The organism is Variovorax nivicola, from assembly GCF_051216475.1.
Classification (GTDB): Bacteria; Pseudomonadota; Gammaproteobacteria; order Burkholderiales; family Burkholderiaceae_C; genus Variovorax.
Genome location: NZ_JBPJZK010000001.1, coordinates 894038 through 1118205, shown reverse-complemented (window position 1 = coordinate 1118205; position 224168 = coordinate 894038). Strand labels below are relative to the sequence as shown.

General features: G+C 65.4%; 210 protein-coding genes, 2 tRNA genes, 2 pseudogenes and 1 riboswitch (2 of these 215 running past the window's edge). Of the genes and pseudogenes, 132 read left to right on the top strand and 82 right to left on the bottom strand.

Annotated features, from left to right (window positions below):
• The 4 genes from ACSFBF_RS05240 to ACSFBF_RS05225 all read right to left on the bottom strand — a co-directional run.
• Positions 1-1230, bottom strand: partial view of a dipeptide ABC transporter ATP-binding protein gene (locus tag ACSFBF_RS05240; protein ID WP_435465290.1) — the 5' portion only. It extends 648 nt beyond the left edge of the window; 1230 of the gene's 1878 nt are visible here — the first part of the coding sequence; the start codon lies at positions 1228-1230; its stop codon lies off the left edge, out of view.
• Positions 1231-1270: 40 nt separating this feature from the next.
• On the bottom strand, positions 1271-2245 hold the full coding sequence (locus ACSFBF_RS05235) for an isoaspartyl peptidase/L-asparaginase family protein (RefSeq protein ID WP_435465289.1): 975 nt from the start codon (positions 2243-2245) through the stop codon (positions 1271-1273).
• Positions 2242-3225 (bottom strand): MurR/RpiR family transcriptional regulator, encoded by a 984-nt coding sequence (locus ACSFBF_RS05230; RefSeq protein ID WP_435465287.1) that lies wholly within the window; start codon positions 3223-3225, stop codon positions 2242-2244. Before ACSFBF_RS05230 ends, ACSFBF_RS05235 begins: the two co-directional genes overlap by 4 nt.
• Positions 3226-3473: 248 nt before the next feature.
• Positions 3474-4598, bottom strand: coding sequence for a sensor histidine kinase (locus ACSFBF_RS05225; protein ID WP_435465286.1), 1125 nt, complete (start codon positions 4596-4598; stop codon positions 3474-3476).
• 216 nt (positions 4599-4814) lie between these two features.
• Here ACSFBF_RS05225 and ACSFBF_RS05220 point away from each other — a divergent pair, with 216 nt between their 5' ends.
• Complete coding sequence (locus ACSFBF_RS05220; protein WP_435465285.1) at positions 4815-5555, top strand: Crp/Fnr family transcriptional regulator; 741 nt, start codon at positions 4815-4817, stop codon at positions 5553-5555.
• 119 nt (positions 5556-5674) lie between these two features.
• The gene (locus ACSFBF_RS05215) at positions 5675-6382 is read left to right on the top strand and encodes a Crp/Fnr family transcriptional regulator (RefSeq protein ID WP_435465282.1); all 708 of its coding nucleotides are present in this window, start codon (positions 5675-5677) and stop codon (positions 6380-6382) included.
• Between the two features lie 27 nt (positions 6383-6409).
• Here the strand turns inward: ACSFBF_RS05215 and ACSFBF_RS05210 are convergent, their stop codons facing one another.
• Complete coding sequence (locus ACSFBF_RS05210; protein WP_435465281.1) at positions 6410-6742, bottom strand: collagen-like protein; 333 nt, start codon at positions 6740-6742, stop codon at positions 6410-6412.
• A 406-nt stretch (positions 6743-7148) separates the two neighbouring features.
• On the opposite strand from ACSFBF_RS05210, the gene ACSFBF_RS05205 reads away from it, so the two are divergent.
• Positions 7149-7481 (top strand): hypothetical protein, encoded by a 333-nt coding sequence (locus tag ACSFBF_RS05205; RefSeq protein WP_435465279.1) that lies wholly within the window; start codon positions 7149-7151, stop codon positions 7479-7481.
• A 167-nt stretch (positions 7482-7648) separates the two neighbouring features.
• Here the strand turns inward: ACSFBF_RS05205 and ACSFBF_RS05200 are convergent, their stop codons facing one another.
• A complete protein-coding gene (locus ACSFBF_RS05200; protein WP_435465277.1) occupies positions 7649-8476 on the bottom strand; it encodes a hypothetical protein in 828 nt (275 codons plus the stop codon).
• 228 nt (positions 8477-8704) lie between these two features.
• Positions 8705-9157, bottom strand: coding sequence for a GNAT family N-acetyltransferase (locus ACSFBF_RS05195; protein ID WP_435465275.1), 453 nt, complete (start codon positions 9155-9157; stop codon positions 8705-8707).
• Between the two features lie 79 nt (positions 9158-9236).
• On the opposite strand from ACSFBF_RS05195, the gene ACSFBF_RS05190 reads away from it, so the two are divergent.
• Entirely contained in the window at positions 9237-10142 is a 906-nt protein-coding gene (locus ACSFBF_RS05190) for an alpha/beta hydrolase (protein WP_435465274.1), read from the top strand.
• An 87-nt stretch (positions 10143-10229) separates the two neighbouring features.
• Here ACSFBF_RS05190 and ACSFBF_RS05185 read toward each other — a convergent pair whose 3' ends face one another.
• The 3 genes from ACSFBF_RS05185 to ACSFBF_RS05175 are packed head-to-tail and all read right to left on the bottom strand — an operon-like array spanning position 10230 to position 12017.
• Positions 10230-10778, bottom strand: a complete 549-nt coding sequence (locus tag ACSFBF_RS05185) for a hypothetical protein (RefSeq protein ID WP_435465273.1) — start codon at positions 10776-10778, stop codon at positions 10230-10232.
• 25 nt (positions 10779-10803) lie between these two features.
• On the bottom strand, positions 10804-11355 hold the full coding sequence (locus tag ACSFBF_RS05180; protein ID WP_435465272.1) for a hypothetical protein: 552 nt from the start codon (positions 11353-11355) through the stop codon (positions 10804-10806).
• Entirely contained in the window at positions 11352-12017 is a 666-nt protein-coding gene (locus tag ACSFBF_RS05175) for a peptidoglycan recognition protein family protein (RefSeq protein WP_435465270.1), read from the bottom strand. The genes ACSFBF_RS05180 and ACSFBF_RS05175 overlap by 4 nt, the downstream gene beginning before the upstream one ends.
• Before the next feature lie 268 nt (positions 12018-12285).
• On the opposite strand from ACSFBF_RS05175, the gene ACSFBF_RS05170 reads away from it, so the two are divergent.
• Entirely contained in the window at positions 12286-13314 is a 1029-nt protein-coding gene (locus ACSFBF_RS05170) for an aldo/keto reductase (protein WP_435465269.1), read from the top strand.
• On the opposite strand, the gene ACSFBF_RS05165 is transcribed toward ACSFBF_RS05170, so the two are convergent.
• Positions 13311-14204, bottom strand: coding sequence for a LysR substrate-binding domain-containing protein (locus tag ACSFBF_RS05165; protein WP_435465268.1), 894 nt, complete (start codon positions 14202-14204; stop codon positions 13311-13313). The two genes, ACSFBF_RS05170 and ACSFBF_RS05165, sit on opposite strands and share 4 nt — an antisense overlap.
• A 168-nt stretch (positions 14205-14372) precedes the next feature.
• Between ACSFBF_RS05165 and ACSFBF_RS05160 the strand changes: the two genes are divergently transcribed.
• From ACSFBF_RS05160 to ACSFBF_RS05150, 3 genes are read left to right on the top strand one after another with little or no spacing between them, the layout of a single operon-like run.
• A complete protein-coding gene (locus ACSFBF_RS05160) occupies positions 14373-15530 on the top strand; it encodes a branched-chain amino acid ABC transporter substrate-binding protein (protein WP_435465267.1) in 1158 nt (385 codons plus the stop codon).
• 13 nt (positions 15531-15543) lie between these two features.
• Entirely contained in the window at positions 15544-16455 is a 912-nt protein-coding gene (locus tag ACSFBF_RS05155; RefSeq protein ID WP_435465265.1) for a delta(1)-pyrroline-2-carboxylate reductase family protein, read from the top strand.
• Between the two features lie 25 nt (positions 16456-16480).
• Positions 16481-17653, top strand: a complete 1173-nt coding sequence (locus tag ACSFBF_RS05150; RefSeq protein ID WP_435465264.1) for an NAD(P)/FAD-dependent oxidoreductase — start codon at positions 16481-16483, stop codon at positions 17651-17653.
• Positions 17654-17665: 12 nt separating this feature from the next.
• Here ACSFBF_RS05150 and ACSFBF_RS05145 read toward each other — a convergent pair whose 3' ends face one another.
• Together ACSFBF_RS05145 and ACSFBF_RS05140 are read right to left on the bottom strand one after the other, a co-directional pair.
• Positions 17666-19015 carry a DUF3443 family protein gene (locus tag ACSFBF_RS05145; RefSeq protein WP_435465263.1) on the bottom strand — a complete coding sequence of 450 codons (1350 nt, stop codon included), beginning with the start codon at positions 19013-19015 and terminating at the stop codon, positions 17666-17668.
• 35 nt (positions 19016-19050) lie between these two features.
• On the bottom strand, positions 19051-19602 hold the full coding sequence (locus ACSFBF_RS05140) for a DUF2844 domain-containing protein (protein WP_435465261.1): 552 nt from the start codon (positions 19600-19602) through the stop codon (positions 19051-19053).
• Positions 19603-19774: 172 nt separating this feature from the next.
• On the opposite strand from ACSFBF_RS05140, the gene ACSFBF_RS05135 reads away from it, so the two are divergent.
• Together ACSFBF_RS05135 and ACSFBF_RS05130 are read left to right on the top strand one after the other, a co-directional pair.
• Complete coding sequence (locus ACSFBF_RS05135) at positions 19775-20788, top strand: class I fructose-bisphosphate aldolase (protein WP_435465259.1); 1014 nt, start codon at positions 19775-19777, stop codon at positions 20786-20788.
• Between the two features lie 7 nt (positions 20789-20795).
• A complete protein-coding gene (locus tag ACSFBF_RS05130; protein WP_435465257.1) occupies positions 20796-22094 on the top strand; it encodes an acetyl-CoA hydrolase/transferase family protein in 1299 nt (432 codons plus the stop codon).
• 22 nt (positions 22095-22116) lie between these two features.
• Here ACSFBF_RS05130 and msrA read toward each other — a convergent pair whose 3' ends face one another.
• The 4 genes from msrA to ACSFBF_RS05110 form a co-directional block, all read right to left on the bottom strand.
• Positions 22117-22818 (bottom strand): peptide-methionine (S)-S-oxide reductase MsrA, encoded by a 702-nt coding sequence (gene msrA / locus ACSFBF_RS05125; RefSeq protein ID WP_435465255.1) that lies wholly within the window; start codon positions 22816-22818, stop codon positions 22117-22119.
• A gap of 94 nt (positions 22819-22912) precedes the next feature.
• A complete protein-coding gene (locus ACSFBF_RS05120) occupies positions 22913-23164 on the bottom strand; it encodes a pentapeptide MXKDX repeat protein (RefSeq protein ID WP_435465254.1) in 252 nt (83 codons plus the stop codon).
• Positions 23165-23269: 105 nt separating this feature from the next.
• Positions 23270-24061: a molybdopterin-binding protein gene (locus tag ACSFBF_RS05115; RefSeq protein WP_435465253.1), complete on the bottom strand. Its 792-nt coding sequence runs from the start codon at positions 24059-24061 to the stop codon at positions 23270-23272.
• A complete protein-coding gene (locus ACSFBF_RS05110) occupies positions 24061-24708 on the bottom strand; it encodes a cytochrome b/b6 domain-containing protein (RefSeq protein ID WP_435465251.1) in 648 nt (215 codons plus the stop codon). The genes ACSFBF_RS05115 and ACSFBF_RS05110 overlap by 1 nt, the downstream gene beginning before the upstream one ends.
• A gap of 99 nt (positions 24709-24807) precedes the next feature.
• On the opposite strand from ACSFBF_RS05110, the gene ACSFBF_RS05105 reads away from it, so the two are divergent.
• The 4 genes from ACSFBF_RS05105 (at position 24808) to ACSFBF_RS05090 (ending at position 29417) form a co-directional block, all read left to right on the top strand.
• Positions 24808-25533: a response regulator transcription factor gene (locus ACSFBF_RS05105; RefSeq protein WP_435465249.1), complete on the top strand. Its 726-nt coding sequence runs from the start codon at positions 24808-24810 to the stop codon at positions 25531-25533.
• Complete coding sequence (locus ACSFBF_RS05100) at positions 25533-27020, top strand: sensor histidine kinase (RefSeq protein WP_435465929.1); 1488 nt, start codon at positions 25533-25535, stop codon at positions 27018-27020. Before ACSFBF_RS05105 ends, ACSFBF_RS05100 begins: the two co-directional genes overlap by 1 nt.
• A 77-nt stretch (positions 27021-27097) precedes the next feature.
• On the top strand, positions 27098-28030 hold the full coding sequence (locus tag ACSFBF_RS05095; protein WP_435465247.1) for a crotonase/enoyl-CoA hydratase family protein: 933 nt from the start codon (positions 27098-27100) through the stop codon (positions 28028-28030).
• A gap of 166 nt (positions 28031-28196) precedes the next feature.
• Positions 28197-29417, top strand: coding sequence for a glycerophosphodiester phosphodiesterase (locus ACSFBF_RS05090; protein ID WP_435465927.1), 1221 nt, complete (start codon positions 28197-28199; stop codon positions 29415-29417).
• A 27-nt stretch (positions 29418-29444) separates the two neighbouring features.
• Here ACSFBF_RS05090 and ACSFBF_RS05085 read toward each other — a convergent pair whose 3' ends face one another.
• Positions 29445-30344 (bottom strand): transglutaminase family protein, encoded by a 900-nt coding sequence (locus ACSFBF_RS05085; RefSeq protein ID WP_435465246.1) that lies wholly within the window; start codon positions 30342-30344, stop codon positions 29445-29447.
• Between the two features lie 128 nt (positions 30345-30472).
• Between ACSFBF_RS05085 and ACSFBF_RS05080 the strand changes: the two genes are divergently transcribed.
• Together ACSFBF_RS05080 and ACSFBF_RS05075 are read left to right on the top strand one after the other, a co-directional pair.
• Positions 30473-30808, top strand: a complete 336-nt coding sequence (locus ACSFBF_RS05080; protein WP_435465244.1) for an antibiotic biosynthesis monooxygenase family protein — start codon at positions 30473-30475, stop codon at positions 30806-30808.
• 3 nt (positions 30809-30811) lie between these two features.
• Positions 30812-31615, top strand: coding sequence for a sulfite exporter TauE/SafE family protein (locus tag ACSFBF_RS05075; protein WP_435465242.1), 804 nt, complete (start codon positions 30812-30814; stop codon positions 31613-31615).
• A 3-nt stretch (positions 31616-31618) separates the two neighbouring features.
• Here ACSFBF_RS05075 and mnmC read toward each other — a convergent pair whose 3' ends face one another.
• Both mnmC and ACSFBF_RS05065 read right to left on the bottom strand, forming a co-directional pair.
• Positions 31619-33460, bottom strand: a complete 1842-nt coding sequence (gene mnmC / locus ACSFBF_RS05070; protein WP_435465240.1) for a bifunctional tRNA (5-methylaminomethyl-2-thiouridine)(34)-methyltransferase MnmC2/FAD-dependent 5-carboxymethylaminomethyl-2-thiouridine(34) oxidoreductase MnmC1 — start codon at positions 33458-33460, stop codon at positions 31619-31621.
• 7 nt (positions 33461-33467) lie between these two features.
• A complete protein-coding gene (locus ACSFBF_RS05065; RefSeq protein ID WP_012748083.1) occupies positions 33468-33740 on the bottom strand; it encodes an oxidative damage protection protein in 273 nt (90 codons plus the stop codon).
• Positions 33741-33887: 147 nt separating this feature from the next.
• Here ACSFBF_RS05065 and ACSFBF_RS05060 point away from each other — a divergent pair, with 147 nt between their 5' ends.
• The 25 genes from ACSFBF_RS05060 to ACSFBF_RS04940 all read left to right on the top strand — a co-directional run bounded on the left by ACSFBF_RS05060 (position 33888) and on the right by ACSFBF_RS04940 (position 55896).
• Positions 33888-34928, top strand: coding sequence for a sulfate ABC transporter substrate-binding protein (locus ACSFBF_RS05060; RefSeq protein ID WP_435465238.1), 1041 nt, complete (start codon positions 33888-33890; stop codon positions 34926-34928).
• A gap of 103 nt (positions 34929-35031) precedes the next feature.
• The gene (gene ssuE / locus ACSFBF_RS05055; protein ID WP_093054572.1) at positions 35032-35616 is read left to right on the top strand and encodes an NADPH-dependent FMN reductase; all 585 of its coding nucleotides are present in this window, start codon (positions 35032-35034) and stop codon (positions 35614-35616) included.
• 126 nt (positions 35617-35742) lie between these two features.
• On the top strand, positions 35743-35880 hold the full coding sequence (locus tag ACSFBF_RS05050) for a hypothetical protein (protein ID WP_177142297.1): 138 nt from the start codon (positions 35743-35745) through the stop codon (positions 35878-35880).
• 31 nt (positions 35881-35911) lie between these two features.
• Positions 35912-36868: a sulfonate ABC transporter substrate-binding protein gene (locus ACSFBF_RS05045; RefSeq protein WP_435465237.1), complete on the top strand. Its 957-nt coding sequence runs from the start codon at positions 35912-35914 to the stop codon at positions 36866-36868.
• Positions 36868-38037, top strand: a complete 1170-nt coding sequence (gene ssuD / locus ACSFBF_RS05040) for an FMNH2-dependent alkanesulfonate monooxygenase (protein WP_258355143.1) — start codon at positions 36868-36870, stop codon at positions 38035-38037. The genes ACSFBF_RS05045 and ssuD overlap by 1 nt, the downstream gene beginning before the upstream one ends.
• A gap of 9 nt (positions 38038-38046) precedes the next feature.
• Positions 38047-38895 carry an aliphatic sulfonate ABC transporter permease SsuC gene (gene ssuC, locus ACSFBF_RS05035; protein ID WP_435465236.1) on the top strand — a complete coding sequence of 283 codons (849 nt, stop codon included), beginning with the start codon at positions 38047-38049 and terminating at the stop codon, positions 38893-38895.
• Between the two features lie 10 nt (positions 38896-38905).
• Positions 38906-39874, top strand: a complete 969-nt coding sequence (locus ACSFBF_RS05030; protein WP_435465235.1) for an aliphatic sulfonate ABC transporter substrate-binding protein — start codon at positions 38906-38908, stop codon at positions 39872-39874.
• 5 nt (positions 39875-39879) lie between these two features.
• Complete coding sequence (locus ACSFBF_RS05025) at positions 39880-40713, top strand: ATP-binding cassette domain-containing protein (protein WP_435465234.1); 834 nt, start codon at positions 39880-39882, stop codon at positions 40711-40713.
• Between the two features lie 38 nt (positions 40714-40751).
• Positions 40752-42041: an O-acetylhomoserine aminocarboxypropyltransferase/cysteine synthase family protein gene (locus ACSFBF_RS05020; RefSeq protein ID WP_435465233.1), complete on the top strand. Its 1290-nt coding sequence runs from the start codon at positions 40752-40754 to the stop codon at positions 42039-42041.
• Between the two features lie 16 nt (positions 42042-42057).
• Complete coding sequence (locus tag ACSFBF_RS05015) at positions 42058-42654, top strand: malonic semialdehyde reductase (protein WP_435465231.1); 597 nt, start codon at positions 42058-42060, stop codon at positions 42652-42654.
• A 55-nt stretch (positions 42655-42709) separates the two neighbouring features.
• Entirely contained in the window at positions 42710-42925 is a 216-nt protein-coding gene (locus ACSFBF_RS05010; protein WP_007829250.1) for a TOBE domain-containing protein, read from the top strand.
• 268 nt (positions 42926-43193) lie between these two features.
• Positions 43194-43859 carry a peptidoglycan recognition protein family protein gene (locus tag ACSFBF_RS05005; protein ID WP_435465229.1) on the top strand — a complete coding sequence of 222 codons (666 nt, stop codon included), beginning with the start codon at positions 43194-43196 and terminating at the stop codon, positions 43857-43859.
• Complete coding sequence (locus ACSFBF_RS05000; protein WP_435465228.1) at positions 43856-44413, top strand: hypothetical protein; 558 nt, start codon at positions 43856-43858, stop codon at positions 44411-44413. Before ACSFBF_RS05005 ends, ACSFBF_RS05000 begins: the two co-directional genes overlap by 4 nt.
• Positions 44413-44973 (top strand): hypothetical protein, encoded by a 561-nt coding sequence (locus ACSFBF_RS04995; protein ID WP_435465227.1) that lies wholly within the window; start codon positions 44413-44415, stop codon positions 44971-44973. Before ACSFBF_RS05000 ends, ACSFBF_RS04995 begins: the two co-directional genes overlap by 1 nt.
• Before the next feature lie 199 nt (positions 44974-45172).
• Positions 45173-46267 (top strand): ABC transporter substrate-binding protein, encoded by a 1095-nt coding sequence (locus tag ACSFBF_RS04990; protein WP_435465226.1) that lies wholly within the window; start codon positions 45173-45175, stop codon positions 46265-46267.
• A complete protein-coding gene (locus ACSFBF_RS04985; RefSeq protein ID WP_435465224.1) occupies positions 46264-47628 on the top strand; it encodes an LLM class flavin-dependent oxidoreductase in 1365 nt (454 codons plus the stop codon). Before ACSFBF_RS04990 ends, ACSFBF_RS04985 begins: the two co-directional genes overlap by 4 nt.
• Entirely contained in the window at positions 47625-48464 is an 840-nt protein-coding gene (locus tag ACSFBF_RS04980; RefSeq protein WP_435465223.1) for an ABC transporter permease, read from the top strand. The genes ACSFBF_RS04985 and ACSFBF_RS04980 overlap by 4 nt, the downstream gene beginning before the upstream one ends.
• Before the next feature lie 2 nt (positions 48465-48466).
• Positions 48467-49276, top strand: a complete 810-nt coding sequence (locus ACSFBF_RS04975; protein WP_435465221.1) for an ABC transporter permease — start codon at positions 48467-48469, stop codon at positions 49274-49276.
• Between the two features lie 20 nt (positions 49277-49296).
• Positions 49297-50118, top strand: a complete 822-nt coding sequence (locus tag ACSFBF_RS04970) for an ABC transporter ATP-binding protein (RefSeq protein WP_435465220.1) — start codon at positions 49297-49299, stop codon at positions 50116-50118.
• 45 nt (positions 50119-50163) lie between these two features.
• Complete coding sequence (locus tag ACSFBF_RS04965) at positions 50164-51111, top strand: TauD/TfdA dioxygenase family protein (RefSeq protein ID WP_435465219.1); 948 nt, start codon at positions 50164-50166, stop codon at positions 51109-51111.
• Between the two features lie 128 nt (positions 51112-51239).
• Positions 51240-51722 (top strand): rhodanese-like domain-containing protein, encoded by a 483-nt coding sequence (locus tag ACSFBF_RS04960; RefSeq protein ID WP_093054605.1) that lies wholly within the window; start codon positions 51240-51242, stop codon positions 51720-51722.
• A 46-nt stretch (positions 51723-51768) separates the two neighbouring features.
• The gene (gene epsC, locus ACSFBF_RS04955) at positions 51769-52686 is read left to right on the top strand and encodes a serine O-acetyltransferase EpsC (RefSeq protein WP_435465218.1); all 918 of its coding nucleotides are present in this window, start codon (positions 51769-51771) and stop codon (positions 52684-52686) included.
• On the top strand, positions 52683-52952 hold the full coding sequence (locus ACSFBF_RS04950; protein WP_081269389.1) for a helix-turn-helix domain-containing protein: 270 nt from the start codon (positions 52683-52685) through the stop codon (positions 52950-52952). Before epsC ends, ACSFBF_RS04950 begins: the two co-directional genes overlap by 4 nt.
• Positions 52953-53016: 64 nt before the next feature.
• Positions 53017-53949 carry a family 2A encapsulin nanocompartment shell protein gene (locus ACSFBF_RS04945; protein ID WP_435465216.1) on the top strand — a complete coding sequence of 311 codons (933 nt, stop codon included), beginning with the start codon at positions 53017-53019 and terminating at the stop codon, positions 53947-53949.
• 66 nt (positions 53950-54015) lie between these two features.
• On the top strand, positions 54016-55896 hold the full coding sequence (locus ACSFBF_RS04940; protein ID WP_435465925.1) for a family 2A encapsulin nanocompartment cargo protein cysteine desulfurase: 1881 nt from the start codon (positions 54016-54018) through the stop codon (positions 55894-55896).
• Here the strand turns inward: ACSFBF_RS04940 and ACSFBF_RS04935 are convergent.
• Entirely contained in the window at positions 55893-56888 is a 996-nt protein-coding gene (locus ACSFBF_RS04935) for an alpha/beta hydrolase family protein (protein ID WP_435465214.1), read from the bottom strand. The two genes, ACSFBF_RS04940 and ACSFBF_RS04935, sit on opposite strands and share 4 nt — an antisense overlap.
• 143 nt (positions 56889-57031) lie before the next feature.
• Here ACSFBF_RS04935 and ACSFBF_RS04930 point away from each other — a divergent pair, with 143 nt between their 5' ends.
• Complete coding sequence (locus ACSFBF_RS04930; protein ID WP_435465212.1) at positions 57032-58390, top strand: NAD(P)/FAD-dependent oxidoreductase; 1359 nt, start codon at positions 57032-57034, stop codon at positions 58388-58390.
• Here ACSFBF_RS04930 and yjjJ read toward each other — a convergent pair.
• The 4 genes from yjjJ to solA all read right to left on the bottom strand — a co-directional run bounded on the left by yjjJ (position 58377) and on the right by solA (position 62686).
• A complete protein-coding gene (gene yjjJ, locus ACSFBF_RS04925) occupies positions 58377-59690 on the bottom strand; it encodes a type II toxin-antitoxin system HipA family toxin YjjJ (RefSeq protein ID WP_435465211.1) in 1314 nt (437 codons plus the stop codon). The two genes, ACSFBF_RS04930 and yjjJ, sit on opposite strands and share 14 nt — an antisense overlap.
• An 86-nt stretch (positions 59691-59776) precedes the next feature.
• Positions 59777-60433, bottom strand: coding sequence for an aspartate/glutamate racemase family protein (locus tag ACSFBF_RS04920; protein ID WP_435465209.1), 657 nt, complete (start codon positions 60431-60433; stop codon positions 59777-59779).
• Positions 60434-60438: 5 nt separating this feature from the next.
• The gene (gene panE / locus ACSFBF_RS04915; RefSeq protein ID WP_435465208.1) at positions 60439-61371 is read right to left on the bottom strand and encodes a 2-dehydropantoate 2-reductase; all 933 of its coding nucleotides are present in this window, start codon (positions 61369-61371) and stop codon (positions 60439-60441) included.
• 76 nt (positions 61372-61447) lie between these two features.
• Positions 61448-62686: an N-methyl-L-tryptophan oxidase gene (gene solA, locus ACSFBF_RS04910; protein WP_435465207.1), complete on the bottom strand. Its 1239-nt coding sequence runs from the start codon at positions 62684-62686 to the stop codon at positions 61448-61450.
• A 150-nt stretch (positions 62687-62836) separates the two neighbouring features.
• Between solA and ACSFBF_RS04905 the strand changes: the two genes are divergently transcribed.
• Complete coding sequence (locus ACSFBF_RS04905) at positions 62837-63391, top strand: NADPH-dependent FMN reductase (protein ID WP_435465206.1); 555 nt, start codon at positions 62837-62839, stop codon at positions 63389-63391.
• Positions 63392-63462: 71 nt separating this feature from the next.
• Here ACSFBF_RS04905 and ACSFBF_RS04900 read toward each other — a convergent pair whose 3' ends face one another.
• A complete protein-coding gene (locus tag ACSFBF_RS04900; protein WP_435465205.1) occupies positions 63463-64110 on the bottom strand; it encodes an FMN-dependent NADH-azoreductase in 648 nt (215 codons plus the stop codon).
• A gap of 135 nt (positions 64111-64245) precedes the next feature.
• On the opposite strand from ACSFBF_RS04900, the gene ACSFBF_RS04895 reads away from it, so the two are divergent.
• The 8 genes from ACSFBF_RS04895 to ACSFBF_RS04860 all read left to right on the top strand — a co-directional run bounded on the left by ACSFBF_RS04895 (position 64246) and on the right by ACSFBF_RS04860 (position 70922).
• Positions 64246-65160, top strand: a complete 915-nt coding sequence (locus ACSFBF_RS04895; RefSeq protein ID WP_435465204.1) for a LysR family transcriptional regulator — start codon at positions 64246-64248, stop codon at positions 65158-65160.
• Between the two features lie 103 nt (positions 65161-65263).
• Positions 65264-65905, top strand: a complete 642-nt coding sequence (locus tag ACSFBF_RS04890; RefSeq protein ID WP_435465202.1) for a peroxiredoxin — start codon at positions 65264-65266, stop codon at positions 65903-65905.
• 20 nt (positions 65906-65925) lie between these two features.
• Positions 65926-66501 (top strand): RBBP9/YdeN family alpha/beta hydrolase, encoded by a 576-nt coding sequence (locus tag ACSFBF_RS04885; protein ID WP_435465201.1) that lies wholly within the window; start codon positions 65926-65928, stop codon positions 66499-66501.
• Entirely contained in the window at positions 66498-67514 is a 1017-nt protein-coding gene (locus tag ACSFBF_RS04880) for a sulfate ABC transporter substrate-binding protein (RefSeq protein WP_435465199.1), read from the top strand. Before ACSFBF_RS04885 ends, ACSFBF_RS04880 begins: the two co-directional genes overlap by 4 nt.
• Positions 67515-68402, top strand: a complete 888-nt coding sequence (gene cysT / locus ACSFBF_RS04875; RefSeq protein WP_258355121.1) for a sulfate ABC transporter permease subunit CysT — start codon at positions 67515-67517, stop codon at positions 68400-68402. It abuts the gene before it with no gap.
• Between the two features lies 1 nt (position 68403).
• On the top strand, positions 68404-69306 hold the full coding sequence (gene cysW, locus ACSFBF_RS04870; RefSeq protein WP_435465197.1) for a sulfate ABC transporter permease subunit CysW: 903 nt from the start codon (positions 68404-68406) through the stop codon (positions 69304-69306).
• A gap of 18 nt (positions 69307-69324) precedes the next feature.
• Positions 69325-70422 (top strand): sulfate/molybdate ABC transporter ATP-binding protein, encoded by a 1098-nt coding sequence (locus ACSFBF_RS04865; protein WP_435465195.1) that lies wholly within the window; start codon positions 69325-69327, stop codon positions 70420-70422.
• A complete protein-coding gene (locus ACSFBF_RS04860; protein ID WP_435465193.1) occupies positions 70419-70922 on the top strand; it encodes a disulfide bond formation protein B in 504 nt (167 codons plus the stop codon). Before ACSFBF_RS04865 ends, ACSFBF_RS04860 begins: the two co-directional genes overlap by 4 nt.
• Before the next feature lie 60 nt (positions 70923-70982).
• On the opposite strand, the gene ACSFBF_RS04855 is transcribed toward ACSFBF_RS04860, so the two are convergent.
• Positions 70983-71309, bottom strand: coding sequence for a hypothetical protein (locus tag ACSFBF_RS04855; RefSeq protein WP_435465192.1), 327 nt, complete (start codon positions 71307-71309; stop codon positions 70983-70985).
• A gap of 254 nt (positions 71310-71563) precedes the next feature.
• Here ACSFBF_RS04855 and macA point away from each other — a divergent pair, with 254 nt between their 5' ends.
• From macA to ACSFBF_RS04840, 3 genes are read left to right on the top strand one after another with little or no spacing between them, the layout of a single operon-like run.
• A complete protein-coding gene (macA, locus tag ACSFBF_RS04850; RefSeq protein ID WP_435465190.1) occupies positions 71564-72727 on the top strand; it encodes a macrolide transporter subunit MacA in 1164 nt (387 codons plus the stop codon).
• Positions 72724-74715, top strand: coding sequence for a macrolide ABC transporter ATP-binding protein/permease MacB (macB, locus tag ACSFBF_RS04845; RefSeq protein ID WP_435465188.1), 1992 nt, complete (start codon positions 72724-72726; stop codon positions 74713-74715). The genes macA and macB overlap by 4 nt, the downstream gene beginning before the upstream one ends.
• On the top strand, positions 74708-76093 hold the full coding sequence (locus ACSFBF_RS04840) for an efflux transporter outer membrane subunit (protein WP_435465186.1): 1386 nt from the start codon (positions 74708-74710) through the stop codon (positions 76091-76093). The genes macB and ACSFBF_RS04840 overlap by 8 nt, the downstream gene beginning before the upstream one ends.
• A 196-nt stretch (positions 76094-76289) precedes the next feature.
• On the opposite strand, the gene ACSFBF_RS04835 is transcribed toward ACSFBF_RS04840, so the two are convergent.
• Genes ACSFBF_RS04835 through ACSFBF_RS04820 form a run of 4 tightly spaced genes read right to left on the bottom strand, consistent with a single transcriptional unit; the run spans position 76290 to position 79701 of the window.
• Positions 76290-77066 (bottom strand): glycosyltransferase family 2 protein, encoded by a 777-nt coding sequence (locus ACSFBF_RS04835; protein WP_435465184.1) that lies wholly within the window; start codon positions 77064-77066, stop codon positions 76290-76292.
• The gene (locus ACSFBF_RS04830) at positions 77033-77830 is read right to left on the bottom strand and encodes a lysophospholipid acyltransferase family protein (protein WP_435465183.1); all 798 of its coding nucleotides are present in this window, start codon (positions 77828-77830) and stop codon (positions 77033-77035) included. Before ACSFBF_RS04830 ends, ACSFBF_RS04835 begins: the two co-directional genes overlap by 34 nt.
• 42 nt (positions 77831-77872) lie before the next feature.
• The gene (locus ACSFBF_RS04825; protein ID WP_435465182.1) at positions 77873-78910 is read right to left on the bottom strand and encodes a chorismate transformation FkbO/Hyg5 family protein; all 1038 of its coding nucleotides are present in this window, start codon (positions 78908-78910) and stop codon (positions 77873-77875) included.
• 2 nt (positions 78911-78912) lie between these two features.
• Positions 78913-79701 carry a class I SAM-dependent methyltransferase gene (locus ACSFBF_RS04820; RefSeq protein WP_435465180.1) on the bottom strand — a complete coding sequence of 263 codons (789 nt, stop codon included), beginning with the start codon at positions 79699-79701 and terminating at the stop codon, positions 78913-78915.
• Between the two features lie 118 nt (positions 79702-79819).
• Between ACSFBF_RS04820 and ACSFBF_RS04815 the strand changes: the two genes are divergently transcribed.
• The 9 genes from ACSFBF_RS04815 to rng are packed head-to-tail and all read left to right on the top strand — an operon-like array spanning position 79820 to position 87414.
• Positions 79820-80545 (top strand): YebC/PmpR family DNA-binding transcriptional regulator, encoded by a 726-nt coding sequence (locus tag ACSFBF_RS04815; RefSeq protein ID WP_258355111.1) that lies wholly within the window; start codon positions 79820-79822, stop codon positions 80543-80545.
• Between the two features lie 48 nt (positions 80546-80593).
• Positions 80594-81892, top strand: coding sequence for a phosphoribosylamine--glycine ligase (purD, locus tag ACSFBF_RS04810; protein ID WP_435465178.1), 1299 nt, complete (start codon positions 80594-80596; stop codon positions 81890-81892).
• Positions 81892-82818, top strand: a complete 927-nt coding sequence (gene hemF / locus ACSFBF_RS04805; RefSeq protein ID WP_435465177.1) for an oxygen-dependent coproporphyrinogen oxidase — start codon at positions 81892-81894, stop codon at positions 82816-82818. The genes purD and hemF overlap by 1 nt, the downstream gene beginning before the upstream one ends.
• Positions 82815-83447 (top strand): nicotinate (nicotinamide) nucleotide adenylyltransferase, encoded by a 633-nt coding sequence (gene nadD, locus ACSFBF_RS04800; RefSeq protein WP_435465176.1) that lies wholly within the window; start codon positions 82815-82817, stop codon positions 83445-83447. The genes hemF and nadD overlap by 4 nt, the downstream gene beginning before the upstream one ends.
• Entirely contained in the window at positions 83447-84109 is a 663-nt protein-coding gene (gene rsfS / locus ACSFBF_RS04795; RefSeq protein WP_258355108.1) for a ribosome silencing factor, read from the top strand. The genes nadD and rsfS overlap by 1 nt, the downstream gene beginning before the upstream one ends.
• Positions 84106-84573 (top strand): 23S rRNA (pseudouridine(1915)-N(3))-methyltransferase RlmH, encoded by a 468-nt coding sequence (gene rlmH, locus ACSFBF_RS04790; protein WP_042579728.1) that lies wholly within the window; start codon positions 84106-84108, stop codon positions 84571-84573. Before rsfS ends, rlmH begins: the two co-directional genes overlap by 4 nt.
• The gene (locus ACSFBF_RS04785; RefSeq protein ID WP_435465173.1) at positions 84570-85274 is read left to right on the top strand and encodes a phytanoyl-CoA dioxygenase family protein; all 705 of its coding nucleotides are present in this window, start codon (positions 84570-84572) and stop codon (positions 85272-85274) included. Before rlmH ends, ACSFBF_RS04785 begins: the two co-directional genes overlap by 4 nt.
• Before the next feature lie 3 nt (positions 85275-85277).
• Entirely contained in the window at positions 85278-85880 is a 603-nt protein-coding gene (locus ACSFBF_RS04780; protein ID WP_435465171.1) for a Maf family protein, read from the top strand.
• A gap of 7 nt (positions 85881-85887) precedes the next feature.
• Complete coding sequence (gene rng / locus ACSFBF_RS04775; RefSeq protein ID WP_093054667.1) at positions 85888-87414, top strand: ribonuclease G; 1527 nt, start codon at positions 85888-85890, stop codon at positions 87412-87414.
• Here the strand turns inward: rng and msbA are convergent, their stop codons facing one another.
• Positions 87415-89199 carry a lipid A export permease/ATP-binding protein MsbA gene (gene msbA / locus ACSFBF_RS04770; RefSeq protein WP_435465170.1) on the bottom strand — a complete coding sequence of 595 codons (1785 nt, stop codon included), beginning with the start codon at positions 89197-89199 and terminating at the stop codon, positions 87415-87417.
• 254 nt (positions 89200-89453) lie between these two features.
• On the opposite strand from msbA, the gene tolB reads away from it, so the two are divergent.
• The 5 genes from tolB to ACSFBF_RS04745 all read left to right on the top strand — a co-directional run bounded on the left by tolB (position 89454) and on the right by ACSFBF_RS04745 (position 92966).
• Positions 89454-90680, top strand: coding sequence for a Tol-Pal system beta propeller repeat protein TolB (gene tolB / locus ACSFBF_RS04765; RefSeq protein ID WP_435465168.1), 1227 nt, complete (start codon positions 89454-89456; stop codon positions 90678-90680).
• Between the two features lie 28 nt (positions 90681-90708).
• The gene (gene pal, locus ACSFBF_RS04760) at positions 90709-91224 is read left to right on the top strand and encodes a peptidoglycan-associated lipoprotein Pal (RefSeq protein WP_435465167.1); all 516 of its coding nucleotides are present in this window, start codon (positions 90709-90711) and stop codon (positions 91222-91224) included.
• Complete coding sequence (gene ybgF, locus ACSFBF_RS04755) at positions 91224-91973, top strand: tol-pal system protein YbgF (RefSeq protein WP_093054675.1); 750 nt, start codon at positions 91224-91226, stop codon at positions 91971-91973. The genes pal and ybgF overlap by 1 nt, the downstream gene beginning before the upstream one ends.
• A 19-nt stretch (positions 91974-91992) precedes the next feature.
• Positions 91993-92838 carry a tRNA threonylcarbamoyladenosine dehydratase gene (locus ACSFBF_RS04750; RefSeq protein WP_435465165.1) on the top strand — a complete coding sequence of 282 codons (846 nt, stop codon included), beginning with the start codon at positions 91993-91995 and terminating at the stop codon, positions 92836-92838.
• A 52-nt stretch (positions 92839-92890) separates the two neighbouring features.
• Positions 92891-92966: transfer RNA gene (locus ACSFBF_RS04745), tRNA-Lys, on the top strand.
• A gap of 56 nt (positions 92967-93022) precedes the next feature.
• Here ACSFBF_RS04745 and ACSFBF_RS04740 read toward each other — a convergent pair.
• Both ACSFBF_RS04740 and ACSFBF_RS04735 read right to left on the bottom strand, forming a co-directional pair.
• A pseudogene (locus ACSFBF_RS04740) lies at positions 93023-93182 on the bottom strand (manganese efflux pump); the annotation flags it as partial.
• 80 nt (positions 93183-93262) lie between these two features.
• Positions 93263-93429 (bottom strand): annotated as a pseudogene (locus tag ACSFBF_RS04735) (IS3 family transposase); the annotation flags it as partial.
• Positions 93430-93711: 282 nt separating this feature from the next.
• Between ACSFBF_RS04735 and ACSFBF_RS04730 the strand changes: the two are divergent.
• The 7 genes from ACSFBF_RS04730 to ACSFBF_RS04700 all read left to right on the top strand — a co-directional run bounded on the left by ACSFBF_RS04730 (position 93712) and on the right by ACSFBF_RS04700 (position 117244).
• Positions 93712-113262 (top strand): Ig-like domain repeat protein, encoded by a 19551-nt coding sequence (locus tag ACSFBF_RS04730; RefSeq protein ID WP_435465163.1) that lies wholly within the window; start codon positions 93712-93714, stop codon positions 113260-113262.
• A 5-nt stretch (positions 113263-113267) separates the two neighbouring features.
• Positions 113268-113540, top strand: a complete 273-nt coding sequence (locus ACSFBF_RS04725; RefSeq protein ID WP_435465161.1) for a hypothetical protein — start codon at positions 113268-113270, stop codon at positions 113538-113540.
• 502 nt (positions 113541-114042) lie between these two features.
• On the top strand, positions 114043-115044 hold the full coding sequence (locus ACSFBF_RS04720; protein ID WP_435465160.1) for a D-alanine--D-alanine ligase: 1002 nt from the start codon (positions 114043-114045) through the stop codon (positions 115042-115044).
• Between the two features lie 73 nt (positions 115045-115117).
• Entirely contained in the window at positions 115118-115420 is a 303-nt protein-coding gene (locus ACSFBF_RS04715; RefSeq protein ID WP_435465158.1) for a hypothetical protein, read from the top strand.
• A 57-nt stretch (positions 115421-115477) separates the two neighbouring features.
• Complete coding sequence (locus tag ACSFBF_RS04710) at positions 115478-116032, top strand: 2OG-Fe(II) oxygenase (protein WP_435465157.1); 555 nt, start codon at positions 115478-115480, stop codon at positions 116030-116032.
• 13 nt (positions 116033-116045) lie between these two features.
• On the top strand, positions 116046-116624 hold the full coding sequence (locus tag ACSFBF_RS04705) for a 2OG-Fe(II) oxygenase family protein (RefSeq protein ID WP_435465155.1): 579 nt from the start codon (positions 116046-116048) through the stop codon (positions 116622-116624).
• On the top strand, positions 116621-117244 hold the full coding sequence (locus ACSFBF_RS04700; protein WP_435465153.1) for a 2OG-Fe(II) oxygenase family protein: 624 nt from the start codon (positions 116621-116623) through the stop codon (positions 117242-117244). Before ACSFBF_RS04705 ends, ACSFBF_RS04700 begins: the two co-directional genes overlap by 4 nt.
• 412 nt (positions 117245-117656) lie before the next feature.
• Here the strand turns inward: ACSFBF_RS04700 and mntP are convergent, their stop codons facing one another.
• The gene (mntP, locus tag ACSFBF_RS04695) at positions 117657-118235 is read right to left on the bottom strand and encodes a manganese efflux pump MntP (RefSeq protein WP_435458122.1); all 579 of its coding nucleotides are present in this window, start codon (positions 118233-118235) and stop codon (positions 117657-117659) included.
• Between the two features lie 14 nt (positions 118236-118249).
• Positions 118250-118420: riboswitch (yybP-ykoY riboswitch) on the bottom strand.
• A gap of 150 nt (positions 118421-118570) precedes the next feature.
• Here mntP and chrA point away from each other — a divergent pair.
• Genes chrA through ACSFBF_RS04680 form a run of 3 tightly spaced genes read left to right on the top strand, consistent with a single transcriptional unit; the run spans position 118571 to position 121329 of the window.
• On the top strand, positions 118571-119941 hold the full coding sequence (gene chrA / locus ACSFBF_RS04690) for a chromate efflux transporter (RefSeq protein WP_435465151.1): 1371 nt from the start codon (positions 118571-118573) through the stop codon (positions 119939-119941).
• Positions 119942-119950: 9 nt separating this feature from the next.
• A complete protein-coding gene (locus ACSFBF_RS04685; protein WP_435465149.1) occupies positions 119951-120877 on the top strand; it encodes a Fe-Mn family superoxide dismutase in 927 nt (308 codons plus the stop codon).
• A complete protein-coding gene (locus ACSFBF_RS04680) occupies positions 120874-121329 on the top strand; it encodes a chromate resistance protein ChrB domain-containing protein (protein ID WP_435465147.1) in 456 nt (151 codons plus the stop codon). The genes ACSFBF_RS04685 and ACSFBF_RS04680 overlap by 4 nt, the downstream gene beginning before the upstream one ends.
• A 232-nt stretch (positions 121330-121561) precedes the next feature.
• Here the strand turns inward: ACSFBF_RS04680 and ACSFBF_RS04675 are convergent, their stop codons facing one another.
• Genes ACSFBF_RS04675 through ACSFBF_RS04665 form a run of 3 tightly spaced genes read right to left on the bottom strand, consistent with a single transcriptional unit; the run spans position 121562 to position 127368 of the window.
• Positions 121562-124642 carry an efflux RND transporter permease subunit gene (locus ACSFBF_RS04675; RefSeq protein WP_435465146.1) on the bottom strand — a complete coding sequence of 1027 codons (3081 nt, stop codon included), beginning with the start codon at positions 124640-124642 and terminating at the stop codon, positions 121562-121564.
• Between the two features lie 10 nt (positions 124643-124652).
• Positions 124653-125813 (bottom strand): efflux RND transporter periplasmic adaptor subunit, encoded by a 1161-nt coding sequence (locus ACSFBF_RS04670; RefSeq protein ID WP_435465145.1) that lies wholly within the window; start codon positions 125811-125813, stop codon positions 124653-124655.
• A 52-nt stretch (positions 125814-125865) separates the two neighbouring features.
• Entirely contained in the window at positions 125866-127368 is a 1503-nt protein-coding gene (locus tag ACSFBF_RS04665; RefSeq protein WP_435465144.1) for an efflux transporter outer membrane subunit, read from the bottom strand.
• A 359-nt stretch (positions 127369-127727) separates the two neighbouring features.
• Between ACSFBF_RS04665 and ACSFBF_RS04660 the strand changes: the two genes are divergently transcribed.
• Positions 127728-128288 carry a fasciclin domain-containing protein gene (locus tag ACSFBF_RS04660; RefSeq protein WP_435465143.1) on the top strand — a complete coding sequence of 187 codons (561 nt, stop codon included), beginning with the start codon at positions 127728-127730 and terminating at the stop codon, positions 128286-128288.
• 302 nt (positions 128289-128590) lie between these two features.
• Here ACSFBF_RS04660 and ACSFBF_RS04655 read toward each other — a convergent pair whose 3' ends face one another.
• On the bottom strand, positions 128591-129307 hold the full coding sequence (locus ACSFBF_RS04655) for a helix-turn-helix domain-containing protein (RefSeq protein ID WP_258355096.1): 717 nt from the start codon (positions 129305-129307) through the stop codon (positions 128591-128593).
• 70 nt (positions 129308-129377) lie between these two features.
• Between ACSFBF_RS04655 and ACSFBF_RS04650 the strand changes: the two genes are divergently transcribed.
• Both ACSFBF_RS04650 and ACSFBF_RS04645 read left to right on the top strand, forming a co-directional pair.
• The gene (locus ACSFBF_RS04650; RefSeq protein ID WP_435465142.1) at positions 129378-129611 is read left to right on the top strand and encodes a helix-turn-helix domain-containing protein; all 234 of its coding nucleotides are present in this window, start codon (positions 129378-129380) and stop codon (positions 129609-129611) included.
• Positions 129612-129614: 3 nt separating this feature from the next.
• The gene (locus tag ACSFBF_RS04645) at positions 129615-129851 is read left to right on the top strand and encodes a hypothetical protein (protein ID WP_435465141.1); all 237 of its coding nucleotides are present in this window, start codon (positions 129615-129617) and stop codon (positions 129849-129851) included.
• Here ACSFBF_RS04645 and ACSFBF_RS04640 read toward each other — a convergent pair.
• The 10 genes from ACSFBF_RS04640 to ACSFBF_RS04595 all read right to left on the bottom strand — a co-directional run bounded on the left by ACSFBF_RS04640 (position 129802) and on the right by ACSFBF_RS04595 (position 142011).
• Positions 129802-130305: a hypothetical protein gene (locus ACSFBF_RS04640; RefSeq protein WP_435465140.1), complete on the bottom strand. Its 504-nt coding sequence runs from the start codon at positions 130303-130305 to the stop codon at positions 129802-129804. The genes ACSFBF_RS04645 and ACSFBF_RS04640 overlap by 50 nt on opposite strands.
• A 35-nt stretch (positions 130306-130340) precedes the next feature.
• A complete protein-coding gene (locus ACSFBF_RS04635) occupies positions 130341-132335 on the bottom strand; it encodes an ABC-F family ATP-binding cassette domain-containing protein (RefSeq protein ID WP_435465139.1) in 1995 nt (664 codons plus the stop codon).
• A gap of 168 nt (positions 132336-132503) precedes the next feature.
• Positions 132504-133385, bottom strand: coding sequence for a 50S ribosomal protein L3 N(5)-glutamine methyltransferase (prmB, locus tag ACSFBF_RS04630; RefSeq protein WP_435465138.1), 882 nt, complete (start codon positions 133383-133385; stop codon positions 132504-132506).
• Entirely contained in the window at positions 133382-134560 is a 1179-nt protein-coding gene (dapE, locus tag ACSFBF_RS04625) for a succinyl-diaminopimelate desuccinylase (RefSeq protein ID WP_435465137.1), read from the bottom strand. Before dapE ends, prmB begins: the two co-directional genes overlap by 4 nt.
• A 16-nt stretch (positions 134561-134576) precedes the next feature.
• Positions 134577-135725, bottom strand: coding sequence for a PilT/PilU family type 4a pilus ATPase (locus tag ACSFBF_RS04620; RefSeq protein WP_435465136.1), 1149 nt, complete (start codon positions 135723-135725; stop codon positions 134577-134579).
• A 66-nt stretch (positions 135726-135791) separates the two neighbouring features.
• A complete protein-coding gene (gene dapD / locus ACSFBF_RS04615) occupies positions 135792-136616 on the bottom strand; it encodes a 2,3,4,5-tetrahydropyridine-2,6-dicarboxylate N-succinyltransferase (RefSeq protein ID WP_435465135.1) in 825 nt (274 codons plus the stop codon).
• 44 nt (positions 136617-136660) lie between these two features.
• Complete coding sequence (gene dapC, locus ACSFBF_RS04610; protein ID WP_435465134.1) at positions 136661-137872, bottom strand: succinyldiaminopimelate transaminase; 1212 nt, start codon at positions 137870-137872, stop codon at positions 136661-136663.
• Positions 137873-137958: 86 nt separating this feature from the next.
• Positions 137959-138597: a LysE family translocator gene (locus ACSFBF_RS04605; protein WP_093173888.1), complete on the bottom strand. Its 639-nt coding sequence runs from the start codon at positions 138595-138597 to the stop codon at positions 137959-137961.
• Between the two features lie 35 nt (positions 138598-138632).
• Positions 138633-139979 carry an amino-acid N-acetyltransferase gene (gene argA, locus ACSFBF_RS04600; protein WP_093054709.1) on the bottom strand — a complete coding sequence of 449 codons (1347 nt, stop codon included), beginning with the start codon at positions 139977-139979 and terminating at the stop codon, positions 138633-138635.
• A 49-nt stretch (positions 139980-140028) separates the two neighbouring features.
• Positions 140029-142011, bottom strand: a complete 1983-nt coding sequence (locus ACSFBF_RS04595; RefSeq protein WP_435465133.1) for an AAA family ATPase — start codon at positions 142009-142011, stop codon at positions 140029-140031.
• 469 nt (positions 142012-142480) lie between these two features.
• On the opposite strand from ACSFBF_RS04595, the gene hrpA reads away from it, so the two are divergent.
• Positions 142481-146269 (top strand): ATP-dependent RNA helicase HrpA, encoded by a 3789-nt coding sequence (gene hrpA, locus ACSFBF_RS04590; protein WP_435465923.1) that lies wholly within the window; start codon positions 142481-142483, stop codon positions 146267-146269.
• Positions 146270-146339: 70 nt separating this feature from the next.
• Here the strand turns inward: hrpA and ACSFBF_RS04585 are convergent, their stop codons facing one another.
• The 7 genes from ACSFBF_RS04585 to lptF form a co-directional block, all read right to left on the bottom strand.
• Positions 146340-146498, bottom strand: coding sequence for a DUF3309 family protein (locus tag ACSFBF_RS04585; protein ID WP_093054714.1), 159 nt, complete (start codon positions 146496-146498; stop codon positions 146340-146342).
• A 97-nt stretch (positions 146499-146595) separates the two neighbouring features.
• Complete coding sequence (locus ACSFBF_RS04580; protein WP_435465132.1) at positions 146596-147051, bottom strand: DUF3592 domain-containing protein; 456 nt, start codon at positions 147049-147051, stop codon at positions 146596-146598.
• 36 nt (positions 147052-147087) lie between these two features.
• Positions 147088-148260, bottom strand: a complete 1173-nt coding sequence (locus tag ACSFBF_RS04575; protein WP_435465131.1) for a pyridoxal phosphate-dependent aminotransferase — start codon at positions 148258-148260, stop codon at positions 147088-147090.
• A complete protein-coding gene (locus ACSFBF_RS04570) occupies positions 148257-149198 on the bottom strand; it encodes a CysB family HTH-type transcriptional regulator (protein ID WP_007832298.1) in 942 nt (313 codons plus the stop codon). The genes ACSFBF_RS04575 and ACSFBF_RS04570 overlap by 4 nt, the downstream gene beginning before the upstream one ends.
• Positions 149199-149264: 66 nt before the next feature.
• Positions 149265-149624, bottom strand: a complete 360-nt coding sequence (locus ACSFBF_RS04565) for a sirohydrochlorin chelatase (protein ID WP_435465130.1) — start codon at positions 149622-149624, stop codon at positions 149265-149267.
• A complete protein-coding gene (lptG, locus tag ACSFBF_RS04560; RefSeq protein ID WP_435465129.1) occupies positions 149621-150730 on the bottom strand; it encodes an LPS export ABC transporter permease LptG in 1110 nt (369 codons plus the stop codon). The genes ACSFBF_RS04565 and lptG overlap by 4 nt, the downstream gene beginning before the upstream one ends.
• Positions 150727-151848 (bottom strand): LPS export ABC transporter permease LptF, encoded by a 1122-nt coding sequence (lptF, locus tag ACSFBF_RS04555; protein ID WP_435465128.1) that lies wholly within the window; start codon positions 151846-151848, stop codon positions 150727-150729. The genes lptG and lptF overlap by 4 nt, the downstream gene beginning before the upstream one ends.
• Positions 151849-151869: 21 nt before the next feature.
• Here lptF and ACSFBF_RS04550 point away from each other — a divergent pair, with 21 nt between their 5' ends.
• The 4 genes from ACSFBF_RS04550 to ACSFBF_RS04535 all read left to right on the top strand — a co-directional run bounded on the left by ACSFBF_RS04550 (position 151870) and on the right by ACSFBF_RS04535 (position 155572).
• Positions 151870-153387 carry a leucyl aminopeptidase gene (locus tag ACSFBF_RS04550; RefSeq protein ID WP_435465127.1) on the top strand — a complete coding sequence of 506 codons (1518 nt, stop codon included), beginning with the start codon at positions 151870-151872 and terminating at the stop codon, positions 153385-153387.
• Positions 153384-153824 (top strand): DNA polymerase III subunit chi, encoded by a 441-nt coding sequence (locus ACSFBF_RS04545; protein ID WP_435465126.1) that lies wholly within the window; start codon positions 153384-153386, stop codon positions 153822-153824. Before ACSFBF_RS04550 ends, ACSFBF_RS04545 begins: the two co-directional genes overlap by 4 nt.
• A gap of 1 nt (position 153825) precedes the next feature.
• Positions 153826-154221 carry a hypothetical protein gene (locus ACSFBF_RS04540; protein WP_435461730.1) on the top strand — a complete coding sequence of 132 codons (396 nt, stop codon included), beginning with the start codon at positions 153826-153828 and terminating at the stop codon, positions 154219-154221.
• A gap of 136 nt (positions 154222-154357) precedes the next feature.
• Positions 154358-155572, top strand: a complete 1215-nt coding sequence (locus tag ACSFBF_RS04535; protein ID WP_435465125.1) for a branched-chain amino acid ABC transporter substrate-binding protein — start codon at positions 154358-154360, stop codon at positions 155570-155572.
• Between the two features lie 92 nt (positions 155573-155664).
• Here the strand turns inward: ACSFBF_RS04535 and ACSFBF_RS04530 are convergent, their stop codons facing one another.
• From ACSFBF_RS04530 to ACSFBF_RS04510, 5 genes are all read right to left on the bottom strand, one after another.
• Positions 155665-156054, bottom strand: a complete 390-nt coding sequence (locus ACSFBF_RS04530; protein ID WP_258355076.1) for a response regulator — start codon at positions 156052-156054, stop codon at positions 155665-155667.
• 91 nt (positions 156055-156145) lie between these two features.
• Positions 156146-156502 carry a hypothetical protein gene (locus ACSFBF_RS04525; RefSeq protein WP_435465124.1) on the bottom strand — a complete coding sequence of 119 codons (357 nt, stop codon included), beginning with the start codon at positions 156500-156502 and terminating at the stop codon, positions 156146-156148.
• Positions 156503-156708: 206 nt separating this feature from the next.
• Positions 156709-156799 (bottom strand) — tRNA-Ser (locus tag ACSFBF_RS04520).
• A gap of 25 nt (positions 156800-156824) precedes the next feature.
• Entirely contained in the window at positions 156825-157754 is a 930-nt protein-coding gene (locus tag ACSFBF_RS04515) for an SPFH domain-containing protein (protein ID WP_093054740.1), read from the bottom strand.
• Between the two features lie 33 nt (positions 157755-157787).
• Positions 157788-158213, bottom strand: a complete 426-nt coding sequence (locus ACSFBF_RS04510) for an NfeD family protein (protein ID WP_093054742.1) — start codon at positions 158211-158213, stop codon at positions 157788-157790.
• Positions 158214-158429: 216 nt separating this feature from the next.
• Between ACSFBF_RS04510 and ACSFBF_RS04505 the strand changes: the two genes are divergently transcribed.
• A complete protein-coding gene (locus ACSFBF_RS04505) occupies positions 158430-160727 on the top strand; it encodes an Orn/Lys/Arg family decarboxylase (protein WP_435465123.1) in 2298 nt (765 codons plus the stop codon).
• A gap of 27 nt (positions 160728-160754) precedes the next feature.
• Here the strand turns inward: ACSFBF_RS04505 and ACSFBF_RS04500 are convergent, their stop codons facing one another.
• Together ACSFBF_RS04500 and fabI are read right to left on the bottom strand one after the other, a co-directional pair.
• Positions 160755-161597 carry a DNA ligase gene (locus tag ACSFBF_RS04500; RefSeq protein WP_435465122.1) on the bottom strand — a complete coding sequence of 281 codons (843 nt, stop codon included), beginning with the start codon at positions 161595-161597 and terminating at the stop codon, positions 160755-160757.
• Positions 161598-161661: 64 nt separating this feature from the next.
• On the bottom strand, positions 161662-162444 hold the full coding sequence (gene fabI, locus ACSFBF_RS04495; RefSeq protein WP_007832278.1) for an enoyl-ACP reductase FabI: 783 nt from the start codon (positions 162442-162444) through the stop codon (positions 161662-161664).
• A 58-nt stretch (positions 162445-162502) separates the two neighbouring features.
• Here fabI and ACSFBF_RS04490 point away from each other — a divergent pair, with 58 nt between their 5' ends.
• From ACSFBF_RS04490 to ACSFBF_RS04435, 12 genes are all read left to right on the top strand, one after another.
• Positions 162503-164314 (top strand): extracellular solute-binding protein, encoded by a 1812-nt coding sequence (locus ACSFBF_RS04490; protein ID WP_435465121.1) that lies wholly within the window; start codon positions 162503-162505, stop codon positions 164312-164314.
• 22 nt (positions 164315-164336) lie between these two features.
• Complete coding sequence (locus ACSFBF_RS04485) at positions 164337-165350, top strand: microcin C ABC transporter permease YejB (RefSeq protein WP_435465120.1); 1014 nt, start codon at positions 164337-164339, stop codon at positions 165348-165350.
• Positions 165343-166386, top strand: a complete 1044-nt coding sequence (locus tag ACSFBF_RS04480) for an ABC transporter permease (RefSeq protein ID WP_435465119.1) — start codon at positions 165343-165345, stop codon at positions 166384-166386. Before ACSFBF_RS04485 ends, ACSFBF_RS04480 begins: the two co-directional genes overlap by 8 nt.
• Positions 166383-168020 (top strand): ABC transporter ATP-binding protein, encoded by a 1638-nt coding sequence (locus tag ACSFBF_RS04475; protein WP_435465118.1) that lies wholly within the window; start codon positions 166383-166385, stop codon positions 168018-168020. The genes ACSFBF_RS04480 and ACSFBF_RS04475 overlap by 4 nt, the downstream gene beginning before the upstream one ends.
• A 16-nt stretch (positions 168021-168036) precedes the next feature.
• On the top strand, positions 168037-169236 hold the full coding sequence (locus ACSFBF_RS04470) for a YbfB/YjiJ family MFS transporter (protein WP_435465117.1): 1200 nt from the start codon (positions 168037-168039) through the stop codon (positions 169234-169236).
• 177 nt (positions 169237-169413) lie between these two features.
• Positions 169414-170061 (top strand): ribosome maturation factor RimP, encoded by a 648-nt coding sequence (gene rimP, locus ACSFBF_RS04465; protein ID WP_435465116.1) that lies wholly within the window; start codon positions 169414-169416, stop codon positions 170059-170061.
• A gap of 16 nt (positions 170062-170077) precedes the next feature.
• The gene (nusA, locus tag ACSFBF_RS04460; RefSeq protein WP_435465115.1) at positions 170078-171571 is read left to right on the top strand and encodes a transcription termination factor NusA; all 1494 of its coding nucleotides are present in this window, start codon (positions 170078-170080) and stop codon (positions 171569-171571) included.
• A gap of 24 nt (positions 171572-171595) precedes the next feature.
• A complete protein-coding gene (infB, locus tag ACSFBF_RS04455; RefSeq protein ID WP_435465114.1) occupies positions 171596-174583 on the top strand; it encodes a translation initiation factor IF-2 in 2988 nt (995 codons plus the stop codon).
• Between the two features lie 21 nt (positions 174584-174604).
• On the top strand, positions 174605-174976 hold the full coding sequence (gene rbfA, locus ACSFBF_RS04450; protein WP_070060772.1) for a 30S ribosome-binding factor RbfA: 372 nt from the start codon (positions 174605-174607) through the stop codon (positions 174974-174976).
• Between the two features lie 2 nt (positions 174977-174978).
• Positions 174979-175935 (top strand): tRNA pseudouridine(55) synthase TruB, encoded by a 957-nt coding sequence (gene truB, locus ACSFBF_RS04445; RefSeq protein WP_435465113.1) that lies wholly within the window; start codon positions 174979-174981, stop codon positions 175933-175935.
• The gene (typA, locus tag ACSFBF_RS04440) at positions 175932-177770 is read left to right on the top strand and encodes a translational GTPase TypA (protein ID WP_435465112.1); all 1839 of its coding nucleotides are present in this window, start codon (positions 175932-175934) and stop codon (positions 177768-177770) included. The genes truB and typA overlap by 4 nt, the downstream gene beginning before the upstream one ends.
• A 19-nt stretch (positions 177771-177789) precedes the next feature.
• Entirely contained in the window at positions 177790-178707 is a 918-nt protein-coding gene (locus tag ACSFBF_RS04435; RefSeq protein ID WP_435465111.1) for a DMT family transporter, read from the top strand.
• A gap of 17 nt (positions 178708-178724) precedes the next feature.
• Here ACSFBF_RS04435 and ACSFBF_RS04430 read toward each other — a convergent pair whose 3' ends face one another.
• The 6 genes from ACSFBF_RS04430 to smpB all read right to left on the bottom strand — a co-directional run bounded on the left by ACSFBF_RS04430 (position 178725) and on the right by smpB (position 183057).
• Positions 178725-180146, bottom strand: a complete 1422-nt coding sequence (locus tag ACSFBF_RS04430) for a hypothetical protein (RefSeq protein WP_435465110.1) — start codon at positions 180144-180146, stop codon at positions 178725-178727.
• Positions 180147-180257: 111 nt separating this feature from the next.
• Positions 180258-180653 carry a COG4315 family predicted lipoprotein gene (locus ACSFBF_RS04425; RefSeq protein ID WP_435465109.1) on the bottom strand — a complete coding sequence of 132 codons (396 nt, stop codon included), beginning with the start codon at positions 180651-180653 and terminating at the stop codon, positions 180258-180260.
• Between the two features lie 92 nt (positions 180654-180745).
• The gene (locus ACSFBF_RS04420; protein ID WP_435465108.1) at positions 180746-181564 is read right to left on the bottom strand and encodes an anti-sigma factor family protein; all 819 of its coding nucleotides are present in this window, start codon (positions 181562-181564) and stop codon (positions 180746-180748) included.
• Positions 181565-181577: 13 nt separating this feature from the next.
• The gene (locus ACSFBF_RS04415; RefSeq protein WP_435465107.1) at positions 181578-182093 is read right to left on the bottom strand and encodes an RNA polymerase sigma factor; all 516 of its coding nucleotides are present in this window, start codon (positions 182091-182093) and stop codon (positions 181578-181580) included.
• An 18-nt stretch (positions 182094-182111) separates the two neighbouring features.
• Positions 182112-182480, bottom strand: a complete 369-nt coding sequence (locus ACSFBF_RS04410) for a COG4315 family predicted lipoprotein (protein ID WP_435465106.1) — start codon at positions 182478-182480, stop codon at positions 182112-182114.
• A gap of 100 nt (positions 182481-182580) precedes the next feature.
• The gene (gene smpB / locus ACSFBF_RS04405) at positions 182581-183057 is read right to left on the bottom strand and encodes an SsrA-binding protein SmpB (RefSeq protein ID WP_435465105.1); all 477 of its coding nucleotides are present in this window, start codon (positions 183055-183057) and stop codon (positions 182581-182583) included.
• Positions 183058-183127: 70 nt separating this feature from the next.
• On the opposite strand from smpB, the gene ACSFBF_RS04400 reads away from it, so the two are divergent.
• Both ACSFBF_RS04400 and ACSFBF_RS04395 read left to right on the top strand, forming a co-directional pair.
• The gene (locus tag ACSFBF_RS04400; protein WP_258355058.1) at positions 183128-183574 is read left to right on the top strand and encodes a type II toxin-antitoxin system RatA family toxin; all 447 of its coding nucleotides are present in this window, start codon (positions 183128-183130) and stop codon (positions 183572-183574) included.
• The gene (locus ACSFBF_RS04395; RefSeq protein WP_435465104.1) at positions 183574-183912 is read left to right on the top strand and encodes an RnfH family protein; all 339 of its coding nucleotides are present in this window, start codon (positions 183574-183576) and stop codon (positions 183910-183912) included. The genes ACSFBF_RS04400 and ACSFBF_RS04395 overlap by 1 nt, the downstream gene beginning before the upstream one ends.
• 9 nt (positions 183913-183921) lie before the next feature.
• On the opposite strand, the gene ACSFBF_RS04390 is transcribed toward ACSFBF_RS04395, so the two are convergent.
• Entirely contained in the window at positions 183922-184452 is a 531-nt protein-coding gene (locus tag ACSFBF_RS04390; protein WP_435465103.1) for a DUF4124 domain-containing protein, read from the bottom strand.
• A gap of 128 nt (positions 184453-184580) precedes the next feature.
• Between ACSFBF_RS04390 and guaB the strand changes: the two genes are divergently transcribed.
• The 4 genes from guaB to guaA all read left to right on the top strand — a co-directional run bounded on the left by guaB (position 184581) and on the right by guaA (position 188528).
• A complete protein-coding gene (guaB, locus tag ACSFBF_RS04385; protein ID WP_435465102.1) occupies positions 184581-186050 on the top strand; it encodes an IMP dehydrogenase in 1470 nt (489 codons plus the stop codon).
• Between the two features lie 167 nt (positions 186051-186217).
• The gene (locus tag ACSFBF_RS04380) at positions 186218-186466 is read left to right on the top strand and encodes a type II toxin-antitoxin system Phd/YefM family antitoxin (RefSeq protein ID WP_093074566.1); all 249 of its coding nucleotides are present in this window, start codon (positions 186218-186220) and stop codon (positions 186464-186466) included.
• Positions 186467-186477: 11 nt separating this feature from the next.
• On the top strand, positions 186478-186897 hold the full coding sequence (locus tag ACSFBF_RS04375) for a type II toxin-antitoxin system VapC family toxin (RefSeq protein ID WP_435465921.1): 420 nt from the start codon (positions 186478-186480) through the stop codon (positions 186895-186897).
• An 11-nt stretch (positions 186898-186908) separates the two neighbouring features.
• Positions 186909-188528, top strand: a complete 1620-nt coding sequence (gene guaA / locus ACSFBF_RS04370) for a glutamine-hydrolyzing GMP synthase (RefSeq protein WP_435465101.1) — start codon at positions 186909-186911, stop codon at positions 188526-188528.
• A gap of 114 nt (positions 188529-188642) precedes the next feature.
• Here the strand turns inward: guaA and ACSFBF_RS04365 are convergent, their stop codons facing one another.
• Positions 188643-189611, bottom strand: coding sequence for an AraC family transcriptional regulator (locus tag ACSFBF_RS04365; RefSeq protein ID WP_435465100.1), 969 nt, complete (start codon positions 189609-189611; stop codon positions 188643-188645).
• Positions 189612-189763: 152 nt separating this feature from the next.
• Between ACSFBF_RS04365 and ACSFBF_RS04360 the strand changes: the two genes are divergently transcribed.
• A complete protein-coding gene (locus ACSFBF_RS04360; RefSeq protein ID WP_435465099.1) occupies positions 189764-190627 on the top strand; it encodes an SDR family NAD(P)-dependent oxidoreductase in 864 nt (287 codons plus the stop codon).
• A 73-nt stretch (positions 190628-190700) separates the two neighbouring features.
• Here the strand turns inward: ACSFBF_RS04360 and ACSFBF_RS04355 are convergent, their stop codons facing one another.
• The gene (locus tag ACSFBF_RS04355; RefSeq protein ID WP_435465098.1) at positions 190701-191309 is read right to left on the bottom strand and encodes a porin family protein; all 609 of its coding nucleotides are present in this window, start codon (positions 191307-191309) and stop codon (positions 190701-190703) included.
• 1 nt (position 191310) lies between these two features.
• On the opposite strand from ACSFBF_RS04355, the gene ACSFBF_RS04350 reads away from it, so the two are divergent.
• Together ACSFBF_RS04350 and ACSFBF_RS04345 are read left to right on the top strand one after the other, a co-directional pair.
• A complete protein-coding gene (locus ACSFBF_RS04350) occupies positions 191311-191463 on the top strand; it encodes a hypothetical protein (protein WP_435465097.1) in 153 nt (50 codons plus the stop codon).
• 77 nt (positions 191464-191540) lie between these two features.
• Positions 191541-192107: a 2'-5' RNA ligase family protein gene (locus ACSFBF_RS04345; RefSeq protein ID WP_435465096.1), complete on the top strand. Its 567-nt coding sequence runs from the start codon at positions 191541-191543 to the stop codon at positions 192105-192107.
• A 19-nt stretch (positions 192108-192126) separates the two neighbouring features.
• Here ACSFBF_RS04345 and ACSFBF_RS04340 read toward each other — a convergent pair whose 3' ends face one another.
• A complete protein-coding gene (locus ACSFBF_RS04340) occupies positions 192127-192990 on the bottom strand; it encodes a helix-turn-helix transcriptional regulator (protein ID WP_435465095.1) in 864 nt (287 codons plus the stop codon).
• Positions 192991-193090: 100 nt separating this feature from the next.
• On the opposite strand from ACSFBF_RS04340, the gene ACSFBF_RS04335 reads away from it, so the two are divergent.
• Entirely contained in the window at positions 193091-193570 is a 480-nt protein-coding gene (locus ACSFBF_RS04335; protein ID WP_435465094.1) for an ester cyclase, read from the top strand.
• Here the strand turns inward: ACSFBF_RS04335 and ACSFBF_RS04330 are convergent.
• Positions 193567-194481: a LysR family transcriptional regulator gene (locus ACSFBF_RS04330; RefSeq protein ID WP_435465093.1), complete on the bottom strand. Its 915-nt coding sequence runs from the start codon at positions 194479-194481 to the stop codon at positions 193567-193569. The two genes, ACSFBF_RS04335 and ACSFBF_RS04330, sit on opposite strands and share 4 nt — an antisense overlap.
• Before the next feature lie 127 nt (positions 194482-194608).
• On the opposite strand from ACSFBF_RS04330, the gene ACSFBF_RS04325 reads away from it, so the two are divergent.
• From ACSFBF_RS04325 to ACSFBF_RS04305, 5 genes are all read left to right on the top strand, one after another.
• Positions 194609-195598, top strand: a complete 990-nt coding sequence (locus ACSFBF_RS04325; protein ID WP_435465092.1) for a 2Fe-2S iron-sulfur cluster-binding protein — start codon at positions 194609-194611, stop codon at positions 195596-195598.
• A gap of 36 nt (positions 195599-195634) precedes the next feature.
• Positions 195635-196891, top strand: coding sequence for an aromatic ring-hydroxylating dioxygenase subunit alpha (locus ACSFBF_RS04320; protein ID WP_435465091.1), 1257 nt, complete (start codon positions 195635-195637; stop codon positions 196889-196891).
• Positions 196888-197370, top strand: coding sequence for an aromatic-ring-hydroxylating dioxygenase subunit beta (locus tag ACSFBF_RS04315; RefSeq protein ID WP_435465090.1), 483 nt, complete (start codon positions 196888-196890; stop codon positions 197368-197370). The genes ACSFBF_RS04320 and ACSFBF_RS04315 overlap by 4 nt, the downstream gene beginning before the upstream one ends.
• A gap of 8 nt (positions 197371-197378) precedes the next feature.
• Complete coding sequence (locus tag ACSFBF_RS04310; protein ID WP_435465089.1) at positions 197379-197699, top strand: non-heme iron oxygenase ferredoxin subunit; 321 nt, start codon at positions 197379-197381, stop codon at positions 197697-197699.
• Between the two features lie 86 nt (positions 197700-197785).
• Positions 197786-198280 (top strand): RidA family protein, encoded by a 495-nt coding sequence (locus ACSFBF_RS04305; RefSeq protein WP_093074548.1) that lies wholly within the window; start codon positions 197786-197788, stop codon positions 198278-198280.
• On the opposite strand, the gene ACSFBF_RS04300 is transcribed toward ACSFBF_RS04305, so the two are convergent.
• The gene (locus ACSFBF_RS04300) at positions 198277-199341 is read right to left on the bottom strand and encodes a DUF72 domain-containing protein (RefSeq protein ID WP_435465088.1); all 1065 of its coding nucleotides are present in this window, start codon (positions 199339-199341) and stop codon (positions 198277-198279) included. The genes ACSFBF_RS04305 and ACSFBF_RS04300 overlap by 4 nt on opposite strands.
• Positions 199342-199403: 62 nt before the next feature.
• On the opposite strand from ACSFBF_RS04300, the gene ACSFBF_RS04295 reads away from it, so the two are divergent.
• From ACSFBF_RS04295 to ACSFBF_RS04260, 8 genes are all read left to right on the top strand, one after another.
• A complete protein-coding gene (locus tag ACSFBF_RS04295; RefSeq protein WP_435465087.1) occupies positions 199404-200885 on the top strand; it encodes a sensor histidine kinase in 1482 nt (493 codons plus the stop codon).
• Complete coding sequence (locus ACSFBF_RS04290; RefSeq protein ID WP_435465086.1) at positions 200882-201520, top strand: response regulator transcription factor; 639 nt, start codon at positions 200882-200884, stop codon at positions 201518-201520. The genes ACSFBF_RS04295 and ACSFBF_RS04290 overlap by 4 nt, the downstream gene beginning before the upstream one ends.
• 117 nt (positions 201521-201637) lie before the next feature.
• Positions 201638-202138, top strand: a complete 501-nt coding sequence (locus tag ACSFBF_RS04285) for a GlcG/HbpS family heme-binding protein (RefSeq protein ID WP_435465085.1) — start codon at positions 201638-201640, stop codon at positions 202136-202138.
• A complete protein-coding gene (locus ACSFBF_RS04280) occupies positions 202138-202836 on the top strand; it encodes an ankyrin repeat domain-containing protein (RefSeq protein ID WP_435465084.1) in 699 nt (232 codons plus the stop codon). Before ACSFBF_RS04285 ends, ACSFBF_RS04280 begins: the two co-directional genes overlap by 1 nt.
• 43 nt (positions 202837-202879) lie before the next feature.
• Entirely contained in the window at positions 202880-203527 is a 648-nt protein-coding gene (locus ACSFBF_RS04275; protein WP_435465083.1) for an FMN-binding negative transcriptional regulator, read from the top strand.
• A 1-nt stretch (position 203528) separates the two neighbouring features.
• Positions 203529-203765: a hypothetical protein gene (locus tag ACSFBF_RS04270; RefSeq protein WP_435465082.1), complete on the top strand. Its 237-nt coding sequence runs from the start codon at positions 203529-203531 to the stop codon at positions 203763-203765.
• Positions 203755-204870: a tRNA adenosine(34) deaminase TadA gene (gene tadA, locus ACSFBF_RS04265; protein WP_435465081.1), complete on the top strand. Its 1116-nt coding sequence runs from the start codon at positions 203755-203757 to the stop codon at positions 204868-204870. The genes ACSFBF_RS04270 and tadA overlap by 11 nt, the downstream gene beginning before the upstream one ends.
• Positions 204867-205838, top strand: a complete 972-nt coding sequence (locus ACSFBF_RS04260) for an LD-carboxypeptidase (protein ID WP_435465080.1) — start codon at positions 204867-204869, stop codon at positions 205836-205838. The genes tadA and ACSFBF_RS04260 overlap by 4 nt, the downstream gene beginning before the upstream one ends.
• A 60-nt stretch (positions 205839-205898) precedes the next feature.
• Here the strand turns inward: ACSFBF_RS04260 and ACSFBF_RS04255 are convergent, their stop codons facing one another.
• Positions 205899-206141: a hypothetical protein gene (locus tag ACSFBF_RS04255; protein ID WP_435465079.1), complete on the bottom strand. Its 243-nt coding sequence runs from the start codon at positions 206139-206141 to the stop codon at positions 205899-205901.
• Here ACSFBF_RS04255 and ACSFBF_RS04250 point away from each other — a divergent pair.
• From ACSFBF_RS04250 to ACSFBF_RS04225, 6 genes are all read left to right on the top strand, one after another.
• Complete coding sequence (locus ACSFBF_RS04250) at positions 206118-206492, top strand: hypothetical protein (RefSeq protein ID WP_435465078.1); 375 nt, start codon at positions 206118-206120, stop codon at positions 206490-206492. The genes ACSFBF_RS04255 and ACSFBF_RS04250 overlap by 24 nt on opposite strands.
• A gap of 53 nt (positions 206493-206545) precedes the next feature.
• Positions 206546-207493 carry an adenylate/guanylate cyclase domain-containing protein gene (locus tag ACSFBF_RS04245; RefSeq protein WP_435465077.1) on the top strand — a complete coding sequence of 316 codons (948 nt, stop codon included), beginning with the start codon at positions 206546-206548 and terminating at the stop codon, positions 207491-207493.
• A 131-nt stretch (positions 207494-207624) separates the two neighbouring features.
• Positions 207625-207975, top strand: coding sequence for a hypothetical protein (locus tag ACSFBF_RS04240; RefSeq protein WP_435465076.1), 351 nt, complete (start codon positions 207625-207627; stop codon positions 207973-207975).
• Positions 207976-208185: 210 nt separating this feature from the next.
• On the top strand, positions 208186-210015 hold the full coding sequence (locus ACSFBF_RS04235) for a DUF1800 domain-containing protein (protein WP_435465075.1): 1830 nt from the start codon (positions 208186-208188) through the stop codon (positions 210013-210015).
• Between the two features lie 24 nt (positions 210016-210039).
• On the top strand, positions 210040-211524 hold the full coding sequence (locus ACSFBF_RS04230; protein WP_435465074.1) for a DUF1501 domain-containing protein: 1485 nt from the start codon (positions 210040-210042) through the stop codon (positions 211522-211524).
• A gap of 5 nt (positions 211525-211529) precedes the next feature.
• On the top strand, positions 211530-211892 hold the full coding sequence (locus tag ACSFBF_RS04225) for a hypothetical protein (protein WP_435465073.1): 363 nt from the start codon (positions 211530-211532) through the stop codon (positions 211890-211892).
• Here the strand turns inward: ACSFBF_RS04225 and ACSFBF_RS04220 are convergent.
• Entirely contained in the window at positions 211865-212776 is a 912-nt protein-coding gene (locus ACSFBF_RS04220; protein WP_435465072.1) for a LysR family transcriptional regulator, read from the bottom strand. The two genes, ACSFBF_RS04225 and ACSFBF_RS04220, sit on opposite strands and share 28 nt — an antisense overlap.
• A gap of 102 nt (positions 212777-212878) precedes the next feature.
• Between ACSFBF_RS04220 and ACSFBF_RS04215 the strand changes: the two genes are divergently transcribed.
• From ACSFBF_RS04215 to ACSFBF_RS04205, 3 genes are read left to right on the top strand one after another with little or no spacing between them, the layout of a single operon-like run.
• Positions 212879-213871 carry an aldo/keto reductase gene (locus tag ACSFBF_RS04215; RefSeq protein WP_435465071.1) on the top strand — a complete coding sequence of 331 codons (993 nt, stop codon included), beginning with the start codon at positions 212879-212881 and terminating at the stop codon, positions 213869-213871.
• 10 nt (positions 213872-213881) lie between these two features.
• A complete protein-coding gene (locus ACSFBF_RS04210) occupies positions 213882-214865 on the top strand; it encodes an aldo/keto reductase (RefSeq protein ID WP_435465070.1) in 984 nt (327 codons plus the stop codon).
• A gap of 36 nt (positions 214866-214901) precedes the next feature.
• Positions 214902-215735: an SDR family oxidoreductase gene (locus ACSFBF_RS04205; RefSeq protein ID WP_435465069.1), complete on the top strand. Its 834-nt coding sequence runs from the start codon at positions 214902-214904 to the stop codon at positions 215733-215735.
• 5 nt (positions 215736-215740) lie between these two features.
• Here ACSFBF_RS04205 and ACSFBF_RS04200 read toward each other — a convergent pair whose 3' ends face one another.
• From ACSFBF_RS04200 to ACSFBF_RS04180, 5 genes are read right to left on the bottom strand one after another with little or no spacing between them, the layout of a single operon-like run.
• Complete coding sequence (locus ACSFBF_RS04200) at positions 215741-216097, bottom strand: response regulator (RefSeq protein WP_435465068.1); 357 nt, start codon at positions 216095-216097, stop codon at positions 215741-215743.
• Complete coding sequence (locus ACSFBF_RS04195) at positions 216094-217323, bottom strand: hybrid sensor histidine kinase/response regulator (protein WP_435465067.1); 1230 nt, start codon at positions 217321-217323, stop codon at positions 216094-216096. Before ACSFBF_RS04195 ends, ACSFBF_RS04200 begins: the two co-directional genes overlap by 4 nt.
• Complete coding sequence (locus ACSFBF_RS04190) at positions 217313-217918, bottom strand: chemotaxis protein CheB (protein ID WP_435465066.1); 606 nt, start codon at positions 217916-217918, stop codon at positions 217313-217315. Before ACSFBF_RS04190 ends, ACSFBF_RS04195 begins: the two co-directional genes overlap by 11 nt.
• A gap of 8 nt (positions 217919-217926) precedes the next feature.
• Positions 217927-218754 (bottom strand): CheR family methyltransferase, encoded by an 828-nt coding sequence (locus tag ACSFBF_RS04185; protein WP_435465919.1) that lies wholly within the window; start codon positions 218752-218754, stop codon positions 217927-217929.
• 50 nt (positions 218755-218804) lie between these two features.
• Positions 218805-222281: a response regulator gene (locus ACSFBF_RS04180; RefSeq protein WP_435465065.1), complete on the bottom strand. Its 3477-nt coding sequence runs from the start codon at positions 222279-222281 to the stop codon at positions 218805-218807.
• A gap of 152 nt (positions 222282-222433) precedes the next feature.
• On the opposite strand from ACSFBF_RS04180, the gene ACSFBF_RS04175 reads away from it, so the two are divergent.
• A protein-coding gene (locus ACSFBF_RS04175; RefSeq protein WP_435465064.1) for an ATP-dependent DNA helicase crosses the window boundary here: on the top strand, positions 222434-224168 show its 5' portion. The gene runs 587 nt beyond the window's last position; 1735 of the gene's 2322 nt are visible here — the first part of the coding sequence; its start codon is at positions 222434-222436; the stop codon falls past the right edge of the window.

Genomic DNA, 224168 nt, shown 5'->3' with positions numbered 1-224168 from the left:
GAACTGGATATTGCGGCGCAGCGCCTGCAGCTCGCGCGTGGGCAGTTCGCGGATGTTCTTGCCGCCGAACTCGATGGCGCCGCTCTGGCTCTCGACCAGGCGCAGCAGCGAGCGGCCGGTGGTCGACTTGCCGCAGCCCGATTCGCCGACCAGCGCCAGCGTTTCGCCGGGGTACAGATCGAAGCTGATCTTTTCCACCGCATGCACGCGGCGCTTCACGCGGCCGAAGAGGCCGCTGCGCACGTCGAAGCGCGTGACGAGGTCGCGCACGCGAAGAATGGGGCCGGTGTCCTGGCGCACCGTGTCTTGCGGCGTGGGCGCTTCGACGGGCTGGGTGTCGGCGCTGGCCTCGGTGCGCAGCAATTCGAACTTGGCCGGCAGGTCGGTGCCATGCATCGCGCCGAGCTTGGGCACGGCCGACAGCAGCGCCTTGGTGTAGGGATGCTGCGGCGCCGCGAACACGGTGTCGGAGCTGCCGGCTTCCACCTTGTCGCCGCGGTACATCACGAGCACGCGGTCGGCGATTTCGGCAACCACGCCCATGTCGTGCGTGATGAAGAGCACGCCCATGTGCATCTCTTTCTGCAGCTCGCGGATGAGCTGGAGGATCTGCGCCTGGATGGTCACGTCGAGCGCGGTGGTCGGCTCGTCGGCAATCAGCAGCTGCGGCTTGCACGACAGCGCCATAGCGATCATCACCCGCTGGCGCATGCCGCCCGACAGCTGGTGCGGAAAGCGGTCGAGCACGTTGCGCGCTTCGGGAATGCGCACCAACTCAAGCATGCGCAGAGCTTCGGCGCGCGCGGCCGCATCGCTCTTGCCCTGGTGGATGCGGATGGCCTCTGCGATCTGCTCGCCGGCCGTGAACACCGGGTTCAGCGACGTCATCGGCTCCTGAAAGATCATCGCGATGTCCGCGCCGCGGATGTTGCGCATTGCGCTGTCGCGTGCCTGTGCGAGGTCGAGCACCTCGCCGTTGCGGCGGCGGAAGGCCATGCTCCCGCCGAGGATGCGGCCGCCACCGTGCTCCACGAGCCGCATCAGCGCAAGCGAGGTCACCGACTTGCCCGAACCCGATTCGCCCACCACTGCAAGCGTTTCGCCATGGTCGACGTGGAAGGACAGCTTCTTCACGGCATCGACCGTGCGCTCGGAAGTCGAGAAGCGAACGGTGAGGTCGTCGACGGCGAGAACGCGGCCGTCCGGCAGGGAGAGGGCAGGGGTGGACATGGGAGTGCGAAGAAAAATGGGGGCGTACGTCGGTGCGTCGTCAGGCGAAGATGGCCGTGTGCGGCGCTTCGTCGCCGCGCGCGTGGCCGCGGTACATGCCTTCGGTGTTGAAGGCGAGGCTCAGGTTGCCGTGGCGGTCGATGGCGATCAACCCGCCGGTGCCGCCGATGGCAGGCAGCGACTGCTGAACGACGGCATGCGTGGCGGCTTCGAGTGTGGCGCCGCCGTAGGCCATGCGGGCGCACACGTCGTACGCAGCTGCAACGCGGATGAACATCTCGCCGCTGCCGGTGCACGACACGGCGGCCGTGCGGTCGTCGGCATAGGTGCCGGCGCCGATGAGCGGCGAATCGCCGATGCGGCCGACGCGCTTGTTGGTCATGCCGCCGGTGGAGGTGGCGGCGGCCAGGTGGCCGTGCATGTCGAGCGCTACCGCGCCGACGGTGCCGAACTTCTTGTCTTCGTCGAGCGGCGACGTTGCCGCCATCGAAGCGCCTTCGTGGTCGACCACCACGCGGCCGGTGTCGCGCACGCGGTAGAGCTGCTGGCGGCGCGCCTCGGTGGAGAAGAAGGAGGGCTCGACCATCTCCAACCCGTGTTCGCGCGCGAAGGCCTCGGCGCCCGCGCCGGCCAGCAGCACGTGCGCGCCGTCTTCGAGCACGGCGCGCGCCGCGCGCACCGGGCGGCGGACGTGACACACGCCGGCAATGGCGCCGGCGGCGAGCGTGGCGCCGTCCATCACGGCGGCGTCGAGCTCATGGGTTTCGTCGTGCGTGAACACCGCGCCGTGGCCCGCGTTGAAGAGCGGGCAGTCTTCGAGCATCTCGACTGCGAGGCAGGCGGCGTCGAGCGCGGATGCGCCCTTGAGCAGCGCCGCCTGCGCGGCGGCCACGATGCTTTTCAGCGCGTCGTGGTAGGCCTGAGCCTGTTCGGCGCTGGTCGTGGCGGCGCTGATGGTGCCGGCGCCGCCGTGGATGGCGATCACGGGCACATGAGGCGCTTGGGATGGGGTCATCGGGAAGCTTTCTTCTTTTTCTTGCCGGCGCCGTTGAGGGCAGCGGCATCTGGTGTGTTTTGCAGGCGAGCGCTTGTGTCGAGGCCGTTGATCCGCGGCAACCCATTGGCGCCGTGCAGCCACGGCCGCACCGCCTGCAGGATGCGGCCGGCCGACTGCACCGGGTCGGGCGCGCGCAGACTCACCGCGCTGGTCAACGCCTCGATCAGCGCGAGCACGCTGGTTTCGCAGTTCGGGCGGTAGCTGGTTTCGGTCTGGCAATAGAGCGCCACGTCGGCCAGCGGCGCCAGCGGCGAGCTGGGGCGGTCGGTGAGCGCAAGCACGGCGCAACCCTGGCCGCGCGCGATTTGCGCGAGCGCCACGGTGTCGGTCAGGTAGCGCGGAAAGGTCAGGCCGATGAACAGGTCCTTCGGCCCCGCGTGCATCAGCGTGCGCGCGGCGTGCGTGACGCCGCTGACGCCCGAGAGCAGGCGCACGTCGTTGCAGCTGCCGTCCAGCCCGTGCTGCAGCAGGCCCGCGAGCCATGCGCTTGCGCCGAAGCCGCCGATGTAGATCGAGCGCGCCTTGCCGATGCGCTCCACCGCGGCTTCGCAGGCGGCGTAGTCCAGCGTCTGGCGCGTGGCTTCGATGTTGCGGCGGCTCTCGTCGAGCGCAGTGGCGAACACCTCGGCCACCGTGGTCGGGTGCTCCAGGTTGCCGCGCAGGCGCTCCACCGGCGCCACCAGCGGCTCGAAGCCGCGCACAAGCTCGGCGCGGAAGGTGGCGTAGCCGTCGAAGTCCAGCGCGCGCGCAAAACGGTTGGCCGTGGCGACCGATACACCCACCGCGGCGGCGAGCTCGTCGATGGGCAGCGTGGCGACCTGCAGCGGGTGCTCCAGCACGTAGTCGGCCACCTGCCGGTGCGAGCGCGACAGACGCGGCAGCGCCTGCGCAATGCGCTGGGCCACGGTGGTGCCTGGGGTGTCGACGGTGATGCTCATGAAGGGTGCAACGTGCCCGAAAGTGTGCGTTTTTTGAAAACCAGTTTACAAATATAAGTCAGATAAGAAAATTTTCTGTCATTTTTGATCATGATTGCAAGTAGCGGGCCAGGGGTGAAGGGGCATTGAACGGGCTGTGAGAGCACCGTTTCCCTCGTGGAAGGCACGCCTGAGCCCATGGCGGAATGGCGTCTAGGGATTTCCCCTGATGTCGCGGATGCGCGCCGTACCTCCGGCGGCACCGACGGTCACTGGAGCGAGTGGCGCGGCAGCGAAATCGTGAAGACGCAACCGGTGCCGGGCACGTCCCGCACGGTCAATGTGCCGAAGTCCGCCTCGACGCTCCGGCGGGCGATGGAAAGACCCAGGCCCAGGCCCGACCGGTCATGACTGTGCTGGTTGAAGGGGGCGAACATCTTCGCGGCGATTCCCGGCGGCAGCCCTCCGCAGTGATCTTCGACTTCGATCAGGACATGTTCGCCAAGCTCATAGGCCTTCAAGGCGATGTCGGTGTGCGGGTGCGTGAACTTGAATGCGTTCTGCAGCAGGTTCGCCAATGCAGCAAGCAGCAGCTCCCGGTTTCCCCGAATGGCCAGCAGTGAGTCGACGGGTGGCACCTCGAAAGCGCAACCCGCGGCGCTTGCAACGAGCTGGGCCGCGGTTTCGGCGTCCTTGATGAGCAGGGCCACGGAAAATGTCTGCCGCTGCTCCGGCGCGCCGCTGCGAACTTCGGCGAGTGCCCGGCTGATCAATGTGGCCATCGAAGACAGGCTGCGCTTCAGCACGGCCCCGGTGGCCCCGCCCACCGTCATGTTGCCGAGTTCGAGGGCGTGAATCGCAAGGGTTGCCGTCCCGAGAGCATTGCGCAACTCATGAACCAGGAAGCCGAAACGCTCCGTCGCGTCCAGGCTCTGCTGATGGGCGATTTGCGTATCCCGCTGAAAGCTGAACTCGGTGACCGCGTCGGCAATGGCGTTGTCCAGGCACCGGTTCAGCGTCCGGAATTCTCCGATGGCGAACGGTGCATCGCGCTCGAAAGCTAGGTCCGTGATCGCCTGGCATAGGTCGCCATAGTCGTGAACGACCTGGTCGACCGTGTACCCCAGCTTCAGCAGCTCCTTGCCATGGGCAGTGGCGGTCACCCCCATTTCCGACAGCGCCAGCGAGTCTCCGCCCGATGGTCCCGAGATCCTGACGCTCTCGGCAGGTTTGTCGTCTTCTTCGGCCGCAAGGGTTCTTATCAGTTGCTCGAGGAACAACGGGATGCCGTTCGCCAACTGATGTTCAGTGGCGGCCCGCCGGGGCCTCAGTGCAACCTTCGACTTGCACCGTGAAACCAGCTCTTCCCGGTTGTTGGTGAGAAAGTTGCGCATGTTCCGGGACCTCGATGGCTTTCGCCTGGTTCATTCAATGAATGCCGCCCGCTTCTACGTGCACGGCGTATCGCCATCGTTAGCTGCCCAGGGAAGAATTGTCTGTACGGCGCCGCACATACGTGGAGTGCCGACTTGCGCGCCCTGTGTGCGAAAGCGCACAGACGCCGAGGCATTGGTCGCAAAATGATGGGCACTTTGGAATCTCCTTCCCCCATGGCATCGTCCCCGCCCCCGTCTTCTTCGCTCGCAGCCGTGGCGCGCAACAGCCTCCTGGAGGTAATGCCGCCGGAAGTGCTGACGGGCCTGATGCCGCTCCTTGAGCTGGTGCCGCTCAAGCTGGGCCAGGTGCTCTACGAATCGGGCGTGGTCCAGCAGTACGTGTATTTCCCGGTCGATTGCATCGTCTCGCTGCTGTACGTGCTGGAAAACGGGCAGTCGGCCGAGATCGCCGTCGTGGGGTTCGAGGGAATGGTCGGCGTGTCGCTGCTGATGGGCGGGGGCAGCACGCCCAACCGCGCCGTGGTGCAGAGCGCGGGGAATGCATTCCGCCTGAGTGCCGGGCACATCAAGCAGTTGACCGACAACGGCGGGCCGCTGCTGCACCTGCTGCTGCGCTACACCCAGTCGCTCATCACGCAGATGTCGCAGACCGCCGTCTGCAACCGGCACCACTCCCTGGAGCAGCAGCTGTGCCGCTGGCTGCTGCTGAGTCTCGATCGGTTGCCCGGCAATGAACTTGTGATGACGCAGGAGCTGATCGCCAACATGCTCGGCGTGCGGCGCGAAGGCGTGACCGAGGCTGCCGGCAAGCTGCAGCGCCTGAATCTCATCAAGTATTCGCGCGGACACATCACGGTGCTGGACCGCCCGGGTCTAGAGAAGCAGGTGTGCGAGTGCTATGAGGTCGTGAAGCGTGAAACGGATCGCCTGTTGCCTCGCCAGCCCGCGACCTGAGCCGGCGGCGGCCGGGCCGCATTTGGTGCGCCTCCGCACAGACGCGAGAGGGGCCCTCGGCAACAATGCGCCCGGTTGCGCATTTCCGCGCTGATTGATTCTTTCCAACAGGCGGTTCCGTGACATCAGCCCCGACCCGCCCCGTTCTCAATCGCCTGCTCGAGGCGCTGCCATCTGCAGACCGTGCGCACCTGCTCGAACGCTGCGACAGCGTGCAGCTGGCCACAGCGCAGATCCTCTACGAACCCGGCGACGTCATCCATCACATTCACTTCCCCACGAGCGCGTTCGTCTCGCTGGTGTCGACCGCGGATGGCCATGACGGCCTGCAGACGGGCATGGTGGGCAACGAGGGCGCCCTGGGCTACGAGCTGTCGCTGGACGTGCAGAGCGCACCGCTGCGGGCACTCGTGCAAGGGGCCGGCATGGCATGGCGCTTGACGGCGCAATCATTCGCGCAGGAACTGGAGCAGAACTCGACGCTCAAGCGCATCCTCAATCGCTACGTTTGCGTGCTCTTGATGGAGTTCGGCCGTTCGGGCCTGTGCAACCGCTTCCACCTGATCGAGGAGCGGCTGGCGCGCTGGCTCTTGACCACGCAGGACTGCGCGCATTCCACGCACCTTGCGCTCACGCACGAAGTGCTGGGCCGCATGCTGGGTGTGCGCCGGGTCGGCATCACCAACGCCGCGACGGCGCTGCACACGCGGCGGCTGATCGACTATCGGCGGGGTGTCATCACGATCACCGATCGCGAAGGGCTGGAGAACGCGGCGTGCGACTGCTACCGGGCCAACCGGCGCAGCTATGCGCATCTGATCGCATAGCTGCCGGCTGGTGCGTTGGTCAGTGCATCAGCGTGCGCCCGGAACCACGACAACGGTTCCGCTGCCGGTGCCAGTGCTGCCGGTGTTGCCTCTGGCGCCCGTTGCGCCGGTATTGCCTGTGTTGCCGGTATTTCCCTGATTGCCGGTTTCCCCTGTGGCGCCGGTGTTGCCGGTATTACCGGTGTCGCCTGTGGCGCCCGTGTTCCCGGTGTTGCCGGTATTTCCCCTCGCGCCCGTGGCGCCTGTGTAGCCGGTGCTTCCGGTGTTGCCCGTGTTGCCTTGAGGACCCATGGGCCCGGTGCAGGCAGATGCAGCAAGCAGGGCGAGCAACAGGATGGGCGGGAGTAGATATTTCTTCATGGCAGTTCCTTGTGGTGTCGGGGTGTGCAGCTCAATAGAGGCTACGCCGGCCACAATGACCGCCAGCGCGTATTGCGTCTGTTCGGCACCGCGCATAGATGCGAATCGCGAAACACGGCGGCTATCTCGATGGCTCCCTCCAAGCGATACACTGCCCGCCGCACGTCAAAAAAAGACGTGTTTGGGATTGGCGTCCTAAAGCACCTCTGCGATGTAAGCCGCAGATTTCTCCGCAGAGACTGTGCGGCTTTGTCGTTCGTGCCTCCTTTTTGGCGGCTCGGATGGGGAGCCGCGAGGCTCGCCGGTTCTCGCAAGAGGTGCCCGGTACGCCAACCCGTTCGAGTCGCCGCCTCCAATTGGCGTTGGGTGCGGCGGTTTTACAAGCCGCACCTCTTGGAGACCATTCATGGCTACGTCTGCTCGCGCGTCCGCGCAATATCCCGTTCGTCCCAATGCCGATGGGACGCCGCTTATCTCGGAATTCGGCATCGCCGAGTCTCTAATGCTGCAAGCCTGCGACGACGCCGACAGTCTGCGCGAGGTGCTCTGCGCCTACGCATGCCTCGAAAAACTCATCGTGCCGCTTGAAGTAGGCGACACGGAGCAATTCGGGCCAACTCGCAGTGAACTCAGCGCATTGGTACGTCTAGTCAACGAGGAGATGAGTCGTCGCATCGAGGTCGTTGACAAGACGGTTCACGCGATGCGTGCCGCGTTGATGGTGACTAAGTCATGCTGACAAGTTGTGAAGATTCAAGCTCCTTGAAGAACTCGCTGGCTGGCCAGCCAAGCATCCTCACGCTACCTTGGTTCGCACGGCAGACTTCGGCCTTTGGCCAATTTCCTCAACGGAAAAAACCCAGGCCTTAGGCTCAACGCGGCCGCGCCGCGCGACAGTCCTTCGCTTTAAGCCGGATTGTCAATCTCGTGAGCGCGCTTGAAACGAGCCCAGAACTCGAGATCCTTGAAGTCCAAATGCTCGGCAAGATATCGAAGTTGCTCTTGGACAGCCGCGGCTTTGCTACGTAGTTCGGCTCTCCGCGCGTCCGAGAGTTCTGGCGCTATTTCCGGAAGACGCCCGACTTCTTCGGCAATTTCACCTAGCGACCACTTGTCGGCACCTTGCGGACGACGAGTCAAGTAGGTCTCGATGGTTGCAATGCGTGTTCGCACTTCTGTATTGTCTGCACTGGGTCGAACGAGCTGATGCTGCAGAGCGGTCATGCTCTTTCGAACGTCAATTCCGATTTCGTGGTTCATGGCCGATACAGCGTCGAAAGCGACGGTTTTCGCCCACGGCATCAACGCCTCACGAATTGTTTTCTCGTCGGAATTGGCCTTCTCCAGCATGCTCTTGACGCGACGCGATAGTTGGTAGGCGTCCATGATCGGGGGTGCGTCGGTCCAGCGCCCCATCGAGCTAGTCAGCACCACGAGATTGGTTCCCACAAAATTCACCAACTCCTTGAGCTGATCAGTGAGAACTTCTGCTTGGTCGATGGACGCTTTTAGCTCTCGTGTCTTTGCCTCCATTCCGAGGCCCTTCAACGACTCGAACCGGTGGATAGTCGCCGCAAAGAGCAGCACAAGGCCGCCGCCAAGCGCTGTGCCCGCTAAGCCTAGGTTCTCCCTCCATACCGCCCAGGCGCCAAGGCTCAAGATGGCGAGCCCTAGGAAAGTCAGAGCACAGTCGACGATGGTTACCTGCCACGTACGAACCCTGTCTTCATTCATCTCTCACTCCTTTTTGTTGAGCGTACTCCATAGTCTCGACGGATCAACGAGGCCTGCTGACTCTGACTGGAGGTGCTTCATACGCCAAGCTGCCCAGTTGTCGCCTTCAATTAGCGTGAGGCGCGACCGGCGTATGCGAGCCATATTTCCCTGTGGCATTTATGGCGACGTTTGAGCGCTCTTTTGGCGCAAACCCATACCCGGCTGCGCTGACCAAGCCTTTTTCGATCAGCCCGCATCTTTCTGCATGAACACGCTCAGCGGATCGTTGGGATAGCTCCCAAACGGGCCACGCCGCGCGTAGCCCGCGCTCGCATAGAACGACAACGCCGCGGGCTGGCTCACGCCGGTCTCCAGCCTGAACATCGCGCAGCCACGCGCCGTTGCTTCGCTTTCGAGGAAGCTCAGAACTTTCGCCGCGATGCCTTGCCCCCGGCTCTCCGGCCGCACGTACATGCGCTTGAGTTCGCCGAACTCGGGTTCGATCAAGATTGCGCCGCAGCCAATGGCCTTGCCCTCGTCATCACGTGCGACAGCGAACAGCACGTTCGCCGCAGACAGTGCCGCGATGTCGATGCCATAGTGGCTCTCGGGCGGATACAGCGGCTTCTGGTACGCATCGAGGTCGTCGATGAGCTGGATGACGTCGGGTTGGGCGGGGCTTTCAAGAGAAATCTGCATCAATCGATAGTACCGGGCCGATTTTCGCGAGGCATCGCGAAGTTGACACCTCTGCTGCCTGCGATGAGTATCCGTTCCGGTGCGCCTTGCGCCGGAGGAACGAGGAAACAACATGAGGCTTGATCGGCTTCGCCGCGCGCTCGCGGCGTTGGGTGTTTGCGTGGCTCTCGCGGGCGTGTCTGCATGCGGAGGAGGCGGCGGCGGGGGAGGTGGCGGAGGTCTGCCGATCGTGGCACTCCCGACAACTGGCGGCGCTCCCACGCAGCCAGTGCCTTCGGCCAGCGGTCGCGTGGTGTCGGAGGTCGTCACGTCGAGCAGCAACGGGGTGCGCTACCCGGTCGATGTTTTCATTCCGGCTTCCTATGACACGGGCACCGATGCATTCCCTTCCATCTACGCACTCGACGGCGACGCCACCAACGGGCTGCCCGATACACGATTCACGAACCTCAAGAACGTCCTGCTCAAGCGCGGTACGAAGAGCCTCCTCATCGGCATCGGAAACACCGCGCGAAGGCAGGAGGACTACAACTTTCCGGGTGCCAATGCGTACCACGCCTTCCTCACGAAGGACCTGATTCCCTTCATCGAATCGAAGTACCGCACGGACCCGAAGAAGCGCATGCTCACAGGCCTGTCGACCAGCGGCAACCTGGCTGCGACGGCGTTGTTCCTGGAGGCGCCGGACAACCTCGTTTTCTCTTACTTCATCTCCATCGAGGCTGCGTTCTGGCAACAGAAGGATCAGAACTTTGCGCTCGAGCAGAAGATGTTCGACGCGCTGGCGGGCAGGCCGCTTCCCGTCACCTTGATCCTGGCTCACTGCGACAGCGGGTGCAATCAAGACAGCGTCAGGGAGATGTACCAGCGGATGGCCGCCCGAAACTATGCGGGGCTTCAGCTGCTGGAGACCTCATTCGCCTCCAACCATGTGGGAACGGATGTTCTTGCGTTCGAAGACGCGATCGTCCGGATCTTCAAATAGGGGCGATCATTTCGCTCGATGTCTCTGGGGGCGATGGGATCTTTGATGCCAGAAGAAAACCCGCCGAAGCGGGTTGGGTGGAGGCGGTCAGCGGTTGGTCCGCAGAGCTTTCAGCCGGCGTTCGGCCTCGCCAGGAGGAATCTTTCCTTCTGCCTCCGCCTTCTTGAGCCGTCGTTCATCTGCCCGATCCAGCGCGTCCTTCAGAAGAGCCATCTTGCGCTCCTTGCAAGGTGCGCAGTCGTAAAAGCTCTCTGGGGCGGCGGTGGGTTCAAGTTTTGCGTTCGACTCGAAGACATTGATTCGTCCCGTAGGTTCGACTCCGATGACGATGATCTTTCCGTTCTTGAATGCGACTGACGCACCGCCCGCGCACCCCATTCTTTCCGTGTACTCGCTGAAGTAGGACTTCCTCGAGACTCTGCGCATGTGCTGCAGTGCGTACCGCACGTCTTCCTCGGTCAGGATGACATCCGAGCAATCCAGGAAGTCTTTGTCTTCCCAGGAAGTTCCGCTGGAGGGCTCGATGATCTCGATCTTCCGTACGGAGTCGAGCGGGTATCGCTTATCGGCTGCATGAACCTGGGCGGTTGCTATCGCGAAGACCGACGCCATCAAAAGAACCTTGACTTGACTCATGGTGCGCGAGGGGGAAGTGTCGAGTTCAACGGCTGGCCCGCAATGTCTTCAGGCGACGTTCCGCTTCGCCGGGGGGAATCTTTCCTTCTGCCTCCAGCTTCCTGAGCCGTCGTTCATCTGCCCGATCCAGCGCGTCCTTCAGAAGCCCCATCTTGCGGGCCTTGCAAGGCTGGCATTCATAGTAGGTTTCCGGGCCGGAGGTGGGCTTGAGTTTGGCGTTGAGTTCGAAGGTATTGATGCGCCCCGTCGGCTCGATGCCGATAGCAATAGTCTTGCCGTTCTTGAAGGTGACGCGCGCACCGCCAAGGCATCCTGTTCGTTCGGCGTACTCGTCGAAATAGGATTTCTCCGGGACTTTGCGCATGTGCCGGAGTGCATAGCGAACATCTTCCTCGGTCAGGACAACGTCGTCGCAGTCAAGAAAGTTCTTGTTTTCCCATGCAGATCGTATCGAAGGCTCAGTGATTTCTATCTTCACCACATTGGCGATCGGATATCGCATGTCGGCCGCGTGAACAGGAAATACCGTTGCAGCCACAGCAAGTGCCGCGATGCCAAGAATGCTGGCGCTGCTCATGGTGTTGGTACCTTCAGATTCCAATTCGCACCTTGTGCCTCTGTGGGGTTCTTCCAGCTGACGTCGGAATGTGGAAAGACTTCGCCCGGTGCAATCTGCATGGAGTTCTCAAGCACGCTGACAAGCCACGCGAGCGATTGATTCTGCGCAGCGGACGGTGTGGGAAAGATGCCGAATTCTGCACGCAGCTTTTCGAGAGGCCGTTTGGCGCGGATATCCGGGTCCTTGAAGCCCAACGGCAACCTGGCTCTGCCAACCATCTCGATTCCGACGGCCTCCATGTTCCCTGGATAGCGGTCATGAGGTGCCTTGCGCATTTCGATGCGATGAATCGCTTTGGCTCCAGCTTTTGCAGGGAAGTCGCGCGGAGTGCACCTGCCCGTTATCAGGCATCGAGCCTTCAATGGCCCCACATGATTCGTGCGCTGATAGATTGCGGCGGTCTGGTAGATCGTGCCATCGGTATCGATGAGAAAGTGCGCTCCGTTCGCCTTGGGATTCTTGTAGCTGTTCAATGAAGATGCCAAGGTATCGGCATCGGTCTGATGCACGACGATGCCGGTGATTGCTCCACTCCGTTTTCCTCGTTCGATCTGAGGGCTGCGAGCATGCCTGACCCTTGCGTGATTGATCATTCCGTGTTTGTCGACTTCGACAAGCATGTGGTTTCTCCCTGAAGCTTTTTGATTGGTTGCTGACTCTTCGCGAGGCGTGTCCGCGCATCTATGCACGACACGGATCACGACCTCGCGGCGCATGCTACTGGCCGAAAAAGAGAATTTCGTGATGGCTTTGTCAACTGTTCGTGTCCGATTTCCACAAAGCCCATCCGCCCGCAGGGTTCACCTCTTCGTCCAACAATGGCCCGACGACAAGCCGGTCGGCCTGTCGGTTTCATCAATGAATCCGCAAACACCAAGGAGTACCACTTTGGAATACCGTCATCTGGGCAAATCAGGCCTCAAGGTCCCCGTGTTGAGTTTTGGTACCGGCACCTTCGGCGGCAAGGGCGAGTTCTTCAGCGCGTGGGGCAGCACCGATGTGGCCGAGGCGCGCAAGCTCATCGACATCTGCCTCGAGGCAGGCGTGAACATGTTCGACAGTGCCGACATCTATTCGGCTGGTGCAGCCGAGTCGGTGCTCGGCGAGGCGATCAAGGGCCGCCCGCGCGACGGGCTGCTGATCTCTACCAAGGCCACCTTCCGCAGCGGCGAGGGGCCGAACGACGTGGGGTCGTCGCGCCATCACCTCGTGCAGGCTGTCGACGGCGCGCTCAAGCGACTGGGCACCGACTACATCGACCTGTTCCAGCTGCACGGCTTCGATGCGAGCACGCCGGTTGAAGAAACGCTCGGCACGCTCGACGATCTGGTGCGCGCGGGCAAACTGCGCTACATCGGCGTGTCGAATTTCTCGGGCTGGCACCTGATGAAGTCGCTGGCCGTTTCAGAGCGCTACGGCTTGGCACGCTACGTCGCCAATCAGGCCTACTACTCGCTGGTCGGCCGCGACTACGAATGGGAGCTGATGCCGCTGGCGCAAGACCAGGGCGTGGGCGCGGTGGTGTGGAGCCCGCTGGGCTGGGGCCGGCTCACGGGCAAGATCCGCCGTGGCCAGCCGCTGCCCGCCAACAGCCGTCTGCACGTTACCGCCGACATGGGCCCGCCGGTGCCCGACGAGTTGCTGTACCGCGTGGTCGAGGCGCTGGAAAAGGTTGGCGCCGAAGTCGGCAAGACAGTGCCGCAGGTCGCGCTGAACTGGCTGCTGCAGCGCCCGACCGTGTCGAGCGTGGTAGTCGGTGCGCGCGACGAGGCACAGCTGCGGCAGAACCTCGGTGCGGTGGGCTGGAACCTCACGCCCGCGCAGGTTGCCGAACTGGATGCAGCCAGCACGACGACGCGGGCCTATCCCTACTGGCATCAGCAGGGCTTTCTTGAACGCAATCCCAATCCGGTTTAAGCCGGCGTCAGCCCGAGTACCCACCGCTTGAAGTGCTCCAGCGCCCCGGAGGCCGGCCGGCCTTCGGGGTACGCGAAGTAGTAGCCCTGGCGCACGTCGAGGTGCCGGTCCACCGGAATCACGAGCTCGCCGGCGCGTAGCTCGTGTTCGATCAGGATACGCGGCGCCAGGCCCACGCCCATGCCGGCCGCCGTGGCCGCGACGACCATGGTGAACAGCTCATAGCGTGGCCCGCGCGAGGCGTGCACCGTGTACTCCCAGCCTTGTTGCGCATACCAGTCGCGCCACGCATGGGCGCGCGTGCTCAGGTGCACGTGGCGGCATTGCTCGAAGCTGGCTTCGTCCCACGGCCCGTGCGCATCGCGGAACGCGGGGCTGCAGATCGGCACCATCTCGCCCTCGGCAAAGATCAGCCCGCCGCGCGTGTTCGGCCAGAACTGGTCGCCGAAGTAGATGGCCGCGTCGTAGGCGTTCTCCTGAAAAGAGAAGGGCTGCGAGCGCGCCGACAGGTTCACCGTGATGTTCGGATGCAGCTGGCTGAACTCCGGCAGCCGCGGTATCAGCCACTGCGTGGCAAAGGTCGGCACCACCGCCAGCTCCAGCACGAAGCCCATCTCGTGGCCGGCGCTGATCTCGAGCGTGTCGCGGCGGATCTGGTCGAGGTGGCGGCGGATGCGCGCCGCGTATTCGCGGCCCACGTCGGTGAGCGTGAGCCGGCGCCGCACGCGTGAGAACAGCGGCACGCCAAGCCGCTGTTCGAGCATGGCCACCTGCCGGCCGACTGCGCTTTGCGTCAGTGCCAGTTCGGTCGCCGCGCGGGTGAAGCTGCCCAGCCGAGCCGAGGCCTCGAAGGCCTGCAGCGCGCCGAGGTTGGGAATGTCTTTTCTCATCGATTGCCAGCGGTTGTCTCAGTCTTTCAGCCAAAGCACCGGTCGTGCCCGGGCGCCGGTGTCCTTCCCGGCGTGCACAACGTTGTGCGTTTTTAGCGTTTGTTCAGCGTGCGCCCACGACTCTATTCTGCGTGCCGACCCCCTGCCAACGATAAGAGGAGACTTCCGATGATTGTTTTGCGCACCCGTGGCACCGCCCGTTGTACCGCTCTGGGCATTGCACTGGCTTCCGTCCTGGGCCTGCCCGCCGCCGCGTTCGCGCAGGCCGAGCAGACCGTCACCATCGGCCACGCCGGTCCGCTCACCGGGGGCGCCGCCCACTGGGGCAAGGACAACGACAACGGCGCGCGGCTCGCGGTCGAAGACCTGAACAAACAGGGCCTTGTCATCGGCGGCAAGAAGATCAAGTTCGTGCTGCAGTCCGAAGACGACCAGGCCGACCCCAAGCAGGCCATGGTGGTTGCCAACAAACTGGTCGACATGGGCGTGAAGGGCATGCTGGGCCACTTCAATTCGGGCGCGGCCATTCCGGCCTCGGCCGTCTACAGCCGCGCGGGCCTGCCCGACGTGTCCACCGCCACCAACCCGACCTTCACAAAGCAGGGCTACAGCAACGTCTTTCGCATCCTGGCCAGCGACGAGGACGTGGGCATGGCTATCGCCAACTACACGGTGAAGGACATGAAGGCGAAGAACATCGCAGTGATCGACGACCGCACCGCCTACGGCCAGGGTGCCGCCGAGGTGTTCACGCGCGGCGTGAAGGCGCTGGGCGGCAACGTGGTGGCGCAGGAGTACGGCAGCGACAAGGCCACCGACTTCATGGCCATCCTCACCACCATCAAGAGCAAACAGCCCGACGTGGTGTTCTACGGCGGCATGGACGCGCAGGGCGGGCTCATCGCGCGGCAGATGAAGCAGCTCGGCATCACGGCCAAGCTGCTCGGCACCGACGGGCTGTGCACTGACGAGGTTGCCAAGATCAGCGGCGGCGCGGTCGACGGCCTTCTGTACTGCACGCGCGGCGGCAAGGAACTCGAAAAGACATCGAAGGGCGCCGATTTCGAGCAGCGCTACAAGGCCCGCTATGGCGTCGACGTGCTGACCTATGCGCCGTACCTCTACGACGCCATGATGGCGCTGGCCGCCGGCATGCGCGCGGCCAACTCGGTCGAGCCCGAGGCTTATCTGCCGGCAATGCGCAAGGTGAAGTTCGATGGCGTCACCGGCACCATCAGCTTCGACGCCAAGGGCAACCTGCAGAAGCCGGACTTCACCGTCTTCACCTACAAGGACGGCAAGCGCGTGCGCGTGGCCGGCTCCTGAGGCAGCGGCCCGCATGCGGACGCTGAACGCGGAGGAAACCGCTGCAGCCTTGCCATGGGGCGCGCTGGTCGAGGCGCTGCTGCAGATGTTCGAGCGTGAACGCAGCGGCGAGGCGCATGCGTCGCCACGCACCTCGGTGCCGCTCGCGGCCGGCGGTGTCATGCTGCTGATGCCGGCGGCCGACCAGCACTTTGCCGCGCTGAAGACGGTGACCGTGCACGCTAGCAATGCGGAACGAGACCTGCCGGTGGTGCAGGGCGACGTGACGTTGATGGACGCGGCCACCGGCACCCGGCTGCTTGCGATGGATGGCAATGTGCTGACGGCACGGCGCACTGCGGCGCTGTCTCTGGCCGGGGCAATCAGGGCAGGGCGCGCAGGCGCGGAGCGCATGCTGTTGATCGGCGCGGGCGTGCAGGCTCGCGCGCATGCCGAGGCCTTTGCTGCGGTGTGGGGCATGCGACATCTGAAGATCCACGCGCGAACGCAAGCCCATGCGGAGGCGTTGGCGCAGCACATGCGTTCGCTGGGCGTTGACGCCAGTGCGGTCGCCGATCCGGCGGCTGCGGCGGAAGAAGCCGACCTGATCGTCGCAGCAACCAACTCGCAAGACCCGGTGGTCCCGTCGCAGGCGCGGCCGGACACCACTGTGATCGCCATCGGCGCCTACCGCGCCGACATGGCCGAAGTGCCGCCCGAACTGGTGCGGCGCTGCGCCGTGTTTGTGGATACGCTGGAGGGAGCGCGCAGCGAGGCGGGCGACCTGATCCGGGCGGGTGCCGATTGGTCCACAGTGCAGGCCTTCTGCCACGCGTTGCCGGCACATGAAGGCCGCCCGGTGCTGGTCAAGACCGTGGGCCATGCGCTGTGGGACCTGGCGGCGGCGCGGCTGGCGTATGTGACGAATCAACAGCAGCATCAATGACGAGCAGCAAGAAGAAGGGCATTTCATGCGTCGTGTGGTGATCATCGGGGGCGGGGCCATCGGCTCCGCCATCGCCTACTTCCTGACCCGCAGCCCCGAAGAGGAGCCCTTCGAGGTCACGGTGGTCGAGCGCGACTTCTCGTACAAGCAGGCCTCGTCGGCGCTGTCGGCTAGCTCGATTCGCCAGCAGTTCTCCACCGCCATCAACATCGAGATGTCGCTCTACGGCATCGACTTCTTCCGCAATCTCGGCGAGACGCTGCGCGTGGGCGACGACGTGCCCGACATCGGCCTTGTAGAGCCCGGCTACCTGTACCTCGCCTCGCCAGCCGGTGTCGGCGTGCTGCGCGAGAACCACGCGATGCAGAAGGCGCACTCGGTGGATGTTGCGCTGATGACGCCTGACGAACTGAAGACACGCTTTCCGTGGATCTCGACCGAGGGCGTTGCGCTCGCATCGCTCGGCCTCTCGGGCGAAGGCTGGTACGACGGCTACAGCCTGCTGCAGGCCTTCCGCAAGAAGGCCGCCTCGCAAGGCGTGCGCTACGTGCAGGCGCATGCGACGGGCTTGCGCCGCAACGGGCGCACCGTGACCGGCGTGCAGCTCGACAGCGGCCAGACGCTGGAAGCTGACGTAGTCGTCAACGCCGCAGGCGCCTGGGCCGCGAAGGTCGCCGAATGGGCCGGCATCGACCTGCCCGTGCGCGGCCGCCGCCGCAGCGTGTTCAGCTTCTCGTGCCCCGACACACTGCCTGGCTGCCCGCTGGTGATCGACACCTCCGGCATCTGGCTGCGCCCCGAAGGCCGCCAGTTCATCTGCGGCTTCGCGCCGCCCGAAGACCAGGACCACGACGACGCGCCGCTCGAAGTCGAGTACGAAGCCTTCGACAGCTTCATCTGGCCGTCACTGGCCGAGCGCGTGCCGGCCTTCGAAGCCATTCGCATGACCGGCGCTTGGGCCGGCTACTACGAGATGAACGTGTTCGACCACAACGCCATCCTCGGCCTGCATCCTGACTGCGACAACCTGTTCTTTGCCAACGGCTTCTCGGGCCACGGTTTGCAGCAATGCCCGGCGGCTGGGCGAGGCGTGGCGGAGCTGATCCGCTTCGGTGAGTACCGCAGCCTCGATCTTTCGCCCGTGTCGTTCGCGCGAATCCTCGAGAACAGGCCTCTGCTCGAGAAGAACGTGATCTAGCCCTAGCTCTGATCAGGGAGTTGCCAATGCCGTGAACGGCCCTTGCTGGCCCAGCGCGGACTGCCCCTCGTTGAGCACGGCGACCAGCCTGCCGTAGAAGAGCGGAAGGCCGAAGTCGATGGCACCGCTGCCTGAGCTCGTGGCGGCGATGTTGTTGACCGCCACCACACCGGGGTTGCTCGTGAAGAGCGACTGTGCGCTCGCAACCGCGAAGCTCTGGCTCAATGGAGCTCCTACCGCGGCGGTGAAACTGGCGCTCAGGTCCAGTGTGCTGGTGGGGCAGTAGAAGCCGGCGAAGTTGCCGCTCTTCGCGCACTGGGTGATCGTGGAATCGTTCAGGAAGAAGAAGTTCGATCCGCTGTCGAGAAAGCTGTCGGGAAAACTCGTGTTCTTGTAGGTGGCCGAGACACTGAGCGTGCGCGGATTCGTCTGCAGCACCGTCGCTCCGCTCATGGCATTGTTGGCCTGCGTGGCTACGCCGAAGTAGAGCGTGCCCACCGTGACGCCCTGGCCCGCAGAGGAAATCGCCGGCAGGCTGAGCACGACCCCGTTGTTGTCCTGCGCGAAGTTGGCAACGACGTTCTGCGATTGCATCGCGACCGGCACCGCCGTGTTCTGGCACTGGCCTCCCGACGGGCAGGTGTAGTAGGTGGCTGCGATGGCCTGCTGCGCGCATGCGGAGCCGCAGTCCTGCAGGAAGGCGGCCACGCCGATGATGCCGTTCGTTCCCAGGTCCGCGGGGGTGTTCTCGGCCTGCAGCGTTCCGTTGTCCGAGCATGCGTTGGGCACGGTGCCAGACGCCGGGTCTCCTACGATCTGCAGCGGTTGCGAGCTTGCGGACTTCGGCCCCAGCGTGATGTCGGCAACCCGCATCGTTCCCCACGTATAGCCGTCGAGGAACTGCTCGCATGCGTTCAGTGGCGAGCCGTTCACAGTCTCCTGCGGCAAGGCCGCCTGCATCGACGAATTGAGCGCTGCGGCGGCGATGCGCAAGCCCGTGGAGCCGGTGTCGACCAGCACGTTGTCGATGGTCTGGCATGTGCCGGTTCCCGGCACGCAGAGTTGCACGCTGACCTGTGGAAGGTTGACCCCATTCGAATCGGTTCCGTGCGACACGGTGAGGGACATCGAGTTCTGCGAGCTTGTCGTGGGGGCCTGTGTGGTGGCCGGTGCCGAAGTCGATGCGGGGCTGCTGGTGGGCAGCAGCGCGATCGGCAGGGCTCCACCGCCTCCGCCGCCCCCGCCGCCGCAGGCGACGAGTCCCAGCAGGCCTGCGGCGCATGCCGACGCTGCAGCCGCTCGGAGAATCATCAAGGTCCTGGTGCCGGCAGCGCGCCGGTTGCCTGCTTGTCGTTGTTCCATGGGCACGGTGTGTGGTTGCAAGCGGGTTGAAAGGATCAGGAGCCTTGTTCCGGGATGGACAGCGTGTTTGGGTCGAGGCCCGGAGGCAGCATCCGGGGCAGCCAGGCAACACCCGTCGAGGAACGCTGGTGCGCCGAGGCATGCACCGCGAAGGTCTCGTCCGCCTGCGAGGTCGTGCCGTGGGAGCCCCTGCCTTGCTGGCGCAGCTCGCGTGCGTTGCGGGACATCTGCGTGGCGTAGCGCGTGCCCAGCAGCACCGACAGCTCCGGCCTGTGCGAGCCGCGCCACGCCACCGCGAACACGGTGCCGTCGGTCGTCAGGTATTCGCGCTGGATCAACCCATCGGGCAGCGTGACTTCACGCATGCTCCAGCTGGCGGCCGCTTCAGCCGTTGCGCTGCCGGTCGTCTGATTGGTGGCCTTGCGCGACTCGATGGCGACGCGCTGGCCGGGGCCCATGGTGGGAGCGCCACCCAGCTCCGCGAATGCGGAAGGTGCTGTGAACACGGCTGCGGCGAGCGCGAGCCCGGCCAGCACTGCGGGCCCTTTGACGCGGCGCGCATGACACTTTCGTGAACCGTGTTCCATTCAGGCTTCCTTTCCGTCTCGACGCGCGAAGGTTACTGTCCGTTGGCTTCGGCTTGATAAAGACCCACGGCGCAGCATTGGCTGAAACACGAAGTCGGCCAGCGATCAGGTTCACGGTGTTAACGAGTCGTCCGCGAGGGCGTAGGATGGCCGCCGGAAAGGTGTACCGCCCATGACCGCACAGACATTGATCGACACCGCCCGCGCGCTCGTCGCTGGCGACAAGGGCTTGCTCGCGATGGACGAGAGCAATGCCACCTGCAACAAGCGCTTCGCCACGCTGGGCATCCCGCAGACCGAGGCGGCGCGGCGCGACTGGCGAGAGTTGATCGTCACCGCGCCGGGGCTGGGTGACAGCATCAGCGGCGCGATCCTGTTCGACGAGACGATCCGCCAGAAGACCAATGCGGGCAAGCCCTTTGCCAAGGCGCTGGAGGACGTGGGCATCATTCCGGGCATCAAGGTCGACACGGGAGCGAAGCCGCTGGCCGGACATCCCGGCGAGACCGTCACCGAAGGGCTGGACGGGTTGCGCGAGCGCCTAGCCGAATACGCCGGTATGGGCGCGCGCTTTGCCAAGTGGCGGGGCGTGATCGCCATCGGCGATGGCCTGCCGACGCGCGCATGCATTCGCGTCAACGCCCATGCGCTCGCTCGCTATGCCGCGCTGTGCCAGGAAGCCGGCCTGGTGCCCATCGTCGAGCCCGAGGTGCTGATGGATGGAAGCCATTCGCTCGCGCGCTGCGCCGAAGTTACCGAAGAAGTGCTGCACAAGACCTTCGCCGAACTGCGCGCGCAAGGCGTGCTGCTCGAAGGCATGCTGCTGAAGCCGAACATGGTGCTGCCGGGGCAGAAGGCCGCTGTGCAGGATTCTGTAGAGGCGGTCGCGGAGGCCACGGTGAACTGCCTGCTGCGCACCGTGCCCGCCGCAGTGCCCGGCGTGGCGTTTCTCTCGGGCGGCCAGTCGGCGCAGCTGGCTTCTGCCCGGCTGAATGAAATGAACATCCGGTTCAAGTCGCGCATGCCGTGGGCGCTGGCCTTCTCGTTCTCCCGCGCGGTGCAGCAGCCCGCGCTCGATGCATGGAAGGGCGACGCTGCCAACGTGCCCGTCGCGCAGCAGGCGCTGGTGCGCCGCACCCGGGCCAACCAGGCCGCGCGTCGCGGCGACTACAAGAAAGAGGCATAGATCGCGCATGACGACGCTCCAGGACCTGTACCGCCAGAAGCTCGCATCCCCCGTCGACGCTGTGCGCCAGGTGCGCAACGGCGACATGATCGTCGTGCCGACGGGAGTCGGCGAGCCGCCCACGCTGCTCACGGCGCTGTCGGAGCAGCGCCGCGATTTCCGCGACGTGAAGGTCGCGCAGATTCTTGCGATGCGCAAGTACGCCTACATCGACCCCGAGACGGTCGAGCACGTGCGCCACGTCGCGCTGTTCTTCGGTGGTGCCACCCGCGCAGGCGGGCAGGAGGGCTGGATCGACTTTCTTCCGAACTACTTCTCGGAGATTCCGGCGCAGATCGAGCGCGGGCAGATTCCGACCGAGGTGGTCTTCAGCATGGCCTCGCCGATGGACGCGCATGGCTACTTTGCCCTGAGCCTGGGCGCCGACTACACGATGGCCGCCGTCGCAAAGGCTCGCGCCGTGGTGCTGGAGGTGAACCCGAACGTGCCCTTCGCATACGGCGCCTGCCATGTGCACATTTCGCAGGTGGCCGCGCTGGTGGAGAACGAGGCGCCGGTAATGGAGGTCGGCCTGCCGAAGATCGGTGTGGTGCAGGAGGCCATCGGCAAGTACGTGGCCGACCTGATCGACGACGGCTCGACCTTGCAGATCGGCTACGGCGGTATTCCCGATGCGGTGGTCATGCAGCTCACGCACAAGCATGACCTTGGCATCCACACTGAAATGATCGGCGACGGCATTCTCACGCTGGTGGAGAGCGGGGCCGTCACCAACCGGCGCAAGAACTACCTGCCGGGCAAGTCGATCGCCACCTTCGCGCTGGGGTCGAGCAAGCTCTACCGCTTCATGGACCGCAATCCGGCGCTGGAGATGCACCCGGTGAACTTCACCAACGACCCAGCGCTGGCGGGGCTCAACGACAACCTCATCGCCATCAACGCAACGATGCAGATCGATCTGCTGGGCCAGTGCGGCTCCGAGAGCCTGGGCCATGCGCCGTACTCGGGTACGGGCGGGCAGTCGGACTTCGTGCGCGCGGCGAATCGCTCGCGTGGCGGCAAGGCTTTCATCGTGCTGCCCTCGACGGCCAAGGGCGACACCATCTCGCGCATCGTGCCTTCGCTATCGCCGGGCACGCATGTGAGCACGAGCAAGAACGACATCAACTACGTGGTCACCGAATACGGCGTGGCCCAGTTGCGAGGCAAGTCGGCGAAGCAGCGGGCGCGCGAGCTCATCGGCATCGCGCATCCGGCCTTCCGGGCGGAGCTGACCGAGCAGGCCAGGCGGCTGAAGCTGCTGTAGGCCTGCCGAGTCCGCCAGTCGATCAGCCGGCCTTTGCCGCCTTCACCAGCGAAGGCGTTGCCTTGTAGCTTTCCGGGAACAGCTTCTTCAGGTCGTCGATCTTCGGCATGTCATTGATCGCGATGTAGGGCTGGCTCGGGTGCAGCGTCAGGTAGTCCTGGTGATAGTCCTCGGCCGCATAGAAGGGCTTGGACATCTCGATCGTGGTGGCCAGCGGCTTGCCGAAGGTCTTGGCCTGGTTCAGCTGTGCGATGTAGGCGGTGGCAATGCGCGCCTGCTCGGCGTTTTCGGCGAACACGGTGGAGCGGTATTGCGTGCCGGTGTCCGGGCCCTGGCGGTTGAGTTCGGTCGGGTCGTGAGCCACCGAGAAGTAGATCTGCAGCAGCTTGCCGTAGCTGACCTGCTGCGGGTCGTAGGTGATGCGTACTGATTCGGCATGGCCCGTGCGGCCCGAGCCGACTTCGTCGTAGCGCGCTGTCTTGGCGTCGCCGCCAGCGTAGCCCGAGACGGCATTGCTCACGCCCTTGACCCGTTGGAACACGCCCTGCACGCCCCAGAAACAGCCGCCAGCGAATACGGCGGTTTCGGTCTTCGCGGCCGGCGGTGCCACAAGGTCAGCCGTGGGCGCGGGCACACGGCGGGCGGTTTCGGCGAACGAGGGCACCGCGTGCCAGACCAGTGCGGCGGCAGCCAGCGTGCCGGCGGTGAGTGCGAGGGATTTCATGATGCTTCCTTGGGGGGACGGGTTCTCTGTGTTGACGCGACATTGACGCCGAATCTTCCGGGCGTCAATGGCGCTTGCGAGGTGCCTTGCCTGCTTACTTCTTCATTTCGTCCTTGCCCATGGCGTCTTTCTTCATGGCGTCCTTGGACATCGAGTCTTTGGCCATCGAATCCTTCTTCATGGCGTCTTTCGACATGGAGTCCTTCGCCATCGAGTCTTTCTTCATGGCGTCCTTGGACATCGAATCCTTTGCCATGCCGTCTTTCGCCATTTCGTCCGCGGCGAAAGCCGAGGCGCCGGCGAAGGCCATGCAGGTTGCGAGCAGGGTTGCGGTGAGCTTGTTCATTGGAGTCTTCCTGGGTTGAGTTTGGATTTCGTTTCAAAGATCGGCCTGGTTACAGTGAACTGGGCCTCGCGCTTTCTTCGGCAGTCGAGCGGCTGTGTCAGCCCCTCAGCTCCCTCCGAACCAGTTGTAGCCCTGGTCTTCCCAGTAGCCACCTGTGTAGGTGTTGGTGACGAACATCGCCTTGATGTGCTTCGGGTTCTTGTAGCCAAGCTTGGTCGGCATGCGCAGCTTCATCGGAAAGCCGTACTTGGGCGGCAGCGGTTGGCCGTCGTAGGTCAGCGTCAGCAGCGTCTGCGGGTGCAGCGCGGTGGGCATGTCGATGCTGGTGTAGTAGTCGTCCGCGCACTTGAAGCCGACGTACTTGGCTGTCAGGTCGGCGCCGATGTGGCGCAGGAAGTCGGCAAAGCGCACGCCGCCCCATTTGCCGATGGCGCTCCAGCCTTCCACGCAGATGTGCCGCGTGATCTGGTCGTGCTGCGGCATGGCGCGCAGCTCTGCCAGCGTCCAGGCATGCTTGTCGGCGACCATGCCGGTCACTTCGAGCTTGTAGCTGGCTTCGTCTACTTCGCGCACCTCGTCTTCGCCGTAGTAGGCGTTGAATGGAAAGGGGCGCGTGATCTCTGCCTCGGTATAGGTCGGGGCGAGCTGCGTGGGGCTGAAGATCAGGCCCTGCACCTTGTCGTTGAAGCGCGAGATCTTCGTGAGCGCGGCTTCCACCTGCGCGTTGTCGCTGATGCTGCAGCCCGTGAGCAGCGAGAGGCCACCTAGCGTGAGCGAGCGTTGCAGGAAGATGCGGCGTGAAGGCTGGTCGAGCTTCTTCGCGATCAGCGTGCGGGCTTCGTGCAGCACGGCGTCGCCGTCGATGCCGCTCAGGGTGGGGGCTTTGAAGATTTTCATCAGGCTTTGGGCGTGCGGCCGCGGATCATGGTGAGGAGGGTGCGGGGCACCAAGGCCACCATCACCAGATGCACGACGACGAAGGCGACGATGGCGGCCATGCCGAAGAAGTGGATGCGGCGCGCAAACTCGTAGCCGCCCAGCAGCTCGCGCAGCACGGGGAACTGCACCGACTTCCACAGCACCAGGCCCGAGAGCACGATCACGATCAGGTCGAGCATCACGAACAGGTAGGCCAGCTTCTGTACGCTGTTGTAGTGGCGCGGGTCGGCGTGCGAGAGCTTGCCTTTCAGTGCGGCCAGCGCGTCGTGCCAGATGCCGGCCGGCGTCACCGGAAAGAACTTGCGGGCCAGCCGGCCGCTGGCGATGTTCATCGTCAGGTACACGAAGCCGTTGAACACCAGCAGCCACATCGCCGCAAAGTGCCACTGCAGCGCACCGCCGAGCCAACCGCCGAGCGTTATCACGGTCGGAATGGTGAACGGGAAGAAAGGCGCTGCGTCATAGATGCGCCAGCCGCTAGTCACCAGGATCACCACGGCCAGCGCGTTGAGCCAGTGCGTGATGCGCATCCACAGCGGATGGATGGGGCGCCGATCGACCTCAGGGGCCGGCGCGGCAAGTGGGGCGATGACTGTGCTGTTCATGGGGCGGATTGTTGGGCGCACCCCATGGCCGATTCATCACGCAAAGTTCAATTAATCGTGATAACTCCAGAAGCCGTATCGCGGGACAATGGCGCCACCATGGACACTGCCAAGCGCGTGCTGATCGTCGAGGACGACGCCCACATTGCCGAACTCCTGCGCATGCACTTGCGCGACGAAGGCTATGCGGTCGAGCGCGCCGCCGACGGCCACGCCGGCCTGCGCGAACTGGAGCGCGGCAACTGGGACGCGCTGGTGCTCGACCTGATGCTGCCCGGCATCGACGGCCTCGAAATCTGCCGCCGTGCTCGCGCCATGACGCGCTACACGCCGATCATCATCATCAGCGCGCGGTCGAGCGAGGTGCACCGCATCCTCGGCCTGGAGCTGGGCGCCGACGATTACCTGGCCAAGCCTTTCTCGGTGCTGGAGCTGGTGGCGCGCGTGAAGGCGCTGCTGCGGCGCACCGACGCGCTGGCGCGCAATGCACGCATGGAGTCGGGCAGCCTCACGCTTGGCAACCTCGACATCGAGCCGCTGGCGCGCGAGGTGCGCGTGGACGGCAAGCTCATCGAGCTCACGCCGCGCGAGTTCGACCTGCTGTATTTCTTCGCGCGCAACCCCGGCAAGGTGTTCTCGCGGCTCGACCTGCTCAACCAGGTCTGGGGCTACCAGCACGACGGCTACGAGCACACCGTCAACACGCACATCAACCGGCTGCGCACCAAGGTCGAGGCCGATCCGGCGGAGCCGCGGCGCATCCTCACGGTGTGGGGGCGCGGCTACAAGCTGTCGGCCACTGCGAACGGGGAGGACTCCGCGTGATGGCGTGGGCCACGCTGTCGCGGCGGCTGTCGGCCGTGTTCGCGGTGCTGCTGCTGGTGTGCTGCGGGGCCTCGGCGTGGCTGCAGATGCGCTCCAACGGCATCCACGAGCAGGAGGTCATCCAGCGCCTGTCGCTCGGGCTCGCGGCGCACATCGCCGAGAACTCCGAGCTCATGAAGCCCGGCGGGCTCAACCAGGAAGCGGTGAAGGACCTGTTCGACAAGCTCATGGCCGTCAACCCGAGCGTGGAGGTCTACCTGCTGGGGCTGGACGGCCGCATCAAGGCGCAGGCCGCACCGCTGGGGCACCTGAAGCGCGACAAGGTCGAGCTGGGGCCGATCCGCAAGCTGCTGTCGGGCGCGCCGCTGCCCATCGGGGGCGACGATCCGCGCAGCTCCAGCGCGTCCAAGGTGTTCAGCGCCGCACCGCTGCGCATGGACGGGCGCGACGTGGGCTACGTCTACGTGGTGCTGCAGGGCGAAGACCACGACGCGCTGGTCGCCAATGCGGCGACCGACAACGTGCTGCGCACCACGCTGTGGTCGATGGGCCTGGTGGCGCTGCTCGGGCTGCTCGCGGGCCTCGCGGCATTCCGCCTCATCACCCGGCCGCTGCGCGAGCTGACCTCGGCCGTCAAGCGCTTCGAGACCGAAGGCATCGCCTCGCTCGAAAGCGAAGCGCCCACGCTGGAGCGTCTCTCGCACGGCCGCGACGAAATCGCGCAGCTGGGCCAGGCCTTCACGCAGATGACGCGCCGCATCGCCGAACAATGGCGCGAGCTGACCCTGCAGGACCAGCAGCGCCGCGAGCTGTTCGCCAACATTTCGCACGACCTGCGCACGCCGCTCACGTCGCTGCACGGGTATCTCGAAACGCTGCTGCTCAAGGCCGGCACGCTCAGCGAGGAAGAGCGGCGGCGCTATCTGGAGATTGCGCTGGGCCAGAGCCGCAAGGTCGGCCGTCTCGCGCAGGAAGTGTTCGAACTGGCGCGCCTCGAATACGGTGTGGTCAAGCCCGAGAAGGAAAACTTTGCACTCGCCGATCTCGTGCAGGACGTGTTCCAGAAGTTCGAGCTGGCGGCCGAGGCGAGGCATCAACGCCTCAAGCCCGACATCGCGCCGGGCCTGCCGGTGGTGTCGGCCGACCTCGGCATGATCGAGCGCGTGCTGACCAACCTGCTCGACAACGCGATCCGCCACACGCCCGAGGGCGGCGAGATCGTGGTGCAGCTGCGCGCGGAGAACGCGGGCGTGACGGTGCAGGTGAGCGACACGGGCCCCGGCATTCCGGGCGAGCTGCAGCCGGCCCTGTTCATGCGCCCCGTGTTCATGAGCGGTTCGCGCACCGACAGCGCGAGCAGCGGCGGGCTGGGCCTGGTGATCGTGAAGCGCATTCTGCAGCTGCACGGCAGCGACATCCGGCTTGTGCAGCAGCCGGACAAGGGTGCGGTGTTTCGCTTTCAGCTGGGTGGTGCGGCGGGGGCCTGAAGAGCTTGCAGGTTTGCCTGTGCGTGGGTGACGATGCTGGAAGAGCAGCACAACCCTCACGCAAGGAGACAAGCCAGATGCCAGCCTTCAACACCGTCCTGATCGACAAGGACCCGCAGCACCCGCGCATCGCGCGCCTCGTGCTCAACCGGCCCGACAAGCTCAACGCCATCGGCGAGACCACGCCTTCGGAGATTCGACGCGCGGTCGAATGGGCCGAAGCCGACGACGAGGTGCACGTGATCGTGGTCGAAGGCGCAGGCCGCGCCTTCTGCGCCGGCTACGACCTCGGCGACTATGCCGAAGGCCATGGCCGCGAGGGTGACGGTGAGCAGGGCGACCACCCCTGCCGGCAAGAGAAAACGCCGTGGGACCCGATGCTCGACTACGCCGCCATGAAGCGCAACACAGGCGACTTCATGTCCCTGTGGCACAGCCGCAAGCCCACCATCGCCAAGGTACATGGCTATGCGGTTGCGGGCGGCAGCGACATCGCGCTGTGCTGCGACCTGCTGACCATGGCCGACGACGCGCGCATCGGCTACATGCCCACGCGCGTGTGGGGTTGCCCGACCACTGCGATGTGGACCTATCGCCTCGGCGCCATGCGCGCCAAGCAGCTCATGTTCACGGGCGACACCATTCCCGGCACACAGGCGGCAGAGTGGGGACTGGCCAATTTCTCGGTGCCTGCCGATCAGCTCGACGACGCCACGCTGAAGCTCGCGTTGCGCATTGCGGGCGTGCCGCGTTCGCATCTGATGATGCACAAGCTGGTCGTCAACCAGGTCTGGCATTCGATGGGTCTGGAGCAAAGCCAGATGTTCGCGACCGTGTTCGATGGCATCACGCGTCACAACCCCGAGGGGATGTGGTTCAGGCGTCAGGCGGAGGCCGAAGGCTTCAAGAGCGCAGTGCAGTGGCGCGACAGTGGCCGGCCGATTCCCGAAGGTGACGAAGCCCGCGCGCTCATCGCCGAGCTCGAAGCGAAGCTGGCAGCGCGCGGCTGATCCGGTACGGGCGGGCGCCTGTGCGCGCCGATGGCCCTTTGTCGCGTGGTGCATGTCACGCGACCGACACCTCTCCTCTCGATGATCCGGCGCGCCTGTTGCCAAACTGCTTGGCAGCTAAAGGCGGGGATATTTACATCAATAGAAACAAATGGGGGGAATTTCAATGCAGTTGTTAACTTTTTCCAGGACCACCCTGGCGGCTTGTGCCTGCGCGTTCATGGCGGCATGCGGTGGTGGCAGTGGCGGCGGCATGCCCGCGCTGCCCGTTGCGCCGGCGTCACCGCCGGCACCGGCTCCCGCTCCGGCCCCTGCACCAGCGCCAGCACCCGTGGAGGCCGCACCCGTGCTCGTCATCGGCCATCGCGGCGCTTCGGCATCGCGGCCCGAGCACACGCTGGCTTCGTACCAGCAGGCCATCGACGACGGGGCCGATTTCATCGAACCCGACTTGGTGCCCACCAAGGACGGCGAACTGGTTGCCCGCCACGAAAACGCCATCGCCATCGTCGACGCCTCGGGCAACGTGATCGAGGCCACCACCAACGTGGCCGACGTGCCGAAGTTCGCTGGCCGCAAGGCCACCAAGACCATCGACGGCATCTCGATCACCGGCTGGTTCACCGAAGACTTCACGCTGGCCGAACTCAAGGAGCTGAAGGCTCGCGAGCGCATTCCGAAGCTGCGCCCGGCCAACGTGTCGTACAACGACCAGTTCCAGGTGCCGACGCTCGACGAGGTGATCCAGCTAGCCAAGACGCAGTCGGTGGCCAAGGGTCGCGTGATCGGCATCTACCCCGAGACCAAGCACCCAACCTACTTCCGCTCGATCGGCCTGCCGCTCGAGAAGAAGCTACTCGACACCTTGCAAAAGCACGACCTGAACAAGGCTGATGCTCCGGTGTTCGTGCAGTCCTTCGAGACTGGCAACCTGAAGGACATCCGCCTGAAGAGCACGGTGAAGATCGTCCAGCTCGTCTACTCGGCGGGCGCGCCCTACGACCTCGAGGTCCTGGGCGACAAGCGAACCTATGCCGATCTCAAGAAGCCCGAGGGCCTGGCCGAGATCGCGACCTATGCGCAGGGTATCGGCGCGGACAAGGCGAGCGTGATCCCGGTGGTCAACGGCAAGCTGGGCACGCCGACCACGCTCGTGAAGGACGCGCACGAGAAGAAGCTGCAGGTCCACATCTGGACGATCCGGCCCGAGAACAACTTCCTGCTCGACAGCTTCAAGAAGGAGCCCAAGACCGACCCGACTGCGTACGGCGACACGGCCGGAGAGATCAAGGCTTTTCTCGACGTGGGCATCGATGGCCTCTTCGCCGACAGCCCCGCCACGGCGGTGCCGGTGGTCAAGGCGTATCGGGCGGCGCGGTCGAGGTAGGGGCGCGAAAGCGAGGCCCGGCGGCGCTCAGTTCTTGCGACGCGTGACGACCACCGTCGCTTCAAGGCCTTCGTAGGCCTCGGCGTCGCCATACCAGCTGCCCGAGATGGGCGCTGCCTGCGCCGGGTCGCGCGTGACGCCGACGCGGATCAACTGGCCGCTGCCCATCAGGTTGTTGGTCGGATCGAAGGCCAGCCAGCCGATGCCCGGCAGATAGGCCTGCAGCCAGGCGTGCGTGGTGCCGGCGCCGGTCATCGATTCGCCCTTGGTCTGGGCGGCGTTGTCGAGCGCGGCGTCGTAGAGATAGCCGGAGACGAAGCGCGTCGCTATGCCCAGGCGCCGCGCGGCTTCCATCATCAGCAGGGCGTAGTCGCGGCAACTGCCGCTGCCGAGCGCCAGCGTGACGAGCGGCGACTGCGTGCCTTCTTCGTCGCGCGCCTTGTATTCGAGGCTCTGGCCGATGTGCGCGTTCATGCGCGTGAGCACTTCGCGGGTGCTGTTGGGCTTGTCGGTGTGCAGGAACTGGTGGGCCCAGCGGATCAGCGTGCCCTGGTTGTCGTCGTCGTGGTGCGGGCGCAGGTAGTGCTCGAGGTCGAGGCGCTCCTGCACCGAATAGGCGAAGGGCAAAAATTCAGCGGCCGGGTCGAGCGCCAGTTGGTCCTGCTGCGCCGGCACGTGCTCGATGGTGAAAGAGCAGACGATGCGCAACTCGGTCGCCTCGCCCATGGGCTGCACCAGCGCCACAGAATTGGAATGCGGGTCTTGAATGAGCCGTGTGAAGGCCTGCGGGCTCACCTGCAGGTCGGTGGCCAGCACGCGCAGGTCGTGGCTGTCGCGCGGACGGAACATCACGCGGTGCAAGCCGAAGGTGACCGGCTTGTTGTAGCGATAGACGGTGGTGTGCTTGATGTCGTACTGGATGGCCATGCGGTGCATTCTCAGCGTTCGCGTGGCAAAACGGTGGATTGGCGTGGGCACATGCCGCAGAATCGGCGCCCGTCCGGGCCTTGCCCGAGGCCATTCGGGTTCATTCATTCAGGAGATTCCAGCCCGCCATGTACTCCGCCACCTTCATCTTCGCCAAGAAGCAGTTCGATGACGAATTCCACCGTCTCGACCAGACCATCGCCACGGCGGCCAAGTCGCTGCCCGGCTACCTGGGCGAGGAAACATGGGAGAACGCGGGCAACGGGCTGGTGTCGAACGTCTACTACTGGGACTCGCTCGACAGCCTGCAGGCGCTGATCCGCCACCCCGTGCACCAGCAGGCCAAGGCGGCGCAGGCAAACTGGCTCGACGGGTACAAGGTGGTGATCTCCGAGGTGCTGCGCACCTATGGGGACAGCCGCATCGACCACCTGCTGGCGCCTTCGGGGCAGGGCGCCGCTTAACCCATGCCCGAATCGTTCGGCCTCGTTCAGGCGCTGGGCGGACTGGCGATCGGCATCTTCTCGGGTGCGATGGGCGGGTTGCTCGGTGTGAGCCCCGGTGGGGCGCTAGTGCCCGCGCTGGCGTTGATGCCGGGCCTGGGACAACACGATGCGCAGGCCATCTCGCTCGCGGCGCAACTGGTGCCGACCAGCCTGGCGGGGTTTCTGCGCTACCGGGTGGCGGGGCATGGGGCCTCGTGGCGCACGGTGATCTGGATTTCGCTTGGGTTTCTGGCGGGGGCCTATGCGGGCGCGCTCGGGGCGAGCCATGTTGCCGATGCGGCGCTGCGTTGGATGTTCGTGGGGTATCTGCTGGTGCTGGCGACGCTGGTGGTGTTGAAGTCGCCAGCGAAGGCCGGTGGCGTCGATGCGGTGCAAGCCGAGGAGCCGCGCGGAGCTGCCGCCGCGCTGGTGGTCGTGGGCATGGTCGCTGGTGCTTCGTCGGGCCTGCTCGGCATCGGCGGCGGGCTGGCCATCACGGCACTGCTGACGGTGGCGCTGCACTACTCGCAGCACCGGGCGCAGGCGGTGAGTCTCGCGATCAATGCGCTGCCGCTGGCGTTGCCGGCGGTGCTTGTCTATGCCGGCGTTGCCAACGGGCTGCCCTGGATGCTGTTGGGCCTTGTCGTGCTGGGGCTGTGGATCGGCACGGCGGCCGGGGCGCGGTTGGCGACCCGGCTGGAAGAGCGGGCGCTACGCAAGTACTTCTTCGTGCTGGTGATCTGCATGGCGCTGCTGATGGCCTGGCGGGCATCTAGCGCGGGCTGATATTCAGAGTCGCTGCGTGCCGAGTGCCTTGGCCAGCGTGGCCGGCAAGGGCAGCGGCTCGGCGTGCCATTGCGCGGCCAGCAGTTCTGCGCACAGCGCGGCAAAGCTCAGGCCGCGCGAGCCCAGCGCGGTGCAGGCCCAGAGGCCGCCAGCATCGCCGTCGAGCGGGCCGACCAGCGGACGCCGGTCACCCGAGGCGCAGCGGATGCCGACCCAGGCGTTGACTTGGCCGTGTGCGAACGAAGGGGCCAGCGCGGAGGCCGCGGCAGGGTGCAGCCGCGCAAGGCGCCCGCGGTTGGCGTCGCTGTCTGCTTCGGTGGGGGCGAGGTCCGTGCTGTCGCGGTCGAAGGTCGCGCCGGCCAGCCAGATCGGGGCGCCTTCGGCATCGGGCACGTGCGCGACCAGATGACCGTCGCCGTTGAGGGGCGTGGCGGGCAATTCGAGGCCGTCGGTCATGTGGCCCCAGGCGACTTGGCCGCGTACCGGCTGCAAAGGGAGCCCGGGCGCGAATCGGCCCGATTCGAAACCTGCGGCGATCACCACGCGGTCGACGTCGATCCGCAACTGACCGGCTGGGTCGAACAGCTGCCAGCCGTTCGCGTCCCGAGTCAGACGCTCTACCTTGCAGCCACCACGAAACTCGACACCTGGTTGGCGCAACCATGCGGCGATCAGCCGGTGCGGCCGCACCCAGGCGGCTCGTGCGTGCCAGAGGGCGGGCGCATCGCTCGACAGTCCAAGAGCCGCCAATTGCCCGGCGTTCGCGGGCCATGATTCGTTAGGGCCGCTGTCGCTCCAGCCAGTCGGCACGCGCGTATCGCCATCGGGCCGGCGCTCCAGCACGCCGGTGGCGCGCCAGTCGCGGCCTTCTTCCAGCAGCCGCGTCAGCTCGGTCCACGTGGCGCGGATGCCGACCCGCGTGAGGCGCGACAGCAGCGCATCGTCGGGCGACACATGCGGCGCGAGCATGCCCACCGGCAGCCCGGAAGCGCCTGAAGCGGGCCAGTCGGCGGCATCCAGCACGGTGACCTGCCATCCGCGCCGCGCAAGGCTCGCCGCCACGGCCGCGCCCGCAAGCCCAGCGCCGATGACAGCGCAGCGGCCCGGCGTGTCGATGCGCTCGGGCGCGGGGCCGCGGCGGCGCACCGTCCAGGCGGGCGCGAACACGCCGCGCAGGCAATCGCGCTTGGGCGGCAGGCCCTGGTCTTTTTCGACCGAGAACCCGAACTGCTTGAGCGCGTCGCGCACCGTCCGCGCGATCGTCCAGGTGGCTATGCGCGTGCCCTGCCGCGCAAAGCGCGACACGGCCTTGAGCGTGTCTTCCGACCACATGGCAGGGTTCTGCTGCGGGCTGAAGCCGTCTAGAAAGATGCTGTCGGCCTCGAAGCGCTGGGCGCGCAGCATCGGCTGCACGTCGCCGATGCAGAGGGTGAGCAGCACGCGGCCTTCGTCAAAGGCCAACCGGTGGAAGCCCGGCAGCAGCCCGTGCCACTGCGCGGCCAGCTCGCGAGCGAGGGAGGCCAGTTCGGGATACGCCCCGGCCGCGCGCAGCAGATCGTCAGCCGAAACCGGGTGCGCCTCGATCGAGACGAAGTGCAGCATCCGTGGCCGCTCGGCGTCTGCACGCCAAGCCTGCCAAGTTGTCAGGAAATTGAGGCCAAGGCCGAAGCCGGTTTCGAGAATCAGCCATTGCTGCTGTCCGATCCAGGCCTCAGGCAGCCCGCAGCCGCCCAGAAACACATGGCGCGACTGCGCCAGTGCTCCGGTTTCGGTGTGATAGATGTCGTCGAAGCGCTCGCTGTGCGGCACGCCGTCGGCGCGCCAGGCGACGGGCTCGGCGGCCAAGACGGGCTCAGTTCGAGGGGGGTACGTAGCCTTGCGCCACGTCGGCGCCTTCGCCGAAAAAGTGCTTTTCCATCTGCCGCGCCAGGTACTGGCGGGCGCGCAGATCGGCCAGATTCAGCCGGTTTTCATTGACCAGCATGGTCTGCTGCTTGAGCCAGGCGGCCCAGGCTTCCTTGCTGACGTTTTCCCAGAGGCGCTTGCCCAGCTCGCCTGGGTAGGGCGGGAAGTCGAGCCCTTCGGCCTCTTTGCCGAGCTTGATGCACTGAACCATGCGTGCCATTTCGATTGCCTTTGAACGGGAAAAGTGGGGAAAGCGGTTGCTTAGTTGATTTGGCTATTTAGAACTGAAAACTTGGTCGTTCCAGTTTCTATATGTCGTATTGAGAATACGCAGCTTCATTGATATGCCTTTTCAGAGCAAGACACCATGAGCCTCCGCCGCGACTTTATCAAGCTTTCCCTGGGTGCCGGCGTGGCCGGTGCCATGGCCCTGTCGGCATTGCCGACGTTTGCCCAGGGCGGCGTAGCCCCCGTGACGCTGCTGAACGTGTCGTATGACCCGACGCGCGAGCTGTATGTTGACTACAACCAGGCCTTCGCTAAGTACTGGAAGGCCAAGACCGGCCAGGACGTGACGGTCAAGCAGTCGCATGGCGGCTCGGGCAAGCAGGCTCGCTCGATCATCGACGGCATCGACGCCGACGTGGCCACGCTGGCGCTGGGCGGCGACGTCGATGCACTCGTCACGCACGGTGGCCTCGTCAAGGCCGACTGGCAGAAGCGCCTGCCGCACAACTCCGCTCCCTACACCTCGACCATTGTGTTCCTGGTGAAGAAGGGCAACCCCAAGGGCCTGAAGGACTGGGACGACCTGACCAAGCCCGGCGTGCAGGTGATCACCCCCAACCCCAAGACCTCGGGCGGCGCCCGCTGGAACTACCTGGCCGCGTGGGAATTTGCCAAGCGCAAGTACGGCGGCGATGCCAAGGCCAAGGAATACATCGGCAACCTGTTCAAGAACGTGCCCGTGCTCGACACCGGCGCGCGCGGCTCCACCATCACCTTCGTGCAACGCGGCGTGGGCGACGTGCTGCTAGCCTGGGAGAACGAAGCCTTCCTGGCGCTGAAGGAATTCGGCCCCGAGAAGTTCGAGATCGTGGTGCCCTCCATTTCCATCCTGGCTGAGCCCAGCGTGGCCGTGGTCGACAAGGTCGTCGACAAAAAGGGCACGCGCGCCGTGGCCGAGGAATACCTGAAGTACCTGTACTCGGACGAAGGCCAGGACATCGCGGGCCGCAACTTCTACCGCCCGACGTCTGACAAGGCAAAGGCCAAGTACGACAAGCAGTTCCCCAAGCTGACGCTGGTGACCATCGACCAGGCCTTCGGCGGCTGGGCGAAGGCTGACAAGGAGCACTTTGCAGACGGCGGCTCCTTCGACCAGATCTACACCGCAAAGCAGAAGTAAGCCAGGCCGCCAGCCAGCCGGCAGTGCATGGCGCCAGTTCGACTGGCGCCGTGGCCCGGCTCGCCCTGAATTCCTGATTGAAGAAGAAAACAGAAAGCCTCCCGTGTCCGTTCTCCTGATTGCCGGCAGCCCCACGGCCCCGTCCCGCTCCACCGCCTTGCTCGACTCGGTGGGCGAGCGGCTGGCCCAGCGCCACGCGCGGATCGAGCGGCTCGCCATTCGCGAGTTGCCGGCGCAGGCGTTGCTGTTGGCCGAGTGGAACAACCCGGCCATCGAGCGCGCCATTGCCCAGGTGGCGGCGGCCCGCGTGATCGTGGTGGCCACGCCGGTCTACAAGGCGGCCTACAGCGGCCTGCTCAAGGTCTTTCTGGACCTGCTCTCGCAGAACGCGCTGAAGGGCAAGACGGTGCTGCCGCTGGCCACCGGCGGCAGCCCACACCACATGCTCGCGCTCGACTACGCATTGCGCCCCGTGCTGCAGTCGCTGTCAGCGCGCCACATCCTGCCGGGCGTGTATGCCAGCGAATCGCAGATTGCGCTGACGCCCGAGAACGCCTACCAGGTGCACAACGACCTGGCTGAGCGACTCAACGAGGCCGTCGAGGTGCTGGCCACCGAGGGCCTGAAGCTGCCGGCGACGCACGGTTTCGAGCCGGTCCCGTTTTCTCGCGTGCGATGTAGCGTCTGAAAGCACGGGCTCGTCGCGAGCCCGGCTTGCCCAGATCTCATCCCTCATTCCCGTTCTTGAAAGCCGCCTGCGCGCGGTGCGGGACAGCTTTTGCCCGACGTTTTTTGCAGACCAAGGAATCCACGCATGACTCCCGTTGCCACTGAAGACTCCGTGCTCGACACCTCGCCGCGCTCCCTCTGGCACGCGCTGGGCGATCTTGCCGTGAGCGTCATCGTCGTCAGCGCCATCGCGCTGATCGTGAGTTTCATTGCCGCCGCCTGACCGCGCGGCACATCCATACCCAAGCATTGCCATGACATTGATTTCCGCACCTCGACGTCGCCTGATCCAGGGCGTCGCTGCCGCCGTCGTACTGCCGTCGTTCGCAGCGCTGGCACAGGCGCCCGCACGCCAGCTCCGCATCGGCAACCAGAAGGGGCCGCTGAGCGTCCTCAAAGGCCGCGGCACGCTCGAGAAGCGGCTCGCCCCCCTCGGCGTAACCGTGAAGTGGACCGAGTTCACCGCCGGCCCCGTGCAGCTTGAAGCACTGAACGTCGGCTCCATCGACTTCGGTGACGTGGGCGAGGCGCCGCCCATCTTCGCGCAGGCAGCCGGTGCGCCGTTGGCCTATGTGGCCGCGACAGTGCCGCGTCCGCGCGCGGAAGCGGTGATCGTGCCCAAGGGCTCGGCCATCAAGACGGTGGTCGATCTGAAGGGCAAGAAGATCGCGCTCAACAAGGGCTCGAACGTCCATTACCTCATCGTCAAGCTGGCCGAAAAGCACGGCCTGTCGTACACCGACCTGAACCTGGTCTACCTGCCGCCAGCCGATGCGCGTGCCGCCTTCGAGAAGGGCTCGGTCGACGCCTGGGTCATCTGGGACCCGTTCCTTGCCGCCGCCGAAAAGTCGCTCGACGCGCGCGTGCTGGCCGATGCCACCGGTGTGGTCGGCAACCGCGGCTACTACTTCTCGTCGCTCGACTACGTGGCGAAGAACGCCGACGTGCTGGCCATCGCGGTTGAGGAGATCAACAAGATCGACGTCTGGGGCGCGGCCAACAAGAGCGACTACGCGGCCGAGCTGGCCACGCTCTGGGGCCTGCCGAAGCCGGTGGCCGACTTGTCCGTGGGCCGGGTGGACTACGGCACCACGCCCATCACCAAGGCCATCCTGGCCGAGCAGCAACAGATTGCCGACACATTCTTTGCGCTCAAGCTGATCCCGAAAAAGATCAACCTGCTCGAAGCCGCCGGCGCGGGGATCGCGTGATGCAGATCTTCTGGTTCCTCCCCACGCACGGCGATAGCCGCTACCTCGGCACGAGCGAGGGCGCACGCCCCATCGACCTGGCCTATCTGCAGCAGATTGCCGGCGCGGCCGACAACCTCGGCTACGAAGGCGTGCTCATTCCAACGGGCCGCTCGTGCGAAGACCCGTGGGTCATCGCGTCGAGCCTGATCGGCGCGACGAAGAAGCTCAAGTTCCTGGTGGCGGTGCGCCCCGGCCTGCACCAGCCCAGCCTGGCCGCGCGCATGGCCGCGACCTTCGACCGCCTCTCGGGCGGGCGCCTGCTCGTGAACCTCGTGACGGGTGGTGACCAGGCCGAGCTCGAAGGCGACGGCGTGTACCTCGACCATGCGTCGCGCTACGAACAGTCGGCCGAGTTCATCCGCATCTGGCGCGAGATCATCGCGCGCAGCCACGACGGACAGGCTTTCGACTTCGAAGGCAAGCACCTGAGCGTGAAGGGCGCCAAGCTGCTGTACCCGCCGGTGCAGAAGCCGTATCCGCCTGTGTGGTTCGGTGGCTCTTCCGCCGCCGCGCACGACCTCGCCGCGGAGCAGGTCGATGCGTATCTCACCTGGGGCGAGCCGCCTGCGGAAGTCGCGAAGAAGATTGCTGACGTGCGCGCCCGCGCTGAGCGCCAGGGCCGCAAGGTCGAGTTCGGCATTCGGCTGCACGTGATCGTGCGCGAGACCGAAGACGCAGCGTGGAAGGCGGCCGAAGAACTGATCAGCCGCGTGGACGACGAGACCGTCATCCGTGCGCAGGCCGCCTTCGCGCGCATGGATTCCGAAGGCCAGCGCCGCATGGCCGCGCTGCATGCGGGCGGCGCGAAGCGCTCGCGCGCCGAGCTTGAAATCGCGCCGAACCTCTGGGCTGGTGTGGGCCTAGTGCGCGGCGGTGCCGGCACGGCGCTGGTGGGCGACCCGAAGACCGTTGCGGCGCGCATCGAGGAGTACGCGGCGCTGGGTCTCGACAAGTTCATTCTCTCGGGCTACCCGCACCTCGAAGAGGCCTACCGCTTCGCCGAACTGGTGTTCCCGCTGCTCTCGCGCAAGGCGCAGACGCGCCTGGCGGGCGGCTCGCTCAGCGGCCCCTTCGGCGAGGTCGTCGCCAATCTCGACGCGCCTTCGCGCCTCGTTTCCCAAAGCTGAAAGACCGCCATGACTGAACAAGTTCAGGAGCTGCCGGCCGTGGCACCCACCGAGAACAACACAGGCAACGCGTTCAAGAGCTTCGCTGCCAACGTCGCCGGGCGGCTGGTGCCGTGGCTCGTGCCGGTCGGGCTCATCGTCTTCTGGCAGATCGCGTCGTCGCTGGGCTGGCTCAGCACGCGCGTGCTGCCCGCGCCGGTCGATGTGGTCAAGGCTGCGTGGAGCCTCACGGTGTCGGGCGAGTTGTGGACGCACGTGAAGGTCAGCGCGGGCCGTGCGCTCGCGGGGCTGGCCATCGGCGGCGGGGCGGGGCTGTTGCTGGGCCTGCTGACGGGCTCGGTGAAGTTCGCCGAGACGCTGCTCGACTCCACCATCCAGATGGTGCGCAACATCCCGGCGCTGGCGCTGATTCCGCTGGTGATCCTGTGGTTCGGCATCGATGAATCGGCCAAGCTGTTTTTGATCTCGGTGTCGGTGTTCTTCCCGATCTACCTGAACACCTTCCACGGCATCCGCAACGTTGATCCGCAGCTGATCGAGATGGGCCGCACCTACGGCTTGTCGCGCTGGCAGCTGTACCGCGAGGTGATCCTGCCGGGCGCGCTGTCGTCGATCCTCGTGGGACTGCGTTTTTCGCTGGGCCTGATGTGGGTGATCCTGATCGTGGCGGAGACCATCTCGGCGCAGGCCGGCATCGGCTACCTGACGATGAACGCCCGCGAGTTCCTGCAGACCGACATCGTGCTGGTGGGCATCCTGCTTTACGCGTTGCTCGGCAAGCTGGCCGATCTGTTCGCGCGCGGACTGGAGCAATGGTGGCTGCGGTGGCACCCGGGCTACCAGAAGAAGGCGAAGTGAGGGCAGGGGCATGACGCAATTCCATGCTTCCCGTCGCACCGTCATCGCCACGCTGGGCGCGTTCGGCGCCAGTGCGGTGCTCGCGCAAGGCGTGGCCGCCCGGCCAGCGACCGTTCGGCTCGGCTACCAGAAGTCGTCGACCCTGATCGCCGTGCTCAAGGCGCAGGGCGCGCTCGAAAAGCAACTCGCGCCGCTCAACGTCACGCTGAGCTGGCACGAGTTCACCAGCGGCCTGCCGCTGCTCGAAGCGCTGAACCTCGACAACCTCGACATCAGCGCCGACGTGGCCGACACCGTGCCGGTGTTCGCGCAAGCCGCCGGAGCAGACCTGACCTTCATCGCACAGGAAGCGCCGTCGCCCGCCGCACAGGCCATCGTGGTGCGCGAAGATTCGTCGATCAAGACCGTGGCCGATCTGAAAGGCAAGAAGATCGGCTTCGCGAAAGCGGCCGGCGCGCACTACCTGCTGATCGCCGCACTCGACAAGGCCGGCCTGTCGTTCAAGGACATCGAACCCGCTTACCTCACGCCGGCCGATGGTCGTGCCGCCTTCGAGAAGGGCGCCATCGACGCCTGGGTGGTGTGGGACCCGTTCCTTGCCGCCGCACAGCGCCAGTCGAAGGTGCGCGTGCTGGCCGATGGTGCGGGCATCGCCTCGTACCAGCGCTACTACCTTGCGAGCACCAAGTTCGCGAAGGCGCGGCCCGATGTGCTGCGTGTGATCTATGTCGAGCTCGAGAAGACGGGCAAGTGGGTCAAGCAGAACCCGAAGGAAGCGGCCGCGTTGCTGTCGCCCGTTTGGGGCCTCGACGCCGCGACCATCGAGCAGGCCAACGCCCGCCGCAGCTACGCGGTGCGCCCGGTCGTGGCCGAGGCCCTGACCGAGCAGCAGCGCATCGCCGATGCCTTCTTCACGGAAAAGCTGCTCCCCCGAAAAATCGATGCGCTGAACGTGGCGCTGTTCAAACCCGGAGCCTGAAGCCAATGAGTGCCGTCCTGAAAGACATCCAACCCCAGGCCATCATCGCCGGCGGCGTGCGCCTCGAGGCGCGCGGCCTGCACAAGCGCTACGGCGCGCGCGAAGTGCTGCGCAACACGCGCCTGACCATCGAGCCGGGCCAGTTCATCGCCATCGTGGGGCGCAGCGGCTGCGGCAAGAGCACGCTGCTGCGGCTCATCGCGGGTCTGGAGGAGCCGAGCGACGGCGGGCTGTACACCGACGGCAAGGCCGTTCATGGCCTGCACGACGACACCCGAATCATGTTCCAGGAGGCGCGCCTGCTGCCATGGCGGCGCGTGCTCGACAACGTGACGCTGGGCCTGCCCAACGATGCCAAGGCGCGCGGCAAGGAAGTGCTGGCGCAGGTCGGCCTGGCTGATCGCGAGAACGAATGGCCGGCGCGCCTGTCGGGTGGGCAGCGCCAACGCGTGGCGCTGGCCCGTGCGCTGGTGCACCACCCACGCCTGCTGCTGCTCGACGAGCCGCTGGGCGCGCTGGATGCGCTGACGCGCATCGAGATGCACCGCCTCATCGAGAACCTGTGGCAGCGCCACCGCTTCACCGCGCTGCTGGTGACGCACGACGTGCAGGAGGCCGTGGCGCTGGCCGACCGCGTGATCCTCATCGAAGACGGCCGCATCGCGCTCGACGAGAACATCGCGCTGGCCCGCCCGCGCTCGCAGGGCGACCCGGCCTTCGCGGCCATTGAAAAACGAATCCTCGACAGGGTGCTGCAGAAGCCGGAAGACACCGCGCCAGAGAGCACCGACGCAAGCTGGCTAAGCACCCCCGCGCACGCACTGCGCTGGGCGATCTGAGCTTCTTTCATCCATCCGCCCCTTTGAAAGGCAGTCGCATGTCGCAGAACTGGAAATTCGAAACCCTGTCGGTGCACGCCGGCTACTCGCCCGAACCGACCACCCGCGCGGTCGCGCCGCCGATCTACCAGACGGTGGCCTACGCCTTCGACAGCGCGCAGCACGGCGCCGACCTGTTCGACCTGAAGGTGCCGGGCAACATCTACACCCGCATCAACAACCCGACGCAGGACGTGCTGGAGCAGCGCGTGGCCGCGCTCGAAGGCGGCATCGCGGCGCTGGCGCTGGCCTCGGGCCAGGCGGCCGTGACCTACGCGATCCAGACCATCGCCGAGGCCGGCGACAACATCATCAGCAGCACCGCGTTGTATGGCGGCACCTACAACCTGTTCGCCCATACGCTGCCGCAGTTCGGCATTACCACGCGCTTTGCGGACCACCGCGATCCGACGAGCTTCGAGAGGCTGTTCGACGAGAAGACCAAGGCGGTGTTCGTCGAATCGCTCGGCAACCCGGCGGGCAACGTGACCGACATCGCGGCCATCGCCGAGATCGCGCACCGCCATGGCGTGCCGCTGATCGTCGACAACACAGTGCCTTCGCCCTACCTGAGCCGGCCCATCGAGCACGGCGCCGACATCGTGGTGCATTCGCTCACCAAGTACCTGGGCGGCCACGGCACCAGCATCGGCGGCGCCATCGTCGATTCGGGCAAGTTCCCGTGGGCCGAGCACAAGCAGCGCTTCAGGCGCCTGAACGAGCCCGACGTGAGCTACCACGGCGTGGTCTACACCGAGGCGCTGGGCCCGGCCGCCTACATCGGCCGTGCGCGCGTGGTGCCGCTGCGCAATACCGGCGCGGCCATCTCGCCGTTCAACGCCTTCCTGATCCTGCAGGGCATCGAGACGCTGGCACTGCGCATGGACCGCATCAGCAGCAACGCACTCGCGGTGGCGCAGCACTTGAAGCAGAGCAAGGCCGTGAACTGGGTGAACTACGCGGCGCTCGAAGACCACCCCGACTACCCGCTGGCGAAGAAATACTTCGGCGGCCGCTCCAGCGGCGTGCTGACCTTCGGCATCGGCGCGGGTCGCGAGGGTGGGGCGAAGTTCCTCGATGCGCTGAAGCTCTTCACGCGCCTCGTGAACATCGGCGACGTGCGCTCGCTGGCCACACACCCCGCTTCGACCACGCACCGGCAGTTGTCGCCCGAAGAGCTGGCCAAGGCCGGCGTGACCGAAGACACGGTGCGCCTGTCGGTCGGCATCGAGCACATCGATGACCTGATCGCCGACCTCGATCAGGCCCTTGCAGCCGCATCGAACTGAAAGACCTTTTGAAGAAATGACCACACTGCAATCCATTCCCGAAGCCGCGCTGGACCAGCTGTTCCGCAAGGCCCGCACCGTGCACGCCTTCAAGCCCGTGCCCGTGACCGACGAGCTGATCCACAAGCTCTACGACCTGCTGAAGTGGGGCCCGACCGCCTACAACGCCCAGCCGGCGCGCTACGTGTTCGTGCGAAGCGAAGAAGCCAAGGCGAAGCTGAAGCCGGCCGTGTCTTCTGGCAACACGGCGCAAACGCTGGCGGCCGGCGTCACGGTGATCGTGGCGCACGACACGCGCTTCTACGAGCACCTGCCCACGCAGTTTCCGGCCTACGACGCCAAGCCCTTCTTCGAGAAGAGTGCCGAAGCCGCACAGGCCACGGCCTTCCGCAACAGTAGCCTGCAGGGCGCCTACCTGATCCTGGCGGCGCGCTCGCTGGGGCTCGACGCGGGGCCGCAATCGGGCTTCAACGCGGACCTGGTCGACAAGGCGTTCTTCCCAGACGGGCGCTACCGCGCCAACTTCCTCGTCAACCTCGGCGTGGCCGACCACGCCGGCACTTTCGAACGCGGGCCGCGGCTGGCGTTCGACGACGTGGCCGAGATCGTCTGACGACCCGACCCAATCATTCATCCATTCCTGCTTCAACCCTGAAAGAGAAACCATCATGTCCATCCAAGCCATCAACGTGCGCAACCAGTTCAAGGGCAAGGTCCGCGAAATCATCCGCGGCGACGTCGTCTCCGAAGTCGATGTCGAAACCGCCTGGGGCATCGTCACCTCGGTCATCACCACGCGCTCGGTCGACGAGCTGCAACTGAAGGTGGGCTCCGACGTGGTCGCGCTCGTGAAGTCGACCGAGGTTTCGATCGCGAAGCTCTGACGGACCCTCGGGCATCTGCGACAACCCGGCGCTGTTATGGCGTCGGGTTTTTTCGTTTCTGGGCAGTGTGTTTGCAGGGGTCTACAGGCCATCCATTCGTTGACTGTGCTGAATTTCGGGAATCGATCGAATCTTTTAAAGCTCCTCCTCCCTTTTGAATACCTCGCCATAGCATGCGCCGCGAGGTCGTGATCCGTGTTGTTCATCGATGCACGGACACACCTCGCGAAGAGTCGGTAATCAAGCAAACACATCAGGGAGGAACCCCATGCTCGTTGAAATTGACGAACACGGAATGATCAGTCACGCGCGAGTCAGGCATGCTCGCAGTCCACAGATTGAACGAGGGAAACGGGTCGGAGCAATCACCGGCATCGTCGTGCACCAGACCGACGCCGATACTTCGGCGTCTTCATTGAACAGCTACAAGCAGCCGAAGGCGAACGGCGCGCACTTTCTTATCGACAAGGATGGGACCATTTATCAGACGGCGGCGATCTATCAGCGTACGAATCATGTGGGGCCGTTGCAGGCGCGATGTCTGGTGATACCAAAGTGCACCCTAAGTGACTTTCCAGAAAAGGTTGGGGCAACGGCGATGCATCGGATCGAGATGCGTAGAGCGCCAGGAGACCGCTATCCGAGCAATATGGAAGCCATAGGAATCGAAATGGTGGGAAGAGCAAGATTGCCGGAGGGATTCAACCCGACTCTCAAGCAAAGAAAAATGCCTCTGGAAAGACTGCGGGGAGACGCCGGTGTCTTTCCCACTCCAACAGCAGCTCAGAACCAGGCGCTTTCGTGGCTCGTTCATGTGCTCCAGAGCTCAATGCAACTCGCAACGAGCGAAGTGTTCCGTCACCCGGATGTCAGCAGAAAGAACAGTACCGAGGCGCAAGGCGCGAACTGGACGCTCCCCATACCCACACCATGAGCAAAGTAAGCATTCTTTTGATGGCGCTGGTTGCAACCGCAATGGGTGCCCCGACTCACGCGGCGGACAAGCGATACCCGCTTGATTCCGTAAGGAAGATCGAAGTCGTCGAGCCCTCCAGTGGGTCTGTGTGGGAAGACAAAAATCTCCTAGATTGCTCCGATGTCGTCCTGACCGAAGAGGATGTGCGATATGCACTGCGGCACATACGCAGGGTCACAGAGAAGGCATTTTTCAGCGAGGAGACGGAGAGGACGGGGTGTTCAGGTGGTGCTTCCGTCACTTTCAGAAATGGAAAGATCATCGTCATCGGAGTCGAGCCCACGGGGAGGATCAACATCTTCGAAGCGAACGCCAAACTCGAACCTACCGGTGTTCCTGAAAGCTACTTTGAGTGCGATCCGTGCAGGAAGCGCAAGATGGTCCTTCTTCAGGACGCTTTCGATCGAGCCGATGAGCGCAGGCTCAAGAAGCTGGTGGCGCAAGGACGGATTTCTTCCACTGAAGCGGAACTTCTGCTGCAGAAGGCGCGTTCAGCGCGCAAAGGGCCTTGATGCGCAAGATCAACAATCTCGTGGCCACGATACTGATCGTGGCAGCGGGAACATCTTCAGCGCAGGCCGCTGATCGGCGATACCCCATCGCTTACGTGCAAATGGTGGAGATCACGGAACCTTCGGGCCGAACGGTATGGGAGAACAAGGATTTTCTGAATTGCGACGACGTCGTGTTGACAGAAGAGGACGTCCTCTATGTCTTGCGGCACATGCGTCGGGTTTCATGGAGAGCCTACGACCCGGAAAGAACCGATACCACAGGGTGCGAAGGAGATGCCCTCGTCACATTCAAGAACGGAAGGATCCTCGCCATGGGTATCGAACCCAATGGGCGAGCTCTTGCCCTTGAGTACGACGCAAAGATGAAGCTCACGGGGAGTCCGACGAGCTTCTACGAATGCAGCCCTTGCCGGGAGCGCAAGATGGCCCTCCTGAAGGATGCATTGAATCGCGCGGATGAGCGAAGGCTCAAGAGACTGGAGGCCGAGGACCAGATCCCTCCTGGCGAAGCGGAGCGCAGGCTGAAGTGGCTACGGGCCGAACGCGACAAGCCCTGACGCTCATCAGACCGAAGTCCTTCGCTGACAACCCGCTACGGCGGGTTTTTCTTTTGCCCGAGCCTCAAGCCGAACAGCCGCCTTCCCCAGCACCCGCCCTTAGTCGGCCGCCGCATTAGAAAGCGCGAACAGCTTCCTTCCGCCTCGTGCACCCGCCTCGCAGAATCTTCTGGATTCATCGAAGCCAAGGTTGCCGCTCATGCTCAAACGTTCGTTTCTCCGCCACGCTGCTGCGTGGCCCTTGATCGCCGCCGCGCCACGATTGCTGGCCGCCAACACCGAAACGCCCGCCGCCATCCGCATCGGCGTGGCCACCGGCGGCGTAGGCAACCCGGTTCGCTTCGGTGGCTCTTCGGCGGCGCTGCTGCATGCCTTCGGTGGACTCGAAGAGGAGTTCAAGGCCGACGGCACGAAGATCGAGTGGGTGTTCTTCAAGGGCGCGGGCCCGGCCGTGAACGAGGCGCTGGTCAACAAGCAGCTCGACCTGGCCTGGCAGGGCGACCTGCCTTCCATCGTGCATCGGGCGGGCGGCGTCAAGACGCGGATCATCGCGGGCTCGGGCGTGCGCAATGGCCTCTACCTTGCGGTGCCGCCCGATTCGCCGGTCCAGCGCATCGAGGACCTGCGCGGCAAGCGCATCGCGCTCTACAAGGGCACGAACCTGCATCTCGCGGCCGTGCGCGCGCTGGCCGCGCACGCGCTGAAGGAAAGCGACGTCCGCCTCATCAACCTCGACCTGCCGGGCGCGCAGGCCGCGCTGGCCACCAAGGACATCGACGGTGCGTTCGGCTATGTCGAGCTTTTCGTGCTGCGCGACAAGGGCGCGGCGAAGGTGATCTATTCGGCTTCCGAGGATTCGTTCAAGTACACGCGGCAGACGGTGTTGCTGGCTTCGGACGATTTCGCTCGGAACTATCCCAAGGCCACACAGCGCATCGTCAAGTCGCTGGTAACGGTGGCGCGGCGCTACTCCGACGAATCGCAGCGCGACGAAGTGTTCGGGCAATGGGGCAAGGCCGAGGTGGCCGAGAAGTATTGGCGCGAGGACTTCATCGGCCAGCCGCTGCGCGTGCGTCTGTCGCCGCTGCTCGATCCGTTCCTGGTGCAGCGCTACAAGGACTCCGCCGAGCAGGCGCTGGCGCTCAAGCTGGTGCGCGGCAAGGCAGAGATCGACAACTGGTTCGACCGCAGCTTTCTCGATGCGGCGCTGCGCGAGCTGAAGCTGGAGAACTACTGGCCGGTGTACGAGGCCAATGGCGAAGTCAGCGGCAAGCAGGTGGCGGTGGCGCGATGAGCAGCAGCAAGCGACAGATCAAGCTCAACGCCTTCCTGATGGCGACCGGCCATCACGTGGCGGCATGGCGCCACCCCGATGTGCCGTTGCAGGCCGGGCTCGATTTCGCGCACTACAAGGCGCTGGCGCAGACGGCGGAGCGCGCGAAGTTCGATGCAGTGTTCCTGGCCGACAGCGTGGGTATTCGCGACGCCTCGGCTTCGAGCACCCTGCATCGCAGCGCACGGGTTTCGGGCTTCGAGCCGTTGACGCTGCTGTCGGCGCTCGCGGCCGTGACGGAGCGGCTGGGCCTGATCGCCACGGTGTCGACCACCTACAACGAGCCGTATCACGTGGCGCGCAAGTTTGCCTCGCTCGATCACCTGAGCGGCGGGCGTTCGGGCTGGAACGTGGTCACTTCGTCCAACGAGGCCGAGGCGCTGAACTTCAATCTCGACCGGCACCCCGAGCACGCCCTGCGCTACGAGCGCGCGCGGGAGTTCGTCGATGTGGTGACGGGCCTGTGGGATTCGTGGGACGACGATGCCTTCACGCACAACAAGGCCGCTGGCGAGTACTTCGACCCCGACCGGCTGCACGTGCTGGCACACCAGGGCAAGCACTTTCGCGTGCGAGGTCCGCTCAACGTCGCGCGGCCGCCGCAGGGGCACCCGGTGGTGGTGCAGGCCGGTGCTTCGGAGTCGGGGCAGGCGTTGGCCGCTGCGACGGCGGAGGTGATCTTCACCGCGCAGCAGTCGCTGACGGGAGCGCAGGCTTTCTATCGCGGCCTGAAGGCGCAGCTGGCGCACCACGGGCGCGACCCCGAGGGGCTCAAGATTTTGCCGGGTGTGTTCCCGGTGGTGGGGCAGAGCGAAGCGCATGCGAAGGAAAAGCTCGAAGAGCTGCAATCGCTGATCCCGCCCGATGTGGGCGTGGCGCTGTTGTCGCAGGTGATCGGCGGCGTGGATCTCACGGGCTATCCGGTCGATGGTCCGCTGCCTGGCAACCTGCCCGAGCCGAACGGGCCCAAGAGCCGCTTCCGGCTCGTGACGGAGCTGGCGCGCACCGAGGGTCTCAGCATCCGCCAGCTTTACCAGCGCGTCGGTACGGCGCGCGGGCACTGGTCGATTCACGGCACGGCCTCGCAGATCGCCGACCAGCTGCAGCAGTGGTTCGAGGAAGAGGCGGCCGACGGCTTCAACGTCATGCCGCCGACCTTGCCCGGCGGGCTGGACGACTTCGTGACGCAGGTGGTGCCCGAGCTTCGGCGCCGCGGCCTGTTTCGCCATGAATACGAAGGCCGCACGCTGCGCGAGAACCTGGGACTGGCGCGGCCCGCGAGCCGGCATCTGCTGGCGCGTGATCTCAAGGCTGCCGCATGAGTGCGGTGCTGCCTCCGGAGCTGTCGCTCCCGGTCGTCGAGCGAGCGCCGTCTCTTGGGGCATGGCGCCGATGGCTGTCGGGCACGGCGCGCCTGCTGCTCGCCTGGCCGGTGCCGCTGGCCGTGCTGCTGCTGTGGCACATCGCGGCGCGCAACGAATGGATCGCGCCGCAGGTGCTGCCGTCGCCCGAGGCGGTGGCAGCCACCTTTGCCGATGCGCTGCGCAGCGGCGAACTGCTCGACAACCTGCGCATCAGCCTCTGGCGCGTGTTCGCGGGCTTTGGCGTCGGGCTGGTGGGCGGGTTGCTCATCGGCACGGCGATGGGGCTGTCACCGACCTTCAAGGACTACGTCTATCCGCTGTTCAAGGCCTTCGCGCAGGTGCCGGTGCTCGGCTGGCTGCCACTGCTGATGCTGCTGGTGGGCATCGACGAGACGCTCAAGATCATCCTGATCGCCAAGGCTTCGCTGGTGCCCATTGCGCTCAACACCTACAAGGGCATCCAGAACGTGCCCACGCGCTACATCGAGGTGGCGCGGGTGTTCCGCTTCAGCCGCTGGCAGTTGCTGTCGCGTGTGGTGTTCCCGGCTGCAGCGGCGCCCATCTGGAACGGCGTGCGCTATGGCTTCACGCATGCCTGGCTCGCGCTGGTGGTGGTCGAGCTGCTGGCGTCGAGCGAAGGGCTGGGCTACATGATCGTGTTCGGGAGGCAGCTGTTCCAGCTCGACGTGGTGCTGGCGGCGGTGGTGATGGTGGGGCTGGTCGGCTTCGTGCTCGACAAGCTGCTTGCGCTGATCGAAACGCGGTTGCTGCGCTGGCGGCGGGCGGGGTTCTGATGATGAGCAGCAGCAACGCATCCGTGGACCGGAACCTCTTCCGCCACGTGCCGAAGCCCTTGCGCGGCTGGGTGCTCCCTGCCTTACTGGTAGCGCTCTGGTGGGCGGCCTTTCGCTTCGGCTGGTCGAGCTCGCCGTTGCTGGTGTCTATCGACAGTGTCTGGCAGCAGGCGGTGGAGCAGGCCACCAGCGGGGAGCTGTGGGTGGGGCTTTCCGCCAGCCTCTGGCGCGACCTGGCTGGCTTTGCCATCGGCGCGAGCGCGGGGCTGTTGTTCGGCGCGGCGCTGGGCCTGTCGCGGTTGTTCGAGAACCTGGTGGGGCCGAGCTTTCACACGCTCAAGCAGATCTCGCTGTTCGCGTGGATTCCGCTGCTGTCGGTGTGGTTCGGGCTGGGCGATGCGGCCAAGGTGGCCTTTCTGTCGCTCGCGGCTTTCTTCCCGGTGGTGCTCAACACCTTCGAGGGCATCCGCAGTGTGCCGGGCGACCTGGTCGAGGTGGCGCGGGTGCTTCGCTTCAACCGCTGGCAGCTGTTCACGCGCGTGGTGCTGCCGAGCGCGTCGCCGTCGATCTTCGCGGGCATTCACCTGGCGCTGATCTACGCATGGCTCGCCACGCTCGGCGCGGAGTACCTGCTGGTCTCGGGCAAGGGCATCGGCAACACCATGATCGACGGGCGTGACCACTTCCGCATGGACCTCGTGATCTTCGGCGTGATCGTGGTCGGGCTCGTGGGCTTCACGCTCAACTGGATCGCCACGCGCATCGAGAACCGCCTGCTGGCCTGGCGCGGACGGTCCGTGGCCGGCTTCTGAACAAGAGAAAGAACAACGCAATGGCACACGCCGCCACGCTGGAAATACGCCAGCTCAGCAAGCAGTACGAAGTCGAGGGCGCGCCGCTCAAGGTGCTCGACGACATCAGCCTGACCATCACGCCGGGCGAGTTCGTCAGCATCGTGGGCTCCAGCGGGTGCGGCAAGTCGACGCTGCTGCGGCTGATCGTCGGCCTCGAGGCCGACTACCGCGGCGAGGTGCTGATCGACGGGAACCGCATCGTCGGCACCAGCCTCGACCGAGGCATCGTGTTCCAGGAGCACCGGCTGTTTCCGTGGCTCACGGTGCGGGACAACATCGCGCTGGGCCTGCTCAATGCCGGGCTCAGTGCGGAGCAGAAGCGCAAGGAGGTGCAGGCGCACATCGAGCTGGTCGGGCTCAAGGGCTTCGAGAGTGCCTATCCGCATCAGCTCTCGGGTGGCATGTCGCAGCGCGTGGCGATTGCGCGGGCGCTGGTGAACCGGCCCGAGATCCTGCTGCTCGACGAGCCTTTCGGCGCGCTCGACGCGATGACGCGGGCGCACCTGCAGCAGGAGCTGCACCGCATCTGGCAGGCCGAGGGCATCACGATGATCCTCGTCACACACGACGTGGAGGAGGCCGTGTACCTCGGCGACAAGGTGGTGGTGATGGAGCCGCGGCCCGGTCGCATCCGCCGCATCGTGCCGGTGGCTCTCGCGCATCCGCGCAACCGCGTGGACGGGGCCTTCACCCACGTCAAGGAAGAGGTGCTGCGTGAGTTCGCTGGCGCGCCGCCACTGGCCGAGGCGCTGTCGCACCCGGTGGGCGGGCTGCCGGCCGGGCTGCGGTTTGCCTACTGAGCACTTGTTTCTTTCCTTTCTTCCATCAACCAAAGAGGACCTTCGATGAGCGCCATTCTTTCTTCCCCGGTCGTTGCGCAGGACAACGAACTCGACATCGTCCGGCAGGCCGGCCACATCGGCGCGGAGGTGCGCGGCGTGCGTCTCTCGGGCGCGTTGCAGCCCGAGGTGTTCGGCGCCATCAAGACCGCGCTGCTCAAGCACAAGGTGCTGTTCTTCCGCGGCCAGCAGCATCTGGACGATGCTCAGCAGGAGGTCTTCGGTCGCCTGTGGGGCGAACTGGTGCCGCACCCGACCGTGCCTTCGAAGGACGGCACGCGGCTGCTGGAGCTCGACTCGCGCCACGGCGGCCGCGCCAATTCGTGGCACACCGACGTGACCTTTGAGGTCGCCTATCCGCAGGTGTCGATCCTGCGCGCGGTGGTGATCCCGGCCTATGGCGGCGACACGGTCTGGGCCAACACGGTGGCGGCCTATGAGAGCCTGCCTGACGACCTCAAGGCGCTGGCCGATCGCCTGCGCGCCATCCACGGCAACGACTACGACTACGCCGCAGCGCGCCTGCCGGCCGACCTGGACGACGAGGGCGCCAGGCGCTACAAGGAAGTGTTCACGCGCCGCCTGCTCGAAGCCGAGCACCCGGTGGTGCGCGTGCACCCCGAAACCGGCGAGCGCAGCCTGGTGCTGGGTCATTTCGTGAAGCGGCTGGCTGGCCATTCCACGCACGACTCGGGCCATCTGCTGAGCGTGCTGCAGAGCCACGTGCACCGCCTGGAGAACACCGTGCGCTGGCGCTGGACGCAGGGCGACGTGGCGATCTGGGACAACCGCGCCACGCAGCACTATGCGATCAACGACTACGGCGACCAGCACCGCGTGGTGCGGCGGGTGACCATCGCTGGCGACGTGCCGTATGGCGTGGACGGCGCGACGAGCGTGGACCGGACGGCCCCGGCCGTGCGCGCCGCCGAAGCTGCGGAAGCGGCTGCCTGAGCCCATTTCTATAGATCGGATGGTTGTTAGGAATCGACTTTTCAGTTGTTTGAGCTTCGGCGTGCGGCTCCTACAGTGGTGGTTATCGCCATCAAGGCGTATCCAACGCACAACAGGAGCCGCACAGCATGTCAGTGGAAGTTGAAGAAGAACTCGTCTTGCCCGAAGCACTGGAACAGGCACGCGCCAAGGCCGCCGAAAGCAATTGGCCCTACGCCGGCGGCGTGACGCCTCCGGTGGCCTGGGAGCTGGTGCAGAACGGCCATGCCGTGCTGGTCGATGTGCGCTCGGGCGAGGAGCGCAAGTTTGTCGGCCACGTGCCCGACAGCCTGCACGTGGCCTGGGCCACAGGCACGGCGCTCACGCGCAATCCGCGCTTCGTGCGCGAGCTCGAGGCCAAGCTGGCGAAAGACGGCGGCAAGGACGCCGTGGTGCTGCTGCTGTGCCGCAGCGGCAAGCGCTCTGCACTGGCCGCCGAGGCGGCAGCCAAGGCCGGTTTCACGAATGTCTTCAACGTGCTCGAAGGTTTCGAGGGCGAGATCGACGCGCACCAGCACCGTGGCGGTGCAGACGGCTGGCGTTTCCACAAGCTGCCGTGGGTGCAGGACTGAGAGCCCCCACACAAGCCCGACAAGACGTTCCCCGGGAGAAAAACACATGGCCCATTTCGAGGTAAGCGATATCGTGCGCGCGCTGCATGGCGTGCGCGACGAGTGGCGCGATTCGCAGCGCCGATCGCGCGAGCCCGGTGCGCGCGAGTTTCCGTCGCGTGACGCGCTCGCGCAGATCGTCGAGTCGCTGAAAGGCGCGCTCTTTCCGATGCGGCTCGGCCCGCCGGACCTGCGCCACGAGAGCGAGGACTTCTACGTCGGCCATACGCTGGACGCCGCCCTGCAGGCGCTGCTCGTGCAGGCACGGTTGGAGCTGAACTTCAACGCACGCCACGAGCCCCGCCCCGCGAGCGAGATCGACGACGCGGCCACCGAAGCCGTGCGCCGGTTCGCGAACGCGCTGCCAAGCCTGCGCCGCCTGCTCGACAGCGACGTGCTCGCGGCCTACCAGGGCGACCCCGCCGCACGCAGCGTTGACGAGGTGCTGTTGTGCTACCCCGGCGTGCTCGCGATGATCCACCACCGCCTTGCGCACGAGCTCTACAAGCTCGGCCTACCGCTGCTGGCGCGCATCGTGGCCGAGCTCTCGCATGCGCAGACGGGCATCGACATCCATCCGGGTGCGCAGATCGATGCGGGTTTCTTCATCGACCACGGTACGGGCGTCGTGATCGGCGAGACGGCCGTCATCGGCAAGCGCGTGCGGCTGTACCAGGCCGTCACGCTCGGCGCCAAGCGCTTTCCGACCGACACCGAAGGCAACCTGCAGAAGGGCCTGCCGCGGCATCCGGTGGTGGAGGACGACGTGGTCATCTACGCGGGCGCGACGATTCTCGGGCGCGTCACGCTCGGCAAGGGCGCCGTCATCGGCGGCAATGTCTGGATTACCGACGACGTGCCGCCAGGCGCGAGCGTCACGCAGGCCAGCCTGCAGAACGCGCCGAAAGCGGGTGGGGCAGCATGAAAGCATTTGTCGAAGATTTTGGCGTGACCATTCGCCAACTGCGCGAGGGCAAGGGCTGGTCGCAGGAAGAACTGGCCGAGCGTTCGGACCTCAACCGCTCCTACGTGGGCGAGATCGAGCGCGGCCGTGTCATTCCATCGATCGTCACCGCGCAAAAGCTCGCGACCGCACTGGGCATCAACATGGTCGGCCTGCTCATGCGCTGCGAGCAATTGGAGCAATCGAGGCTTGCAAGAAGAATCAACTTGGCGGCTATAGCCTGTTGAGGGAAAACCCGTGGCCGCCGGACACTGGCGGCCACTTTTTCCTTAACACCCGGAGCCCTGATCCATGAGCGCAACAGTTGGTGGTACGACCGCCCTTGGCGACAACGCCGCAAGACAGCTAGCCAATGCCACCAAGACAGTTCCCCAACTCGAGACCATCAGCCCGCGCTGGCTGACGCACCTGCTCCAATGGGTGCCGGTGGAGGCGGGTATCTACCGCGTCAACAAGGTCAAGAACCCCGAGTCGATCAAGGTCACCTGCACCTCGCGCGAAGAAGAAAACCAGCTGCCGCGCACCTTCGTGGACTACGAAGAAAAGCCGCACGAGCACTACCTCAACGCCGTGAGCACCGTGCTCGACGTGCACACCCGCATCTCCGACCTCTACAGCAGCCCGCACGACCAGATCAAGGAGCAGCTGCGCCTGACGATCGAGACGATCAAGGAGAACCAGGAGAGCGAGCTCATCAACAACCCCGACTACGGCCTGCTGGCCCAGGTGACTGAAGAGCAGCGCATCTTCCCGCTGACCGGCGCGCCCACGCCCGACGACCTCGACGAGCTGCTGACCAAGGTGTGGAAGGAGCCCGCGTTCTTCCTCACGCACCCGCTGGCCATTGCCGCCTTCGGCCGCGAAGCCACGCGCCGCGGCACGCCGCCGCCGACCGTGAGCCTGTTCGGCTCGCAGTTCATCACCTGGCGCGGCATTCCGCTGATTCCGTCGAACAAGGTGCCGGTGGCCGACGGCAAGAGCAAGATCCTGCTGCTGCGCGTGGGCGACAAGCGCCAGGGCGTGGTGGGTCTGTTCCAGCCCGGTCTGTCGGGCGAGCAGGGCCCGGGCCTGTCGGTGCGCTTCATGGGCATCAACAACCATGCAATCGCGTCGTACCTGATCTCGCTTTACTGCTCGCTCGCGGTGCTGACCACCGATGCGCTGGCGGTGCTCGACGACGTCGAGATCGGCAAGTACCACGACTACGCCGACACCTACAAGTAAGCCGCGGTGAGCAGCACTCCATCGATTCCGGGCGAGGCGCCGTTCGATCCGGCCATCCTCGCGCGCATGGCGAGCGCCATGTTCTCCGCACTGCCGGGCACGCCGCCAACGTCGCTGCCCGGTGTGGCGAGCGGGCTGGTGCCGGGCGCGCAGTTTCCCGCCAACATCGCGCCGCCGGGTTCGCCACTGGCGAGCCCTGCCGGCTTCGGGCCGAGCGTGCCGGGCACGCCGATTCCGCAAGGGCAGATTCCCGGCGCCAACGTGCTGCCGGCGTCGCCCACGCAACTGCCTTCGCTCGCGAACCGTGCGCCAGCCTTGCTGCCGCATGCGGTGGCGGGCAATGGCGTGCCGGACACGGTGCTGTCGGTGGCGCCGGCGTTCGAGCCGCGCTCGGGTGGCACGGTGCAGGGCGTGCCACAGGTGAATGCGCCCGTGACGCTGCAGGCAGCGGCCTCGCCGTTCTACTTCGTGGGCAACAGCTACGGTCATCCGTCGGCGGGGTCGACCGATGGCATTGCGATCCACGATCCGTTCGCGGGCCTTGCGTTGCCGTCAGCGGCCGCGCCCGTCTCGCCACCAAGCCCGCCATCGGCACCGGCTGGCCGCGATGCGCAGTTCTACTTCGTCGATGCGGTGCGCCTGCCCAATGGCTTCGTCACGCCGGCGAAGCCAGATCCGCGCGGCCCCGATGCCGTGCCGCTGGCCGGCAGCGGCCAGCATCCGCCGTTTGACGTCAACGCCGTGCGGCGCGATTTCCCGATCCTGCAGGAGCGGGTGAATGGCAAGCAGCTGGTGTGGTTCGACAACGCGGCCACCACGCACAAGCCGCAGTCGGTCATCGACCGCATCGCGTACTTCTACGAGCACGAGAACTCGAACATCCACCGCGCTGCACACGAACTGGCCGCGCGCGCGACCGACGCCTACGAAGGCGCGCGCGAACGCGTTCGCAAGTTCATCAACGCGCCGGAAGTCGAAGAGATGATCTTCGTGCGCGGCACTACTGAGGCCATTAACCTCGTGGCCAAGAGCTGGGGTGGCCAGCACGTGGGCGAGGGCGACGAGATCATCGTGTCGAACCTCGAGCACCACGCCAACATCGTGCCGTGGCAGCAGCTCGCCGCCGCCAAGGGCGCGAAGCTGCGCGTGATTCCGGTGGACGATTCGGGCCAGGTGCTGCTCGACGAATACCGCAAGCTGCTCAACGACCGCACGAAGATCGTGGCCGTCACGCAGGTCTCGAACGCGCTGGGCACCGTGGTGCCGGTGAAGGAGATCGTCGAGTTGGCGCACCGTGCGGGCGCGAAGGCGCTGGTCGACGGCGCGCAGTCGGTCTCGCACATGCGGGTGGACGTGCAGGACATCGGCGCCGATTTCTTCGTGTTCTCCGGCCACAAGGTGTTCGGCCCGACCGGTATCGGCGTGGTCTGGGGCAAGCGCGAACTGCTCGAAGACATGCCCCCGTGGCAGGGCGGCGGCAACATGATTGCCGACGTGACCTTCGAGAAGACCGTGTTCCAGCCGATCCCGAACAAGTTCGAGGCCGGCACCGGCAACATCGCCGACGCCGTGGGGCTGGGCGCCGCCATCGACTACGTCAACAAGGTCGGCATCGAGAACATCGCGCGCTACGAGCATGACCTGCTGGTGTACGGCATGCGGCAACTCGGTGCGATTCCGGGTGTGCGGCTGATTGGCACGGCGGCCGACAAGGCCAGCGTGATGTCCTTCGTGCTCGACGGCTACACCACTGAAGAGGTGGGGCATGCCTTGAACGACGAGGGCATCGCGGTGCGTACGGGCCACCACTGCGCGCAGCCGATCCTGCGGCGTTTTGGCGTCGAGACGACGGTGCGGCCCTCGCTGGCGTTCTACAACACCTTCGACGAGGTCGATCGGCTGGTTGCTGTGGTGCGGCGGCTGTCGTCGCAGCGGCGCGCGGGCTAGGGCTTTGGCGCCAGGTGTTGCCTGAAGAAGGCCAGCACCTCGGCGTTGAAGGCCGCATGGAAGGCCACGCGGTCGAAGCCCGGCGCGTCGCGGCAGATCTCGGACTTCGCTTCGAGCTGCGCGGGTGAACAGGGCGCGAGAAAACCGAAGTGCGCGGCGTTCTCCGCCACCCGCCAATCCGGCGCCGTGGGCAGATTGCGGCGAACCGCCGCCACGTTTTCGGGGGTGACGCCGTCGCCGCCGTACGCGGAGGCCCAGAGCTGGATCGGGATGGCCACGTTTTTCAGCCCCTCGGCAGTGAAAACCATGCTGAGCGGGTCGGCGATCACGGCCGCCTTGATGCGGGTGTCATGAACCAGCGGCGAAGCAAGAAGCTCACGGAATCGCTGCCGCATCAGCCCGCACGCGGGGCTTTCAGGCGCGGACACGCACGGCGACGAAGGGAGGGGAGGGAGCCGCTCGAAATCCGGCTGGGCGCCAGCAAGCACGAGGCCCGTGTAGCCGCCTCTTGAAAAGCCATAGAAGCCGACCCTGTCGGCGGCAAGGCTGGCATGTGCAGGCCACTGCTGGAGCATGTAGTCGATCAGCCGCTTGATGTCGGTGGTGCGCGTCGCGAGTGCCGAGACCCTGTCATTCGGGCCACCCCGGATCTGGTAGTTGTCGCCGGAGTGGCTGATGGCGGCGACCACGAAGCCCGCGTCGGCCAGCGCCCGCGCCGTGTCGTGATGGCCGAGGAAGGAGCCTCCGTACCCGTGCGACAGCACGATCAACGGCAGCTGGGCGCCTGCAATCGAGCAATCTCGTACGCCCGTGATGGCATACATGCCTAGCGTGATCTCGCCGGCCGGCGAGGCGCAGGGTGTCCACACGGCGCCGCGCATCGCGGGGCCTTCCGGGGTGGCCGGTATCTCGATGGTGCTGAGGCCTGCGGCCTGGGCGAGTGTTGCCGAGAGGCAGAAGACGGCGAGGAAGAGGAAGCGAAGAATGGGCATGGCGAGTCGGTCCTGCGTGAGGATGGGAATCGGACTGCAGTGTGCTGCTGCCCGGCGGGCGCCGCTTAGCCGACTTTGCTATTTTTCTTCGCGCGACCGGCGCGCTATGCTTGACCATTGTTAACAATGTTGCTTGTCCACGCATGTCCCTGCCCCAAGCTTCTTCCTCCGCCCCTCAGACGGCCGACGAATCCTGCGACGTGATGGTTGTCGGCGGCGGCCCCGCCGGCTCGACCATTGCCGCGCTGTTGGCTCAACAGGGCCGCAAGGTGGTGCTGCTTGAAAAAGCGCATCACCCGCGCTTTCACATCGGCGAATCGCTGTTGCCGGGGAATGTCGAACTGTTCGAGAAGCTCGGCGTGCGCGACCAGGTCGACAAGATCGGCATGCCCAAGTTCGGCATCGAGTTCGTCTCGCCCGAGCACGAGCACCGCAGCTATGTGGAATTTGCCGAGGGCATGGACAAGTCGCTCGATTCCGCCTGGCAGGTGCGCCGCTCCGAACTCGACGAACTGCTGTTCCGCAACGCGGCCACGCGCGGCGCCCAGACCATCGAAGGCTGCAAGGTGCGCGACGTGGCCTTCGATGCAGACGGCGCCACGGTGCAAGCCGAAATGGACGACGGCGCGCGCCGCAGCTGGCGCGCCCGCTTCGTGGTCGACGCCACCGGCCGCGACACGCTGCTGGCCAACAAATTCCGCTGCAAGGAAAAGAACCCCGACCACAACAGCACCGCGCTGTTCGGCCACTTCACCAATGCCGAGCGGCTCGAAGGCAAGAAGGAAGGAAACATCAGCATCTGCTGGTTTCCGCATGGCTGGTTCTGGTTCATTCCGCTGGCCGACGGCACCACCAGCGTGGGCGCGGTCTGCTGGCCGTACTACCTGAAGACGCGCGACAAGCCGCTGAAGGAGTTCTTCTACGACACCATCGCGACCTGCCCGGTGCTGGTGGAGCGCCTGAAAAACGCCACGCTGGTCGACGACGCGGTACATGCCACAGGCAACTTCTCGTACTCGAGCACGCACGCCACGGGCGACCGCTACCTGTTGCTGGGCGACGCCTTCACCTTCATCGACCCGATGTTTTCCTCGGGCGTGTACCTCGCAATGCACAGCGCGTTCGACGGCGCGGAACTGGTGGCGAAGGCGCTCGACCGGCCGGCCGAACTGGCGGCTGCACGCAAGGACTTCGAGGCCATGATGCGCAAGGGCCCGCGCGAGTACTCGTGGTTCATCTACCGCGTGACCAACCCGACCATCCGCGACATGTTCATGCACCCGGGCAATCCGTTCCGCGTGAAGGAAGGGCTGATGTCGCTGCTGGCCGGCGACATCTACCGGGGCACGCCGACGCGAGGGCCGCTCGGCATGTTCAAGTTTCTGTACTACTTCATCTCGGTCACGCACATGCGGCGTACCTGGGCGGGGTGGAAGCGGCACCGCTTCAACATCCGGGACATGGGGATGTTGAAGGGGGAGACGATCCTCAAGTCGGATTAGTCTTGGCGTTCTTCCGGGCGATTGCACGGAACGGTGCCGTGATGCGCTCGTCTGCCGCAGCGGCCTGCCAGAACACGCTGGCAAGTTGACGCGCTGCCTGCCATTCCCCCAGTGTCTCGACGGTCGGCGCCAGATCAGTGGCCGCCAGATCGCGCGGCGGCAATTCGCCGTTGATGGGGGCATAGAGCGTCGGCAGCACGTCATACGCGGGGGACAGCCGCCAGGTGCCGTTCTCGATGAGCAGCGAAATATTGCCGTAGTGCCGATCGGTATTGCCGATGAGCCGGCCGAAGGCCTCGAGAAAGCGAAGCCGTTGGGCATCGTCCGCGCGCAGCAGTCCGCGCGAAGCCATGCGATTGGCCGTGGCGGCCCAGTTGTCGATCTTTCCAATGTGCTGCGCGTCGTATGCCATCAGCGACACCATTCCGATCCGGCCCTGGGCGGTGCGGTCGAAGCGCTCGACTTCCAGGAAGACGCGGCCTGCCTCAATGAACAGGCGCGTGGCGGCGGCCGCCACGCCGGCCTCTTGCAGCGTGCGCAGCGCGAGGTGCTCGCACACGAGCAGGTCGCGCGAGCGCCTGTCCGCGGGCGAAGTGCCAGATGGGGAGAACTTGACGATCACCTGCCGTCCGTCGCGCACAGTGCAGAACTTTGGCTGTTCGCCGCCGGCCGATGAGCCCGGCAATGTGCCTTGCATGGCGCTGTCCGCCATGGCGGGGTAGTCGTCGGCGGACACGCTCGGCGCTGGCCGTGCGGCAATCGACTGGAATCGTCGGAACGACTCCCCGCCGACGACCAGGTTGCCCGGCAAATCCTCACCGCAGAGTGCCAGCGCTTGAAGCACGTCGTCGTCGGTCCAGTGTTCTGGGTTGGCGGGCAGGCCAAGTTCGGGGTGACCGTGGGCAAAGGCACGGCCGATGAAGCCCTGGGGACGCATGTCGGAGAGGAACCAGGGCAGCCCGTCGTGCAGCGCGCTCGGCCCTTCCTCCTCGTCCATCCAGCAGCGGCCACCCTGCAGCGGCACGATTCTGCCGAACGGCGCGGCATCGCCATTGGCATCGACCTTGATGACTGGCACTTCTGCACCAACCCGCTCGACATGTCGGGGTGCGACATACATCTGCGAGCGGGCGGCACCCACCTTCAGAATGTCTGCGCTGCGCAGAAGAGGTGCCAGGGTTCGCGAGACGGTCGGCTGGCTGACGCCCAGTCGTGCCTGGATGTCAGCGCTGGCTACGGCACCCTGCGATCGGATGAACGCAAGGGCGGTCTCGGCCAAGGTCGCGGAAGAGGAAGGCATTGAATATCAATGTGAATAGATAAATTATTCTATTCTCCATTGAGAAATTCAAGAAATTGAATTATTTATTGAATAGATACTCAGGATCATTTGTCGATGACTTGCAGTGCGAACCTCACACCCAGCGCGGGGCTGCTGAGAACGTCGACGCCAATGCCCGTCAGCGCATCTTCGACAGGAGCCATCGAGGCTTGCGCAAGCACGATCACATCTGCCGCGTCGGCCTTTGCGCGAATTGCTTGTGCCAGTGTTTCGATATAGCGGGCGGTATCGCCAGCCTCGAAATAAGGCCACGCCTCTTCGACCAGCAATTGGCTTGGCCGCACCATGACGCCTGCGTTCTTCGCCGCGGAACGCACCAGGTCTGTTGTCGGCGCCAGCGTGCTTGCGACCGCTGCCACAACCAGCACACGCGGCCCGGTTCGCACCGCGCGGTCTGCAATGGCGCGGTCGATGCGCAGGGCCTTGAATGCGTCGCCCGTGGGTGTTTGCTCTGCGATGGCACCGATGGTCGAACAGGTGCACACCACGACTTTCGCGCCGCTGGAGGCGGCTTCGTGCATGGCGTGGTGAACGCGGGCGATCAGGCCTGTGTCGTCGGTGCCCACGACACGCGCGTCGGCCAGCAGGTCTGCTTGCACGAGGTGTCGCACACGCAAGCCGGGCGCCATCTCGTCCACCAGCCGCTCGAAGGTCGGCACATGCACCTGTGCCGTGTGCAGGAACGCCAGCGCGTCGCGCATGACGCTCAGGTTGCCGTACGGGCGCGCTGCGCTTCGTAGGCTTTCAGGTGAACGTACGCCGTGCGCAGTACCGAGGGCGCCGGCAAGTTGCCGGGGGCCGCGCGGCCCAGCAGGTCGCCGACGATGTGGTCGGCCTCGACCGCCGCGCCGCGCACCATGTCCTTGTACATCGACGCGGTCATTGGTGAGCCGGCAGTCGTCATGATGGCGCGGCCGCGCTGCACGGCGGCGGGGCGCGGCGCGAAGCCGTTGTGCGTGGCGATGGCGCAGCATTCGTCAAAGATCGACAGGGCCACGTCCTGTCCGCCGGCGGTCACGATGTCGCCGATGGACGCGCGCATCAGGCTCGTGAGGCCCGCCGCCGAGGCGATGAAGACCCACTTCTCCCACATGTCCTGCATGATGTTTTCGCTGGCCGTGGCGTCGAACTTCGCGCCCGCGAACTGCGCTGCGATGGCATCGACGCGAGCCGATCGGCCACCGGCGCGTTCGCCGTAGCTCAGGCCGTGCATGTCGTTCAGGTGCAGCACGCGGCCTTCGTCGTCGAGCGTGGCGGAGATCATGCACAGGCCGCCCAGCACGCGCTCGCTGCCGAAGCGCTCGGCCAGCCGGTCGATGTGCTTCATGCCGTTGAGCAGCGGGAGGATCACGGTGTCGGGGCCGACCGCAGGCGCGAACGAGTCCATCGTCGAATCGAGGTCGTAGGCCTTGCTGCCGACCACGATCACGTCGTAGGGACCGTCGATGCTGTCGGCCAGAACGTGCTTGGGGGCGGGCAGTTGCAGGTTGCCGAAGGGGCTCTGTACCACCAGCCCGGTCTTCGCGAGTTGTGCCGCGCGGCGCGGGCGCAGCAGGAAGGTGACGTCGCGTCCCGCCTCCAGCAGACGGCCGCCGAAATAACCACCGAGTGCGCCGGCACCCACCACCAGAAATCTCATCGCGCTTCGCTCCTGAGTCAGACAGACAGACAAAAAAGATCGAAGGCGATGATGCCCGGGATCGCCAGGGCCTGCTTCAGGCCGGCGCTTTCTCCAGCAGGCGCTGGCGGGCAAAGGGCCGCAGGTCGAGTTCGCTCGGGCGGCCCAGCACGTGGTCGGCAATGGCCTCGCCCAGCCCGGCCGAGTGTTTGAAGCCGTGGCCCGAGCAGGCCGAGGCGATGAGCATGCGGGGCAGGCCGTCGAGCGCGTCGATCACGAAGCGGCGGTCGGGCGTCACGGTGTACATGCAGGCGCGCGCCTTGAGGGCACGGCTGCCGATCTGCGGAAAACGGCCGGCCACGCGGTCGCGGTACATGGCGGCGGTTTCTTCCGCGCTCACGGTGCGGTCGATGGTGTCCGGCGTGGTGGCGGCCACGTACTGCTCGGTCGCGACCTTGAGCGCGGGCTGTGACGGGTCGGAAGACGGAAAGCCGTACATGTAGTCCTCCGGCCCGTCGCCGAACATCCAGATGAAGATGGGAAAGCGGCCGGGCGCGAAGTCGGCGGCGGCGCTGCCGGGGTCGAACCAGTGCATTACCTGGCGGTGCACCGAGAAATCGGCCTGCCAGTCGGCCCGGGCCTGCGCGCCGAGGAAGGCGGGTAGCCATGCGCCGGCCGCGACCACGACGCGGTCGGCCGTGAAGCTTGCGGTGGCTGTGCGCACGCGCACGGTGTCGCCGTTGCCCACGGGCTCGACGGCCTGCACGCGCTCGCCCGTGAGCGTCTGCGCACCCGAGGCGCGGGCTACGGCCAGTTGGGCGCCGATGGCGTCTTCAGGCCGGACGAAGCCGGCGTCGTGCTCGTAATAGCCGATTTCGTCGCCCTGCAGATGGAACTGCGGAAAGCGTGCGCGGATGCCGGCCGCGTCGAGCACTTCGTGCGCGATGCCGAAGCGTTCGGCGCAGGCGATGGTGCGGCGCACGAAGTCTGGCTTGCCGTGGTGCTCGGCCAGGCGGTCGCGCGGCGCGAGGATCAGGCCGCCCGTGGTGGTCATCAGCGGCTTGCCGGTGCGGGCCTCGAGTTCGCGCCAGATGGCATGCGAGCGCCGCACGAAGGGGACGTACTCGTCGCCTTCGCCGACGGCCAGCCGCGTGATGCGCGAATCGCCGTGCGAGGAGCCCAGGTCGTGCGGTGGCGAGAACTGGTCGATGCCCAGCACGCGCGCGCCGCGCTGCGAGAGTTGGTAGAGCGTCGCGGCGCCGAGGGCGCCAAGGCCGACGACGATGACGTCGTAGTGAGAAGAAGGGGAGGAAGAGGAAGACTGAGACTGGGTCACGGGAGCGTCCTGCGCTTCGATGGGGTTGGGGGATGCGGTTTATCTTGCCGCCGTTCGTCCGGCTCTGCATGAACTTTTCCCGAAAAGGTCTTGGGCGCTTCGCATAATCGCGTTCGTCATTCCGATCCCCTCACTCAAGGAGTTTCACCCATGGCCCAGACCCGGATCGCTGTCATCGTCGGCAGCCTGCGCAAGGATTCGTACAACCACAAGCTGGCTCTCGCGCTGGCGCACCTCGCGCCCTCGGACTTCACCTTCGAAACCCTGCGCATCGACGACCTGCCGCTGTACAACCAGGACGACGACGGCAACCAGTCCGCGCCTGTGAAGCGCCTGAAGACCGAGATCGCGGCGGCCGATGGCCTGCTGTTCGTTACGCCCGAATACAACCGCTCGATTCCCGGCGTGCTGAAGAACGCCATCGACCAGGCCTCGCGCCCCTACGGCCAGAGCGCCTGGGCGGGCAAGCCGGCCGGCGTGGTCGGTGTTTCAGTGGGGGCTATCGGCACCGCGCTGGCGCAGCAGCACCTGCGCAACATCCTGGCCTACCTTGACGTGCCCACGATGGGCGCGCCCGAAGTGTTCCTGCAGGCCAAGGAAGACCTGTTCGACGACAAGGGCCACATCGGCAACGAAGGCTCGAAGAAATTCCTGCAGGGCTGGATGGACAAGTACGTGACTTGGGTGAAGAGCCACTCGGCCTGATCGATCCGCAGCGTCCCTGGACGAAAAAAAGCCGCCCGATGGGCGGCTTTTTTGCTGGTGCCGGAGCGAACTCAGGCAGCGATAGCAGCGTCGCGCTGGTTCGCGGCTTCGGCCGTCGCCACCAGGATGTCGGCGCGAGCCGTTGCCAGGGCATTGTTCCGGGCTTCGTCGCCCATCGCCAAGCCTTCGGCGCGCACGATACGCACGTCGGTGATGCCGAAGAAGCCGAAGACCGCCTTGAGGTAGCTCTCCTGATGTTCCATGGCCTGGCCACCTTCGCTGGTCGAATAGATGCCGCCGCGGGAAGAGGCCACGATGACGGTCTTGCCGCCGGCCAGGCCGACGGGGCCCTTCTCGGTGTACTTGAAGGTGCGGCCGACTTGTCCCAGGCGGTCGATCCAGGCCTTGAGTTGCGTCGGGATCGAGAAGTTGTAGAAAGGCGTGCCGATGACGATCACGTCCGAGGCCAGGAACTGGCTCACGAGCTTTTCGGACACGGCGTTTTCACGCTGCTGGGCTTCGGTCGGCTGGGCTTGCACGCCGGTCTTGATGCCCAGCGCGTCGGCGCTGAAGTGCGAGGGGGTGTCGACGGCCAGGTCGAGGTATTCGACGGCGGTGTCGGGGTGGGCGGCGCGCCAGGCGGTCACGACTTCGGCCGAGAGCAGGCGCGAGGTCGAGTGGGCGCCGAGGATGCTGGAGTCAATGTGGAGCAGCTTCATTTCAATCAATCACTTTCTGTGTTGGCTGTCGGCGCTCAAAGTGGCCGGCGGATGAAGAATTCTATTTTTGGATCTAGTGGCTGATAAGTACCCAAAAATTGCCTAGATCGTTCTACCTGCAGGACAATCACCGCCATGCAAGACCTCAACGACATGGTTTTCTTCGCCGAAGTGGCCGAGCGCGGCGGCTTCGCGGCCGCCAGCCGGGCGCTCGGCATCCCCAAGTCGCGCCTGTCGCGCCGCGTAGCCGACCTGGAAGAGCGACTCGGCGTGCAGCTGATGCAGCGCAGCACCCGCCGCCTGTCGCTCACGCCAGCCGGCGAGATCTACCTGCGGCATTCGTCCGCCATGCGCGACGCAGCGCAGGCGGCGGCCGAGGCAGTGGCGCAGGTGCAGAACGAGCCCAGCGGGCTGGTGCGGCTGAGCTGCCCCGTCACCATCGCGCACAGCGGCCTGGCGCAGCTGATGCCGGTGTTCATGGAGCGCTACCCTGCGGTGCGCATCGACATGCGGGTGATCAACCGGCCGGTCGACCTGATCGAGGAGGGCATCGACATCGCGCTGCGCGTGCGGCTCGTCATCGAGGACAGCACAGTACTGGTGGCCAAGACCTTCGGGCACAGCCGCGGCGTGCTGGTGGCGAGCCCGGCGCTGCTGGCGCGCTACGGGGCGGTGGAAACAGTTGCCGACCTCGGCAAGCTGCCGACGGCGGCCATGTCGGTCAACGGCGAAGGGCGCAGCGACTGGCGGCTGGAAGGCCCCAAGGGCGAGAGCCACGTGCACTACCACACGCCCCGTTACGTGGCGGACGACCTCGCGACGCTGCAGTTCGGCACGCTGGCCGGCATCGGCGCAACCATGCTGCCCGACTACATGTGCCGCGCCGACATCGACGCTGGCCGGCTGGTTCAGCTATTGCCCGGCTGGGGGCCGGCGCCGGTGATCGCGCACATGGTGTTTCCGGCACGGCGGGCGCTGGTGCCGGCTGTGCGGCGGCTGATCGACTTCCTGATGGAGCACCTGCAGAGCGAAGACATGCGGATGTTCTAGGCTCGTTATGCGGAAAACGTCATATCCAAACAAGCAGATATTCGTTTGGCATTGAAGCAAGGGTTCGCACAATCCGAGGCTCCCATCCATCCCAGGAGCGTCCATGGCTACTCTGCGACTCGGCGACACCGCCCCCAATTTCACCCAGGATTCCAGCGAAGGCCCCATCGACTTCCATCAGTGGGCCGGCGATTCGTGGGTCGTGTTCTTCTCGCACCCCGCCGATTTCACGCCCGTGTGCACCACCGAACTCGGCAAGACCGCGGCACTGTCGGGCGAATTCGCCAAGCGCGGCGTGAAGCCTATCGCGCTGAGCGTCGACCCGGCCACCAAGCACAAGGAATGGATCAGCGACATCAACGACACGCAGAACACCACGGTCAACTTTCCCATCATTGCGGACGCCGACCGCAGGGTGGCCGACCTGTACGACCTGATCCACCCGAACGCCTCGGCCACGGCCACCGTTCGCAGCGTGTTCATCATCGATCCGAAGAAGGTCATCCGCACCACCATCACGTACCCGGCATCAACCGGCCGCAACTTCGACGAGATCCTGCGTGTGATCGACTCGCTGCAGCTCACCGACAGCCACAAGGTGGCTACGCCCGTGAACTGGAAGGACGGCGACGACGTGGTCATCATCCCGGCCATTCAGGACCCGGCCGAACTGGCGGAGCGCTTCCCCAAGGGCTTCAAGGCCGTGCGCCCCTACCTGCGCATCACGCCGCAGCCCAACAAGTAAGCGGGCAGGGCAGCGTCGTCATGCAGACTCGCGTGATCATCGTGCCGGGGTGGCGCGACTCCGGGCCCGGCCACTGGCAGAGCCTGTGGGAAGAGCGCATTCCGGGCGCGGCGCGGGTGGTGCAGGACGACTGGGCCTCGCCCAAGCGCGAGGCGTGGGTGTCGACGCTGGCGAAGCTGGTGCTGGAGAGCGACGGCCCGGTGGTGATCGCCGCGCACAGCCTGGGCTGCATTGCCACGGCGCACCTGCCGGCAGAGGCCGCGGCCCGCATCCAGGGTGCGCTGCTGGTGGCGCCTGCGGACCCCGAGCGCCGAGCCGTGCTTTCTGACTTCGCGCCCGTGCCCTACGCCGCGTTGCCGTACCGCAGCATCGTGGTGGCCAGCAGCAACGACCCTTTTTGCCCAATCCGCCTGGCGGGTGCATATTCGCGCGCCTGGGGCAGCGAGTTCGTGCGCATGCAGAATGCGGGCCACATCAACATCGATTCGGGACACGGAGACTGGCCGCTGGGCCTCGCCTTGCTCCAGTCATTGACCGACGAGCCCGCCGCCTGGCCGGCGGGCCGTGAATTTTCAGAAACCTTGGCAACCACATGACTTCCAGAATAAAGACCTTCGTCGCCGTGCTCGCGCTGGCGTCCTCCGCACTCGCCGGCAGCAGCGCCTTCGCCCAAGGTACGGGACTGCTGAACGCCTCGTACGACGTGGCCCGCGAGTTCTACAAGGACTACAACGCGGCCTTCGTGGCGCACTACAAGAAGGCCACCGGCAAGGACGTCAAGATCGACCAGTCGCACGGCGGCTCCAGCGCGCAGGCCCGCGCGGTGGCAGACGGCCTCGATGCCGACGTGGTGACCATGAACACCTCGACCGACATCGACTTCCTCGCCAACGCCGGCGTGGTCGCCAAAGACTGGAACAAGAAATTCCCGGACAACGCATCGCCGACCACGTCGACCATGCTGTTCCTCGTTCGCAATGGCAACCCCAAGGGCATCAAGGACTGGGACGACCTGGTCAAGCCGGGTGTGCAAGTCGTGATCGTCAACCCTAAGACCGGCGGCAATGGCCGCTACGCCTACCTGGCCGCGTGGGGCTACATCAAGAAGAAGGGCGGCACCGACGCCCAGGCTGCCGAGTTCGTCGGCAAGCTGTTCAAGAATGTGCCCGTGCTGGCACGCGGCGGCCGCGACGCGACCACCGCCTTCCTGCAACGCAACATCGGCGATGCGCTGATCACCTTCGAATCAGAAGTCGTGTCGATCGACCGCGAATTCGGCACCGGCAAGGTCGACTCGGTGTACCCGTCGATCAGCATCGTGGCCGAGAACCCGGTGGCCGTGGTCGAACGCACCGTCGCCAAGAAAGGCACCGGCGAACTCGCCAAGGCTTATCTCGACTGGCTGTACTCCGAAGAGGCGCAGGAAATCGCGGCCAAGCACGCGCTGCGTCCGCGCTCGCCGGCCGTGCTCAAGAAGTACGCCTCGACCTTCAAGCCGCTGCAACTCTTCACGGTGCAAGAGCTGTTCGGCAGCCTCGGCGAAGCGCAGAAGGTGCACTTCAATGACGGCGGTCAGTTCGACAAGCTCTACACGCCCGGCGGCAAGTAAATGAGCGGCGCTGTTTCTTCGGCGCTCCCGTCCGCGGGAGCGCCTTTTTCGCGTGCCAACCGGGCAGGGGGCGCCAAGCGCGTGCTGCCGGGTTTTCACATCACGCTCGGCTTCTCGATTCTTTATCTGAGCCTGATCGTGCTGATCCCGTTGTCGGCGCTGGTCTTCAGGACCTTCACGCTGACCTGGGATCAGTTCTGGGTGGCCGTGACTGCCCCACGCGTGATGGCCTCGTACCGGCTGACCTTCGGCGCCTCGCTGATCGCGGCCGTGGTGAACGCAGTGTTCGGCCTGTTGGTGGCCTGGGTGCTGGTGCGCTACAAATTTCCGGGCAAGCGCATCGTCGATGCGCTGGTCGATCTGCCGTTCGCACTGCCGACGGCGGTGGCGGGCATCTCGCTGACTGCGCTGCTCGCGGGCAACGGCTGGGTCGGGCAACTGCTCGAACCGCACGGCATCAAGCTGGCCTTTACGCCGGCGGGCATCGTGATTGCGCTGATCTTCATCGGGCTGCCCTTCGTGGTGCGCACGGTGCAGCCGGTGCTCGAAGACGCCGAGAAGGAACTGGAAGAAGCAGCCACCTCGCTCGGCGCGACGCGGCTTCAGACCTTCACCAAGGTGATCTTTCCATCGATCGCGCCTGCGCTGCTCACCGGCTTTGCCATGGCCTTCGCACGCGCCATCGGCGAGTACGGCTCGGTGATCTTCATTGCCGGCAACATGCCGATGATCTCGGAGATCACGCCGCTCATCATCATCGGCAAGCTGGAGCAGTACGACTATGCGGGAGCCACAGCGGTTGCGCTGGTGATGCTGGTTATTTCGTTCCTGCTGCTGCTGGTCATTAATGGCCTGCAAGCCTGGCAACGTCGCCGCGCAGGAGCCTGACATGAGTGCACCTTCCAAAGTCATCCGCCGCGCACAGGCCGGCACCACCGAATCGGCCTGGGTGCGCTGGACGCTGATCGGCATCGCGCTCGCGTTCATGTTCCTGTTCCTCGTGCTGCCGCTGGCCGCCGTTGCGACCGAGGCGCTGCGCAAGGGCGTGGGCGCGTACCTCGACGCGCTAAAGGAGCCCGACGCCTGGAGCGCGATTCGCCTCACGCTGATCACGGCCGCCATCGCGGTGCCGATGAATCTCGTGTTCGGCGTGGCAGCAGCCTGGGCCATTGCCAAGTTCGAGTTTCGCGGCAAGGCCTTTCTCACCACGCTGGTCGACCTGCCGTTCGCGGTGTCGCCGGTGGTGGCGGGCCTGATCTATGTGCTGGTGTTCGGCGCGCAGGGCTGGCTGGGTCCGTGGCTCGCCGAGCATGACATCAAGATCATCTTCGCCGTGCCGGGCATCGTGCTGGCAACCGTGTTCGTGACCTTCCCGTTCATTGCGCGCGAACTCGTGCCGCTGATGCAGGCGCAGGGCACCGATGAAGAGCAGGCTGCCATCGTGCTCGGTGCGACCGGCTGGCAGACCTTCTGGCGCGTGACGCTGCCCAACATCAAGTGGGGCCTGCTGTACGGCGTGATTTTGTGCAACGCGCGTGCCATGGGCGAGTTCGGCGCGGTGTCGGTGGTGTCTGGCCATATCCGCGGCCAGACCAACACCATGCCGCTGCACGTGGAAGTGCTCTACAACGAATACCAGTCGGTGGCCGCGTTTGCCGTGGCCTCGCTGCTGGCGATCCTGGCGCTGGTCACGCTGGTGATCAAGTCGGTGATTGAATGGCGCCACGAGCGCGAAATGAAGGCCATTGCCGAGCTGCCGCCGGAACGCCCGCCTGAGGCCACGGCGGCCTGAGAGAGAAAGAACAAGATCATGAGCATCGAAATCCGCAACATCAGCAAGCAGTTCGGCGACTTCCGCGCGCTGCGCGACGTGAACCTCGACGTGGAGTCGGGCGAACTGGTCGCGCTGCTCGGCCCCTCGGGCTGCGGCAAGACCACGCTGCTGCGCATCATCGCGGGGCTGGAGACGGCCGACGCCGGCAGCATTTTGTTCTCGGGCGAGGACACCACCGACGTGCACGTGCGCGAGCGGCAGGTGGGCTTCGTGTTCCAGCACTACGCGCTGTTCCGCCACATGACCGTGTTCGAGAACGTGGCCTTCGGCCTGCGCGTGAAGCCGCGCAAGGAGCGCCCGAGCGACGCGCAGATCAGGCAGAAGGTGACCGACCTGCTCAAGCTGGTGCAGCTCGACTGGCTGGCCGACCGCTACCCGTCGCAGCTTTCGGGTGGCCAGCGGCAGCGCATTGCGCTGGCCCGCGCTCTGGCCGTGGAGCCCAAGGTGCTGCTGCTCGACGAGCCCTTCGGCGCGCTCGACGCCAAGGTGCGCAAGGAACTGCGCCGCTGGCTGCGCCGGCTGCACGACGAACTGCACGTGACCTCGATCTTCGTCACGCACGACCAGGAAGAAGCGCTCGAGGTGGCCGACCGCGTGGTGGTCATCAACAAGGGGCAGATCGAGCAGGTCGGCTCGCCGCAGGAAGTGTGGGACCAACCGGCCAGCCCGTTCGTCTACGGCTTCCTGGGCGACGTGAACCTGTTCCACGGCCGGGCCGACAACGGCGCGGTGCAGCTCGACGGCATGCGCCTGGATTCGCCCGAACACAGCGGCGCGCGCGACGCCAAGGCACGCGCCTATGTGCGTCCGCATGACATCGATGTGACACGCTACGTGTCCGGCGCATCAGGCATCGTCGCCACGCTGTCGCGCGCAATCGTCGTCGGACCCATCGCGCGGCTGGAACTTGAGCCCACCGAATCGAATCCAGATAATCCGGGCTCCGGAACCATCATCGAGGCGCAACTCCCTGCGCAACAGTTCCGTGACCTGGGCTTGAAGGAAGGCGACACCGTCGTCGCCAACCCGCGCAAGGCCAGGGTGTTCGTAGAAGAAGATTGGGTATCTCCTTGATCGATTGGTACTTCGGCGCGCCGCGCCGCGCGTTCGGGCTGATCTGCCTGGCCTGTGTTCTCATGCTGGCCTTCGGGCTCTACCTGCAGCACGTGGTCGGGCTCGAACCCTGTCCCATGTGCATCGTGCAGCGGTATGCGCTGGTGCTGGTGGCACTCTTCACCGGGCTGGCCGGCGTGTTCCGCAACGCGGCCCTTCGGGTCGTGGGTGGATTGCTGGCGCTGGTGGCCGCGGTGGGCGGCGCCTACACGGCGGCCTCGCAAAGCTGGCTGCAGTGGTATCCGCCCGAAGTCGTGTCCTGCGGGCGCGACCTCTACGGGATGATCGAGACCTTTCCATTGAAGCGCGCGCTGCCGATGATCTTCCGCGGCGGCGGCGACTGCTCGAAGATCGACTGGTCGCTGTTCGGCCTGACGCTGGCGAACTGGTCTTTCATCGCCTTCGTGGTTCTCTCGCTGCTGCTGATCACGCTGCTGCTGCGTTCGCGTCGCGCACGCTGAGAGGCGAAAGAGGCAACGCCGCCCCACGGCGGGCGGCGTGCCCAAGAGGGCGGGTTCGCGTCAGTTGAACCAGCCTTGGCCCGAAAATCCGCATCCCATTTCTTCGAGCAGGCTGCGCCAGTACCAGCGTTCAGCGCAGCTGCTGACCATCGCCATGTTCACCGGCTGAGCCGCCGTCGGCTTGATGTCGCTGCTGATGCTCGCAAGGCCCAGCGGGGCGTTGGCTTCGGGGCTGCGCACCGGTGTGGTGAGTGTCAGTGGCGACAGGGCCTCGGGTGTGTCCGCCTTTGTGTTGGCGGCACTGGCCGCACAGCTGAAGGCCATCGCTGCAGTGATCGCTCCGGCCAGCGCCACGTGGCGCAAAGTGTTCGACTGTTTGAATTTCATGGTCGTTTCCCTTCCTAGAACTATCGGTGTATGCGTGGCAACACGCCACGCATCCGAAAAAATGTAGGGTGCTCAAAGCTGTCGTGCCAGTGCCGAAAGTCACGCGCTGGTAACGCTGCGAATCGGTTTGTCGATCGCCCGCGGGCCTTTAAAGAATCTTCAGTAAACGCGGCTAGGATGACGCCGGACCTCGTGGTTCCGTGCCCCTTCCGCGCAGCCGACTCGCCGCGCAGCGTCTTCCTGATTTCCCCCGCATGCCCACTACACAACCCAGGCGATCACGCAAACTAGTCATCGGCCTTGCCGTTCTCGTCGTGCTGGCGGTCGTTGCCTCTTTCTGGCTGAGCCCAGGCAAGAAGGTCGAATACCTAACTGCCAGCGTGCAGCGCACCGACCTCGAAAACGCCGTGCTCGCCACAGGCGTGCTGCAGGCGCTCAAGCAGGTCGAAGTGGGAGCGCAGGTCAGCGGCCAGCTCAAGTCGCTGAAGGTGGTGCTGGGGCAGACCGTGAAGAAGGGCGACTGGCTCGCCGAGATCGACCCCGTCATCTCGCAGAACACCTTCGCGCAGGAGCAGGCCAAGCTCGACAACCTGCAGGCGCAGAAGCTTGCGAAGGAAGTGCGCATCAGGCAGGCCCAACTCACCTGGACCCGGCAGCAGGAAATGCTCGCGCAGGACGCGGCCGCCAAGCAGGACATGGAAAGCGCTGACGCCGAACTGCGCGCGCTGCGTGCCGACCTGGTGTCGCTCGAAGCGCAGATCCGCCAACAGAAGCTGGCCGTGGCCTCGGCGCAGACGAATCTCTCGTACACGCGCATCGTCGCGCCCATCGACGGCGATGTGGTTTCCATCAGCACGCTCGAAGGCCAGACCGTGGTCGCCGCCTTCCAGGTGCCCACGCTGATGAAGCTGGCCGACCTGTCGACCATGACCGTGAAGGCCCAGGTGTCCGAAGCCGACGTGGTGCGCGTGAAGCCGGGGCAGCCGGTGTACTTCACCATCCTCGGCGACCCCGACAAGCGCTATCACGGCACGCTGCGCGCAGTGCAGCCTTCGCCCGAGAAGATCAACAACGCCGTGTTCTTCAACGCGCTGTTCGACGTGCCCAACCCCGAGCGCACGCTGCGCGTGGACATGACGGCGCAGGTCGCCATCCTGCTGGGCGAGGCCAAGCAGGCGCTGACCGTGCCGCTGACCGCGCTGGGTCCGCGCGACAAGGACGGCCGCCAGGAAGTGCGCGTGCTCAAGGCCGACCAGACTGTGGAGAAGCGGCAGGTGCGCGTCGGCATCGCCAACAACTTCCAGGCCCAGGTGCTCGAAGGTTTGAAAGAGGGTGACAACGTCATCACGGGCGATGCCTCGGCTGTTCTGGAACGAGGCGAAAGCGGGGACGGCGGCGGACGGGGCAAGCGCCCATGACGCAAGAAAAGCAGCCGCTGCTGACCCTTCGCGGCATCGGCCGCAGCTTTCCCTCGGGCGAGCAGGAAGTGCAGGTGCTGAAGGACGTCAACCTCGACATCGGCAACGGGGAAATGCTGGCCATCGTCGGCGCCTCGGGCTCGGGCAAGTCGACGCTGATGAACATCCTCGGCTGCCTCGACCGGCCGAGCACCGGCACCTACATCGTCTCGGGCCAGGACGTGGGCACGCTCGACAGCGACGCGCTCGCCCAACTGCGGCGCGAACACTTCGGCTTCATCTTCCAGCGCTACCACCTGATGCCGCACCTGACGGCGACGGGCAACGTCGAGGTACCCGCCGTGTACGCCGGCACCGACGGCGAGGCGCGCGACACGCGTGCGCGCCAGTTGCTGGTGCGTCTGGGTCTTGGCGACCGCACCGAGCACCGGCCGAGCCAGCTCTCAGGCGGCCAGCAACAGCGGGTGAGCATCGCGCGCGCGTTGATGAACGGCGGGCAGGTGATCCTGGCCGACGAGCCGACCGGCGCGCTCGACAGCAGGAGCGGACAGGAGGTGATCGGCATCCTGCGCGAACTGCATGCGCAAGGGCACACGATCATCATCGTGACGCACGACATGCAGGTGGCGAGCTGCACCGAACGCATCATCGAGATCGCCGACGGCGTGATCGTGGGCGACCGGCCCAACGTGCCCACGGTGGCTGCGCCGGCGCAAGCCGTGCAGCCCGACGCGCCAATTCCCGAGGTGATGACGAAGCCCAAACTCGGCATCGCACGCTTCAGTACCGGCTGGGCCCGCTTTGCCGAAGCCTTCCGCATGGCCTGGCGCTCGATGATGGCGCATCGCATGCGCACCGCGCTCACCATGCTGGGCATCGTCATCGGCATCACCTCGGTGGTGTCGATCGTGGCCATCGGGGAGGGCGCCAAGCGCTTCGTGCTGTCGGACATCCGCGCCATCGGCACCAACACGCTCGACGTGTACCCGGGCCGCGACTTCGGCGACGACAAGGCCTCGAGCATTCGCACGCTGATACCGTCCGACCTCGATGCACTCGCCGCACAGCCCTATGTGCACAGCGTGACGCCCTCCACCTCGCGCAGCCTGCGGCTGCGCTACCGCAGCGTCGACATCAACGGCACGGTGAACGGCGTGAGCGACAGTTTTTTTCGCGTGCGCGACATCCAGATGGCCAGCGGCGCAGCCTTCACGGCGAGCGACGTGCGCCACCAATCGCAGGTGGTGGTGATCGACCAGAACACGCGGCGCAAGCTGTTTCCCGACGGTGCCGAGGCGGTGGGCAAGATCATCCTGGTGGGCAACCTGCCGTGCACGGTGATCGGCGTGTCGCAGGAAAAGAAGACGGTGTTCGGCGAGAACAAGTCGCTCAACATCTGGCTGCCCTACAGCACGGGCGCGAGCCGGCTCTTCGGGCAGCAGCACTTCGACAACATCACGGTGCGCATCCGCGACGACCAGCCGACCAAGGCGGCCGAGGACAGCGTGGTCAAGCTGCTCACCCTGCGCCATGGCAGCAAGGATTTCTTTACCTTCAACATGGACAGCATCGTCAAGACGGCCGAGCGCACGAGCCAGTCGCTCACGCTGCTGCTGTCGCTCATTGCCGTGATCTCGCTGGTGGTGGGCGGCATCGGGGTGATGAACATCATGCTGGTGTCGGTAACCGAGCGCACCCGCGAGATCGGCATTCGCATGGCCGTGGGCGCGCGCCAGAGCGACGTGCTGCAGCAGTTTCTGACCGAGGCGGTGCTGGTGTGCCTGGTGGGCGGGTTGATCGGCGTGACGCTATCGTACGGCATCAGCTTTCTGTTTTCGCTTTTCGTCAAGCAATGGCAAATGATCTTTTCGATGGGGGCCGTGGTGTCGGCGTTCTTGTGCGCTTCGCTGATCGGCGTGCTGTTCGGCTATTTGCCGGCGCGCAACGCGGCGCGGCTGGACCCGATCGAGGCGCTGGCTCGTGAGTAGGGCGCATGTTCTTTCCGCGGTGGCTGTCGGCGTGCTGCTGCTCGGCGGGTGCAGCTTGTTCCAGCCTGAGCAGCGGGCGCAGCGGCCGCTGGAAGTGCCTCAGAGCTGGCAGCAGTCGTCCGGAGCGGGGAGCGCGGCTGCGATGCTGTCCGCGAACTGGTGGACGGCGTTCAACGATCCGCAGCTCGACAAGCTGATCGACAACGCGCTGCGCACCAACAACGACCTGGCGGCGGCGGGCATCCGCGTGCAGCGCGCGCAACTGCAGGCCGGCCTCGCGAACACGAACCTCACGCCCGGCGTGGTGGGGCAGGCCAGCACCAGCCGCAGCTACGACCTGAAACGCGGCGGCGTGGCCGGCTCCGCGTCGAGCTCCCTGGTGACGCTGAGCTACGAGCTCGACCTGTGGGGCCGGCTCTCGGCGCAGCGCAGCGCTGCCGACTGGGAGCTGAAGGCCACCGAATCCGACCGCCAGGCCACGGCGCTGGCGTTGGTCGGCACCACGGCGGGGCTCTATTGGCAGACCGGCTACCTGAACCAGCGCATCGCGCTGAGCGAAGCGGGCATGGAAGACGGCCGGCGCATCCTCGCGCTGGTGCGGGTGAAGTACGCGGCGGGCGCCGTGTCGGGGCTGGACGTGGCGCAGGCGGGGCAGAACCTCGCGACGCAGGAGGCGGCGCATACGCAGTTGCTGCAGCAGCGCGTGGAGGCGCGCAACGCGTTGGCGATCTTGTTCGATCAGCCGCCGGAGCCGATGGCTGTCGAGCCTGCGCAGCTACCCGACATCGCCTTGCCGGTCATCGATGCTGGCGTGCCTGCGAGCCTGCTTGGCCGGCGTCCGGATCTGCGCGCCGCCGAGCAACGGTTGCGCGGTGCGCTGGCGAATGTCGACGCTACGCGCACCGGGTTCTATCCGGCGTTGAGCCTGACGGGATCGCTGGGCACGTCGAGCACCGCACTAGGCGAACTCTTGAAGAACCCCGTGGCCACGCTTGGCGCGGGGCTGGCGTTGCCGTTCCTGCAATGGAACACCGCGCGGCTGACTGTGGCCGCGTCGCAGACGCAGTACGAAGAGGCGGTGGTGGGTTTTCGTCAGTCGCTGTACACGGCGTTGTCGGAGGTCGAGAACGCTTTGTCGTCGCGTACGCAATTGCGCGACGAGAGCGAGAAGCTCGTGCTGGCGCTGCAGGAGGCGCAGCGCGCGGAGCGGTTGTCGGAGGTGCGCTATCGCGCTGGTGCGACCGCGCTTCAGCCAGTGCTCGATGCCAAGGACCGGCGTCGGACGGCCGAGGTGTCGCTGGCCCAGAACCGGTTGAACCAGCTCAATGCGACGATGACGCTGTACAAGGCGCTGGGCGGCGCGGCTGTCGCGCTATAGGACCTCCGCGCTTCATCGGTGGCACCGTGCCCTCACCCTAGCCCTCTCCCGCAAGCGGGAGAGGGGACAACGCAAGGCAGCAGTGGGCCTTTTCTCTCGCTCCCTCTCCCTTTGGGAGAGGGTTGGGGTGAGGGCAGCGGCATCGACGACCCAGCGTACCCCGTGCCGGGCTCGCCCCAAAATCCGCGAGCAAGAGTCAATCCTGAAACGGTGCCTTCTTCGCCAGCTTGCGAAACACCAGTCCAGGCAGCCGCAGCACGAACTCCACCATCAGCCGCGCATGCATCCACGTAAGCAGCACGTTGTCGCGCCCATAGCGGAAGTGTGAAATCCCGCCTTCCTCGGCCGTCAGGTACTTCACCGGCGCATCGATGTTCACCGGCTTGACGCCGCGCCAAGCCAGCCGCACGACCGCTTCGGTGTCGAAGTCGAAGCGCCGCATCCAGGGCTGCCGTTCCATGACGGCGATCAGGTCCGTCACCGGATACACGCGAAAGCCGTAGAGCGAATCGCCCACGCCGGCGAACAGCGTCTCGAGCTGCGTCCACCCGTTCGACACACGCCGCCCGCGCACGCGCAGCAGCGGCGCGCTTGCGTCGAACACCGGGCGCCCGAGCACCATCGTCTCGGGGCGGGCCAGCGAAGCTTTCATGAACTCAGGGATCAGGTCCGCCGGGTGTTGTCCGTCGGAATCCATCGTCAGCGCGTGCGTGAAACCGGCCTCCCTGGCGGTGCGCAGGCCGTGCAGCACAGCTGAACCCTTGCCCTGGTTCTGCGGCAGCACCCACACGCGCAGGCCCGGATCGCTGGTCGCCATCTGCTGCAGCCGCTCGCCCGTGCCGTCGTCGCTGCCGTCGACTACCACCCACACCGGGTTCCACTGTGCGCGCGCTGCAGCGACGGTCGAGAACAGGCGCTCGCCGGTGTTGTAGCTGGGGATCAGGACAAGGTGGGTGCGCGAGGCGTCTGGCATTCGGGGGACGCGTCGGTGGCGCGCTGTTCCATGTTTTGGCGAAAGTATTGTTCGAGCTCGGCCTGCAGCACGTCGCTGTCCTGCGTGGGCGAGAAGCGCTTGCCGATCCGCAGGGTGAAGACGATGGGCAGCGGTGGCACGCGCCACAGCGGCCAGCCCTTGGCGAGGTAGGGCGAGTCGGTGTCGATGAACACCGTTTGTATCGGCGCCTGCGCCAGCTTGGCGATCAGCGTCGTGCCCGGGCGAAACGGGTTGAGCGGCGGCGTCACCGTGCGCGTGCCCTCGGGGAAAATCACCAGCTGGCCGCCGTTGCGCAGGTCGTTCACGGCAAGGCGCACCATCGTGCGGGCCGACTTGTTGCTGATGTAGCGCGCCAGCCGGGCGCCCGCGCCCAGGAAGATGTTGCCCATCAGGTCGGCCTTCATGATGCAGGCGCTGCGCGGCAGCCGCGCCACCAGCAGCAGCGCGTCGAGCATGGTCGGGTGGTTGGCCACGAAGATCACGCCGGGCTCCTTGCGCATCGGGTCAAGGCAGGCGGCGTCGATGCGCATCATGCCGGTCACCGACGCCAGCCACCAGAACATGCGGTAGGCGAAGGCGATGGTCGTGCGGCCCAGCACGCGCGCGGGCGCCGCCGGCATCACCGGGTGGATCAGCATGGCGACGACATTCCAGACCAGCGAGATCAGGCCCAGGAACAGCAGCAGCGCGTAGAGCATCAACGCGAGCGGAATCGACGTGAGAATTCGCAGCACGCGAGTCATTGAATCAGTCAATCGGGCAAGGTTCGGTCGGACAACGACCGGTCATGCCCGTAGCTGGCCGGCCGCGACCGTGTGGGCCTCGATCTCGACCAGCAGGTCGCTGCGGCAGATGTCGGCTTCGAGGTACACCGCGTGGTGCGCCATCGGCGCGTCGGCGCCGAGCGTGCCTTCGATGATGCTGCGCACGGCCTCGGTGTCCGATGGGTGACGCACGTAGACCACGCAATCGAGCTCGGCCAGCGAGAACTTCGCGGTGCCGCGCTCGTTGGCGGCGGCGATCACCGCTTGTAGGTTGCGCAGGGTTTCGCGAGTTTGCTCGAGCACGTCGCCGTGGTGCACGGTTTCGTGGCCGACGATGCTCGCGGTGCCGGAGATGAAGAGGGCGATGTTGCCGTCGCCGATATCCGCCAGCGCGGCGCGCGAGAAGGTCGGCGAGCGCGGGCCGTAGGTTTCGGGATAGCGGTAGGCCGAGACCTGGCGCGGGTTTTCGACCGGCAGCGGCGCCTGCTGGCCGGCGAGGAAGCGGATCGACAGGGCGCCTTGGTGGATGCCGAGGGCACAGGCCGCAGGCGCGCCCTCGAAGGCGGCGCGGCCGGCTTCGAGAAACGCCTCCTGCCGGCCGAGGTTGAACTGGCGGTAGCGCTCCAGCCCGCCGCCGTCGGCGTTGATCTGCGGCAGGTAATTCCAGATGCGCTGCAGGTGCGGCGTGCCGGCCTGGTCGAGCGTCTTGAACAGGTCGCGGTAGGCGCGGTGCGCGAGTTCGGCGAGGCCCTGCTTTTCGGTGGCTTCGTCGAGATCGATGGCGCCGAGCAGCCAGTGCCCGTCGGTGCGCCAGCGTGCGATGCCGGTGGTGCCTGACTTGACGTGCTGCGGACTGCTCACGTGCCAGACGTCGGCCATGGCGCCGTTTGCGGACAGCACGCGCGCGTTGACGGTCGGCATCCAGGCTACGCCGTGCGGCGTGCCGTAGCCGAGCGCTGCGAAAGGCGCCTTGCCGTCGGTGGCCAGCGCGAGGCTGGCCGGGAGCGACAGGCGCTCGACGCGCAGATGGGAAGAAGGGGTTTCGTCCTGAGCTCGCACTGTCAGCTGGCCTCGACGGGGTGTTCGGGTTTGATGGCGGTGTAGGCTGAGAAAACGCCGAGGCTCGCGTGCCGGCGCACGTCGCGGAAACCCGCGTCGGCCAGTGCCTGCATCACCCGCTCGGGCGGAATGCAGGCCTCGATCGTGTCCCAGTAGTAGCGCCACAGTTCGGAGGTGTTGCGCTGGCGACCGACCACGCGGGCGATCAGCGGCACCACGGCACGCATGTAGCCCTTGAGCAGCGCGGTTGCGATGCGGCCCTCGGGCTTGGTTATTTCGAGCACCGCCACGCGCCCGCCGGGGCGCAGCACGCGATGGAACTCGCTGAAGGCTGCCGCCACGTCGCTGATGTGGCGCATGGCGTAGCCCATGCTCACGAAGTCGCAGCTGGCATCGGGCCGGGGCAGGGCTTCGGCCACGCCGCGCACAAGCTCGACGCCGGGCAGCTTGACCTGGCCCAACATGCCGGGGCTGGGGTCGACGCCCACGAGCTGGCCGGTGGAGCCGATGAGTTTCAGCGCCTCGCGGGCCACGAGCCCGGTGCCGATGCCCACGTCCAGCACCTGCATGCCCGCCGCGAGGCCGGCTTCCCGCAGCGCAGCACGGCGGTACGAGGGGCCGGTGCCGAAGGCCAGCACGCTCTCGATGCGGTCGTAGTCCGCGGCCGTGCTGTCGAAGATGCGCAGCAGGAATGCCTGATGCTCGGCCTCGGTCTTGTAGTACAGCGGCAGAGGGGCGTGCGGCGGCAGGATGTCAGGATTCCCGGGCCCGACGGAAGGCGATGGCGTCATCGAACGATTATCACCAAAAGCCCCGGCCCGAATTCCGGGCCCCAGGGCGGGCGTTGTGTGCGCCGGACAGTAAACTCGGAGCCTGCTTAGAAAACACAGGACAGCGAGATAGAAAGCCATGGCCGGACATAGCAAGTGGGCGAATATTCAGCACCGGAAGGGCCGCCAGGACGAGAAGCGGGGCAAGCTCTGGACCCGCGCCATCCGCGAAATCACAGTGGCCGCCCGCGCCGGTGGCGCTGACCTGGGCTCCAACCCCCGTTTGCGGCTGGCCGTTGAAAAGGCCAAGGCGGTGAACCTGCCCATCGACACCATCAAGCGCAACATCGACAAGGCCACGGGCAACCTCGAAGGCGTCAATTACGAAGAAATTCGTTACGAAGGGTACGGCATCGGCGGCGCGGCAATCATCGTCGACACCATGACCGACAACCGCGTGCGCACCGTGGCCGAAGTGCGCCACGCCTTCTCCAAGCACGGCGGCAACATGGGCACCGAGGGCTCGGTGGCCTTCCAGTTCAAGCACTGCGGCCAGTTCATCTTTGCGCCGGGCACCAATGAAGACAAGGTGATGGAAGTGGCGCTCGAAGCGGGCGCCGAAGACGTCGTCACCGATGACGACGGCGCCATCGAGGTGATCACTGCCGTCGCCGACTTCGAAACCGTGAAGAACGCGCTCGAAGCCGCGGGCCTGAAGCCCGACGCCGCGGAAGTCACCATGCGCGCCGAAAACACGGTAGACGTGACCGGCGAAGACGCCGCAAGAATGCAGAAGTTGCTCGACGTGCTCGAGGACCTGGACGACGTACAGGACGTTTATCACAACGCCTCGCTGTCCGAGTAAGCGCGAATGAATGTTTGTTGAATCACAGCGAGAAATGAAGGCCCGCGAATGAAGGTACTGGTAATTGGGGGAGGGGGCCGTGAACACGCTCTGGCATGGCGGCTGGCACAGGCTGCCCGGGTGAGCCGCGTGTACGTGGCGCCGGGCAATGGCGGCACCGCAGCCAACGAGCGCTACGACTGCGTCGACATCACCGAGCCCGCCGCGCTGCGCGAATGGGCGATGAAAGAAAAGATCGCGCTGACCGTGGTCGGCCCCGAGGCACCGCTCGCCGCCGGTGTGGTGGATGAGTTTCGCGCGCACGGCCTGCGCATCTTCGGCCCCACGCAGGCGGCCGCCCAACTCGAAAGCTCGAAGGCCTTCTCCAAGGCCTTCATGAAGCGTCACAAGATCCCGACCGCCGAGTACGAGGCGTTCACCGACGCCGCAGCGGCGCACGCGTACATCGATGCCAAGGGCGCGCCCATCGTCGTCAAGGCCGACGGCCTGGCGGCAGGCAAGGGTGTGGTCGTTGCCATGACCGCAGAGGAGGCGCACGAGGCCGTCGACTTCATGCTGGTCGACAACAAGTTCGGTGTGTCGCACAACGAAGGCGGTGCGCGCGTCGTCATCGAAGAATTTCTGCAAGGCGAAGAAGCCAGCTTCATCGTGCTGTGCGACGGCAAGAACGTCACCGCGCTGGCCACCAGCCAGGACCACAAGCGCCTGCTCGACAACGACGAAGGCCCCAACACCGGTGGCATGGGCGCCTATTCGCCCGCGCCGGTGGTCACGGCCGAGGTGCATGCGCGCGCCATGCGCGAGATCATCCTGCCGACCATCCGCGGCATGGAGAAAGACGGCATTCCGTTCACCGGCTTCCTCTACGCCGGACTGATGATCGACGCCACGGGCCACCCCAAGACGCTCGAATTCAACTGCCGCATGGGCGACCCCGAGACGCAGCCGATCATGATGCGTCTGAAGTCCGACCTGTTCGAGGTGTTCTGGCACGCTACCGACGGCACGCTCGACCAGGTCGAGCTGCAGTGGGACCGCCGCGTGGCGCTGGGCGTGGTGATGGCCGCACACGGCTACCCGCTGTCGCCGCGCAAGGGCGACCGCATCACCGGCATTCCGGCTGAGGTGCCCGATGCCGTGGTGTTCCATGCCGGCACTACGCTGGAAAACGGCGAGCTCAAGACCAGCGGCGGCCGCGTGCTCTGCGTGACCGTGCTGGCCGACAGCGTGAAGCAGGCGCAGCAGCGGGCCTATGAGGTTGCGGCGCGCGTCAACTTCGACGGCGCTCAATACCGCAAGGACATCGGATTCCGCGCGGTGCACGCGCGCAACACCCACGGCGCTTGATGCAGCAAACCAACCCGGCAGCGGTCAGCGACTATCTGCGCGGACTGCAGCAGTCGATCATCGCGGCGGTCGAGAAGGCCGACGGCGGCACCTGCGTGCGCGACGCCTGGCAGAAGGCGCCCGGCGAGCCGCTGCAAGGCCATGGGCTGACCTGCATCCTCGAAGGCGGCGAGCTCTTCGAGCGCGCAGGCTGCGGCTTCTCGCAGGTGCGCGGGCCCAAGCTGCCGCCCTCGGCCACTCAGAACCGGCCCGAGTTGGCGGGTGCGCCTTTCGAGGCGATGGGTGTGTCGCTGGTGTTCCATCCGCGCAACCCGTACGTGCCGATCGTTCACATGAACGTGCGCATGCTGGCTGCGCTGCCCAAAGACGGTGCAGGTGGCGAGCCGGTCTGCTGGTTCGGCGGCGGCATGGACCTCACGCCGTGCTACGGCTTCGAGGAAGACGCGGTGCACTTCCACACCACGTGCCGCGACGCGCTCACACCTTTCGGCGACGACAAGTACCCGCGCTTCAAGACCTGGTGCGACGAGTATTTCTTCCTGAAGCACCGCAACGAGCAGCGCGGCATCGGCGGCATCTTCTTCGACGATTTTTCCGAAGGCGGTTTCGAGAACGGCTTCGCGCTGATCCGCTCGGTGGGCGATGGCTTTTTGCCGGCCTACCTGCCCATCGTCGAGCGCCGCCGCGCCACGCCGTACACGGAGCGTGAGCGCAACTTCCAGCTCTATCGGCGTGGTCGGTACGTCGAGTTCAACCTCGTGTGGGACCGCGGCACGCACTTCGGCCTTCAGTCGGGCGGGCGCACGGAATCGATCTTGCTGTCGATGCCGCCGCTGGCCAGCTGGGCCTACCAGCAGCAGCCCGAGCCGGGCAGCCCCGAAGCCGCGCTGTACAGCGACTTCATCGTGCGGCGCGACTGGTTGTGAACTCCTCTGCCACTGTGGCGCGTCGCATCGGCATTTTTGGCGGCGCATTCGATCCGCCGCACAACGCCCACGTGGCGCTTGCCGAAGCTGCGCTGGCACAACTCGATCTTGCCGAGCTGCACGTCATTCCCACGGGGCAGGCATGGCACAAGAGCAGGGCGCTCACGCCGAAAGAAGACCGCCTCGAGATGACGCGACTGGCCTTCTCCGGCCTGAAGGGCACCGTCGTCATCGACAGCCGCGAAGTGCTCCGCGACGGCCCCACCTACACCCTCGACACCCTGCACGAACTGCAGCGCGAACAGCCCGGCGCACAGCTGGTCCTGATCATGGGCGCCGACCAGGCGAGCGCGTTGCCGACCTGGCACGGCTGGCAGGATATACTCGGCATTGCTATCGTTTCTGTAGCGTATCGCGCACTATCGACGAGCAACGCTGCTCGTTTTGATCCGAAAATGCTGCCCGGCCTCCCGGCTGGCGCGCGTTTCGAGGCGCTCGAACTGCCACCTATGAACAACAGCGCCACCGAGATTCGGCGGCGCGCGGAGCTTGGCGTGGACATTTCCTCGCTGGTTCCGCCCACGGTTGCACGCTATATTGACCAACACCACCTCTACCGCTCTGCCTGATGACCACTGAAGCCGCCGCCAAGAAAGACACCCAGAAACTCCAGCGAGCCATCATCGATGGTCTCGAAGACGTCAAGGCGCAGGACATTCAGGTATTCGACACAGAACATCTTTCACCGCTTTTCGAGCGCGTGATCGTGGCGTCGGGCACCTCCAACCGCCAGACGAAGGCGCTGGCCGCCAGCGTGCGCGATGCGGTGCGCGAAGCTGGTTTCGGCAAGCCGCGCATCGAGGGCGAAGACAACGGCGAGTGGATCATCGTGGACTGCGGCGCGGCCGTGGCGCACATCATGCAGCCCGCCATCCGCCAGTATTACCACCTCGAAGAGATCTGGGGCGACAAGCCGGTGCGCGCCAAGCTCGGCGGCGTCAAGCCTGCGGTTGCCACCGCGTCGAAGGTCGGCACCGAAGAGAAGAAGCCGGCCGCCAAGACGCCGACGCTGCGCCGCTCCAGCGCTGCCAAGACCGCGATCCGCGCGGCAGAACAGGAAGCCAAGGCTGCGAAGGCCCCGGCGAAGAAAACCGCCGCGAAGAAGGCGCCCGCCAGAAAGACCACCACCGCGCGCGTGCCGGTCAAGGTCGTCGGCAAGCCTGCCGCCAAGAAGCCCGCTGCAAAGAAGACGACGACGGCTGCCAGGAAGGCGCCAGCCCGCCGCGCATGAAGCTGCTGGTGGTCGCCGTCGGGCAACGCATGCCCGATTGGGCACAGACTGCCTGGGACGACTACGCCAAGCGCTTCCCACCCGAGCTCAAGCTCGAACTGCGGGCAGTCAAGACAGAGCCTCGCGGCTCCAAGTCGCTTGAAACGCTGTATGCCGCAGAACGCGAGCGCATCGAAGGCGCGATCGCTCGTGGCATGCGCATCGTCGCGCTCGACGAACGCGGCACGGCGCTGACCACCAAGGCGCTTGCCGCGCGCCTGCAGGCCTGGCAAGGCGAGGGCGATGACGTCGCCCTGGTCATCGGCGGGCCCGACGGGCTCGATCCGGCCTTCAAGGCCGCGGCCCACGAACGCATTCGCCTGTCCGACCTGACGCTGCCGCACGCGATGGCGCGGGTGCTGCTGGTCGAGCAGCTGTACCGGGCGTGGTCGGTCAACGCGGGTCATCCTTACCACCGCGAATGACAAGCGCCGACGGGCAGGCCGCGTTGCTCGAAGAGAAGGGCCATGCGCTACTGTTGGCGCTGTTGCCGCCCGATCTGCTGGATGCAGCCGCGCAGTCGCTCGACGATTGGCTCGGGCAGGCGGCAGGCAGCCGCAATCTTCTGGCCCAGCCGCAGTGCAGTGAGATTGCTGTTCAGCTGAAAACACGGCTAGTCGGCATGGGCCTGCTAGATGCTTCATCGGTGGCCGTGCAATGCACGCTCTTCGACAAGACGGCCGACAGGAACTGGCTGGTCGCACTGCATCAGGACACCTCGATTCCCGCCTCGGGCGCTGGCATGCCGGCCGTCGTCAAGGAAGGCGAACCGTATGTGCAGCCACCGGTCGACATACTGCAATCGCTGCTCGCGGTGCGGGTGCATCTGGATGACTGCGGCGTGGATGCAGGGCCGTTGCGCGTCGTGCCGAGCAGCCACCAAGCTGGCCGACTGGACGGCGGTGAGGCGCAGGCCCTGCGCGCCGAACACGGCGAAACGATCTGCACGGCGGCGCGTGGCGACGCCTTGCTTATGCGCCCGCTGCTGCTGCACACGTCATCCCGTGCCCGATCGCCAGCCCGTCGCCGCGTCCTTCACTTTCTTTTCGGACCCGCGCATCTGCCGCATGGACTGGTCTGGAACCGCACCGTGTCCGGCGCACAGCCGGCCATCCAGGAGAACTGAACCTTGCCAGACTTCATCTACCTCGCTTCGCAGAGCCCGCGCCGCGCCCAACTGCTTGGCCAATTCGGCGTGCGCCACGAACTGCTGCTGGCCGATGCCGACGAAGACGCCGAATCGCTCGAAGCCGTGCTGCCGAACGAGGCCCCAGCAACGTATGTGCAGCGCGTCACGGCCTTGAAGCTCGATGCCGCGGTGGCCCGGCTCCAGCGCCGCGGTCTCGCCGACGCGCCGGTGCTCTGTGCCGACACCACGGTCGCGCTTGGCCGCACCATCCTCGGCAAGCCCGAAGACGCGGCCGATGCGGCGCGCATGCTGCGCATGCTCTCGGGCGCCACGCACCGCGTGCTGACCGCCGTTGCGCTGCAGCATGGCTCACGGCGCCACGCAGCGCTCAGCGTGTCGCGCGTGCGCTTCGCGGACATCACCGATGCGCAGATCGCCCGCTACGCCGACAGCGGCGAGCCGCTAGGCAAGGCCGGGGCCTATGCCATCCAGGGCGCGGCGGCTGCGTTCATCGAGCACATCAGCGGGTCCTATTCGGGCATCATGGGCCTCCCCATGTTCGAGACAGCAGGGCTGCTTCGAAACGCCGGTTTCAATACTTGAGAATTCCATGCAAGACATCCTGATCAACTGGTCCCCGCAGGAGACCCGTGTGGCGCTGGTCGAGCACGGCGCGGTGCAAGAGCTGCACGTCGAGCGCACGCTGGAGCGCGGGCTGGTCGGCAACATCTACCTCGGCAAGGTGTCGCGCGTGCTGCCGGGCATGCAGTCGGCCTTCATCGACATCGGCCTGGAGCGCACCGCCTTCCTGCACGTGGCCGACATCGTGGCGCCATTCACGCCGGGCTCGCGGCCCAGCGCGCCGGCGCCCGAGCGCGACCATCGCAACGGCGGGCCGATGGTGCCCATCGAGAAGCAGGTGTTCGAGGGCCAGTCGCTGCTGGTGCAGGTTATCAAGGACCCCATCGGCACCAAGGGCGCGCGGCTGTCCACGCAGATCAGCATTGCCGGACGGCTGCTGGTGTTCTTGCCGCAGGACAACCACATCGGCGTGTCTCAGAAGATCCCGTCGGACCAGCGCGAGTCGCTGCGCAACCGCATGCTGGCGCTGATCGAGGCCGCAGCCGCGGCCGACAGCGGCGGCGTGGTGCCGGCCAATACCGGCGGCTTCATCCTGCGCACCAACGGCGAAGACTCCACCGACCCCGAGCTGGCCGAAGACATCGCCTACCTGCGCAAGACCTGGTCGCGCATCCGCGACGCCTCGATGCGCATGCCGCCGATGTCGCTGCTGCACCAGGACCTGAGCCTGCTGCAGCGCGTGCTGCGCGACATGACCAGCGAAGACACGCAGACCATCCGCATCGATTCGCGAGAGCAGTTCGAGGTGTTGCTGAAGTTCGGGCTCGAATTCATGCCCAAGGCGGCCGGCAAGCTGCAGCACTACAAGGGCGAGCGGCCGATCTTCGATCTGTATTCGGTCGACGAGGAAATCGCGAAGGCGCTGGGCCGGCGCGTCGAACTCAAGTCGGGCGGGTATCTGGTGGTCGACCAGACCGAGGCGCTGACCACGGTGGACGTGAACACTGGCGGCTTCGTCGGCGCGCGCAACTTCGACGACACCATCTTCAAGACCAACCTAGAAGCGGCGCAGGCCATTGCGCGGCAGCTGCGGCTGCGCAATCTGGGCGGGATCATCATCGTCGACTTCATCGACATGGGCCGCGACGACCACCGTGAGCAGGTGCTGGCGGAGTTTCGCAAGCAACTGGCGCGCGACCGTGTGAAGACCACGGCCGGCGGCTTCTCGCAGCTCGGACTGGTCGAGATGACGCGCAAGCGCACCCGTGAATCGCTGGCGCACATGCTGTGCGAGCCCTGTGCGGCTTGCGGCGGGCAAGGCATCGTGAAGACCGCGCGCAGCGTGGCCTACGACGTGATGCGAGAGATATTGCGCGAGGCGCGGCAGTTCACGCCACGCGAGTTCCGCATCGTGTCGTCGCCGCAGGTGATCGAGCTGTTCCTCGACGAGGAGAGCCAGCACCTGGCGGGGTTGAGCGACTTCATCGGCAAGCCGATTTCGCTGCAGTCCGAGCCCGCAATCGGGCAGGGACAGTACGACATCGTGCTGCTTTAACTAAAGCGTCGGGTCTTGCCCCGGCGGGGCGCTGCGCACCGCCAGCGTTTGCAGTCGCGCGTAGAGGCCGTCCAGCGCCATAAGCTGCTCGTGGCTGCCTTGCTCGGCGATACGGCCTTGCTCCATCACGATGATCCGGTCGGCATGCTGGATGGTCGACAGGCGGTGGGCGACGATCAGCGTGGTGCGGTTCTGCATCAGGCGCTGCAGAGCGTCCTGCACCAGCCGTTCGGATTCGGTGTCGAGGGCCGAGGTGGCCTCGTCGAGCAGCAGCACGGGCGCATTCTTGTAGAGCGCGCGGGCAATGGCGAGGCGCTGGCGTTGGCCGCCCGAAAGCTGCGTGGCGTTGTGGCCCAGCACCGTGTCGAGACCTTGAGGCAGGCTTTCGACGTGCGCGCTCAGGTTGGCCGCCTCGATGCACTGCAGCACGCGCTCGCGATCGATCTCGGCGCCCAGCGCCACGTTGGCTGCCAGCGTCTCGTTGAGCATCACCACGTCCTGGCTCACCATGGCGAACTGGGCGCGCAGGCTTTTCAATTGCCATTCGCTGGTGTCGTGCCCGTCGAGCAGCACCTGTCCGCCGCTGGGCTGCACGAAGCGCGGCAGCAGGTTGACCAGCGTGGTCTTGCCCGAGCCTGAAGGGCCGACGAAGGCCACCACCTGGCCGGGTTCGATGGTCAGGCTCACACCGTCGAGCGCGCGCTGTTCGTCTTCGCCACGATAGCTGACCTGCACGTTGCGCAGTTCGATGCGTCCTTCGGCATGTTCGACTTGGAATGTGCCCTGCGACTCCGGGGCCACGTCGTCGATCAGGATCAGTCCACGCTCCAGCGCTGCGAGTCCGCGTGTGATCGGGCCGGCAACTTCGGCAAGGCGCCGGATCGGCGCGATCAGCATCAGCATGGCCGTGATGTAGGCGACGAAGCCGCCCACCGTGAAGCCCTGCTTGCCGCTTTGCCACAGCGCGATCATCACCACGATCGACAGCGCAAGCGACGCCATCATCTGCGTGAGCGGCGTGGTGGCAGCCTGGGCGATGGTCGACTTCACGGCCAACCGGTTCAGGCGCTGGCTCAGATGTTCGAAGCGGCGGCCCTGCGCGCCTTCCGCGCCGTGCAGCCGTACCACGCGATGGGCGAGCACGTTTTCCTCGACCACGTAGGCCAGTTCGTCGGTGGCCTGCTGGCCCTGCTGGGTCAGGCGGTAGAGCCGCTTGGAGAACACCTTCATGATCCAGGAGATGCTGGGCACCAGGAAGGCGACGATGAGGGTGAGCTTCCAGTTCAGGTAGACCAGATAGCCCAGCAGCGCGATCAGCGTGAAGCCGTCGCGAGAGAGCCCGAGCAGCGCCTGCACCAGCAGCATCGCGCCGGTCTGCACTTCGTAGACCACCGTGTTCGAAAGGGTGCTGGCCGACTGCCGGGCGAACAGCGCGAGTTCGGCGCTGAGCAGCCGCTCGAACAGCACCCGCCGCAGCTTCTGCATGCCTTCGTTGGCGATGCGCGACAGGGCGTACTGGGAGATGAACTGGGCGATGCCGCGCACCGCAAACAGCAGCAGCACGGCGGCGGGCACGAACCACAAAGGCATCTCGCCGCGCGTGAAGCCCCGGTCGAGCAGGGGTTTCAGCAGGGCGGCCATCAGCGGTTCGGTGATTGCTGCCAGCATCGCTCCGCTCAGTCCAAGGGCCCACCATTGGCGGGAGCCGCCAAACCAGGTCATGAGTCGCGCCATACGGCGCATCAGGGGAGGGCGTACGTTCTCGCCGCCGGGGGGTGCTTGCATGGCGGCGGATTCTACGGGGGGCCTTATTCAGGGCCTTCCGCAGGTGCTTCTGTAGGACCGCGTCGCCGGATAAACGTTTTGTGACGGCGGCTTCAAGCCAGTGTGTAACATGTGGCCCGTTACAGCCGGGGAGAACTTTTTACCCGGAAACCTCTCCGAACCGCATGAACAAGCCGTTGCCAACTCTAATTCCAACTCCTTCTTCATCGTTATTTGCACGCCGCACGCTCATCGCGGCTCTCGCTGCCACTCCCATGCTTCCTGCACTGGCCCAGTTCCGGGTCGAGGTGTCAGGTGTCGGGCTCACGCAGCTGCCGATTGCGCTCGTTCCCTTCAAGGGCCAGGAAGGCTCGCCCCAGAAGATCTCGGACATCATCCAGGCCGACCTGGAGCGCAGCGGCCAGTTCCGCGGCGTCGATGCCTCGGGCCAGGCGCTGGACGAGGCCTCGCGCCCCGACCTGTCACTGTGGCGCCAGCGCACGGCCGATTCGCTCGTGGTGGGCAGCGTCAACCGGCTGGCCGACGGGCGCTTCGACGTGCGCTTTCGCCTGTGGGATGTGGTGAAGGGGCAGGACCTGGGTGGCCTGAGCTACACCGTGCCGCAAGGTGACTTGCGCCTTGCCTCGCACCGCATCGCCGACTACGTGTACGAGAAGCTGACTGGCGAAAAGGGCATCTTTTCGACCCGCATCGCCTACGTCACCAAGGGCGGCAGCCGCTACTCGCTGTGGGTGGCCGACGCCGACGGCGAGAACGCCCAGGCCGCGCTCGCCAGCCCCGAACCCATCATCTCGCCCTGCTGGTCGTCCAACGGCCAGCAGCTGGCGTACGTGTCCTTCGAATCGCGCAAGCCGGTCGTGTACGTGCACAACGTGGCCACCGGCCAGCGGCGACTGCTTGCGAACTTCAAGGGCTCCAACAGCGCGCCTGCCTGGGCGCCAGACGGCAATTCGCTCGCCGTGACGCTCAGCCGCGATGGCGGCTCGCAGCTGTTCTCCATTCCGGCCAGCGGCGGCGAACCGCGCCGCCTGACGCAAAGCTCCAGCATCGACACCGAGCCGGTGTACTCGGCCGACGGCGGCACCATCTATTTCGTGAGCGACCGCGGCGGCGCGCCCCAGATCTACAAGATGAGCGCCGGCGGCGGCAACCCGACGCGGGTGACCTTCAGCGGCACCTACAACATTTCTCCGTCTGTCAGCGGCGATGGCCGGTGGTTGGCCTACATCTCCCGAGTGGGCGGTGCCTTCAAACTCCACGTGATGGAGTTGGCAACCGGCAACGTCAGCGCAATCACCGACACCTCCGCGGACGAAAGTCCAAGTTTTGCCCCGAACAGCAAGCTGATCGTCTATGCAACGCAACTGCAAGGCCGCGAAGCACTGATGACGACCACGCTCGATGGAAAAATAAAGGCACGACTGGCGGGACAGGCGGGAGACATCAGGGAACCGGACTGGGGTCCGTTTCAAAAGCAATGACCAAGGTTTATTTGAGGAGTTTGAAAAAATGTTGAAACGTACGATTTATTCGCTGGCCATCGTGGCTCTCATCGCCGGTTGCTCGTCGGGCACCAAGCTCAACGAAACGCCGGTGACCGATCGTTCCGGCTCGGCCGGCGGCCAGCAAGGCGCCAGCACCGTGGCACCTGTCACCATCGATCCGACCGCAGGCACCGCACAAGGTCCGATTGGCGTCGAGCGCATCGTGTATTTCGACTACGACAGCTACACGGTCAAGCCCGAGTTCCAGTCGCTGATCGACGGCCACGCCAGGTTCCTCAAGGCCAACCCGCAACGCCGCATCTCGATCGAAGGCCACACCGACGAACGTGGCGGCCGCGAGTACAACCTTGCACTCGGCCAGAAGCGTTCCGAAGCCGTGCGCCGCGCGCTGACCCTGCTGGGCGTGAGCGACAGCCAGATCGAGGCCGTGAGCTTCGGCAAGGAAAAGCCTGCCGTCACGGGCTCGGGTGAAGAAGTGTGGGCGCAAAACCGCCGCGCCGAAATCCGCTACACCCGGTGATGCCACGCGCCATGCTGCGAGGCGCGGCGCTGGCTGCCGCCTTGCTTTGCGTCTCGATGGGGTCGCAGGCTGCACTGTTCGAGGATGACGAGGCTCGCCGCGCCATCCTCGACCTGCGCCAGCGCGTCGAGGCCATGCGCCAGCAGACCGACCAGCGGCTGACCGACGAGAACGGCCAGCTTCGCCGCAGCCTGCTCGACCTGCAGAACCAGATCGAGCAGATGCGCGGCGACCTGGCGCGCATGACCGGCCAGAACGAGCAGCTCACCCGTACGGTGAGCGAGATGCAGTCGCGCCAGACCACCATCGACGACAAGCTCAAGCAGAGCGAGCCCTCGAAGGTGTCGGTGGACGGCCGCGAGTTCACCGCCGATCCCAAGGAAAAAGCCGACTTCGACGCCGCCCTCGGCGTGTTCCGCTCGGGCCAGTTCGCGCAGGCGCAAACCGCGTTTGCCGAGTTCGTCAAGCGCTACCCGCAAAGCGGCTACAACGCCTCGGCGCTGTTCTGGCTCGGCAATGCGCAGTACGCCACGCGCAACTACAACGAGGCCATCGCGAACTTCCGCTCCATGCTCTCGCTCGCGCCCGACCATGCCAAGGCCCCCGAGGCCGTGCTGTCGATCGCGAACTGCCAGATCGAGCTGAAGGACACGCGCGCCGCGCGCCGCACGCTGGAAGACCTGACCAAGGCCTATCCGCAGTCCGAAGCCGCGCAGGCCGGCCGCGAGCGCCTCTCGCGCCTGCGCTGATGCCAGCGGAGTCTTCCGCTTGAGCGCCATCATCACTGCCGCGTTCACCACTCCTCCTGCCGCCGCGGATGTCGTCACCGACACCGCGGCGCCTGACTTTGCGCGCCGCTTCGGCGGGCTCGAGCGGCTGTACGGCGTGGCCGGTGCCGCGCGCATCCGCAACGCGCATGTGCTGGTCATCGGCATCGGCGGCGTGGGCTCGTGGGCGGTCGAGGCGCTGGCGCGCAGCGGGGTGGGGCGGCTGACCATGATCGACCTCGACCACGTGTCGGAGTCGAACATCAACCGCCAGATCCACGCACTCGATGCGACTGTGGGGCAGGCCAAGGTCGAAGCCATGCGCGACCGCATTGCGCAGATCAATTCCGAGTGCAAGGTGCAGGCGATCGACGAGTTCGTCGAGCCCGGCAACTGGCTCTCGCTGCTCGACGCGGCACAGGCCGCGAACGGGCCGGCAACGGCCGTCATCGATGCCTGCGACCAGGTGAAGGCCAAGGTGGCCATGGCGGCATGGGCGCGTGCGTCGCGCACGGCATTCGTCACGGTCGGCGCGGCGGGCGGCAAGCGACAGGCGCACAAGGTCGACATCGACGATCTGTCGCTCGTCACGCACGACCCGCTGCTTGCGCAGTTGCGCCAGCGCCTGCGCAAGGAGCACGGCGCTCCGCGCGAAGGCCGCAAGATCGGCGTTGCCTGCGTCTTCAGCCGCGAAAGCGTGGCGCCGCCGGATGCTTCGTGCGCCATCGAAGGCGACGGTTCGCTCAACTGCCATGGCTACGGCTCGGTGGTGAGTGTGACGGCAACCTTCGGTCAATGTGCTGCAGGTTGGGTGCTCGACAAAATCGCGTCAAACGTCGCGCTATAATCTTTGGCTTTGCCGGATTCAACGTCGGCAAGAGCAAGAATAAAAACGATTTGGGACGTTAGCTCAGTTGGTAGAGCAGCGGACTTTTAATCCGTTGGTCACTGGTTCGAATCCAGTACGTCCTACCAAATCTTCAAGAATCCCCGCCTGCCTTGTGCACGCGGGGATTTTTTTCTGCGCTCGATCAAGCTAGGCCGTTCAGGTGTTCGTAGAGGCATCAAGATGCCGATCCCGATCAGCACAAGGCCGCCAACGATCTCCGCGCGCTTGCCGAGCACTGCGCCCAGCACGCGTCCCACCATCACGCCGATGGTGACCATCATGAAAGTCGCAAGGCCCGCTGCCCAGCCGATGATGCGAGTTTGCGCCTCGATGGCGCCGAGGATGGGGCCGGTTCGCAAGGCTTCGTGCCAAGAGCAATATGCCGCGAATACAGGTCGAGTACTACGCCGCGTACAGTCAGCCTTCAGCCGTCCAGTTGTAGGTGAAGTCGGCAAGCTGCCACTTCTGCTTGAACGTATCGGCGTGGAACTGATGGGTCAGCATGTTGTCGGCGATGGCGCTTCGCGTGCCACCGTCTAGCGGAAGTCCTTAGCGTCGCCGTGCAGGGTGGCATTGAGAGCAAAGGCTCTCCGGCCACAAAGCCAATGCCATTCCTTCGAACAAACAGCCTATCCATTGCAACGCGAAGAAGTTTAGTCAAAACCCGATAAGCGTGAGGGGGCTTGTTATCTTTTCTTAACAAATTCCCATCCGCCTGGATGAGTTGTCTGGAACCGTAGGCCTGCCCGCAGTGGATAGGCCCAACAGCAGGAGATGGCTCCTGATGTTGCTGCTGCTTGGCGGTTCTCTGGGAAACCGTCGAGGCTGTAAATGGTTGCAATCGTCAGTGGCAATAGTCTGAGTCTGAACCTGAGTTCGTTGGCTACTCTGGGACAGCGTGGTCAACTGGGCACGGCGGGACAGGGCCGCAGCGGCGAGCAATCGTTCGTCAACATCGCCAACGGCAATCTCGTCTTGCAAGACCGTGACGACGTGCTCATGGGCCGCGGGCTCGATGTCCTGGCCGTACGCACCTACAACAGCCAGGGCCTGCTGACCGACGACAACGGCGACAACTGGAGCATGGGCGCCTTCGGTCAGACGGTCGTGCTGACTTCCGGTGCCGTGGGCGCTGCTGGCAGCACCCTGACGCGCACCGACCGCGACGGTGCCCAGGCTGTCTACACCTGGGATGCAACCCAGAGCCGATACGTCAGCCCCGCTGGCGCCGGTGCCTTCGACACCGTCGACTACTACAGCGGCTCTTCGGAATTCGTGTGGATCGACGGCGATACGGGGCGCAGCGAGCGCTATCAAACCAGTGGTGCTGGTCGTCTGCTATTCACCATCGACACTGACGGCAACTACATCAATTACGCGTACAACGCCAATGGCACTGTGCGTTCCGTCACCCATGCCAACGGCGACGCTCAGTACTACGATTACAGTGGGGTCAACCTCGCCCAGATTCGCACTGTCTCGGGCGGCGTCGCCACCACCACTGTCCGCTACGCCTACGACGCTAGCAACCGCCTGTCGCAGGTCATTGTCGACCTCTCGCCGGACGACAACTCGGTGTGGGATGGCAATGTCTACGTCACCACCTACACCTATGACGGCACCAGCAAGCGCGTGGCCAGCGTCACTCAGAGTGATGGCACGAAGCTCAGCTTCACCTACGTGCAGGCAGGCGGCACCTACAAGGTCGACACCGTCACCGACGCATTGGGGGCGATCACCCGCTTCGCCTACGACACCGCCAAGAACACCACCACCGTCACCGATCCTCTGGGCGCCCAGTCGGTCTACCTGTACGACGCCCAGGGCCAGTTGACTCAGGTGCGCAATGGCGTTACCTCCGCCAACGCCAGCGGCCTGAGCCAGATCAGCTACCTGTACGACTCGCAGGGCAACGTCACCCTCGTCACCGATGGCGAAGGCCGCAAGGTCACGCTGCAGTACGACGACCACGGCAACCTGACCCGGGAAGTCGATTCGGCTGGCGACACCCGCGTGCGTACCTACGACAGTGCCAACCAATTGCTGATCGACGCGATCTACGCCGATGCGGCCGTGGTGGATCGTGGTGCATTCAACAAGGATGCAGCGCTGCCTGAAGTCACGCGCTACGTCTATGCGCCTGGCAATGTCAACCGGCTGCGCTTTGCGATCACCCCGCAGGGTAACGTCACCGAATACCGCTACGACGCCTATGGCCAGCGCACCAGTGTCATCACCTATGTCGGCGCGGCCTATGACACGACAGCTCTGGCCCTCGGCGAGGTGCCTACGGAGATCAATCTGTTCAGTTGGGCGGCCGTCCAGGATCTGACCCGCACCGAGCTCACTGAACTGGTTTATGACGCCCGGGGCCAGTTGAGCAGCAGCACGACCTATGCTACGACCGCTGCGGATGGGCTGGGGGTGGCCGAGACCGGTGCAACCACCCAGTACATCTACGACCCGCGTGGCCTGCTGCTGCAGAAGATCAAGCCGGCAACGGAAATCGATGGAACCGCTGCCGTCACCACCTATACCTACGATGGCCTGGGTCGCGTGCTCAGTGTCAGCGCGCCATCGCTTGATGGCGGTGTTACGCCTAACACCACAATCACCAGCTACGACGACGCCAACGGCAAGACCAGCGTGACGATCGCCAGTGGACTGGTGACCGTCTCGGCCTATGACAAGGCTGGACGGCTCGTCAGCGTGACCCAGCAAAGCGCAGGTACTGGCGTGCTGGGCACCACCAGCTACGCCTACGATAAGGACGGCAACCTGCTGATGACGCAGGATCCGACAGGCGTGTGCAAGTGGATGCTGTACGACGAGGCGGGCCGCAAGATTGCGGACATCGACGCCACGGGTGCGGTGATCGAGTACGTGTACAACGGCAATGGGCAGTTGCGCGAGACGATTGCCTATGCGACGAAGCTCAATGCGGTACAGCTGGCACAACTGGTCGACGGCGCGGGCAAGCCGACCACGGCTTGGGTGTCGAACAACACGACGACCAGCCTAGCGGCCCTGCGCCCCGCGGGCACTCTGCAAGACCAGAAGGTCTGGCGCTTCTACGACACGGCCAACCGGCTTGCGTGGCAAGTGGATGCATTGGGGTACGTGACGCAGACGACCTATGACGGAGCGTCGCGCATCCTGAGCGTGACGCAGTTGGCCAATCCGATCGACGTGAGCTTGCTGGGCAACGGGGCGAACATCGAACTGCTGGTCAATCCGGCCACTGTGGGGGGCATCACGCTCAAGGTCGGAGCAGCTTCGGCCCCGGTGGGCTCGTCGGCAACGTTGACGGCCACGATCGAGGGCTCGAATCCCGGCGGCATGGTGACCTTCTTCGCTGGGGAAACGGTCATTGGCAGTGCGATGGTCGTGAACGGTGTGGCCACGCTGGTCACGACCGAGTTGCCGATCGGCGTGAACAGCATTCGGGCGGCGTATTCAGGGGATGTATTGCGACCTGCGAGCATCTCGCCGATCGTGCAGAAGACGATCACGGGGGCGACTACAAGCGCCATGCTGGAGTTCTCGCCGTACGTCGCGACCTATGGCGACGCAGTCACGATCTCGGTTGCGTTGACCACGACGCTGCCGCCTGGCTTGGCAGCAGCCACGGGCGAAGTCAAGTTCTACAACGGTACGACGCTCATCGGCACAGCCACGGCGGTGCATGGGCTGGCGGCACTGACTCTATCGAACCTGCCTGTGGGTGCATTGAGCATCCGGGCTGAGTACGCTGGCGATGCGGCGCACGCGTCCACTGCGGCATCACGAGCGTTGTCTGTGACGCTGGCCCCGACGATCACGAAGCTGGAAAGCACGGTTGCCAATGGCTCCGGAATTACGCTGACTGCCAACGTCAAGTCTCAGGGGGGAGCCCCAGTCTCGCTGACGGGCGCTGTGACTTTCTATAGCGGCACGGTCGCACTTGGAACGGCGACAGTTGTCAATGGCATCGCGGTGCTGCAGGTCAGTGGTTACACGCCGGGGCTTGCCAGTGCGCCTTTCAGGGCCGTATACGGTGGTGATGCGACGAATGAGGGTAGCAGCACGGTCGATGCCTCAGGGCAGGCACTTCCTTCGCCGACAACCGTGGTGCTTGCTGCTTCTGCAACAGCGACGAGGCAAGGCAACCCCTTGACCCTGACCGCGAGCGTTACAGGGGCTGTACCGAGTGGCTTGGTGACGTTCTTTGCAGGAGGCGCACTGTTGGGCACGGCCTCTGTGATCAATGGACAAGCTGTGCTGACGACGGCGCTGTTGCCCGTTGGTACGAACATGATGCTGAGCGCCGCCTACTCTGGGGATATGGTCAATCAGGCCAGCGTGATCACGTCAGGACCGGGGCTTCAAGTCTCACCGTTTGCATCTTCGCTTGAGCTTGGTGAGACGTTGACTGCGGATCAAGCGATTTTTTCTCCGAGCGGCCGCTACCAGCTCATCTTCCAGCGCGATGGCAACCTCGTTGTCTACGACCGCAAAGAGAGCATGCAGGCGGTCTGGCATACCCAGACCGGTGGTTCAGGCGCCACACGCGCGTTCTTTCAGCCCGACGGGAATTTCGTGGTCTACAAGAACGTCAACGGGGACGTCCCGGTCTGGAACTCGGGCACCTGGAATCAAGGGGCCCAGCGGCTCTACCTGCAGGACGATGGCAACCTGGTAATCAGAACAGCAGACGGGACTCCGAAATGGTGGAGCGGAGTCGACACTGTTACAGGGAACGTTACCCCTGGATGGGTGCCGGGCGTCAATCCCCCTGTCGTTCAGCCCGGCATGGTTCTCTTGACTTCTCCCGGCGCCACCACGGACCGCATTCAGATCAGCGCCACTGTGTCGGGCCTACAGTCGCCCAGCGGAACATTCAGCATCTTCGAAGGACAAACCCTGATTGCGGCCGGTCGAGCGGGCAGCAGCAATACCTTCACGTTGCCGCTCCTGTCCCCTGGGACGCACTCCTTGACGGTGGTGTACGCCGCCGATGCGGGCGGCACTTCAGCCTCCGGTACGCTGCAGCTCAACGTTCAGCCAGCCGCCACGATCCTCAGCCTCAGGTCGTCGATTGCCGTGGGAGTTCTTGACGTACCGGTCACATTTTCCGCAAAGCTCACGAGAGCCGGAGCATGGGACTTCGGCAGTCCACCTTTGACCGGCACGGTTATGTTCTATCGTAACGGAGCATTCATCGGGACCGGAACGGTGGTGGATGGCGTGGCCACATTGACGGTGAGCAATCTGCCACTTGGCGAGAGCGAGATCATGGCCACCTATTCAGGTGACGTGAACTACAGCGGGGCTGCCTCGAGCACTTTCCCGGGAGTCTTGGCTTCCACGCAAGCGACTCCCACGACGACCTCGCTGACGACTTCCCAGACGTCCGTTGCCTATGGGGCACCGATCACCTTGACTGCAACGGTTGCGTCGACATTGGGGACGCCGTTGGCGACGGGCTCAGTCGACTTCTACAGCGGGAGCCAACTCCTGGGTACCGGTGCGATTGTCAATGGGCAAGCCAGCTTGACGACAACTCAGCTACCGCTGGGTATTGCGAATTTGCGTGCTGTCTACCAGGGCGATGGCACGAACGCATTCAGCATTGCAACGGCCCAGCAGTCGGTGGTCAAAGCCGCGACCACGATCACGCTGGATCCGCCGGTGAGGCCGGCCGAGGCCGGCAACCCGATCGTCTTCGGAGCACAGATTTCAGGGGGGGCGTCTGGGGGAATGGTGGCATTCTTCAGCGGTACGACCCACCTTGGGACGGCCAATGTGGTGAATGGGCGGGCGGAGATTAAGACCTTCTTCGTTCCGTCGAATGCTGCCGTGCGGGCCGTCTATTCGGGGGATACCCAGTATCTGTCCAGCGTCACCGCTCAGGATCTGAGCGTAGCGGTTGGAACTGGAGGCGTCGCGCCTTCAGTCAATACAACTGTCATGCAGATGAAGGACGAGGGGACTGGCGAGGTCGGCTATCCAGCGCAACTGAAGCTCATATTTGGGCTTGGCAGCACTCCCTTCAGTACCGGCATCTACAGCGTCTTTGACAATGGACAACTGATAGGCAGCTTCCTTGCGGGTGATGTGTCGAGTCAAGCTGTCAATGGAAAATTCACGGCGCTGATTCAGCGGCTTTCCGTTGGCAATCACTTCCTGACGGTGATGCACTCGGGCGGGGCAGATGGCATTGTTACGCGGGCAGGTTCGAAGACAACACAGATTTCTCCCGCCGCGACGGAGGTCAAACTCGACACAAGCAGGCCGCAGGCGGCAGTCGGTGCGCCTCTGACGATCACTGCCCGTATCGCCCCAAGCTCGACTCAGGCGACCTACTACGCCAGTCTCGGATACTCTTTCCAGGGGCCGCCCGCCAGCGGGGTGGTGACGTTTTACCGTGACGGTGTCTCCATTGGAACCGGAACCATCGTCAATGGCGTGGCAAGTTTGACGGTAAGCAATCTTCCTTCCGGAACACTGAACATCACCGCCAGCTATGCCGGCGATACGAACTACAAGACATCCACTTCGAGCAGTCTCTCTCAAGTGATCGTTGCGCAGCCAGTTGTTAGTTCTGTGGCGCTTTCTGTCTCTCCGGGCTCACAGGTGCGCGGATTGCCTGTCGATCTCGTGGCGACGGCCATGGGTCAAGGCAGACCAGAGGGTGGCACTGTCAGCTTCTACGATGGCACGAGGTTGCTGGGCTCAGCGGCTTTGGTCAATGGCCGGGCGACATTGACGGTCAGCGACCTGGATGTGGGCTCGCATGCCATCCAGGCGGTGTATTCCGGCGACGCCAACAACGCGACGTCGAACATCGTTGGCAGCGTGACGATCACGAAGGCCCCTGCGACGTTGACCAATTTGACGCCCGCTGCGATCGCTGGTGAAGGGGCGCTGTCGGTGCGCGTCAACGGTGCGGGGTCGGGCGGACTGATCGCTTTCTACATCGGCACACGCCTCCTCGGGACGGCAAGCGTGCTCGATGGCGTGGCAACGCTTTCCGGTGTGCTCATCCCCCCTGGCTCTCATACCGTCGTCGCCGCCTACGCTGGCGACGCGAGCCATGCCGACGGTGAGGTCAGCTTTACTCAAGTGGTTCAGGGCGCGCCTCTGACCACTGTCTATGCCTCGCTGGATCTTCAGCAAGATCGCACCGTCACCGAGCTATACAACCGCGATGGCCGCCTGCAGGGCACGCTCGACGCGGAGGGCTACCTCACCGAATACAAGTACAACGCCGCAGGCGAGCTGACGCAAACCATCCGCTACGCCAATCGAGCGGCGAACTTCACCAGCCTGTCCGCGCGGATCGCAGCCATCGCCATCGCGCGCGCCAGCTACAACCTCAGCGGCCTGCGTCCCAGCACCAACGGTGCAGACATCAACAGCTACAACTTCTACGATGCCCAAGGACGCGTCGTCGGGCAGGTCGACGGCGAAGGCTACCTCACCGAAACTGTCTATGACACTCGCGGCAACGTCACCCAGGTGATCCGCTATGCCTTCAAGGCCGGGACGGTCGGCAGCACCTCGACCCTGACCAGTATTCGGCCGTCCAGCTATGCGCTGGACCAGATCACTACACAGACCTGGAACGATGCCGGTCAACTGGTCAGCCGAAGGAACCACGAACTCACGCTCACCCAGTTCGTCTACGACAGCGTTGGCCAGCTCGTACAAACCACCACCGCCGCCGGCACCGTGGACGAGCGCATCAGCCGCGCGCGCTACGACATCCAAGGGCGCCTCATTGGGGAACTCGACGGCCGCGGCAGCAGCGCTGTCGCCTTGAATGATGCGTTCGCTCTGTGGGCCGCCAACGGCACGACCCACACCTACGACGCGGCCGACCGTCGCACCAGCACCACCGACGCCAACGGCCACCGAACGCTCTTTTTCTACGACCCCATCGGCCGTCTGCACTACACCGTCAACGCCTTGGGCGAAGTCACCGAGAGCCAGTACAACGCTCAAGGTTTGCTGGCCGAACAGGTCGTCTACGGCACCCGTGTCGATGTCGGCACTCTGGGCGCGACTACGCCCGGTGGCCTGAATTTTGCCGTCCTGGCCAGCCAGCTCGCTGCAGTGGCCGATGCCACCAAGGACACCCACGTCCTTCACACCTACAACGCCACCGGCACCGAGGCCAGCACCACCGATGCGTTGGGCAGCACCACCAGCTATTCCTACAACGCCTTCCGCGAAGCCATCGCCAGCAGCTATGCACTGAAGAGCGGCTACGTCGTTACCGATACCACCACCTACGACCGCCGCGGCCTGGCAACGAAGCGCGTGAGCGACGCGACCACCCTCGCCATCACGCAGCGCAAGACCTACGACGCCTTCGGCCGCGTCATCGAAAACTTCGATGGCAACAACAACCGAAGCCAGATCGCCTACGACCGGCTCGGAAGGGCAGTCACCACTACCGACGCGCTCAACGGTCAGCACGAGACCGCGTACGACAGCTTTGATCGCGTGATCGGAGTGCGCGACGCCTTCGGTCAGTGGACCAACTACAGCTACTACCCGACAGGCCGCAGCATCACTGTCACGACCCCCGAAGGCGTGATCATGACCACGGTGCACAATCGTCTGGGCCAGACCCAGAGCGTTACCGACGGGCGCGGCAATGTCACCACGTACAACTACGACAAGAGCGGCAACCTGCTGCAGTCGTCGGCCGCGCTGGATGCGACGACAACCGTTGCCACCAGTGCCACTTACGACAAGACCGGCCTCAAGCTGACCAGCACAGATGCCAATGGTGTCGTCACCAACTACACCTACGACGCGGCCAATCGTCTGCTGACCCGTACGCTCGACCCCACGGGTCTGAACCTCACCACCGCCTACGCCTACGACGCCAAGGGCCAAGCTGTCAGCGTCACCGATCCGCGCGGCGTGGTCACAAGCATCGAGTTCGACCTTGCCGGCCAGACCGTGCGTCAGGTGGTCGATCCCGCAGGTCTGCACCTCACCACCCGCTACACCCACGACACCACGGGCCAGGTGCTCACGGTCACCGACCCCAACGGCAACGTCACCGCGTACACCTACGACGGCGCCGGCCGGCGCATCAAGGAGCAGGTCGACCCAGCAGGCCTGAACCTCACGCGCAGCTACGAATACGACGCGGCCAACAACGTCACCCGGTCTATCGACGCCAACGGCAACGCCACGCGCTACGCCTACGATGCCAACAATCGCCTGGTCTTCAAGCTCGACCCGCTGGGCAACCTCTCGAAGCAGGAGTACGACGCCGAAGGGCGGGTGGTTCGCCGCACCTCCTATGTGGTGCCTATCGATACCACGGGCCTGGGCAACGCCCCCACCGTCGCGCAGATTCAGGCCAAGATGGTGGTCAGCGTCGGCTCCGACATCACCGAGAGCCGCCGCTACGACCGCGACGGCCGCCTGCGCTTCAGCGTGGACGGGACCGGCGCCGTCGTCGAATACAAGTACGACAAGGCCAACAACGTCATCGAGACGCGCGCCTACGCCAGCCGCATCAACCTCACGGGCTGGAACATCGCCGGCGATCCGCCTGTTGTGGCGGACGGGTTGCGCGACGAACGCGTGCGCACGGTCTTCGATGCCCTCAACCGGGCGACCTGGAAGGTGGACGGTACCGGTGGCGTGGTCCAGTACTTCTACGACGTCAATGGCAATGTCACGGAGTCGCGCGCCTATGCGACGGGGCTGACCAGTGCTGCGTTCGGCAGTTGGAACGGCACATCCGCGCCTCCCGTCATCGCCGATGCGACCCGCGACCAGCGCATCCGCACCGTCTACGACACCGCCAACCGCGCCACCTGGAGCGTCGACGCGCTGGGCGATGCCACCCAGCGCACCTACGATGCCGACGGCAACGTCGTCGCCAAACGCAGCTATGCCACGCCCCTCACGGCAGCCGCCTTGGCCGCCTGGGACGGTCACACGGCACCCGCCCCGGTGGCCGACGATGCGCACGACCAGCGTGTGCGCAACGTCTACGACGCGGCCAACCGGCTGACCTGGAGCGTGGACGGCATCGGCGCCGTCAGCAAGACCGAGTACGACGCCAATGGCAACGTCACGCGTCTGCGCCAGTACGCCACCCCCGTCGCCGAGGGAGCCGATCCCGCCAGCGCGAGTCCCAGCGCGGCCGACCGCATCACGGAGTGGGCCTACGACGGCGCCAACCGCCGTACCTTCCGGCTCGACGCCATCTCCAGCTCCGAATACATGAGCGGCGAGAGTGATCTGAGCTCTGTCGAAAGCTGGGGCTACGACGGCAACGGCAACGTCATTCGCCACACCCTGCACGCCATGCCCATGATGGGCTATGTGTCGCGCACGCATGCGGCGCTGTGGGGCGCTGTCACCTTCGACACGCAGTTGGACCAGTCCACCTACATGGCCTACGACGCCGCGGGCCGACTGGCCTGGCAGGTCGACGGCACCCAGGCCGTCACCGGCTTTGCGTACGATGGGACCGGCCGTCTCGCACGACAGGTCCAGTATGCCAACCGCATTACGCTGGGCAGTCCCTATGCGGTCTATGGACAGTCGGATATTGCCTCCAGGTTCGCCGCCGCACCCGGCAGCGATCGCATTGCGGTGTTCGCTCACGATGGCGCAGGCCGCCGCACCTTCACGGTCGATGCTTTGGGCGGTGTCACCCGGGCCGTCTACGACGCCTTCGGCAACGTCACCCAGCAGATCGGCTATGCCAACCCTGTTGCGGCGCCTGGTGCCGCCACGACCTACACCGACGCCGCGCTGCAGGGGGCTGTCTCGGCGAATGCCGCCGCAGACCGCATCCAGCGCTTCGCCTACGACCAGGTCAACCGCCAGGTCTTCGCCGTCGACGCCCAGGGGGGCGCGACCGAATCCGTCTACGACGGTCTTGGTCAGTTGGTGCAGAGCCGCAAGTACGCGCAGGCCATCAATGTCGCCGGGCTGAGCAGCACCGCTGGCGTGAGCGATATCCGCTCGCGCACAGTCGCTGATTCCACCAACGACCGCGTCTCGCTCCAGGTCTTCGATGCGGGTGGCCGCAAGATCTACGGTGTCGATCCGATGGGCTTCGTCAGCAGGACCGACTACGACGGCTTGGGGCAGGTCCGCGCAACGACACAGTACGCGCTGTCCATCCCGTCGAGCACCGCCAATACGGCAGCTGCCATTGCCGCAGCTGTCGTTGTCAGCCCCGAGGATCGCAGCAAGAGCTCCCAGTACGACGCCGCGGGGCGCGTCCTCTCCAGCGTCGACGCCATGGGTTTTACTGAGTCGTGGACGTACGACGCGCTGGACAACAAGGCCAGCTACACCAACGCCAAGGGCGCGGTGTGGCACTACGAATACGATCTCGGCGGCCGCATGCTGCGGGAGATCTCCCCGCAGGTGGAACTCACCGCAGTCGCTCCCGGTGCCGACGGCCGCCTGCAGGTCAATGCCGGTGCCAGCGGTGTCGGCAATGTCATCACGGTGCTGAGCTACGACAGCTTCGGCAACCTGCGCAGCCGCACGGAAGGCGCAGGGCGTCCTGAGCAGCGCACCACCACCTACATGTACGACCAGGTCGGTCGCCAGGTCAAGGTCATCTATCCGCCGGTGGGCGTGTACGACCCCTCTGGCGACACTTTCGCCGTCGATGGCCTCGACGGCCGCCACGACACCACCCAGACGCTCTATACCGAAACCACCTATGACGCGCTGGGCAACGCCGTTGCCAACCGCGACATCGGCGGCAACTACAGCTACAAGACCTACGACCTCGTTGGGCGGGTGGCCCATGAAGTCGATGCGCTGGGCTATGTCACCGGCTACGAGCGCAATGCCTTCGGCGACGCCACCAAACTCACGCGTTATGGCGCGGCCACCGGCCTGAGTGCCGGCCATCCGGCAAGCCTGGGCCGCGCGCAGGTCCAGTCCACGGTCGATGCGCTGGTCCACGATGCCGACCGCACCTTGTGGACCACCTACGATCGCCTGGGCCGGGGCATCGAGGTGCGCGAGGCCGCCGTCTACGTTCACGAGGGCGGCAGCGACACTGCGCAGGATGCCTTTGCGGGCAAGACCACCCGCAACACCTACAACACCTTCGGCGAGCTCACCCAGGTGGCACAGCAAAAGAGTGCCAACACCTGGGCCCTGAGTACCAACTTTTACGACCGCCGCGGCCAGCAGATCGCCAGCGTCGATGCGCTGGGTTACCTCACCACCCAGGCTTTCGATGCGGCGGGCAATACCGCCATGCGCATCGAGTATGCGAAGGCGGCGAGTTGGACCGGAACCAGTAACCTCTCGGGCTGGACCGGGGCGGTCAATGCGGGCGGCACCCCACCCACGCCCGTCGTGGATGCCAACAACGACCGGCGCGTGGACACCTTCTACGACCGCAACAACCGCAAGACCAGCGAGATCCGGCGCAACGTCGAGTACAGCACCGCGTCCAACGGCACCAGCACGCGCGGCGACCTGACCACCAGCTACGGCTACGACGCCGTGGGCAACCTCACGAGCACCACCGACGCCAAGGGCGCCACCACCTACAGCTACTACGACGCCCTGGGCCGCGTCACTGCGGTGGCCGAGCCCACCCGCACCAGCACCGTCAGCGGTGCGGCCATCACGCCGCTGACCGTCTTTCGCCGCGACGCGTACGGCAACGTCGTGCTCAAGACCGAATATGTCAACGGCGCCGATGCCAATGGCGCACCCGCAGCCCCCAGCCCGCTGCCGCCCTATGCACTGGCGCCCAATCCGGAGGTCGGCCTCATCGAGGGGAATCCAGCCTGGGCCAAGGAAGGTCCAGTTGGCTATATCGCGAGCGCCCCCTTCGAGGGCGGGACCGCGCTGTACAGGATCAACAACACGTTCTTCGGCAAGCATCTCTACACGACCAGCCTGTCGGAGTACCAGTCCTGGCTGGCGATGCCGAACGTCGTGGGTGAAGGCATCCAAGGCTATGTTGCCACGAGCCCGCAGGCGGGCAGCGTCAGGTTGTATCGGCTGACGTCTGCGCAGCCGGGCTTCGTCGACGTTGTCTACACCACCAGCCTGGCGGAGGTCGAGACCCTCACGACCAATGTGCAGTTCCCATACACCTTGGACGAGAGCCAGCCCGTCTATCTCGGAGGCAGTGCCACGGGCCCCTTCGATGCACAACTGACGCGTTATGTGGGGCCGTCGCTGTCGTTCATGACCGGCTTCGACCACCTGTACCTGCCCGACAGGACGCCGGTGGATCCATGGAGCGACGCCGACACGCTCGCCAGGACCGACCGCACCAGCTTCGCTCAATACGACGCGCTGGGCCACACGGTACAGAGCACCGACGCCATGGGCGTCAATCACTACAGCTCCTACAACAGCCAGGGCCTCATCGCCAAGGAGTGGCAGGGCGTCACCGACAACGCCGGCACCACGCGCACCCTGTATCGGGCGTATGGCTACGACGCCCTGGGCCACCAGACACACATCTACGACCCCGCCACGGCCACCGACGGGGCGGACTACACCCAGGGCGCGGCCGCGGCCAACGGGATCTACAGCACACGACCCGGCGCTGACGTGACGCCTGGCACGTATGGCAACGGCGAGGGCGGCAACCCCGTGCAGTCGCCTGACGGCAGCGCTCCGCCGACAGCCACCTACGGCAGCGTCAATCTGTGGCACCTGGCGAACCTCGTCAATGCCGCTGGCGGCCAGGTTCAGATTCAGTTCGACTTCATCACCCCCAGCTACGAGATTGCCGGCGGAGAAAACACCGGTTCGTCCACAGTGGCCGGCCACCCCGCCAGCTACTCCCGCACCTTCCCGATCCCGGGCGACGTGCTGGGGCCTGACGGCGTGACGGTCTCACCGGACAACGAACCCATCGGCAGCGTCACGGCCATCCGTATCCTGCAATGGAACGGCACGGCCTGGGTCACCCTCTGGCAGGGCAGCCCGGCCGAAGCCACCGGGCAGGACACGCTCAATGTGGGCGCTGGCGTCTCCGGCACGAAAGTGGACACGGCCCTGGAATACAACGCCTTCGGCGAACTGACGGCCAAGCGTGTCAACGGCCAACTGGGCGAATACTTCGACTACGACAAGGCCGGACGCCTGTGGCGCACCAACGCCGGCGACGGCGTGGACAAGATCGCGCTGTACGACCTCCAGGGCCGCCAGACCGCCAACATCAGCAGCGCCGGCTCGGGGCGCGGCGACATCAACCTGCGCAACGCCGCCGATGCGCAACAGGTCGCACAGTTGTCGGACGTGCGACGCACCGACACCACCTATGACCTGATCGGCCACGTCCTGAGCCAGGCCTTGCCGGAACGCAAGGAGGTCCAGGGCGGGGTCAGTGTGGGCACCGATGCGCTGGTGGGCGGGATTGCCGCGCGCGCCGTTCATGGCGACGAAGGCTGGAGCGGCAGCAACACCATCAACCTGGGCTGGAATGCGCTCGCAGGCCTGGGCAGCGGCGATGTGCGCGTCGACCTCTACTACATCCCCATCGACGCCCAGGGCAACGAGGGGCCCGAACAAGTCAGGAGCCAGATCTTCAACGCCGCACAAGGCAATGGCGGCGCTAGCCTCAGCTGGAGCCCCGCGGCGGGCGATGTCTACGGAGGCATCGGCCGTATCTCGCGGGTCGTCGTGGCCAAGAAGGATCTTCAGGCCAACTGGCAAACGCTCATTTCGCAGAACGGTGTGGGCTATGCCGGCCAGAGCCTGCAAGTGGCGAGTCCGAACGATCCGAATGCCTGGGTGCAGGTGCAATACCGCCTGGCCGGCAGCAACGGCGCGTGGAGTGAGCTTCCCACGGTGAGGTTCGGCGATGCGGCGCGCGGCGACCTCTCTGGGCTTGCACTGGGCAACTACGAATACCAGGCCATCACCCATGTGCCTGGCCAGAGCGACCGGATCACGTCCACAGGCACCTTCAACATCACGCCGCGGCCGCTGGCCACCTTGGGCGTGGCAGGTGTCAACGGGTCGACACAGACACTCGAGTGGCAGGGACCGGGTGCCGGCGACCTGCAGACCATCCGGGTACGCGCGGTCGGTGGCGGCTGGAGTGCACCGTGGGGCATCAATCGGGCCGCGGGCAGCGACTGGAGCACCATCAATCTCTCCGGCTTGGGGGCCGGGCAGTACGAGTACGAGATCCTGTGGACCCATCCGGGCGAAGCCGGGCCCTATGCCCATGCTACGGGCCAGATCAACAAGGTCGACGGTACGCCGGGTACACCCGGCACGCCCGGAACGCCCGCGCAAGGCCTGCCCCATATCGATGGCCTGTATGTTGAGTCTCGCCAGGAACAGATAGGTTCCGACGAACAGACGGGGCCGATCTACCAAACGGTCTACGTGGTGCGCGTGCCCGGTCCTCCCCCAGGCTCCATCAGCAGCTTCGGCGTGCGCGTCAAGGGCAGTGGCGCTGGCTTCCTGCCACTTGAGGTTCGGCTACGCAGCGACTTCGGATGGGAGGTCAACATCACGGGCGCGCAGTTGCCGCCGGGCCTCTACGAGTACTCCTATGGGTTCTATCCCGGTTTTGGCGCGGCAGCCACGGCTCACGCGATTGGTGACTTGGCGATCGGCGGCAGCGTATCCATCACGGACACGACGCCGGCCTACGTTCCCGCGACGCCCGGCACGCCCGGAACACCGCCTACGCCGCCGCAGTACGGCTGGAGCGCGACGAACGCGGGGCCGTACCCAATCAGCCAGGATCCATTGCTGGGTGGGCGCGCCATCGGGCAGGGCGTCGGCCTGAACGGCGTGGACGGTTACCAGCGACCCCTGGTCAAGCAGACCATCGACCGTTGGGGCAACGTGCTGAGCATCAACGACCCGCGTTCGACGGTCTGGGTCACGAACTACAGCTACAACGCCAACAACCAGATGGTCCGCCAGGTGCAGACCGACGCGGACGGCAACTCGGGCGTGGATGCCAACGGCAACATCAACAACGCCAACGCGCCGGTCACGCAGATCTATTACGACGCCATGGGACGGCAGGTCGCGGTTCGCGATGCCAATGGCAACGTCAATGGCCAGGAGTGGGATGCGGGCGGCAACCTCGTGCGCGAACTCCACGCGGATGGCAACGGTGTCGACACCGGCGTGGTCAGCCATGCCTACAACGCGTTCGGCGATAAGGTGCGCACCGTCGATGCCGAGCACAACGCAACTTCATTCGTCTTCGACAAGCTCGACCGGCTGATGCGTACCACCTTCGAATCGGCGGGCATCAGCCAGACCCAGCGCTGGGACCAGGCGGGACGCATGTTGTCGCAGACCAATGGCAACAACGAAACCATCCGCTATGACTACGACCTGCGCGGCAACCTGATCAAGACCACGCAGCCGCTGGGACAAATCACCCAGGCCGGCTACGACGCGCTCAATCGCAAGGTCGTGGAGATGGACGCCAATGGTGCGCTGGCGACCTGGAAGTACGACTACTTCGGACAGCTACAGGGACACAGCGACATCGGTGGCGCCAACTACGCCTACAGCTACGACAACGCGCGCCAGCTGATCGCGCAGAGCAACAGCCGGGGCCAGAACCGCGTCTACGGCTATGACGCCGCCGGTCAGCAGACCCGCATCCAGGATGTGGCCATCGGCCAAACCACCAGCTACCGCTACGACCTGACGGGCCGTCGCCTGCGCGAGACCACAGTGCAGGGGGGCGTCACCTACCAGGACAACTCCATCGCCTACGACGCGTTGGGACGCATGCGCTGGGTGGCGGACGCTCGCGCGTACATCACCATCGACTACGACAAGGTAGGCAACCGCACGCACATCCACACCCACGTGATCGATGCCGACGTCAGCACGCTGCCGCCGGACAGCGACCGCTACTTCCAGTACGACGCCATGAACCGGCAGACATTGGCGGACTCGGCCACAGCCGACGGTTCGTATCTGGGGCCGGATGGCCACCGCCTGCGTTACGACTACAACGGCCGGCGCACCAGCGACAAGCACGAAGGCATTCGCATCGTGCTGCAGGGCGATGGCCAATGGGCCGCTCAAACCGGTGGCGAGACCGAGGAGGTCTACGGCTACGACGGCATGAACCGGCTGACGAGCACCACGCGCGACGGCACGGTGGTGGATGCACGCACCTATGACGGGGCCAGCCGTATGCTCACCAGCGCTCCGGGTAATCTGGATGCGGACTACATCGCATTGCACACCCAATACCAGGGCGTGACGGGCAACGACCCGCTCCAGTTGCGCCAAAGCCGGTACGACGCCAACGGCCGAGTCGCCTACCAGAGCACGCTGGCTTATGTCTCGCCCCTGGTCAACCCCAGCGGGCAGAGCTTCAGCGGTGTCGGCTACACCTACGACGACGCGGGCAACGTGCTGGGGTACCGCACCGCCAATGCCGACCCGCTGAACCCGACCTTCGCTACCACCACGAACACGGTGCAGCGCGCCGAAGGGTACAAGCAGCTCACGAGCCTCACCCAGACCCGACCGGCCACGGGGCCGGCGGCCGGCACGGTGACCTCGCAAGGGCTCGTGGGCTACAACTACGACGTCAACGGCTTCCTGACGCACACCGGCGATCCGGGCAACCAGACTGTCACGCAGAACCATTTCTTCATCAACGACGCGAACGGCACGGCGCTGTATGCCTACTACGGCAATCCGGCCAGCCCGATCCAGGGCCAGCGACAGTTGGTGGTCAATGGCGAGGTGCTGGGGCGCTATGGCTGGGTGCCTGACCTGCTATATGCGGGCATCAGCTTCCCGGTGCCGGGCTTCACGCCCTATACGCAGAAGGCGAATTTCAGTTTCGGGTATCAGCCGATCAACGGCAACTATCCGGCGGGCACGCCGGGTACGTATGCCGTGGGCGCGAGCGACACGCTGCAGAGCATCGCCAAGGGCGCCTATGGCGATGCGAACCTGTGGTACCTGATCGCGGATGCCAACGGGTTGGGCGGCAATGCCGAGCTGCGCGTGGGGCAGGTGCTGACGGTTCCGGCGCATGTGTCCAGTGCGAACAACAGCGGCACGTTCAAGCCCTATGACCCGAGCAAGATCATGGAGGGCACCAACCCGACCATGATGGCGATGCCGCAAAGCCAGGGCGGCGGGTGCGGCGGAATTGGACAGCTCATCGTCGTTGTTGTGGCGATCGTCGTGTCGATCTACACAGCTGGAGCGGCTTCATCCGCATTCGGTGCTGTGGGGACAGGTACTGCTGGATCCGTATCAGGGGTAGCGGCAGGTACCGCCGCCGGCGTGGCTGGAGGCACGGCCGCAACAGCCAGTGCTTTCTCGGTCGGCCTTTCGGCGATGGCGGGGGGCTATGGCGCTCTTGGGGCCGCGGCTGCAGTGGTGGGGGGGGCCGTCGGATCAATCGTGAGTCAAGGGGTCGGTATTGCCATCGGCGCGCAGGACAGCTTCAGCTGGAAGGGCGTCGCATTGGGGGCGATAGGCGCAGGCGTCACCGCTGGTGTCGGCGCTGCCGCACAGACCTTTTCAATTGGGGCACTTCAGGGAACGGGCTTGGGCGCCACGGTGGGGCGTGCAGCCATCGGCAATGCGTTGACGCAAGGCATTGGCGTCGCGACGGGACTGCAGAGTCAGTTCAGCTGGCAGGGAGTGGCTGCCGCCGCGGCTGGTGCGGGCGTCGGTTGGGGCGTTGGTCAAGCGCTGGGCGGAGGAACGCTTGCATCCGGGTTGCCAGATCCGGCGCAGCCGCCGGCATTCAGCGAATGGGGAGAGTTTGGCGGTCGGCTGGCGCGCGGCACGGTCTCCGGATTCGCTGCTGGGTTGACCACCGCCGCACTAAGAGGGGGCAAGTACAGCGCTGCTCAAGTAGTGACTGATGCCTTTGGCAATGCGTTGGGTGAGAGCCTCGCGGGGGCCATGGAGCAGAGTTCTTCCTCAGTCAATGGAAGCGCCGGCGCAACGCAGAGTATTGGGCAGTTGCCGCCCATGGATATGGAAGTTGCGCCGGGCCGAAACGACAACGAATGGAGCGGTGACACGCCCTACGCTGGTCCAGTGGGTGGGGCATACGGCTACCAAGGCATTCCCACTGGCGGTTTACCCACAACTGGCAACGGCCTCCCCATTGATGCGCTCGGGCGGGTTACGGTGACCGTGGGTGAAAACGGTGGTGTGCTATCTGCTCTGAGGGGTGCGGACATCGATCAACGGGCGGGCTATGGACAACTTGTTCGTACCGGGCAGCTCACGAGCTTCGATGCCAAGGGTACGCCCATCGTGCAGCCCGGGCAGACTTTTACGATCGATCCAAACAGCTTGACCAGCGCAGATGCAAGGCTAGGAGGCTCATACATTGCCAAGGAGTCGAGCGGTAGGGCGGAATTGTTGCGGAGGGCGCAGGAACAAGCAGCGCAGGCGGCAACCTATCGCAACGAAAACTATGGCAATGAGGGGCGCCAGAGCCTGCAAGCTCGCGCCGACGACATCGCGTTTGTAGCAGGCGTGTTTGAGAAGAGTCCCGCGATTCCGATGCCTGTTGCGCCACCGGCTCAGTGGAGTGTTGCCGAGCGGTCATCGCCGGCGATGCGAGGCATGACGGTTGAACAGGTCCAGGCGGGCGGAATCGATGTCAGGGGCGGTCCTTCTAGCTTTGCTGCACAAGGAATAGAGTTTGGAAGCCTGCCGGGGCAACAGCTAACACCATTCCAGCGAGACTTGGCAACGTTTGCCCAGGATATTCCCAAGATTCCAGGGAATCTTGTTGTTGGAGTGGCTGAGGGGGGACTCAATCTTCTTTGGGGCGCTACTCCTGGGGCTCCGGATTATGTTCCGTACCTGGACTCGCTTCGGGTGCCTTACGACAGTCCGGTATCGGAGTACGCGGAGTTCGGACTGGGGTTAACTACTGCGACTTTGTCGCGGGGGGGGGCGCCTTCATCAGAGGTGATGCTAAATTCCAATCTAGGACTGTCAAAAATTCCGTTACCGCGCACCCCAGAACTTGGCGCTACCTCTACGACGTCCGAACTGCTAAAAACAGGCGCAATTCCTGGTCGAGAAGGGGTTATTTTGCAACAAAGGGTTGTGCCATTTGATGATATTTGGCAAATGTCAAAAAATTCGGGCATGGAATTTTTGTTAACAAGAGAAGATGGAAGGTTTGTATTGCGCAGTGGCTCTCCCACTAGTGTTTCAATCCCCACAAATGTCAGGCCGATTAATCACACTCATCCAGTAGATATGTACGGAGAGAATGCTTTGTTGCCATCAATAGCGGATATCAAGGTTCTCAATGATTATTGGCATAGAAATCCGACGGCGCCTCGCCCAGTTTCTCAAATCCTTACAGGTCAGCAGCCTCCAACTCGTTTTTATGCAACTGAAATGAGATTGAAAGAATAAATGCAATGAACTACAAAAAATACGAAGAGAATGATTTGTTGAATTATTTGTTGGGCTATGCGGCCATTGAGAATTTTTACATTACTTGTTTGGGTGCATCAGATGCTGAGTCGCTTAACTATTTTGATTCAACGGGAAAGACGTGGTATCTCATGGAGGATGATGAGATTTTGATCCACGATGCCATAGAATTCTTAAAATCCAAAGGCACTCCCATTTTTTACAATGTAGATCTTTTAAGGGATTTTGAAAAATCAAAGGCAGATTCAAATAAATAATTTGCTATCCTGTCTCGAAGAAACCGCCCCTGCGCGCGGCTTCTTCTCGGGTAGCAGCTAAGAAGAAATAAAAAACCCTCACCACCACCGCAGCCGCTCAGGTGGAGGTTCATGGGGGTTGCTACTGACGGCATTGGCTGCTCTATGCTGAGCCAGCACCGTCTCCAGCATCTCGCTGACGAATCGTTGGCGAGTTCGGTTTGGGGTTTGGGCTAGCTAGGCGATGGCCTCGATCTGCTGCCGCTGGAGCGCCGGGCCCGCGCCTAGAGTGTTCGTGCGCGCATCTACATCTGCGCCAGCCAAGGGTACAACATGATTCCAGCCCGAAATCGTGCTCATTCGATAGCTGCATACAAGCATAAAGCCCCCTTCGCGCAGTCGGAAATGCTAAACAAGTCGCAGCCGCCGTGGACATGTTGGCTTGGGACGCTACTCGGCTGATCTCGAAAGGCGAGGCCTTCTCAATAATCTCCCTGCTCCTCGTTGCCGACGACTTCTCCCCATGTACATGACGATGCTGTTGAACCATATCCGCGCAGTTAAAAGCTGGGGGGAGAGGTATGCAGCTCAAAGCTCGATTGACGTCGAGTCTTTCCAGATGGAAGTGAAGGCAAGGAATCGCTACTTCACCTTGCAGCCCCAGTTCCGCGCACGCATCGATGGCCAGTTGCTCAACGTCAGCAAGATCTCGAACCAGGCAACCGGCTTTCTGGGCTGGCTGCCCTACGCACCGGTGCAGTGGGCCCTGTCGACCGACAAACTGCTGTTCAAGGCCCACATGGTCGAGCACGGCCTTCGCACGCCTGCGTGGTGGATTGCCCCGCAGCAGCCCGATCAGGACTACATCGTCAAGGGCTCCAGAGGCTCCTTCGGCTTGCACATCACGGGGCCGTTTCGGGCCGGGGTTGCCTTGCCTGAAGTGGCCGCCAGCGCGTCGCCCTCGCCGGAGACCCGGTACGCCGAACAGTTCATCCAGGGCGTGAACCTCAAGCTGTGGATCTGGGGGCGCACCATCTTCCATGCGCACGCCTATCCGTATCCCACAGTCACCGGCAATGGCGTCCATTGCATCGACGAGCTCATCGAGCTATTGGCCCAGGCCCAGTCCCCCCGGATGCCTCGTCCTGCGGGGGATGGGGAGGCGATCGCAAGTTCACTGGCTCACCAAGGGTTCACTCGAGACGAAGTGCTCCCCAGCGGAGTCACTGGCTGGCTCGATTTCCGCTACGGACGCGACTACGAATCTCCCCGTACGACGGAGGTTGCAGACAACGATTTGCCCCAGCTGTCCGAAGCGCTTCTTGCGCAAGCCAGACTCGCGGCCGAAGCGCTCGCCGTCGATCTGGAGGCCAGGTTCTCGGCGCCCATTCTTTACTCGCTGGACGGTGTGGTCGACTCCCTCGGCAACGCGTGGTGGCTGGAAGTCAATTCGAACCCGACTCTGCCGCCTTCAGGCTACCCGCACGTCTTCTCGACATTGTTCGAGACATCGCCCATCTCATGAAATTTTCCGGGCTGTCATGGCCTGTCCACCCGCTTCGACGCTGATCGAAGTTCACCCCCAAGGAGAGTTCACTGTGCAACAACTTCAAAAAATGCAGCCCGCGGAGATCGCCGAGAGCAACGTGCTGCCGCTGAAGAGAGAGTCCGCCGCAGCCGTTCGCGAGATTGCCGCCACGGCGCATGCACCGGTGGTCGTGGGCAGCATCTACATCATCGGCGACGGCACCCCCGAGAACCCGCTGCGTATCAACGTCCCGGCGTTGACCTCGGCTATCATCAACTCGATGACGAGCGCGAATTTCATGGCGCTGCAAAACGGCATTGCAGCGAGCAATGGCTCCAGCGCCACGGGCAGCATCGGCGCCGGAGGGAGCTGATTGTTCCCCAACCCGGTCCACATGGTCGGCGGGGGCGTGGAGGTTTCAAGAACCTCCATGCCCGCCGAGTTGATCCAGAGCTGCTTCTCGGCCTTCGAGACCGAGGAGCTCGAGCTGTCCTTCGACATCTACTCCAACATAGGTGAAGAAGACAAGAGACTGCGCCGCTCCAAGGAACTCAAGCATCGCCAGCCGGAGCGGTTCGCGATGCTTTTCCAGATGCTGGACGAGTTCGTGCTTCAGTCGCTCCATGCGCGGGGTGAAGGGTATTCCGGCTCCGTGTCTCGAGAGCAATTCATGCTCTACAGCGACGGCGCGGGTGCGGGCCTGCATGTCGATGACCAGTTCAAGCCGCCCCGGCAGTTTGGCCGTGACAAGTACGTCATGCATTTGCTGAACCAGTTTGCGGGGCTGCTCTACATCAGCACCGACGATCTCGAAGGTGGAGAGCTGGTCTTTCCGGATCACGACATCTCCGTCAAGCCGCTGACCGGAACGCTGGTCGCCTTTCCATCGAACCATCTCTTTCCCCACCTGGTGACGCCCGTGACGAGGGGGAAGAGGATCGCCATCGCCAGGCACTACTATGTCAAAGATACGGCCGCTGTTTAACCCATGCTTCACGGTGTCCACACCGGACGGGCGCGACGGCATCCGGATTCGGCAGCTGGAGATCGCTGACCACCGACAGGCTATCCTCGACGCTTGGAAGAAGGACCCGACGCCTTCCAGGACGTACAACACCAACCATGGCCGCGAGCGCGGGCGCATGAGTTTCGACGTCGAGCTGCCGGCCAAGGACGCACTGGTCGACGTCGTCCGGCAGCAGGTGGAGGCGCTGGCGTCGCAGTACAACTATGCGGGCAGGAACGTCACCCTTGCGTCGAGCCAGATCCTGCTTTATTTCGAAGGCCCGGGCTGTCCCGTGCACTGCGACGATCAGGACCCTGCCGATCGGGACTACGGCCTGGGCACGGTGATGTTCAACTGGGCGAACCAGCTGGTGGCCTTGCTTTATCTCTCGACGGAAGGGCGGGACTTCGAGGGCGGCAAGCTGCACTTCCCCAACGCCGATTTGCATATCGATGCCGTGGCCGGCAAGCTCGTGACCTTTCCCGGTCATTTCAAATACAAGCATGGTGTCACCGCGATCCAGTCGGGCGCACGCAGCTTGCTGCAAACCACATGGCGGTTCGACCTGTGATTACCTACGCCGAATCCATTCAGAAGCCGGACGCTCCCATTTTTCAGAGGGCCTGCGCCTTGCCCCTGGATCTGTGCGTTGCGCACATCGAGGACCGACTGCAGGCGCGCGACTTCCGCGTGCATGAGGTCTATGGCCGCAACGGGGACTCGGTCGTCGATACGCAGTCTCGCGACAGCAAGGCGATCGTTCCGCGCCACGATGAGGAGCTTGCGTTCTTTATCTTCGAGGCGGTCCAGCAGTACTTCGAGCAGCACTTCCTGGCGCAGCCATCGGACAGTCTTGTTCTCGCGCAGCACGAGTTCTTTGCGTATACGCCGGGCATCGGCCTGAAGATGCATGCCGACGACCATGTGCTGAGGCCGGACGGCAGCGTGCTCACGCGGGATGTGCAGCGGGGGATCACGGCGATCCTGTATCTGAATTCGGATTTTGACGGCGGGGAGATTGACTTCCCTAAGCAGGGCCTCGAGCTGAGGCCGAGTGCCGGAATGCTGCTCATCTTTCCTTCCAACCGGAATTTTCCACACGAGGTCAAGCCGATCGTGAGAGGGCAGCGATTCTCGTATCAGCGCATCTACGGAATTCTGGATGGGCACACTGGGCGTTTTGAACTTTGAATGCACAGTTCAAACTCGCGCCCGGGGGCGGCAATCAGGGCTTCGCTCACTGTCAGAGGTCATGGGCTTCTACCTAGCGTGTTTCGCGAGCTCTTCCTTTGCTTGGTTGAGCCGCGCTGCGAGCGCGAAGCTGCCATTTCCCTCAACTGTTGATTTCCGCGCCTACGTGACCCACATTTCCGCTGACGCTTGATCCGTCCATATCCCCGAGCGCACTCCATCACATCCTGCGCATCGGCGTGCAGGAGTGGGTCAGTGCTCGATGGGGAAGAGGGCTTAAGGACCTAGGCCCTCATCCTCTGAAGACGGGGTTCTTTTAATCCGTTGGTCACTGGTTCGAATCCAGTACGTCCTACCAAATCTTCAAGAATCCCCGCCTGCCTTGTGCACGCGGGGATTTTTCTGCGCATGATCAAGCCAGGCCGTTCAGGTGCTCATAGAGGATCAAGACGCCGATCCCGATCAGCACGAGGCCGCCAATGATCTCCGCTCGCTTGCCGAGCACCGCGCCCAGCACGCGCCCCACCATCACACCGATGGTGACCATCGTGAAAGTCGCAAGGCCGATGGCCAGCGCCGTCCATGCGATGTTAACGTTGATGAAGGCCAGCCCGACGCCCACCGCCATCGCATCGATGCTTGTGGCAAAGCCGGTGATGGCGAGCGACCAGAAGGAGTTGCGGCTTGGCTTTTCGTCCGCCTCGTCCGCCTCGTCCGGCGCGCCGAAGCCCGACCAGATCATGCGCAACCCCAGCACGCTGAGGAGCGAGACCGCGATCCAGTGGTCCCATTGCGCGACGTAGCTCGCAGCGGCAAGGCCTGCCGCCCAGCCGATGACGGGAGTCAGCGCCTCGATGACGCCGAAGATGAGTCCGGTTCGCAGGGCTTCGCGCCAGGAGGGTTTGCGCAGGGCGGAGCCTTTGCCGACGGCCGCGGCGAAAGCATCCGTCGACATGGCGAATGCAAGAAGAATCGTGGAGGCGATGTTCATGTTGGAAGTAGCAAGCAAGGCCGGTTCAAGACGCCGCGGCGCACGAACCCGCCGGCCAATGCCGCGTTCATGCACCGCTGGTCTCGCCAACCTTTCGGCTGCTCACGCCACGGTCGCAAGGTGCGAACCGAGTATGTTGACGTGAGCGCTTCCGAAGTCCGGAAGCCGGCTACTCCCCAAGGGAGCCGCGATTCTAGGCGAAGCCCGGGCTCGAAGAAAACCGACAGGGAAGCCGATGGGTCTGCTACGATTTCCGTCCCGGGGAAACAGCCTCCCGGTCTGCAAAGTAAGACGGTGTCCCGTCCAAGCGCTGGCGACCCATAACGGAGCTATCCGTGGACACCGTACTGCCTGACGCCTCTCCTGCGCATTCCGCGCCCATCCAGCCCGTCTCCTTCGCCGAAGCATTCCGCTTCTGGCTCAAGCTCGGCTTCATCAGCTTCGGCGGTCCTGCCGGGCAGATCGCGATCATGCACACCGAGCTGGTCGAGCGCCGGCGCTGGATCAGCGAGAAGCGCTTTCTGCACGCGCTCAACTACTGCATGCTGCTGCCCGGCCCCGAAGCCCAGCAGCTGGCCACCTACATCGGCTGGCTGATGCACCGCACCTGGGGCGGCATCGTCGCCGGCGTGCTGTTCGTGCTGCCGTCGCTGTTCATCCTGATCGCGCTGTCCTGGATCTACATGGCGTACGGCAACGTGCCCGCGGTGGCCGGCATCTTCTACGGCATCAAGCCGGCCGTCACCGCGCTGGTGCTGCACGCGGCCCATCGCATCGGCACGCGGGCGTTGAAGAATCGGTGGATGTGGGGCATTGCGGGCGCAGCCTTCGTGGCCATCTTCGCCTTCGACACGCCGTTCCCGGCGATCGTGATCGGGGCCGCGCTGATCGGCCATTTCGGGGCGCGCCGGGCGCCGGGCGTGTTCGCACTGGGCGGCGGCCATGGCAGCGGCAATCAGGGCTACGGGCCGGCGCTGATCGACGACGACACGCCGACCCCCGCGCATGCCCGCTTCACGCGCGGCCGCCTTGCCAAGGTGCTGGCAGTGGGACTCGGCCTGTGGGCCCTGGCGATGGGTGTGCTCGTGGCCACGCAGGGCTGGCAGAGTGCACTGGCGCAGATGGGCTGGTTCTTCACCAAGGCCGCGCTGCTGACCTTCGGCGGTGCCTATGCGGTGCTCCCGTATGTGTACCAGGGGGCGGTCGAGCACTACCACTGGCTCAACGGCACGCAGATGATCGACGGCCTGGCGCTCGGCGAGACCACGCCCGGGCCGCTGATCATGGTGGTGGCCTTCGTCGGCTTCGTGGGCGGTTGGCTGCAGCAGGTCGCGGGGCCGGGCGCCTTGTTCATCGGCGGGGCGTTGGCGGCCACGGTGGTGACCTTCTTCACCTTTCTGCCGTCGTTCGTTTTCATCCTCGCCGGTGGGCCGCTGATCGAGGCCACGCACGGCAAGCTCGGGTTCACCGCGCCGCTGTCGGCCGTGACGGCCGCGGTGGTCGGCGTGATCTTGAACCTCGCGCTGTTCTTCGCGTACCACGTGCTGTGGCCGCAGGGTTTCGGTGGGCGCTTCGACGCGCTGTCCGCGGTCATCACGGTGGCGGCGGCCGTGGCGCTCTTTCGCTTCAAGGTCGGCGTGATGCCGCTGCTCGGCGCCTGCGCAGCCGTCGGGCTGCTGGCGACCCTGGTGCCCGGGCTGCGCTGAGGAGGCACCATGGACGCCATCGCACAACCCCTGCCGTTCGACCCCGCGACGATCCGCGGACTGTCAGCGAAGCTGCTCGGCAGCCATCACCAGAACAACTATGGCGGGGCCGTGAAGCGGCTCAATGCCATCCGCGCGCAGCTGGCAAAGGAGCCCGTTGCGGGCTTGGCCGGTTTTGAGCTCAACGGCCTCAAGCGCGAAGAGCTGATCGCCACCAATTCGATGCTGCTGCACGAGCTGTACTTCGGCAGTCTCGGTGGCGACGGCCAGACCATGGAGCCGGCCATGGAGCCGGCCATGGCGCTGGCCCTGGCCGCCAATTTCGGCAGCGTCGAGCGATGGCGGGAGGAATTCGTCGCCATGGGCAACGCGCTGGGCGGCGGCTCCGGCTGGGTGCTGCTGGTGTTCCAGCCGCGCGAAGGTACGCTGACCAACCAGTGGGCGGCCGATCACGCGCATGCGATTGCCGGTGGCGTGCCGATCCTTGCGCTGGACATGTACGAGCACGCCTATCACATGGACTTCGGCGCGGCGGCGGGCGCGTACGTCGATGCCTGCGTGGCCTGCATCGACTGGGCGCGCGTCTACGAGCGCTACCAGCTTGCGGTGCATGGCGCGAGCGAGCCTTTCGGCGCCGGGCAGCACGAGTTGGCCGGTGCCCTGGTGCTCGACGTGCGACGCGCGGGCGTCTTCGAGCGCACCCAGTCGCTGATTCCCGGCGCGCGCTGGCGCGACCCGGCCGCCGTTACCGACTGGTCGCGCGAGCTTCCGCGCGATCGCGAGGTCGTCGTCTACTGCGTCTACGGGCACGAAGTGGGCCGGTCCACGGCCATGCGGCTGCGTGCGGCCGGCGTGGATGCGCGCTACCTGCGCGGCGGGATCGACGGTTGGCAGGCGGCCGGCCGGCCGCTTGCCACGAAAGGAGACACGCCATGAAATGGATCACGCGCGAGCGCCCGAAGATCGACCGCATCGCCTGCCCGTGGCTGGTCTTGCGCTTCATCGACCGCGAGGCCGAGTTCCTGTACGTGCCGAAGACCGATGTGCTGCGCATCGCGGCCGAGGTAGGGGCCGTGCCGTATGACATTCCGGACGTCGAACTCAGCCACGTCGGCGAGTTGTGCAGCTTCGATGCATTCCTCGCGAAGTACCGGCTGACCGACCCGGCGCTCCAGACGCTGGCAACGATCGTGCGGGGTGCCGATACTTCGCGCCTCGACCTGGCGCCGCAGTCGGCCGGCCTGTACGCCATCTCGCTCGGGCTCTCGCGCGTCTTTGCCGATGACCACGAGATGCTGCGACACGGGCTGGTGATGTACGACGCGCTCTATGCCTGGTGCCGCGACGGCCAGGGCGAAACGCACAACTGGCCGCCGGTGATGGCCTGAGGTTTCTTCTTCAGTGCGCGCGGCAAGGTGTTGTCGATGCCCCGGGCAGCTGTGGCAGCCAGCACCGCAAATGAACGCAGCGCCGGCGTAGAGGCCGTCGCGCAATGCCGGGAGGTGGAAGAGGGGCACGTCTTCAGTCCTTCAAGAGCTGTCGCTGCAATCATGAAATGAAAAAAGCCCGCTGCTTCTACAGCAGCGGGCTCGACCGGTGCGACCCGGCACCGAGGCTCAGTCAGGCCTCTGGCGCCACCGCTCCCGGCAACGCCGGTTGTTCCGGTGGGCTCTCAGCGCTTTCTTCCTTCTGATGCCGCGCCGCGATGAACAGGTACATCGCAGGCACGACAAACAAGGTGAACAGCGTGCCGATCGACAGCCCGCTGAAGATCACGATGCCCATCGCCTTGCGCCCGGCCGCGCCGGCGCCCGAGGCAATGACCAGCGGCAGCACGCCGAACACCATTGCCGCGGTCGTCATCAGGATTGGCCGCAGCCGCGTGCCGGCCGCCTCGACGATGGCGTCGAGCTTGCTCAGTCCCTGCTTCTGCAGCCGGTTCGCCACCTCGACGATCAGAATGCCGTGCTTGCTGATGAGGCCCATCAGCGTGACCAGCCCCACCTGCGTGTAGATGTTCATCGAGGCGAAGCCCCAGAAGATGAAGATCATGGCGCCGAAGAGGGCCAGCGGCACCGACACCAGAATGACGACCGGGTCGCGGAAGCTCTCGAACTGCGCCGCCAGCGCCAGGAACACGATGATCAGCGCGAACAGGAAGGTGATGGCGAAGTTGCCCGACTCCTGCACGAACTGGCGCGACTGGCCCGAGTAGTCGACCGTGTAGCCGCTGGGCGCAAGCTGCTGCACCACGCCGCGCAGGTACTCCAGCGTTTCGCCCTGCGTGCCGCTGGGCACGCCCTGGATGGTCACGGAGTTGAGCTGCTGGAAGTGGTTCACCGTTTCGGGCTGCACCGTGTACTTCAGGCTCGCGACCGTGCTCGCCGGCACCACGCCGTTCGGGGTCTTGATGTAGAAATTGAGCACGTCCGACGGATTGAGCCGGTCGACCTGCTGCACCTGCGGGATCACCTTGTACGAGCGGCCCGAAATCGAGAAGTAGTTGACATACCCGCCGCCCAGCGCCGCGCCCATCGCGTTGCCCACGTCCTGCTGCGTGATGCCCAGCGTGGCGATCTTGTCGCGGTCGACCACCACGGTGGCCTGCGGCAAGTCGATCTTCAGGTCGGCGTCGATGTAGTAGAACTTTCCGTCCGCGCGCGCCTTGTCCATGATCTGCTGGGCGAGCGTGTTCAGGTTCTCGAAGGGTTCGGTCGTCTTGATGACGAACTGCACCGGCAGGCCCGAGGCGCCCGGCAGCGCCGGGAACTGGAAGGCCACGACCTTCGCGCCGGCAATGCCGTTCCAGCGGTTCTGCAGGTCGGCCTGGATCTCGTGCGCGCTGCGCGTGCGCTGGTCCCAGGGCTTGAGCAGCACGCCGGCAATGCCCGCGTTGGTGCTCGGCACGCCGGTGAGCTGGAACAGCTGCGCGTATTCGGGCGTGTCGTGCGCAACCTTGAAGATCTGGTCCGCATAGGTCTGCATCTGGTTGATGGTGGCCGTGGGCGCGCCCACCACCTGCGACAGCACGATGCCCTGGTCTTCCTCGGGTGCGAGCTCCGACTTCGACATCTTGAACATCACGAACAGCAGCGCCACGAGGATGGCGCCCATCACGATCATCACCGGCCAGGTCTTCAGCACGCCGCGCAATATGAGCTGGTAGCGGCGGTGCACGCGTTCGAAGGTGTGCTCGATGAAGGTCGCGAACTTGCCGGTGTCCTGCTCGGGCTTGAAGAAGCGCGAGCACATCATCGGCGACAGCGTGAGCGCGACCACGCCAGACACCACCACCGAGCCCGCGAGCGTGAACGCGAATTCGGTGAACAGCGACCCGGTCAGCCCGCCCTGGAAACCGATGGGCACGTACACCGCCACCAGCACCACCGTCATGGCAAGAATGGGCCCGCCCAGCTCGCGCGCCGCGAGCAGCGAAGCCTGCATTGGCGATTTGCCCTCCCGCATGTGCCGGTCGACGTTCTCCACCACGATGATCGCGTCGTCCACCACCAGCCCGATTGCCAGCACCAGCGCCAGCAGCGTGAGCAGGTTGATGGAGTAGCCCAGAACCAGCATCACGAAGAAGGTGCCGATCAGCGACAGCGGCATGGCAATTACCGGCACCACCACCGCGCGGAAGCTGCCCAGGAAGAGATAGATCACTACCGTCACGATGATCAGCGCCTCGACCAGCGTCTTGATCACTTCGCTGATGGAGGTGTTGATGAAGTCGGTCGAGTCGTAGACGATCTTCCCGGTCAGGCCCGTGGGCAACTGGGCCTGCAGGTCGGGGAACACGGTGCGCACCTGCTTGGCCACTTCGAGGATGTTGGCCTCGGGCGCAACCTTGATGCCGATGAACACCGAGCGCACGCCGTTGAAGGCCACGTTGAAGTCGTAGTTCTCCGAGCCGAGCGTGACGTTGGCCACGTCCTGCAGCCGCACGATGGCGCCGTTGCTGCTCTTCACCGACAGTTGCTTGAACTCGTCCACGCTGTGCAGCGAGGTACCGGCCGTGAGCGGCACGCTCACCATCTGGCCCTTGCTGGTGCCCACCGCCGCCAGGTAGTTGTTGGCGGCGAGCGCGGTGCTCACGTCGGTGGCGGTCACGCCGTAGGCGGCCATCTTCTGCGCGTCGAGCCAGGCCCGCAGCGCGAAGGTGCGCGCACCGAGGATTTCAGCGGTCTGCACGCCCGGAATGGCATTGAGCTTGGGCTGCACCACGCGCACCAGGAAGTCGGTCACGTTGTTGTTAGGCAGCGTGTCGCTGTAGAAGCCGATGTACATGGCATCGGTGGTCTGGCCCGTGGCCACCGTGAGCACCGGCTGCTGCGCCTGCGGCGGCAGCTGGTTGCGCACGGAGTTGACCTGCGTGTTGATCTCGGTCAGCGCGCGGTTCGAGTCGTAGTTCAGCCGCAGCGTGGCGGTGATGGTCGACACGCCCAGGCTGCTCGACGACGACAGGTAGTCGATGCCCTGCGCCTGCGACACGGCGGCTTCGAGTGGCTGCGTGATGAAGCCCGCGACCGTGGCCGCATCGGCGCCGTAGTAGGCGGTGCTGATGGTGACCACGCCGTTCTCGGTCTTCGGATACTGGTTGACCGGCAGGCCGGCCAGCGCGCGCAGCCCCAGCACCACGATCAGCAGGCTCACCACCATCGCCAGCACGGGCCGGCGGATGAAGATGTCGGTGAAGTTCATGCGGGCTGCCTCACTTTTCCTGCGGCGTCGGCGCCGCATCGTTGGTGGGCTGCACGCTGTTGTCCACCGTCACGGGCGAGCCGTTCTTCAGCTTGTTCTGTCCGCTGCTCACCACCACCTGGCCGGCTTTCAGCCCCTTGACGATGGAGATCTGGTCGCCGCGCGTCGGGCCGGTCTCGATGAAGACCTGCTCGGCGATGAGCTGCGGCTTGCCCGACGGGTTGGCCGCGGGGGCTGGCGTACCGGCAGCACCAGCAGCACCGGCCTTGGGTGGTTCGGCTTCCTTCACCACGTACACCGTGGAGCCGTACGGGTTGTAGGTAACGGCGGTGGAGGGCAGCGTCAGCTGCTCCTGCACGCCGCCGATGTCGATCTTCACGTTCGCGAACATGCCGGGCAGCAGCAGCAGCTTGGGGTTCGACACCGTGGCCTCGACCTGCACGTTGCGCGTGGTGGAATCCACCTTCGGGCTGATCGCGTTGATCTTGCCGCTGAAGCTCTGGCCCGGGAAGGTGTCGACCGACAGGTTCACCACCTGGCCCACCGCGAGGCCCGAGAGCTGCTGCTGCGGCAGCGAGAAGTCGGCGTAGATCGGGTCCAGCGTCTGCAGCGTCACGAGCTTGTCGCCCGCGTTCACGTACTGGCCCGGGTTCAGCGCGGTGATGCCGAGGCGGCCCGAGAAGGGCGCGCGGATCGACTTCTTCGCCACCACGGCGGCCTGCTGCTCGACCTGCGCGCGCTTGGCTTTCAGGTCGTTGACGTCGGCGTCGATCTGCGCCTGGCTCACGGCCTGTACCGCCAGCTGCGCCTGGTCGCGCTTGAGCACGGTGGCGGCCTGTGCTGCGGCGGCTTCGGCCGAATGCAGCAGGGCGATGTCGGAGTCGGCGTTGAGCTCGACCAGCAGTGCGCCGGCCTTCACGTCCTGACCGGACTTGAAATGCACCGTGCGCACCAAGCCCGCCACTTCGGTGCTGAGGTCGGCGCCGCGCACCGGGTTCAGCGTGCCGACCGCGGTGAACTGCGTCTGCCACTGCAGCTTCTGCACCTGGGCCGTCGACACGGTCTGCGGCGCCGGCTTGGGCACGGCCGCGATCAGCGCGCGGATTTGCATGAACTTGCCGAACGCGAGCACGGCGACCAGCAGCAGTACGCAGCCGATCATGATGATCATTCTCCGGGTCATAGGTAGGCTTTTCTTCGTGTTATTTGATGGAGGTGTTCGGTCAGTTCTGTGCGGCGGGCTGCGCCGCAGGCTGCTGCCCCGGTGCGATCACCGCATCGGCCAGCGCGCCTCGGTTCCACCAGCCGCCGCCGAGCGCCTGGAAGAGGGCGGCCGTGTCGGCATAGCGCGCGGCCTGCGCCTGCACCAGCGCGGTGTGCGTCTGCAGCCAGGCCTGCTGCGCGGTGAGCAGCGTGACGTAGCTCACCGCGCCGGCGCGGAACTGCGCGGTCGACAGGTCGAGCGACTGCCTTGCAAGCGATTCGGCCGTGGCCTGGGTCTGCAGCGCGACGGCGTCGAGTTCGAGCGCGCGCAAGGCATCGGCCACGTTCTGGAAGGCGCCGAGCACGGTGTTGCGGTACTGCGCCGCGGCCGAGTCGTAGGCCGCGACCGCCGCGCGCTGCTGTGCACGCAGGGCGCCGCCGTTGAAGAGCGGCTGCGTGAGCCCGGCGCCGATGTTCCACAGCGTGGTCGGGCCGGTGAACAGGTCGCGCGCCCGCAAGGCGCTGTTGCCGTAGCTGGCGCTCAGCTGGATCTGCGGATAGAGGTTGGCCGTGGCCACGCCGACTGCCGCGCTGGCCTGGTGCAGCTGCGCTTCGCTGGCACGCACGTCGGGGCGTTGGCGCGCAAGTTCGGAGGGCAGCGACACCGGAAGTGCCTGCGGCAGCGAGAGGCTTGCGAGGTCGAACTCGGGCAGGCCCGCTTCGGACGGCAGCCGGCCCGCGAACACCGCGAGCTGGTGGCGCGTTTGCGCGAGCGACTTCTCGATGGGCGGCACTGTGGCCTCCGTCTGCGCGACCTGCGTGCGCTGCTGCAGCACGATCGACTTCGCGATCGCGCCGGTGTCGAACTGCTTTTCGATCACGTTCAGCTGCTCGCGCTGCGCCTGCAGCACCTCGCGCACGGCCTGCAACTGCGCGCGCAGCGAGGCTTCGCGGATGGCGGTGGTGACGAGGTTCGAGGTCAGCGTGAGGTAGACCGCCTCGACCTGGTAGCGCTGCGCTTCCACAGCGGCCCGTTCGCCTTCGATCTGCCGGCGCGAGCCGCCGAACACGTCGAGGTTGTAGCTGACGTTGACCGAGGCGTTGTACAGCGTGAGCAGCTGGCCGCCCGGCACCTGTGTGCTGACTTCGGATGCGCGCTCGCGCTGCACGCCGAGTTGCCCTGTGACCTGCGGCCACAGCAGGTTGCCCGACTTGGCGTCATACGTGGCCTCGGCCTGGCGCAATGCTGCCTGCGCAGAAGCCAGCGTGGGGCTTTGCGCGAGCGAGGCCCGGATCAGCCGGTCGAGAGGCTCCGAACGGAACACGTCCCACCACTGGGCAGGGATGTCGCGTCCCGCCAGCAGCTCCTGGGCCTGGCCGGCCGGCACGTTCGCCTGTGCTGTGCGCGCAGGCACCGGTGCGGGCGTGTAGTCGGCGCCGCTGGCGGCGGCCGGCAGGTCGGGCGTCTTGAAGTCGGGGCCGACTGCACAGGCGCTCAACAGCAGCAGGACGGCGCCGAGCACGGCGCCATGGGCAGGCCGCCCTATTCGCCGGCGCGCGGAAGCCGCGCGCGGAGAACTGGGGGAACCCTCCAACGCATTGTTTTCTTGATTTGGCATGGGGCAGCGGTTGTACACCCGGAACGCCCGGGATACCTGACTTTTCTGAAGTCTCGTCGCCGCCACCCTGCATCGCGAGAGCGATGCGACGAAATTGGTATTACATGGCGCGAAGTGCGCGGGCGAGGCGTGAAACGCGGCCGCCCGCGGCGGGGTCTTTTTCTTTTCGCTACCGCCGAATCTGTTCCGCACGGGGCCCCGTATTGAAGACAGCCGCTGCCATTTCGTAGTGGTCGGTCATTCATTCAACCAGGAGCATCTTCATGCAGCGCAAACTTCATCGCCTCGCCGCCGTTTCTCTCGCCATCGCACTGTCCGCCGGCGCGGTCTCGGCCCTCGCGGCTTCGGTCATGGTGGGCGGCGCGCCGATGCTGCCGACCAAGGACATCATTGACAACGCCGTCAACTCCAAGGACCACACGACGCTGGTTGCAGCCGTCAAGGCCGCGGGCTTGGTCGACACGCTCAAGGGCCCGGGTCCGTTCACCGTGTTCGCGCCGACCAATGAGGCCTTCGCCGCACTGCCGGCCGGCACCGTCGACACCCTGCTCAAGCCCGAGAGCAAGGACGCCCTGACCGGCGTGCTGACCTACCACGTGGTGGCCGGCAAGCTCGACGCAGCCGCGCTGAAGAAGGAGATCAAGGCCGGCAAGGGCTCGGCCGAACTCAAGACCGTGGCAGGCGGCACGCTCGTAGCCAAGGAAAAGGGCGGCAAGATCACCCTCACCGACGAGAAAGGCGGCACCGCCACGGTGACGATTCCCAACGTCTACCAGTCGAACGGCGTGATCCACGTGGTCAACAAGGTGCTCCTCCCCAAATAAGCGCGGCGGTGCCGCTCCCTTCCAGAAACACCGAGGAACCGGCTCCGCCGGGCCTCAGGTGTTGCCCCCGGTAGGGGGAAGGAGAAGCGACACGAAGTGCGCGCAGCCTGGGGGCGAGCAACAAGTGTTCAAAAAAAAGCCCGCACGAGGCGGGCTTGAAGGTGACCTGCTGGAGGAGGGAGGATCAGAGGATGCAGGCCACAGGGAGAGACATGAATATCGCCTGTGAACCTGCACGCAACCTGACCTTGCTGGAATCTTGTTCCAGGCTCATTCCTCGCTAATTCTTTGCCCGTCTTCGCTCAGTCTTCGTCTTCCCATTTGCCGACGACGGTACCCAGCACGGTGAAGGCCTCGCGCACCGGCTCGTGCTTCGGGTTCAGCGGCAGAAGCCATCGACGGCCGTCGTCTTCCTTGTAGACCTTGAAGGTGACCTCTCCGCTGTCCTCGAGCTTCGCGATGATGCGTTCGCCGTCCTCGGGCTTCCTCAGCGACGTATCGACGAACACGATCGACTCTGCGGGATAGCTCTTCAGATGGCCGCTGGACGCGGTCATGCTGTCGCCGCGCACGCGCAAGGCGTAGCTCTGGAGGCTGTGGTGGGCGATGCAGGGAATCCAGCGCTCGGCACGCGGCTGTTGCGAGACCTCGTGGCTGTCCCAGTTGGCGGCATCCGCCCAGGAAATGAGCGGCACGGTGCCGGGCGTGCGGGGCGAGAACGACGGAATCAACGGCGCTATGTGCGTCACCCGGTAGGGGCCCGGCGGCTCATTGGCCTTGTCGCGGGCCTGGCGGATCTGGTCTTCGTCCCAGGGCGCGGGGCCGTCGCCGGTGTCGAGCCAGTTCGGATCGGCGCGGTAGGCGCGTGCCAGTGCGAGCACGCTCATCGACCGGCTGACGTCCCCCCGCTCGATCTTGGAAATGCTGGACTGTTTGACGCCGGAAGCCGCTTCGGCCTGCTTCTGGGTCATCTTGGCGAATTTGCGCGCGGCCAATGCGCGTGTGGCAATGCTCTCCATCGGTTGGGGATTTAAGCCCAAACGAATATTCTTCCCAAACTCTAGAATATTAAAAACAGGGAGTAATGCCATGAAGCCACGCGAGTTGGTGCTGGCGCTGAGGGCCATGGGGCTCACGCAGAAGCAGATCGAACAAAGAACCGGTATTCCGCAGCCAACGGTCAGCAAGATCGGCCTGGGGAGGGTGGGCGACGTCATGTCGCGCCACTACCTCGCGCTGCTGGCCGCCTACGAGCAGCGGGTGAAAGAAGAAGCGCTCAAGCCCGCGCCGCAGGTCTTTCGCCAGCCATCGATCAATGAATAGGCCGTGCGCCGCGGACGATTGCCGTCGGGCCTGTGGCTCGACCGCGCGCTGTGCGTGCTGGTGGCGCTGCTGTCCCTGGTGGGGCTGGTTGTCGGGCTGATTGCGGCGCGGCCGGCCATCGCCGGCGGTGGCTGCTTCGGGCTGGTCTGCGCGGCGTGGGCGGCGCAGGTGCTGTTCGACCGCGAGGCGCTCAGGCGCTCGCGTGCGCTTCGGGCGGCGCGAGAGCGAGGGTGGAGCTGACGCGCACGCAGTCCTTGATGTGCTGCTCGCCCAGCGCGCGCAGCGCCGCATAGCCGAGCGCAGCCGACACGATCTGCCCGGCAATGGGCACGTACTTGGTCGCCTGCTTGGCGGTGAGGCGCACGCCCGCGTGCTTGGCCAGCCGGAGCAGCAGGTCGCGCGTGACGAGCCGCCCGACCAGCAGGGCACCGACGGTGGTCGCAGCCTTCTGGATGCGCTCGCGCTGGTGCGGCGCGAGCTTTTCGACCTGGGTGACCGAGAGGCCGAATTCCGCGCTGATCTGCGGCACCAGCCGCGAGAGCAGCGCGGCGTCGGCCATCCAGTCGATGCCGGGCAGGGGCACGGCGCTGGCCGCGGCCGCCATCAGCGCCTTGCGGGTGATGAGGCGGCGGCTGCGGTGCACGGCGGCGATGAGTTTTTCGTCACCCCGGGCCAGTTCGATTGCAGACGGCATCCAGCGGCTCCCTTGTTGTCGGCTTCCAGGCTCGTTCAGGCCGCGAGCGCTTCCAGCTGGTCCGATAGGGCCAGCCAGCGCTCTTCGAGGCGGCCGATTTCATCGTTGAGCGCCTTCAGCCGCTTGCCGGCTTCGGCGATCTCGGCGGGAGGCAGCGGTTGCGCCAGGCGTGCCTCGAGCGCGGTGCGCTCGGTGCCGGCCGCGGCCAGGCGCTCGTCGATCTGGGCGATCTCGCGCTTGATCGGCTTGGCCTGGTCGCTGCGCTGCTGGCGCTCCTGGGCGTCCTGCTTGCGCTGCTGCGGGGCGGCGGGCGCTGCCACCGGCACAGCAGCGGCCGCAGCCGCCGCGCTGACGGCCGCCTCGCGCACGGCCACCTTGGCCTCTTCGCGCAGGCGCTTGGCTTCGTCGAGCAGGTAGCGCTGGTAGTCGTCCAGGTCGCCGTCGAAATCGCCGACCACGCCGCGGCCCACCAGCCAGAACTCGTCGCACACCGAGCGCAGAAGCGCACGGTCGTGGCTCACCAGCATCAGCGTGCCTTCGAACTCGTTGAGCGCCACGGCCAGCGCCTCGCGGGTCGCCAGGTCCAGGTGGTTGGTAGGTTCGTCGAGCAGCAGCAGGTTGGGGCGCTGCCACACCATCATTGCCAGCACCAGGCGGGCCTTTTCGCCGCCGCTCATGGTGCCCACGGCTTGCTTGACCATGTCGCCGCTGAAGTTGAAGCTGCCGAGGAAGCCGCGCAGCGCCTGCTCGCCAGTGGCTTCCTTCACGCTGCTGCCCAGCTCGCGCGCCATGCGCACCATGTGTTCGAGCGGGGTGTCTTGCGGGCGCAGAACGTCGAGTTCCTGCTGCGCGAAGTAGCCGATGTTCAGGCCCTTACCCTCGGTCACTTGACCGGCCAGCGCACCCATTTCGCGCGCAATGGTCTTCACCAGCGTCGACTTGCCCTGGCCGTTGGCGCCCAGGATGCCGATGCGCTGACCCGCCAGCACCGAGCGGCTCACGCCGCGCAGAATGGTCTTGGGCTCTTCGTTCTCGATCTCATAGCCGAAGCTGGCATTGCTGATCGACAGCATCGGGTTAGGGATGTTGCCCGGCTCCTTGAATTCGAAGGTGAAGTCGGCCTCGGCCAGCAGCGGCGCCACGCGCTCCATGCGCTCCAGCGCCTTGACCCGGCTTTGCGCCTGCTTGGCCTTGCTGGCCTTGGCCTTGAAGCGGTCGATGAACTTCTGCAGGTGGGCGATCTTGTCCTGCTGCTTGCTGAAGGCAACCTGCTGCTGCTCCATCTGCAGAGCGCGCATGTCCTCGAACTTGCTGTAGTTGCCGCCGTAGCGCGTGAGCTGGGCGTTGGCGATGTGCAGGGTGACGTCGGTCACGGCGTCGAGAAACTCTCGGTCGTGGCTGATGACGATCATGGTGCCCGGGTACTTCTGCAGCCAGGCTTCGAGCCACACCAGCGCGTCCAAGTCCAGGTGATTGGTGGGTTCGTCGAGCAGCAGCAGGTCGCTCGGGCACATCAGCGCGCGGGCCAGCTGAAGGCGCATGCGCCAGCCGCCGGAGAAGCTGTTGACGGGCTCGTCGAGCTCGTGCGACTTGAAGCCCAGTCCCAGGATGAGCGCCTGCGCGCGCGGCACGGCGTCGTGCTCGCCGGCGTCGGCCAGGTCGGTGTAGGCGTGGGCGAGTTCCATGCCGATGTCGGCGTCGTCGGGGTTCTCGGTGTAGGCGGCCTCGATGGCGGCCAGCGACTCGCGCAGCTCGGTCAGGCGGGTGTCGCCGCCCACCACGAAGTCGGTTGCCGACTCTTCGGTTTCGGGCATGTTCTGCGCCACCTGGGCCATGCGCCAATGCTTGGGAACGGAGAAATCGCCGCCGTCTTCGTGCAGCGTGCCGTTGAGCAGGGCGAACAGGGTCGACTTGCCGGCGCCGTTGCGACCCACCAGGCCGACCTTTTCGCCGGGGTTGAGGGTGACGGTAGCGCCGTCGAGCAGAACCTTGGCGCTGCGGCGAAGAATGACGTTTTTGAGAGTAATCATGAAAGAGGAACCGTAGGGGCGATTATCCCGTCCGTCCTTTGCGGCCCGGCGAAAGGGGGCAAAAGCGCAGGGGAAAGGCGCGTGAGGCGCGGGAAATGGCCCGGTGAATGGGGTTTCGCGGCCAATGGCAGCGAGAAAGCGGCTGAAGGGGCTTGGGGGCGGGCGCCGCTAACGCACGCCAGCGCCGGCCACCACGGCAGTGCGCGTCACAAGCAAGACCTGGTCCTCGCCCGCCGAGGTTTCGAGCCAGACGACTTCGAGCTGCGGGAAGGCGGCCTCGAAATAGTCGCGCTCGTTGCCGATTTCCAGCACCAGCACGGCCTGCTCGCTCATGCGCGAGGGCGCGTCGGCGAACAGCTGGCGCACGAAATCCATGCCGTCGGTGCCGCCGGCCAACGCCAGTTCAGGCTCGGCGCGGTATTCGGCGGGCAGGGCGGCCATGCTGGCGCTGTTCACGTAGGGCGGGTTGCACAGCACCAGGTCGTACGGGCCGGGCAGGTTCTTCAGCCCGTCCGATTCGATCAGCGTGACGCGGGCGTCCAGCTGGTGACGGGTGACGTTGATGGCTGCCACTTCGAGCGCCTCGACCGACAGGTCGGCCGCGTCCACCGTCACGTCCGGGTAGGTCAGCGCCGCGAGCACCGCGAGGCTGCCGTTGCCGGTGCACAGGTCGAGTACGCGCTGCGTATGCTCGCCCAGCCAGTAGTCGATGCTGCCGTCGGCGATCAGCTCGGCGATGAAGCTGCGCGGCACGATGGCGCGCTCGTCCACGTAGAAGGGCACGCCCTGCAGCCAGGCTTCCTTGGTGAGGTAGGCGGCGGGCTTGCGCGTGGAGATGCGCTCGTCGATCAGCGCGGCGACCTTGCCGGCGTCGGCAGGCGACACGGGCCTGTCGGCCACGCTGTCGATGTCGTCCAGCGGCAGCTTCAGGCGCCACAGCACGAGCCAGGCAGCTTCGTCGAAGGCGTTGGCCGTGCCATGGCCGAAGGCCACGCCGGCTTCTTCAAGTCGCTTGGCGCCCGACTCGATCAGTTCGATGACCGTGCTCATGCCGCAAGCGCAGCATCAAGCTGCTTCAGCGTGCGCACGTAGATGTTCTTCAGCGTCTCGATCTCGGCCACGTCGATGCGCTCGTCGATCTTGTGGATGCTGGCGTTCACCGGGCCGAGTTCGACCACCTGCTTGCAGATCTTGGCGATGAAGCGAGCGTCGCTGGTGCCGCCGCTGGTCGACAGCTCGGTCTCGATGCCGGTCTCGTCGCGGATCGCGCCCTGCACGGCCGTGACCAGTTCGCCCGGCGTGGTCAGGAAGGGCAGGCCGCCGATGGTCCAGGCCAGCGTGTAGTCGACCTGGTGCGCATCGAGCACGGCGTGCACGCGCTGCTGCAGCGACTCGGGTGTGGATTCGGTCGAGAAGCGGAAGTTGAAGTCGATCACCGCGCTGCCCGGAATCACGTTGCTCGCGCCGGTGCCGGAGTGGAAATTGCTGATCTGCCAGCTGGTCGGCTGGAAGTAAGGGTTGCTCGCGGCGTCCCAGCCGCCGGCGGCGTTGATGGCCACCAGTTCGGCCAGTGCAGGCGCCACGGTGTGCACAGGGTTCTTGGCCAGGTGCGGATAGGCGATGTGGCCCTGCACGCCCTTGACCGTGAGCTTGCCGCTCATGGTGCCGCGGCGGCCGTTCTTGATCATGTCGCCGCAGCGCTCCACGGCAGTGGGTTCGCCGACGATGCAGTAGTCGATGACCTCGCCGCGCGCGGCCAGTGCATTGCAGACGATGACGGTGCCGTCGACGCCGGGGCCCTCTTCATCGCTGGTGAGCAGCAGGGCAAGCGTGAGCTTCGGCTCGGGCACGGCCTGCAGGAATTCCTCAATGGAGGTCACGAAGGCCGCGACCGAGGTCTTCATGTCGCAGGCGCCGCGGCCGTAGAGCTTGCCGTCGCGGTGCGTGGGCGTGAAGGGGTGGCTGGTCCATTGCTCGACGGGGCCGGTGGGCACCACGTCGGTGTGGCCGGCGAACACGAGCGTCTTGGTCGCGACCGCGTTCGCGGGGCGGCGCACCGCCCACAGGTTGGTCACGCGAAAGTCGGCCGGTCCGCTCTCGATGGTTTCCAGCGCGAAGCCCAGTTGCGCCAGCCGCTCGCCGAGGATCTGTTGGCAGCCCGCATCGTCGGGGGTGACGGAGGGGCGCGAGATGAGTTGTTCGGCGAGCTGGAGCGTACGGGACATCGGGAAAGGGCTTGGTTCAGAACTTCACGTCGAGCGTGATGTCGGTGAAGGTGGGTTCATCGACCTGGTCGGTCAGGTGGCGGTCGTCGACCTGCGGCTTGGGCGCGGCGCGGTTCTGCAGGCGCCACATCAGGTTGGTGGGCGAGTCGGCTTGCGACAGGCCTTCTTCGCGGGTGACGCGCTCTTCGGTGATGAGGCGGGCGATGTCTTCCTCGAAGGTCTGCGAGCCTTCGGCCATCGACTTTTCCATCGCTTCTTTCACCGCGGAGAAGTCGCCCTTTTCGATCAGCTCGGCCACCAGCGCGGTGTTGAGCATGACCTCCAGCGCCGGCACGCGGCCGCCGGCCGGCGTGCGCAGCAGGCGCTGCGACACGATGGCGCGCAGCGCACCGCCCAGGTCGCCCAGCAGCGTGGGCCGCACCTCGACCGGGAAGAAGCTCAGGATGCGGTTCAGCGCGCGGTAGCTGTTGTTGGCGTGCAGCGTGGCCACGCACAGGTGGCCCGACTGCGCGTAGGCGATGGCGGCGGTCATGGTGTCGCGGTCGCGGATTTCGCCGATCTGGATCACGTCGGGCGCCTGGCGCAGCGCGTTCTTCAGCGCCGTCTGCAACGAGGTGGTGTCGCTGCCCACGTCGCGCTGGTTCACCACCGACTTCTTGTTTGTGTAGGTGAACTCGATCGGCTCCTCGACCGTGAGGATGTGGCCGCTGGCGTGCTCGTTGCGGTAGTCGAGCATCGAGGCCAGCGTGGTGGTCTTGCCCGCGCCGGTGGCGCCGACCATCAGGATCAGCCCGCGCTTTTCCATGATCAGCGTCTTCAGGATGTCGGGCAGGTTCAGATCGGCAAAGCTCGGGATGTCGGCGGCAATGTGCCGCACCACCACCGCGTAGGTGCCGCGCTGGCGCATGGCGCTCACGCGGTAGTTGCCGGCGCCTTCGAGGGCGACGGCCATGTTGAGTTCGCCCGTGCTTTCCAGCTCCTGGATGCGGGCGGCGGGCACCACTTCGGACAGCAGCGCGAGCGGTGCGCTCGGCGGCAGCACCTGCGCGTTGATGGGCACGCAGATGCCGTTGATTCGGATCAGCACCGGGGAGTGGGCCGAGAGGTAGATGTCGGAGGCCTTGCGCTCGGCCATCAAACGAAGAATTCGCTCCATCATGTTCATCGGTCTCTCTCCTCGGGTGCTGTTGTTTTCTCTAAGGGGAAAAGGGTTCGGCCTTGAAGGGGCCGATCAGTCGCGCAGCAGGTCGTTCAGCGAGGTCGTCGAACGCGTCTTGGCATCGACCTTCTTCACGATGATGGCTGCGTACATGCTGTAGCGGCCGTTGTCCTTGGGCAGGCTGCCGGCCACGACGACCGAGCCGGAGGGCACGCGGCCGAAGTGGGTTTCGCCGGTGGCGCGGTCATAAATGGGGGTGCTCTGGCCGATGAACACGCCCATCGACAGCACCGAGTTTTCTTCGACCACAACGCCTTCGACCACTTCCGAGCGGGCGCCGATGAAGCAGTTGTCTTCGATGATGGTGGGGCCGGCCTGCAGCGGCTCGAGCACGCCGCCGATGCCGACGCCGCCCGACAGGTGCACGTTGGCGCCAATTTGTGCGCACGAACCCACGGTGGCCCAGGTGTCGACCATGGTGCCTTCGCCCACGTAGGCGCCGATGTTCACGTACGAGGGCATCAGGATCGCGCCCTTGGCGATGAAGCTGCCGCGGCGGGCCACGGCCGGCGGCACGATGCGCACGCCCGATTCCTTCAGCTCACCGGCCGACAGGTGCGAGAACTTGGTCGGCACCTTGTCGTAGAAGCCGAGCGAGCCGGCCTGCATCTGCTCGTTGTCCTTCAGGCGGAACGACAGCAGCACGGCCTTCTTGATCCACTGGTGCACGGTCCACTGGCCGACGGCTTCGCGGGTGGCCACGCGCAGCTTGCCGTTGTTCAGCTCGGTGATGACGTGCTCGACGGCGTCGCGCACTTCGGCCGACGAGGCGGTGGGCGAGATGTTGGCGCGGTCGTCCCACGCGGCGTCGATGATTTGTTGCAGTTGCTGGGTCATTGAGAAGGTCTCGGGTGAAAAATGGGTGCGGGCAGGAAAGCGGGTCAGCGGCGGGCGTCCTTGCAGAAGCGGACGATGCGCTCGGCGGCCTCCACGCATTCGGCCGTTCCGGCCACCAGTGCCATGCGGATACGACCGCGGCCTGGGTTGGCGCTGTGCGCGGTTTCGCGCGCGAGATAGCTCCCCGGCAGAACCGTCACATTGTATTGAGCGTAGAGCGCGCGGGCGAAGCCTTCGTCGTCGCCAGCCCACACTTCTGGCACGCCGGCCCAGAGGTAGAAACTGGCGTCGGGCAACCGCACGTCGAGCACGGGTTCGAGCAGCGGCGTGACGGCCGCGAACTTGGCGCGGTACTGGGCGCGGTTGTCGACCACGTGAGACTCGTCGCCCCAGGCCGCGATGCTGGCCGCCGCCACGGTGCCGCTCATGGCGCTGCCGTGGTAGGTGCGGTAGAGCAAGAACTTCTTGATGATGGCCGCGTCGCCCGCCACGAAGCCGCTGCGCAGGCCGGGCACGTTGCTGCGCTTGGACAGCGAAGTCAGCGCGATCAGGTTGCGGAAGTCGGGCCGGCCGAGCTTCACCGAGGCTTCGAGGCCGCTGAGCGGGGGCTCGTCGCGGAAGTAGATTTCGCTGTAGCACTCGTCGGCGGCGATCACGAAGCCGTGGCGGTCAGACAGGGCGAAGAGCTTCTTCCACTCGTCCAGCGACATCACCGCGCCCGTCGGATTGCCCGGCGAGCAGACGAACACCAGTTGCGTGCGGGCCCAGACGGCCTCGGGCACGCTGTCCCAATCGACCGCGAAATTGCGCGCGGGCACGCTCGCCACGTAGTAAGGCTCGGCGCCCGAGAGCAGGGCCGCGCCTTCGTAGATTTGATAGAACGGGTTGGGCGACATCACCACCGGCTGCGGCGAAACGGTGGGGTCGACCACGGTCTGCGCCAGTGAGAACAGGGCTTCGCGCGAACCATTGACGGGCAGCACCTGCGTGGCGGGGTCGAGGGCGAGGCTGTAGCGGGTTTTCAGCCAGTCGGTGAGGGCGGTGCGCAGCGCCAGGTCGCCGGCGGTGGCGGGGTAGGCGGCCAGTGCGCCGAGGCTGGCACTGAGCGCGTCCTTGATGAAGCCCGGCGTGGCGTGCTTGGGTTCGCCAATGCCCAGGCTGATGGCCGGGAACTCGGGGTTGGGCGTGACGCCCGCGAACAGTTGCTTCAGCCGTTCGAAGGGATAGGGTTGCAACCGGGAAAGCAGGGGATTCATGCCCGGGATTATCGGTGACAGGTGTTACCGCTCCTGTCGAAGCGGCTACTGGCAACGACGACGGCGGCCATTACGGCTGCCAGGCGTCAGGCCGCGCTGCGCCGGTAGAAGGCCAGCGAGCCGGCCAGCGCCAGCAGCATGCCGCCGCAGGCGCGATCGATCCAGCGCGTGGCCGACACGGTCAGCAGCCGGATCGCGCGGGCGCCGACAAAGGCATAGGCCAGCATCACGGCCATGTCCAGGCCCGCGAAGATCAGGGCAATGACGATGTACTGGGGCGCCTGTGCGGCAGAGGGATCGATGAACTGCGGCAGCAGGGCCGAGCAGAAGATGTAGCCCTTGGGGTTGGTCACCGCCACCAGGAAAGACTTGAAGAAGATGCGCCGGCTTTCGCCCGCCGTGACCGAAGGCGCTGCATCGGCCGCCGGAAGATGGAAGCCACCCTTGGAGCGCAGCATGCGCAGCCCGAGCCAGGCCAGGTACACCGCGCCGACCCACTTCAGCATCGAGAACCAGAACTCCGACGCCGCCAGCAGCGCGCCCAGGCCGAGCGCCACGGCGCCGACCAGCACGAAGTCGGACAGCACCGCGCCCAACATGCCCGGCAGGGCCCGGCGCACGCCGTGGCGCGAGCCATTGCTGAGCGCCAGCAGCACAGTGGGGCCGGGCGTGGCGATGGCCGCGAAGGCCACGATGGCGAAGAGAAGGGCGGTGGCGAGCGTCATCGGGGCAGTCTCCTTGGTAGGTTTTCAGCGGCCGGTCAGATCTTCTTGACCAGTACCTGGCTCTTGCGGTCCCAGTTGTACTTGCGCTTGCGTGCTTCGGGCAGCCAGTCGGGGTTGACCTGCTGGAAGCCGCGTTTCAGGAACCAGTGCATGGTGCGCGTGGTGAGCACGAAGATGCTGTCCAGGCCCATGGCCTTGGCGCGGTGCTCGATGCGCTTGAGGATGCGCTCGCCGTCGCCCTGCGACTGCGATTGCGGCGACACCGTGAGCGCGGCCATCTCGGCGGTGCGCGCCTCGGGGTACGGGTAGAGCGCCGCGCAGCCGAAGATCACGCCGTCGTGCTCGATCACCGTGTAGTGGCCCACGTCGCGCTCGATCTCGTTGCGGTCGCGCTTGACCAGCGTGCCGTCGCGCTCGAAGGGTTCGATCAGCTGCAGGATGCCGCCGATGTCGTCCACCGTGGCTTCGCGCAGGCTTTCGAGCTTTTCGTCGATCACCATGGTGCCGACGCCGTCGTGCACGTACACCTCCAGCAGCAGCGAGCCGTCGAGCGCAAACGGCAGGATGTGGTTGCGCTCCACGCCGCCCTTGCAGGCCTTCACGCAGTGCTGCAGGTAGAAGCCCGTGTCGGTCGGTTTCTGGGCCGGTGGCAGCGAGGCCAACAGCTTTTCGGCGGCGTCCAGCGGCAGCTCGGTGTCGATCGGGTTGTCTTCGCTCTCGGGCAGCTCGCTGTCGATGCGGATGCCGGGGATTTCCGTGAGGAAGATCAGCTTGTCGGCCTGGATGGAAATGGCGACGCTGGTGGCCACCTCTTCCATCGTCAGGTTGAAGGCTTCGCCGGTGGGCGAGAAGCCGAAGGGCGACATCAGCACCATCGCGCCGAAGTCCAGCGTGCGGCGGATGCCGGCCGCGTCCACCTTGCGCACCAGGCCCGAATGCTTGAAGTCCACCCCGTCGACCACGCCCACCGGTCGCGCGGTGATGAAGTTGCCCGAGATCACCCGCACCGTCGAGCCCGCCATCGGCGTGTTGGGCAGGCCCTGGCTGAAGGCGGCCTCGATCTCGTAGCGCAGCTGGCCGGCGGCTTCTTGCGCGGAGTCGAGCGCCACCTCGTCGGTGATGCGGATGCCATGCGAATAGCGCGCCTCGTGGCCCTTTGCCGCGAGCTGTTCATTGACCTGCGGCCGGAAGCCGTGCACCAGCACGATCTTCACGCCCATGCTCTGGATCAGTGCCAGGTCTTGCGCAATGTTCTGCAGCTTGCCCGCCGCAATCGCCTCACCCGCCAGGCCGACCACGAAAGTCTTACCGCGGTGCGTGTGGATGTAGGGCGCGACCGAGCGGAACCAGGGCACGAAGGTGAAATTGAAGACGGTGGACATGGGGCGTGATTGTGCATTCATGAGGCGTCATTTGCCTGACTCGGGCGATTCAGGCGATAGCGCGCAGCACGCGGGCTGCGCTCGCGGGAACGGCCGCTCCGGAGCCCCCGGGCGGCGTCGGCGGTGGCAGGCCGGCGTTGCGGGCGCGGAAGGTTGCCAGCAGTGCCGCATAGGCGTCTGTCGCGGCACCGGCCGCCGGGTCTGGTAGCTCGAGCATCGCAGCCAGTTCGGCCGGCGCGATGGAGCCTTCGCGCAGCAACGCGTCGACCACCGCCATCAGCGCAGGCGTGTGCGCGTCGAGCAGCGCCAGCGCGCGTGCGTGCTCCTGCGCCAGCAGGGCCTCGATCTCGGGGTTGGTCGCCTCGATGTCGGTGTTGACGTTGTCGCCCGGGTCGTTCGCGACGTCGGTGCGGCTTAGGCGCGTGCCGAAGGCGAAGTGGCGCACGTACTGCGCTGCGTAGGCGGTCGCCTGCATGAAGTCTTGCGTGGCGCCCGAGGTGCAGGCCTGCTCGCCGAACACCAGTTGCTCGGCGGCGCGGCCCGCGAGGCTCACGCAGATGCGGTCTCGCAGGTTCTCCTTCGACCAGGCCTTGCGCTGCTCGTAGCTGTTGTAGCCGCCCTCGAACGAGGCCACGTTGATCTTGATCTCCTGCGGCGCGCGGGCGAACAGCAGGCCGTAGGCCACGCCGTGGCCCGCCTCGTGCACGGCGAGCAGGGCGCGAAAGTCCTCGCTCGAACGCTGCTTGAGGCGGCTCAGCTCCAGCGCGACCGGAAACTGGCGGCGCGCCTTGCGGTATTTGGCCGTGATGCACGACGCGCCCGCGTCCAGCGTGAGCCACACCGGCTCGCTGCCGTCGGCGCCTTGCTCCAGCGCCCACAGCGCGGCATTGACCAGCGTCGCGCTCAGGATCGCGTGGATCGACGAGAACAACGGGCGCGTGCCTTGCGCCGGGAACACGGCGTTGGCGTAGATCTGCTCGTACACGCTCGCGTCGAGCACGAAGCGCACGCCGGAGCTTTCCTGGATCTCGGCCACGTAGCGGTCGCAGATCGACAGGATCAGGCGCACGTAGGTCGCGCGGTTGAACGAGGGGTAGATCACGTGGTTGTTGCCCAGGCGGGCGATCTGTTCGGGGCGGAAGCGCTCGGCCAGCGCCTTCTTCACGTCGATGACGGAGAGCTTCTTCGTCAGCGCGTGGAAGATGTCGGCGTCGGTGTCGCAGTCTTCGACGCGCTGGGCCGTCTCGGCGTACATCTCGTCGAGGTTGCCCGAGACGAACACCAGCAGCTTGCTGTAGTCGGTCTCCCAGCTCTGCTGCGTGTCGCGGAAGGCGCGCAGGCGCGCGTGCACCTCGGCGGGCTTCCACGCCATGATCTGCAGCAGGGTCTCGGAGAGCTTCAGGCAGCGCTTCACTTCGCGCGCCTCCCAGGGCGACAGGTGCAGCTTGCGCTTCTTGTCGTATTTCTTCTTGTCGGTGCCGTCGCGGTCCTGCGTGTATTCGGCGTACGCGAGCGAAGACTCGATCTCGCCGAGCATCGAGAGCGCGGGCGGCAGGCGGCCGTCGGACAGCAGTGCCCACACGTCCTGGTAGCGCTCGACCTTGGCGTCGTTGCCGCCGCTGTCGACGGTGCGAAAGCGCTGGAACTCGTCGAGCACCAGGATGCCGGGCATGCCTTCGGCGATGCCCGATTCGGCCAGCATGGCCGAGATGGAGCCGCGGCTGTGGTGGCCCGAGCCATGGCTGAAGCCGTCCATCTGCACTTCGATGAAGCGGTCGTAGAAGCCCAGGTGCTGCGCTAGCGTGCGCACCAGTTGCGTCTTGCCGGTGCCGGTAAGGCCCCAGAGGCAGACGATCACGGGGCGGCTGATGAGCTGGGGCAGCACATACCAGGCGCGCAGCGAATCGATCACGCGGTCGATGATGTCGTCGATGCCGAAGAGCTCGGTCTTCAGGGCTTCGGCGACGGTCTGCAGGTGGAGCGTGCGCTCGGCGAGCTCTGCGTGCAGACGGGAATGAATGTCTTTGGACATGGTGTTTTTCTTCTTTGATTCTTTTGAATCGAACAGGTACGGAAAGGCGGCCGCTCCTTCGGCATGAAGGAGTCAGCAGGCAAGACGCTGTGGGTGTCGGTTGCGGCGCTTCGGTGTTTGAAGCGCGCCGACGTGAGCGAGGGCGCGGGCTTCAGGCCGGGCGAGGCAACTTGACCCGTCCATGCGCGGCGGGCGCATGGCTTGCGCAGCGACGGCGCAAGGTGGTGGGGGCAAGGCAGGACATGGACGCGATCGTAGTAGCGGTTTGCAATTGAGTAAAGACTATTTACGGATCGTGTTGCAACGGAACAGCGTGCTGTGGATGCTCTGCAACAACCGCCGTGCGCACCGATAATCGACGGTTTGCCCGCCGCGCCAGCCCGACGCCTGTTTTCCCTTGACGACCACGACACCCCTTCGCATCGAATTCCCCGAATCGCTCCCTGTCTCGGGCAGGCGCGACGAGATCATGGCCGCCATCTCGGCGCATCAGGTCGTGATCGTTTGCGGCGAGACGGGCTCGGGCAAGACCACGCAGCTGCCGAAGATCGCGCTCGCGCTGGGCCGCGGCAAGCTCAACGCCGAGCCGGGCAAGGGCCGGCTCATCGGCCACACGCAGCCGCGCCGCATCGCCGCGAGCTCGGTGGCCAAGCGCATTGCCGAAGAGCTGAAGACGCCGCTGGGCGACGTGGTCGGCTTCAAGGTGCGCTTTCAGGATCGCCTGTCGCGCGACGCTTCGGTCAAGCTGATGACCGACGGCATCCTGCTGGCCGAGACGCAGACCGATCCGCTGCTGAAGGCCTACGACACGCTCATCATCGACGAGGCCCACGAGCGCTCGTTGAACATCGACTTCCTGCTGGGCTACCTGCGCGAGATCCTGCCGCGCCGGCCCGACCTGAAGGTGATCGTCACCTCGGCCACCATCGACGCCGACCGCTTCGCACAGCATTTCGCATCGGCCAAGGGACCGGCGCCGACCATCATGGTGTCGGGCCGCACCTTCCCGGTGGAGCAGCGCTACCGGCCCTTCGAAGAATCGCGCGAGCATGACCTGAACGACGCGATTGCCGATGGCGTCGACGAGCTCTGGCGCGATCCGCACAACGCAGGCGACATCCTCGTGTTCCTGCCCGGCGAGCGCGAGATTCGCGAGGCGGCCGACCATCTGCGCCGCCACCTGAGCCACCAGCCGCTGCTGCGCAATGCCGAGGTGCTGCCGCTGTTCGCGCGGCTCTCGGGTCCCGAGCAGGACCGTATCTTCGACGGCCACACGGGCCGGCGCATCGTGCTGGCCACCAACGTGGCCGAAACCTCACTCACCGTGCCGGGCATCCGCTACGTGATCGACACCGGCACGGCACGCGTCAAGCGCTACAGCTTCCGCAGCAAGGTCGAGCAGTTGCTGGTCGAGCCGATTAGCCAGGCCGCGGCCAACCAGCGCGCGGGCCGTTGCGGGCGCGTGGCGAACGGCATCTGCATCCGGCTCTACGACGAGAAGGATTTCGAAGGCCGCCCGCGCTTCACCGATCCGGAAATCCTGCGTTCGTCGCTGGCCGGCGTGATCCTGCGGATGAAGTCACTGCGCCTCGGCGACGTGGCGCGCTTCCCGTTTCTGGAGGCGCCGTCGCCGCGCGCGATTGCCGACGGCTACCAGTTGCTGAACGAGCTGGGTGCGGTCGATGACGCCAACGAGCTCACGCACACCGGCGCCGAGCTGTCGAGGCTGCCGCTGGACCCGCGTGTGGGCCGCATGATTTTGGAAGCCCGCTCGCGCGGTGCGCTTGAAGAAGTGCTCATCATCGCCTCGGCCCTCAGCGTGCAGGACGTGCGCGACCGCCCGATGGAAGCGCAGCAGCAGGCCGACCAGGCGCATTCGAAGTTCGACGACGAGAAGAGCGAGTTCAGCGGCTACCTTCGCCTGTGGAAATGGATCGCCGACGCGCGCGGCGGCCATGGCGACACCCATAAGCTCAGCAACCGGCAATACGAACAGCTGCTGCGGCAGAACTTCATCAACATCCGCCGCGTGCGCGAATGGCGCGACATTCATTCGCAGCTGCTCACCGTGGTCACCGAGCACAAGTGGCGCCTCAACGCGGAGCCGGCCGGCTACGAGCCGCTGCACCTGTCGATGCTCGCGGGCCTGCTGGGCAATGTCGGCTGGAAGCTCGAAGACGACGAGGCCTACCTCGGCGCGCGCGGCATCAAGTTCTACAAGCACCCTGGCGCGCACCTGAAGAAGAAGCCGGGCCGCTGGATCGTCGCGGCCGAACTGGTCGAGACCACGCGGCTCTTCGGGCGCGGCATTGCCAACGTCGAGCCGCAGTGGCTCGAACAGGTGGCGGGGCATCTGCTGAAGAAGCAGCTGCTCGATCCGCACTGGGAGAAGAAGGGCGCGCAGGTGTCTGCGCTGGAGCGTGCGACGCTGTACGGCCTCGTCGTCTACAGCGGCCGGCGTGTCGATTTCACCAAGGTCGACCCCGTCGCGGCGCGCGAGATCTTCATCCGCGAGGCGCTGGTCGCTGGGCAGTGGGAAAGCAAGTTCCCTTTCCTGCAGGCCAACCGCAAGTTGGTGCGCGAGGTCGAAGGGTTGGAGCACAAGTCGCGTCGGCAGGACGTGCTGGTCGACGACGAACTGATCTTTGCCTTCTACGACGCACAGCTGCCTGCCGACGTGGCCAGCGGCATCACCTTCGAGAACTGGTACCGCCATGCCTCGAAGGACCAACCGCGCCTGCTGTTCCTGACACGCGACGAACTGATGCGCCACCAGGCGGCCGGCATCACGACGCAATCGTTCCCGCCGACGCTGCGGCTCGGCGGCGTGGACTGCGCCGCAACTTACCTGCACGAGCCCGGCGACGCGAAGGACGGCCTCATGGTCAGCGTGCCGCTGTTCGTGCTCAACCAGGTGAGCGAGGAGCGCTGCGAGTGGCTGGTGACGGGCATGCTCAAGGACAAGATCCAGGCACTGCTCAAGAGCTTGCCGCAACGGCCGCGCTCGCGGCTGGTGCCGCTGCCCGAGTCGGCGTCGAAGCTGGCGGAAGAACTCGCCGTGCCTGAGATGTTCGGCACGGGCTCGCTGACCGACGTGCTGCTCAAGCGCGTGCGCGACATGACCAGCATCGACGTCAAGCGCGCGGACTTCAAGCTCGACATGTTGCCGCCGCACCTGTTCATGAACCTGCGCGTGATCGACGAGCACGGGCGGCAACTGGGCATGGGGCGCAACCTCGGTGCGCTGAAGGCTGAACTTGGTGCGCAGGCGCGTGGTGCCTTCCAGGCGCTGGCAGGGCTCAACGTCAAGGCGTCGCCGGAGAAGAATGCGGCGGCTGTGCCCGAAGGCAAGTCCGGGGCGCCTGCGAAGGATGCGAGCCAGGCGACAGCACCCGCTGCGTTGCCCGCCGGCCAGCGCTACACGGGCTGGACTTTCGGCGAGCTGCCCGAGCTGATGGAAGTGCGCCGCGGCTCGCAATCGTTGATCGGCTTCCCGGCGCTGCGCGACGAAGGCGACGCGGTGACCATCGAAGTGTTCGACGAGCCCGCCGTGGCAGCCGCCAAGCACCGCGCCGGCCTGCGCCGTTTGTTCGCGCTGCAGCTGAAGGATGCGCTCAAGTACCTCGAGAAGAACATTCCCGATCTGCAGAAGATGTCGGTGGCCTACATGCCGCTCGGCACTTCCGAGGAGCTGCGCACGCAGATCATCGACGTGGCGATCGACCGCGCCTTCCTGCAGGAGCCGTTGCCGACCGACGAGTTCGCGTTCAAGCGCCGCTTGGAAGAGGGGCGCGGGCGCCTCACGCTGATCGCCAACGAGGTGGCCCGGCTCGCGTCGACCATCCTCATCGAATACGCGGCGGCCGCGCGCAAGATCAAGGAGACCAAGATCCAGCCCGACGCCGTGCAGGACGCCGCGCAGCAGTTGCAGCGGCTCGTCGGCAAGCGCTTTATCGCCGATGCGCCGTGGACGCAGCTGCAGCACTTCGCGCGCTACCTCAAGGCGATCGTCCTGCGGCTCGACAAGCTGCGCGCCGATCCGGCGCGCGATGCCGCCAAGCTCGCCGAGCTGAAGCCGCAGGACCAGCGCTACTGGCGCCTTGTGGCCGAACGCAAGGGCGTGGTGGACGACCGCATGCTCGAGTTCCGCTGGCTGCTCGAAGAGCTACGCGTGAGCTTCTTCGCACAAGAGCTGCGCACGCCGCAGCCGGTGAGCGTGAAGCGGCTCGACAAGGCCTGGGCGCAGCTGCAGGCCTGATCCGCAGGCCGCCGCAGTGGACGAAAAAAAGCCCGCTTGCGCGGGCTTTTTCTTTACGGTGTGCCTGGGCCTATATGCGTCCCATGAGAACCAGGATCACGACGATCAGCACGACCAGGCCGACACCGCCGCTGGGACCATAGCCCCAGGCCCGGCTGTATCCCCAGCTCGGCAGCGCGCCGATCAATATCAGGATCAGGACGATCAGCAGAATGAACGAGAGCGACATGTTTTCTCCAGGGCGTTGTTGTGACGAGCTTTCATGCTCCCCCCGACATGTCGCGCGGATCGCCGGAGAGCCGCCCCTTCGGTGGTCGGTGAACGTCCTACCCTGGCCGTCGGCGCGTTGCCGGCGCCTGCGCAGGCAGGAACAGCATCGCCACCGCCACCAGCAGGAAAACGAGGCCAATGCCTCCGGTGATGACGGCTCCGCCCCACAGCGAGAAGAAGCCGTTCAGCATGGCGTCCTGCGGGTTGCGCGGTTCGAAGAAGACTTCGACTTTCTCGCCGACGTCGTAGGCCGGCGGGTTGCTGCTGCTCGACGGCGTGAACTCGATGATCTCGCCGCCCGGCGCCTTGAAGCGCACCAGTGGCTTCCAGGTGCCCGAACTGTTGCTTTTGGAGCTTTCCACATGCAGCAGCTTCGTGACTTCGCCCTCCGTGCGGCTGGCCGACGCGATGAAGGCCGACGTATGCTGGTACAGCAGCAGGGCGATGCCGCACAGCAGCGCGCCGACCACGCTGAAAACGAGCCTGACGATGGCGACTGGGTGCTTCTTCATCGTCGTCGGTGCGCGGCTGCCGAAAGTGTCTTCAGGTCAGAGCCGCGCGAGCCGGTCCAGCGCGGCCAGCAGCGTCTCGTCCTTCTTGGCGAAGCAGAAGCGCACCACGCGCTGGTCGAAGCCGTCGCCATAGAAAGCCGACAGCGGGATCGCCGCCACGCCGATCTCGCGCGTGAGCCACAGGCAGAACTCGGCTTCGGACAGATCGCTCACCGCCGAGATGTCGACGCACTGGAAGTAGCTGCCTTCGCTGCGCAGCAGCTTGAAGCGAGTCTTCTCGGCCAGGCCCGCCGCGAACAGGTCGCGCTTGCGCTGGTAGAAGGCCGGCAGTTCGAGGTACGGCTTCGGCTCGCCCATGTACTGCGCGAGCGCATGCTGCATCGGCGTGTTCACGGTGAACACGTTGAACTGGTGCACCTTGCGGAACTCGGCCATCAGCGGGGCCGGCGCGGCCACGTAGCCGACCTTCCAGCCGGTGACGTGGTACGTCTTGCCGAAGCTGCTGACGATGAAGCTGCGCGCGGCCAGGCCAGGGAAGCGCGCCACGCTTTCGTGGCGGGCATCGTCGAACACCATGTGCTCGTAGACCTCGTCGCTGATCACGAACACGTCGGTCGGGGCGAGCAACTCTTCGAGCTGCCGCATCTCGGCTGCGGTCCAGACCGTGGCGCTCGGGTTGTGCGGCGTGTTGATGATGATGGCGCGCGTGCGCGGCGAGAGCGCTGCGGCGATCTTGTCGAAGTCGGGGCGGAAGGTGCCCGGCGTGAGCGGCACGCGCACCACGCAGCCGCCGGCCAGCTCGATGTTGGGCACGTAGCTGTCGTAGCAGGGTTCGAGCACGATCACTTCGTCGCCCGGGCGCACGATGGCGAGGATGGCGGTGATGATGGCCTGCGTGGCGCCGGCCGTCACGGTGATTTCCGCGGCCGCGCTGTAGCTGTAGCCGTACATCGCAGAGATCTTGTCGGCGATGGCGTCGCGCAGCGCCGGGATGCCGGGCATCGGCGGGTACTGGTTGTGGCCCGCGGCCATGGCGGCCGTGACGTCTTCGAGCAGCTTCGGATCGCAGTGGAAATCCGGAAAGCCCTGGCCGAGGTTGACGGCGTTCTTCTCGGCGGCCAGCGCCGACATCACGGTGAAGATGGTGGTGCCGACGGCTGGCAGCTTGGTGACGATTTCGGGCGTGCGTGGGGATTGAACTGTGCTCATAGCTCGTAGTCTTGTTGATGGCCGCTCAGGGCCTTGGCGATCAGGTTGCGGTCGAGGCGGTCGGACAGCAGTTCGGCGAACTTGAAGACGAAGTTGCGCAGATAGGCGCTGCGCTTGAACGCGACTCGCGCAATATTCTGGCCGAACACATGGCCCATCGGGCGCACCACGAGGTCGGCGTTCGACTCGTCGCGCACGGCCATTTCGGCCACGATGCCCACGCCCAGCCCGAGGCGCACGTAGGTCTTGATCACGTCGGAGTCGATGGCTTCGAGCGCGATGCGCGGCGTGAGCTTTTTCTGCGCGAACGCATGGTCGATGCGCGTGCGGCCGGTGAACGACGGGTGGTACGTGATGATCGGCTCGCTCGCCAGGTCTTCGAGCGAAATGCGCTCCTTGGCGGCCAGCGGATGGTCCTTGGGCAGCACCAGCACGTGCTGCCATTCGTAGCAGGGCAGGGTCACCAGTTCGGCGTAGCCGTCGAGCGATTCGGTGGCGATGCCGATCTCGGCGATTTCGTCGATCACCATGCGCGCCACCTGATCGGGCGAGCCCTGGTGCAGGCTCACGTTGACCTTGGGATAGGCCTCGCGCAGGTTGGCCACGGGCACGGGCAGCACGTAGCGCGCCTGCGTGTGGGTGGTGGCGATGGAGAGGGTGCCGCTGTCCTGCGCGCTGAACTGTTCGCCGATGCGCTTGAGATTGCCCACCTCGCGCATGATCAGCTCGATGCTGGCGATGACGTGCTGGCCCGGTTCGGTAACGCGTTTGAGCCGCTTGCCGTGGCGCGCGAAGATCTCGACGCCCAGTTCTTCCTCGAGCTCGATGATGGCCTTGGAGACACCGGGTTGCGAGGTGTGCAGCGCCTTGGCCGCCTCGGTGAGGTTCAGGTTGCGCCGCACGGCTTCCTGAACAAACTTGAACTGATGCAGATTCATATCAAATTCCGTCTTATTACGGAATTCATTATGCCTTCGGAATCTATCGAAATTGCCGGATGTTCACTATTTGACCGCAATTCTGGCCAGAAGATCGACCAGTTCAGGCTCTTCGCCCACGATGCGGGCGAGCGAGAAGCCAATGTCGGGCCAGCGCTGGCGCAATGCCTCGAGTTGGTGCGGCAGGTCTTCGCGGGCGTGCTTGCCCATGCCGAGGAAGAGCGGAACAACGCGGATGGCGGTGGCGCCGTTGGCAATCAGTGCCGCCACCGCCGTGGGCAGGTCGGGCGTTGCCAGTTCCATGTAGGCGCAGGCCACGCGGGCATCGGGCTCGTTTCTGCATACGCGTTCGGCCACGGCCTCGATGGGCTCGCGCCAGCGTTCGTCGCGCGAACCGTGCGCCAGTAAAACGATGCCCTGGGTCATCGTCGCAAGACCAGCCAGCTGAAGGCTGTCAACGACATCACCGAATAGATCATTCCCGGCGCCGCCGCGGTGAGCCATGGCGACCAGTTGCTGAGGTTGCCGAGGTAGCCGAACACGTTGTTCAGCAGGAAGAAGCTGATGCCGATCATCACGCCGCCGAACACGTAGGTGGTGATGCCGGCCTGGCGGAAGTGCAGGTAGGCGAAGGGCAGGGCGAGCACCACCATCACCAGGCACGAGAGCGGATAGAACACCTTGCGCCAGAACTCGATCTCGTAGCGCTGCGCGGTCTGTCCGTTGGCGTCGAGGTGGCGGATGTAGTCGAACAGGTCGATCGTGCTCATGCGGTCGGGGCGCAGGAGCGCGACCGAGACCATTTCGCTGGTCAGCGAGGTGGCCCAGTTCAGCTGGGGAAGCTTGGTCGTGGCAATGCGGGCCTGGTCGGCCGAGCCGCGCGTGTCGTACTTCTGCTCTTCCACGTCGGTGAGCATCCAGTGCCCGTCGCCGATGCGGGCCGAGCCTGCGGTGATCTGGGTGCTGATGTAGCCGTTGTCGTCGAATTCGAAGATGCGCGGGCTCTTCAGCGCGCCCTTGCGGTCGATGGACAGCACGTTCACCGCGTACGAGACGTTGCCCCGTTTTTCCTTGAGCCAGGCGCCCGTGTTGCCGGCCAGCGAATAGATACCCTGGTACTTGGCCTTGAGCAGTTGGCCCGTGCGCTCGGAAGCCGGCGCGACATAGTCGCCGATGGCGAAGGTCAGCACGACGAAGCCGATGCCCAGCAACAGCAGGGTGCGCAGCGCGCGCCAGGGACCCAGGCCGCTGGTGCGCAGAATGGTGTATTCGGAGCTCTGCGCCAGCCGGGCCATGACGAAGATGGAGCCGATCAGCACCGTGATCGGCAGCAGCTCGTAGAGGTGGCTCGGCACCAGCAGCATCACGTAGCCCAGCGCCTGCGCGGGCCCGTAGTTGAGGCTGTCCGGCTTGCCGATGGATTGCAGCTCGTCGACGAAGTCGAAGAAGAAAAAGAGGCTCAGGAAGCCGAGCGTCACGAACGCAACGGCCTTCAGCACCTCCACGTAGATCAGGCGTCGTATCGTTTTCACGTAGGTTCGATCTTGGGTGTGGGCAGCACGGCGGCGGACGGGCTTTGTTTTGTTCGTCGGCCCCAGTTGTTCTGGCGAACGCCGAGCCATGCCAGGTTGATCAGCAGCACGCCACCGTGCAACAGCAGCATGAAGCTGCCCATGCTGTACTTGCCCGAACTGATCCAGCTTTGGCCCAGGTTGAGCATGTTGTAGTAGACGACGAACGCGAACAGCGCGAGCAGCAGGTTGCCGCTTCGGCCGACGCGCGGGTTGGCGCTCGACACGTTCAGCGCCAGCAGCACGAAGTTGATGGCTGTCAGCAGCATGCCGATGCGCCAGGCCAGTTCGCCGCGGCTGGGGGTGCTGGCGTCGGGCAACAGGGACAGCGTGCTGCGCGCGCGCGGCGGTGTCGTGTCGTTGACCAGGCCGTTGTTGCCGCCTGCCCGGGTGCCGTATGTCTTGAACTCGCTGATCTTCAGGCCGGTGTTGGCCATGGGCTGTTCGAGCCGCTGGCCGCTGTTGAGCAGCAGGTAGCGCGAATCGCCGATGTTCTCGATGCTGCCGCTGCGCGCCGAGGTGGTGATCTGCATGTTGCGCTCGATCGACCAGATGAAGACGTTGGTGGCCTTGGAGTTGTCCGGCGTCTCCTTGTCGATGAAGAACACGCGCACCCGGCCCGCGGATTCGCGGAATTCACCCGGCGCCACGCGCTCGATGTCGCTGCGCTGCTCGTACTGCTTGCGCATGCCGATGGTCTGCGAGTTGGCCCACGGCCAGCCCACCAGCGCCATCACCGCGATCAGGATCAGCACCGGCCAGGCGAAGCGGAACAGCGGCTTGATGAAGTCGGTCAGGCCGCGCCCGCTGGAAAACCAGATCACCATTTCGCTGTCGCGGTACATGCGCGACAGGGTGCCGACGATGGCGATGAACAGGCTCAGGCTCAGGATGGTCGGCATGTAGCCGAGCACCGTGTAGGCCATCACCAGGAACACCTCCTGCGGGTTCACACTGCCCTTGGACGCGAGCCCGAGGGTACGGATGAGCATCATGGTCATCACGATGGTGACCAGTACCACGAGGGTCGCTCCGAAGCTGCGGGACAGCTCCTTGCGTAGGGAAGAATGGAATAACATCGTTCGAGGAAAAAAAGGATTATGGACTTTCAACTCAAGACCCTCACCGTCGCCCAGGCCGCAGCCGAGAAATCCGATGTCCTGATCGTGCTCGTCGGCAGCGCTCCTCTTACCTCCAAAGACCCGTTGTCGGTGCTTGCCGCCAGTGCCCGCAAGGCCGGCGACCTGCCCGACAAGGCCGGCAAGCTGCTGGGGCTTTACCGTCCGGAAGACGTCGTGGCGTCCCGCGTGGTGCTCGCCGCCATCGGCGACGGCAAGCCCGCCTCGGTGCGCAGCGGCGTGGTTGCGGCAGTCAATTCGGCCAAAGCCCAGGCCCCCAAGCGCGTGGCCGTGGTGTTTGCGCAGCCCGCCGATGGCGCTGCGGTGGCCAGCGCCGTCACGGCGGCGGCTGACGCCAGCTATGTCTACACCACCACCAAGTCGAAGGCCGAACCCCGCAGCATCCGCCATCTGACCGTCGGCGTGGCCGATGCAGCAGCCGTCACCGGCGCCTTCGACGCCGCCCGCGCCACCGTCCAGGGCATCGAACTGGCCAAGGAATGGGGCAACCGGCCCGCCAACCACGCTACGCCCACGCTGCTGGCCGAGGCCGCCAAGGGACTGGCCAAGCTGCCGAACATCAAGTGCGAAGTGCTGGGGCCGAAGGAAGTCGAGAAGCTCGGTATGGGCTCTTTCGCCGCGGTGGCGCAGGGCTCGGCGGAGCCGCTGCGCTTCATCGTGCTGCGCTACCACGGGGCGCCCAAGGACCAGGCGCCCGTGGTGCTGGTCGGCAAGGGCATCACCTTCGACACCGGCGGCGTCTCCCTCAAGCCTGCGGCCGAAATGGACGAGATGAAGTTCGACATGTGCGGCGCGGCCAGCGTGCTCGGCACCTTCCGCGCGCTCGGCGACATCCAGCCTGCCATCAACGTCGTCGGGCTGATTCCCTCGTGCGAGAACATGAACGACGGCCGCGCGGTGAAGCCCGGCGACGTGGTGACCAGCATGAGCGGCCAGACCATCGAGGTGCTCAACACCGACGCAGAAGGCCGACTGATCCTGTGCGACGCGCTGACCTATGCCAAGCGCTTCGAGCCGGCGGCCGTGATCGACATCGCGACGCTGACCGGCGCCTGCGTGGTGGCTCTGGGCGGCGTGCGCAGCGGCCTGTTCTCCACCAACGAAGCATTGGCCGCGGCGCTCGAAGCCGCCGGCGAGACCTCGCAAGACCGCTGCTGGCGCCTGCCGCTCGACGACGACTATGCAGAAGGCCTCAAGAGCAACTTTGCCGACGTGGCCAACATCGCCGGCCGCGCGGGTGGCGCCATCACTGCCGCCAAGTTCCTGCAGCGCTTCGCGGGCGACTTCGCCTGGGCGCATCTGGACATCGCTGGCACTGCGTGGAAGAGCGGGGCGGCCAAGGGTTCGACCGGGCGGCCGGTGGGCTTGCTGGTGTCGTACCTGACGAGTCGCGCGGCCAGCGGCGACGCCAAGACTGGCAAGGCCAAGAAAACCAAGCCCCCCGGAGCTCCGGCCAAAAAGGCTCGGTTCACGAAGTGACGGAAATCGGCTTTCACTACAACGCGCGCGACAAGCTGAACTACGCCTGCCGGCTGGTTCGCAAGGCCGTGAACACGCGCGGCCTGCGCGTGGTGGTCGTGGGCGATGCGCAGGCGCTCGACGCCGTGGACGCCGCGCTTTGGCAGTTGTCGCCGGTGGACTTCGTCGCGCACTGCCGAGGCGATGCGCCGGCCCACGTGGTCGCGCGTTCGCCTGTCGTGCTGTCGGAGCAGGGCGCTGATGCGGCCTCGCTGCCGCACCGCGAAATGCTGGTGAATCTGGGCCTCGAAGTGCCTGCGGGCTTCGAGCGCTATGAACGCATGATCGACATCGTGAGCGACGAGGCCGACGACCGCCAGGTCGGCCGTTCGCGCTGGCGCCACTATGCCGATCGTGGCTACACCATCCAGCCGCACGACTTCGCAAAGAGTCCCTGACATGGCCAGCACACTGCGCACGCCGCCCCGGTTCGTTCCCACGCTGACCACGGTGCTCGAGATCCCGGAGGAGCCCGCGATCCCCGAGCCGCAGGCCGCGCCGGCGCCGCAGCCCGACCCGGCGAGCGCCATGGCACTGCCGCCGGCCGCGCAGCTTTCGCAGGCGGAAATTGTCAGCCTCGAAGAGCAGTTGCTGCACCGCGTTCTGCAGCGCGTCGACCTGTCTCTGGAAGAGCGTTTGAGCGACACCGTGTCAGCTGCCGTTCAGCATCAACTCGATGCGATGGTGCCGCGTTTGCGCAATGAAATCGAAGCCGTTTTGCGTGCGCTGGTGATCGAGGCCATGGCCGCCGAACTCAGCGAAAACACAGGGTCTACGCCAGCTTCCGGAGCCTGAATCCTCGGCTAAACTGCGCCGCAGGTCGGAAGGGCGTGAGGGTGCCGCTGGTCCGCGGCGCGAAACTTGCGAGGTCAGCGCGCCCGGATCACACGACCGGTTTTTTATTCTTTTCATCCAAGTTCTGGAGGTTCTCATGCAATTGAAATGGACTGCGGTCGCACTGGCTGCAATCACGCTCGTGGCTTGCGGCAAGAAGGAAGAAGCTGCTGCTCCCGCTGCAGCGCCCGCGCCAACGGCTGCGGCCCCGGCTGCACCTGCACCCGCACCTGCCGGAGAAACCCTGGTCGTCAAGATCGGTCACGTTGGACCTACCAGCGGTGCCATCGCCCACCTCGGCAAGGACAACGAGTTCGGCGCCAGGATGGCCATCGAAGACCTGAATGCAAAGGGCCTCAAGATCGGCGACAAGGTTGCCAAGTTCGAACTGATCGCCGAAGACGACGCAGGCGATCCGAAGCAGGGCACGGCCGTGGCCCAGAAGCTCGTGGACGAAAAGGTCAACGGCGTGGTCGGTCACCTGAACTCGGGCACCACCATCCCCGCCTCGAAGCTCTACAGCGACGCCGGCATTCCGCAGATCTCGCCTTCGGCCACCAACCCGAAGTACACGCGTCAAGGCTTCAAGACCACGTTCCGCGTGGTGGCTGACGACACGCAACTCGGCGGCACGCTGGGCAAGTACGCAGTCGAAACGCTCAAGGGCAAGAACATTGCCGTGATCGACGACCGTACCGCTTACGGCCAGGGCGTTGCCGAAGAGTTCGAGAAGTCGGCCAAGGCCGCTGGCGCCACCATCGTGGGCCACGAGTTCACCACCGACAAGTCGACCGACTTCAACGCCATCCTGACCAAGCTGAAGGCCTCCAAGCCCGACGTGCTGTTCTTCGGCGGCATGGACGCCGTTGGCGGCCCGATGCTCAAGCAGGTCAAGCAGCTCGGCCTGAACGTCAAGTTCATGGGCGGCGACGGCCTGTGCACCAGCGAACTGCCGAAGCTGGCTGGCGATGCCATTGGCGAAGAGATGGTGGTGTGCGCCGAAGCCGGCGGCGTGGACGGCGACTTCAAGCAGCCGCTGGAAGACTTCAAGGCCAAGTTCAAGACCAAGAACGGCGTCGAAGTGCAGATCTATGCACCGTACGTGTACGACGCGGTCAACGTGCTGGCCGAAGCCATGGTGAAGGCCGGTTCGTCCGACCCCGCCAAGTACCTGCCTGAAGTCGGCAAGGTGCAATACAAGGGCGTGACCGGCCCGATCGCCTTCGACGAAAAGGGCGACATCAAGAATGGTGCCCTGACGCTGTACACCTACAAGGGTGGTGCACGCACGCAGATCGCCGTGGTGCGCTGATTCGTTTCGGCAAACCTGCGGTTGTCCGCAAAAGAGAAAAGGGCCTTCGGGCCCTTTTTTCATGGCCGCTTCGAAGGCAGCTTATTCAGAGTTCAGAGCGGTGCAAGACCCGATGGGCGGTTGGCATTGCAGTACTCGATGAAGGCATCGAGGTCGCGTGACTTGTCGAACACTGCGTCGGCGCCGAGTGCCGTGCAACGCGCCCGGATGTCCGCCGTCACGTAGTTGCTGAGCACCACCACCCGCTGGCTGGGCTTGCGGGTCTTGCAGCCGCCCAGCACGCCGAGGCCGGAGCCTTCCTTCAGGAACAGGTCGACGATCAGGAGCTGCCAGTCGTCGGGATGCGCCGCGAGCCATGCAAGGGCGTCCGTCTCGGTTTCGGCGAAGCCGACCACGCGGCCATTGACCAAATCCTCGAGTGCCGGGACCAGGTTATCCCTGATGGTCTTGTTGTCCTCGACGAGGAACGTGATGAGGGCCATGCCGTGGTTTCGCTTTGAGAACCAATAGCGTAGCGTGACTAACGCTGCTGCAGCGTAGGAGAAGGGATACGGACGGCGTATCGCGCGCCGGTCAGTCGGAGCTTTCGGCGCGGATCTTTGCCTTGAGCTTCTCGGCCAGCGCCTGGCTTTCGTCGCGCTCCGCCGTGACCTCGAGACGCTTCTCGATTTCCTCGCTCAGCGCGGCATTGACCTCGGCCAGCTTCTCGGCGGACTTGGCCAGCTTTTCCTCCAGCTGGCTCGTGTGCTCGATGGCCTGCGCCACCTCGCCTACCTGCACTTCCTCGGGCAGTTCCTGTTCGAGCACCGTGTTCACCACGGCGAGGTTGTCCGATGCCCGCTGCACGTCGGCGGCCACCTGCTCGCTCTTTTCGAGGGTGCGGTCCAGCGCTGTCTTGCCACGCGGCGGGTTTTTCGGTTGTCCGGCCATCGAGGTTCCTTTGCGGGCTTGAAATGAAAACCTTTGGATCGTACTGCCAGAAGAAAGTGTCCGAGTTCGGGAGTCAAGTTGTTGCAAAGCAACGCACTGCCTTTCAAATCCGGCTGGGCCAGACGACAAAAAAGCCCAAGTGCTTGTGGCAACTTGGGCTTCTTGCTTTGTCTGTTGTCCGTGAACGGTTACGAACAATCAATCTCTGGCGGAGCAGGCGGGATTCGAACCCGCGGAGGGCTATTAACCCTCACACGCTTTCCAGGCGTGCGACTTAAACCGCTCATCCACCGCTCCTGAGCCCACGATTGTAGCAGTCAGTTCAGGTCGGATTCGACGGCTTGCCTGCCTGGACCATGCGCATGGCCGACGCGATGAGCGCAGCGGTCTCGCTCATGTTGCTCGGCACGATCAGCGTGGTCTTGGAGTCGGCCGCGACCTTGCCGTAGGCGTCGACGGCGCGCTCGGCCACCTTCAGCTGCACGGCCTGTTCGCCGCCGGGCTGGCGGATGGCTGCTGCCACGCGTTCGATGGCGTCGGCCGTCGCGGTGGCGACCGCGGTAATGGCGGCGGCTTCACCCTGGGCGTTGTTGATCTGCGCCTGCTTTTCGCCCTCGGAGCGGGCGATGAAGGCCTCGCGTTCGCCAGTGGCGATGTTGATCTGCTCTTGACGGCGGCCTTCAGAGGCCGCGATCAGCGCGCGCTTGCCGCGCTCGGCGGTGATCTGCGCCTGCATGGCCAGCAGGATTTCCTTCGGCGGCGTCAGGTCCTTGATTTCATAGCGCAGCACCTTCACGCCCCAGTTGAGCGCGGCCTCGTCGATGGCGGCGACCACCTGGGCGTTGATGACGTCGCGTTCCTCGAAGGTCTTGTCGAGTTCCAGCTTGCCGATCACGCTGCGCAGCGAGGTCTGTGCGAGTTGCGTCACGGCCACGATGTAGTTCGACGAGCCGTAGCTTGCGCGCATCGGATCGGTCACCTGGAAGTACAGGATGCCGTCGACCTGCAGCTGCGTGTTGTCGCGCGTGATGCAGATCTGGCTCGGCACGTCGAGCGGGATTTCCTTCAGGCTGTGCTTGTAGGCCACCCGGTCGATGAACGGGATCAGGAAGTTGGGGCCGGGCGTCATGGTGCCGTGGTACTTGCCCAGGCGCTCGCGCACCCAGGCGTTCTGCTGCGGCACGAACTTCACCGACTGGCTGATGAAGATGATCGCGATGACCAGGATGATGAGAGGGACCGAAAATTCCATGGTGCGCTTCCTTTTCTGAGTTCTACGTACTGACTAAACCTTGTCGACGACCAGCCGGCTGCCGATGACCTCGACCACGCGGTGCTCGCCGGTCGATGGCGTGCGGCCCGCGCGCTGGACCACCGTCCATTGCGCGCCCCGGTAGCGCACGGTCGCCGTGCCGTCGGCATTCCAGGCATCGACGTGAACGGTCTCGCCGATGTCGAGGTTCACGTCGCGGTTGGTTCCGGTGGGCGGGGCAGGTGGGCGCTTGCGCTGGATCGAGTACCAGGTCAGCACGGCGCCCACGCCGATGACCGAGGCCACGATCAGCTGGGTAACGGTGCCGAAGCCCAGGTGCGCCGCGATCGCCGCGGCCGCGAAGCCGGCCGCCAGCAGCAGCAGATAGACGGTGCCCGAGAGCAACTCGACCACGATGGCTACCCCCGCAATCAGCCACCAGACGGTGGAATTCGCCATGTCGACTCCTCTTTTCCTTATTCGATGCGCGCCATTCTGATGCATCTGCCCCAAGCGCTTGCCCTGCGTAGGGGTACTGCGCTCTAACCGGCGAAAGGGGCCCTGCCGGACAGGCCCGAATGGCTTGCACGAGCCTGACCAGATTCGTCATCCGAATTCCGTACACTTCGCGCCTCGCCTTATTGCCTGTCTGTCAGCCTGTCCGGAGCCCTGCTCATGAAATTCCGCTTTCCCATCGTCATCATCGACGAGGACTTCCGCTCCGAAAACACCTCGGGCCTCGGCATTCGCGCGCTCGCGCAGGCCTTCGAAAGCGAGGGCTTCGAGGTGCTGGGCGTCACGAGCTACGGCGACCTGAGCCAGTTCGCCCAGCAGCAAAGCCGCGCCAGCGCGTTCATCCTGTCGATCGATGACGAGGAGTTCACGGTTGGCCCCGACCTCGACCCGGCCGTGCTGAACCTGCGCAACTTCATCGGTGAAGTGCGGCGCAAGAACGCCGACGTGCCGATCTACATCTACGGCGAAACGAAGACTTCGCGCCACATCCCGAACGACATCTTGCGCGAGCTGCACGGCTTCATCCACATGTTCGAGGACACCCCCGAATTCGTGGCACGCCACATCATCCGCGAGGCCAAGAGCTACCTCGAGGGCGTGCAGCCGCCGTTCTTCAAGGCGTTGATCGACTACGCGGAAGACGGCTCCTATTCGTGGCACTGCCCGGGCCACTCGGGTGGCGTGGCGTTCCTGAAGAGCCCGGTGGGCCAGATGTTCCACCAGTTCTTCGGCGAGAACATGCTGCGCGCCGACGTCTGCAACGCGGTGGAAGAACTGGGCCAGTTGCTCGACCACACCGGCCCGGTGGCTGCCAGCGAGCGCAATGCGGCGCGCATCTTCAACGCCGACCACTGCTTCTTCGTGACCAACGGCACCAGCACCAGCAACAAGATGGTGTGGCACCACACGGTGGCGCCGGACGACGTGGTGGTGGTCGACCGCAACTGCCACAAGTCGATCCTGCACGCGATCATCATGACCGGCGCGATTCCGGTGTTCATGAAGCCCACGCGCAACCACTTCGGCATCATCGGCCCGATCCCGAAAAGCGAGTTCGAGCAGAGCGCCATCAAGGCCAAGATCAAGGCCAACCCGCTGCTGGCCGACGTGGACCCCGACAAGGTCAAGCCGCGCGTGATGACGCTCACGCAGTCGACCTACGACGGCGTGATCTACAACACCGAGACCATCAAGAACATGCTCGACGGCTACGTCGACACGCTGCACTTCGACGAGGCATGGCTGCCGCACGCGGCCTTCCATCCGTTCTATGGCGCCTATCACGCAATGGGCAAGCGCCGCGTTCGTCCCAAGGAATCGCTGGTGTTCGCCACGCAGTCGACGCACAAGCTGCTGGCCGGCATCAGCCAAGCCAGCCACGTGCTGGTGCAGGATTCGCAGAATCGCCAGCTCGACCGCGACCTCTTCAACGAGGCCTACCTGATGCACTCGTCGACCAGCCCGCAGTACGCGATCATCGCGAGCTGCGACGTGGCCGCCGCCATGATGGAGCCGCCCGGCGGCACCGCGCTGGTGGAAGAAAGCATCCTCGAAGCGCTCGACTTCCGCCGCGCCATGCGCAAGGTCGAGGCTGAGTTCGGCAAGGACGAGTGGTGGTTCAAGGTCTGGGGCCCCGAGAAGCTCGTCGAAGAGGGCATCGGCCGCGCTGACGACTGGATCATGCAGGGCGAGAAGAACGGCAAGCCCAAGAACAAGAAGTCGCCGCGCAACTGGCACGGCTTCGGCGAGCTGGCCGACGGCTTCAACATGCTCGACCCGATCAAGTCGACCATCGTCACGCCGGGCCTCGACCTCGAAGGCAACTTCGCTGAAACCGGCATTCCGGCCAGCGTGGTGACCAAGTTCCTCGCCGAGCACGGCGTGATCGTGGAGAAGACTGGGCTCTATAGCTTCTTCATCATGTTCACCATCGGCATCACCAAGGGCCGCTGGAACACGCTGCTCACGGCGCTGCAGCAGTTCAAGGACGACTACGCGCGCAACCAGCCGATGTGGCGCATCCTGCCCGAGTTCTGCCAGCAGCACCCGGGCTACGAACGCCTCGGCCTGCGAGACCTGTGCCAGCACATCCACCAGCTGTACGCACGCTACGACGTGGCCCGCCTCACGACCGAGATGTACCTGAGCGACCTGACGCCGGCCATGAAGCCCAGTGACGCCTTCGCCCACATCGCGCACCGCAAGACCGAGCGCGTGGAAATCGACGAGCTCGAAGGCCGCATCACCACCAGCCTCATCACGCCTTACCCGCCGGGCATTCCGCTGCTGATTCCGGGCGAGGTGTTCAACAAGAAGATCGTCGACTACCTCAAGTTCTCGCGCGAGTTCAACACGCAGTGCCCGGGCTTCGAGACCGACATCCACGGTCTGGTGGCGCGCGTCGACGAGACGGGCAAGAAGCGCTACTACGCGGACTGTGTCAGGGAAGTGAAGTAAGCCAAGCCGGCCGGCCGATGGGCCGGCCTAGCCTTCGCGCACCCGCATGAAGCGCGCAAAGCGGGGCAGGCCCTTGACGGTGGTGCCGTTGTAGCGGTAGGTCACCCAGCTGCCGATGGCGGGTGGGTTCTCACGTTCGGCGTCGGTCAGTCCAGTGCCGAGCTTGAAGCGCTTGCCGTCGGCCGTCTCGACCACCAGCGCGCCGAGCCGGCCACTGTGCTTGCCCTTGCCGGGCACGTGCTCGATCACGCGGGCTTCGGCGTCTTCGTAGGGCTTGACCTTCAGCAGATCGCTGTTGCGCTCACCGCGGTATTGGGAGCTGCCGCGGTGGAGCATCAGGCCTTCGCCGCCCATCTTTACTGTCTTGTCGAGCAGCGCCTGCAAGGCGGCGTGCGTGGTCGCGCGTTCCTGCGGAACCGCGACGACCCATGGTGCGTCGGTAATTGGCAGCAGCTTGCGCAGCACGGCGAGGCGCGTCGTGAAGTCGCCGCCCTGCGCGGGCAGGTCGAACACCATGAAGTGCATTTCGCGCCAGGCGATGTCGTTGGGCGTCTGGCTACGCACCGTGGAGACGGCGCGCGCGAACTGGCCGCGTCCCACCCACAGTTCGCCGTCGAGGGGTTGCTTCGGCAGCGGTGCGGTGAACCATGCCGGCGCCACGATCCGTTCGCCGCCGCGTGTCCAGAGCTGCTTGCCGTCCCAGTAGCCGCGTACGCCGTCGTACTTCTCGCTGACCCAGTAGTCGTGCAGCGACATGCCGGGGCGGTAGACCTCGGCCAGCATCAGCGAGGGCGCCGCCTCGCGCGCGAACGCGGCGGGGGTGGCGATCACGCTGAAAGCGGCAAGCAGGAGAGAGCGTCGATTCAGCACGATGCTATGAAATGAATAGCGAAACACGGCCATCATGTGGCCGTGTCAGGGCTCAAGGGCAGGATTACTCGGCCATCCCGCCGACGACGTTGCTGAAGCCGCCGTCCACGTAAGTGATCTCGGCGGTCACGCCGCTGGCCAAGTCACTCAGAAGGAAGGCAGCCACGTTGCCGACTTCCTCGATGGTCACGTTGCGGCGGATCGGCGAGGCGTCGGCCACGGCCGCCAGCATCTTGCCGAAGCCCTTGATGCCGCTGGCGGCCAGCGTCTTGATCGGGCCCGCACTGATGCCGTTGACGCGCATGCCCTTCGGCCCGAGCGAGGCGGCGGTGTAGCGCACCGAGGCTTCGAGCGAGGCCTTGGCCAGGCCCATGGTGTTGTAGTTGGGCAGTGCGCGTTCGGCGCCCAGGTAGGTCAGCGTGAGCAGGGCTGCCTTGTCGTTGAGGTAGGGCAGGGCCGACTTGGCCATGGCCGGAAAACTGTATGCGCTGATGTCGTGCGCGATCTTGAAGCCTTCGCGCGAGAGCCCGTCGAGGAAGTCGCCCGCAATGGACTCGCGCGGTGCAAAGCCGATGCTGTGCACGAAGCCGTCGAACTTCGGCCAGGTCTGCGAGAGGTCGGCGAAGAGCTTGTCGATCTGCGCGTCGTCGCCCACGTCGCAATCGAAAATCAGCTTCGAGCCAAAGTCTGCGGCATATTCGGTGATACGGTCCTTGAATCGCTCGCCGACATAGCTGAAGGCGAGCTCCGCGCCCTGTTCATGACAGGCCTTGGCAATGCCATAAGCAATGGAGCGATTGCTCAACACACCGGTGATCAACAGTTTTTTGCCGGAAAGAAAGCCCATGAAGTTGCCTCGTGAAAATCTTGGGCAGAATTCTCGCATGCGAGGTTGGCTGCTTCTGATGTTGGCTCTCTTGGCGCTTCCCTCGTGGGCAGCGCATGGTCTGGGCATGGGCTACGAGCCGAAGTACCCGGCGTCGTTCAAGAATTTCGACTACGTGAATCCCGACGCTCCCAAGGGCGGCGAGCTGATCCTCTCGGCAAGCGGAACCTTCGACAAGCTCAACCCGTTCACGCTGCGGGGCGTGCCGCCGCAGGGCATGGGCTACAGCGCCAATGGCTTCGTGTTCTCCGAGTACGGCCTGATCTTCGATTCGCTGATGACGCCGAGCGAAGACGAGCCCTTCTCCAACTACGGCATGCTGGCCGAAGACGTGCAGCTTGCCGCCGACCGGCTGAGCGTCACTTTCCGCCTGAACCCGAAGGCGAAGTTTTCCGACGGCTCCCCGGTACTTGCGAAGGACGTGAAGTACTCCTACGACACCCTGATGAGCAAGCAGGCCGGGCCTACCTTTCGCTCCTACTGGGTCGACATCAAGGACGCCGTGGTGGTTGGGGAGCGCACGATTCGCTTCGACTTCAAGCGCCAGAACTCCGAGCTGCACATGATCATCGGCCAGTTGCCGGTGTTCTCCAGCGCCTGGGGCAAGGGCAAGCCCTTCGACCAGATCGTGAGCGAGCCGCCGATAGCCAGTGGACCGTACGTCGTGGACAAGGTCGACTTCGGCAAGTACATCTCGTACCGCCGGCGGCCGGACTACTGGGCTGCCGATCTTCCGGTGCGCAAGGGGATGTTCAATTTCGGCGAGGTGTCGTACCAGTACTTCAAGGACGCACTCGGAGAGGAAGAGTCGCTCAAGGCCGGTTCGCTCGATGCGATGGAAGAGCGCTCGATCATCGCCTGGGTGCGCCGGTACAAAGGCCGGCGCTTCGATTCCGGCGAGCTGATCAAGGAGGAGATTTCGCACCGCCGCTTCACCGGTATGCAAGGCCTCGCACCCAATCTCCGGCAGCCGCGTTTCCAGGACGTGCGCGTGCGTCAGGCATTGGCGCTGGCCTTCGATTTCGACTGGCTCAACCAGCATCTCTTCTACGGGCGCAGAGCCCGCACGACGAGCTACTTCCAGAACAGCGACGACCTCATGGCACAGCCCGAGATCAGCCCCGAGGAGCAGGTGCTGATCGACCACCTCAAGAACAAGCAGCGATACATCGACAACACGAAGGGCGAACTGCCGCGCCCCGCCAGCAGCGGAGACACCGCCGAGGGCCTGCGGCGCAACCTGGTTCGCGCGCAGGAACTGCTGAAAGAAGCAGGCTGGACCTACAAGAATGGCGCCTTGCGTGACAAGGACGGCACGCCTTTCGTCATCAATTTCGACATCGGGGACCGCAGCTCGGGCGTGGTGCTGGCACCTTACGCGCGCAATCTCGCCAAGCTGGGAATCGCGCTGGACTATCGCTTGCGCGACCCGAGCCTGATAAAGAAGAAACAGGACGAGCTCGACTTCGACATGGTCATCAATATCGCGGGTGGTTCGTCGAGTCCGGGCAATGAGCTGTACGACGATTTCGGTTCGAAATCGGCCAATGAAAAGGGGAGCCAGAACCTCAGCGGCATCAGCGATCCGGTGATCGACGAGATTCTCGAAGTGATCGTCAACAGCCCGGACCGCAAGTCGCTCGCAGCAGGCGCGCGCCTGCTGGACCGTTACTTGCTCCACCAGAACTACGTGATCCCGATGTACTACGGCAGGCAATATTTCGTTGCCCACAAGCGCAAGCTGCGCCGCCCCGAAGCGCCATTGCCGCAACGTCTTCTCGCCGGCTCGGCGATGCTGACGACGTGGTGGATCGACCCGGCGACGAAGTAGACGACAGACACAGACAGACCGCATGGCCGCCTACCTGCTCCGACGCCTTCTGCTGATCATTCCCACGCTGTTCGGGGTGCTGCTGATCAATTTCGCCATCGTTCAATTCGTTCCGGGCGGCCCGGCCGAGCAGTTGCTGTCGCAGCTGACCAACAAGGAGAACCGCATCTCGGGCGGCCCGACGGGGCGCACCCTCGACGCCAAGCAGGTGGCGGAAATCAAGGCCCTCTACGGCTTCGACAAGCCGGCGCCCGAGCGCTTCTGGCAAATGCTCAAGCAGTTTGCGCGCTTCGACCTGGGCAAGAGCTTCTTCCAGAGCAAGGACGTGTGGCAGCTCATCAAGGAGAAGCTGCCAGTTTCGATCAGCCTGGGGCTCTGGACCTTCTTCATCAGCTACCTGATAGCGGTGCCGCTCGGCGTTGCGAAAGCGGTTCGCGCCGGTTCGCGCTTCGATTTCTTCACCACGCTGCTGGTGCTCATCGGCTACGCCATTCCGGGTTTCGTGCTGGGCGTGGCGCTGCTTGTGATCTTTGGCGGCCAGCTTCAGTGGTTTCCGCTGCGCGGGCTGACCTCGCCGAACTGGGAGTCGTTGAGCTGGGGCGCGCGCATCGTCGACTACCTGTGGCACATCACCTTGCCGGTGACGGCCATGGTGCTCGGCAGTTTCGCGATCACCGCGATGCTCACCAAGAACTCGTTCCTTGAAGAGATCCGCAAGCAGTACGTGCTGACGGCGCGCGCCAAGGGATTGGCCGAGCGCCAGGTGCTCTGGAAGCACGTGTTCCGCAACGCGCTGATTCCGATCATCACGGGCTTCCCGACCGCCTTTATCGGCGCCTTCTTCTCGGGCGCGCTGCTGATCGAGACGTTGTTCTCGCTCGACGGGATGGGCTTACTCAGCTACGAAAGCGTCTTGCGGCGCGACTACCCGGTGTTTCTGGGCACGCTTTATCTGTTCACGCTGATCGGGCTGGTGACCAAGCTCATTTCCGATCTTTGCTATGTCTGGGTCGATCCGAGGGTGAAGTTTGACTAAAGCACCAGTCGTGTCTGTGAGCCCGGGCCGCCGTGCCTGGCGCCGTTTCCGCCGCAATCCGCTGGGATTCTGGAGCCTGTTGATCTTCTCGGCGCTGGTGGTGCTGAGCCTTTTCGCCGATGTGCTGTCGACCGACAAGCCGTTAGTGGTGCGCTACGAAGGCAAGACCTATTTCCCAGTGCTGCGGGACTATTCCGAGAAGACCTTCGGCGGCGATTTCGAGACTCCGGCCGACTACCTCGATCCATTCATCGAGCAGCGAATCACCCAGGGCGGCAACTGGGCGATCTACGCGCCGAACCGCTATGGCCCGGCCACGCTCAACTATTTCTCGAAGCCTCCGAACCCTGCAGCCCCTTCGAGCGAGAACCTGCTCGGCACGGATGAACGTGGCCGCGACCTGCTGGCCCAGCTGATCTACGGCTTTCGCGTGAGCGTGCTGTTCGCGCTGGCGCTCACGGTGATCGGGGTGGTGCTTGGCATCGCGACCGGCGCGGTGCAAGGGTTCTTCGGCGGAAAGATCGACTTGACCTTCCAGCGGCTGATCGAGATCTGGGGGGCGATGCCCGAGCTGTACCTGCTGATCATCTTCAGCGCGATCTTCACGCCCAGTGTGACGCTGCTGCTGATCCTGCTGAGCCTGTTCGGCTGGATGGGGTTGTCGGACTATGTGCGCGCCGAGTTCCTGCGCAACCGGCAGATGGACTACGTGCGTGCTGCGCGCGCGCTCGGCGTGGGCAATCTGCAGATCATGTGGCGCCACATCTTGCCCAACAGCATGGTGCCGGTCGTCACCTTCCTGCCATTCCGCATGAGCGCTGCCATTCTGGCGCTGACCTCGCTCGACTTTCTCGGCCTCGGCGTGCCGCCTGGCACGCCGTCGCTCGGCGAACTGCTGAGCCAGGGCAAGGGCAATATCGACGCCTGGTGGATCTCGCTGTCCACTTTCGTCGTGCTGGTCGTCACGCTGATGCTGCTGACTTTCATGGGCGACGCGTTGCGCGATGCGCTCGATCCGCGCAAGGCCGACAAATGATGAGCGACGCACAACCCAACCAGCCCCTGCTCGACGTGAAGGGCCTGCGCGTTGCGTTCAGCGGCAAGGAGGTCGTGCACGGCATCGACTTCCAGATGGCCGCTGGCGAAAAGCTCGCGCTTGTCGGCGAGTCGGGTTCGGGCAAGACGGTCACGGCGCTGTCGCTGCTGCGGCTGGTGCAGAACGCTGATCTGTCCGGCACGGCCCAGCTTTTTAGCGGCGAGCGCTCGCAGGGCGCACGCGACCTGCTGTCGATTCCTGAGCGCGAACTGCGCGGCATCCGCGGCAAGGAGATCGCAATGATCTTCCAGGAGCCGATGACCGCGCTGAATGCGCTCTACAGCGTCGGCGACCAGATCGCCGAGGTGCTCGAGCTGCACGAAGGGCTCTCGGCCCGCGCTGCGCAGGCGGCCGCCATCCAGTTGCTGGCCGACACCGGCATTCCTGAGCCAGCGCGGCGGGCGAGGGCGTTTCCGCACCAGCTCTCGGGCGGCCAGCGCCAGCGCGCGATGATCGCGATGGCGCTGGCCTGCAAGCCGCGCCTGCTGTTGGCCGACGAGCCGACTACCGCGCTCGACGTGACCGTGCGGGCGCAGATCCTTGAGTTGCTGGCCGACCTGCAGCGCAAGTACGGCATGGCCGTGCTGCTCATCACGCATGACCTGAACCTCGTGCGGCGTTTTGCCGATCGCGTGGTGGTCATGGAGAACGGCTATGTCGTCGAGCATGGCGCGGTGGCGCCTGTGTTCGACGCCCCGCAGCATCCCTACACGCGCAAGCTGATCGACAGCCATCCTGAGCGCAACGTGGCGGCAGTCGCTGCGCGTGCCGATGCCGCGCCGGTGATCGAGGCCAAGGCCCTGCGCGTGATCTATCCCGTGCCGAGGCCGGGCTTCGCCGGCTGGTTCCGCAAGGGCGAGTTCGTGGCGGTGCAGGGGGCGGATTTCCGCATCGTGCCGGGCGAGACGCTGGGTGTGGTCGGTGAGTCGGGTTCGGGCAAGTCGACGCTGGCGCTGGCGGCGCTGGGGTTGCTGAAGCATCAGGGCGCGCTGACGGTTGCGGGCAAGGGGTGGGCGGTCGACCGCGCCTCCGATCTTGGTCTGCGACGCGTGATGCAGGTGGTGTTTCAGGACCCGTTCTCGTCGCTGTCGCCGCGCATGACGGTGGAGCAGATCGTGGGCGAGGGGTTGCGCGTGCACGCGCCCGAACTCGACACCGCGGCGCGCCGTGCCCGTGCACTCACCGCGCTGGCCGATGTCGGGCTGACGGAGGCCCAGTTCCCCTCGCTGCTCGACCGCTATCCGCATGAGTTTTCGGGTGGCCAGCGGCAACGCCTGGCGATTGCCCGCGCGCTGATCGTCGACCCGCAGCTGCTGGTGCTCGACGAGCCCACCAGCGCGCTCGACGTGACGATCCAGAAGCAGGTGCTGAGCCTGTTGCAGCGCCTGCAGCGCGAGCGGGGGCTGAGCTATTTGCTGATCACACACGACGTAGAAGTGATCCGGGCGATGGCGCACCACGTCATCGTGATGAAGGACGGGGCCATTCTCGAAACCGGGTCGGTTGAGCGCGTGCTCGACGCGCCCGAGCACCCCTATACAAAGAAGCTGGTGGCCGCCGCGCTGCTGGAATAAACGGAGACTGCAAGAAATGTCGAAAATCGGACGCGACCAGCGCGGCGCCTGGCGCGCGGCGCTGGCGTGCATGGTCACCCTCGCGGTGGCGATGGGCCTGGGGCGCTTTGCCTTCACGCCCATGCTGCCCATCATGCTGCACGAGGGAAAGCTGGAGCTGGCGGCGGGCGGGGTTCTGGCGTCGCTCAACTATCTGGGGTACTTCCTCGGCGCGGTGAGCTGCGCGGCCATCGGCGTCAAGGCGTCGAGCATGGTGCGGGGTGGGCTGGTGGCCACGGCCGCCCTGCTGATCGGAATGGGCTTGCTGCACAGCTTCACGAGCTGGGGTGTGCTGCGCACGGCGGCAGGCGTGATGAGCGCCTGGGTCTTCGTCTTCGCCTCGGGCTGGGGCCTGCGCCGGCTGGCGGAGACGAATGCGCCGACGCTGGCCGGCGTGATCTACACCGGGCCGGGCATCGGTATCGCGATGACGGGCCTGCTCGGCGGTGCACTGGGGCGCTGGGGTTCCGAGGCGGGGTGGATCGGCCTGGGCATCCTGGCGGTCGTGCTGATCGCGGTGATCTGGCGGGTGTTCGATGACGGCGAACGGGCATCAGCAGGTGGTGGTGCCGCTCCGGCGCCTGTCGCTGTGGCCCGCGTGGCTGGGCCGGCCGATCGCAACGATGCAATCTGGCTGGTCGCGCTCTATGGGCTGGCGGGCTTCGGCTACATCATTACCGCCACCTTCCTGCCGGTGATCGCCCGGCAGGCGCTGCCGGGATCGCCTTGGCCGGATTTCTTCTGGCCACTGTTCGGGCTGGCCATCATTCCCGGCGCGTTGATCGGAGCCCGCGCGCCCACGCATTGGGACAACCGGCTGCTGCTGGCTTGCGCCTACGCGTTGCAGGCGCTGGGCGTCGTGCTGTCGGTGGCATGGCCGAGCATTGCCGGATTCGCGCTCGGAAGCTTGCTCCTGGGCATGCCGTTCACCGCGATCACTCTTTTTGCCATGCGGGATGCGCGTCGTCTGCGCGGCAATGCGGCTGCCGGGCTGATCGGCTACGCGACGGCTTCCTATGGGGTGGGGCAGATCGTCGGGCCGCTGTTTGCGGCGCCACTGGCTCAGCGAACGGGGTCTTTTCAGCTGCCGTTGCTGGTCGCGGCGGCGGCATTGGCGCTCGGCGCGGTGCTATTCGCATTGGTTTGGTTCAAATCGCGCCAATCAATAGGTAGCTGAGCCTCGAAGCCCCTTCATTTATTACACAAATAGCATATAATTCGAGGCTCACGACCAAACGGGCGGGTACCAACCGCCCGTTTTTTTTGGTCTATGCATTCTGAGCATTCATGGCGATCTGGCATTCGTGGCGGGCGGATGGCATGAACCCAGTATTTAAAAGGCACCTTCGAACACGTGGCATTGCAGCAAATAGTGGAACAAACCGTGGCCGGTCTTGGCTATGACCTGGTCGAGATCGAACGCTCGGCCGGGGGATTGCTGCGCGTGACGATTGATTTGCCCTGGACGGCCCCCACCTCCGAAGATGCTGCTGCCGGCGTGCCAGAGCCCTTCGTGACGGTCGAAGACTGCGAGAAGGTAACGCGCCAATTGCAATTCGCGCTCGAGGTCGATGGTGTCGACTACAAGCGGCTCGAGGTGTCCTCGCCCGGTATTGACCGTCCGCTGCGCAATGAGCAGGATTTCGAGCGTTTCGTGGGCGAGGTGATCGACATCACGCTCAAGGCGCCCATGGGTGCCGCGGCGGCGGGCCAGGTGTCGGCCAGCCGCAAGAAGTTTCGCGGCACGCTGGAGCGTGTTGCACAGGTAGAGGGTGCCGTCGGCGCCCAGGGCTGGCAAATCGTCTGGAGAGATGCGCCGGAGTCCAAGCCGGGTCAAAAAGTGAGCAAGAAGCGCGCGCCTGCAACGCTGCAGGCGCTGGGCTTCGTGCTGGACGAGCTGCGCGAAGCGCGGCTCGCGCCTATTGTGGATTTCAAGGGCCGCAAGGCCAAAACCCAACCGGGTTTTTCGGATATTGACGACGGAACGCAGGTTCCGGACTGACTAGAGGAGTGGTGGCATGAATCGCGAAATGTTGATGTTGGTGGATGCGATCTCGCGCGAGAAGAACGTCGAGCGTGACGTGGTCTTCGGTGCGGTCGAGTCCGCGCTGGCGCAAGCCACCAAGAAGCTCCATCAGGGCGACGTGGACATTCGCGTCGCGGTCGATCGCGACAGCGGCGACTACGAAACCTTCCGCCGCTGGCACGTCGTGCCCGACGAGGCCGGTCTGCAGTTGCCCGACCAGGAAATCCTCCTGTTCGAAGCCAAGGAAGAAATGTCGGACATCGAAGTCGGCGAGTACATCGAAGAAGCGGTGGACTCGGTGCCGATCGGCCGCATCGGCGCCATGGCCGCAAAGCAGGTCATCCTGCAGAAGATCCGCGACGCCGAGCGCGAGATGCTGCTCAACGACTTCATGTCGCGCGGCGACAAGATCTTCGTGGGCACCGTCAAGCGACTGGACAAGGGCGACATCATCGTCGAGGCCGGCCGTGTCGAAGGTCGCCTGCGCCGCAGCGAGATGATCGCCAAGGAAAACCTGCGCAACGGCGACCGCGTGCGCGCCATGATCATGGAAGTCGACCTGACGCTGCGCGGCGCGCCAATCATCCTGTCGCGCTCGGCTCCCGAGTTCATGATCGAGCTGTTTCGCCAGGAAGTGCCCGAAATCGAGCAGGGCCTGCTCGAAATCAAGAGCTGCGCCCGTGACCCGGGTTCGCGCGCCAAGATCGCCGTGCTATCGCACGACAAGCGCGTCGACCCCATCGGCACCTGTGTCGGCGTGCGCGGCACCCGCGTCAACGCTGTGACCAACGAGCTCGCCGGCGAGCGCGTGGACATCGTGCTATGGAGCGAAGACCCGGCCCAGTTCGTGATCGGTGCGCTGGCCCCGGCCAATGTGTCGTCGATCGTGGTGGACGAAGAAAAGCACGCCATGGACGTGGTGGTCGACGAGGAAAACCTCGCCATCGCCATCGGCCGCGGCGGCCAGAACGTGCGCCTGGCTTCCGACCTCACCGGTTGGAAGATCAACATCATGGACGCCAACGAGTCGGCCCAGAAGCAGGCGACCGAAACCGATGCCAGCCGCAAGCTCTTCATGGAAAAGCTCGACGTCGACGAGGAAATCGCCGACATCCTCATTTCGGAAGGCTTCAACAGCCTCGAAGAAGTGGCCTATGTGCCAATTTCAGAAATGCTGGAAATCGAAGCCTTCGACGAAGACACCATCAATGAGCTGCGCTCGCGTGCCAAGGATGCGCTGCTGACCATGGAAATCGCCAAGGAAGAGGGTGTCGAGGTCCAGTCGACGGTGTCGCAAGACCTGCACGACCTCGAAGGCCTGGACCCCGAGCTGATTCCCAAGCTGACCGAAGCGGGTGTGAACACCCGTGACGATCTTGCCGACCTCGCGGTCGATGAACTCACCGAGATCACCGGCCAGAGCGCCGATGACGCCAAAGCCCTCATCTTGAAAGCCCGCGAACACTGGTTCGCCGGCCAAGAGTGACGGTCATGGAGGCACGAAACCAATATGTCCAGTACCACTGTCGCCGAGTTCGCGAACGAGCTCAAGAAGACTCCCGAAACCTTGCTTGACCAGCTCAAGAGTGCAGGTGTGCCCAAAGCGGCCGCCACCGATGCGCTCACCGAGGCTGACAAGCAGCGCCTGCTCGGCCACCTGAAGGCCAGCCACGGCACCATCGAGCCCGAGCGCAAGAAGATCACGCTGACCAAGAAGTCGACCAGCGAGATCAAGCAGGCCGACGCCACCGGCCGCGCCCGCACCATCCAGGTCGAGGTGCGCAAGAAGCGCACCTTCATCCAGCGCGAAGACGGTCACCCGGCCACGCCCGAGACGGCGCAGCACGTGGCTGAGGCGCCTGCCGCCGCGCCCGCCGCTCCCCACATCGACGAAGCCGAACTGGCCCGCCGCGAGGAAGAAGCGCGCCGCCAGGCCGAGCTGATCCGCCGCCAGGAAGAAGAGCTGGCCGAAAAGCGCCGCCTGCGCGAAGAAGCCGAAGCCCGCGAACGCGAGCAGGCCGAGAAGGCTGAAAAGGCCGAGCAGGAAGCCGCACGCGTCGCCGCCGAAACCGCCGAGAAGAAGGCCGCTGCCGCAGCAGCCGCTGCTGCCGCGAGCGCAAAGGACAGCACCACGGCCACCAAGCCGGCGGCTGCCCCCGCGCCCGCCGTGACGGCCGCCGCCGCTGCTGCAGAGCAGAAGGCTGCCGACACCAAGCTCGCCGCGCAAACCGCCGCGACGCAGGCCAAGGAAGACGCGAAGGCCAAGGCCGCCGCCGAATCGAAGGCCCGCGCCGACGAAGAAGCCGCGCGCGCCAAGGATCTCGACGAGCGTCGCCGCAAGGCCCTTGCCGAAGCCGAAGCCATCCGCGCCATGATGAACGCACCGGCCCGCGTGCTGGTGCCGCACAAGGCGCCCGAGAAGCCGCAGCCCGAAAAGGCCGCGGTCAAGGGCACGCTGCACAAGCCAACGGCTCCCGCAGCGCGTGCCGGCGCACCTGCCGCGCCCGGCGCTGCAGCAGCTGCACCCGGCGCCGCCGGTGCCGCAGGCAAGGAAGTCAAGTCCGCGAAGCTCTCGTCGAGCTGGGCTGGCGATCCTGCCAAGAAGAAGGAAATCAAGACCCGCGGCGATGCCAGCGGTGGTGTCGGTCGCGGCAACTGGCGCGGAGGCCCGCGCGGTCGCCGTGGCAACGACCGCGGTGGTCACGACGAGCAACACGCGCCGGCCGCACCGGTCGAGGCGCGCATTCTCGAAGTGCACGTGCCCGAAACCATCACGGTGGCCGAGCTCGCGCACAAGATGGCCGTCAAGGCGCAAGAGGTCATCAAGCAACTGATGAAGCTCGGCCAGATGGCGACCATCAACCAGTCGCTCGACCAGGACACAGCAATGATCCTGGTGGAGGAAATGGGCCACACCGCAGTGGTTGCCGCGCTGGACGACCCGGAAGCCTTCACCGACGAGGACGTGTCGGCGCAAACCGCCGAAGCCCTGCCGCGCGCACCGGTCGTGACCGTCATGGGTCACGTCGACCACGGCAAGACCTCGCTGCTCGACTACATCCGCCGCGCCAAGGTCGCAGCGGGCGAAGCCGGCGGCATCACGCAGCACATCGGTGCCTACCACGTGGAAACCGAACGCGGCATGGTGTCGTTCCTCGACACCCCGGGTCACGAGGCCTTCACGGCCATGCGTGCCCGCGGTGCGCAGGCTACCGACATCGTGATCCTGGTGGTGGCCGCCGACGACGGCGTCATGCCCCAGACCAAGGAAGCCATCAAGCACGCGAAGGCGGCTGGTGTGCCGATCGTGGTTGCCATCAACAAGGTGGACAAGCCCGACGCCAACCTGGACCGCGTGAAGCAGGAACTGGTGGCCGAAGAAGTTGTGCCCGAAGAGTACGGCGGCGACGTGCCGTTCGTGCCGGTGTCCGCCAAGACGGGCCAGGGCATTGACGACCTGCTCGAGCAAGTGCTGCTGCAAGCCGAAGTGCTGGAACTCAAGGCGCCGGTGGATGCCGCTGCCAAGGGCCTGGTCATCGAAGCTCAGCTCGACAAGGGCCGCGGCCCGGTTGCCACCGTGCTGGTTCAGTCCGGCACGCTCAAGACCGGCGACGTGGTGCTGGCCGGTTCGACCTACGGCCGCGTGCGCGCCATGCTGGACGAAGACGGCAAGTCGACCAAGACGGCAGGCCCGTCGATCCCGGTCGAAATCCAGGGTCTGACCGAAGTGCCGCAAGCGGGCGACGAGTTCATGGTGATGAGCGACGAGCGCCGTGCGCGCGAAATCGCCACCTACCGTGCCGGCAAGTTCCGCAACACCAAGCTGGCGAAGGCCCAGGCCGCGAACCTGCAGAACATGTTCACCGATCTGTCGGCGGGCGAAGTGCAGACGCTGCGCATCATCATCAAGGCCGACGTGCAGGGCTCGCAGGAAGCGCTGGCGCAATCGCTGCTCAAGCTGGCGACGGACGAGGTCAAGGTGCAGGTGGTGTACGCCGGCGTGGGTGGTATCAGCGAAAGCGACATCAACCTTGCCATCGCCTCCAAGGCGGTTGTGATCGGCTTCAACGTGCGTGCCGATGCCGGTGCGCGCAAGCTGGCCGAGAACAATGGCGTGCAGCTGAACTACTACAGCATCATTTACGACGCCGTGGACGAGATCAAGGTCGCGATGTCGGGCATGCTGGCACCGGAGCGCCGCGAGGAAATCATCGGCTCGGCCGAGATCCGCACGGTGTTCGTGGCCTCGAAGATCGGTACCGTTGCAGGTTCCTACATCACCTCGGGCTCGGTCAACCGCAGTGCGCATTTCCGCCTGCTGCGCGACAACGTGGTGGTCTACACGGGCGAAGTCGACTCGATCAAGCGCATGAAGGACGATGTGCGCGAAGTCCGCGAAGGTTTTGAGTGCGGTATCAAGCTCAAGAACTACAACGACATCAAAGAGGGCGATCAGCTCGAATTCTTCGAGATCAAGGAAATCGCCCGGACGCTGTAAGCGTTCCATGCGAGAAAGTCCATGCCGAAGAGAAAAGCCGCAGCCCCCAATCGCGCGTTCAAGGTTGCCGACCAGATCCAGCGCGATCTGACGGAGCTGATCGCGCGCGAGTTGAAGGACCCGCGCGTGGGCATGGTCACGATCCAGGCCGTCGAGGTCACGCCCGACTATGCGCACGCGAAGGTCTTCTTCAGCCTGCTCACGGGCGACGTGGCCGAGACGACCGAAGCGCTGAACCAAGCCGCGGGCTTCCTGCGCAACGGCCTGTTCAAGCGCCTGCACATTCACACCGTGCCCACGCTGCACTTCCTGTTCGACCGCACCACCGAGCGTGCGGCCGACATGAACGCGCTCATCGCGCAAGCTGTCGCTTCGCGCTCGAAAGACGACTAGCCATGAACGCGCCACGCACAAGGGTGCAGCGGCGCCCTGTGCATGGGGTGTTGTTGCTCGACAAGCCGCTGGGACTCTCCAGCAACCAGGCCTTGCAAAAGGCCAAGTGGTTGCTGCGCGCCGAAAAAGCGGGCCACACCGGCACGCTCGATCCGCTCGCCACCGGCGTCCTGCCGCTGTGCTTTGGCGCGGCCACCAAGTTCAGTCAGTTGCACCTCGATGCCGACAAGACCTACGAGGCCACGGCCCGCCTGGGCATCAAGACCACGACCGGCGATGCCGAGGGCGAAGTAATCGCCGAGCGGCCGGTGCACGTCACGCCTGAAGATTTGGCGCGCGTCGAGGCGCAATTCACCGGCCCGATCCGCCAGGTGCCCCCGATGCACAGCGCGCTCAAGAAGGACGGCAAAGCGCTGTACGAATACGCGCGTGAAGGCGTCGAAGTCGAGCGGGCACCGCGCGATGTCGTGATCCACAAGCTCGAACTCAGCGCGATCGGCGATGACGTCATCCGCATCCTCGCCTCCGTCAGCAAGGGCACCTACATCCGCACCCTCGGCGAAGACATCGGCGAAGCGCTTGGCTGCGGTGCGCACCTGAGCTCGCTGCGCCGCACTGCCACGGGCGGTTTCGTCGAGGCCCAGTGCATCACGCTCGAAGCGCTCGAAGCCATGGACGAGGAAGAGCGCCTGGCACAACTCCTGCCTGCCGAAGCCCTGGTGGACGGCCACAGCCGCGTCACGCTCGGCGCGGAAGATGCGGCACGTTTTCTTTCGGGCTTGCGCCGCCGTGGCGGCTGGGCCGATGCCGATGAGGTGGCCGTGTTCGGCTCCGACCCGCAGGCGTTCCTGGGCACAGCCCATGTAACGGCCGGCGAACTGATCCCGGGGCGCTTGCTGAACCCCATCGAAATCCAGCAAATTCTTTTGAACGCACAACAGACCGAAGCGACACCATGAGTACCAAGCAAATTCGCAATATCGCCATCATTGCCCACGTGGACCATGGCAAGACCACGATGGTCGACCAATTGCTGCGCCAGTCCGGCACCTTCGCCGAGCACGAGAAAGTGGTCGACACGGTGATGGACAACAACGCCATCGAAAAGGAACGTGGCATCACGATCCTGGCCAAGAACTGCGCCGTGACCTGGGAAGGCACGCACATCAACATCGTCGACACCCCGGGCCACGCGGACTTCGGCGGTGAAGTGGAACGCGCGCTGTCGATGGTCGACGGCGTGGTGCTGCTGATCGACGCGCAGGAAGGCCCGATGCCGCAAACGCGCTTCGTGACCAAGAAGGCACTGGCCCTCGGCCTGAAGCCCATCCTCGTGGTGAACAAGGTCGACAAGCCGGGCGCCAACCCCGACAAGGTGGTCAACGCCGCCTTCGACCTGTTCGACAAGCTCGGCGCAACCGACGAACAACTCGACTTCCCCGTGGTGTATGCCTCGGGCATCAACGGCTGGTCGTCGCTGGAAGAAGGCGCTCAGGGCGAGCAGTGGGGCCCCGACATGTCGGCCCTGTTCAACACCATCCTGAAGCACGTGCCGGCGCAAAAGGGTGATCCCGCCGCGCCACTGCAACTGCAGATTTCCGCGCTCGATTTCTCGACCTTCGTCGGTCGCATCGGCGTGGGCCGCATCAGCCAGGGCACCCTGAAGCCGATGATGGACGTGGTGGTGATGGAAGGTCCGGACGGCAAGGCCATCAAGGGCCGTGTCAACCAAGTGCTGACCTTCCAGGGCCTGGACCGCGTGCAGGCCACTGAAGCCGGCCCGGGTGAAATCGTGCTGATCAACGGCATTACCGACATCGGTATCGGCGTCACCGTGACCGACCCCACGAACCCCGCGCCGCTGCCGATGCTCAAGGTCGACGAACCGACCCTGACGATGAACTTCTGCGTCAACACCAGCCCGCTGGCCGGCCGCGAAGGCAAGTTCGTCACCAGCCGTCAGATCTGGGACCGCCTGCAGAAAGAACTGCAGCACAACGTTGCGCTGCGCGTGAACGAAACCGACGAAGAAGGCATCTTCGAAGTGATGGGTCGCGGCGAACTGCACCTGACCATCCTGCTGGAAAACATGCGTCGCGAAGGCTATGAAATGGCCGTGTCGAAGCCGCGCGTGGTGTTCCGCACCGTCAACGGCGAGAAGCACGAGCCGATCGAACTGGTGACGGCCGACATCGAAGACCAGCACCAGGGCGGCGTGATGCAGGCTCTGGGCGAGCGCAAGGGCGAACTGGTCAACATGGAACCGGACGGCCGTGGCCGCGTGCGCCTCGAGTACCGCATTCCGGCGCGTGGCCTGATCGGCTTCACGAATGAATTCCTGAACCTGACGCGCGGCTCGGGCCTCATCAGCAACATCTTCGACAGCTACGAGCCGCACAAGGGCGACATCGGCAGCCGCAAGAACGGCGTGCTGATCTCCATGGACGACGGTGAAATCTTCACCTACGCCCTGGGCAAGCTGGACGACCGCGGCCGCATGTTCGTGAAGGCGAACGATCCGGTGTACGAAGGCATGATCGTCGGCATCCACAGCCGCGACAACGACCTGGTGGTGAACGCCACGCGCACCAAGCAGCTGACGAACTTCCGCGTCTCGGGCAAGGAAGACGCGATCAAGATCACGCCCCCGATCGAACTCACGCTCGAATACGGCGTGGAATTCATCGAGGACGACGAACTGGTCGAAATCACGCCCAAGAGCGTGCGCCTGCGCAAGCGCTACCTGAAGGAACACGAGCGCAAGCGCGCCGGCCGCGATACGTCGCAAGGCTGATCGACTCCGTCGATTTGCCATGCGCCTGACGCACGGCGGCGCCGTCTGGCTGATGGTCGTCGTGACCCTGATGTGGGGCACGGCGGGCGTCGTCACCCGCCACCTGGCGCAGGCGCACAGTTTCGAGATCACCTTCTGGCGCAGCCTCTTTACGACGCTGGCGCTGCTGGTGATCTTGCCGCTTTGGCGGGGCCGCGCCGTGTTCTCGCAACTGCGCCGCGGCGGGCGCGAACTCTGGATCTCGGGCGTGTGCTGGGCCGTGATGTTCACGGCCTTCATGGTCGCGCTCACGCTGGCTTCGACGGCCAGCGTGCTCGTCACCATGTCGCTCGGGCCGCTGCTCACAGCGCTGGCGGCGCGCTTCTTCATCGGCCATAAGCTGCCCGCGCGCACCTGGCTGGCCATCGTGGTCGCGGGTGCGGGCATCGGCTGGATGTACGGCACGCAGTTGATGCAGGGTGGGGGCGGATCGCTGGCCGGCACGCTGCTGGCGCTGTGCGTGCCGCTGGCCGGCGCAGCCAACTGGACCGTGGTTCAGCACGCGCAGGCGAAGGGCCACAAGGTGGATCTGGTGCCCGCGGTGCTGATCGGCGCGGTGCTCACTGCGCTCTTCACGCTGCCATTTGCGTGGCCTTTCCGTGCAAGTGCGCACGACCTTGGGCTGCTGGCCTTTCTGGGCGTGTTCCAGCTCGCCATTCCCTGCGTTCTGTCGGTGCTGTGCGTCCAGGTGCTGAAGGCGCCCGAAGTCGCGTTGCTGGCCTTGCTTGAAGTGATCTTCGGCATCGCGCTGGCCTGGATCGGTGCGGGCGAGCAGCCCGCAGCGAGCGTGCTGACCGGCGGGGCGCTGGTCATCGGCGCGCTAGTGTTCAACGAACTGCTGGCGCTGCGCGGTCGGCGCACCACGGTCGCCGATACCGCGGTGCCGGGCGCGCACTGACCGACTGGCGCTTCTGCCTACTGCGGCATGGCCGCGTCGGTGACGCCCATGCTGCTCAGGCGGGCTTCGAGCACCTTGCGTACGAAGGTCTTGGGAAAGTCGTCGCTGACGCGCCAGTTGCCGTTGTCTTCCACAAAGGTGAATTCTCCGGTCACCGGTAATGAGGTGTCGCTGCCCGAGAGGGCACCCAGCAGGCTGTCGTTGTATTCGATGACCAGCGGGCAGGCGTGGCCCGCGCCGTCGTCCAGCTTGCGGCAGGGGCCTGTGGGCTCGATCTCGGCGATCTCGCGCGATCGGTTCGGGTCCTTGCGCACCAGGCCCGAGTCGGTGCGCGGGCGCATGCGCATGGCGGAAGCCGACCGTGCCGCGCTCAGCGGCGCCGCGCCTTCGCGGAAGGCTTTTTCCATCGCCTCGCGGCCGATGGGCTCGGCGTTGTATAGCGGCCTGCCATCGGCGTCGAGGTGCCCGAAGCGTGCCTCGACGATGGCGACGTCCGCACCACGCACCACCATCTCGTCGCTCTTGGGCTCCGTGGGGCCGATGGTGTAGGCCATGGGTTCCTTGCTCTCGCCCCGCGTCATGACTGCCACGCAGCCGCGCACGCGCTCCGGCTTGCGGTAGCCGACTTCACGCATGCTGCCGACGGAAGGCGTCTCGATCACGGTGCCGGCGTTCGGGTCGAGATGGCGCATGCGCACGTCCATGGTCACGCGGCGCATGAGGCTGTCGAGTGTCTTGCGCGTGGAGGCAGCGTCGCAGGCGGGCACGCTGGCCGGGGCGAACACGTACCAGCCGAGGCCGCCACCGATCACTGCGACGGCCAGGATGAACTTCCACGCGCCGATGCGACGGCTGCGTTGCGCGCGGGCCTGCCATGCCTTGACGGCCTGCTCATCGGCTTCGATCAGAGCCTGTGCCTCGTTCACGATGCGCGTGCGCTCGGCGGCCATGGCAAAGGCCGGCTCGGCTGCTACCTGGGCGCGCAGGGCGTCGAAGCGTTCCTTTTCGAGCGGGCCTTCGGTCGCCAGCCAGGCCAGCGTGGCCACGGGCGAAGCGGCCACGGTGCCCACGACCGGCGTTTCCGTCAGCGCCATGTCGCGCGTCTCGGTGTCGATGAGGCTGTCCTTGAAGAGCGCCTGGATAGCCTCGTGCGTGATGCCTTGCTCGGCCAGCTCGATGAGGTCATCGGCATCGATGGCGGTGTCGGCCGCGTCGTCGGCGTGTGGGGCGTCGTCGCCGATTTTGTCGAGCGCCGCGTTCTGTTCTTCCTCGGTGACCAGGCCGCGCACGCGCATCCAGGCCAGCGCATGGGCCGGGCTCGGGAGCGGGGGAAGGGCGGCGGTTTCGGAGTGGGCGCGCGCGGCGTCGTGCTGTGCGTCGCTGATCAGGCCCTGGGTCAGCAGGGCGAGGAACGCATCCGGATTGGCGTCAGAGCTCATGCGGGGATTCTGCCGTGGGTGGTGCTGGCTTCTACACCGGGAAACACCGGGAAAAGCCGATAAAGAAAACGCCGGCAGGAGCCGGCGTTCTTGCGTCAGATCCGCGAGGGATCAGGGACGGGCGACTTTCCAGGCGCCGCCGGCCACGCCGTCGCCGGTCTTGTCACCGGGCTTGGCATCCTTGGCCCAGTAGTACAGCGGCCAGCCCTTGTAGGCCCACTGGCGCTTGCCGTCTTCGCGAATGATGATGGTGTAGCCGCCGATGGGCTTGGCGGTGTCGGCCACGCCGAGCGCGGGCCAGTTGGCGGCGCACTGGGCGTTGCAGGCGGAGGTGCCGGAACCGGCGGTGTCCTTGGTGAAGGTGTACAGCGTCATCCCGTTCGGTCCGACCAGCACGCCGTCGGCGGTGCGGGTGGGCGTGTCGGGGGCGCTGGCGGTCTTGTTGGACATGCCGCCGCAGCCGGCGAGCAGGGCCGCCGCGAGGATCGAGGCGCTGAGCAATTTCATGCAGTTTCTCCTTCAGTTGAAAAATCGCGAAAACAAGCCTGGTGACGGAAAGCCGGGCAATGTGATTGCGCGACCGGCAGTTTATGCGGTCGCTACGACAAATCGCGGTAGGCCAGCGTCGCAAGTTTGAGCAGAACTTCTCGCGGCAGCTTGCCGGCGAGGGCATAGCCGAAGCCCTGGTCGACCCAGTAGAAGCTGGGCACGGGGCCTTCGGAGGCGAAGCGGAAGGCGGTTTCGCGTGCGGCGGTGGCCCCGGCGGCATTGGCGTCCAGCGTGCCGATGTAGAGCGTCACGCGCTCGCCGGCAGCGTCCTCGAACATGAATTGGGCGCGCGCGCCGGTTTCCCCGGGCAGCAGGCGGCCGCCGACCAGGGTGTAGCCCTGGGTGGAGAGGTCGGGCACCTTCAGCGGCCGGTCAAGGCGCCTGGAGAGCCACTGGACCAGGTGTTGCTGCTCGGAGGCGGCCACTTCGACGGGGTGTCTTTTTTCGGGTGCGTAGACGGCGTGCGCGACCGAGGCGTCGTGCACGAATTCGCGCACCGCCGGCACTTTGGCCAGTTGCGTGCCGCCGCGCGGCGCGGACCATTGCGCATTCCCAAGCCAGCCGGCAGCGAAGGCGATCAGCAGGCCGGCCGCCATGCCACCCCAGCGCAACCAGGAGACGTGCCGCGCCGTTCGCGGCAGATGCCGATCGAGTGCGCCCATCAGGGCAGCGGGAATCGGTTCATCGAGCAGCTCGCCGTGCAGCCGGCGCAGGGCGTCGCGCTGCGTGTGCCAGGCCGCGACCTTGGTGGCCACGGCGAGATCGCCGGCGATGGCTGCCTCGACCGCGCCGTGGCGGTCGGCGGCCAGCTGGCCATCGACCCAGGCGTGCAGCTCGTCGTCGGTAGGGGGCGGGGCGGGGCGGCTCATGGTGCGGCGGGTTTCATTTGAGGCGGCGCAGGCCGGGGCGAACGGGCGCTGACGCTCCGTCCATCAGTTCCTGCAACCGGACGCGGGCACGCGACAGGCGCGACATCACCGTGCCGGCCGGGATGCCGAGCACCTTGGCCACTTCGGCATACGACAAGTCTTCGAGCGTCACCAGCAGCAGCACGGCGCGCTGTTCATCCGGCAACTGCATCAGGCAGCGCTGCAGGTCGAGGCTGGTGCCCTGGTCGCGGCCGGGGTCGACGCCGCCCTGCAGCTCGTGCGGCACATCGTCGAGCGACACCACGGCTTGGGGCGGTGGCGTGCGGCGCACCTGGCTCGCGAAGATGTTGTGCATGATGGTGAAAAGCCACGCGCGCAGGTCGCTGCCCACCACCCACAGACGCCATTTGCTGCAGGCGCGCTCCAGCGTGTCCTGCACAAGGTCGTCGGCCGCCCACGCATTGCCCGTGAGTGCCCGCGCGTAGCGGCGCAGGCTCGGGATGTGCTCGACCAGCAGGCGGGCGTCCATGGGGCGTGGATCGGTCGATCAGGGCTTGGCGGTTTTCCAGGTGCCGTTGACGCCGTCGCCGGTCTTGTCGCCCGGCTTGGTGTCCTTGGCCCAGTAGTACAGCGGCCAGCCCTTGGCCGCCCATTGCTTCTTGCCGTCGTCGCGGGTGACGATGGTGAAGTCGCCGCTCGGCTTATCAGTGTCGGCGGCCATGAAGGGCGGCCAGTTGGTGGCACAGCCGCCGTTGCAGACCGACTTGCCGTTGCCGGCCGTGTCCTTGTCGAAGGTGTAGAGCGTCATGCCGTTCGCACCGACCAGCGCGCCGTCGGCGGGCTTGGGCTGGGCGAAGGCGGGGAGCGCGAGAACGGCGCTCAGCAATACGGCGGAAGATGCGCGAAAAGGCGACATGGAAAGACTCCTGGGTTGTGTATGGCGACACCGGTGGTCCGGTGACAACCGCACAAACGCCCGCAACCCGTCTTTTATTCCATTGCCCGCAAAAAAAGATTCAGCGGCTGCGGTTCTTCATAGCGCGCTCGACCTCGCGCTTGCCTTCGCGGTCCTTGATGGTGTCGCGCTTGTCGTGCTCGGCCTTGCCCTTGGCGAGCGCGATCTCGCACTTCACCTTGCCGGTCTTCCAGTGCAGGTTGAGCGGCACCAGCGTGTAGCCCTTTTGCTCGACTTTGCCGATCAGGCGGCGGATTTCGTCCTTCTTCAGCAGCAGCTTCTTGGTGCGCACTGAATCGGGGTTGACGTGGGTGGACGCGCTCTTGAGCGGGTTGATCTGGCAACCTACAACGAACAGTTCGCCATTGCGGATCACCACGTAGCCATCGGTGAGCTGCACCTTGCCTTCGCGCAGCGACTTGACTTCCCAGCCTTCGAGGACCATGCCGGCCTCGAAGCGTTCTTCGAAGAAATAGTTGTACGCGGCCTTCTTGTTGTCGGCGATGCGGGAGGAGGTATCTTGTTTCTTTGTGGCCATGACTCGGGAATGTGGGGGCTGCATGGCTTCAATACAATCCGTCGCGCACGCTGTGTCCTGTGTCGATTCTATGAAAACAGTCAACAAGTCCGTCCTCATCTGGTACAGCGCCGAAGAGATGTATGCGCTCGTCACCGATGTGGCGAGGTATCCGCAGTTTCTTCCCTGGTGCGACAAGGCCCGCATCATCGAGCAGGACGAAGCCGGCATGACGGCCGAAGTCGGCCTGGCCTTTGCCGGTTTGCACCAGAGCTTTACCACCCGCAACACCCATGTTCCGGGGCGCGAGGTGCAGCTGAAGCTGGTCGATGGACCGTTCTCCAACCTCGACGGCAAATGGAAGTTCGTGCCCGTGGGTGAGCAGGGCGAGCGCGCCTGCCGCGTCGAGCTGCACATGAGCTACGGCTTCAGCAATTTCGCTCTGCAGGCGCTGGTCGGCCCGGTGTTCGACACCATCGCCTCAAGCCTTGTCGAGGCCTTCGTCAAGCGCGCCGAGCACGTCTACGGCGCAACCTGATGACCATCGAGGTCACGCTGAGCTGCTCGCCCGCGGCGCGCGAGGTGTTCGAGCAGGTGCTGCAGCTCTCGCCTGAGACGACGCTGGCCGACGCCGTGCGGGCCAGCGATCTTTCGCTGCGTTTTCCGGATCTGGATTGGCGTCATGCGATGACGCCGGGCATCTGGGGCAGGGGGGTCGAGTGGGACCAGGCACTGAAGGACGGCGACCGCATTGAGCTGTGCCGTCCCCTCGCGGTGGACCCCAAGGTGGCGCGGCGGGAGCGGTTCCAGCGCCAGGGCTCGAAGGGAACCGGCCTGTTCGCGAATCGCCGCAAGGGCGGCAAGGCCGGCTACTGAGTTGCCGGGCTACTTGCAGTCGCTGTTGATGACCGTCTGAAGGCGCTTCTGCTCGGCGGCGCGCGCGGCGTCGTCCATGATCTCGCGTTCGCCCTGCGAATTGACCTTGGCAATGCGGATGCCGCTGTCGACGGTGGCCTTGCCCTGGCGTGCGAGAGCGCAGTTGTCGGCCTTGGCCTTTGCGATCTTGGCAGCTTCGGCGGCTTCCTTGGCCTTTGCTTCGGCCTCGGCCTTCTTGGTCTTTTCCTCGAGCTCCTTGTCGACGCCCGTCGGCTTCGGCGTACCCGCCGTCTTGGCCGGCGCAGTTGTCTCGGCCGGCGCGCCTTCGGTGGGCGGTGCATCGACGTTGGGGTTCGCAGTGGAGCGCGCCGCTGGCGGCGGGCCCACGCGGCGCAGGATGTTCTTCTCGGGCACATCGGGCGGTGGCGCCTGATCGCTGAAGACCTTCTTGCCGTTCTTGTCGAGCCATTGCCATTGCGCGCTTGCCGAAAGCGGCAGCGCAACGACACATCCCAGTACCAGCCAGTGCACGAATTTCATCCCCGAAGTTTAGCCGGGCCTTACTTTTTGCAACATACCGCTTAGGTAGTTTTGCAACGCTGGGGAAAAGCCCGGGCCGGCGAACAGGCCGGGCGCCTCGTTACAATCCGTCTTTTGGAGCTTCACCCATGCGCCTTCTCGGCAAAGCGCTCACCTTCGACGACGTGTTGTTGGTGCCAGCGTTCTCCCAGGTCCTGCCCAAGGACACCTCCCTCGCCACCAAACTCTCCCGCAACATCACGCTGAACCTGCCGCTCGTCTCGGCGGCCATGGACACCGTGACCGAAGCCCGCCTAGCGATCGCCATCGCGCAAGAGGGCGGCATCGGGATCGTGCACAAGAACCTCACCGCGCAACAGCAGGCGGCCGAAGTGGCCCGCGTGAAGCGCTACGAGTCGGGCGTTTTGCGCGACCCGGTGGTGATCACCCCGACGCACTCGGTACGCCAGGTGATGGCGCTGTCAGACCAGCTCGGCATCTCGGGCTTCCCGGTGGTTGATGGCGGCAAGGTCGTTGGCATCGTGACGGGGCGCGACCTGCGCTTCGAGAACCGCTATGACGTGCCGGTCAGCGAAATCATGACCCAGCGCGAGAAGCTCATCACCGTGCCCGACGGCACCACGCTGGCCGAAGCCAAGGCATTGCTCAACAAGTACAAGCTCGAACGCCTGCTCGTGATCAACGGCGACTGGGAGCTCAAGGGCCTCATCACCGTCAAGGACATCACCAAGCAGACCAGCTTCCCCAATGCAGCACGCGACGCCAACGGCCGCCTGCGCGTGGGCGCTGCGGTCGGTGTGGGTGATGGCACCGAAGAGCGTGTCGAAGCCCTGGTGAAGGCCGGCGTCGACGCCATCGTGGTCGACACTGCTCACGGCCATAGCTTCGGCGTGATCGAGCGCGTGCGCTGGGTCAAGAAAAACTACCCGCAGGTCGACGTCATCGGCGGCAACATCGCCACCGGCGACGCCGCGCGCGCGCTGGCCGACGCCGGCGCCGATGCGGTCAAGGTCGGCATCGGCCCCGGCTCCATCTGCACAACCCGCATCGTGGCCGGCGTGGGCGTGCCGCAGATCATGGCGGTCGACAGCGTCGCCACCGCCCTGCAGGGCACGGGCATTCCGCTGATTTCCGACGGCGGCGTGCGTTACTCGGGCGACATCGCCAAGGCCATCGCGGCCGGCGCCAGCACCGTCATGATGGGCAGCATGTTCGCCGGCACCGAAGAGGCGCCGGGCGAAATCGTGCTGTACCAGGGCCGCAGCTACAAGAGCTACCGCGGCATGGGCTCTATCGGCGCGATGCAGCAGGGCAGTGCCGACCGGTACTTCCAGGAATCGACCACCGGCAACCCCAACACCGACAAGCTGGTGCCCGAAGGCATCGAAGGCCGCGTGCCCTACAAGGGCTCGATCGTCTCCATCGTCTACCAGATGGCCGGCGGCGTGCGCGCCAGCATGGGCTACTGCGGCTGCGCGACCATCGAGGACATGCAGAACAAGGCCGAGTTCGTCGAGATCACCACGGCCGGCATCCGTGAGAGCCACGTCCACGACGTGCAGATCACGAAGGAAGCGCCGAACTACCGCGCTGAGTAGTCTGGCCCCCACGCTCCCCCACTGCGTGTGAGTCGCTGCCCCCCCGAGGGGGCCGCAGGCCGCCTTGGGGCGGCCCGGTGCCGGCCTGAAGCCCAATCTGGCCAGACCTTGAAAGTCAGGCCAGATTGAGTTTAGAATTTGGGCCAGATTCAAATTTTCTGGCCCAAATGCAATCCATCGGCATCGCTGAAGCCAAGAACAACTTCTCGGCCCTGATCGACCTGGTCGAAAAGGGCGAGGAGGTTCGCATCACCCGCCACGGCAAGGAAGTCGTGCGCATGCTGCCGGTGCGCCGCAAGCCGGTCATCACCGACGAGCAGATCGAGCGCGAACTCGGCCAGATCGACGCGCTGCACGCCACCATCCAGCCCGGCCTGCCATTGCGCGCCTTGCTCGACGAAGGGCGCCAATCGTGACAGCCTTCGTTATGGACGCCTCAGTCACCGCTGCCTGGCTGCTGCCCGACATGGCCAGCGAACACACGCGCAAGCTCTACGCCGCCATCCGTCGCGACGAGGTCGAGCCGCAGGCGCCCAACGCCTGGCAGTGGGAGTGCGCCAACATCCTCGCCAACGGCGTGCGCAGCGGCCGCATTCCGGCGTCTGCAGTCGAAGGGCTGTGGAGCGTGCTCGACGCCATCCGCCATCGCGTCGAACTGCACGAACTCGCGCCGGCCCAGCACAAGGCCGTGCTCGCGGTTGCCATCGATGCCGGCGTTTCGCTCTACGGCGCGGGCTACCTCTGGCTCGCAAAGTCGCTCAATCTCCCGCTCGCCACCTTCGACGAGCAACTCATCCAGGCGGCGCCGCAAGCGGGCGTCAAGCTGTTCGACATTTCAACGCTCTGAGTCCTTTCGCCATGCAACACGACAAGATCCTCATCCTCGACTTCGGCTCGCAAGTTACGCAGCTCATTGCACGCCGCGTGCGCGAAGCCCATGTGCTGAGCGAAGTGCATCCCTGCGACGTTACCGATGAATGGGTGCGCGAATACGCCGCCGACGGCCACCTCAAGGGCGTGATCCTTTCCGGCAGCCACGCCAGCGTGTACGAAGAGACCACCGACAAGGCCCCGCAGGCTGTGTTCGACCTTGGCGTGCCCGTGCTCGGCATCTGCTACGGCATGCAGACCATGGCGCACCAGCTCGGCGGCAAGGTCGAAGGCGGCCACAAGCGCGAATTCGGCTTTGCGGCTGTGCGCGCGCACGGCCACACCGCGCTGCTGAAGGACATCGCCGACTTCACCACGCCCGAAGGCCACGGCATGCTCAACGTGTGGATGAGCCACGGCGACAAGGTCACAGAACTCCCGCCGGGCTTCAAGCTCATGGCCAGCACCGACAGCTGCCCCATCGCCGGCATGGCCGACGAGGCGCGCCGCTACTACGCGCTGCAGTTCCATCCCGAAGTGACGCACACCGTGCAGGGCAAGGCAATCATCGAGCGCTTCGTGCTCGGCATCTGCGAAGCCAAGCCCGACTGGGTCATGCGCGACCATATCGCCGAAGCCGTCGAGAAAATCCGCGAGCAGGTGGGTGACGAAGAAGTCATCCTCGGCCTTTCGGGCGGTGTGGATTCGAGTGTGGCAGCCGCACTCATCCACCGCGCCATCGGCGACCAGCTGACCTGCGTGTTCGTCGACCACGGCCTGCTGCGCCTGAACGAGGGCGACATGGTCATGGAGATGTTCGAAGGCAAGCTGCACGCGAAGGTGATCCGCGTCGATGCCAGCGACCTGTTCCTCGGCAAGCTCACCGGCGTGAGCGACCCTGAAGCCAAGCGCAAGATCATCGGCGGCGAGTTCGTCACCGTGTTCAAGCAGGAAGCCGCCAAGCTCAAGGCGGGCGACGGTGGCCACAAGGGCGCCACGTTCCTTGCGCAAGGCACCATCTACCCCGATGTCATCGAGTCGGGCGGTGCGAAGAGCAAGAAGGCCGTCACCATCAAGAGTCATCACAACGTGGGCGGCCTGCCCGAGCAGCTCGGCCTCAAGCTGCTCGAGCCGCTGCGCGACCTGTTCAAGGACGAAGTGCGCGAACTGGGCGTGGCGCTCGGCCTGCCGCCCGAGATGGTGTACCGCCATCCGTTCCCCGGCCCGGGCCTGGGCGTGCGCATCCTCGGTGAAGTGAAGAAGGAATACGCCGACCTGCTGCGCCGCGCCGACGCGATCTTCATCGAAGAGCTGCGCAACTTCACCGACGCTGAAACGGGCAAGACCTGGTACGACCTCACGAGCCAGGCCTTCACCGTGTTCCTGCCGGTCAAGAGCGTGGGAGTGATGGGCGACGGCCGCACTTACGACTACGTGGTGGCACTGCGCGCCGTGCAGACCAGCGACTTCATGACTGCCGATTGGGCTGAGCTGCCGTATGCGTTGCTGAAGAAGGTGTCGGGGCGCATCATCAATGAAGTGCGGGGCATCAATCGCGTGACCTACGACGTGTCGAGCAAGCCGCCAGCGACGATCGAGTGGGAGTGACGAAATCGAGCAGTGGCAGCGGACTCTCCGGGACGCCGGCAATCGCGGCCACTGACTGCGACATCGTCTAGGCGGGCTTGCTGCGGGCCCGTGTCCCTCGGCGTGATGTGCATTTCAGAGATTGCCGGGCTGTTCATCCAAGCCGCCGCGTAGCAGTGAGATGTCGCGAATGGGGGGATTGCCAAACAGTCGCCTGTACTCGCGACTGAACTGGGTCACGCTTTCATAGCCGACACGGTACGCGGCAGAGGTCGCGTCCAGCCCCTCGGTCAACAGCAAACGTCGCGCTTCATGGAGCCGAATATGCTTCTGATACTGCAGCGGACTCATGTGCGTGATGGCGCTGAAGTGATGGTGCAGAGTCGAAACCCCCATTGCAGCTATTTCCGCCAGATCCTCGATGCGGATCGCTTCAGCGTAATGCTCACGTAGCCAGGTGATTGCAATCAGGATCTTGTCGCGCCGGGGGTCTTGTCTGGCAATGCGACGAAGGTGGCTGCCCGACGGCCCCATAAGCAGACGATATGTAATTTCGCGCAGCACCAGCGGCGCCATGATCGCAATGTCCTGGGGCTTGTCAGCAAGCGCGGAGAGTCGCACGAAAGCGTCAAGCAGTTCCGTGGTCATATGCCCGAAAGTCATGCCAGATTCGGCGTTGCTCGTCGCGGCGATGCCTTGCAGGTCGATCTCCCCTCCGATCGCCTGCACCATGGCAAAGTCCAGCTTCAACATCATGGACAGGCAGGGGCGGCTGGGGTTGGCCTCCAGCACATGCGAGATCGTGGGTAGATCCACCGCCGTCAGAACAAACTTGGCCGCGTCATATTCATAGGCATCCGAGCCCAGGACGACACGCTTGCGGCCCTGAACGACGAAGCCGACGCTGGACTCGTAGAGCATCGAGGCGGGTCCGGTGGGTCCATCGCGACGATACAGAGTCAGGCCCGGCAACGCGGATACGTGGTCGCCAGCTTTAGGCAAGTGCGCCAATAGATGTGAGCGAAGGCGCGCGCGCAGCCACGCGCCCTTCGAGTCTTCATCGGGCCGAGTCGGCTGAAGCTGAGCGTCATTCATCAGAACCATCGAGTCATTGTGCCCAGGGGGCTGTTGCCCGGACAAGAAATCCGCGCCCGGCAAGACGATCAGGCAATGATCGGGAAGGATCAGGCTAACGACCACCTGCAGCCATGCATAGAGTTAGACCCCATCACGAACTGATGGATACGAGATCGAATATGTCTAAAGCATGGCTTGTTACAGGTAGCGGCTCCGGCTTGGGCCGGGCAATCACAGCTAAGGCGCTGGAGGCGGGCCACCGTGTCGTAGCGACTGCGCGTGATGTGAGCCAGTTGGATGACTTGGTCAAGTTTTATGGTTCTCGCGTCATGCCGGTCCGTCTCGATGTGACCGACGAGCGAGAGAGCGTCGCTGCCGTAGACGCTGCCATCTCAGCTTTCGGACGCCTTGATGTTCTCGTAAACAATGCGGGGTTTGGTGAAACGCGGCCATTTGAAGAAGTTTCTTCGGACGACTTTCGTCGTGTTGTGGAAACCAATTTCTTTGGTGTCGTGAACCTCACGCGGGCTGCCCTTCCTGTGATGCGCCAACAGAGGAGCGGTCACATCATCCAGATTTCATCCGTCGGCGGGCGGTCTGCATTGGCCGGCAATGCGGCTTACATTGCTGCCAAGTGGGCGGTGGGCGGCTTTGCCGAGACAGTCGCTCTTGAAGCCGCATCGTTTGGAGTCAAAGTGACCGCACTCGAGCCAGGCGGTATGCGCACGAATTGGGGCAAGCGAGCGTTTGGAAGCGTGCCTGCCATGTTGCCGGACTATGAAGCCTCGGTTGGGGAAACTGTCCGGCAACTGGAAGCGTATTGGGGCAATGAACCAAGCGATCCTGAAAAGGTCGCGCAGGTTGTAGTCGGTGTCGCTGGAGCTGATCGCCTGCCGCCCCACATCCTCCTCGGCTCAGACGCATTCCAGGGAGCACTTGGAGCCGATGCAGCGAGAAATGCTGCTGCTGAGCGCTGGAAGGCTGTAAGCGCATGGACGGATATTGCTTCCGAGGGGCCGCTGCCCGATTTCCCTTCCGAGTAACGGAGCGAGTCCTCCCGCGGGAGGACTTCTCGGGTTGGCGGCGCGCCAAAGCGGCGCGCGCCTTTCTTCTTGCTCAGAAGCTCGCCTTCAGACCCACCGTCAACATCCCGCCCTTGGCCTGCTTTGACAGCTTGCCGAAGTAGTCGTAGTCCGCGGTGATCGCCAGGTTCTGCGTCACGCGGTACTCCGCGCCGAAGCCTGCCATCACGCCGGTGGAACTGCCCGAGATGCGCTGGTTGATCGGCACCCAGTTGTTGTCGCCGGAAATGCGTCCACGCGAGATGCCGAGGCGGCCGTTGATGGCGAAGGAATCGCCCAGCGGCAGGCGCGCGGTGGCGGCTGCGTAGAAGACCTGGCCCGTACCGCTTTGCAGGCGGGAGTAAGCGCCGCCCGAGCTCCACTGGCTCACGCGACCGAGGCGCGCATAGCCGGCTTCCACACCGAAGTTCTCCGTCAGCCTGTAGCCGCCGTAGAGCTTGTAGGCTGTGCCGGCCTTGCTGCTCTTCTGGCCGCCCCATGGCATGGGTACGCGATTGGAAGACGACAGGCTGTAGCTCGAGCGGCCGATGGCGCCGCCCACATAGAGTCCGGTGTCGGCGTTCGGGGCGGCGGCGTGCGCGCCGATGGCGGTGGTGCCGAGCAACAAGGCGGTGAGGGTGGTGCAGGCAAGCGAATGCTTCAAGATGAAATTCCTGGTTGGAGCTGTTGGGATCAATGCGACGCGTGACCGGCTGTTTCGCTCAGCCACCGACGTGCGACGATTCTCAAATTCCAATCTGAAGAAGAGCTTTGCGCTTGCTGAAGGGCTCATGAAGCGCACCTTCGATGCGCGATGATCGGAGCAATGCCAGAACAGCTTTTTCTTCCCGGAATCGATCCCCCGCCGCGGCCCCTGCCGCGCTCACGAAGCAAGGTGCTCCGCAAGGAACCATTGCCGCACACGCTCTTTCTCGCATTGCTCCCCGACACGCAAGACGCCGCGACGATCGCCGCGCTCGGCGAGCGCATGAATTCACAGCACACCCTGAAAGGCACGCTGGTCGAAGCGCACCGCCTGCATGTCACGCTGTTCGATCTCGGCGACTACGCGCAGGTGCCGGCCGACAAGGTGGCGCAGGCTTCGAACGCCGCCGCCTCGGTGCCCGTGCCGGCATTCGACGTCGTTTTCGAGAAGGCCATGAGCTACGCGAAGGGCGCCCTGGTGCTTTGCGCCGACGACGAAGCGAACGTCTCGGCCCTCCGGGTTTTCAGGCAGCGTCTGGGCGAAGCGCTGGCCGATGCCGGCTTGAAACCCTCGCGTTCATTCACTCCGCACATGACCGTGGCCTACGCGCGGCGCAAGCTCGAGAAGCACGCGCTCGAAGCTCCGGTCCGATGGACCGCGGCTTCGCTCGTGCTGATCGACAGTCACGTCGGCGAGGACGTGCACGAGGTGCTGGGCCGGTGGCCTGCCGCTGCGCAGAGTCCGGCGGCTGCCTGAGATGCGAACGCGCCGCTGATCACCGCGCAGGCATGGCCGTCGATGCGGCCCAACGGCGCTGCAACAGCTTCACCTTCCGCGCGCTCTGCTCATCGACCGGCGTATAGACCACAAGCCGCATGTCCGGCGACTCCTCGACCATGAAGGAGCTTTGCTCCAGTTCCATCCGGCCGACGCCGCGCACCTCGAAGCGCTTGGCCCTGTCGGTGCGCATGCTGACGTCGTGGTCCGGCCACCATTGCCTGAACTCGGGGCTGGCGATCTGCAAACGCTCGATCAATGCCAGGAAGGCCGGATCGTCGCGGTGCCGGCCGAACTCGACGCGAAAGCGCGCGAGCATGGCGCGCGCATCGGTCTCCCACTGCGGAATCGCAGCGCGATGCACCGGGCTGGCGAACACCAGCCACAGCATGTTCCGGTCTTCGGGTGGAAGTGCTGCGAGGTCACCGAACACGGCAGCAAGCGCGGCGTTCCACGCGATCACATGCATCGAGGCGGTAGCCAGGTAGGCCGGGCCGGTGACCGCATCGAGCATGCGGCGCAGATGCGGCGTGACCGTGAGAGAGGGGCCAGGCACGATCGGCGGCGGCCGGTTGTGTGCCAGCGTGAAGAGATGGGCGCGTTCGGTTGCATCGAGCTTCAGTGCCCGCGCAATGCGATCGAGAAAATGCGCCGAGACATCGATCTCGCGTGCCTGCTCCAGCCACGTGTACCAGGCCAGCCCGACGCCTGCGAGCTGGCAGACTTCTTCGCGCCGCAGACCCGGTGTGCGCCGCCTCGCCGTCGTCGGCAGGCCGACTTCCGCGGGCTGCAGGCGTTCGCGCCGGCTCCTGAGGAACGCGGCCATTTCAGCGCGTGCAGGCGTGGTCAGCGGTGGGGTCATGGTGCGAGGCTGATGGTTTTTATACCCGGATAACTTCTTGTCTTGTCGAGGGATGGTAGGCCTTCTACGCTGCCTTTTTCAACCGACCAAGGACCATTGAATGACATCCACCGCCCGCGTCAGGGAACGTTTCCTCGACTTTCGCCGCCGGCTCTACAACGCACACGATCTCACCGCCATCGACGACCATCTGCATCCCGAGTTCTCGAGCCACAGCCCGAATGTGCGGCCACTGCTGGAGGCCGTGCGCCAGGCGGCGCTGGCGGCCGACGTACCGCATATCGACGTGCGGCCGGCCTACAAGGAGTTCGCGAAGACCTTCCATGTCGGCCTGCCCGACCTGAGACCGGTGCACCAGGAGGTGCTGGTCGAAGAGGCGAGCCTCATGGCGATGACGTTCTGGGAAGGAACGCACACCGGTGTCTTCTTCGGCGTGCCGGCCACGGGCAAGGCACTGCACTTCTCGACGGCAGACCGCTATCGGCTGCAAGACGGCCTGCTGATTGAACACTGGGATGTGGTGGACGCGCTGGAGGCGTGGATCGCGCTCGGCATCGTCGTTCGTCCTGGGGGCGCCTAGCCGCCGTCCGCGAAGTTGTCGAACAGCAATCCGCGCAGCCACTGGTTGCCTGGATCGCGATGCGCCTTCGCGTGCCAGAACAGGTTGATCGCAATCTGTGGCAACGCCACCGGGTGAGGGCGCCACACCAGCCCGAAAGGTTCGGCGATGCTCTGCGCGAGCCGCTCGGGCACGGTCGCGATCATCCTACTGGAGCGCAGGATGTGGCCAATAGCCACGAAGTGCGGCACCTTGAGCTTGATACGCCGGTGAATGCCCTGCGCCGCCATCACGTCGTCGGCCTTGCCATGGCCCGTGCCGGCGGCCTGCACCTGTACGTGGTCGGCCGCGCTGAAGTCCTTGAGCGACACGCTGCGCTTGCGCGCGAGCGGGTGCTCCTTTGAAAAGATGCACACATAGCGCTGCAGGAACAGCCTGCGCTGGAACACGCCGGCTTTCAGCTGCGGCAGCAGGCCGATGGCGATGTCGACGTGGCTGGCTTCCAGCTCGTCGCGCAGGCTGGCTGCGGTGTTGTTGCGCACCGTGCTGATGGTCACGTCGGGCGCTGCCACCGACAGAGCTTCCATCAGCCGCGGCGTGAAGTAGATCTCGCCGATGTCGGTCATCGCGAGCGTGAAGCCGCGCGTGCTCGTGGCGGGGTCGAACACTACCTGCTGGTTGAGCGCCGTGTGCAGCGCGCCCATCGCGTAGGCTACCGGTTCGGCCAGCTGCAGCGCGAAGGGCGTGGGCTCCATGCCGCGCGCGGTACGCAGGAACAGCTCGTCGCCCAGCAGCTTGCGCAGCCGTGCCAGCGCATTGCTGATGGCCGGCTGCGAGAGCCCGAGCGACTCGGCGACGGCCGACACGCGCTTCTCGGCCAGCATGCGGTCGAACACCAGCAGCAGGTTGAGGTCGATGTCCTTGAGTTGCATGGCACACCTTTATTCATCACGGTGATGGAGAGGATTCACCAAATTCTATTGGTCAATCAGCAGGGGCCGCGCATCATCCGGCCCCAGAGACAAGCCGGCCCTGACGCCGGCGCAAGAGAACCCCACGATGGACCTGCATATTCACCCCCTTGCCCGCACCCTCGAAGTTCGCCCCGGAGCGAACCTGCTCGAAGTGCTGCGTGAGCACCATGTGCCGGTGTCGTACAGCTGCATGTCGGGGCGCTGCGGCACCTGTCGCTGCAAGGTGGTGTCGGGCCAAGTGCTCGACGCTGGGCAAGACGCGATCCGGCCCGACGGACAGGGCGAGCGCTACGTGCTGGCCTGCCAGAGCACGCTGACCGAGAGCTGCGCCATCGAGATCCCGGAGCCCGATGAAGTGGTGGTGCACCCGGCGCGCATCCTCAAGGCCACGGTCACGGGCATCGACGTGCTCACGCACGACATCCGACGCCTGCGCCTCAAGCCGAACAAGCCGCTGGAGTTTTCTCCGGGGCAGTATGCGCAGTTGCAGTTCGCGCCTGATCTGGCTCGGCCGTATTCGATGGCGGGGCTGAGCCACGACGCGGAGCTTGAGTTCCACGTGCGCAGGGTGCCCGGCGGGCGCGTGACGGCGCACATCTTCGAACAACTGCGCGTGGGCGATTCGGTGCGCGTGAGCGGGCCGCTGGGCACCGCTTACCTGCGCACGAAGCATCGGGGGCCGACGCTCTGTGCGGCAGGTGGCACGGGACTGGCGCCCATCCTTTCGATCGTGCGGGGCGCCATCGCGGCCGGGCTCACGCAGGCCATTCACCTCTACCTGGGCGTGCGCTCCGATGCCGACGTCTATGGCCTGCAGGAACTACGCGAGCTGCAGGCGCAGCACCACGGCCTGAGCGTGCACGTGGTCGTCGTCACCGGCCCCGCGCGCGACGGCCAGCGCATCGGTCTCATCACCGATGCCATCCGCGCCGACTGGCCCGGCAGCCTCGACGGCTGGCGCGCCTACCTCTGCGGCTCGCCGCCGATGGTCGAGGCCGTGACGCAGTTGGTGCGCGGTCGCGGCCTCGCACCCGAGCAGACTCACGCCGATGCCTTCTACCTGCAAGGCACCTGAGGCAAAGACCCACGAGAAAAGAAAAGGAGACCCGCGATGACCACGCAAGCCGTGTTCCCCATCGAGCTGAAATGGGAAAGCGAGAAGAGCAGCCGCATTCCCTTCATGGCCTATACCGACGAGGCACTGCACAAGAAGGAACTGCAGCGCTTCTTCTATGAAAAGCACTGGTGTTACGTCGGGCTCGAAGCCGAGATTCCGAACCCGGGCGACTTCAAGCGCACCGCCATCGGCGAGCGCTCGGTGGTGATGTCGCGCGACGAAGAGGGCGCCATCCACGTCTTCGAGAACGTCTGCGCCCACCGCGGCATGCAGTTCTGCCGCGAGCGCCAGGGCAATCGCAAGGAGTTCGTCTGCCCCTACCACCAGTGGAACTACACGCTCAAGGGCGATCTTCAGGGCGTGCCGTTTCGCCGCGGCGTGAAGCAGGACGGCAAGGTCAACGGCGGCATGCCGGCCGACTTCAAGACCGAGGAGCACGGGCTCACCAAACTCAAGGTGGCTTCGCGCGGCGGCGTGGTGTTCGCGTCGTTCGACCATGAGATCGAATCGCTCGAAGACTTCCTCGGCCCCGACATCCTTCACTACTTCGACCGCCTGTTCGATGGGCGCAAGCTCACCATCCTCGGCTACAACCGCCAGCGCATTCCAGGCAACTGGAAGCTCATGCAGGAGAACATCAAGGACCCGTACCACCCGGGCCTGCTGCACACCTGGTTCGTCACCTTCGGGCTCTGGCGTGCGGACAACAAGTCGGAGCTGAAGATGGACGCGCGTGGCCGCCATGCCGCGATGATTTCCACGCGCGGCAACGCTGGCAAGGCTGCGCAGGTGACGCAGGTGTCGAGCTTCAAGGAGAGCATGCAGCTGAAGGACCCGCGCTTTCTCGACATCGTGTCCGAGCCCTGGTGGGGCGGACCGACCGCGGTGATGATGACGCTGTTTCCGAGCCTGATCCTGCAGCAGCAGGTCAACAGCGTGTCGACGCGGCATATCCAGCCGGTGGGGCACGATGCCTTCGATTTCGTCTGGACGCATTTCGGCTTCGAGGACGACACCGAGGAAATGACGCAGCGCCGCCTGCGCCAAGCCAACCTGTTCGGGCCGGCTGGCTTCGTCTCGGCCGATGACGGCGAAGTTATCGAGTTCTCGCAGGAAGGCTTCGAGCAGAAGCCTTTCCACCGCACGCTTGCCGAGCTCGGCGGGCGCGAGGTCGAGAACACCGACCACATGGTGACGGAGACGCTGATCCGCGGCATGTACCGCTACTGGCGCGAGGTGATGGAAGCATGACGAATCTCGACGCCAACACTTACCTCGATCTGTCGCGGCTCTACGCGGCTTACGCGCATGCCGTCGATTCCGGCAACTGGGACCTGTGGCCTGCGTTCTTCATCGAGCAGTGCAGCTATCGCCTGCAGCCGCGCGAGAACCACGAACGCAACCTGCCGCTGGCCACGCTCTCCTTCGAGAGCCGGGGCATGCTGGAAGACCGGGTCTACGGCATCAAGGAGACGCTGTTTCACGACCCGTATTACCAGCGCCACGTCGTCGGCCTGCCGCTGGTGCACAAGGTCGATGACAACGGCACGATCCACAGCGAGGCCAACTACGCAGTGTTCCGTACCAAGCTCGACCAGGCCTCGACCGTGTTCAACGTGGGCCGCTACATCGACACCGTGGTGCCCACGCCCGAGGGCCTGAAGTTCGCTACACGCCTGTGCGTGTTCGACAGCGAAATGATCCCGAACTCCATCATCTACCCCATCTGAAAGCGACCATGAGCACGATGACCTGGGTCGACGCCGCGGCGGTCGACGACGTTCCCTCCGACGACGTGATCGGCATCGAGGTGCAGGGGAGGGACATTGCCCTCTACGGCACCGAGGATGGCATCCATGCCACCGACAACATCTGCACGCACGGCCACGCGCGGCTGTGCGACGGCTTTCTCGAAGGCCACGAGATCGAATGCCCGCTGCACCAGGGGCGCTTCGACGTGCGCACGGGCAAGGCGATGTGCGCGCCGCTCACGGAAGACCTGCGCAGCTATCCGGTGAAGATCGAAGGCGGGCGGGTGTTTCTCGCGTTCGAGGGCTGATCTGTTCTGCCTCCGATCCGGATCGTCTGTATCTGTTCCGCCGCGAAAGGGCTGGCGACAATAACGCTCCCTTTCACGGAACAGCCATGACAGCAGAAAAGACCCGGGACCAGATCGCAGACCAGATTGCCGCCGAGCTCGGCCACAGCTTCGACGGCGAGATCATTGCCGGCGGCCACTACGTGCCACTGGTGCGCGACGGCCGCACGATCTACCTCAGCGGCCAGGTGCCGCGCGTGGGCACCACGGTAGTCGTCACCGGCCGCGTCGGCGACGCGGTGTCGCTCGACAAGGCCCGCGAAGGCGCGCAGATCAGCACACTGCGCAGCCTCGCGTTGCTGCGGCGCGCACTCGGTTCGCTCGATGCCGTCGAGAAGGTCCTGCGCGTCGGCGTGTTCGTGCAGTGCACGGCCGACTTCACGCAGCAGAGCGAAGTGGCCGATGCAGCATCCGACCTGCTGCACCGTGTGTTCGGCGATGCCGGCGTGCATGTGCGCACGGCGGTCGGTGTCTATGCGCTGCCGAAGAATGCGACGGTCGAGGTCGAGATGACGGTCGCTGCCAAGCAGAACATTGGCTAGCGCGATGTCAGGCCGGTGAGGTCGCGTGCCAGCTGCGCAATGGTCAGCGGTGCGCAGCCTTCGGCGTTGTTGCTCACGGTGACGAAGGCGTTTTGTCCCGCTCGGGTGGTGCCAGCGATCACCTTGGCCAGCGCCTCGCGCGTCTCGGGGTCCGGGTCGACGATCTTGTCGAAGGGGCCGTAGAGCTTTTCCGCGTCTTCATAGCCGAAGCGGCCGTGGCGCCGGTGCAGGTTCCAGCGGCACACCAGCGGTCCGGGCCACAGCGCGCGCAGCATTGGCAACTGGTCTTCGATGGGCGGCATCTTCGCGTGCAGGCCCATGCAGAAGGTGGCGCGCACGCTGCGCAGCATCTCAGCGAAGGCGGGGTTCAGCAGCTGCGGATCACGCACCTCGACGGCGACTACCGCGTCGGGCGCGACCGATGTGAGGTCGGGCAGCGATTCGAGCATTGCTGCGATTCGCGCCAGCAGCGCGGGCTGGTCGGCGAGGATGTGCCCAGGGATCGGGCTCAGTTGGAACACCAGCACGCCGATGCGATGGCCGAGGCCTTCGAGCGCGGGCAGCACGAATTCCTGCCGCGCGATCTCGCTGCTGAGGAACACGGGGTTGGCCTGCATACCGCGGCCGCTTTCATCGCGCACGGTGGCATCGGTCACGAGGCTCGGCGCCTTCACCATGAAGCGGAAGTCGTCCGGCACCATGGCCGCGTAGCGCGCGTACTGGCTGGCGGTAAGGGCTCGGTAGAAGTTGCGGTCCAGGCTCACTGTGCGAAACAGCGGGTGCTTCGCCAACGCCGAGAGGCCGTTTTTCGACAGCACGGTCTCGGCGTATTCGCCATCCCATACCAGGTTGGCCCAGCCCGGATAGCTCCACGACGAGGTGCCAAGCCGCAGCTTGGACGGCAGCGCGGCGGCCAGTTCGACCAGCGCCGGATCGGTGGGCGCAGGCTCGACCGTGCCGGTGCGCGATTTCTTTTTCGCGGGGGGCTCGGGGGCGGGGGCCGCAGCCGCCTCTTGAGGGCGCGGCAGTTCGGGGAAAAGGGAGTCCTGTACTTCAGCCATGTCTGGGCCCGCATTCTGAGCCAACATCGAACACGCCTGCCGCGCCGGGCACAATCCGCGCCATGAAACAGTGGTTGCGTACGCAGGGTGGTTGGTGGCTGGCATGGCTGGTGCTCACCGCCGTGGGCGCGGTGTGGATCGCGCGCGCGGAGCTGGCGCAGATGCAGCAGGACTTCGAGACCGACGTTCGCATTGCGCACCGACTCATGAGCCAGCAGATGGTGCAGTACGACGCGGTGCTGGCCACGCTCGCGCTGCTGGAGCCCAGCACCGGCGCGGACCATCCCGAGCAGCGGCTGCCCTCGGTGTACTCGTCGATCCTGCGCGTGCAGCGGCGCGACCGCGACGAGCCCTGGGCAGACAGCGCGCAGGCTGCCGCGCTTGCCGCGGCGGAGGCCCGCTCACGCAGCCTGCAGCGCGCCGAACTGGCTTCGCTCGACTTGGCCCACGGCCGCTACGTGCTGGTGATCGGTGCCGCACCGTTCAGCTACGCGCTCGACATCGATCTGGCCGGCTCCGTGCCATGGCGCGACTGGCCGATGAATCCACAGCGCAGCCCGGTGCGGCTGAGCTTGCAGCGCGATGGCCAGCAGTTGGTGCTGCAACCCGGCGTGCCGGCCGCGAACGGCTGGCGTTTCGACCTGACAAAGCCACTGGCCTCGCCGAGTCAGCCTTTCGATCTGGTGGCCGAGCGGCAGGTGGGCTGGGGTGAGTTGCCATGGCGCGGCATCGCCGCCTGGGCCGCAGCCATGGCCGCGTTGCTGGCTGGCCTGTGGGCCGCGCAGCGCCAGCGCGTTGCACGGCGACGGGCCGAAGAACTGCTGCGGCTCGGACAGGTCGCGCGGCTCAATGCGCTGGGCGAGTTGTCGGCCGGCTTGGCGCACGAACTCAACCAGCCGCTCACGGCGGTGCTGGCCAACGCACAGGCCGCGCGCCGCCTGCTCGACGACGACCCTCCCGACCTGGCCACGGCACGCGATGCGATGGGGCAGGCCGTGGAGCAGGCGCGCCGCGCGGCCGGTGTGGTGGGGCGCCTGCGCCGGGTCATCGAGCGACCCGAGGCGGGTGGCGAAGAAGCGAAGCCGCTGGTGCTGCAGGAGGTAGTGCGCAGCGCCATGCACTTGCTGGTGCCGGAGTTCACCAAACACGCGATCAACGCGCAGTTCGATGCCACCGCGCAGGCGCCGGTGCGCGTGCAGGCCGAGGCGGTGGCGCTCGAACAGATCGTGCACAACCTGCTGATGAACGCGCTGCAGGCACTCGACCTCGTGCCGGCGACCGAGCGGCGCCTCGTCGTGTCCGTCGGCCGTAATGGGCATGAGGGCGTGCTGACCGTGACCGACAACGGACGCGGCATCGCCCCCGAAGCCCTTCCGCGTCTCTTCGAACCCTTCTTCAGCACACGCGAAGGCGGGCTGGGCCTCGGCCTGAGCCTCAGCGAAACGCTGGCCAGCGGCATGGGAGGCAGCCTGAGCGCGGCCAACGCCTCGCCGCGCGGCGCGCGCTTCACCCTGCTGCTTCCGCTTGTCGCACCGTCTCCATGAACGCCCCGAACACCCATCAGCCGCAATCTCCGCTGGTCCACCTGATCGACGACGACCAGGCGGTGCGCGACAGCCTGTCGCTGCTGATTGGCACGGTCGGCCTGCGCGTGCAGGCCTGGGCCGACCCGCAGGCCTTCATCGACGGTTTCGATCGCGCGAGCGTGGGCGCCATCGTGCTTGACGTGCGCATGCCCGGCATCAGCGGCCTCACGGTGCTCGACCGGCTGATGGCGCAGGGCGTCGACCAGCCCGTGATCATGCTGACGGGCCACGGCACGGTCGAGATGTGCCGCCGCGCCTTCAAGGCCGGCGCGGCCGAGTTTCTTGAGAAGCCGGTGGACGACGAGCAGCTGCTCGAAGCGCTGCAGCAGGCGGTGCGCCAGCACGTGCGCTCGCGCCAACGCTCGCAGGCCGACAACGCCGCGCGCGAGCGGGTGGCGCAGCTGTCGGAGCGCGAGCGCGAGGTGCTGGCCTTCATCGTGCAGGGGCTCACCAACAAGGAGATCGCGCGCACGCTGGCGCTGTCGCCGCGCACGGTCGAGACGCACCGCGCCAATCTGTTCGCCAAGCTCGACTGCGATTCGCTCGCGCAGCTGATCCGGCGCTATGCCGTGCTGGTGGACAGCGCTCCGTAGTTCTACGGAGAGCTGGGCGTAGCCGTACGAATGGTTGCGGCGGCGCATGTTTTCTACAGTGGCGCAGTCGTTGGCAACAGCCGGCGCAACCACCCGTTTCACTGGAGAAAACGAACAATGCAATCCATCCTTCGCCTCGGCGGCCTCGCCGTTCTGCTCGCAGCTTCCGTCGCCCAGGCCCAGACGCCCGCACCTGCGGTGCGCACCGAAAAGAACATGTCGCTCGTGCTGGCCAACCAGATCGCGGCTGAAGCCGTGGCCGCCTGTGCGGCCAACGGCTACAACGTGGCGGCCACAGTGGTCGACCGCGCCGGCACCGTGCGTGCCGTGCAGCGCGCCGACAACGCTGGCCCGCACACGCTGGCATCGAGCGAGCGCAAGGCCTGGACTTCGGCTTCGGCCAAGAACCCGACGCAGGCCATGATGGAAGGCGCGCAGAAGAACCCCGCCGCCGCCAACCTGGTGTACCTGCCGGGCTTCCTGGTGCTGGGTGGCGGTGTGCCGATCAAGTCGGGCAATGAAGTGATCGGCGCGGTTGGCGTGGGCGGCGCGCCCGGCGGCCACCTTGACGAGCAGTGCGCCAACGCGGCGCTCGAGAAGGTCAAGGGCCTGCTCTGATGAAGGCGCGCGGTGTCTGGTCGGGTGTGCTGGCGGCCGCGCTCGGGTTGGGCGTGGCGGTAGGCTCGTTTGCCCAGGTGCCGCCGCTGGCGGCCGAGGTGCTGGCCTTCGAAGGGCTGCACCAGGCCGCGTGGCATGGCGACCTGCCAAAGCTGAAGGCGCTGATCGCCTCGGGCGCCAATCTCGATGCGCGCGACGCGCGCGGCCGCACGCCGCTGCATGTCGCCACGTACGCGCGGCAACGCGAAGCGATCAAGCTGCTGGCCAAGGCCGGCGCCAACCTCGACCTGCTCGAAGACGACCGCTACGACGCGGTCACCATCGCCTCTGTGGCCGACGATGCCGCGACGCTCTCGCTGCTGCTGTCGCTCGGTGCCAAGGCCGGGCAGACGACGAGCCGCTACGACGGCACCGCGCTCATCGCGGCCGCGCACCTCGGGCACGACGAAGTGGTGCGCAGGCTGATCGCTGCCGGCGCGCCGCTCGACCATGTCAACAACCTGCACTGGACGGCGGTGATCGAATCCATCGTGCTCGGCGATGGCGGCCCGCGCCACCAGCGCACGCTGGCCGCGCTGATCGATGCCGGCGCCAATCTCAAGCTGACCGACCGCCAGGGCAACACGCCGCTGCAACTGGCGAAGGCGCGCGGCTACACCGCCATGGTGAAACTGCTGGAAGCCCCGCGCGCAAGATAGGCGGCTCGGGGACAATGGAGCTTCTCCACGAGGAAACCGCCCCATGTACATGCCCCCGCAGTTCAATGCCAAGGACCCGGCCATCGCGCTGGAACTGATGCGCTCGCACCCGTTCGCGAGCCTGATCTCGAACGACGACGACGGGCTGCCGTACGTCACGCACCTGCCGCTGGTGGCCGAGCCGCGAGAGGGCGACGAGCTGGTGCTGTGGGGCCATTGCGCCAAGCCCAACCCGCACTGGCGCTATCTGCAGGCGCGGCCCCGGGCGGCTGTGACTTTTCTCGGTCCGCACTCGTACCTGTCGCCTTCGGTCTACCCCGACCTGGCCCGCGTGCCGACGTGGAACTACCTGGCCGTGCACTGCACCGTCGAGGCCCGGCTGATCGAGGAGCCTGCCGACAAGGACGTACTGCTCAAGAAACTCATCGGCGATCACGAGCCCGCCTACGCGCAGCAGTGGCGCGATCTGGGCGAGGAATTCCAGCGCAAGATGCTGGCCGGCATCGTCGGCTTCGAGCTGCGCGTGACTGCGCTGCAATGCAAGATCAAGCTCAACCAGCACCGCCGCGAGTCGCATGCGGCGATGCACGCGGTCTACAGCGCAGGCACACCAGATGAGCAGGCGCTTGCCGTGTGGATGGATCGCCTCGGCATGAACGCCGCGGCGGCAACCGCGGCGGAAGGACGCTGAGATGCGCGCGTTCGGGCTGATCGGCCTTGTGCTGGCGCTGGTGATCGTCGGGCTGGTCGCGAAGAAGCAGATGACGAGCATGGCTTCTTCCACGCGGCCGGCCGTGCCCGGCGTTGCCGCACCGGTCGCCGGTGAAGCGCCTGCGAATGTGCGCGATCAGGCGCAGCAAGTGCAACAGCAAGTCAAGGAAGCGCTCGACGCGGCGGCGAAGGCGCGGCAGATGCCGGATGACAACTGAGCCGATCCCATCGCCGACGACGAGCGACGCGCACTGGATGGCGCTCGCGCTTGCCGAGGCGCAGCTTGCCGCCGAGGCTGGCGAGGTGCCCGTCGGTGCGGTGCTGGTCAAGGATGGCCAGCTGATAGCGACGGGGCGCAACACACCGGTCGCGCAGCATGATCCGAGCGCGCATGCCGAGATCAACGCGCTGCGCGCTGGCGCCGCTGCACTGGGCAACTACCGACTCGACGGCTGCGAGCTGTTCGTCACGCTCGAACCTTGCGCAATGTGTTCGGGCGCCATGCTGCATTCGCGCCTGGCGCGCGTCGTGTACGGCGCGGCCGATCCGAAGACCGGCGCGGCCGGCTCGGTGCTCGATCTCTTTGCCGAGCCGCGGCTGAACCACCACACGCAGGTGCAGGGCGGTGTGCTGGCGCAGGAATGCGCCGCCGTGCTGCAGGCCTTCTTCCAGCAACGCCGAAGCGCCGCGCGCGCGCAAGCCGAGCCTTTGCGCGACGACGCGCTGCGCACGCCGGCCGAACGCTTCGACGCGCTGGCCGGCTACGGCTTCGCACCGCACTACGTGCAGGACCTGCCGAACCAGCAGGGCTGGCGCATGCACTACGTTGATGAAGGTGGCGAGGACGATGTTGCCTGCTGCCTGTGTCTGCACGGCCCCGGCGAATGGGGCTACTTCTTCCGGCATCTCGTGGGCCTGCCCGGGTTGCGCACGCTCGTGCCCGACCTGATCGGCTTCGGCAAGAGCGACAAGCCCAAGCGCGAAACACCGCATAGCCTCGAATGGCACCGCGACGTGCTGCTCGAATGGCTGGCCCGCGTGCAGCCCGCACCGGCGACCATGGTGCTCGCACACAGCGCGGCCGCTGCCGACCTGGCCGCGCTGCTGATGGCCGCGGCACCTGAACGCTTCGCGGCGGCGCTCGTCGTGCCTGAGGGTTATGAGCACATCGAAGACGCGTGGCGCGCACCTTTCCCCGACCGGGGCTACGAGGCCGCGCTGCGTGCGCTCGGCCCCATCGCCACATCGTCGGGACCGACGCTGGTGCAAGCCCGAACGTTCGTGCCGCAAGCGCGAAACGCAATGGGATACTCGAACACGTGACCAAACACATCTACATCTATTCCCCCTCCAGCGCGGTGCGCGACAAGGCCGCTTTCCGGCGCGGCGTGAAGCGGCTCAAGGCACTGGGCCATGAAGTCGAAGTCGACGATGCGGCACTCTCGGTGCATCAGCGTTTTGCGGGCGATGACACCACGAGGCTTGCCGCGATTTCACGCGCGGCGGCAAGCGGTGCTGACGTGGCGCTCATCGCGCGTGGTGGCTATGGCCTCACGCGCATCCTCGATGCCATTCCGTACAAGGCGGTGGCCAAGGCGATCGACAAGGGCACCGAGTTCGTAGGCTGCAGCGACTTCACCGCGTTGCAGAACGCGCTGCTGGTCAAGACCGGCGCCGTGACCTGGTCGGGCCCCGCGGTCGGCGAAGACTTCGGCGCTGAGGCCGGTTCCGACGACATCATGGAAGCCTGCTTCGACGACCTGGTGTCGGGGCAGGGCGAAGGCACCGGCTGGCGCATGCCGGCGCGCGATGCCGATCTGACGTTCAAGCCCGTGCAAGACGCGGTGCTGTGGGGCGGCAACCTTTGCGTGCTGGCCAGCCTGATCGGCACGCCATACTTTCCCGTGGTGGACAAGGGCGTGCTCTTCATCGAGGACACCAACGAGCACCCGTACCGCATTGAACGCATGCTCGATCAGTTGAAGATGGCCGGCGTGCTGGCGCGTCAGCGCGCCATTGTGTTCGGCCAGTTCACGGGCATTCGCAAGGTGCCGGGCTACGACCGCGGCTTTGGCCTGAACACGGTGATCGACCGGCTGCGTGCATCGCTCAAGGTGCCTGTGCTGGCGGGCCTGCCGTTCGGTCATGTGCAGACGAAGGTGCTATTGCCGGTGGGGGCGAAGGTGTCGATGGCGGCGGAAGGGCGCGATGTCTTTCTCGTCTGGGGCCATCGTCACGCGCCGACACATGACGATCATCACGGCCATGACCATCATCATCACGGCCATTGAGCCGACCATGGGGAGAAGAAAGCGGGAAAAAGAAAACGGCCCCGAAGGGCCGTCGCAGCTTCAGCTGTTGTTGGTAAAGCGCTGATGCGCGCGAGGCCCCATCGAGCCGGGCAATCCGCCCTTGAACATGCTGTTGATGGTTTTCATCTGGCGGCGTGCGGCGGTTTCGCCGTCGACGGCGCTCAGCGCCATCATCACGTCCTGTCGCAGATACCAGAGTGCTTCGACGTCGACCGCGAAGCGCACGCGCTGGCTGACGCGCTGCACCGAGTGGCCGCCATGGCCCTGGAGCACAGACAGCATCGCCGTGCGAATGCGCCCCAGCTGACTTTCCGTCGCCTGGCGGGATCCGAAGCCGGGTACGTTCAGCAGACGAAGAATGCGGCGAAAGAGCATGGGTCGAAAAAGCGTATTGCGGGAAGCGAGAACGGCCGCTACCTTAAGCCTCAGTTAACCATTTCACAAGATCTGAAACGGTGTTTCTTGTTTGTAAACAACACGCTTTACTTAGCGTATTTAACAGATGTTGTATTTTGTAATCCAAAGTACTACAAATTAATGAATGACCCTCTTGCATCTGCTCCGTTGCCCGCGGCGTATACCTATGTGGTCAACACGATAGGTGCGAAGGCCGTTTCTCCCGTGCGTAAATGAACGTATGCCCTGAGCATTTACAACCTGCGATAGAAATCGAGAATCACAACAGTATGGGTGTCAATTCCACAGTCGTATTCGCGGACTTGACGGGGAGCACCAGGGTCTTCGAGGCCATGGGGAATGCTCGAGCCACCGAGACCGTGACGCGGCTGACGCAATGGATCGGCGGCGTGTGCCAGGCGCACGGCGGCCGGGTGGTGAAGTCGCTCGGAGACGGTGTGTTCGCCATCTTCACCAGCGGTGCCGCCGCCACGCATGCGGTCGTCGAGCTGCAGCGCTATCACCAGAAGCGCCTGCTCGCATGGCCGGCGCCGTTGCGCATGGCGCTGCAGGTCGGCGTGGCCAGCGGGGAGGTGGTCGAGGTCGAGGGCGATTGCTATGGCGACGCCGTCAACCTGGCCTCGCGCCTGAGCGACTTGGCCGGCCCCGGCCAGATCTGGGTGACCGATGCCGTCATTTCCCAACTGCGCGACGGCGCGGTGCAGCATCGCGACCTGGGCCTCATCAACATCCGGGGCCGAAGCGAGATGTCGGTCGTGCACCGGATCGACTGGCAGGAGGAGGTGACGAGCTTCCTCACCGTGCCCGCCGCGCTGGCCCCGCTGCGCATGCCGGATTCTTCCTTCGGCCAGATCGAACTGGCCTGGCTCGACGTGCGGTCGATGTTTCGCACAGAAGAGCTCCCGATCCACCTGGGTCGCGTTGACGACGCGCAGTTCGTGGTCAACGACCCCCGCGTCTCGCGACTGCATGCGCGCATCGAGTTGCGGCAGGGCAGTTGCGTGCTGATCGACGTCAGCACCTACGGCACCTGGGTGCGCTTCCACGGCAACGGCGGGCCGAGCACCGAGATTGCCCTGCGGCGCGAAGAATGCGTGCTGCACGGCCGCGGTGAAATTGGCCTGGGCGCGCCGCTCAGCGACTTCAGTGCACCAACCATCGCCTTCAACACGAACAGCGGCGACGTGATGTTGTCGCGCCGCGAAATCGCGGGTTGAGCATTGGTTGGAACGCACCGCGCGGCGGTGACGTTTGGCAACCAGCTTGCCCAGTGCTGGGTGCACCACGGGCACAAGTCAGGCGTTGCGTATCCACCTGGGCGTTGTCCGCCCTTGGCTCTGGAGCCTCAGTGAACTTCAAACATCAATCTTCTGTTTTCAAGTGGGCCGCCATCGGCGCCGTCTTGGCTGGCGCACTGCTGGCTGCGGGTGCTGCCAACGCGCGCGGAAGCTGGTCGGTGCAGATCGGCACGCCTGGCTATGTCGCCGGCGGCTACCCGGCGCCGTATTACGCACCCCCGCCGGTCTATCCATATCCGGCCCCGATCTATTACGAACCACCGCCGCCGGTCTACTACCGGCCGCCGCCACCGGTTTACTACCGTCCGGCACCCATCTACAGCCCGCCGCCCGGCCGCATCTACTACGGGCCCGGCTACCCCTATCGTCCGCCGAATGGCTGGGACGACGAACGCGACTGACCGGTGGCACTGTCACCTGAATGTTTGCTGAAACTTTGGCATGCGCATTGGCATGCCAATTTTGTTTCAAGGGATGACTAAAAAGTCACATTGGCACACATTTATGTGGCGTCATCGCCATTTTTGAACGCCCGCCCAGACGTTTTCCGCAGGGCATGCCGCTTGCCTTGATTGCTCAACCGGCGTTGATGCGCCGCAGGAGCGAGGAACATGGTGGAACAGTTCGAGGCCGGCTGCGCAAGCCCGGTCGACGAGGTGGTGCGCGTTGCTGCGCCGCCTGCGCATGCAGTAACAAGAACGACAGCGGCAATCGATGAAACAACGCGCCCCCTGAAGGCCGCGGCTGCGTTCTCCATCGCGGCGGCACTGGCCGCATGCGGTGGCGGCGGAGGAAGCGGCTCTTCCGGTGGCTTCGGCTTTCCCATCGGCGGCAGCCCCAACCCGGGCGAGCAGCCCGACACCGGCCCTTATCACTACCCCCAGGCACAGAACGACGCGGAGGCTGCGCGCTTCTTGTTGCAGGCCCAGTTCTCGGCCTCGGATGCAGAGGTCGCCGCCGTGCGCACCAAGGGCTACATGCCATGGCTCAGCGAGCAACTCGCAGCAGCGCGCGAGCCCACGGCGTGGGAGTGGGTCAACGGCAAGACCTACGGCACCGTCGACACCGACGCGATGATCTGGCGCCAGCTCATGGTCGCGGCCGATCCGGTGCGCAAGCGCATGGCTCTGGCGCTCAGCGAAATCTTCGTGGTCTCCGGCACCGAGATCGGGTCGAGCTGGCCCACAGCCATGATGGCCCAGTACTGGGACACGCTGGCCAGCGGCGTCACCGGTAACTTCCGCCAGTTGCTGGAAGACGTCACGCTGAACCCCGCGATGGGCTTCTACCTCAATACCCGCGGCAACCGCAAGGAAGACGCCTCGGGCCGGCAGCCCGACGAGAACTACGCGCGCGAAGTCATGCAGCTCATGACCATCGGCCTGTACCAGCTCGAAGCCGACGGCACGGTGAAGACCGGCGCCGACGGCCAGCCGCTCGAAACCTACGTGCAGAGCGACGTGTCGAATCTCGCGCGCGTCTTCACCGGCTACGACTTCGACATCCGCTCCGCGGAGCGCAACGCCTTTCTTCCGCCCGGTGCAAGCAGCCGCATCGAGACCAACGCCTGGACCACGCGCCCCATGGCCTACACGGCGGGCAACCACTCGATGCTCGAAGCGCGCTTTCTCGGCGCCACCGTGCCCGCCGGTACGCCCGGCCCGGCAGCATTGAAGATCGCGCTCGACACGCTCTTCAACCACCCGAACGTCGGCCCCTTCATCGGCCGCCAGCTGATTCAGCGGCTGGTTACCAGCAACCCCAGCGCGGCCTACGTCAAGCGCGTGGCCGACATCTTCGCCAACAACGGCGCGGGCGTACGTGGCGACATGAAGAGCGTGTTCGTTGCCGTGCTGCTCGACGACGAGGCACGCGGCCCCACCGGTCTTTCCGATCCGAACTTCGGCCACCTGCGCGAGCCGATGCTGCGGCTCGTGCAATGGGGCCGCACCTTCGGCATCGGCTCGGCGCTGGACACCTGGGGCATCGGCAACACCTCCGACACGAGCCAGAGTCTCGGCCAGTGCCCGCTGCGCTCGCCCTCGGTGTTCAACTTCTTCCGGCCCGGCTACGTGCCGCCTTCGACTGCCATCGCCAGCAACAAGCTGGTGGCGCCCGAGTTCCAGCTGGTCAACGAAACCAGCGTGGGCGGCTATCTCAACTTCATGCAGGGCAAGCTACAGAATGGCTTCAACGGCAAGGACGTGGTTGCGAACTACGCGGCCGAGAAGACGCTGGTGACTGACCCCGCCGCGCTGGTGCGGCGGCTCAACCTGCTGCTCGCGGGCAACCAGCTGTCGGCCGCCACGGTGGCGCTGATCACCGATGCGCTGACCAAGGCTCCGCTGCTGAACCCCACCACCGACGCCCGCAAGCTCGACCTCATCTGCGCCGGTGTGCTGCTGGTGATGGGCTCGCCCGAATACCTCGTCCAGAAGTAAAGAAGAAGCCGGAGCGAACCGACCATGCACCTGATAAATCCTGCCCAGCATTCGCGCCGCGCCTTCCTGCGCCGCACGGGCCAGCTCGCGATGGCCGGCACCGCGCTGCCGTTCGCGCTTAACCTCGCCGCCATGGGCGAAGCCGCTGCACAGGCCGCGCCCGGGGACGACTACAAGGCGCTGGTCTGCGTCTTCCTGTTCGGCGGCAACGACTACGCCAACACCCTCGTCAACTACGACGCCGACAGCTACGCGAAATACAGCGCCATCCGCGGCGCCATCTCGCTGCCGTCCGATGCGGCGCTCGCAGCCACCGAGCTCAAGCCGGCCGTTTCGCTTGCCAACGGGCGCAAGTACGCGCTGAACCCGGCGATGACGAAGCTCACGACGCTGTTCGACGAAGGCAAGATGGCCGTGCAGCTCAACGTCGGCCCGCTGGTCAAGCCGCTCACGCGCGCGCAGTTCAACAGCTCGAACCGCAAGGACTTCCCGATCCCGCCCAAGCTGTTCTCGCACAACGACCAGCAGTCGATCTGGCAATCGTCTTCGCCCGAGGGCTCCACCATCGGCTGGGGCGGCAACCTCGGCGACCTGATGCTGGCCGGGCAGCGCAACGCGTCGCTCTTCACCTGCGTCTCGGTGGCGGGCAACGCGGTGTTCCTGTCGGGCGACGAGGCGCTGCAATACCAGGTCGGCACGGGCGGCGCGGTGCGCATCAACAGCGTGAGCACCGCCACTGGCAACGTCTACGGCTCGTCGGCGGTCAAGGCAGCCATGCAGCAGCTGGCGCAGCAGTCGCGCAGCCACACGCTGGAGAACGAATACAACAGGGTCACCCTGCGCGCGGTCGAGGCCGAAGGCAAGGTCACCACCGCCATCCAGCCCGACGACCTGAACGCCAACTTTCCCACCGGCAACAACCTGGCCGACCAACTCAAGATGGTGGCGCGCCTGATCCGCGGGCGCACCTCGCTGGGCGTGAAGCGCCAGGTGTTCTTCGTCTCCATGGGTGGCTACGACCTGCACGACGACCTCGACACGAAGCAGGGGCCGCTGATGCAGCGCCTGTCCGAAGCCATGTTCGCCTTCCAGCGACAGATGGAAGCCCTCGGCATTGCCGACAAGGTGACGGCCTTCACCGCCTCCGACTTCGGCCGCACGCTGTCGAGCAACGGCAATGGCTCCGACCACGGCTGGGGCAGCCATCACTTCGTGGTCGGCGGTACCGGTACTGCCACCGGTACCGGCGCCGTGAAGGGCAAGGCGCTGTACGGCACGCCGCCGCCGGTGAGCATCGGCAACACCGCTGCCGACGACGACCAGTGGCACGTCGGCCAGGGCCGGCTGTTGCCCACCACCTCGGTCGACCAGTACGCGGCCACGCTGGCCAAGTGGTTCGGCGTGCCCGACGCGGACCTCAACGGCATCCTGCCCAACCTGAAGAATTTCAACAACGTGACCGCGCCCAGTGGCATCAGCTATCCGCGCGATATGGGGTTCATGACATGAACGCAATGAGCAGCATGACCGCCATCGGCGGCCTCAACGGCATGGAAGGCGGGGCCAGCGTGAACTTCAGCGCGGAACCTCCCGAGGCGCCCGCGCTGGCGCGCAGCAAGGCGGTGACGCACGTGCGTCCCTTCACCAACGTCGAGGCCGCCATCACGGCGCTGGAATCGCTGGACCGCGAGCTCAAGAAGTTCGAGCTCGCGGTGGCCGACAGCCTGCAGGACTACCTGGGCGTGCAGATGGCGCAGATCACCGACTGCGCGCTGGCACGCGGTTGGGAACCGGTCAGCTTCTTGCAGAAGGACGGATTCCGCGTGTACCGCTACGAGGCCATGCGCAGCTACAAGGGGCGCAGCAAGAGGCGTTGAGTTTCCGGAGGCCGCAACGCCTCCAAGACGAGCATCAAGGCTGGCGAAGCGCGTCGGCCGGCATAGTAGGCGTGATACCCATCAAAGGTTGCCGCCCAGTCGTCGAGTACCGGCACCAGCCGGCCTGCCTCGATGTGTTTCTCGACGAGGTCGGAGGGCAGCCATGCCAGCCCGTGCCCGGACAGCGCCGCAGCGACGATCAGCTCGCTCGAGTTGAAGACGAGCCGGCCCGTGACGTGGGCGTTGACGCCTTTCCGGCGCCGCGTGAATTCCCATTTCAGAAGGCCGCCGTGGGATGCCAGGCGCAATCCGATGCAATCGTGCAGGGTCAGATCCTGCGGGGTAGACGGCCGGGGGTGGCGCGAGAAGTAGTCGGGGCTGCCCACCACGGCCATGCGCATGTCGGGCGCGATGCGCACGGCGATCATGTCCTTGGCCACGTCGCCGCCCAGTCGCACGCCGATGTCGAAGCGCTCGGCAACGATGTCGGTGAAGCGGTTGTCGCCGCTGATCTCCACCTTGATGTCGGGGTACAGGGGCAGCCATGGTTGAAGCCTGGGCCAGATCAAGGTTCGCATCGAGTGTTCAGTCGCCGTGATGCGGACCGTGCCGGCGGGCTTGCCGCGCATCTCGCCCAGAACGGCGAGTTCTGCTTCGATGTCCTCGAAGCGCGGGCCGACGGCTTGGTACAGGCGTTCGCCCGCTTCCGTGGGCGCGACGCTGCGTGTGGTCCGGTTGAGCAGCTTCAGGTCGAGCCGGCGCTCCAGCGCGCGGACGGTCTGGCTGAGCGCGGACTGCGTCACTCCAAGCTGGGCCGCCGCTCGCGTGAAGCTGCCTGCGCGCACCACGGCCGCAAAACTGGCCAGGTCGTCGAAGCGTGCCATTGATTAGCCTGCCTTCTAGGTACATGTCGATCCAGCAGTCTAGTCATTGGCAAGCAGGCTGCCTAAAGTTCTTGTGATCGGTTAGCGACAAGGACACACAGCATGAAAACACGTCAACTGGGCCGCGGCGGCCTCACCGTTTCGGCCCTCGGTCTCGGCTGCATGGGCCTGAGCTTCGGGTTGGGCCCCGCTGCGGACAAGCGCGAAGGCATTGCAATGATCCGAGACGCCTTCGAGCGGGGCGTGACCCTCTTCGATACAGCTGAGGGATACGGCCCCTTCACGAACGAACTCCTTGTCGGCGAAGCCATCGAGCCCATACGCGACCAGCTCGTCGTTGCGACCAAGTTCGGATTCAAGCTCGACGAGAACGGCGCGATGGTCGGGCTCGACAGTCGCCCGGAGCACATCCGCGATGTAGTCGAGGCCTCGCTGAAGCGCCTGCGCACCGACCGCATCGATCTGCTTTATCAGCATCGGGTCGATCCGGCGGTGCCGATCGAGGATGTCGCAGGCGCGGTCAAGAGGCTGATCGCCGAGGGCAAGGTCAAGCATTTCGGTCTTTCCGAAGCGAGCGCGCAAACGGTTCGCCGCGCGCATGCCGTGCAGCCCGTGACGGCCATTCAAAACCACTACTCGCTTTGGATGCGCGAGCCGCAGACCGATCTGCTGGCGCTCTGTGAAGAACTCGGGATCGGATTCGTCTCGTGGGGCCCGCTTGGCCAGGGCTTTCTTACTGGCCAGATCACGCCGGACACGAAGTTCGACGACCCGAGCGACCTGCGCAGCAGCTTCCCCCGCTTCACGCCCGAAGCGCTGAAGGCCAACTTCGCGGTCGTCGACTTTCTGCGCGGCCTCGCCGCACGAAAGGGCAGCACGCCCGCACAGATCGCGCTCGCCTGGCTGCTTGCGCAGAAGCCGTGGATCGTGCCGATCCCCGGTGCCACGAAGCTGGAACATCTGGACGACAACTTGCCAGCGGCCGACCTCGAACTCACACCCGACGACCTGCGCGAGATCGATGTGGCGTTCGCAGCCATCGACGTGAAGGGCGCTCCGCTGTCGGAAGGCCTGACCGCCATGGCGGATCGATAAGGAGAAAGACATGCAACATCGCCAACTAGGCAAAAGCTGCCTGAAGGTCTCGGCCCTCGGCCTCGGCTGCATGGGCCTGAGCTACGGCTACGGGCCGGCCACCGGCACGGCCGAAGCGGTCAAGCTCATCCGCGCGGGCTTCGAACGCGGGATCACGTTTTTCGACACGGCGGAAGTCTATGGGCCCTTCGTCAACGAAAGTGTGGTCGGGGAAGCGCTGGAACCTGTGCGCGATCAGGTCGTGATCGCGACCAAGTTCGGGTTTCGCGAGGGTGACGCCGGTAAGGGCCTCGACAGCCGCCCGGAACGCATCCGGCAGGTTGCCGACGAGGCGCTGAAGCGTCTGCGCACGGACCGCATCGATCTGTTCTATCAGCACCGTGTCGATCCACAGGTTCCGATGGAAGACGTGGCGGGCACCGTGAAGGATCTGATCCGCGAAGGCAAGGTGAAGCACTTCGGTCTTTCCGAGGCCGGCGTGGACAGCATTCGCCGCGCGCACGCGGTTCAGCCGGTCGCCGCTCTGCAGAGCGAGTATTCCCTGTGGTGGCGCACGCCGGAGAAAGAAGTCCTTCCGCTGCTGGAGGAACTGGGCATCGGCTTCGTGCCGTTCAGTCCGCTTGGAAAGGGTTTCCTGACGGGCGCGATCGACGCGCAGACATCGTTCGGCGCGACAGATTTCCGCAACACAGTGCCTCGTTTTGCACCGCAGGCGCGCCAGGCGAATCGCGCCCTGGTCGATGTTCTGGCGGAGATCGCCGCGCGCAAGCAGGTCACGCCTGCACAGCTTGCACTCGCCTGGCTGCTGGCTCAAAAGCCGTGGATCGTGCCGATCCCCGGCACGACGAAGCTGCATCGTCTGGAGGAGAACGCCGGTGCCGCGTCTGTCGTGCTGTCGCCGGAAGAGCTGAAGGAAATCGAGGCGGTCGTCTCGGGCATCCAGGTTCAGGGCGACCGCTACTCGGCGGATCGGCAAAAGCTCGTCGGCCGCTGAGCGACGACGGCCGACCTCAGGCAAACGGAATTGATCATGACCCAGGTGGTTGTCGTTATCGGAGCGGGATCCATCGGCCAGGCCATCGCGCGCCGCGTCAGCGCGGGCAAGCACGTCCTGCTGGCCGACCTGCGACAGGAAGGTGCCGACGCAGCGGCGAAGGTGCTTGCCGATGCCGGCTTCGAGGTGAGCACTGCGGTCGTCGATGTGTCTTCGCGCGACTCGGTCCGGGCGCTTGTGCAGACGGCCACTGCGCTTGGCAACGTTACCGGCCTGATTCACGCCGCCGGCGTTTCTCCTTCGCAGGCATCACCGGCCACGATCCTCGAGGTCGACCTGTATGGCACCGCGCTCGTTCTGGAAGAGTTCGGCAACGTTATCGCGGAAGGCGGCGCTGGCGTCGTCATCGCGTCGCAGTCCGGACACCGGTTGCCGGCGCTGAGCCCCGAACAGAATGCGGCTCTTGCGACGACGCCGACAGAAGACTTGCTCGCACTGCCGATGCTTCAGCCCGACCAGGTGAAAGACTCCCTTCACGCCTATCAGATTTCCAAGCGAGGAAACTCCCTGAGGGTCATGGCGGAGGCGGTGCGGTGGGGCAAGCGTGGCGCCCGGGTGAACACGATCAGCCCGGGCATCATCTTCACCCCGCTCGCAAGAGACGAACTGACAGGCCCTCGCGGCGAAGGTTACCGGCGCATGATTGAAGCGTCGGCCGCCAAGCGCGGCGGCACGCCGGACGAAGTCGGGACAGTCGGCGCGCTGCTGATGGGGCCTGACGGCGGCTTCATTACCGGCAGCGACTTCCTCATGGACGGCGGGGTTACGGCTGCCTATTGGTATGGAGAGCTCGCTACGAATACGAAGTGAGGGACTCAGGTCTGCGCCAGGATCCGGCCCAGCTCGTCGATGTCGATCGGCTTCTGCAAATGGTGGTCGAACAGCCCCTCGGCCGCCTTGCCGCCCGCATCCTGTGCTGAGAAACCCGAGATCGCGACCAGCAGCTTCGGCGTGCCTTCCGCCGTGCTCGCGCGCAGCCGGCGTGCCACTTCGGTGCCCGGAAAGTCGGGCAAGGTGAGGTCGATCAGCGCGGCATCGAAGCTTTCGGCCGCTGCCGCGTCCAGCGCCTGCTGCGCGGTGTAGGTGCAGCGCGCGGTGTGGTCCTGCAGGGTCAGCAGTTCCTGCAGCAGGTCGGCTGCGGCCTTGTTGTCATCGACGATCAGCACGTTCACAGGGGTGTCTCCTTTTGCGTGTCGGCAGAGGGCGCCGGCGGTTGCAGCGGCAGGTCGACCACGAAGCGCGAGCCTTCGCCCGGCGCGCTTTCCACGCCGATCTGCCCGCCGTGCAAGGTCACGATTTTGCGCGTGATGTAGAGCCCGAGGCCCAGCCCCGCGGCGTGCTTGCGGCTGTCGTCGGTGCGCTCGAACTGCTCGAAGATGCGGCCCTGGTCTTCGGGCGCAATGCCTATGCCCTGGTCGCGCACGGCCACCTGCGCGGTGTTTCCTACCTGCTGCACGACCATCTCGACCGGCTTGCCGCCGCCGTAGCGCAACGCGTTGGTCAGCAGGTTGGTCAGCACCTGTTCGATGCGGAACTCGTCCCATTCGCCGCGCAGCTCGGCCGGCGCCGCGAGCGTGATGACCGAGCCCGCGGCCTCGGCCTGGTGCCGCAGGCTCTCGACCACCGCCTGCGCCAGCGTCGCGAGGTCCACTGGCGTGGTCTTGATCGACAGCGCGTCGCGCCGCATGCGCGTGACGTCGAGCATGTCGTCGATCAGCCGCACCATGTTGCGGATCTGCCGCTGGTCGCGCTCGATCATCGTGGGCAGCCGCTCAGGCGTGAAGTTGGCGAGGTTGCCCTTCGACAAATGCAGCTGCCGCAACTGCGCTTCGAGGTAGAGCGTGTTGAGCGGCGTACGCAGCTCGTGCGACACCATCGACATGAAGTCGTCGCGCATGCGCACCGCGCGTTCCAGCTCATGCTGCGTCTGCTGCAGCTGTTGCACCAGCTCTTCCTGCTTCCTGTGCGCGGCCGCGAGCGATTCCATTTCGTGGCGCAGCGCCTTGCGGTGCTGGTACAGGTCGACGAACACGTTCACCTTGCTGACCACCGCGTGCGGGTCGAGCGGCTTGTGCAGGAAGTCGACCGCGCCGCTCTCGTAGCCCTGGAAGGCGTAGTTCAGCTCGCGCCCTGCGGCGCTCACGAAGATGATGGGAATGTGCCGCGTACGCTCGGTGCCGCGCATCAATTCGGCCAGTTCGAAGCCGTTCATGCCCGGCATCTGCACGTCGACGATGGCGAGCGCGAATTCGTGCTCCAGCAGCAGCGCCAGCGCCGCATCGGCCGAGTCGGCCCGGTACACGATGCGCCCCGGCGCGCGGATGAGCGCCTCCAGTGCCAGCAGGTTTTCCGGCAGGTCATCGACGATCAGCAGCTTGCTTTCGATGTCAATGTTCATGGGCGGCCTCCAGTTGGAGCAGCAGCGTGCGCAGTTCGCGCAGGGGGAGCACGTAGTCGGGAATGTGGCGCGCGATGGCGGCTTGGGGCATGGTTGGAATAAGAGCTTCTTTCGGTTCCTGGACGGCGGTGAGCCCGCCGGCCAGATGAATGCGGTGCAGGCCTTCGGCGCCGTCGTCGTTTGCGCCGGTCAGCAAAAAGCCGGCGAGGGCGGGGCCGTAGACATCGGCGGCGGAGCCCATCAGCACGTCGATGGACGGCCGCGAGAACAGCACCGGTGGCTCGCAGCTCAGCGAGAAGGCGCGCTCGCGCTCAATCGACAGGTGGTAGCCCGGCGGCGCAAAGTACAGGCTGCCGGCCGCCAACGGCATCTTGTCGTTGGCCTCGTGCACCGGGATCGGCAGGCGCTGCGCGAAGATCTCGGCGAGATGGCTCTCGTGATCCCCGGGCAGGTGCAACACCACGGCCATCGGAATGTGCCAGCCGGCGGGCAGGTCGTGCAGCAGCGTGGAGAGCGCGTCGATGCCGCCGGCCGAGGCGCCGAGCACCACGGCGTCCACGCGTTTGCGAACGGGGGAGCGAAGGTGGCGCTTCATGTGGCCCGTCATGCGGCTTTCTTGCGGTAGATGCGCTCGACGCGCGCGTGCGTGTCGAAGCGGTCGGAGTAGCCCGAGAAGTCGATGCTTTCCTTCGAGCCCAGCCCAAGAAAACCGCGGTGCGACAGCGACTCATGGAACAGGCCCAGCGCCCGGTCCTGCAGCTCGCGGTTGAAGTAGATCAGTACGTTGCGGCACGACACCAGCTGCGTTTCTGCGAACACGCTGTCGGTTGCCAGGCTGTGGTCGGCAAAGATCACGCCGGCGCACAGGGAGGGGTCGAAGCGCGCGGCGTCGTAGGCGGCGGTGTAGTAGTCGGAGAACTCGCCGCGTCCGCCCGCGCGCTGGTAATTGGTGGTGTAGCCCCGGATCGCTTCCAGCGGAAAGATGCCCTGGCGCGCCTTCTCCAGCGAGGCGGGGTTGATGTCGGTGGCATAGATCTGCGTGCGCGCGAGCAGGCCCTCTTCGCGCAGCAGGATGGCCAGCGAGAACACTTCCTCGCCCGTGCTGCAGCCCGCCACCCACACCTTGACAGACGGGTAGGTGTGAAGAATCGGCACCACGTGCTGGCGCAAGGCCAGAAAGTAGGCCGGGTCGCGGAACATCTCGCTTACCGGGATCGTCAGGAACTGCAGCAGCCGGCCGAACAGCGAAGGGTCGCGCAGCACCCGCTCTTGCAGCGCCGAAATGCTCGGCAGCCCGAGCTGGTCGAGCGCGTGCAGCACGCGGCGCTTCTGCGAAGCCACGGTGTAGTTGCGGAAGTCGTAGCTGTACTTGAGGTAGATCGCCTCCATCAGCAGGCGCAGCTCGATCTCCGTGTCGCTCAGCGGATGCAGCGGCGGCGTGGGCGGCGCTGGTGGCGTTGGTGGCGATGAAGCAGGGCGGCTCACAGTCGCTCCATTTTCGGCATCCACACGCGCAGCAGCGAGAACAGGCGCTCCAGATCCACAGGCTTGGCAAGGTAATCGTTGGCGCCCGCGGCCAGGCATTGCTCGCGGTCGTCCTTGGTGGCTTTGGCGGTGATGGCGATCACCGGCATCTTCTCGAAGCGTGGGTCGCCACGCAGGCGGCGCGTGGCTTCGAGGCCGTCCATCTCCGGCATCATCACGTCCATCAGCACGAGGTCGATCTCGCTCACCTGGTCGAGCCGCTCCAGCGCCTCGCGGCCGTTGCGGCCGATCTCGACGATGGCGCCGCGCTGCTCCAGCGCGCTGGTCAGCGCGAAGATGTTGCGCACGTCGTCGTCCACCAGCAGGATGGTGCGGCCCTCGAAGATGCGGTCGCGCCCGCGCGCGGTCTTCAGCATGCCCCGGCGTTCGCTGGAAAGCTCGGCCTCCACCTTGTGCAGGAACAGCGTCACTTCGTCGAGCAGGCGCTCGGGCGAGCGCGCACCCTTGATGATGATCGAGCGCGAGTAGCGCTGCAGCTCGGCCTCTTCGTCGCGCGTGAGGTTGCGCCCGGTGTAGACGATGACCGGCGGGAACGACACGATTTCTTCCGCCGCCATGGCCTTCAACAGCTCGCTGCCCTGCATGTCGGGCAGCTTCAGGTCGGTGATCATGCAATCGAACACGCGGGTGCGCAGCAGCTCCAGCGCCTCTTCGCCGGAGCCGACGGCAACGATCTCGATGTCGTCGTCGCCGATCAGCCTGATGACGCTCTCGCGCTGCAGCTCGTCGTCTTCCACCAGCAGCACGGCCTTGACCTTCTGCGTGAGCTTTTCCTCCAGCCGGCCGAACACCTTCATCAGTTCGTCGCGCGTGGCCGGCTTCAGCGCGTAGCCGATGGCGCCCATCTGCAGCGCAGCGCCCTGTACGCCCTCGGCGGCGGACACCACGTGGATCGGAATGTGGCGCGTGTGCGGCGAATCCTTCAGCCGCTGCAGCACGTCGAGGCCGGTGCTGTCGGGCAGGCGCATGTCGAGCAGGATCGCGTCGGGCAGGAACTGCGTGGCCAGTTCGAAGCCGTCGGCCGCGCCGTGCGCCACCAGGCAGCGATAACCCAGCTCGTGCGCCAGGTCGTAGAGGATGTGCGCGAACTGCGGCTCGTCTTCGATCACCAGCACGCGGCGCACCTGGTCGCGTGGGATGGAGCGGTCGTCGGCGAACTGCGGCGCGGGCACCGGAGCAGGGGGCTTCGGCGCCAGCGAGGCAACCGATGGCGCATGCGCGGGCCGCGGCGTGTAGACCGCCGATGGCTGAAGCGTTGCCGGTGAAGCCTGCGGCGCCTTTGCTGGCAGCTGCAGCACGAAGGTGCTGCCCTGGCCCGGCTCGCTCTGCACCGTGAGCGTGCCGCCCAGCAACTGCGTGAGGTCGCGCGAGATCGACAGGCCCAGCCCGGTGCCGCCATAGCGCCGACTGGTGGTGCCGTCGGCTTGGCGGAAGGCTTCGAAGATCAGTTCGTGCTGCTGCGGGTCGATGCCTATGCCCGAGTCGGACACCGCGAAGGTGGCGCCGCCATCAGCAGCCGGCGAGACTGTCAGCGCAACTTCGCCGCGCTCGGTGAACTTGATCGCGTTCGACAGCAGGTTCTTCAGGATCTGCTCGACCCGCTGCCGGTCTGTGACCAGCGTCGCTGGCGCATCAGGGCGCACCTCCAGCCGGAAGCCCAGGTTCTTTTGCATCGCCAGCGGGCTGAAGGTGCTCTCGAGGCTGCGGCCCAGCTTGGCGAGCGTCACGTCTTCGGGCACCACTTCGAGCTTGCCGGCTTCCACCTTCGCGATGTCGAGGATGTCGTTGATGAGCACCAGCAGGTCGTTGCCCGACGAGTAGATCGACTCCGCGAACTTCACCTGCTCCGGCGAGAGGTTGCCCTGCGGGTTGTCGCCCAGCAGCTTGGCGAGGATGAGCGCGCTGTTGAGCGGCGTGCGCAGCTCGTGCGACATGTTGGCGAGAAATTCCGACTTGTAGCGGCTCGCGCGCTGCAGCTCGTCGGCGCGGTCTTCGAGGTCGCGCTGCACGCGGCGCAGCGCGGTGTTGCGCTGGTCGAGGGCCTCGGTGCGCTCGGAGAGTTGGCTGTTGGTCTGCTCCAACTCGGCCTGCTGGTTCTCCAGCATGGCCTGCGAGGCGCGCAGGGCGCGCGACTGTTCTTCCAGTTCTTCATTGGCGGTGCGCAGCTCTTCCTGCTGCACCTGCAGCTCCTCGTTGAGCTGCTGGGTTTCGCCCAGCACCTCCTGCAGTTGCTCGCGGTAGCGCGCCGCCGCCAGCGAGGTGCCGATGTCGTCGGCCACCAGGTCGATCAGCTGGTTGCCGCGCTCGTCCAGCGGGCCGGGCAGGCCGAGCTCGACCACGCCGTTGACCATGCCGCTGCTCGCGACAGGCACCAGCAACACCGACTTGGGCGCCATCTCGCCCAAGCCTGAGTTGACCTTCAGGTAGTCGGCATCGACTGGGTCGATCAGCATGCGCCGGCGCTCTGCGGCGGCCTGGCCCACCAGGCTTTCGGTGGGGGAAAAGACCTGCGGCGTGGCCTCGGCCGCGCTCGAAAAGCCGTAGCTCGCCGCCCGGCGCAGCGGGCCGTGGCGCTCGCGCACGTACATGGCGCCCACCGAGGCGCCCAGGTAGTGCGAGAAGAACGCGAGCACCTTGCGGCCCATGTCCGGCGCGCTGAGTTCGCCGACCAGCTCGCCCACCAGCCCGGTCTGCGCGCTGCGCAGCCAGGCCTCGTGGGCGAGCTGCTCGGCGCGCGTTTCCTGCTCCTTCAGCACCACGTCGTAGCTGTCGGACAGCCGCACCAGCTGGCGCCGTCCGAAGTAGGCCATCAACCCGGTGAAGCTCAAGGTGAACAGCAGGAACAGGCCCACGACCCACCAGGCAGTGCTGTTGGCCGCGTTGTTGCGCTGGAAGCGCAGGGTCTGCTCGGTCTCCATGAAGGCGGTGAACTCGGCGCGCATGTCGTCCATCAGCCGCTTTTCGTCGCCGAGGCGCACGGCGGTCTGATTGCCGCTGCTGGCGTCGCGCGCGGCAATCATGCCGTTGGCAAATTCGAGCCAGGCCGCCTGCAGCGTGGCGAGGCGGTCGATGCGCTCCACCTGCTGCGGGTTGTCCGACACCAGGTTGCGCAGCCCGGCCGTATCGCCCTTGAGGCGGGTCAGGGCGCTTTGGTAAGGCTCCAGAAAGCTCCGTTCACCGGTGATCAGGAAGCCGCGCACGCCGGTTTCCATGTCGATGGTGCGGCGCTGCAACTCGCTGGCGGAGCGGGTGACACGATCGGTGTGCTCGACCCATCCGATGGTGTTGAGCAGGAACAGGATCAACCCCACGAACACCACGGCACCGAACACGCCGCCGATCAGGGGCAGCTTGATGTTCCGGCTGAGCAGGCGCTCGAAGTCGTCGGGGTCGATCGCGGTGGGAGTGTTCATCGGTCGCAGTTGTAGGCAAAACTTGTCAAGTTTTGTCGATAAATCGAAGACGCCCTGTCGGAGAAGACCCCGTCACGGTCTTGGCGCGGATGTGGAAACCGTGGCCACCGCACCTGCGTGGCTATACTGTAAATTCATACAGCATTTGCCAGATGGGCTCCGAACCCTCCAACCCGCAAGACGCGGCCTCCGTGGTTGCGCACGTCGTCTCCGTCAAGGCCCTGTGCGCCTTCGGCGCGAAGGCGGGCGACCTCGACCTGCGCTTCGTGCCCGCGCCCAGCGCGCTCGAAGGCATGGCCGGGCACGCGATGGTGCAGCACCGGCGCGATCCCGAGCACTACGCCTGCGAGGTCGGGCTCGAAGCCAGCTGCGGCGCGGTCCGCGTGCGCGGCCGGGCCGACGGCTACGAGGCACGCGCATCCCGCGTCGAAGAAATCAAGACCTTCCGCGGCGACTTCGATGCCATCCGCGGCAACCACCGCGCGCTGCACTGGGCGCAGGCACGCACCTACGGCTGGATGCTGTGCGAGCTCAACGGCCATGAAGAAATGACCGTGGCGCTGGTGTACCTCGACCTTGCCACCGGCGACGAAACCGTGCTCGAAGAGCACCACAGCCGCGATGCGCTGCGGGAGCACTTCGAGCAGCTGTGCGGCCGCTACAGCGAATGGGCCGCGAGCGAAGCTGGCCACCGCGCCGCGCTCGACGCCATGCTGGCCCAACTCGAGTTTCCGCACCGCGCCTTTCGCACCGGCCAGCGCGAATTGGCCGAAGCCGTCTACCGCGCGGCCGTGGGCGGGCGCTGCCTGATGACGCAGGCGCCCACGGGCATCGGCAAGACGCTGGCCACCATCTTCCCGCTGCTCAAGGCCCGCGCGGCACGCAGGATCGACAAGCTCTTCTTCCTCACCGCCAAGACCTCCGGCCGGCCGGTGGCGCTCGATGCGCTTCGAGTGCTCGACAAGGGCAGGGGCCAGGGCAAGCTGCGGGTGCTCGAACTCGCTGCCCGCGAGAAGGTCTGCGAATACCCTGATCGCGCCTGCCACGGCGACGCTTGCCCGCTCGCCAGGGGCTTCTACGACCGCCTGCCCGCCGCACGCGAACAGGCCGCGCAGGTGGCGTGGCTCGACCGCGAGGCGCTGCGCAACATTGCGCTCACGCACGAGGTGTGCCCTTATTTCCTCGCGCAGGAGATGGCGCACTGGGCCGACGCCATCGTCGGCGACTACAACTACTACTTCGACAGCAGCGCCTTCCTCTACGCCACCATGCGCGACGCCGACTGGCGCGTGGCCGTGCTGGTGGACGAGGCCCACAACCTGCTGGAGCGCTCGCGCGGCATGTACACCGCGCAGCTCGAAGGCGCGGCGCTCGAAGAAGCGCACCGCGTCGCGCCCGCCGCACTGCGCGGTCCGCTGGCCCGGCTGTTCCGCGAATGGGACACGGTGCAGCAGTCGCAAGTGGCCAGCTACGAAACCGCCGACGAGATCCCCGAGCGCTTCCTGCGCACCCTGCAGGCGGCCAACACCGCCATGGCCGAATATTTCGCCGCCACGCCCGATGCCTCGCAGGGGCCGCTGCAGCGCTTCTTTTTCGATGCGCTGCACTTCGCCCGGCTGGCCGAGGCCTTCGGCGACCACTCGGTGTTCGAGCGCACGTTGGGTGCCACGCAGCAGGATCGCAGCTTGGCCATCCGCAACCTCGTGCCCGCGCCGTTCCTCGAAGCGCGCTTCGGCGATGCGGTGTCGGTCACATGCTTCTCGGGCACGCTGTCACCTTTCGCGTTCTATCGCGACGCGCTGGGCCTGCCTGAAGACACAGCGCTGCTCGACGTGGCCTCGCCCTTCGACAGCCAGCAGCTGCGGGTCGAGGTGGCGATGCATGTGT

What these genes read in the sequence shown, in the direction of transcription:
- ACSFBF_RS05235 (WP_435465289.1), bottom strand. Translation starts at nt 2,245, where the DNA reads ATGACCCCATCCCAAGCGCCTCATGTGCCCGTGATCGCCATCCACGGC.
- ACSFBF_RS05230 (WP_435465287.1), bottom strand. Translation starts at nt 3,225, where the DNA reads ATGAGCATCACCGTCGACACCCCAGGCACCACCGTGGCCCAGCGCATT.
- ACSFBF_RS05225 (WP_435465286.1), bottom strand. Translation starts at nt 4,598, where the DNA reads ATGCGCAACTTTCTCACCAACAACCGGGAAGAGCTGGTTTCACGGTGC.
- ACSFBF_RS05220 (WP_435465285.1), top strand. Translation starts at nt 4,815, where the DNA reads ATGGCATCGTCCCCGCCCCCGTCTTCTTCGCTCGCAGCCGTGGCGCGC.
- ACSFBF_RS05210 (WP_435465281.1), bottom strand. Translation starts at nt 6,742, where the DNA reads ATGAAGAAATATCTACTCCCGCCCATCCTGTTGCTCGCCCTGCTTGCT.
- ACSFBF_RS05205 (WP_435465279.1), top strand. Translation starts at nt 7,149, where the DNA reads ATGGCTACGTCTGCTCGCGCGTCCGCGCAATATCCCGTTCGTCCCAAT.
- ACSFBF_RS05200 (WP_435465277.1), bottom strand. Translation starts at nt 8,476, where the DNA reads ATGAATGAAGACAGGGTTCGTACGTGGCAGGTAACCATCGTCGACTGT.
- ACSFBF_RS05195 (WP_435465275.1), bottom strand. Translation starts at nt 9,157, where the DNA reads ATGCAGATTTCTCTTGAAAGCCCCGCCCAACCCGACGTCATCCAGCTC.
- ACSFBF_RS05185 (WP_435465273.1), bottom strand. Translation starts at nt 10,778, where the DNA reads ATGAGTCAAGTCAAGGTTCTTTTGATGGCGTCGGTCTTCGCGATAGCA.
- ACSFBF_RS05180 (WP_435465272.1), bottom strand. Translation starts at nt 11,355, where the DNA reads ATGAGCAGCGCCAGCATTCTTGGCATCGCGGCACTTGCTGTGGCTGCA.
- ACSFBF_RS05175 (WP_435465270.1), bottom strand. Translation starts at nt 12,017, where the DNA reads ATGCTTGTCGAAGTCGACAAACACGGAATGATCAATCACGCAAGGGTC.
- ACSFBF_RS05165 (WP_435465268.1), bottom strand. Translation starts at nt 14,204, where the DNA reads ATGAGAAAAGACATTCCCAACCTCGGCGCGCTGCAGGCCTTCGAGGCC.
- ACSFBF_RS05160 (WP_435465267.1), top strand. Translation starts at nt 14,373, where the DNA reads ATGATTGTTTTGCGCACCCGTGGCACCGCCCGTTGTACCGCTCTGGGC.
- ACSFBF_RS05155 (WP_435465265.1), top strand. Translation starts at nt 15,544, where the DNA reads ATGCGGACGCTGAACGCGGAGGAAACCGCTGCAGCCTTGCCATGGGGC.
- ACSFBF_RS05150 (WP_435465264.1), top strand. Translation starts at nt 16,481, where the DNA reads ATGCGTCGTGTGGTGATCATCGGGGGCGGGGCCATCGGCTCCGCCATC.
- ACSFBF_RS05145 (WP_435465263.1), bottom strand. Translation starts at nt 19,015, where the DNA reads ATGGAACAACGACAAGCAGGCAACCGGCGCGCTGCCGGCACCAGGACC.
- ACSFBF_RS05140 (WP_435465261.1), bottom strand. Translation starts at nt 19,602, where the DNA reads ATGGAACACGGTTCACGAAAGTGTCATGCGCGCCGCGTCAAAGGGCCC.
- ACSFBF_RS05135 (WP_435465259.1), top strand. Translation starts at nt 19,775, where the DNA reads ATGACCGCACAGACATTGATCGACACCGCCCGCGCGCTCGTCGCTGGC.
- ACSFBF_RS05130 (WP_435465257.1), top strand. Translation starts at nt 20,796, where the DNA reads ATGACGACGCTCCAGGACCTGTACCGCCAGAAGCTCGCATCCCCCGTC.
- msrA (WP_435465255.1), bottom strand. Translation starts at nt 22,818, where the DNA reads ATGAAATCCCTCGCACTCACCGCCGGCACGCTGGCTGCCGCCGCACTG.
- ACSFBF_RS05120 (WP_435465254.1), bottom strand. Translation starts at nt 23,164, where the DNA reads ATGAACAAGCTCACCGCAACCCTGCTCGCAACCTGCATGGCCTTCGCC.
- ACSFBF_RS05115 (WP_435465253.1), bottom strand. Translation starts at nt 24,061, where the DNA reads ATGAAAATCTTCAAAGCCCCCACCCTGAGCGGCATCGACGGCGACGCC.
- ACSFBF_RS05110 (WP_435465251.1), bottom strand. Translation starts at nt 24,708, where the DNA reads ATGAACAGCACAGTCATCGCCCCACTTGCCGCGCCGGCCCCTGAGGTC.
- ACSFBF_RS05105 (WP_435465249.1), top strand. Translation starts at nt 24,808, where the DNA reads ATGGACACTGCCAAGCGCGTGCTGATCGTCGAGGACGACGCCCACATT.
- ACSFBF_RS05100 (WP_435465929.1), top strand. Translation starts at nt 25,533, where the DNA reads ATGGCGTGGGCCACGCTGTCGCGGCGGCTGTCGGCCGTGTTCGCGGTG.
- ACSFBF_RS05095 (WP_435465247.1), top strand. Translation starts at nt 27,098, where the DNA reads ATGCCAGCCTTCAACACCGTCCTGATCGACAAGGACCCGCAGCACCCG.
- ACSFBF_RS05090 (WP_435465927.1), top strand. Translation starts at nt 28,197, where the DNA reads ATGCAGTTGTTAACTTTTTCCAGGACCACCCTGGCGGCTTGTGCCTGC.
- ACSFBF_RS05085 (WP_435465246.1), bottom strand. Translation starts at nt 30,344, where the DNA reads ATGGCCATCCAGTACGACATCAAGCACACCACCGTCTATCGCTACAAC.
- ACSFBF_RS05080 (WP_435465244.1), top strand. Translation starts at nt 30,473, where the DNA reads ATGTACTCCGCCACCTTCATCTTCGCCAAGAAGCAGTTCGATGACGAA.
- ACSFBF_RS05075 (WP_435465242.1), top strand. Translation starts at nt 30,812, where the DNA reads ATGCCCGAATCGTTCGGCCTCGTTCAGGCGCTGGGCGGACTGGCGATC.
- ACSFBF_RS05065 (WP_012748083.1), bottom strand. Translation starts at nt 33,740, where the DNA reads ATGGCACGCATGGTTCAGTGCATCAAGCTCGGCAAAGAGGCCGAAGGG.
- ACSFBF_RS05060 (WP_435465238.1), top strand. Translation starts at nt 33,888, where the DNA reads ATGAGCCTCCGCCGCGACTTTATCAAGCTTTCCCTGGGTGCCGGCGTG.
- ACSFBF_RS05050 (WP_177142297.1), top strand. Translation starts at nt 35,743, where the DNA reads ATGACTCCCGTTGCCACTGAAGACTCCGTGCTCGACACCTCGCCGCGC.
- ACSFBF_RS05045 (WP_435465237.1), top strand. Translation starts at nt 35,912, where the DNA reads ATGACATTGATTTCCGCACCTCGACGTCGCCTGATCCAGGGCGTCGCT.
- ssuD (WP_258355143.1), top strand. Translation starts at nt 36,868, where the DNA reads ATGCAGATCTTCTGGTTCCTCCCCACGCACGGCGATAGCCGCTACCTC.
- ssuC (WP_435465236.1), top strand. Translation starts at nt 38,047, where the DNA reads ATGACTGAACAAGTTCAGGAGCTGCCGGCCGTGGCACCCACCGAGAAC.
- ACSFBF_RS05030 (WP_435465235.1), top strand. Translation starts at nt 38,906, where the DNA reads ATGACGCAATTCCATGCTTCCCGTCGCACCGTCATCGCCACGCTGGGC.
- ACSFBF_RS05025 (WP_435465234.1), top strand. Translation starts at nt 39,880, where the DNA reads ATGAGTGCCGTCCTGAAAGACATCCAACCCCAGGCCATCATCGCCGGC.
- ACSFBF_RS05020 (WP_435465233.1), top strand. Translation starts at nt 40,752, where the DNA reads ATGTCGCAGAACTGGAAATTCGAAACCCTGTCGGTGCACGCCGGCTAC.
- ACSFBF_RS05015 (WP_435465231.1), top strand. Translation starts at nt 42,058, where the DNA reads ATGACCACACTGCAATCCATTCCCGAAGCCGCGCTGGACCAGCTGTTC.
- ACSFBF_RS05010 (WP_007829250.1), top strand. Translation starts at nt 42,710, where the DNA reads ATGTCCATCCAAGCCATCAACGTGCGCAACCAGTTCAAGGGCAAGGTC.
- ACSFBF_RS05005 (WP_435465229.1), top strand. Translation starts at nt 43,194, where the DNA reads ATGCTCGTTGAAATTGACGAACACGGAATGATCAGTCACGCGCGAGTC.
- ACSFBF_RS05000 (WP_435465228.1), top strand. Translation starts at nt 43,856, where the DNA reads ATGAGCAAAGTAAGCATTCTTTTGATGGCGCTGGTTGCAACCGCAATG.
- ACSFBF_RS04995 (WP_435465227.1), top strand. Translation starts at nt 44,413, where the DNA reads ATGCGCAAGATCAACAATCTCGTGGCCACGATACTGATCGTGGCAGCG.
- ACSFBF_RS04990 (WP_435465226.1), top strand. Translation starts at nt 45,173, where the DNA reads ATGCTCAAACGTTCGTTTCTCCGCCACGCTGCTGCGTGGCCCTTGATC.
- ACSFBF_RS04985 (WP_435465224.1), top strand. Translation starts at nt 46,264, where the DNA reads ATGAGCAGCAGCAAGCGACAGATCAAGCTCAACGCCTTCCTGATGGCG.
- ACSFBF_RS04980 (WP_435465223.1), top strand. Translation starts at nt 47,625, where the DNA reads ATGAGTGCGGTGCTGCCTCCGGAGCTGTCGCTCCCGGTCGTCGAGCGA.
- ACSFBF_RS04975 (WP_435465221.1), top strand. Translation starts at nt 48,467, where the DNA reads ATGAGCAGCAGCAACGCATCCGTGGACCGGAACCTCTTCCGCCACGTG.
- ACSFBF_RS04970 (WP_435465220.1), top strand. Translation starts at nt 49,297, where the DNA reads ATGGCACACGCCGCCACGCTGGAAATACGCCAGCTCAGCAAGCAGTAC.
- ACSFBF_RS04965 (WP_435465219.1), top strand. Translation starts at nt 50,164, where the DNA reads ATGAGCGCCATTCTTTCTTCCCCGGTCGTTGCGCAGGACAACGAACTC.
- ACSFBF_RS04960 (WP_093054605.1), top strand. Translation starts at nt 51,240, where the DNA reads ATGTCAGTGGAAGTTGAAGAAGAACTCGTCTTGCCCGAAGCACTGGAA.
- epsC (WP_435465218.1), top strand. Translation starts at nt 51,769, where the DNA reads ATGGCCCATTTCGAGGTAAGCGATATCGTGCGCGCGCTGCATGGCGTG.
- ACSFBF_RS04950 (WP_081269389.1), top strand. Translation starts at nt 52,683, where the DNA reads ATGAAAGCATTTGTCGAAGATTTTGGCGTGACCATTCGCCAACTGCGC.
- ACSFBF_RS04945 (WP_435465216.1), top strand. Translation starts at nt 53,017, where the DNA reads ATGAGCGCAACAGTTGGTGGTACGACCGCCCTTGGCGACAACGCCGCA.
- ACSFBF_RS04940 (WP_435465925.1), top strand. Translation starts at nt 54,016, where the DNA reads ATGGCGAGCGCCATGTTCTCCGCACTGCCGGGCACGCCGCCAACGTCG.
- ACSFBF_RS04935 (WP_435465214.1), bottom strand. Translation starts at nt 56,888, where the DNA reads ATGCCCATTCTTCGCTTCCTCTTCCTCGCCGTCTTCTGCCTCTCGGCA.
- ACSFBF_RS04930 (WP_435465212.1), top strand. Translation starts at nt 57,032, where the DNA reads ATGTCCCTGCCCCAAGCTTCTTCCTCCGCCCCTCAGACGGCCGACGAA.
- yjjJ (WP_435465211.1), bottom strand. Translation starts at nt 59,690, where the DNA reads ATGCCTTCCTCTTCCGCGACCTTGGCCGAGACCGCCCTTGCGTTCATC.
- ACSFBF_RS04920 (WP_435465209.1), bottom strand. Translation starts at nt 60,433, where the DNA reads ATGCGCGACGCGCTGGCGTTCCTGCACACGGCACAGGTGCATGTGCCG.
- panE (WP_435465208.1), bottom strand. Translation starts at nt 61,371, where the DNA reads ATGAGATTTCTGGTGGTGGGTGCCGGCGCACTCGGTGGTTATTTCGGC.
- ACSFBF_RS04905 (WP_435465206.1), top strand. Translation starts at nt 62,837, where the DNA reads ATGGCCCAGACCCGGATCGCTGTCATCGTCGGCAGCCTGCGCAAGGAT.
- ACSFBF_RS04900 (WP_435465205.1), bottom strand. Translation starts at nt 64,110, where the DNA reads ATGAAGCTGCTCCACATTGACTCCAGCATCCTCGGCGCCCACTCGACC.
- ACSFBF_RS04895 (WP_435465204.1), top strand. Translation starts at nt 64,246, where the DNA reads ATGCAAGACCTCAACGACATGGTTTTCTTCGCCGAAGTGGCCGAGCGC.
- ACSFBF_RS04890 (WP_435465202.1), top strand. Translation starts at nt 65,264, where the DNA reads ATGGCTACTCTGCGACTCGGCGACACCGCCCCCAATTTCACCCAGGAT.
- ACSFBF_RS04885 (WP_435465201.1), top strand. Translation starts at nt 65,926, where the DNA reads ATGCAGACTCGCGTGATCATCGTGCCGGGGTGGCGCGACTCCGGGCCC.
- ACSFBF_RS04880 (WP_435465199.1), top strand. Translation starts at nt 66,498, where the DNA reads ATGACTTCCAGAATAAAGACCTTCGTCGCCGTGCTCGCGCTGGCGTCC.
- cysT (WP_258355121.1), top strand. Translation starts at nt 67,515, where the DNA reads ATGAGCGGCGCTGTTTCTTCGGCGCTCCCGTCCGCGGGAGCGCCTTTT.
- cysW (WP_435465197.1), top strand. Translation starts at nt 68,404, where the DNA reads ATGAGTGCACCTTCCAAAGTCATCCGCCGCGCACAGGCCGGCACCACC.
- ACSFBF_RS04865 (WP_435465195.1), top strand. Translation starts at nt 69,325, where the DNA reads ATGAGCATCGAAATCCGCAACATCAGCAAGCAGTTCGGCGACTTCCGC.
- ACSFBF_RS04855 (WP_435465192.1), bottom strand. Translation starts at nt 71,309, where the DNA reads ATGAAATTCAAACAGTCGAACACTTTGCGCCACGTGGCGCTGGCCGGA.
- macA (WP_435465190.1), top strand. Translation starts at nt 71,564, where the DNA reads ATGCCCACTACACAACCCAGGCGATCACGCAAACTAGTCATCGGCCTT.
- macB (WP_435465188.1), top strand. Translation starts at nt 72,724, where the DNA reads ATGACGCAAGAAAAGCAGCCGCTGCTGACCCTTCGCGGCATCGGCCGC.
- ACSFBF_RS04835 (WP_435465184.1), bottom strand. Translation starts at nt 77,066, where the DNA reads ATGCCAGACGCCTCGCGCACCCACCTTGTCCTGATCCCCAGCTACAAC.
- ACSFBF_RS04830 (WP_435465183.1), bottom strand. Translation starts at nt 77,830, where the DNA reads ATGACTCGCGTGCTGCGAATTCTCACGTCGATTCCGCTCGCGTTGATG.
- ACSFBF_RS04820 (WP_435465180.1), bottom strand. Translation starts at nt 79,701, where the DNA reads ATGACGCCATCGCCTTCCGTCGGGCCCGGGAATCCTGACATCCTGCCG.
- ACSFBF_RS04815 (WP_258355111.1), top strand. Translation starts at nt 79,820, where the DNA reads ATGGCCGGACATAGCAAGTGGGCGAATATTCAGCACCGGAAGGGCCGC.
- purD (WP_435465178.1), top strand. Translation starts at nt 80,594, where the DNA reads ATGAAGGTACTGGTAATTGGGGGAGGGGGCCGTGAACACGCTCTGGCA.
- hemF (WP_435465177.1), top strand. Translation starts at nt 81,892, where the DNA reads ATGCAGCAAACCAACCCGGCAGCGGTCAGCGACTATCTGCGCGGACTG.
- rsfS (WP_258355108.1), top strand. Translation starts at nt 83,447, where the DNA reads ATGACCACTGAAGCCGCCGCCAAGAAAGACACCCAGAAACTCCAGCGA.
- rlmH (WP_042579728.1), top strand. Translation starts at nt 84,106, where the DNA reads ATGAAGCTGCTGGTGGTCGCCGTCGGGCAACGCATGCCCGATTGGGCA.
- ACSFBF_RS04785 (WP_435465173.1), top strand. Translation starts at nt 84,570, where the DNA reads ATGACAAGCGCCGACGGGCAGGCCGCGTTGCTCGAAGAGAAGGGCCAT.
- rng (WP_093054667.1), top strand. Translation starts at nt 85,888, where the DNA reads ATGCAAGACATCCTGATCAACTGGTCCCCGCAGGAGACCCGTGTGGCG.
- msbA (WP_435465170.1), bottom strand. Translation starts at nt 89,199, where the DNA reads ATGCAAGCACCCCCCGGCGGCGAGAACGTACGCCCTCCCCTGATGCGC.
- tolB (WP_435465168.1), top strand. Translation starts at nt 89,454, where the DNA reads ATGCTTCCTGCACTGGCCCAGTTCCGGGTCGAGGTGTCAGGTGTCGGG.
- pal (WP_435465167.1), top strand. Translation starts at nt 90,709, where the DNA reads ATGTTGAAACGTACGATTTATTCGCTGGCCATCGTGGCTCTCATCGCC.
- ybgF (WP_093054675.1), top strand. Translation starts at nt 91,224, where the DNA reads ATGCCACGCGCCATGCTGCGAGGCGCGGCGCTGGCTGCCGCCTTGCTT.
- ACSFBF_RS04730 (WP_435465163.1), top strand. Translation starts at nt 93,712, where the DNA reads ATGGTTGCAATCGTCAGTGGCAATAGTCTGAGTCTGAACCTGAGTTCG.
- ACSFBF_RS04725 (WP_435465161.1), top strand. Translation starts at nt 113,268, where the DNA reads ATGAACTACAAAAAATACGAAGAGAATGATTTGTTGAATTATTTGTTG.
- ACSFBF_RS04720 (WP_435465160.1), top strand. Translation starts at nt 114,043, where the DNA reads ATGTACATGACGATGCTGTTGAACCATATCCGCGCAGTTAAAAGCTGG.
- ACSFBF_RS04710 (WP_435465157.1), top strand. Translation starts at nt 115,478, where the DNA reads ATGCCCGCCGAGTTGATCCAGAGCTGCTTCTCGGCCTTCGAGACCGAG.
- mntP (WP_435458122.1), bottom strand. Translation starts at nt 118,235, where the DNA reads ATGAACATCGCCTCCACGATTCTTCTTGCATTCGCCATGTCGACGGAT.
- ACSFBF_RS04685 (WP_435465149.1), top strand. Translation starts at nt 119,951, where the DNA reads ATGGACGCCATCGCACAACCCCTGCCGTTCGACCCCGCGACGATCCGC.
- ACSFBF_RS04680 (WP_435465147.1), top strand. Translation starts at nt 120,874, where the DNA reads ATGAAATGGATCACGCGCGAGCGCCCGAAGATCGACCGCATCGCCTGC.
- ACSFBF_RS04675 (WP_435465146.1), bottom strand. Translation starts at nt 124,642, where the DNA reads ATGAACTTCACCGACATCTTCATCCGCCGGCCCGTGCTGGCGATGGTG.
- ACSFBF_RS04670 (WP_435465145.1), bottom strand. Translation starts at nt 125,813, where the DNA reads ATGATCATCATGATCGGCTGCGTACTGCTGCTGGTCGCCGTGCTCGCG.
- ACSFBF_RS04660 (WP_435465143.1), top strand. Translation starts at nt 127,728, where the DNA reads ATGCAGCGCAAACTTCATCGCCTCGCCGCCGTTTCTCTCGCCATCGCA.
- ACSFBF_RS04655 (WP_258355096.1), bottom strand. Translation starts at nt 129,307, where the DNA reads ATGGAGAGCATTGCCACACGCGCATTGGCCGCGCGCAAATTCGCCAAG.
- ACSFBF_RS04650 (WP_435465142.1), top strand. Translation starts at nt 129,378, where the DNA reads ATGAAGCCACGCGAGTTGGTGCTGGCGCTGAGGGCCATGGGGCTCACG.
- ACSFBF_RS04640 (WP_435465140.1), bottom strand. Translation starts at nt 130,305, where the DNA reads ATGCCGTCTGCAATCGAACTGGCCCGGGGTGACGAAAAACTCATCGCC.
- ACSFBF_RS04635 (WP_435465139.1), bottom strand. Translation starts at nt 132,335, where the DNA reads ATGATTACTCTCAAAAACGTCATTCTTCGCCGCAGCGCCAAGGTTCTG.
- prmB (WP_435465138.1), bottom strand. Translation starts at nt 133,385, where the DNA reads ATGAGCACGGTCATCGAACTGATCGAGTCGGGCGCCAAGCGACTTGAA.
- dapE (WP_435465137.1), bottom strand. Translation starts at nt 134,560, where the DNA reads ATGTCCCGTACGCTCCAGCTCGCCGAACAACTCATCTCGCGCCCCTCC.
- ACSFBF_RS04620 (WP_435465136.1), bottom strand. Translation starts at nt 135,725, where the DNA reads ATGAACATGATGGAGCGAATTCTTCGTTTGATGGCCGAGCGCAAGGCC.
- dapD (WP_435465135.1), bottom strand. Translation starts at nt 136,616, where the DNA reads ATGACCCAGCAACTGCAACAAATCATCGACGCCGCGTGGGACGACCGC.
- dapC (WP_435465134.1), bottom strand. Translation starts at nt 137,872, where the DNA reads ATGAATCCCCTGCTTTCCCGGTTGCAACCCTATCCCTTCGAACGGCTG.
- ACSFBF_RS04605 (WP_093173888.1), bottom strand. Translation starts at nt 138,597, where the DNA reads ATGACGCTCGCCACCGCCCTTCTCTTCGCCATCGTGGCCTTCGCGGCC.
- argA (WP_093054709.1), bottom strand. Translation starts at nt 139,979, where the DNA reads ATGTCCACCGTCTTCAATTTCACCTTCGTGCCCTGGTTCCGCTCGGTC.
- ACSFBF_RS04595 (WP_435465133.1), bottom strand. Translation starts at nt 142,011, where the DNA reads ATGTCCAAAGACATTCATTCCCGTCTGCACGCAGAGCTCGCCGAGCGC.
- hrpA (WP_435465923.1), top strand. Translation starts at nt 142,481, where the DNA reads ATGGCCGCCATCTCGGCGCATCAGGTCGTGATCGTTTGCGGCGAGACG.
- ACSFBF_RS04585 (WP_093054714.1), bottom strand. Translation starts at nt 146,498, where the DNA reads ATGTCGCTCTCGTTCATTCTGCTGATCGTCCTGATCCTGATATTGATC.
- ACSFBF_RS04580 (WP_435465132.1), bottom strand. Translation starts at nt 147,051, where the DNA reads ATGAAGAAGCACCCAGTCGCCATCGTCAGGCTCGTTTTCAGCGTGGTC.
- ACSFBF_RS04575 (WP_435465131.1), bottom strand. Translation starts at nt 148,260, where the DNA reads ATGAGCACAGTTCAATCCCCACGCACGCCCGAAATCGTCACCAAGCTG.
- ACSFBF_RS04570 (WP_007832298.1), bottom strand. Translation starts at nt 149,198, where the DNA reads ATGAATCTGCATCAGTTCAAGTTTGTTCAGGAAGCCGTGCGGCGCAAC.
- ACSFBF_RS04565 (WP_435465130.1), bottom strand. Translation starts at nt 149,624, where the DNA reads ATGACCCAGGGCATCGTTTTACTGGCGCACGGTTCGCGCGACGAACGC.
- lptF (WP_435465128.1), bottom strand. Translation starts at nt 151,848, where the DNA reads ATGTTATTCCATTCTTCCCTACGCAAGGAGCTGTCCCGCAGCTTCGGA.
- ACSFBF_RS04550 (WP_435465127.1), top strand. Translation starts at nt 151,870, where the DNA reads ATGGACTTTCAACTCAAGACCCTCACCGTCGCCCAGGCCGCAGCCGAG.
- ACSFBF_RS04540 (WP_435461730.1), top strand. Translation starts at nt 153,826, where the DNA reads ATGGCCAGCACACTGCGCACGCCGCCCCGGTTCGTTCCCACGCTGACC.
- ACSFBF_RS04535 (WP_435465125.1), top strand. Translation starts at nt 154,358, where the DNA reads ATGCAATTGAAATGGACTGCGGTCGCACTGGCTGCAATCACGCTCGTG.
- ACSFBF_RS04530 (WP_258355076.1), bottom strand. Translation starts at nt 156,054, where the DNA reads ATGGCCCTCATCACGTTCCTCGTCGAGGACAACAAGACCATCAGGGAT.
- ACSFBF_RS04525 (WP_435465124.1), bottom strand. Translation starts at nt 156,502, where the DNA reads ATGGCCGGACAACCGAAAAACCCGCCGCGTGGCAAGACAGCGCTGGAC.
- ACSFBF_RS04515 (WP_093054740.1), bottom strand. Translation starts at nt 157,754, where the DNA reads ATGGAATTTTCGGTCCCTCTCATCATCCTGGTCATCGCGATCATCTTC.
- ACSFBF_RS04510 (WP_093054742.1), bottom strand. Translation starts at nt 158,213, where the DNA reads ATGGCGAATTCCACCGTCTGGTGGCTGATTGCGGGGGTAGCCATCGTG.
- ACSFBF_RS04505 (WP_435465123.1), top strand. Translation starts at nt 158,430, where the DNA reads ATGAAATTCCGCTTTCCCATCGTCATCATCGACGAGGACTTCCGCTCC.
- fabI (WP_007832278.1), bottom strand. Translation starts at nt 162,444, where the DNA reads ATGGGCTTTCTTTCCGGCAAAAAACTGTTGATCACCGGTGTGTTGAGC.
- ACSFBF_RS04490 (WP_435465121.1), top strand. Translation starts at nt 162,503, where the DNA reads ATGTTGGCTCTCTTGGCGCTTCCCTCGTGGGCAGCGCATGGTCTGGGC.
- ACSFBF_RS04485 (WP_435465120.1), top strand. Translation starts at nt 164,337, where the DNA reads ATGGCCGCCTACCTGCTCCGACGCCTTCTGCTGATCATTCCCACGCTG.
- ACSFBF_RS04475 (WP_435465118.1), top strand. Translation starts at nt 166,383, where the DNA reads ATGATGAGCGACGCACAACCCAACCAGCCCCTGCTCGACGTGAAGGGC.
- ACSFBF_RS04470 (WP_435465117.1), top strand. Translation starts at nt 168,037, where the DNA reads ATGTCGAAAATCGGACGCGACCAGCGCGGCGCCTGGCGCGCGGCGCTG.
- nusA (WP_435465115.1), top strand. Translation starts at nt 170,078, where the DNA reads ATGAATCGCGAAATGTTGATGTTGGTGGATGCGATCTCGCGCGAGAAG.
- infB (WP_435465114.1), top strand. Translation starts at nt 171,596, where the DNA reads ATGTCCAGTACCACTGTCGCCGAGTTCGCGAACGAGCTCAAGAAGACT.
- rbfA (WP_070060772.1), top strand. Translation starts at nt 174,605, where the DNA reads ATGCCGAAGAGAAAAGCCGCAGCCCCCAATCGCGCGTTCAAGGTTGCC.
- truB (WP_435465113.1), top strand. Translation starts at nt 174,979, where the DNA reads ATGAACGCGCCACGCACAAGGGTGCAGCGGCGCCCTGTGCATGGGGTG.
- typA (WP_435465112.1), top strand. Translation starts at nt 175,932, where the DNA reads ATGAGTACCAAGCAAATTCGCAATATCGCCATCATTGCCCACGTGGAC.
- ACSFBF_RS04435 (WP_435465111.1), top strand. Translation starts at nt 177,790, where the DNA reads ATGCGCCTGACGCACGGCGGCGCCGTCTGGCTGATGGTCGTCGTGACC.
- ACSFBF_RS04430 (WP_435465110.1), bottom strand. Translation starts at nt 180,146, where the DNA reads ATGAGCTCTGACGCCAATCCGGATGCGTTCCTCGCCCTGCTGACCCAG.
- ACSFBF_RS04425 (WP_435465109.1), bottom strand. Translation starts at nt 180,653, where the DNA reads ATGAAATTGCTCAGCGCCTCGATCCTCGCGGCGGCCCTGCTCGCCGGC.
- ACSFBF_RS04420 (WP_435465108.1), bottom strand. Translation starts at nt 181,564, where the DNA reads ATGAGCCGCCCCGCCCCGCCCCCTACCGACGACGAGCTGCACGCCTGG.
- ACSFBF_RS04415 (WP_435465107.1), bottom strand. Translation starts at nt 182,093, where the DNA reads ATGGACGCCCGCCTGCTGGTCGAGCACATCCCGAGCCTGCGCCGCTAC.
- ACSFBF_RS04410 (WP_435465106.1), bottom strand. Translation starts at nt 182,480, where the DNA reads ATGTCGCCTTTTCGCGCATCTTCCGCCGTATTGCTGAGCGCCGTTCTC.
- smpB (WP_435465105.1), bottom strand. Translation starts at nt 183,057, where the DNA reads ATGGCCACAAAGAAACAAGATACCTCCTCCCGCATCGCCGACAACAAG.
- ACSFBF_RS04400 (WP_258355058.1), top strand. Translation starts at nt 183,128, where the DNA reads ATGAAAACAGTCAACAAGTCCGTCCTCATCTGGTACAGCGCCGAAGAG.
- ACSFBF_RS04395 (WP_435465104.1), top strand. Translation starts at nt 183,574, where the DNA reads ATGACCATCGAGGTCACGCTGAGCTGCTCGCCCGCGGCGCGCGAGGTG.
- ACSFBF_RS04390 (WP_435465103.1), bottom strand. Translation starts at nt 184,452, where the DNA reads ATGAAATTCGTGCACTGGCTGGTACTGGGATGTGTCGTTGCGCTGCCG.
- guaB (WP_435465102.1), top strand. Translation starts at nt 184,581, where the DNA reads ATGCGCCTTCTCGGCAAAGCGCTCACCTTCGACGACGTGTTGTTGGTG.
- ACSFBF_RS04380 (WP_093074566.1), top strand. Translation starts at nt 186,218, where the DNA reads ATGCAATCCATCGGCATCGCTGAAGCCAAGAACAACTTCTCGGCCCTG.
- ACSFBF_RS04375 (WP_435465921.1), top strand. Translation starts at nt 186,478, where the DNA reads ATGGACGCCTCAGTCACCGCTGCCTGGCTGCTGCCCGACATGGCCAGC.
- guaA (WP_435465101.1), top strand. Translation starts at nt 186,909, where the DNA reads ATGCAACACGACAAGATCCTCATCCTCGACTTCGGCTCGCAAGTTACG.
- ACSFBF_RS04365 (WP_435465100.1), bottom strand. Translation starts at nt 189,611, where the DNA reads ATGGTTCTGATGAATGACGCTCAGCTTCAGCCGACTCGGCCCGATGAA.
- ACSFBF_RS04360 (WP_435465099.1), top strand. Translation starts at nt 189,764, where the DNA reads ATGTCTAAAGCATGGCTTGTTACAGGTAGCGGCTCCGGCTTGGGCCGG.
- ACSFBF_RS04350 (WP_435465097.1), top strand. Translation starts at nt 191,311, where the DNA reads ATGAAATTCCTGGTTGGAGCTGTTGGGATCAATGCGACGCGTGACCGG.
- ACSFBF_RS04340 (WP_435465095.1), bottom strand. Translation starts at nt 192,990, where the DNA reads ATGACCCCACCGCTGACCACGCCTGCACGCGCTGAAATGGCCGCGTTC.
- ACSFBF_RS04335 (WP_435465094.1), top strand. Translation starts at nt 193,091, where the DNA reads ATGACATCCACCGCCCGCGTCAGGGAACGTTTCCTCGACTTTCGCCGC.
- ACSFBF_RS04330 (WP_435465093.1), bottom strand. Translation starts at nt 194,481, where the DNA reads ATGCAACTCAAGGACATCGACCTCAACCTGCTGCTGGTGTTCGACCGC.
- ACSFBF_RS04325 (WP_435465092.1), top strand. Translation starts at nt 194,609, where the DNA reads ATGGACCTGCATATTCACCCCCTTGCCCGCACCCTCGAAGTTCGCCCC.
- ACSFBF_RS04320 (WP_435465091.1), top strand. Translation starts at nt 195,635, where the DNA reads ATGACCACGCAAGCCGTGTTCCCCATCGAGCTGAAATGGGAAAGCGAG.
- ACSFBF_RS04315 (WP_435465090.1), top strand. Translation starts at nt 196,888, where the DNA reads ATGACGAATCTCGACGCCAACACTTACCTCGATCTGTCGCGGCTCTAC.
- ACSFBF_RS04310 (WP_435465089.1), top strand. Translation starts at nt 197,379, where the DNA reads ATGAGCACGATGACCTGGGTCGACGCCGCGGCGGTCGACGACGTTCCC.
- ACSFBF_RS04305 (WP_093074548.1), top strand. Translation starts at nt 197,786, where the DNA reads ATGACAGCAGAAAAGACCCGGGACCAGATCGCAGACCAGATTGCCGCC.
- ACSFBF_RS04300 (WP_435465088.1), bottom strand. Translation starts at nt 199,341, where the DNA reads ATGGCTGAAGTACAGGACTCCCTTTTCCCCGAACTGCCGCGCCCTCAA.
- ACSFBF_RS04295 (WP_435465087.1), top strand. Translation starts at nt 199,404, where the DNA reads ATGAAACAGTGGTTGCGTACGCAGGGTGGTTGGTGGCTGGCATGGCTG.
- ACSFBF_RS04290 (WP_435465086.1), top strand. Translation starts at nt 200,882, where the DNA reads ATGAACGCCCCGAACACCCATCAGCCGCAATCTCCGCTGGTCCACCTG.
- ACSFBF_RS04285 (WP_435465085.1), top strand. Translation starts at nt 201,638, where the DNA reads ATGCAATCCATCCTTCGCCTCGGCGGCCTCGCCGTTCTGCTCGCAGCT.
- ACSFBF_RS04280 (WP_435465084.1), top strand. Translation starts at nt 202,138, where the DNA reads ATGAAGGCGCGCGGTGTCTGGTCGGGTGTGCTGGCGGCCGCGCTCGGG.
- ACSFBF_RS04275 (WP_435465083.1), top strand. Translation starts at nt 202,880, where the DNA reads ATGTACATGCCCCCGCAGTTCAATGCCAAGGACCCGGCCATCGCGCTG.
- ACSFBF_RS04270 (WP_435465082.1), top strand. Translation starts at nt 203,529, where the DNA reads ATGCGCGCGTTCGGGCTGATCGGCCTTGTGCTGGCGCTGGTGATCGTC.
- tadA (WP_435465081.1), top strand. Translation starts at nt 203,755, where the DNA reads ATGACAACTGAGCCGATCCCATCGCCGACGACGAGCGACGCGCACTGG.
- ACSFBF_RS04250 (WP_435465078.1), top strand. Translation starts at nt 206,118, where the DNA reads ATGGCCCTGGAGCACAGACAGCATCGCCGTGCGAATGCGCCCCAGCTG.
- ACSFBF_RS04255 (WP_435465079.1), bottom strand. Translation starts at nt 206,141, where the DNA reads ATGCTGTCTGTGCTCCAGGGCCATGGCGGCCACTCGGTGCAGCGCGTC.
- ACSFBF_RS04245 (WP_435465077.1), top strand. Translation starts at nt 206,546, where the DNA reads ATGGGTGTCAATTCCACAGTCGTATTCGCGGACTTGACGGGGAGCACC.
- ACSFBF_RS04235 (WP_435465075.1), top strand. Translation starts at nt 208,186, where the DNA reads ATGGTGGAACAGTTCGAGGCCGGCTGCGCAAGCCCGGTCGACGAGGTG.
- ACSFBF_RS04230 (WP_435465074.1), top strand. Translation starts at nt 210,040, where the DNA reads ATGCACCTGATAAATCCTGCCCAGCATTCGCGCCGCGCCTTCCTGCGC.
- ACSFBF_RS04225 (WP_435465073.1), top strand. Translation starts at nt 211,530, where the DNA reads ATGAGCAGCATGACCGCCATCGGCGGCCTCAACGGCATGGAAGGCGGG.
- ACSFBF_RS04220 (WP_435465072.1), bottom strand. Translation starts at nt 212,776, where the DNA reads ATGGCACGCTTCGACGACCTGGCCAGTTTTGCGGCCGTGGTGCGCGCA.
- ACSFBF_RS04215 (WP_435465071.1), top strand. Translation starts at nt 212,879, where the DNA reads ATGAAAACACGTCAACTGGGCCGCGGCGGCCTCACCGTTTCGGCCCTC.
- ACSFBF_RS04210 (WP_435465070.1), top strand. Translation starts at nt 213,882, where the DNA reads ATGCAACATCGCCAACTAGGCAAAAGCTGCCTGAAGGTCTCGGCCCTC.
- ACSFBF_RS04205 (WP_435465069.1), top strand. Translation starts at nt 214,902, where the DNA reads ATGACCCAGGTGGTTGTCGTTATCGGAGCGGGATCCATCGGCCAGGCC.
- ACSFBF_RS04195 (WP_435465067.1), bottom strand. Translation starts at nt 217,323, where the DNA reads ATGAACATTGACATCGAAAGCAAGCTGCTGATCGTCGATGACCTGCCG.
- ACSFBF_RS04190 (WP_435465066.1), bottom strand. Translation starts at nt 217,918, where the DNA reads ATGAAGCGCCACCTTCGCTCCCCCGTTCGCAAACGCGTGGACGCCGTG.
- ACSFBF_RS04180 (WP_435465065.1), bottom strand. Translation starts at nt 222,281, where the DNA reads ATGAACACTCCCACCGCGATCGACCCCGACGACTTCGAGCGCCTGCTC.